This window comes from Iningainema tapete BLCC-T55 (assembly GCF_014698965.1).
Lineage (GTDB): Bacteria > Cyanobacteriota > Cyanobacteriia > Cyanobacteriales > Nostocaceae > Iningainema > Iningainema tapete.
Map to the genome: position 1 here is coordinate 1 of NZ_JACXAE010000126.1, position 230,686 is coordinate 230,686.

The window sequence follows — 230,686 nt, forward strand, 5'->3', positions numbered from 1 at the left end:
AAAAGTGGTCAAACAACCACCGGACGAGAAGACTTCCACCAGTTAATGGCTGCAGTTGGTTTAGGAGAAGTAGGGGCTGTTTTAGCTCTAGAAGCCTCAAGATTTTCTCGTTCTCAAGCAGATTGGCATAAACTTTTAGATATCTGTGCCCTTACAGATACCTTAGTTATTGACCACGATGGGATTTACGACCCAAATGATTTTAATGACCGAGTGATACTGGGGTTTAAGGGAACTTGGAGCCACACTGAATTACACGGTATGCGTCTACGCTTACTTGGTGCCAAACTAAATAAAGCGAAAAAAGGGGAATTGCGTTGCTTTCCACCTACTGGCTACGTATATGACCCAGAAGGAAATTTAGTCTTAGACCCGGATGAGGGGGTAGTTTGTGCAATCCGTTTGGTCTTCCAACAGTTCCGCGCTCAAGGAACAGCGTTTAAGGTAATGCGCTATTTTTGTGTCAACCAAATTCCTTTCCCAAGAAGACGTTGGGGACCAGGACCTGGGCACATTGGTACACTTCGTTGGGGACCTGCCAACCTTAGTCGTATAACAGCTATTCTGCGTAACCCAACTTATACAGGAACATACGTATATGGTAGACGACGCAGTGTTAACGTAATTGAGGATGGGCAAATAAAGAGGGTTAAAATCCAACAACTACCCCAAGATGAATGGAAAGTGGTAATCCACAACGCTCACGAGGCTTACATTACTTGGTCTGAATATTTGTCTAACCGTGAGCGACTTAGACAAAATCACCCAATTTCGATGAGGAATGGATGCTCTGGCACACCAAGAGAAGGCTTTGCTCTTCTCCAAGGTTTAGTAATCTGCGGTAAATGCGGACGACGTATGAGTCCTCGCTACCACGGTACTGGTGGTTGTAGAGCAGCCTATGAATGTTCTCAAGCTCGCAGACAAGATGGTAGCATGGGTGTTTGCTGGAGCGTAGCGGGAGCAGCAATTGATACAGCTGTTTCGGCTCATGTGCTTGAAGCTTTTACGAATGAACAACTCGACATTTCCTTAGCTGTGCTTTATGAGCTAGAAAATCAAGCACATGAGACAGATAAAACATGGCAACTAAGACTCGAAAGGGCACGTTACGAAGCTGACAGAGCTTTCCGACAATATGATGCCACCGAACCAGAGAATCGTTTAGTCGCCCGTACACTAGAAAGACGGTGGAATGAAAAATTACAACAGTTAGCAGAACTAGAAGAGGCATACCAGAAAGCCCACCAAGTAGAAAGGTTGGAATTAACAGCAGCGCAAAGGCAACAAATTTTACAATTAGCCAATGATATACCAATACTTTGGCACGCCAATAGTACTACGAACCTTGAGCGTAAAGAGATACTAGGGTTGTTAGTAAAACAAGTTGCTCTCACCCCAATCGATGCTCCAGAACGCTCTACTCGTATACAAATACTCTGGCATACTGGAGCTACAAGTATCTTAGTTGCGACACGTCCAACAATAGCTGAAAAATTCCGAACACCCAACGAAGTCATTCAACTTATTGAAGAATTAGCTCTAGGTCGAACTGATACCGAAATTGCTGATGAATTGAATCGCCGAGGAAGAGTGAACGCGAATGGGCGTGCTTTTACCAAAAAAGGTATAGCCTGGATTCGTTGGAAATATGGTATTGATAAGCCTTTAAGTGACCCAAATGTTGCGAAATCAGGGATCAGTCCGGAAGGTTACTATTCCACGAGTGCCCTTGCTGAAAAACTGGGCGTTGGAATTCATACCATCCATTACTGGCGAGAGAAAGGAATTATTCAGGCTTTTCAAGAAACGGATAGAAGCCCTTGGTGGTATATAGTCACACCGGAAGTTTTAGAAACTTTACGTGATAGAATCCGCCGTGTGCCAGTTAAATCTGAATAATTCGAGTTTGATTGTTCGCTGAAAATAATAGTTTTGAATCCCGTTAACCCCTTTTAGTAATTTTCTACTTAAGGGGTTTTACTGTATATCTACTGTGGTTGTGAAAAAAATTTTTGACCATCAAAGTACCAGGCGATACCATCTGGGTCATGTCCCGAAGTCCATTGTGCAAAATTTCGAGCGTTTTTCTTGTGACGAAGCGTGCTGGGAGAAACATTTAGTCTTCTTGCTAAAGCTGCACCTGTCAGTTGAAGTGGTACAACCTGAGAATTTTTATTTCCTTCTGTTGGGAGTGAACTACTTGGTAAATCATCTAGTGGCTCACTCACGATTTCACCTCTACGCTGTAGCTCAGTCTTGAACTCTGGTAGCTCAGTCTTAGCTTCTGTTCGCTCACAAATCATCTTTTGTGTACCTTCTGAGTTTTGAATTAGATCGACTAAGTGTGGCTGATTTTGCAGTAGCTCGATCTCACTTGAAGGCTCAATTGAAGTTCGCGGCTTTTCACTATTTTCCTTAGTCTGCTCGCAAAGTAGCTCTTTTGGTGGTTCACTTAATAGCTCACTATCGACGGTCAGAGAATCGTCATTGCCACCAAAAGAAAGTGACTCAGGCTTGTGCTCACCAAGGTGAGTAGTTTCCGGCTCAAACTTTTTAGTATCTTTCTTTTTGTGAGTAAATTGTAGCTCTATGGGTGGCTCACTCTCACTTAAAAGCCTTTCATGGACAACTGATAATGCATCTTGCCGATTATTGTAATTGGAGTCAATTGGTAGCTCACTTAGTGACTCACATTTAGGTTCACTAACACTCGGCATGGTTTCCATAGACAATGGCTCTTTGATATCTGAGCTATCTGCTTTGATTGCTGGTGACTCTGCTGGTGACTCACTCACAATCGGCGTGTTTTCACGAATTGGCAGTGAAACCAAGTTCTCATCGCCGTCTGGCTCTGTTGTCGCTGAAGAAGGTAGCTCACCAGTAGTCAGCTTGGTTTCACCAGAGATTAAGCCTAATTTCCCATCTAGCCTTACTGGTGACTCACTTATTAGCTCACTACTCGCGGCAGTGGCACGACTCGACTGCTCCCTGTTTTTGGTAGAGTTCCTATCGGTGGTTAATGGTGACTCACTAGGTGGCTTACTAGTTGCCGACAAATCTAACACTGACGCGGGCAAATCTGGCTCACCTTCAGCCATAGTTGTATCCTGACTAATTGCCTGCCTGAGTTGAGCCACCACCTCAAGCAGGCTCGCAACTTTCCCTCCAAGTCCTCAATCCGCTCGACCAGACCCGGTGACTCACTTAATGGCTCATTAACTGAGCCACCAAAAAAGTAAGCCTCAAGAATTGCCACAATCGCTGCGGAATCTGACTTAAACCCTCGCTCACGCCTAAATTCTACCAGGCGCGAGTAGACTCGTTGCGGTGGGTATGCTGCTACACGGGGATTTTCTGTTGCCATAGACGCGATTGTCGTAAAAACGCTTTCTACTCCCTTAGTTTACACACAATTTGAGTCACTGGTAGCTTACTGGTAGGCGACTATGACTGTCAATTGAGTACATTTTCATTGCGGTATCGCTGCCCGATTAATAAAGCAACATGACGCCGTTTTGACGATCGCGCGTTGTACTGTGTTCCTTAAAAAAGATCTACCATAAGAAAATACTAGGGGCAAACAAAATATCCCTAAACTTTCTAGAATCGAGGTGCAATATGAACACACCGTCGGAACCTTAAGCATTCTGGTGGAGCCGTCTTTTTTCTTTATTGGCACTTCCCTTAGTCGGTTGTGATACCAATAAGGTTGTCTGAGTAGTAGTTCTAGTTCAAACCGTTCCTCAAACGTTAAAGACTTCTTACCATCGACGCCTGCGGTTTTCTTACCAGCATTTAGCTGAGTTACTTGACGAATAGCCAGGAACCTAGCTGCTTTGGACTTCAGAATAAGCTTTTGAAGTTGACGAGCTTTACGCCTGTCTCCGACTTGAACAGCTTTGAACACTCTCTTTTGTAGGCGGAATAGCTCTTTCCGGAATTTCTTCCAGGGTAATTTCTTCCAAAGTTCACTAACATCTCTGTCGTGTCTAACCATGCTCTGACTCCATTGAATGTTTTCTGAATACCTCAGCGAAGTTACTCGCTGTCCTACCCGATATAAAGGGGTTAATCTGCTCGTCCAGCCTACCGGAGTTTCGACCTTTCCCCAGACCCTTATACCGTTTTTACTCGTTCCGTTCTTTCGATTGTTTGATGACTTAGGGCAGTCCAATTTGCCTATCCTCTTCTCGGAAATTACAGCTATCAAATGGGGAATGCTGTGAGAATAGAGGATGAAGTCTACATTTTGTTGTTCAGGTTGTAGCTTAGGCTTGAGACACTTTTTTAGGACTTATTTGCCCGTATCATCCCCCCGTTAGCGCCAGTGTTGTTACCTGCCTGTTTTACAACTGGTTGCGCCCTGTTACCCGCTTCAGCCTGTAGAATTCCGAGTCTACTCACTGGGGTCTAGGTAGGGAGTCACTTGTTTCCTCAAGGATGGGACTTTACCGTTTCTAGGATACTTTGGTATCACCCATATCAAAAGAACAGTTATACATTATGAAAGTAGATTTCATAGTGTACTCTAACCATACCCCTCTAGTTTCTAGAGGCTCCTGTTAGAAACGAGCCGCACCCATTCTAGCCATTGACGAATTTGAGCGAGGCATGGAATGAATGATCATATCTCCAAGTTCCTTTGTCTCCCCATCACCCTACCTGTGGCACAATAAGAAACGGTAATAAAAGAAATATTGATAAGGTAATAAGCGTGAGTCCAACTGCTCAAGCCAAGGCAAGTGCGCGTCGCGTAGTATTTCCATTTACAGCAATTGTCGGTCAAGAAGAAATGAAACTGGCATTGCTCTTGAACGTGATTGACCCCAAAATTGGTGGTGTAATGATCATGGGCGATCGCGGTACAGGCAAATCCACCACCATCCGCGCCCTGGCTGACTTATTGCCAGAAATCCCCGTCGTAGTTAACGATCCATTCAATAGCCATCCCAGCGATCCCGATTTAATGAGTGATGAAGTTCGCCAACAGCTTGAACTTGGCGTGGATATTGCTGTGGGCGATCGCAAAGTGCAAATGGTAGATTTACCCCTGGGAGCCACAGAAGACCGAGTTTGCGGCACTATTGATATTGAAAAAGCTTTATCTGAAGGTGTCAAAGCCTTTGAACCGGGACTACTGGCAAAAGCAAACCGAGGTATTTTATATGTAGATGAAGTCAACTTACTTGACGATCACCTAGTAGACGTGTTATTAGACTCGGCTGCCAGTGGTTGGAATACAGTAGAACGAGAAGGTATTTCCATCCGTCACCCAGCACGTTTCGTTCTTGTCGGTTCTGGAAATCCAGAAGAAGGAGAACTACGTCCCCAACTACTTGATCGTTTTGGGATGCACGCAGAAATTCATACAGTCAAAGAACCAGCTTTGCGAGTACAAATCGTTGAACAAAGGGCAGAATTCGACCAAAACCCCATTGAATTTTTAGAGAAATATAAGTCTGAACAAGAAGCACTGCAAAAAAGTATAATTGATGCGCAAAAACTTTTACCAAAGGTAACCATTGACTACGACTTGCGGGTGAAAATTTCTGAAGTTTGTTCAGAATTAGATGTGGATGGTTTGCGTGGAGATATTGTTACTAACCGTGCAGCCAAAGCTTTAACCGCCTATGAAGGGCGTACCGAAGTCACCATTGATGATGTGCGCCGCGTGATTGTTCTGTGTTTACGTCACCGACTACGTAAAGATCCTTTGGAGTCAATAGATTCTGGTTACAAAGTAGAAAAAACTACTAGCCGCATTTTTGGCATAGAATTAACATCGGCAGATGCTGCACAAACAAACGGTGCACCAACAAAACTAAGGAGTTAGAGAAGTAAAAAGTAAAAAGTAAAAAGATCAACCATTTCTTTTGCCTTTTAACTTTTCTCCCTATTCCCTATTCCCCATTCCCTAATTATGAGATTTTGGCGTTTTTGGTTACACACTGTTGTTTTATCTAGCCAATACAACCCACCTCGGTTTGTAGAGCTATTAATGTTGATGTTAGCCATCACAATGCTGGCGATTTCTACTGTTTTCTCTACAGAGAAATCCTATATCTATGTGGTGCTAGGCTTGAGCTTTGTGATTGGCGCATCAATGTCTATTTTAGTACGGGAGGCGATCGCACCTTCACCCCAAACTCGCATTACTCAATTCACTGCATTGCTACTGCTAATAATTAGTATTTATGGCTTTGCGGATTTGTTTTAAATTTTCTCATGCTAATGGCTAATAGCTAATAGAAAACTGGCAATTAACAATTAGCTATTAGCCATTTAAAATCCTTGCATTTCTACTAATTCTATACATAATTCATTAATTTGCTGTAAATTTGCTTGGAGAGGTAAGGTAGATTCTTGGTAAACTTTGTCCATTTCCGCAACTAAATCATCTGCCATTTTCATCACCTGCTCATAAGAATAATCACCTCTGAGGATAGCTTTTAAATCCTCTGCGTCTCCGGCAACTCTTCTATCTACAACAATTTTTTCTGTCTGCAATATTTCTAATCCACTGCGTAACAATCTAATACAGTGCATTCCATGCTTGAGATCATAACCTGACTTTCTCTCCATTTCTGCTCTAGCCGGATTTCTATTTTCTTGCCAAGATAAGTAAGCTTTCCATTCTCTTAAAGCTATTTGGTAGTTTTGACTTTTTTGCAAAAGGCGAATAAAGTCTTTGCGGCTGTTTGTTAACTTTTGCGTGTATGCCAAAGTTTCATCAGGCAAAGTGTATTGTTTGAGCACTCCTTTAAAATCTATATCAGCCGTCAACAATTTATATAATTGCTCTGCTTCTTCTAAAAACTCAATTCGTCCTCTAATTAAAATGTAAAGATACTCTAAAAAAGCATTTAGCTCATCTTTAATTAGTGGTGCTTCGTCTTCAATACCATAATCTGCTGGTAGAGGTTTTTTTTGTGGTGGATTCAGTAACCACTTGCGATGAGTTTCCATCTTTTTGATTTGGGCAAAAGCATAACCAGAGTAAGTATGCTTTACTTTCTTGCTCAGAAATATTTGTCTGTGGTTAATTAAATTTTGTCCTACTGGATTTAAAACAGGATATTCATTCAACCAGAGCAATTCTAAAATATTTGGATTTGCTCCTGATAATAACTGCAAAATTTTTCTTAACTCATATATTACTGTATCTTTATTTCCATCCAAGAATGGAAACATGCCTTCTTCATCCCAACCATCATCTTTTTGTTCAATCTGGTCAAATCCCAAGTAGTATGGTTTGGGGGCGATAAATACTCCTCGGTAGTCATAGTCTGAATCAGGTCGATTTAACCCGTAACCGTGACTCCCTGCTAAACCAATTAAAATCGTTCTCTTTTCAACTTCGATTCTTTTCATAAAAAATTTTCTTGACAAAAATGTATTTTATCTAGTATTATTTTAGATTGTCTGTCTCATTCCTGCTCGGATCAGGTAAAGACATTACAAAAGCTGGGATTGCTTTCAAGTATAAAACCTAGCTACCTGTACGGCAAACGCAAAGAAAATTACATGACTTACGCAATTATTGAAACTGGCGGCAAACAACTAAAAGTTGAACCAGGTCGTTTTTACGACATAGAATTACTTTCTGCCCAAGAGGACGAGAAAGTAACCATACAATCGGTACTGTTAGTACAACACAATGGTGAATTCACAATCGGACAACCGTTAGTGGCAGGTGCAACAGTAGAAGGCACGGTGATGCGGCATTTGAGAGGTCGCAAAGTCATTGTGTATAAAATGAAGCCGAAAAAGAAAACCCGTAAGAAGCGGGGGCATCGTCAAGAAATTACCAGACTAATGATTGACTCAATCATTGTTGATGGTACTGTACTAACTTCGGAACAACAAACTGCAACTGATGAGACTCAACCAGAAGTTACTTCTACCATCGTTGAACCTTCAGCAGAAAATGCAACTGAACCAGTAGCTAGCTTTGAAACTCAATCCGACGAGACAACTCCTGTTGCTGAAACTGTAGCAGAATAATTAGGATAAGTAAAAACACAAACATAAAATTATGGCTCACAAGAAAGGAACAGGTAGTACACGTAACGGGCGTGACTCTAATGCTCAACGTTTAGGTGTAAAAAGATACGGTGGTCAAACTGTTCGGGCAGGAAATATTCTTGTCCGTCAGCGTGGCACAAAAGTTCATCCTGGTAATAACGTTGGTATTGGCAGCGATGATACCTTATTTGCTTTGATTGATGGCGTAGTTAGTTTTGAACGTAAAGGCAAAAGTCGCAAAAAAGTTAGCGTTTATCCAGTAGCAGCAGTAGAATCAACAGAAGTTGAATCAGTAGCTGTTGCATCTTAAGGTAGGTAGTTGTGCTAGGTACTCTGGCGCAACTACCTACACAATAGATTGAATTGCCTAAAATAACACATAACTTTATAGTTATTTATTAATACTCCCAAACCTAAACCAGTGAGGGAAATCAGAAACAGTATTAAAAACGATTGCTGTTGCTTAAACCCATAAGTTTGTACGTCTATCCGGGCTAAAATGGTGGCAGAAATAATTACTAAAGTATCAATAAATACTCTAAACCAGGCAATCATGAGAAAAAACATGAAAGCACCAAAAATAGCAAGGCTGAAAGATCTCAGATTTGATTGAAATAATTTATTGGAATAGTTAGCAACTGTAGACCAAGGAGTAGTCAAGCTACTCGTTATGATAAAAATAGCAATTACAGCTAGCACTAATACCACAGGCGGATATTTTGCTCTGGATATTACCCAGCCCCAAGTACCGTAGGTAAGCAAGAGCAATGTAAGGGAAACCCAGGGAACTTTTCTCTGGATTGACATGAGTTGTTACTCCCTATATGGGATGATATATTTTAAGTTTAGTATTTTAAACTATAGGTTTATTATCATATTTGATTTATCTTATATCAATCGGTTATTATGCTTTGACCTGAAATAGGAAACAAGTTTATACAGCATTTCCATAATAAATCAAGTTAAAGTATGATATTAAACATTTGTAAAATCTGAGCAACTAAGTAGACCCATGTCATATCTTGTGAAGGGATTATCATGAGACAACTGGTTATTACTGAACGTATATGCCTCTTTGGTCATATCCTGGCAAAGGCTTTTGGGCTAGTAGGCATTCTACTAGTTATACCTAATGCCGAATTAATTTTGAACTTGGGATCTGTTGGTCAAACAGCTATGCAAATGAGTATGGCTGATGGCGGTGTGGTAGATATTATTTTGGGAACTATAGCTGTTTCAATTTATGCTTACCGCACATTAGGATGGCGCACATGGCTAGGGTTTATGCTACCAGCAGTATCGATATCAGTAGGTAGTGAATTATTGGGAACCAGTATAGGCTTTCCTTTTGGAGACTACTCTTACTTAAGTGGCTTGGGATATAAGATTGCAGGGCTAGTACCTTTTACAATTCCTTTATCCTGGTTCTACGTAGGTTTGTCTGCTTACCTAATTGCTCGTGCTGGTCTTAAAGTAGCAGAAAAACCAAGCTTGTGGCGTCAACTAGGTGCTATATTCTTTGGGGCAATGCTTTTTACTTGCTGGGACTTTGCTTTGGAACCAGCAATGAGTCAAACTTCTCTACCCTTTTGGTTTTGGAAAGAACCAGGAGCATTTTTTGGCACACCTTACCGAAATTATGCGGGCTGGTTTGGCACTAGTGCTTTATTTATGAGTGTGGCAGCACTGTTGTGGCGAAACACATCAATTAAGTTAGAGCGATCGCAACTCAATTTACCAATTATTGTTTACTTGAGCAATTTTGCTTTTGCTGCTGGACTTAGCTTAGGTTCTGGCTTTATCATACCAGTCTCTCTCGGCTTAGTATTTGGTGTAATTCCCGCTGTGGTTCTCTGGTCAAAAACGACACCTACACTTAAAGAAGTAGCGGTAACTACAGCTAATGAAGTTTCTGTCACAAGTGTTAAAGTTTCTGTTAATTAAGACTTTTACACCCCTACCTTAATCGTCAGGTATTTTTATTGTGGACAACGGTTGGATTATAACCAGTGCTATTTCACTCATATTGCTGCTCATACAACTACCAGCTACAGCAATTTTATTGTCACGCTTGTTGAAAGGACCTAGTCGTCATCCTCCCGTTGCTCCCCAAAATCCCACACCAGACATTTTAGGCAGTGTCAGCGTTGTGATTCCCACTTTAAATGAAGCTCTTCGTATTAGTCCTCTATTACAAAGAATCAGTCAGCAAAGTTATGAAGTCCGAGAAATAATCGTTGTCGATAGCAAGTCTGTTGATGGTACTCCTGAGTTGGTGAAAGCATCTGGGCGCAAAGATCCTCGCTTTCGCCTCATCACAGATGATCCCTTACCTCCAGGCTGGGTAGGGCGTCCTTGGGCATTACATAACGGCTTTTTGTATAGTTCACCTAGAAGCGAATGGTTTCTGGGTATGGATGCTGATACACAACCATCACCAGGTTTGGTAGCTGGATTAGTCAAGACAGCTCAAGCTCAAGGATATGACTTAGTCTCAATTTCGCCTCAATTTATTCTTAAATATCCAGGAGAGTGCTGGCTACAACCTGCATTGTTAATGACTCTACTTTATCGCTTTAACCCTGCTGGTGTAAATACCACTTCCCCTGAGCGTGTTATGGCTAATGGACAATGTTTTTTATGCCGTCGCTCTGTTTTAGCTGCTGTAGGTGGCTATACAAGTGCGAGTAGCTCTTTCTGTGATGATGTCACTTTAGCAAGAAATATTGCTGCCTCTGGTTATAAAGTAGGCTTCTTAGATGGTGCAAAAGTACTAAAAGTGCGTATGTATGAGGGAGCAATAGAAACATGGAAAGAATGGGGAAGAAGCCTCGATCTTAAAGATGCTTCGTCCCAAGCTCAAATTTGGGGAGATTTATGGCTGCTCACCTCAGTTCAAGCCTTACCCCTCCCCATCCTACTAACTTTCTTTTTACTTTCTCCCCCACTCCCCTACTCCCCCACTCCCCCTCTCCTCCTAGTGGGACTAAATTCCTTTCTCCTAGTAATTCGCTTTGCAATACTATTGGCGATCGCACCTTCTTATGATCGCACTCAAGCTGCATATGATTGGTTGTTTTGGCTTTCCCCTTTAGCCGATCCCATCGCGGTACTGCGCATCTTTTTATCAGCATTGCGCACTCCACGAGAATGGCGGGGGCGCAAATACAGCGCCCTTTCGGAAAGTCAAAAGTCAAAAGTCAAAAGTCAAAATTAAGAACCCCGGTGGGGCGTCTCTAAGAATCCTGGTTACCCTCAACTTTATCGCTCCTTTCCAATTCCCACAGAATCTGATTACCTTCTCTTCTTACCCGTGAGACAATCCAATTGCGCCAACGCCACTCGTCGCCTCTACTGGTAACGGCACTTGCATGGACATCCATTAAGTCAGCTAGTTCAGAACTGGTAATTAAGTAACCTTTTTCGGCAATTTCGTCAGCAATGTGCAAGGTTTCAACTAAGTTGCGCAGTTGTGTCACCCTAATTTCACGGGGTAATTCCTCACTGCTAGTGACACTCGGGGAAGTGTATGTTTCCATAGTAGTTACATCTTCAATAGTAGTTTCTTGTGTCTTTTTGTCAATTATTGTAGAGTTTGTGTGAAAATCAGATACGCTTGATTGGTTGATTTCATCTTTTTCTGGTAAAGATTGGAGAGAATTCGCTTTCGATAGTTGTTGTAAGTGCGGAGTTCTACCACTGGCAAAGGTACGAGCAATTACATCACAGCGTTCGTTGCCTACGTTACCGGCATGACCCCGAACATGCTGCCATTTTACCTGTTTAGTGTTCAGTTCATCGAGAATTTCTAACAGGTCTTGGTTGAGGACTGGCTTTCCATCTGATTTTTTCCATCCTTTGTTTTTCCAGCCTTTCACCCACTTGGTAACACAGTTAATTAGGTATTCGCTGTCGGTGTGCAGGGTGATGGGTTGAGTTTGTTTGGATGCTTTGAGAAATTCAAGAGCGGCGATCGCTGCTTGCATTTCCATCCTGTTATTGGTGGTTTGGGGGAATCCATCTCCCATTTCGTGAATTGAACCATCACTGAAGTAGACGACGACTGCCCAACCCCCAGGACCAGGGTTGCCTGTGCAAGCGCCATCGGTGTATATACTTTGGATTGTCGGCATTGATGTTATGGTTAAGATTTTGAACCGCCAAGACGCAAAGAACGCCAAGGAAAGAGTGGTTTAGCGGTGACGGAGATATATAAGGTTAGCACAGCAAAGAAGATTCTAGATAACTAGATTTTACTCAAAAACATCTGTCTAAAAGCATAGATGTGATTTAATTATGACAATAGAAAGATATTTAATATAGCGTAGTTTAATTTACGCACAGATTTACTAAGCTAAGGCACACCTAAAAGAGTTAAGGTTTCAAAAAAATATCATAAACCTCCGGAATAAATTAGCATATTCTGCAAAATAACTCAGTTGCGCCTACTTTATTAGAGAATAACCCGGCAATGAATAAATTACTCACAATTGCCATCCCTACATTCAATCGTGCCCAATTTTTAGACCAACAACTTACTTGGTTATGTAAAGCTATTAAAGGTTATGAGTCTGAGTGTGAAATTCTGATCTCAGATAACTGTTCAACAGACAATACCCAAGAAGTTATCAAAAAATGGCAGCCTACTTTCAGCCTGACGACATTTCAATTAAATCGACACAGCAATAATATTGGCTTAATGAGCAATCTTGCTTATTGCTTAAGCGCAGCCACAAGTAAATATGTGTGGGTGATTGGTGATGACGATCCCATTCAGGTACAAACTCTTGGTTATGTAGTAAATAACCTCAAGCAACATCCAGATTTATCATTATTAATTCTTAACTTTGCTCGCCGCTACGTGCCAACTAATGAAGTTAGTGAGCGTAGTTTTATCCTTGACAAGGAAGAATTTAGCACTAATGGTAAAGTCGTAATTGAAAGGTATGTAAAACAACAGTATGAAGTTTTAGGTTTTATGACTGCTCAAGTGTACCGCGCAGAAGCAGCACAACAAGCTCTACAAAATTGGCGTTCAGGTGTAAATAACAGGGAGGCACAAATATATTGGACTGCATTCTGTGCGTTAAAAGGAAGTATAAAAATCACACAAGATGTCTATTTAGAATATGCTTGTGGCATGAATTCAATCCCAGAACCGAAACAATGGTTTAAGATGCGTTATTGGGATTTACCAGAAGTTTATGTAAAACTGATGACAATAGGATATAGTCAGGAAATTTGTAGAAAATTTCTGCTCAACCATTTTGCAGAAACTAACTGGAAAGTTATTTTAGGTGCTTTGAAACGATGGCCACTATTCACAATCAAGACATTGCTCGCATACTTTGGGGTGGTAATCGAATCCGCAACTAAGTTACTTTTGCAATCCCAACACAGAAACGCTAGTCTCTCATAACTGAAAAGTTCCGTAGGGCACTCGGCACGATCGCTTTCACACCTACCCCAATGTCAACACTCCTTGAGGTCTATCTACGACCAACTTTCGAGTTTCCAGCCATTGCAAACCCAATAAAACTTCGGGAATTCCTGCACCCACATGTACTGGGACAATGTATTCCTGATTGTCTAGCAGTATCCTTCCCTCATAAAGGTCGAAAAACTCCTCTCCTCGAGCCGTTTGCATAGCTTTTCTGCGTTCAATAACAGACCATCCCAAGCTTTCTGCATCTTGTAGATCCAGCGCCAGCCAACCTGTGGTAAAACCTGTATCTAGTAGCGTTTCTACCGGAATATTCTCGCCATCAGCAGCAATTAACTGTACTTCAAAAAATAGCTCACCGATTTCACCAAACAAAAACGGAAATCATATTTTGCCGCAGGCTCCTGTCTCATTAAGTCTAAAAGTTCCTAGCATCCCACGAACGTGCTTTTGACGGGCTTTTTGAACTGCGGCTTCTTCGTTTGCATCAATAAAATAATCGCCACTATTTGGCTCAATAATAATGAACCAGTTGTAATGGTCGTTGATCAATTCAGGGCGGACTCGCGCAAAAATTGCATAACAATGTTGGTAAAATGCATCTCGTTCAGATTGGCGTCTTGCTAGTTCCTCTTTTGGTATTGTGTATTCTGGGAATATTCTACCCCGACGCGGTTGGCGATTGTCATGTAACTGGGTCATCTGTATATCTTGCCTGTACAATTGGCTTACTGTTTGTTAATCATAGTAAATCAAATTATCGGTTTTAGTGTTGCTCCTCAATGCTTTTGATGCAACTGTGAGGGAATTTGTACTATAAAAGAAATATGATAATTAGTAAAAAGCGTAACGCTCTGCGTCAATCCCTTGCAGTGTTTCGGTACAGTGGGCGTGCTGTGAATTTGGTGTGGACCACTAGCCGCTCTCTGACCGTGATTTTTGCCACTCTCACCTTAGTCGCTGGTCTTTTGCCTGCTGCTGTTGCTTACATCGGTAAGCTGATCGTTGATGCTGTTGTAGAAGCGCAAAATTTGGCATCTCTACAAATTAATACACAAAATATTGATTTTGTCAATAGCTATCGTCCTTTAATTTATGTGGGATTAGAGGCGATCGCAGTAGCCGCCCTAGCTGGAAGTCAGCGCTTCCTCACCGTTTGCCAATCGCTGTTGCGGGTGCTACTCGGTCAACGGGTAAACGTTCTCATCTTAGAAAAAGCACTAACTCTAGATCTTACCCAATTTGAAGACTCGGAATTCTACGACAAATTGACCAATGCAAGACGGGAAGCATCAACTCGTCCCCTCTCACTGGTAAGCCGTACCTTCGGTTTAGTACAAAGCGCCCTATCGCTGGCAACTTTTGGTGTACTGCTAGTCAGATTCTCAATTTGGGCTGTAATTATACTCATCATCGCAGCAATGCCTGCATTCTTTGCCGAAACCAAATTTGCAGGGCAAGCATTTCGCCTATTTAGCTGGCGTGCGCCAGAAACCCGCGAACAGCATTACTTAGAAACTTTGCTAGCAAGAGAAGACTATGCCAAAGAAGTTAAACTTTATCAACTGGGAGAAACGCTGTTAGAACGTTACCATAGCTTATTCAATAGACTTTACAAAGAAGACAGCGACTTAACCATCAGGCGGGGAGTGTGGGGTTACTTGCTGAGTTTGCTCAGTACTGCTGCCTTTTACCTAGCTTATGCTTGGATTGTAGTAGAAACAGTTGCAGGTAGAATATCCTTAGGAGATATGACGATGTATCTCATCGTCTTCCGCCAAGGGCAGTCTACTTTCTCAGGCGTCCTCACTTCAATTGGGGGAATGTACGAAGACAACTTGTATCTTTCTAACCTCTACGATTTCCTAGAAGAGGAAGTGCCAAAACCAAAAGGGAATGCAACCAAAGGTATAAAACCCAAAGATGGAATTCGGTTTGAGAATGTAACATTTACTTACCCAGGAAATTCACAACCCGCCTTGAAAAACATTTCACTACACCTCAAACCAGGAGAGAAACTAGCAATTGTGGGTGAAAACGGTTCGGGTAAGACTACCTTAATCAAATTACTAACACGACTATACACCCCCGACTCTGGAAGGATTTTGCTTGATGGTTTGGACTTGCAGGAATGGGATGTAGATGTACTGCGCCAACGCATCGGGGTAATTTTTCAAAACTTTGTGCGCTACCAGTTCACTGTAGGTGAGAATATAGGTGTGGGTGACGTAGAACACATAGAAGATAAAGCACGTTGGCAAATCTCTGCCCACAAAGGTATGGCACAACCTTTTATTGAACATTTGCCTGAAGGTTTTCAAACTCGGCTAGGTAAATGGTTTAAAGGAGGACAAGAACTTTCAGGAGGACAATGGCAGAAAATTGCTCTTGCTCGTGCCTTTATGCGTGAAGATGCAGACATTCTCGTTTTAGATGAACCGACATCAGCAATGGATGCCCAAGCAGAATTTGACATTTTCAATCACTTCCGCACTCTTACCCAACATCAAATGGTGTTTTTAATTTCGCACCGCTTCTCCACAGTACGCATGGCTGACAAAATTGTAGTAATAGAATCCGGACAACTAATAGAACAAGGAACCCACGAAGAATTGTTGCGAGCAGGGAAGCGTTATGCAAAGCTGTTCGAGTTACAAGCAGCAGGATATCAGTAGAGACGCTCCGCCGGAGCGTATGTACCAAGGAGAGTAGGGAAATACAAAATTTTTGTTCTATGCTGTCGAAATCAACAGTCAAGCCAAAATTATTATGTGCGTGGACAATCGACCCTGAAAAGTGGTATTATTTTAGTCTACTAACAACCAAACTAGCCCTATTTTAATCGTTGTCAACCCGATCAACTCAAAATACTAGCCAACACTACAGCCAGCCTATTTCATTCTTAAAATAATCCATCTACAATTACTATCTTACTCTGCGTTCTCTACTTTCCTAAGGTTTAAACTCTAGGCTATGCGGTTCATTAAATTCAAAATCATTTTATCAACACTAAAATAACTCAATCAGATGAAATTCATCACCGATCCACCAATTCCCGTCAAAATTCAAAAGATGAAGGAACGGGTGCGATGGCGTCATACCAGTATTATTCAGCGAGGAATCGATCAAACCAGTATGATTCTGGACGATGGCAACGACCATAATCCAGAATTCTCCTTTATGGTAATAGGAGATAGTGGCTCTAGGACACATTACGAACACAACCCTCAACGGCAAATTGCCGAATTAATGCATAAACATGGAGATGATTGTCGATTCGTACTGCATACAGGTGATGTAATTTACATCGTAGGTTCTCAAGAGTATTACCCGCAAAACTTTATTGAACCTTACCGTGAGTTTCTGTTAGGAGGCGAAAATCCCAAACGCATTCGCTACGATTGCATGGTATTCAAAACACCCATCTTACCAGTATTGGGTAATCACGATTACTATGATGTACCATTAATGTCTCGGTGGCTAGCAGGAACTACGCTTCCACTGCGCCGATGGCTACGCTATAAAGATGATGTAGAGATTGGTTGGCACGGCTCCTATCAGGGAAACGCTTATGCAAGAGCTTTTCTTGATTACTTAAAGGCGCAATCTGGGGAGCAGCTAGAATTTCACCTAGACAATCATTACACAGCTAAGACAGACACGGGAAGGTGTTTGCGTTATGAACCCGGAGTTTTCACCCGCTTACCCAACCGTTATTACACTTTTCGTTATGGCGGAATAGACTTTTTCGCTCTTGATTCCAATACCTTTAACGAACCATCACCTCTACCTACCAATCCAGAAGGAGAAGCAAAACGTCGTGAACTCCAATCAAAAAGACAGAAAATAGAACTTGAAGAAATCGAGATTTTAGCAGCTTGCGCTAATCTCAAGGCAAACTCTGCTGAAAATGATGAAAAACTAGATGCGCTCAAAGCCCAATTATACCAAATAGACGAAATCAAAATTGATATTGAAAAACAACTTGAATCACACTCCTCACCTGATATCGACTTTGAGCAACTCGATTGGCTGCGCGACAGACTAATTGAATCTTGGCATACAGAGGAAGTACGTGGACGGATCATCTATTTCCATCATCCCCCCTATGTCACCGAAAAGAGTAAGTGGTATCAAGCGCAAACTTTAGCAGTACGCCACCGCTTGCGTGCTTGTTTCGATCAAGTCGCTAACACCCTTGGTTCCTTAACTCAAGGACGTGCGATCGCCGATATAATTTTCAATGGTCATGCTCACTGTCTAGAACATCTGCGCACAACAGACACAGGACATGCCGATTCTTACATCAACTGTATTATCAGTGGTGGTAGTGGTCGTCGTCCTCGTTATCAAAGAGAAGAGGGAACAGAATTGATGGAAACTTTTACAGATAACACAGGTAATTACAACCGTAAAGTTGCGGATTCTCTACTTTTCGTCGGTCGTAATGGCTACGATGACCAACAACGGCTACCTTACTCATTCGTGCGGGTTGATGTTCAAGGCGCGAGCCAACCTAAGTTTATCATCAGACCGTTTGTTGCTGAGCGCTTTCAGGATGAATGGTACAATCGCCAGCTAGAACCATTTACGATCTAAATTTTACAACATAAAAATGAACTATATCCCGAAATATTCTCTAAGCCCCCCTTCACAAGGGGGGTTGGGGGGATCAATACGCGAGGTTCACGAAGTCAGATCCCCCCTTGCCCCCCTTAAAAAGGGGGGAATAATTTTCGCTGTGGTAATCGCTGTAGTATTATGTTGCTTGCTGATTCCCACCAACCCAGCATGTGCAGCTACTCAATCTACTACTTACGAACATCGGCGTATCCATAGCCCAGATGGGATTGGTAAGTTTTACATGCGGCGAGAAATTGCTCAAGTGATGGGGCATACAGGTGCGCTTTGGTTAGAAAGATTCAGCAGAGAGAAAGAGGAACAACCAAGTAAAATTGTCAGCGCTCTTAACCTCAAGCCTAATGATGTGGTGGCTGATGTTGGCGCTGGTACAGGTTACATGAGTTTTCGTATTGCACCCGTGTTAACTAATGGAAAGGTTCTAGCTGTAGATATTCAACCGGAAATGCTGGATATTATTGAGTTTTTGAAGCAGGAAAACCACGTTACCAATGTTGAGCCTGTTTTGGCAACTCTTAAAGATCCCAATTTACCACCTAACAGTGTTGATTTGGCGTTGATGGTGGATGCGTACCATGAGTTTGAGTATCCACGGGAGATGATGCAAGGGATTGTCAGAGGGCTTAAACCAGGTGGTAAGGTAGTGTTGGTTGAATACCGGGGCGAAAATCCTTTTATTATGATTAAAGCCCTGCACAAAATGACTCAAAAGCAGGTAAAGAAGGAGATGCAAGCTGTTGGTTTGATTTGGCGTGAGACAAAAAATTTATTACCTCAGCAGCATCTTATGGTATTTGAAAAGGTGTAGATCTTCCACAAAGTGAGATGACCGATGAAAATTATAATTGCGATCATTGTGACTTTGCTGATCATCAGTACACCCGCTTTTGCCGCCCAACGCTCGGATACAAGCACTGCAATAGCTCCAATCACTATTAGCGAGCGATGTCAGCAGCTACAGATAAATTGTACTCGATCTGAACTGTTGCAAGTAGGACGCAAGTTAGAGCAGTTATACTTCAGCCGATACAACCAGAAACCACCCCAACAGCGTGGTGTTAACATCTATACTAACGCAGATAGCAACTTGATTGATCAAGCCTTAATTACTCAGTTAGCAACTGAAAACGAAAAGCTACGTAAAGACTTGGAAGTACGGCAGAGAAGTCCCTTAAGGAAGGGACAGTAAGTTACACTTATTTTCTGAGAAACCAGCGAAAAATATTCGGTTCACTGCGCATTCTTTCTAGCTCTTGACGATTAGCGTCTGCTGTGGTATGATACCACTCACAATGACGCTTAAAATCTGCTCGCGCTTGAACTTCTTGATAAAACTGGTGAGTAATTTGATGACCTGCAAATGCTTCTTCAGCTTCTGGTGGAGTTGCTGGTATTATGTATGGTAAGTTTTTAGTCATGTGAGACAGGGCGTCGGATGTTGAACATAAAAATGCTGTAACTACTGAAATTATATCTATTTGTAATCATTGGTAGAGACGTTCCGGTGGTGTGGAGACGTTCCGGCGGAACGTCTCTACAACCAACCGCGAAATCTGTAAACCCAAATGCCCACGTATTCTTTTAAAGCGGCAGTTAATTGATGCATATTATCTACGTTGGGTAAAGCATTCAGAAGAGCACCTTTAGGGGTACTGGTAAGTTCACGCATTTCGCCTTCACTGACGAGAAAATCTGTAGGTGCAGGAATAGCGTCAATACCTTGACGTTTGAAGATGAGAAGAGAACGCGGCATATGTAAGGCAGAGGTAATTAGTAATACACGGCGGATATTGCGTTCTGAGAGAATTTTTTGTACATAAAAGGCATTTTGATAGGTATTCAGGGAGTTTGGCTCTTGTATAATTGCGGATTCTGGAATGCCAATAGAAGTCAGAATTGATGCCATATCTCCTGACTCAGATGGACCACTGCCAGACCAATCAATCCGACCACCACTGAGTATAATTAGAGGAGCTTTATTTTGGCGGTAGAGTTGAGCGGCATAAATAACGCGATCGCCATGTTCATTTAAATCTACAGTAGGGCGTGGCGGAAAAGCCGATCTAGTAGCACCCCCCAAAACCACAATTGCTTCAGCATTCGGTATTTCCGTAGGGCGATTTTGCCATTCTAGACTACGCACTAACCAATTACATGCCCAACCATTACTAGTTGATAATAAAATAATTAACGCCAGCGTAACACACAAAGCCGCTATACGAGGTCGTCTCCAGATTAATATTAATCCTACTAATAAAATTAAGCAGGACAATCCCAACGGATAAAAAAACAGCGGTAGTAACTTAGATAAATATAGAAACATAGATTGCTAATGGCTAATCGCTAATAGTTAATGGTAAGAGAGCAATTAACTATTAGCAATTGACAATAAACTTGAGCTTTATCTTCCCCAGAACCGAAAAATACCGACACCAGGTACACGACGGAAACGCCGGGTAGGTTTTCTTCTGCGCCGTTTGCTGCGTTTTGCATCAGCAGGTACTTCTTCATCAGAAACTGCTAAGGCATCATTGGGTAGTTGAGTTCTGGATTCCCCCCTAGTTTCCCACCAAGCAGTGATCCAACCCCCACCCAGACCAGCGATCGCACCGAGTAAGATACTCATTGGGGCTTTATATCCTACAAACGTAAAACCAATCAAGAAAAGTAACCAGTATCTCAATCCTGCATCAATTCCTTCTGATGGAGCTTGTGGAGACTGGGGTCTATTTTTGCTGGCTGATACAATCATCCCTAACGCTAATGCACCCACTACACCTAAAAATAGGCTCACAGATGCTTCTTGCCCTGATACCAAAAATACAATTGTCAAGAATAACCCAAACAGCAGTTGACTTATAAAACTTCCCGTAAACGCTATCAGGTTGCTTTGGTTTTTCTTTTGTTCTGCCATGAGCTGAAGCCTATTGGCGAATTACATCTTTTAATTGTGCATCTTGTGGTTGAGTTGTGTCCAAAAATTTTACTCTTGTTTTTTCTGCTTCAGTAAAAGGCTCAGCTTGTTCCACCTGTGACGCTAATAAATCAACAGTAGCATCAGCCACATCACCCTTTCGATCACGTAGCCGCTGTTCCACAACTTCAAGCGGTGCAGTACAATGAAGAATTTGGAGAGGAATTTGGTGTTTTTCCGCAGTAGCGATCGCCTCCTTGCGCAACTGTTCCCGATCATACTTAGCATCCAAAATCACACTAAAACCCTGACTTGCCAGCATAATCCCCAAATCCAACAAACGTGCATATGTTTTCTGAGTCATTTGCGGAGTATACAACTCATCACCACCACGTTCCAACAAAGGAATACCCGCCAAATGTTTGCGCACAGCATCAGAACGAACATGAATTGCGCCCAGCTTGCGCGACAAAAAACGAGCCGTAGTACTCTTCCCCGATCCCGACAACCCCGACATCAAAAACAATTGTCCTTGACGAGACTTCGTATAATCCCAAGCCTGGGTATAATAACCAGCAGCAGTATTTGTCGCCTCCTCCTTCACCGCAGCCGGAACACCAGGATCATCCAACAAAAAAGAAGTAACCTTAGCTCGTACATAAGCCTGACGACTCAAATACAAAGGTAAAACCTGCAAACCTTCCCAATCACCAGTTTGCTCCACATAAGTATTCAAAAAAGCATTTCCCAGATCCTTGCTTAAGCGTGCCTCCAAATCCATCACCGTAAACGCCACATCATACATCACATCAACAAAGCGAAACGGCTCATTAAACTCAATACAATCAAACAACCGAATCTTATTCTCCCACAAACAAATATTCCGCAGATGAAGATCCCCATGACACTCCCGAATAAAATCACCCTTCATCCGACTCTCAAACAAATCCGTGCGCTCAGCAAAAAAACGATCAGTATATAACTTAGTCTCATCAAACTGTTGTTGAGTTTGAGGACCACCAATATACTTCAAAGTCTGCTCATAATTCTCATCAAAAGCAGCCCGAACCTGAGCCACCGTACCAAAAGAGCGAATATAATCATTAGTCTCACCTCGATCATGGTACAAAGCAACCACCCGACCCAACTCCTCCAAATCACCTTCCGTCAACCTACCCTGCTCAAAAATCGAACTAAACAAAGCCGCCTGAGGAAAAGCACGCATCTTCAGAACATACTCCACCACCTCACCAGCACCACCCAACTCATACCTATCCCCATCCAAAGTAACAGGCAAAACCTCCAAATAAAGCTCACCCGCACCCCGCTGATTCAAACGCAGCTCCTCCTCACAAAAATGCCGCCGCTTCTCCAAACTCGAAAAATCCAAAAAACCAAAATTCACAGACTTCTTCACCTTATAAGCAAAATCTCCAGCCAACAAAACAAAAGAAACATGAGTCTGAATCAACTCAATCGGCTCCCGCACCTCATGCGGATAAAACCCAGACAGCAACATTTGCTCAATCACAGGCGGAACAGAAACTTTTGTCATATTCTTCTTGGCGCTCTTGGCGTCTTGGCGGTTAAATCAACAAAAAAACCAGGGTATCACCCCTGGTTCCCAAAGTAAATATAACAAACATTAAGTAGCTTCAGACACAGATTCTGTACCAGCATCACTAGATCGTTGTGGCGGCAACACACTAACAACAAGTTGATCCGGTTCAGCTTTAGCCGTCACACCCTCAGGTAAAACAAGCTGTTGGATTTGCAAACTATCACCAACATTCAAATTAGAGACATCAACCTCAATCACATCTGGAATATTCTCAGGCGCACAACTCACCTGCAACTCAGTAAACACAGTATCTAATACACCACCGTCTTGCTTCACACCCACTGCTTCGCCCACAAAACGCAGAGGCACTTCCACATCAGTATCACCGTGCCCTGCCACAGCAAAAAAGCTCAAGTGGTAGGGAGTACCCTTAGCTGGATGAGTTTGAACTTCCCGCAGCAAAGTTTTCCCACGCCAAGGAACATCAGTTACTTGAAGTTCAATCAAGGTATTGTTAACCGAACCTTTTTTGAGCAGGCGCTCAACAACTTTAGCATCGATGGTGAGAGCAATGGACTCAGTACCCTTATGCCCGTACAAATTTGCCGGGATTTTACCAGAACGGCGCAAAGCATTGGGCTTGCTACCTTCTGGTCTTTTTTGACATTCTACTGTGATATTCATCTTCCGATTTTAGATTTTGGATTTTGCGAAAAGTTGCAAGGAGGGTTTCCCTCCGTAGCAAACTTTTCAAGACGGATTTTGGATTGTAAAGACGGGAAATTTCGTGTCTCTACAAACTAGGCACTCATTAAGGTAGCGGGTGTACCATCGGGGTGCAACAAAGCACGTTTGGGACCGTGGATAGGATCTTCTACAATGATCGTTTGATCGCGGCTTGCGCCTAAAGAGACGATCGCAATGGGAACCTCAATCAATTCTGCCAAGAATTTGAGATAATCCAGTGCTTGCCGTGGTAAATCATCTAGAGAGCGACAATCACCAGTTGGCGTGCGCCATCCGGGCATGGTTTTGTAGATGGGACGACAGCGTGCAAACTGGCGAGCGCTGTTGGGAAAGTGTTCGCAGCGTTCCCCATCGATTTCATATGCGACACAAACATTGATTTCCTCAAGCTCGTCGAGTACATCTAGTTTAGTGATTGCCAAACAATCCATACCATTAATACGAACTGCATAGCGCCCAATTACCGCATCAAACCAGCCGCAACGACGCTTGCGTCCGGTGGTTGTGCCAAATTCGGCACCGCGATCGCACAACAATTCTCCCAATTCCCCATCAAGTTCAGTGGGAAACGGACCTTCCCCTACCCTAGTAGTATAGGCTTTTGCCACCCCAATCACCCGGTCTATCATTGTCGGTCCTAAACCTGTACCGACGCAAGCCCCTCCCGCCACTGGATTGGAGGAGGTAACATAAGGATATGTTCCGTGATCTAGGTCGAGGAGTGTACCCTGCGCTCCTTCAAACAAAATATTCCGCCGCCGCAGGATCGCATCATATATTCTTAAAGATGTATCAACAACATGTGGGCGTAAGCGCTCTGCGTAGCCCAAATACTCGTCAATCACCTCTTGAGGATTTAACGGGGGCAAATTGTAAAGTTTTTCTAAAATAACGTTCTTGTAATTAATCGTCCACTCTAGCTGTTCGCGTAGCCCCTGGGAGTCCATCAAGTCTAACATCCTGATGCCAGTCCGCTCCGATTTATCAGCATAAGTTGGACCAATACCTCTACCCGTTGTGCCGATTTTGTGGCTTCCCCTGCGTTCCTCCGATGCCCGATCAATTAATCGATGGTAAGGCATGGTAACATGAGCTGTCTGAGAAATCAGCAGATTACGAGTGGAAATACCAAGTTCTTCAAGTTGGTCGAGTTCTGCAATTAAAACCTGTGGGTCTATAACTGTTCCACAGCCGATAATGCATTCAGTCTTTGGATACAAAATACCAGAGGGAATCAAATGCAGTTTAAAGGTTTGACCTTTGACTACAATTGTGTGCCCTGCATTGACACCCCCTTGATAACGTACAACAACATCTGCGGAGCGGCTGAGCAAGTCAGTTATTTTACCTTTTCCTTCATCGCCCCACTGGGCACCTATGACAATGACGTTAGCCAAGCGTTTATTAAAGAGCTAAAGTTTCCACAAATAGCTATTTTATGCATATTCATTAATATTTGTCAAGGTTTTTTCTGAACATTACTAATTGCGATTTTGTAATATGTTTTTTGGCAGTTATTAATTGGTTTGCAGATGTTGGGAATTATTGAGCCTTACAAAGATGGCTTTGTTGAAGTTGTGCCAGAGGGAAAAGGCAGCGACTATTGGCAAATTGCTGCCATCCACATCAAGGGAGAAGTTTTTTGTCCCAACCCTCGCCTTTTCCGCAACGAACTCTCAGCCTTAGGAAAGGCACAGCAAATATATGATTGGATTGCAAGTCATGAACAAGAAACTCGCAGTAGGATATGCTACTGTGAAGAATTAAAGCTACCACTGTGGCGTCATACTAATTCGTAATTCGTAATTATATTTACCCACGCCCCTGTAGTCCCCCCGAACATCGGGGGGACTACAGGGGGGTTTTTTATTAGTTGCGTCTGATCAATTTTAAAAGAAGTATTTTTACCCAGTACTAGATTGATTTTCAGTGCCAGATTTTTAAATGTAGCAATATACACCCTGTGATTGAGACGATTACACCTTGATTGGTCGTTATTATTGCTTTAGGCTACTAAAAACTGATTAGTTTATCTATGATAAATTATCCAAATATTCAGTAATATTGTCAAGTATATTTTCTTAAAAGTCAACATAGTAAGTAGCAACAATTAAAACATTGTGAAGCAAGAATGACAGGGTTTACAGAAATTTTTTTGTGAGACACATTCTTTTTTAATTTGTTACTGTTAATATTATTTAAAATTTATAGTTTATAGGAAAAAGCACTATGGCTTTATATGCTGAATTACATAGGCATTTAGGAGGATCTGTAGTACCCCGCGTTCTGTGGCGCTACTTCCAACGTCACTCGGCTGAGTTAATTTCCCGCTTCGCTGAGTATTCAGAATTTGAAGAGTTTTACACTCGTCCGCGTAACACTTTGGATGAGTATCTGGAGTTACACACCTTGGTGGAAAGTGTGCAAACTGTAGAAACTTTGCCTTACTTTATTTATCGCCTGTTGCGGGGTGCTTATATTTTTGAAAATTTGGCTTATCTGGAATTACGTTATACCCCTTATCTACGGACGCCAGCTCATCTCAGTCAATCCCAAAGAATTGAGAAAATGGCGGAAATTGTTGAAGTTGTGGGTAGCGCGAGTAAACTATCAGAATATCCGATAGTTACCAGCCAAATTCTCTGTATGCACACACGTTTACCTTATGAGGTAAATAAGGCAATTGTTGATTTGGCAGCGCAAAGCAGGCACAATGTTTGTGCAATAGATGTAGCAGGGGGAGATAGCTACTATGCTGAACGGATGGAAGAATGGATTGGGTTGTATGATTATGCGCGCTCTCTAGGTATTAACACCACAGGACACCTTTACGAAACCACCGCAGGCTGTTACCCTCAACTTTTACCTTATTTGATGCGCATTGGACACGGCATTCAAATTCCTCTGCTGTATCCAGAGTTACTCCCAGACTTGGCAAGACGCAATCAGTGTTTGGAAGTTTGCCCCACAACCTACTTGAAAACAGGTACTTTGGAAGATATACGTCAACTCAAGACAGTATTTGACAGATGTTTTGACGCAGGCGTAGATATAGCTATTTGTACTGATAACGCTGGGTTGCACAATGTACGTTTACCGTTTGAGTATGAAAATCTTTTGACTTACGACATTATCAACTTCGATCAACTGCAAGCTTGTCAAGACGCTGCTTTCCGCCATGCTTTTGCTTGGCCATACAGTCAACGCCCAGTTTCCCTATTGAATGGGTTGCTTAACCCTCAACCTGCTAGAGTTTTAGCGATGAGGGATTAAAAGGTGGAAAATGCCTGATGCTTTAGGTATGCGAACAGTACCTAAAGCATTAATAAAAAACAGAAAACTAAGGAATTCTTCATCTAATCGGAATTTCAATTAAAAACTCTGTTCCCTCCCCTGGTTTTGAAGAACATTGAATCTGACCCTGATGTTTTTCAACTACTATTTGATAGCTGATAGACAACCCTAATCCTGTGCCCTTACCTACCCCTTTTGTAGTAAAGAAGGGGTCAAAAATGTGCGATCGCACCTCATCTGGAATACCAAGACCATTATCAGCTATTCTAATTACAACTTGGTTCTTAACAGCTTGCGTAGTAATCCAGATAGTCAAAGGAACTTTTGGATGCTTTATGGGTAATGTCAGGTTATGCTGTATATTGTTAAACTTTTCTTCTAATGCATCAATGCTGTTACTAAGAAGATTCATAAACACCTGATTTAGTTGTGCAGGATAGCATTCGACCAAAGGTAAAGTACCATATTTTTTAACCACCTCAATAGCTGGGCGAGCGCGATCATGTTTGAGCCGATGCCCTAAGATGAGCAAAGTACTATCCAATCCTTCATGAATGTCTACTGGCTTCAATTCAGCCTCATCTGTGCGAGAAAAGTTTCGTAGTGACAGCACAATCTGACAAATCCGCTCTGTTCCTATCTTCATCGAGTCAAGTGTTTTGGGTAAATCTTCGATGATAAAGTCTAAATCAGTCTTGTCAATTTGCGCTTTGATATCAGGGAATAAAGAGTCATTTTGACGGTAAAGATTGACTACATTCAAAAGTGCTTGAGTATATTTAGTTAAATGTATGAGATTGCCAAAAATAAAACTCACAGGATTATTAATTTCGTGAGCTACTCCAGCAATCAGTTGTCCTAAGCCTGCCATTTTTTCGCCCTGAATTAACCGGGACTGAGTTTGTTTTAATTCTTGCAAAGCTTGAGAAAGTTCTGAAGTTTGACGTTTGGTTTGTTCTAGTAATTCCGCTTGCTGGATCGCAATTCCTAATTGCACTCCTACTTGAGCTAGTAAATTAATTTCTTCATCTTTCCAATAACGGGGTTGAGAATTTTGATAAGCAACTAACAATCCCCATAATTTTTCACCTTGCCGAATAGGAACAAAAGTTTCGTTGCGTGGCAGTTTGTCATCTTCGTCTGTATCTTCAATTTCTATAATCATTGGTTGGGCTTGTGCAAGAGGTTTCCAGCCATCTTTGAAGGAATCCGCCACAAATTTCCCGCTCCAATCCGAGTTAAAGCGGTAGATTGCAACTCGCTCTACTTCGAGCAACTCTCGAACAGCTTGTTATAAATGTTTTTGCCACCAACAAATTGATTAAGTAATTTTACACAAAACCCCTTTGTAAAAAATTGTATCGAAAATGGCGTATCCTCAACAGAGGCGGCGTCCTCACCTAAACTGTATATTCTATGCCAAAAAGCTGGTAATTTTTGGTAAAATACTGTAAAAAATGGAAGAGTTAATTTTCATTTTGACCCTCAAAAATCAAGCAATTTGATGCACGAAAGTACAAAAGCTAAGAATATATCTTAATAATTCATGTTGACCAGCCCTTCGGGCAAGGCATTGACCTTGTTGCGGGGTGCAGAAGGCAAGCGTGATTTTTTGTACATTATTTTATCCACAAGATTCTGCTCTGTTTTGCCCCGAGCGGGTACTCACCGCCCCCACCATACCGTCCGTATGTGGTCTTAAATCAGTGCGCGGGGTAAGGAAACAACTGTATTTTCTTATACCTTAATTCTTTCTGCCTCCTTCAGCATAGCTGCCGATGACTCATAGCTGCCTTCGTTTTGACAGAGCAGTATCGATAATAATTGATATATGGCATCAAGAATATTTAATAATAATTAATGTCACATGATAAGATGATGAATTATGTACTATAATTCATCATAAAAATCCATTAGTTAGGTCGAGACTATGGCTAAAAAGAAATCTCTCTACGCTGAATTAACACACAGAAGCTATTCTCGTCAAAAAGATGATAATGGTAATCGCATACCTCAACTAAGACGAGGAATAGAAGCTCAATTGCCAGAACATCCATTTTTAGAAGATTGGGGTTTTTATTACCAATCATTCTTTCGCACTGCAGTGAATGAATTGCAAAAAGGTAAAACTGAAGACCAAATAGAAAAAGAATTTCAAGAACGATTCGGTATTGAATGGGCGTGGTCTGATTCTTTATCGACTGATGCTAAGGCTAGAACTGACCAGTTAGTAACAGCTAGAGATAACAGAATTTCCGAACTTACTAAAGATATAGAAAGTGGCTGGAAAACAGTAGCCGAGGGTATTGAAGATTTAGAAAACAGATTAAAAAATCCTATCCGGAAAAACTTACAAGGATTTGAGAAGAAATTATTGGGACTGAAGTCTAAAGCCTTGCGGCTGACACGCAAGCAAGCAGAAAAAGATAGATTACTAAAGCAAAAAAGGCTGCATGTTTGTTTTGGTTCTGCAAAACTGTTTAACGCTCAACACCATTTAGAAGTAAATAATTATCAATCTCACAGCGAATGGAAGATTGATTGGGAAAAATATCGTAGCGGTAATTTTTACTCTGTAGGTAAAGGGAAAGTTGCTGGTAATAATCCAGTTGCCGGAATATTTTATGAAGGTGATGATAACTTTACTGTTCGCTTTACAGTTCCTGGCTTTCTCAGAGAAGATTACGGGCAGTATGTATATTTAACATTTGAAATTACAGGTCAAAGGAAACATGATTTACTATATGCTTTATCAGCAAATAAACCAGTGACTGTTCAGTGCTTTAGACGCGAGCATAAATCCGACAAATGGTACATTCACTTAACAACTTATGTTCAAGATGTACCAACAATCAGCAGTTTAAAAAATGGTGGCTTGGGCATAGATTTAAATGCAGAAACCATAGACATTATTTATAGAAAACGCGATGGTAATCCATTCAGAGAGAATGATAAACAAGTAATTTTAAGTTTCCCAATACCGACAGGTACAACAGGACAAAAAGAGGCTGCACTCAGAGATATTGTTTGCGAAATAGTTCGATTGGCAGAAATATACCAATGCCCCATTGCATGTGAGAATCTAGATTTTTCAGTCAAGAAAGCGCAACTACGTCATAGCGGCTCTAAACAATATAACAGAATGCTTTCTGGTTTTATCTATGACAAATTTCGTAGTTTTTTAGTTGTGAGAGCCGAAAAGTATGGAATAGAAGTCAAATTTGTTAATCCGTATATGACCAGTGTAATTGGGATGGTCAAATACATGGCGAAATACGGTTTAAATTCTGCGAGCGCCGCCGCTATGGTGATTGCACGTAGAGCTATGGGTTTTAAAGAGTATATCCCCCATTCGTGGTTAAAAACTCTTTCTCAATTTTTTGCACCGGAGGATGTGAAAGATGGAGGATTCGGGGGAGGATGGCGTAGGATTTCTGACTGGTTAAGAAAGTATGCTATCCGCAGATCCCGATTGTTTCAACCTGATACCGTGTTGCGGTTCCTTTTGGATTCCTTGATTGCGGCTAGTCCTAAAAAAGCTAAACGTCAGAGGGGAAAATTTACTGCGACTGCTACAAGTGTAGCAACAGCTTGAAGCTTCGTTACGGTTTAAGGGGGTTTCACCGACTAGGCTAGCCTCCGGCACTGGAAAACTAACGAAAATACCAGTTATTGGTAGAATTTTCCGGGTTATTTGTAGGTGTAGATTATGGTTGCTATTATTCAAGCTTTACCAACAGAAGTTGTACATCTGATCGCGGCGGGAGAGGTAATCGACTCTTTCGCTGCTGTAGTGCGGGAATTGGTAGAAAATTCTCTTGATGCAGGTGCAACGCGGATAGTAGTTTCCTTATGGCCAGATCAATGGCGTGTCCGCGTAGCAGATAATGGTTGTGGAATGACTCTTGATGATTTGCAACAAGCTGCTACAGCACATAGTACTAGTAAAATTCGCTCTTGTGCTGATTTGTGGAAGATTACTAGTTTGGGATTTCGTGGTGAAGCGTTGCACAGTTTGACAACCTTAGCAAATTTGGAAATTTTAAGTCGTCCAACATCTGATGTAGGCTGGCGGGTTGTTTATGGTTATGGAGGAGAAGCTGTACAAGTAGAAGCTTGTGCGATCGCACCTGGTACAGTTGTCACAGTCTCCAATCTCTTCGGCAATTGGTTAACTCGTCGTCAAGGTTTGCCCACAGTAGCTCTTCAAATGAAAGCCGTGCAAGCAGCGATTCAACAAATCGCTTTGTGTCATCCCCACGTTACCTGGCAAGTTTGCCAACATGACCGTGCATGGTTTACACTCAGTCCAGCAGCTACTTTGACACAATTGCTGCCCCAAATTTTACATCAGGTTAAACCAACTGATTTACAAGAATTAAAATTAGAACTATCTCAATCAGGTAGAGACGCCCCACCAGAGCGTCTCTACGGTGTGATTGGATTGCCAGATCGTTGTCATCGTCATCGCCCAGATTGGGTAAGAGTGGCTGTGAATGGACGGATGGTGAAGTCACAAGAACTAGAACAAACTATACTCACCGCATTTCACAGGACTTTACCACGCGATCGCTACCCGGTTTGTTTTCTCCATCTATATATTTGTCCCGATCAAATTAATTGGAACCGCAACCCGGCAAAAACAGAAATCTATCTCAACGAACTCAGTTATTGGCAAGAACAAACATCCAACGCAATTGATCGCGCACTCCGCATCAATTCTAATTCTGTTATAGACTCTGTGCATACGACACGAGTCGGTCAATTAATTAAAGCCGCAGAAGAAAAAGGTGGATATCACCTCAATCGTTCTATTTCCACCCCAGAAAACAATACCTCTGTAGAGACGTTGCCTGCAAAGTCTCTACTACAATTAAAGGCGATCGCTCAAGTTAACAACACCTATATTGCCGCAGAACATCCTAGTGGATTGTGGTTAGTAGAACAACACATTGCTCACGAAAGAGTTTTATATGAACAGTTGTGCGACAATTGGCAAATTATTCCAGTCGAACATCCAATCATTATTTATCAATTATCTCCAGCGCAAGTTTCTCAACTACAACGCATCAACTTAGATATAGAACCATTTGGTGAACAACTTTGGGCAGTACGCAGTATACCAGCACTTTTGCAACAGCGAGACGATTGCGCGCAAGCAATTTTAGAACTTAGTTGGGGAGGAGACTTACAAGCCGCTCAAGTAGCCGTCGCCTGTCGCAGTGCCATTCGTAACGGTACACCCCTCAACTTAGAAGAAATGCAAACATTATTAGACCAATGGCAGCGCACTCGCAACCCCCGCACTTGTCCCCACGGGCGCCCAATCTATTTATCTTTAGAAGAGTCAGCTTTAGCTCGATTTTTCCGCCGTCACTGGGTGATTGGGAAAAGTCATGGTATATGACAGATTTTTAAGCTACGGAGTAGAAGTCCAGTTAGTTAAGTATAAGCCTCCTCCAGACCATATTGGAGTACTTGAAAACGTCTAACAATTTTCTCAAACGCCTCATCCCAGGCATTTTCGTCTAAATTCTTAGGCACAAATTGTGGAATAAACCGATTCTGATTCTCGATAATTTGTGTCACAATTTTGCTAACCTTGTTTAGGGTTTCTTTTCTGAATGCCTTTCTGATATCTCGACCTAGCACAACAATGGAAGCTTCATCAACCTCAAACTTGTCTGTTAAAAGTTCGTCAACAAGTTCTTCATATACCCGCTCTTCTTCTTGATAGTTTTGCAGGACAAATATAATATCTTCTAAATCCTTTTTTTCTCTTCGCTCATTCCAGGCAAGTAGTTTCAAGACTATAAAAGCATAAATATTTGCAATCCGAAGCTCAATATTGTCAATCTTCTCAATTTGTGTATTAAAAAAAGCTTCTTGTAAGCCTAAAATACTCATTTGATTACCATCAGGCCAAGTAATTTCCTGCAAGTCGTTACTGATACTGCCGAAGGGAATAACGTCTACTTCCAATCCGGTTTCAATGTGGATAAATTTGTGGATAACACTGGTTTTCTTAAATCGAGGAACTTGCCCAGTTATCATTTTGGTTACTAATGCGTAATAACGCTCCCAGCTATCTAATTGTACTGCCACATCCCAATCTGTAGTTGCTCGACCCTGAACGTTATATTGACTGTCGAAAATTAACAGTCTTGCTCTAGCACCAATCAACAGCATCGGAACTTGTAATGAATCGGTGATAGCTGTGAGATCGGTGAGAATTTGTTTCGTTTCTAGGTCGAGTTTAGTCTGTGGATCTTTCATACTACACCATCTCAGCAATTTGTTGTCTTTTGGCAATATGTTGATCGTAAAGACGCTTAGCTGTCTCTTTTAGACGCTCGTCTGGATGCAAAGCCAATTCAGCATGAATCAGTAAGGGATCGACAACAGGTTTGGATTGGCAATCTTTACACTCATTCTTATTTCCAAACTGCTTGAGAATGCTAATGCTTCCATCATGATCTGGTTTGAGGCGCAACTTAGTGGTTATGACTCGATAATTCTCTTGGTTTGGGATGTGAAGAACAGTACTTATTGGTTTCAAGTAACCTGTGATAATTGCAGCGCCAAATTCTCCCCCAATCAGTATTTTGTGAGGTTGTGCTATCTCTATAATTTTGTTGGAAATATCGGAAAAATGAATGTTTCCAATGGGGCTAAATATATTTATTAAGAGTTCTGGACGGAGATTTTCTACATAGCCCATTTCCCATCTTTCTAGGAGTATGGTGTAATTTTCAATTCGATATTTCCCACCTGGTTGGCGCTGTAAGTAGTTAAGTTCGTACAAACTATCTAGGCTGTCTTTGACAGTATTTAAGTCAACTCCTGTAACTTCTACTATATCTTCGGGAAGAGCTTTTAGTATTTTTGGATCTTGAAGTAAGGCGTATGCAACTTTTAGAGTACTGGTAGTAATCTTGGGAGCAGAGATTGCTTTCTTACTCGAAAATGAACTGCTGTTAATCAAAATGTATATAGATGAATTATTAAGATAAATGTTGCCGGTAGTATCAATAAATTCAATATTTTGTTCGAGCAGTTCATTCACTAATGCATCAGACAGAACATCTGTTACGAGTAGTGGTCTTTGACCATCGCTGAGTCGTTGTCTGAGATGCTTTAGGTAGTTGAGCGCTATATCGAGTGTTTCATGCGTCAGGTGAGATTTAATTTCAACTATATATTCAAGTTTCTTTTGAGGAGTGTAAATAGTTAACAGTCCATCAGCGATCGCACTTTCTACCTGGAAAGGCTCTACGGTCGTTGTTGTCTTGATCTGGGGTAATTCTTCCAGTTTTTCCAAACATTTTTGTAACCAGGGATGCTTCGGTTGCATAAGAGAAGTACTTTGGATATTTCTTGTTAAGTTCATTGTATATGATGAACCTCTTTAAGTACATCAGCTATAGGATAATCTTGATTATCAAAAATCAGTGATACTTCATATCTAGTTAATGGGAAAGGTTCCAAAAACTTGTCCTTCTCCCAGCTTTGTAGTCGCCACCAAAGAGTTTGTACTGCTATTTCTTTACTATCAATCATTTCAAAAGTAATTTCGCCTATATTATTCACTCCCACAATTTCTCTACCTCTCCCTTTTTTACCCGTGAAATCTCTGTAGTTTTTGGCAATTGCTAAATATTTTTCTAATGCTTGTTTGCGGTTTTCTCCGGGTAGGGGAGCAGTCACAGATACAGGTTCAACAAAACGTTTTCTTGGCGGTTCATTAAGTTTTTCTAATTTAGCTAGTAGAAAGTCAATTCTATACCACCACTCAGGTTTTTTAGTAATTTCTAGTATTTTAGTCAACTTGCGCTCATTGACCAAATTTACTCTCACGGGATTACCCTTGAGCCACCAAGGAATACTTTGCAGCATCCGCTCAATTAGAGTGTAATAAATGCCAATTTCTAGTGTTTCTTCAGGATTTTCCCACCCGATAAATTGGGCTGTGGGCAAATAGTTGACAATTGCAAAAGGAACAAAACCTTTTTTATGCAATGAACGACTTCCACCTATTCCCTTAACTTCATTTTTAAGGGAACTACTGGTAAATTGAGCAATAACAAGTTCAGTGTCAATGTTTTTTGACTGTTGAAATGGACGTGTTGCTGCATATTGCATGCAAGCAGAAAAACTATAGTGAACATCACCTGATAAAATAATTACACTACTTTTGTTGGCTGGTGATGCGCGTAATGCAAGTGCAGCAAGCAGTCGTTCAAATGCTGTTTCTTCTAAACTCCAACCTTCAGGATCGAAACCCCAAGCAGCGTTACCTAGTTTTTCTGCCACACTTTTAGCTGTCTTTTGTACAGCTTCTAAAAATGGTACACCAATCACTGGTCCTGGCGATATTACCAAAGTCACTTTTACATCATCAGGGCGAACTACTTTGGTAATTTGTTCATTGCAACCTTCTGCACTCAAAAGCCCAGGAAAATCAAAGTCTTTGCCCGGAAATTCTCGCCAAGTGCGCGTGTCCAGTACTATTACTTCATAGTTTGGTGCTGTTACTGTATAATGCCATTTTAAGGAATCACTATGTGGTACTCGTCTGGGTTGACTGTTCTTAATATCTGCAAGGTTGGGCAAGCCAACACGCAAAGTAATTTCCTGTTCGGATTGTATATCTGTACCACCATGTGCTGACCATTTTGCAGCAGCTTGGAGCAATGCTTCTCCAGTACCATCTTCAAACTGCTCTGGTGTGTTTCCCCAACCTTGAAAGATAGCGTAGGCTAGCAATCCATTTTGGAGTACGCGCCTACCCAAGGGTTGTTTGAGAACGCGATCGCACCACGCTATATTTAGATACAAGTCATCGGTAATTTCATGATCGTCAAATATCATGTAGGTAGGAACATTCGCCAAAGCGCGTCTAACTTGCGCAAGCGTTGCCAAAAATTCTTGTAAATAACCAACTTCTTCTCTAAATAAACTTCTACCCTTTGCAAATCTCTGTGCGTTAGGATTAACATCATCAAATGTGGGAAAATCTTCTGGTTTAACCCATAGCACATCACACCAAGCGAATAAATACATTGCACAAAATTCGCCAAATGTCAACAAATGACTTTTGGCAATATTAGAAATTTTGTTAAATTTGCTGATACTTGATGTTAAGCCAGCAGTATATGTAGCTAAATTATTGCGTTGTCCGGGATTTAACTCTACAATATTCTCTACATCAGGTAGTTTTTCCTGCCAACCTAAAAGCGTTTGACTTGCATCCATTAACATGAAAAGCAAGGCATCTGCCACATCATCTACATAAATTTGGTCGCCTGTCAGGAAGAGTTGATGCGGTCTTTTTTTCGGGTTTTGTTCTAACGCTTCTTGAATCATTTTGTCCATTGCCGCCAGCGCATCCATACTTTCACCGTGAGGCTTGCGACAGGAACCATGCACAATTCTTAAATCATTTAAATCACTTGGTACAAGTGCAAAACTTGGCAAATCATATCTAGGATAGGTAATATCTGTAATTGAACCTGACCTAGTTATTATACCAGGATGACTCAGCGTTTCTCCATTACCAAAATCTAAATTGTAGAGATAATTCTCACCGTATACAAGTACAGATGATGATTTAGCAGTGACAGCAACAACATGCAAATGAATGCCAAGTTGAATAGTATTTCTACTTCCTGTAAATAAGATTTTTTTGTTAGTGTCTAATATTTCTAAAGTAACAGTACGACTTTCCTGCAAAGCAATCCACACCGTTACAGCATCGCGTTCAGTGCGACGTAAAATTGGTCCTGCCAGAACAAGTGGTAGCTTGTTGATGCGATCGCTTAACGGTTTCCAAGTCATATGGAACTCCCATTACTACTCATAGTGAGTCCACATCCTCAGGATTTTTACAGTCTTTACGTCTTCCAAAACTTGATACACCAAACGATGCTGAATTGTCACACTCCTCTACAGGAGTTACCATACCTTCATGAATTGATTCGCGCATACTTGGTATAGAGAGAAGATAAAGAGTTTCCTGTATTGCATTCCAATCCTCTTGTGAGATCAGAACTGCGTTAGCACGCTGTCCGGTAATTAGCACTGGTTTGTGAACTGCCGCCGTCTCATCAATCAGATGATTGAGCTGAGTGTGCGCTTCATCTACAGAAATAGTATCAATAAATACATTATCCATAGCAACCTTTAGAGGTATCAACTGATTGGCATTTTAGCTTTTTTCAGAGTTTTTGCCATCAAAGCAACCCACACAGTTACAGCATTGAGTTTAGATGGTATTTTCCCACAGCTTTAAAGACATTGGGTTTTCGATCTAAAGGTTTACAACTGCAAAGTGCAAAACTGTCATGCTCCCTCTTGACATTGACTTTTGAGGAACTCAAAAAACTTTAAATTTTCCGCATTAAGTAAACATAAAAAACAGCCAATATTTGAAACAGTCTTAATAAGACTATATAGAAAGTTGGCTGTTTTTTTCGGTAGCACTACTTGGCGTGATTTAAGATTTTTTACTATTCACAAAATACTTTCTTTAGAAAGTTTCTCTGACTTGTACAGGAACAGGTATGTTTTTAGACTTAATTTGTACAGTAGGCGTAATCAGGCGACGAATTTCACTAATTACTTCCTCAGAAACCTGAAGAATCTTTGCCATACGGTCGTGAAGTGCTATTTCCTTTTCATCAATCTTACCATCTGCTTTAGCGATTTCCCAAGTAATAGCTAGAAGTAATCTCCGTTTAATCTCGGCTTTATCCTGTTTTTCTTCATGCAAAATATTCTTAGTTACAATGTCATCAAAGCTATCGTTAGAGTCCATTGCAGCCTTGACTCTATTTTTATCTGTCTGACTAATTAATGGGTTATTTAAAATTTGTATCACAGCCAGCTTTTCTTCTTCACTAACCTCTCCATCTGCTCTAAGCATTGGTAGTGAAGCTATGATGATATCCGATAAAAACTGGCTCAACTTCGTTTCTTCTATTTTGCCAAGAGCAAACATTGTTGCACTAAAAGCTCCTGTACCAATTGTTAAGCCTAAAGCAATTGGGGCTGCGATTGTATACATACTAAAGGCTGTAGCGCTGACAACGGTTTTTCCACCAAAGAAAAACGTTTGTAGCGCTCCCGGTACAAAAGGAGTCCACCAAGCAGCTGGAGCTAAATTAGCAGCTGCAACAGTTGATGCTAGCATCCCTGTTCCAGCACCAGCCCCAGCACCTAAGATAAAAGAACCACCAACTTTTTTCCATGGTTCAAGGCTGTCGCTAATTATCTTAATCTCAGATTCATTGAGGGAAATTTTGGTAGAATTTTTTGTATCTAGGTACAAAACTAATTCATATAATTGCTTGCTGAAGTATTTATTAATTTCATTAGAGACATCTTTACCACACTCAGCAATTTTTGGCGATAAATCATTCAAAATCTTCTGGACTTTTTTAGATAATTCAGTCCAGTTTTTACCTAACTGAACTTTTATACTTAGCAGATCATCCTGCATATTTTGTAAATCATCTGTATGGATAGCTTTGAGATTGGCAAGATAAGGTTCATTAAGATGCGTAATCAAATCCAAAGTAGTTAAAATGACAACGAAAGCAATTAGCAGTGCAATTGGAGTTGTAACTGCTCCAAGAATTGGAACTCCTGTAAACGGTACAAAGGAGTGAGCTATGAAAGTCAATAGACCGCCTAAAATCAATAAAGCACCTGTTACATACTTTCGAGTTTGAGACTCAGGCGTAGAATCTTGGTATAAAATTATTAGGGCTTTAATATAACGGGGAAGTTGACCAGCCCGTGGTATGGCAAAACCCAGTAAACTACCAAGCGAAGTGAAAATGATTGGGATAATGGATGCAAAAAGACTAGTAACAGCTGGTAAAGCAAGTCCTGTGAGTGCAAACATTGTTTTTTCTAATTCCTGAATACTAACTTTTAAGGATGTACTACTGGCTTTGGTAAAAAAATTAGCGCTCGCCAGTAGTACACTATTTAGTATTCCCATAATTACATTAGTTTATACAAAGTTAATTGATTAAATAGCTAACCAATTTTCGACCATCGTTCAAAAACTCTGGGCGTCTTTGTACGATGAACCTTTATCTACATGGTATTGCTGGCGATGAAAGTCCCTTCAAGGTAAAAGATGCTTGATAGCAGATCCAGATGATCGCTTAACGGTGTCCAAGTCATGTAGCTTTTGGCATTAAATTTGGGTATGATATTATCATCATACTAAAAAGTAAGATAATGCAAAAAGTCACAGTCACTTTAGAAGACGACATCCTAAAATTTGTAGATCAGCAGGCACAGGGGAACCGGAGTGCCTACATTAATTCTTTGTTGGCAGAACACCGTCGTAGTTTTTTGGAAGCACAAATGATTGCTGCCCTCAAGGAGGATGCCCAAGATCCGGAGTATCAGGCTGAAATTGCAGCTTGGGATAGTGTTGTTGGAGATGGCATTAATGCCGGGGAGTAATTTAACCTATCAACGAGGAGAAATCCGTTGGGTGAAGCTCGATCCAACAGTGGGGGCTGAGGTGCAAAAAACCCGTCCTTGCTTGATTGTGCAGAATGACATCATGAACCAGTATGGACTGTTAACAATTGTGATGCCGTTTCGACCGGGAAGTAAAGAAGCTCCTTATGTCGTCAATGTTACAGCAACATCCGCTAATGGACTAGATCAAGACCCTAGCGACTAGGAGTCCAAATACATACTAATTTATAGAATTTTCCGGAATTATCGCAGAAATTGTGGTATTATTTAATAAGTAATTCCACTTTCAACTATGACAAGATATGTTACACCGCGAGAAGCGATGCAAATCCTCCAAGTCTCAGAAAAAACGCTCAGAGACTGGGACAAAGCCGGAAGAATCAGTACAATTAGAACTCCTGCTGGGCATAGAAGATACGACATCGACAGCGTTCTTGACCCAAGAAATACAAAACAACGAAAAATCGTTCTCTATTGTAGAGTTAGCTCACACAAACAAAGAGACGACCTCAACAGACAAGCCGACTACTTACAATCTCTCTTCCCAAGTGGTCAAGTTATCAAAGAAATCGGATCAGGACTCAACTACAAGCGAAAAGGTTTACAAACCCTTTTGGGACAAATTCTGTCTGGAGATGTCGAACAAGTTGTATGCAGTTATAAAGACAGATTGGCAAGATTTGGAATCGAAATCATTGACTATATCTGTAATCAAAACAATACAAAACTCGTGGTTCTCAACCGCATTGATCTGTCTCCAGAGAGAGAATTTGTCGAAGACATCTTGGCAATTATTCATGTCTTCAGTTCCAAACTCTATGGACTCCGAAAGTACAAACAAAAAATCAAAGAAGATCCGGATTTACCCAGAAGCAAACCTGAGACTAGTTTATAGAAAGTGGTTGGCTGCTTGTCGTTGGTGCTATAACCAAGCTATTGCTTACCAACGTAATTGTTTTATTAAGGGAGAGAAACAACCAAACAGATTCAAACTACGAGATATTATCTTAAAGTCTTGCCCAGAATGGGTGGCGGAATGTCCTTATTCTCCAAGAGAAGAATCAGTTTTTGATGCCAAGATTGCCTTTTCAAAAACAGCTACTAAAAATAAAAATACTCCGAGATTTAAATCATGTCGAGCACCTATAAAAAGTTTACGCATTAGTAGTAAATACTGGGGAGTTTTCTATTCAGGTAAAGGAAAAACTAAACAAATAGCTGGATTTACACATTACGCAACTTCTCAGATAGTAATCAACTCCGAAACCTTTGCAATCAAGGACTTACAGTTAAACCCGGTGGAGCCTTTATGTGGGGAAATGCCATCAGAGTTTACTATTGTACTGGACAAAGGTAGATGGTTCATTTGTTTTGCAATACCTTTTGATATACAACCTAACAGCAAAACAAATGCTATCGGACTCGATCCAGGGGTCAGAGCGTTTCTCACAGGCTTCGACGGTCAAAACATATTAGAGCTTGGCGATGGTTCAATTTCTAAAATAGCTATTCTCTGTCAACGTCTAGACCAGTTACAATCTCAAATAGCCCTTGCAAAAGGGAGGAACAATAAACGATTACGTTGGAAATTAAGAAGACAGTCAGAGGTGTTGAGAACTAGGATTAGAAATTTAACTAACGAGATTCACAACAAAACTGCTGCTTTCTTAACCAAGAACTATAAGCACATATTCTTACCCACTTTTGAAACTTCTCAAATGGTGGTTAAGAAAAAACGTAAACTAAATTCTAAAACAGCTAGAAATATGCTTACGTGGTCGCACTATAGGTTCAAGCAAACTCTTAAATTCCACGCCTTAAAACGTGATTGCGTTGTGCATGATGTAACAGAAGAATTCACAAGCAAGACGTGTAGTCGATGTGGACATGTCCATGATAAGTTAGGTGGAAATAAAAAATTTAAATGCACCAATCCTAATTGTGGTCATGAAATACCAAGAGATTGGAATGGAGCGATTAATATTTTCATCAAATCAATTAATGATTTGGTAAATGCCTCAACGACCGTTGAGGCTGGGGAGGATACGCCCCGATACACAGTAGAATTTAGTACTAGTTACTAGGTTTTACCGGGTTAAATGGTATCCGTTTTATTGATGTCGGGCAAATTCGTGCTGTAGATCATCGTCGTATCTTGGGTTTGGTAGGAGTGTTGGAAGAGGAATACTGGGAACAAATTCGCACAGCTTTAAATATAGTGTTGGGGTTTACTGTCTAAAGTACCAACTGCAAAACCCAGTAGCGAAAAAGTTCAACGATAATTCGCCAGCGCCCCTGTGTCTCCTCAACTACATCATGGCGCTTTAGAGTATTGAGCGCTTCCGGCAAAGCGACAAGATCGATACCTGTACAATGAGCTAAAGTGTCCAGAGTTAGCCCATCTGGTGTTGGTGCGATCGCTCTAAGTATCGCTTGTTGCCCATCAGCACCCCGTGCAGCTTGTCCCCAAACTCCATCAAAATAGTAGCGTCCCCGTTTGAAGAATTCAGAGTCGTTAATCACAGCTTCCACATCTTCCACTGTGAAAACTGGATTGCGGGAACGCCCTTGCTCGAAAACATAATCATTGTAGCGACGAACCAGTTGAAAACCGACTAACTGCACTAAATAAGGTTGACCATGTGTCAATGTATATATATAGTCTAGAGCTTCTGGCTTGTAGTCGAGGGGAAAGTCTTCATCTGGGTTGGCTAGGATTTGGCGGGTAGCTGCACGTTTCTGGAAACCCACATGAATAGGGATGACGCTAGCGAAAAAGGGTAATCCCATGAGCCAATTTTCTGGACGTAGGATCGCCACGCCAAACGCCACGCCAAACGCCACGCCAAGAGCGTCAACCCAACCTACCTTTAAAACTCCTATTCTTCTCTCTGCGTCTGAGCGGTTCCTGACTCCAATTACCCCACCTCCTAATAACGAATGCGTGGATCAACATACGCATTGATAATATCAATCAAAATACTAGCAAAGACAACAATCGCCCCAAAAAATACCATGATTCCTTGTACCGTGGGATAATCTCGCTCAGAAATTCCTTGGTACAATCGAAACGCCAATCCAGGCCAAGAAAATGTTACTTCAGTTAAAATTGCCCCACCAAGTAAAGAAGCAAAAGTCAAACCTAAAATCGTAATTACCGGAATTAAAGCATTTTTTAAAGCGTGAGAAACTAAAATCTTTCCTTCCGGAATTCCTCTTGCTCTAGCCGCTTCTACATAATCTGCTCGTAGGGTTTGCTTTAAATTCACGCGCACAATTCGTTCAAAAATACCACTGAGCAAAACTCCTAAAGTGCAACTAGGAAGGATGAGATATCGCAAAGTAGTAAAAAACTGAATAAAATTGCCACTTAACAAACTATCTATTGTATATAAACCAGTAATAGTATTTGGGGCAGGAATAGTTGCTGGAAAACGTGTTCCCAAGGGTAACCAATCAAGCTGAACTGCAAAAATCAATTGCAGAAGCATTCCCGCCCAAAACATGGGGAGTGAGTAGGTGATGATCCCAAATAAACGTCCCCCCACATCAAAAGGTGTGTTAGGGCGTGTGGCAGAAAGACTACCGATCGCAATCCCCACAATTAAAGCGATCGCCAAACTAAATATTGCTAACTCCGTTGTTGCCGGAAAGTGTTGCCAAATTATGTCCCAAACGTTTTGTCCCCGACTTGTAATTGACTTTCCTAAATCAAAGCGTAATAAGGAACCTACATAATTCAGATACTGTAGCAACGGCGGCAGGTTTAAACCCAGTTGTTTTCGCAATTCCTCTTTGGCACTTTCTGGCGCACGCCCACCGAGAATCGCATCAACTGGATCTCCTGGTGTTGCTCGTAGTAGTAGAAATACTATTGTGATGATAGTTAGTAGTTGAAGTGGAGCTAGAAGTAAACGAGTAGTTATGTAATAGGTTAGGGCTTTGGAACGGGACATAATGTTTGTTAATTGTTAATTGCTAATTGCTAATTGCTAATTGCTAATTAGGAATGATAACTCCTGACTCCTGTCTCCTGTCTCCTGACTACTTTTTGATTGTTTTGTAGATAAGATTTTGCGTGGGATCTAGTTGAACGCCGCTGATACCATTTTGGGCAAATACGAACTCTTTGCTTTGCCACAAAGGAATGTAAGGAACATCAGCAGCTAGTTGTGCTTGAATTTCTGCAAAAATGTTTTTCCGGACTGCGGGGTTTTGCTCTTGGCGCTGTTGTTCGATCAGTTTGTTCATGCGATCGCTATAGTAAAACGAACCCTGAGTTTGACTGCCCCCATCTTGACATCCGGTTGCCACGGAACCTTTTTGACAAGATAAAAACGGTTGAGTGTAATTGTCTGGGTCTAAAAAGTCAGGATACCAATCCAGCACAAACATGGGATATGTGCCTTTGGTGATGTTGTTATAAGCGGAGGTAGATTCCACCGAGTTGGTTTCCAATTGCAGCAAACCATCCATTGTTTTTTTCACAAGAGCTTTAAGTACTAACACTATGTAGCCGTCAGTGGGGACGTTTGATTTATACCAAAGTTCAACACGAGCCGGATTGGTTTTGGAAAAACCTGCTTGGGTAAGGAGTTCTTTAGCCTTTTGGGCATTACCATCACTGTATAGCTCTTGAAATACTGGTTTATAAACATTAAATGTTGTTGGGATCAAACTGTAAATTGCTTCAGATTGACCGTATAATACTCGCTCAGATAATATTGCACGGTTAATCATTGCGGCGATCGCTTGTCTTACCACTGGGTTATCCAAAGGTTTTTGATTCCGGTTTACTGCCAAAAACTTGATTACATTCCCAGAAGCAGCAATTGCCTGCCAAGATCCTTCTTTTGCCAGTTCCTCCAAGCTGCGAATTTGATCTGGGTCCATATTCAGGTAAGCTACATCTACAGCTTTTTTGCGGAAGTTATTGTACAAGTTCACTCCACTACTGAATATTTGTACATTAATACCTCCATTTGCTGGTTTTTCTCCCCAATATTTGTCAAATACATCAAATTGCAGCGAATCTGGACCAAATCTTGCTAATTTATAAGGACCAGTGCCAATAAAAATATTAGGATTAAATTTTCCTTGTCCTAGTTCGTAAGATGACGGCGAAACTGCACAAACACCAGAAAATGCTAGTAGTGAGGGAAAGGCTGTGAACGGCTTTTTCAGCTTGACTGTTAACTCATACTCACCTGTGGTTTTTACCGATTCCACTACATCGCCAAGCAAGAAAGACGGCTTACCCTTATTTTCGATAAAACGCTGGAGACTAAATGCCATTGCTTTGGCGTTGAAGGGAGTGTCGTCATGAAAAACAACTCCTTGACGCAGGGGAATTGTGTAAGTTAAACCATCAGCACTTACTTGTGGTAGTGCGGTGGCTAACTGGGGTTTAATTTCAGTACTTCCTGGTTCGTAGGTGTAGAGGCGATCGCTCATGTTATACACCAATCCCAGTGACGCTAATTCATAAGCATCAGCCGGATCAAGAGTACGCGGTTTTTGGGTAGTACCTATAGTAATACGACCATCTGTGCTTGATGATACTTTAGTGGTTTGCTGACCGTTAGCACAACTAACCACCAAAAATAAACATAGACAAAACAATGAAAATAATTTTGTTATCTGACCCCACCGTTTCACGGATAAGGAACATCTCATAGAATTGGGATTTCTAAACTCAGTGGTCAGTCATTGTACTACAACTGTGGCTAAATCTCTCAGGATAAATTCATAAAAATAATTATTTCCGTCAGAAAAGTTTTTATTTAATTAAAAATATAGATATTGGCGCTTGTTTGTTCTAAATTCGTAATATAACCAGGGGATTAGTTTGTTAAGCTTTTTCAAAGACTCCAGAAGTCAAGTTTTATATTTATACATCACCAACTAAGATTGTTAGGATAGCGAGATTAAAAGCGTGAAGTACTTCTTTCTATCAGAGGGTTGGACAGTTGGCAGAGTGTGGGCATCTGATGGATTATGGCAGATCACCGCATGGCGCCGCCAACCAGAAATGCAGCGATTAAATATTTGTCTTGTCGAACAAGGTGAAGTACTATGGCTGTACCGAGTGGAAGACGCTGTTTTAACAGTGGAAGTAAAGCCAACTACACTCCAACAGACTAGTAACACAAGCCAAGCGATCGGTCAAGTGGTACTTAAGCGTCTCATGAGTGCCGAACAGGTAATTGAGCGCTTGGGGACTGCGGAGGCGAAATGTCAACTGCAAAATATTCAACCAGTAGTGCAGTAGTTGATGGAGGTAAAGAGTAAACATTTCTTTACCAAACCCCACATTCCCAACCCCACACTCTTAATGCTTGTAAATCAGGCGTTTGCGTAGCTTGAGTATACCTAAACTACGTAAACGCCTATATTTACACGCTTGCAAACAGCTCAAACAATAGTTACACTTTTTAAAACATTCTCATTTTTGCATGGCGATGCGTAGACATTCGGTCAGGAGTCTTCCTTAAGAATGTTGGCGTTGCTGTGACTAACCACACTGTCTGACTTTTAAGACAAACATTGTGGAAAAGCCCTAGTGGCGATAACAAAAACTGAAAAATTGCTTTGTAAACATAACTCATCGAGGAGGAGCGTAGTCGATGGGACTACCCTGGTACCGAGTACATACAGTAGTTCTGAACGATCCAGGACGACTGATTTCTGTACACTTGATGCATACAGCCTTGGTGTCAGGCTGGGCAGGTTCGATGGCTTTGTACGAACTGGCTATTTATGACCCCAGCGACCCTGTACTCAACCCGATGTGGCGTCAAGGAATGTACGTGCTACCCTTCATGGCACGCTTGGGCGTCACCCAATCTTGGGGTGGTTGGAACGTTACTGGTGGTCCAGCTACCGATCCTGGTTTCTGGTCATTTGAAGGCGTAGCAGCCGCTCACATTGTTCTTTCCGGTTTGTTGTTCCTAGCTGCTGTTTGGCACTGGGTTTACTGGGATTTGGAACTTTTCCAAGATCCCCGTACTGGTGAACCCGCTCTCGACTTGCCAAAAATGTTTGGCATTCACTTGTTCTTATCTGGTTTACTTTGTTTCGGCTTCGGCGCTTTCCACTTAACTGGACTATTTGGACCAGGGATGTGGGTTTCTGACGCCTTTGGTTTAACCGGTCACGTCCAACCAGTTGCGCCAGAGTGGGGGCCAGATGGGTTTAACCCATATAACCCTGGTGGTGTAGTAGCTCACCACATTGCAGCGGGGATCGTCGGTATTATTGCTGGTTTATTTCACTTGACGGTAAGACCCCCAGAAAGGCTATACAAAGCCCTCAGAATGGGTAATATTGAAACCGTACTTTCCAGTAGTATTGCCGCTGTATTCTTTGCAGCGTTTGTAGTAGCTGGTACTATGTGGTACGGAAGCGCTACCACCCCAATCGAACTGTTTGGCCCTACCCGTTACCAATGGGATCAGGGTTACTTCAAGCAGGAAATTCAGCGCCGTGTGCAAACTAGCGTTGCCGAAGGTGCTTCGCTCAGTGAAGCTTGGTCAGATATTCCCGAAAAACTTGCTTTCTATGACTACGTGGGTAACAGCCCAGCCAAAGGTGGTTTGTTCCGCGTGGGACCAATGAATAAGACTAATGGTATTGCCCTTTCTTGGTTGGGTCATCCAGTCTTTAAGGATAGCGAAGGTCGGGAATTGTCGGTGCGCCGTCTTCCTAACTTCTTTGAAACTTTCCCCGTGATCTTAAGTGACGCTGATGGAGTTGTCCGTGCTGACATCCCCTTCCGGCGGGCAGAATCTCAGTATAGCTTTGAGCAAGCTGGCGTGACTGTTAGCTTCTATGGTGGTGATCTAAATGGTCAAACATTTACAGATCCTGCTGATGTGAAGAAGTACGCTCGTCTAGCACAAGGTGGTGAACCATTCTTATTTGATGGGGATCAAAGTACAAGGTTTGGTAATTTACCATTAGCTAAGACTGATGGTGTATACCGCACCAGTCCTAGAGGTTGGTTTACCTTCGCTCACGCTGTATTTGCTCTGTTATTCTTCTTTGGTCATATCTGGCATGGTTCTCGGACAATCTACCGAGATGTATTTGCTGGTATTGACGCTGACATTGAAGAACAAGTCGAGTTCGGTGTCTTCCAGAAAGTGGGTGACTTAACAACCCGTAAGAAGGAAGCCTAAGAATGTTGTAGAGACGTACCATGGTACGTCTCTACAAGGTAGAATATTAATGGTGGCAGGATAGGCAGGTACTTTTGTTATGGAAAGCGTTGCGTACATCTTAATTTTGACTCTGGCAATCGGAGTTCTTTTCTTCGCGATCGCGTTTCGCGAACCCCCTCGTATTCAAAACAAAGATGAGTAGAGATGCTATAAATTGCGTCTTTAATGTTTGTTTGGTTTTTAATCTTTAAAAATAAACTTTTTTACCGCTGTTACTATAAGTGACAGCGGTTATTTTTACTAAGTGGTATTCTGTGTGAGCCAATCTCCTCAAGAACAAATTAAGCTAACTGTTGAACAAGCACTTAACAAAAACCAGATTCCAGGAGCTGCGATCGCCATATATATTAATAGTCAGTCCTTTCTTGAAACAAGTATTGGATATCAAGACCTTAACCATGAAGTATTCCTACCTGTAGATGCCAACTTCTACATCTACAGCATTACAAAAAGTCTTCTCGCCACAGCATCGTTGTACCTTGTCAGTCGTGGAGTACTGGCGATCGACACTTCTGTAAAAACGTACCTACCTGATTTCCCTTTGAATGCCTCTATCACACTGCGACAACTTTTGAGTCATACTAGTGGACTACCAGACTATGGTGCTGTATCCGCCTATTTTGATGCTGTAAAAGCAACTCCTAGTTCTCCTTGGTCAACGGAAACTTTTCTAGACTTTGCCCAAACACAAGGTTTACAATTTCCACCAGGAAAAGCATGGAAATATTCAAATATTGGTTACCTACTACTAAAGTGTATCCTCGAAAAAGTAACTGGTTTTTCCCTACAGCAACTTTTGCATAAAGTTATTTTTAACCCACTTTCTTTGCAAAAAACTTTTATTCCCAGTACTTTACATGATATTCGTGAACTTACGCCAGGGTATAGCACTTTTTTCAATGGAGATTTGCAAGACGTGACTCGTGTTTACCACCCTAGTTGGGTTGCTCATGGTGTTGTTGTTTCAACAGCGCCAGAACTTGCCAAAATTATAGACGCGCTATTTACAGGCAAAATTCTTAATCCTCTGTTCGTCAACCAAATGCTCACTCCTGTTCACTTATTGGGAAAGCATTCGCTGTTTCAACTTTTAGGATATGGACTGGGACTGTTTTTGGATGTAGAGTCACCCTATAGGATGGTAGGAGGACATACAGGTGAAGGACCAGGATACTCAGTTGCTGCCTTTCATTTTCCAAAGTTAGCAGATTCTCGCGTCACAGTGGTGGCATTTGTTAATCGAGATCAACACGATTCTGGATTAGTACTTGTGGATAAGATGGTTGACATCTTAAATTGCTCAAATTATGGAAAGTACCTGTAAACATCTTTCCTGTGCAATACTCTCACAAAAATGACTATATTCTCATCTAATTTAATACCGATTCTATAGTCTCCTACTTTAATGCGATAGTATTCACCGTCAGCTTTGATCTTTTTAAGATTGCTCACATTCCCAAGATTGTCGGCAATTTCCACTTCTTCAATTACAGCTTTGATTCTTTGAAGTAATGCTTCTTTACGAATATTGCCTAAATCTTTTTCAAAGCTTTTTTTAAACTCTACTTTCATCCTTTACTTTCCAAGATTTTGAAAACTGCTTCACGGCTGACCGTCTCAGTATTTTCACCTTCCTTAATAGCTTTTTCTAAGGCTATGTCTTCTATTATTTCTACTAATAAATCAGAAAATACCTCTTTTTGCTCTTGAAATAGCTCAATAATAGCTGTCTTCAAAAGTTCTTTTAGTCTACTTTCTTCTAGGTTAAGTTCAGCCATATATCCTCCTAATCACCTCAAGACTTAGAACCATTTTGAGTCCGTGCCATGAATTCAGGATAATTTTCCAAGTCCTGCAATGACTCCAAAGGTGGCATTTCAATCCAATTCCCTTCTGCATGTAGCTTATCTACAAAAGCATAAAAAGCTTCCTTATTTTCTCGGTGAGCAATAACATAATCATGCAAATCTTTTTGACTCATTACTTGAAAGTTTGGTTTAGTCATCCTATGTAGCTCCATCTTCCGTTGGGGTATTTGTTTCAGCTTTAATTTCTTGGAGAATTGTGAAAATTTCCTCTTCTGATTGAATATGCCTTGCTAATACTTGAGCGGTTGATTCAAGCATACGAGCAGAGAATAATTTAGCTAAGTCTTGTCGCAAACCCTGTCCAATATAAAACCTGAGTAATGCTTCAGGTGACATATCTCGATTAGTGGCAACTTTTTCGAGCGATCGCAACGTATCTTTTGGTATCTTTATCGTTACTGTTTCTGCAGCACGGGGTCGTAAATTTAGTTCTATTTCTTCTTCAGGCTTGTTCATACAACTTTCTTTCAATACGAGTAGCAGGACGGGCAGAAATTATGCGTGTTCGTCTACCACGTTCTACATAAACTACTAGTAATAGGCGTTGAGCAATCTTAATAACCAATGATGAAATCACGCTGTTCATCGTTAGCGCTGGCATCACCCATCTGGTAGAAAGGGTCAAAGAACACTTCTGCTGCTTCTTCAAATGTAACACCATGTTTTTCTACATTGCTTTGTGCTTTGTTTTCATCCCATTCAAATTCAGTGCCTTGCAACTGATAAACAGTATTCATGTATCAATCTATTCAGATCACTAAGTGCGTGGGTGTTTTGGGGTGAGGTTATGCTGGTAAATTGGCAAACACCTGCTCGACTAACTGTTTTGCTTTAGCATCTAAACGTTGCCAATCCACATCTCCGGTTTCATCGATTAGACTAGTATCAATCTCGACTGCTTCATCTCCTGCTTGATAGTTGTTAAAACAAACTTGATAACATAGATGCCACATATCAATCTGGACTGTTTGCTCTTGACGCTGTAAACACAGATGATATCCTGGATGGGGCATGGGTAGACGAGCTAGAGCCTCTCTGATTTCCAGAGCTTGTTCCGGTGTAGCCGTTTCCAGTTCTTCTAAAAGCTTTGTCACGACTACTTTAGTTTCTTCAGTAGTACCAGCAGGCCAAATTAGTACATCTTGGTAAGTCCCCTTCCAAGCAGATACCTCAAGCAGCTTGCGGATATTATCGACAACGCGAATGAAAGCAGGTTGCATCAACAGTTCCGCCTGTTGCCATGCAACTGAGTTCGTTATTTTAGGTGGCATTGGTAGTCAATCGGGATATATGAAATAAAAGTTAACAATGTAGATTTATTAAAAAACTGAGATTTTTATCCAAATCTTTTCTCAAGATAGCGGATTTTATTGAGGAATATTTGGAGATATTTATTACCACCTCTAAAAAAAAGGTGTAAACACTGGGGAGTGAATATGATCGGTAAGCTGCTAGACCACCGTTATCAAGTTATTAACGTCCTTGCCACAGGAGGATTCGGTCAAACCTATATTGCCAAAGATACTAAGCGACCAGGCAACCCCGTTTGCGTTGTCAAGCACCTCAAACCCGCAAATGACCCAAAAGTGTTTGATACTGCTAAGCGCCTGTTCCAAAATGAAGCCGACACTCTAGAACAACTGGGAAACCATGACCAAATTCCTCGGCTTCTAGCTTACTTTGACGACAATCAAGAATTCTACTTAGTACAAGAATTCATCGAAGGGCATCCATTAAGCGATGAACTAGTTCCTGGTAAAAGATGGAGTGAAAGCCAAGTAATTCAAATGTTGCAGGAAGTTCTGAGCATCCTGCTATTTGTCCATCGTCAAGGTGTGATTCACCGTGACATCAAACCAGACAACATCATTCGTCGTGCGGCAGACAACAAATTAGTTTTAGTTGATTTTGGGGCTGTTAAACAATTGCGAGTGTCTACTAGCGGATATCGCACTGCGACAGTAGCCATTGGTACTCCAGGTTATATGCCGATAGAACAAGGGCAAGGCAAGCCCCGCCCTAACAGTGATATTTATGCTTTAGGCATTATCGCTGTTCAAGCTCTAACGGGAGTACCGTCAATGGATTTGCAAGAAGATCCCGAAACAGGGGAAATTCTTTGGCAACATTTAGCACCTGTTAGCAATGAGTTAGCGGCTGTGTTAACTAAAATGGTGCGTTATCATTTCAAAGACCGCTATCAAAGTGTATCGGAAGCACTGCAAGCCTTGCCCAGCTTGGAATTTAAGTCTTCGGCTCATGTAAACGTAGTGGGAAATGATTCGAGAAATTCTCATTATCAACAAGTAGAATACTATTCGCCCCAGTCACGACAGAAAACCATTGCTGTTGCACCAGCAAATCTTGCTGCAGCCCCACAACCAGTTAAAGCCAGCCCTAAACCAGTTCGTAAAGGTTCTGGAGGACCTGATTTATTACACTTACTCATCCTGGCTGGGTTGGTAACTGGTGCTGCTGTTGCTAGCCCAAATTTAGTGAAAAATGTGCAAAGTTTTGCCACAAATTTTAAAGCAACTGAAGCCCAACTACCACAAAACTGTATGGCTCTGGTAGTGGGTAATTCCAATATCCGTTCTGAACCTAGTTCTATTAGTTCTGACACTGTTGTGCAAGTTGTCACTAACGATCAAAAGTTCGAGGTTACAGGTAAGCGAACAAAACATGGTTGGGTGCAGGTTAAGCTTGATGCACGCTTGGCATGGGCGCACTCAGATGTGATCCAAAATAATGAAGAATGGGCTTCTTGTCTACGCGATAAAAGTATTGCGCTGAAAACTGTTAATGATGCAGATTTTATTGCCGATCGCCCCGCTCCGCAACCGAAACCAAAACCCATTGTTGCACAAACACCATCGCCTAGCAACAATGGTGATGATAAATGGGAAGAAGCTAAAAAGAAGTATGAATCAGGAGATATACAAGGTGCGATCGCACTGCTAGAATCAGTTACTGCCAAATCTTCTGGCATTAAAGAAACCACAGAAATGATTAATCAGTGGCAGCAGGATTGGGCGAAGGCAGAAGCATTATTTAATGACATTAACAAAGCTCTCGATCAAGGAAACTGGGATCAAGTTCTGGCTTACAGAGATCATCCTGAAAAATTACCCAATATTCAATATTGGCGAGATAAACTTGATCCCATGTTCAAGCAAGCTGCCGAAAATTTACATCAACAGCAGCTTCCTAGAGCAGACAAACCTACTGTGCCCAAAACTTTACGAACAAAACCAACTCCAGCTGACACACCAGACACTACAGATAGTTCTAGTACTACAGCCAAGCCCGATCCTCAATTAAAACTGTACTAATTTTTCCTTTGGGGAGCTGGCTGAGGAGACACAATTGGCGGCAAATTTAAATCGGTATTAAAAAAGTATACGCGATCGCAGTATTGGGTTTGACTAGTACAAACAGCTTCTATACCAACGTTACTAACATTGCTAACATCTAATGATATTAAGGCTTGCTGTGCTGGTGCAACTGTACGAGCGTCAGCCTGCCTACCATCTAAGTATACCCTCACCTGTACTGCCGGACTTCTGGTGTCATTGTCACGCATTCCAAAACCTAAGTTTAGAGTTTGAAACACAGGTTGAGGACGATTATCAGGTTTGATTTTACAAGTTAGGGAAGCAGCACGGTAGCCCGGTCCCAAATAAAACTGACTTGAATAAACTGCTCTACCTATAGAAACATCTAAATTTTGTTCACGGGCAGTACCCAATCCACTGCTCACACATTTAGCTCTTAATAAAGGAACAGGACGTGGTACTTTAGGCGGTGCTTGAGCAATTGTTTCACTAAATGCAGTAGTCACGCATAATACCACAGTACTGGCGACAAATGAACTAATTAACTTAATTTTTTGCATTCTTTCAAAAGATCACAATAAAAGTCAAAACAATGATATCTAATCACAAATCGATTTTTTCTTTATTGAACATCTTTCTTGTAACATATAGCTCCCAACCGGAATGTGAGGCAGGCAGGATGCCCACCCCACAAGATAAAAAGTATATTCCTTCTGCCTCCTGCCTTGTTTAATCAATTCTCACGCGGAAACGAATAAAGCCAAAGTTGCTACTAGGACTAATATTGCCCAAGTTTAAAATCACTGCACCTTGGTTATTAGTTTGATTTTGACAGGTATTACCGCTTGGTAAAGGTCTTAAGGGTGAGAAAAATGCTCCTTGATCTGAATCTTCAGCATTAGTTAACGTATTATTTGTTCCAGCGCGATTCACCACAATTCCTGTACCTGCACCAAAACTATCTGCACTGTAGCTTGTTTGAGATGGAATCAAGTCGCAGAATCTGACATTTTGCAGATCCTGACTACCTTCAGCAAGGTAGTATAGCGTGTACTCAACTTCATCTCCACTTTGCAAAGCCGTTTCAATTTCACGAAATCCACGCACTGGTTGTGACTGATTTATGGTATTGTCATCTTCACCAGTACCATCATCAAAAGTATTAAAGTTTAAACCACTGATAGGTTGACCATTTCTCAATACATTGGTGATGCGTTTCACTAACCGTAAATTAGTTTGACTAGCACCAGGTGCTTGAGCAAAGAAACCAAAATCAAGGTTAGTAATCGACTGATTGGCATTCAAGGTAACAGGATTAGGCTGAGTTAAAGTAGGAGTAAAGCCGGATGGTGGATTGGTGACACTAACTCTGTAGTTACCAGTAGGTAAATCTGGGAAACTATACCTACCATTATTATCAGTGTTAGTAGTGCGGGTGATGTCATCAGATGTACCAAAAGTACCATCTGGTCCTGCACCAGTCAAGGTAACTGAAGTGTTACTAAATCCTGGTTCACCTGGTTCTGGGGCATTATTGTTGTTTCGATCATTGAAGACAAAACCACCTAAATTAGCATTCACTGTTCGGAAGCCAAAGTCAACAGTATCTAAATTTTGCCCAGCACTCAAATTAATCGTTTGTGGTGGTATTTGGGTGGGACTGAAACCCGTAGGTGGATTGGTGACGACTACTCTGTAATTACCCGGTGGTAAATTCGTAATGCTGTATCGACCGTTATTATCAGTAGTAGTAGTGCGGGTGATGTCGTCTGGTGTACCAAATTGACCATCAGGACCTGCACCAGTTAAGCTGATGTTGATGCCACCAATACCCGGTTCATTGGCATCTTGAGTGCTGTTACCGTTAGTGTCATTATATACTGTATCCCCAATTGTTCCTTGTTGCTGTGGGGTGAAGCCAAAATCAACAGTGTCTAAATTTTGCCCAGCACTCAAATTAATCGTTTGTGGTGGTATTTGGGTGGGACTGAAACCCGTAGGTGGATTGGTGACGACTACTCTGTAATTACCCGGTGGTAAATTCGTAATGCCATATCGACCATTGCCATCAGTAGTAGTAGTGCGGGTGATGTCGTCTGGTGTACCAAATTGACCATCAGAACCTGCACCAGTTAAGCTGATGTTGATGCCACCAATACCCGGTTCATTGGCATCTTGAGTGCTGTTACCGTTAGTGTCATTATATACTGTATCCCCAATTGTTCCTTGTTGCTGTGGGGTGAAGCCAAAATCAACAGTGTCTAAATTTTGCCCAGCACTCAAATTAATCGTTTGTGGTGGTATTTGGGTGGGACTGAAACCCGCAGGTGGATTGGTGACGACTACTCTGTAATTACCCGGTGGTAAATTCGTAATGCCATATCGACCATTGCCATCAGTAGTAGTAGTGCGGGTGATGTCGTCTGGTGTACCAAATTGACCGTCAGGACCTGCACCAGTTAAGCTAATGTTGATGCCACCAATACCCGGTTCGTTAGCGTCTTGAGTGCTGTTACCGTTAGTATCATTGTATACTGTATCTCCAATTGTTCCCTGTTGCTGTTGGGTGAAACCAAAGTCAATGGTGTCTAAATTTTGCCCTGCCGCCAAGTTGACTGTTTCTGGTGGTACTTGGGTAGCACTGAACCCAGCAGGTGGATTAGCAACAACTACTCTATAGTTACCGGGAGGCAGTTGAGCAAAGCTGTATCGACCATTACCATCAGTAGTAGTGGTACGAGTAATGTCGTCTGCTGTACCAAATTGACCATCAGGACCTGCACCAGTTAAGTTGAGATTGATGCCACCAATACCCGGTTCATTGGCATCTTGAGTGCTGTTACCGTTAGTATCATTATATACTGTATCTCCAATTGTTCCCTGTTGCTGTTGGGTGAAACCAAAGTCTACTGTGTCTAAATTTTGCCCTGCCGCCAAGTTGACTGTTTCTGGTGGTCTTTGAGTGGGATTAAAACCTGTAGGTGGATTGGCGACAACTACTCGGTAATTACCTGGTGGTAATTGAGCAAAGCTGTATCGACCGTTGCCATCAGTAGTAGTGGTGCGGGTGATGTCATCTGCTGTACCAAAGTTCCCGTCAGGACCTGCACCTGTTAAGTTAAGATTGATCCCTCCAATACCCGGTTCATTGGCATCCTGAGTGCTGTTACCGTTAGTATCGTTATATACTGTGTCCCCAATTGTACCTGTTGTTCCTGGTGCCGCTGCACAAATATTGATCCTAGCAAGACCTATTGTCTCATCTTGTAAAGGATTACCGAATTCTGTACCAGGTTCATACAAAATCCGGATTTGAGTAACTGGACCAGATGGCGTAGCTGAGACGTTAGCATTACTTTGATCGCGAGGTGAATTCGCCACGATGCCTACAGCAACGTTGCCAGTAACTCTAGTAAAGGGAGGGTTTCCTAACGCTGCCAGTGTTACCCCAACGGGGGTGTTTCCGTTAAATGCAGTTACTGTAACCCTATCTTGGAATGTGACATCAGTCGGACTGGTTATAGTATTTCTGTCAACGTCCAACAAAGTGAGGGGAGATGCTAAAGTAACTGGTTGATTAAAGTTAATAATCAGCGTCGCATTGCTACCTAGTGGCGCTGGTAGATTATTCAGTGTGTTTTCATTAACACCTATACCTATGTTAAACTCCAAATGTGGTCCGGGAAGACCACCATAAATAACGTTGCTGATTAGTGTCTCCGTTGGGTCAATCACTTGGCCAGGAAGGCTTTCACTAAAACTGAAGGATGCTGTAATTCCATCAACACTTGGTGTTTGACTAGTAATGCCAGCAAAGTTGGAAGGAGTCCACTCTAGTGTTCTTGGTGTTGTACCTGCTGGACAGTTTGATGGTGTTTGCGCTAACACTTTTTCACCAGAAATTTTCCCTACTAAGGGAATTGATGTCATGGCGAATAGTAGTGTGAGCAGGGAACCTCGGAAAGGTTTTAGTGTCCTAGTAACTGTTTGTTGAGTACTCTGAGCAAACCCCAAGGGTTGTTTATTGGTTTTTTTTAATATAGTAGTCATAAAAGCACACGTAAATTGAACTATCTTCTTCTGCCGCGTCGCCGTTCTATTTGCAAGTCGTCTTCTTGTTCTTCAATAATTAGGTCGATACCTCTGACATCTTTGAAGATGATTTCCACACGACGATCGCGTGCGTAATCAACCACATCCGTACCACCGGGAACCTTCAGTCGAGACTCACCAAAGGATCTGATCGTCATCCTTTCTGGTGCAATACCCCTACGTAGTAAGTAATTTCTCACAGATAATGCCCGTCGTCTACCCAATGCCAAGTTGTATGCATTACTAGCACGGGGATCAGTATGACCTTGTAATTCAATTACAATCACTGGATTTTGCTTTAATACCTCCGCCACTCGATCAAGAACTTCCGCAGTAGTCGGACTAATAAAGGATTTATCTAAAGCAAAGTGTACGTTACGTGGTACTTTGATTCGCAGTGGTACAGGTACAGGTTCTGGTTCCGGTTCTGGGGTTGGTGGTGGTGTTGGTGGTGCTGGTCTGGTAGTACACTGTGGTATGGGAATTCGCTGTGGTTTAGTCGGAGTCAGGTTGGGTGAAGTACCGTTTTGACCAATGAATGCTGCCACTGCTGGTTCTGATGTACCGTATCTGGGATCTGTGGCGATCGCACTGACTACATCGCCTACTTGTAAATTATCTACCGTGACGCTAAAATTTCCCTTCTCATCAACTTTTGTAGTTGCCAAAGGTTCAGTGAGTGCGCCGTAACCTGGTTCATAGAGTGCTTGTTTACCTTGCTGATAATCTCCTAAACGATAAATTGTTACTTCGCTGCCCGGATCGGCTTTACCTTGTAATGTGACACTATTACCTGTGTCCGTAAATGTCCGTGGGGAGGTGAATTCTGGGGCATTAATCGCGGCATTTCCTGTATCCCGACGACGGTTGGAAGAATCCCGCTGAGGATTGGGACCATCTCCTCTTTGAAAATCGCTGACATCTAGATTGCGCTCGGTGTTGAGGTCTATACTCAAACCCTCCAACACAGCAAATTTGTTATTTTGAATAATATTGCGATCGCTATTGGGGAACGCACTCACTACTACCCCTGGCCCTGTTTGATTGTCAATTTCGTTACCTATAACTTGGTGATTACTACCCATCAAGTAAACTGCTGCCCGTCTTAGCCGTCTGCCATTGTAAGTAATTTTATTGTTCTGTATTTGTACCTCCCCTTCTGGTTTAAATAAATACACTCCCGCTCCATCATTGGCACAAATTAAGTTGCCAATAACTTGAGATTTAGTCACTACACCTTCAAAACGTAAAGCATCAGGCATTCCCGCAATGCCATTACCGACGATGATGTTTTGTTGCACAACCGTATTTTCACCACGTACAGATGTAATAATCGCGCTACCTTCGTGGAAATAAATCCGGTTACGGCGAATTGTTGCCCCTTGGGAGTTAAAAACATAAATCCCGAAAGCTGATGTTTTTTCTGGTAGTTGTTCATCTTTCGTCAACCCCAACCAGTTGTCTTCAATGACAACATTTTTTGGTGGCGTATCCCTGTCATAAAAAGGAAAGCTACTATTAGGCGGTTGCTGTCGGGTAGTGTTAGGAGGCGGGAAACGATGAGCAATGACAATATCTCCAGGTGGTGAAGTCAAAGTCACTGGCTTGGGAGTAATGTCGAAAGCTAAATTGCCCAGAATTTGTTTAATCGGAGTGGCATTGAAACCGTAAATGTTTAAACCGCGAATTGTGATGTTATCAGCAACAACTGTCAAACCGCGAAGTATTTCTTTGTCGGGTGCGGGTGTGATGGTAACTACTGGAATTGGAATCGCTATTTCAGCAGTAGCTGAAGTTGCCGCATCATATCCTGGTTGAGTAGCGCCATCAATTACTAATCCAGGTGCTGCTAAATCTGGCAGTTGTGTCTGTAATTGAATAGTAGTGGCGTCATTGGGTAAATTGAACTCAATACGCGAGCCGCTCCCGGTGGCTGGTGTAAGTTGCGCTCTTTCTTCACCACTGAGCTTTTCGACATTGAGCGTACCATTAACTAAGGCGATCGCTTCACGTAAAGTCAGTTGATTATCTGGTTGAACCTCACCATCCTGGTTACTATTAACCACAACTCGCACACCAGCGGGTGTCTGACTTAATGCAGTATCTAAAGGTAAAAGGTAAAAGGTAAAAGGTAAAAGATAAAAAAAGTGTTTGGGAATTTTTGTTTTCTTTTTCACCTTTTGATCATGTAGCCCATGAACTTTTAACCTGGACATTACTTACTCACTCCTATCCACCTCGGATGCGAACAACTTATTACTTCAAAGAGATCCCCCCTGCCCCCCGAACCAAGGGGAGTAGTTTATTGCCCCCCTTGAAAAGGGGGGTTGGGGGGTTCAAACGCTTGTTTCTTCTGCAAACGTTGAATTAAACGACTTTGTGTACTTGGTTGGGAAGCTGTAGGAACTTCAGATTCTCGCTGTTGCCTGGGTACAGGTCTTTGTAATCCAAAGCCGCCGAAAAGCTCGTTTAACTTGAGGCTAATGTTAAGATAAACACCACCTTCAGAACGATAGCCAGTAAAATCTCGGTCATCTACGCTACCGAAGCTATAACCCAAACCAATCCGTAAATCAGGAGTGAGATAGTATCCTGCTTCTAAAGCTACACCAAACTCGTCATAGTTAGTACCGCTGTTAGAATTTTGACCAATCCAGCGTCCTTCAACTGCTATGTCTGTGCGATAACCCAATTTATATGCTGCTCTTAGCTGTGCTAAATTGGCTGTACCATCGTATCTATCGCCACTTAAGAATGTGACCCCGTTACGCAGAGCGTATTTGCCATAAAATTCCCACCGCCAACTAGGGGCGTAGATAGCTTCAGCAGAAAATATATGCCCCGTGGCGGTAGTTCCAGTGAGTAAATTTTCGGGAATTGTGTCAAAGTTTTGCCGATACTCGTATTTGAGTAAGGCGTTTAGTTTATCATTACTAGGATCGCGATAAGCTAAACCAATTTTGAGGTTAGCAGTGTCTCCAAGTTCTTGAAGTCTGACGCCTGTTTGGTTGATACCAACGGCAGAGGAAGGAAGATAAATGTTTGCTTCTCCTGCTTGTTGATAGCGGACTAATGCCGTTAAAGCGGGAGATAATTTACCTGCGGCGGCAAGGGAGATGACTGTGTTGTTGCCTTGTTCGTCGCCGTCACGAAATTCAAATCTACCACTTGCCTTGAAATCGGGATTGTCGGTGTATTCTAATCCAACGCTGTAGATTGAACCTGAGAAAAGTCCTAATGTGGAAGCAGTTTGACCAAGTGCGTAGTATTGTTCGTATCGAGAACCTGCGGCTGTAGCGTTAAAGATGTTTTTGAATATGTATTCGTAACCCAAGCTGAGTCTTAATCCGGGGGCAATGCGAATACCATGATTCAATCCCAAAGCACCTTGTCCTTGTAAGCCGTTAAATGCTGATAATACTGAGTAACGACCTGAGAGGTTAGTATCTTGGGAAAATTTATGATTGACTATGGTATCTAATGTGGTAAAAGAGTTACCTGGCAACAAGCTGCTGTCACCATAAAACTGGTGGGCGAGTCGGAATGTCACATCTTGATATGGTGTCCAGTCCAATCCTAAGGTTGTACGGTTGGGATATAGTGGATCTTCGCCACTCAGATTTTGCTCATTTTGTGCTTGGAAAGTTAAAGATTGAGTGATGGGTAATTTAAGCCGAGATACCAACTGTTCGGCATCGCCTGTAAACTGATTACTAATTCGGTCTTCACGGGAACGTTTGACGTACTCTACACTTAAATCGGCAGAACCCAGTTTCTGTAGAACTCCAGCGCGGAAGGTTTCTAACTCGTTGCTTACTCTCTCGCCTGGACGTGCTTGTGGCTGGGGATTGAATAAGTCAAAAAAGTCTATAATTCGGCTGGGGGAGATACCATAGTTTTCTTCATAGTCGTAGGCTACTCTCAGAGCAGTACTATTTGTTACTCTAGCAAGTACTCCGGCTCCGTAGCGAGTTTGTCCGGGGCTAAAGCTGTAAGTGGCGTTGTTAGTAAATCCTGGCTCTACTCCCCGGTAATATGCTGAACCTTGTAGGACATTACCGAGGTTCGCAATTGCTTCTATACGATAAGCATTTCCTTCAGATTGCTGTCCGGTAAGGAAGTCGTTGCTAGAGCGGGCATATTCCCCGATAATTTTACCTGCATTCCCTAAGGAGATGAGGAAATCTGCTCCATACAATTCAAATATTCTCCCGCCTTGGTCTTCGCGCAAATAACTGGCTGCGGCAAAAGTTCTGTTGTCTAACTCTTGTTGAGAGAAGTTATATTGTAATCGTCCGGCGTAGATGTTAGAATCTTGACCTGATTCGTTTTGGTAAGTAACGACGATTCGTCTAACTAAAGTATCACCAAAAGGATTGAGATCTGTTGCTTGAACAGGACGGAAGAATTTAATTGTACCTCGGTCGTAGTCGATTTCGTAATCTGTGTACCGATTCATGGCTTTGCGCTGAACTACAGTACCAGGTCGATTAATTTCTTCTGATTCTATGTAAACGTTTTCACTGCCGGGAATTAACAGTCTTTTGGATAGGTAATAATATCCACTTGTACCGTCGGGAACGATGGTATCTCTTTGGAAGGCGTCGGTGTCATTAAGGTGACTGTACATTGCAGTTATTTGCAATGGCCCAAAACTGTAGTTACCTTTGAAACCGTGCAATAGGCGATCTGTAGCAGTGTACAACTGGGAGGATCTGGCGAATTCTTGGGTGTTGAAGTCACCCCACATAACGTAATCTGGTTCCGCACCTGGTACGGGAGATGTACGTTCTAAACGAGCATAAAAACTGTCGATGGAGGGGGTGGTGGGAGTAAAGGTTGAGCTATCGCCGTAAACTGGATACGGTTGTTCGCAAAACTGAATACCACCAAAGAGACGGTTTCTGCCTTCACAGTCTTGGTTAATGGGGCGGTAGCTGTTTAATGCTCCTGTGAATAACCATTCCCCGATTGTACCTGTGGTGAACACAGAAGATTTGAAATCTACTACTGTCCCATCATCTGTCTGGTTGGGATTGAGAAAATCTTGGAAGCTACCCCAGTAATCAGTACCACCTTGTCCGATGCGTAAGTTGATGACCCCAGTTGTGAGTGAAGGGCGGAGATACGTGGTAAATTCTACTTGGGTGTAGGCTTCTAAGGGGGTGTCGCCAAATTTGTTAAATATTGAAGTATCTGTTTGTTGCGGGAATGATAAATTTCCGTCTAATCTAGGTATTTCTCCTTGAACAATTGGCGATGGTTTTTTGATTTTGTCTACAGCGGCGCGAATTTTGACTTGTTGAGGTTTGATGCCTGATTGTAGAGTGGCAATAAATTCACCATTACGAGCGATCGCCTGAAACCCTGCTTGATCTTTATCTTGATCGGCGCCAATAAATTTACCAGCACTAGAGGTCAAAGTTACCATCACATCTTCTCTAATGGGTTGACCATTTTCGAGAATTTGCCCTTGTAGTCTGATCGTAGAACGTCCATCAGCTTGAACGCGAGGATCGCCTAAAGGTGTGATTTCAATTCGGATACCCTTGTCCGACGCGGCAGGCGTAGAGACGCCCCGCTGGGGCGTCTCCAAAGGATTGGGAGTTGTCGGTTGTTGAATCGGGGAAGAAGGGTTTTGTTGAAACTCGGTAGCTGGTTGCTGAATTGGGGAAGAAGGGTTTTGTTGAAACTCGGTAGCTGGTTGCTGAACAGGAGAAGAAGGGTTTTGTTGAAACTGAGAAACTGGATTTTGTATAACCGGAGAAGAACCATTCGTAAATTTATCTGACTCCGCTATTTTTACTACTCCCAGATTAGAGGCATCAATAGCACTAGTCGGCAATTGAGTTTCAGACACCGACTCGGCTGCGGCTGCTTTGAAAATTGCTGCCTGTGCGCCTACCAGCGAAGGTAAAATGACTGCAAAAAATGTAGGTAATATACCTGCTCTACTTTTGGTAAGTAGGGTAAAGCAATTCAAAGATGATTGTTGTTGGCTGTTTTTAGGACTGATCCTAAATTTATGGGGTATCCCTAGTTTTCTTGTTTTCATCGCTTACCCTCTGAAAACGCAGGCGTAACTGCAAAATTAACTCGTACCATGCTACTAGGTGCTAATTTCACAAAGCGTGATTGGCTATTTCTTTCAATGAAGTATTTGTTCGGAGCTAGTGCATATCCTGGTAAGCTAGTCAAGTCTAGAGTTGCACTTCGATAACCAGAAATCACATTAGCTAGGGAGAACAGCCCTTTGGCATCGGTAACAATGCGATTACCATCGTCCATGTAAATCACCGCATTCGGTATTCCTGGTTCGTTTGGTTGCTGTTCTCCGTCAAAGTTTTTATCATGGAACACTCGTCCAATTAATGTACCACAATCAGACACGATGCCTGGTTTAATTCGTAATTGGTAACTGGCTTGATTACTGGTTAAGCTTCCAGAACTAGCTTGTGCCAAGTTTCTGCCAGTGCCTCGCACAGCATCTGGTGTAACCTCGGCAGCATATATTACTTCCAAAACTTCACCTGGTTGCAATACCCGTGATGAGGTAATTGTTACCGTTCTATTTGAAACTGAATTAGCACTTAGGGACACAGGCGTATCCCCGACAAAACCTTTGAGACTTCGCTCAACAAATCGTAAACCTAAAGGAAGTCTGTCCGTAATCGTGATATTTTCGGCTGGCGCTCTACCTGTATTTCTAATTCCCAGACGGTAAACTACCGTTTCACCTGGTTCAACCGCAGCCCTGTCAGCCGTCTTGGTGATGTTTAAACCAGCTTGACTTGCTCTCACCCTTACTAGGTTGGAGTCAACTCTTCCGGGGAGATTATCGGCACCACCACTTGCAGTGTTGTCTATCACGTTTTGAGCAACAGACGGAATTGCTCTATAAGTAATAGTACTTATAGATAAAAAGGTAAAAACGAGGCTCTTGTGCCTCAGCCATGAAATTATAGATGTCATTAGAAGGCATCAAGAAATAGCAGAGGATTTTCCGAAGTTAAAGTCTTGAACTAAATTTTGCCGACAATATTCAAATTCCCTAACATCCAAAGCATAGTAACAGTAAAAATCACCGAAATGTATCTAAATTTTGATAAACTTGCAGTTTCTTTACAATTACTTTGACAAAATATTGAACTTTTTGTTAGGTGACGCAGGTATTACAGCCCTTTCCGTAAGAAAAATGCGTAAAAACCTCAAAGTGAAACACGACTGATGAGATTTGCTCTGTAGATGCACACCATTAGTAGCTATATACGTTTTAAATGCGTCATAGCTGACCAAGGTTTATTTATGCAGGTATAACCGCAAATAGATGCTGCAAGTATGTGAAAATCACAAATATTTGCAGCACAAATTCAATGCTGACAGTTGCCTCCTCAGATTTAGTATTTGCCTGAATTTATTTGCACACTGAATTAAGAAGACTGGGCATTTAAGTTGCATTACTCGTTGTATTTGTTGACTATCAACTTTCTCATCGAGACAATGTGTAATTTAAATACGTAACAGCTTATGACAATGTGAACAAATTGCAGAACAGCTACTAGCTGGGTTGGAAGTTCCAACTTCAGCTCTATTTGCGCTCTAACAAACCTGAACACTTTAGAATAAATAATACAGGAAACAATGCATTTGTATAGCTATTCAAACATATATTTTTTAGTATTTTTTTAGTAAATTTACTCATTTAATCTGATGAAGTAATTAAATATATATATATGAATTCAGTATTTTTTCTCATATTTTGGTTTGCTACCACATTCTACCTGAGTATTTTTCTTTTCTAGATGCTGTTCGTCCAAGTAAAGCCAAGAAAAAGAAACAACGTAAAAATCTATGTTTTACATTTTTTTTCAACAAGGACTCAACATAGTCGTGTTTTTTGGTCACTGGTAGATGTGTAATATTGAAGCACAGATGCAACTATCGTTCCTAAATCTACAAGGAAATAGTTACAACATGCTTAGTACGTTAATTTACTGTACGAAGAATAATTATATATCCTCTCCATCAACTTTACAAAAAGTTGGAGATTCATCCGGATATATTTGACAGAATGCAGTTGGTTTAGCGCAAAATTTAGCAGTCACTCGACTACAGCTTTTTAATTGAACAACTTTTCAGATAAAAATTTTAAATAGTATACATATAAATATATACAAAATTGAACACTAATTAAGTGTCCTAGAGAGAAGTTTAATTAATACCTGATAAACAAGCACAAACTGACAATAATTAGTTGGTGTTACCCTACTGATTTTTGCATTGAGCGCTTGATTGCGCATAAAGATTTCAATACATATCATCGTACTCTGGCGTTTCCACTCGTCTTTCTGTACGTGGAGGTAAAAATTCAGGACGACGCACAGGAACTAAAGACGATGTAGAGCCATTGTAGGGGTGAATCACTTGCACAGTTCGAGGACGCTGTTTTGGTGAAAATAAAGCTAAGACCCCTGCTACGACAACACCACCACCAATTGTTAAAGTCATACCTCCGACTGCCCAGACAATAGGAGAAGACCACCACGGAGTAGGAGATTGCTGTAAAGCTGCATTTTGGTTATGCTGCTGAGCATTTAACTGTAGCTGGTAGTTGTAACTTTGCCATTGAGACTGAATTTGCTGGACTTGAGTTTTGAGTTGCTCGTTTTCGCGCTTTAAATTTTCATTCTCAACTTTTACCCGTTCCATTGCTAAGCGCTCTTCAGCATTAGGACTAACAGGTGTTGGTGCATTGGGGTATCCTGGTTGTCCATAGTAAGGATATTGCCCTGATGGCTGCACCACTGATGGCGGCGCTACTACAGTTGGCATTTGTGGGGTAATAAAGTTTGGTTGAGTCCCCGTTCCCTTAAGCAAAAGCAAAGCCGCCAGTCCAGCTACTGCAACTCCGCCGATAAATGCCATACTTTCACTCATCGCCTTTACCCCTAGAATTTAATGGAATTATAACCATGAGTGACACACACTCTCTCACACTGAAATTCACACTCATAAATTGTATTCTGGTTAACTTGACATAATACCCAAACAATAACAATAGCAGCAGTAACTTTTATTCCTGCTGGATATGTGCCTTATATATTCAAGACTATATTAATTAAATTGTCTAGCAACGAGCGTGAAAAAACTTTTTGATTAAATTTTTTTATTGGGAGTCACCGAGTCAGGAGTTAGGAGTCACCGAGTCAGAATTCTCCCCATATCCCCCAGTTTCCCCCACTCGCTTACTTCCCTGCTCTTGCTCAAGTTCAGCTTGAATTTGTGCTAATTCTTGAGGAGAGAGTTCGTCTAAGCGCTTTTTGAAAAAGGCTTCTTCGTACTGTTCCCGCTGTTGATGGTAAGTCATTTTTTTTCCAGTTGCCCGAACAGCATAGGTAAACAGCCAGCCCAGCAACCCACCAACTAACAGAACTTGGCTCCAAATTCCAGCTTCAAAGCTACCTAAGCCCAATTGTTGCAAGATTATATATGCCAAGCCGCCGGTAACAAACACTCCAAAGCCAATTCCAAGAGCATCAATGCGTCGCATGATAGTTAAAACGTCAATTTGTTAGGATTTTCGTAGAGACGCCCCGGTGGGGCGTCTCCTCCACCAGATGAAAATTTTTCGCCCACACAGCGTCTTGACAACAAAGTTTAGACTTCAATTTTGCGTCGTTGGGGTCGAAAATTCATAATCGGCGATAAAAGCAACAAACCGGGAAAGAAGAAAAACACGAGAAAGTACATAAAGCCCCGCTCAAAGGAGGTAGCTACATACCAACGCTGTTGCAAGTAAAGTAGAACAGCCGCTGGCATAACTAACAGGTAAGCCCCTGCCAAAACTAGATACAGTAGCGCTATAATCATATCTCATGTCCTTTGAGGAGAACAAATTTATTGGTGTTCTCCCTATCATATTATGGTGTAGAGGCGTGTAGTGTGGAATTTTGACAAACTTTTTTTTAAAGTTAGTTGCCAAAATACAAAATTGATGCTGCAATAGATGAGGTGGTAAATACTGCACCCAACAAAATCAGCAAAGCAGTAAAAACTTCCAACCGATAGGGGGGTGTGGCGGAATGGCAGACGCTACGGACTTAAAATCCGTTGACCCTAAACGGTCGTGAGGGTTCAAGTCCCTCCACCCCCATCTCAAGATAATTAACTTATGACTATCAAGTACCTGGAGTAGGGGAGTAGAGGAGAATTCTGTCTCCTGACTCCTGAGCCCTGAATAGTTGATGCTGGTCGCTAGCCAAGGTTAAGCTATAGGAATATTAATTTCTTGATTTGGTCTTGGAAAATACAATGACCGATAACAGCTTAACGAGTAATGAAGATAGACAGGTTAATGTGCTAACTGCCCAAGAGAAAATATACAGCTATTTGGTGGAAATTGTTCAAAATTGGCAACCAGAAGATGTTTTGCAAAAATTTGAGCATCTATTTCTTGATTTAGTCAATGATGATTCAGTACCCAGTATTGAAAAATTATTTCAGGAAAGTAATCAACAGGAAATTATTAATACGTTTAAGCGTTGCTGTTATATATTAATCAATAATTGGGAAAGTAATAGAAATCATAAATGGATTCAAGAATTAGTTGAAATATTAGCTAAATATAAAGAAAATACACAGAAAAGTATTTCCAGGAAAAACAATGTTAATAGCTCAATCATCAAGTTTATTAACAGTAATGATTATCAAGAACTAAAACTATATGCCGATCGCAACGAACGTCAGGAAAAAACATGGGTTAATCGCTACGCTTCTTATTTACTAGTAGCTCAATATTTAGATCGGAATAATCCTCAAGAACAACAAGAGGCAGCAAGAAAACTTTCTCAGCATTTAAAGGACAAATTTAAGTTTGAACTAGCAATGTATATTGCTCGTTCTCAGTCTGCTGCTTCCAATGAAAACCGTTACGTCAATCCTAGTATTTTAGGAGATGATGTTTTACGTTTAATCAAAATGATTGTGGTGAAAAAGGGTGTATTTAGTTATGAAAATATTGCTAATATATTTATTAAGCAAACTCAAAATCAAAATCTTGATGAATTCAAACAAAGTATACAGAAATATTTGATTTATTCAGTAAAAGAAAAAGAGTTTGTTAGAACATTAAAACAAGAATTATCAGCAAGGCTTTCTGCTTGGCAAGTAGAACGTAATGAGGAAAATATTAACAAAGATTTGTTTTTGAGAATCTGTAACAAAATAATTGATTTTCTTACTACAGAAGATAGTAAGGTTCCATCAAAATTATTTGTTATGCTACTGTCTCAAGGACATCCTTTGACATTAGTAGTTGTCTTACTAAAAATTATTCTAATTTCGCAAAATTCTCGTAGCCATCTGGAACTGCGAATTGCAAATTTAATTCGTTATTACGATAAGTATGCGGAATATGAATGCCAAGGAATCATATATTTTCTGGAGATATTTAATATTACATTTGCAATTTATGCAGAAAATATTGAATATAACTTGATTAAAATGAAAGAGTTCGATGCAACAGATGAAGTACAATTGAATTTAGATGCCTATCGTGTCTTCTCTCAGTTGAAGAGAGATATAAATCAATAAGGTGTACTTAAGAATTAAATAACTTCTCTTCTAGCCAAGCCAATGCAGCACCAGTAGTTTCAGCTAAAATGCTGACTAAACGATACAAAACAGTCGCACTAATTACCAATGCGGCAGGAAAGTGATTTTGTAACATGGCGATCGCCGTAGCTTCAAACACGCCTAAACCTCCAGGTGCGCCCGGAATAACCAATCCTAATAACCAAGCAAAACTAAAAGCCCCAAGCAACAAAGGAATTTGACTTGCGCTCAAAGGACTTAAAGCAAACACAACGACAACAAATCCACTTCCACGCAATCCCAAAAAGCCTAATTCTCCTAACAAAGGTTTCCAGGGATAACGTTCAATAGCCGTGACAGTGGTTGATAGAGTGTTACTAGTAGCTTGTTTAGTCTTAATCTTATGCCACAGACGAATGATTGAGTTGAGAAACCGAGGATGAATCGCACAAAGTACCCCGCATAAACCGAAAAACTGGGCTATTTGTATAATGGGACTAGTATTAACTGCTAAAAATTGACTGTTTAGTAGGACAATAATTAAAGCAGCAGCAGCCATAAGTAACGGTTCAAGTAGCACACTGAGAGTTGCGGCACTATCAGAAACATGATTATTTTTTGCTGCCATGATGCGTCCGTAGTAATGCCAAACATTACCTGGCAGATACTTCGCGAGGTTTGTTTTTAAATAAACTTGAATAAACCGAGCATCTACAGATTGATTTAATTCTTGAAGTACCCAAGTCCATACCCAGCCTGCCCATATGTGTGCCAGTAAGGTTATGCCTGTGGCGATCGCAATCATTGTCCACCCTACTAAATCAATCCGAATTGCACTCACTTCCAGCCAGTTATTCTTAAGGGCGTTTACTAAAAAAAATAGCGTTCCACCCAAAATGAGCCAGCGTAATATTTGCTTCATAAATTGTATTAATTTCTCAAGTAGAACGAACAGTTTTACGTCAAAGTAATTTGGTATATCCTGGGGAAGATTATTTTTAATAAAACCTGCTTATAATATGTATATTTATAAATTTGTATAATATGATTTTTAGTACAAATAAATAACCAAATACTCATATAATAACAATCTCAGTCAGAAAATTTAGGTCAATTATCGTAACTTATATCTCTCTAAGGTAGGAGAACAAGAGTGGTAAAGTCTTAATAAGAATGTGACTTTTGCTAGAGACAAGGTTTTCTTTTTCTAGTATATTATCGTGTGTTGTTAGTTAAATATTAGCAACCTTAGGCAAGTAAAAACTGTGAATGGCTGCTTAACAAAAGTGTTAAGTATATATTTGGCTTGTTTGTAGGTAGAAGGAGGACTTGGTGAACGCATTAACAGCTTTTTTACAAAAATTAAGACTGCGCCAAATCATAACAGTATTTTTGGCTGGTTTCTTATTGATAATAAGCACAGCTTGTGCAGGTGGAAGTGAAGTAGGAGCAAGACCAGATAATCCTCCTGTGCAAATTGGTGGTCAAAACAATCCTTATAAAGGTGGTGGCGACAGAAACACAAACTTGAACGCAACTACCGATCCCAAAATTATTAACAAAAAAGCCGATGGGCGTGACCAAGCTAGCCTACCGCTATCTCAACAATTGATTGCTTCAAACACAAATAAAGAAGTACTGCTTTACCCAGGTGCTGAAACCCCAGAAGGTAGAGCATACAAGGAATCAGAATTACCCATTAAAACTGAAAGAGACTTTCGTGAGCCTGAGCCTGGTGGATTGAATCAACGTCAAGAAGATATAGGAACTCGCATTAAAGATCGCATTGAAACCGTTCAAGAAGCAGTTAAAGAAGCGACAAGCTTTGTGAAAGACAAAGCTGACGAAGCAGGTGCTAGACCTGAGTTTAAAGCAAATCCAGCAGCTCAATAAAGTTAATGAGAAACCCGGTTACTTGAAGAAACCGGGTTTGTAAGAAAATTCGCAATAATCAAGGAGTAGCACGATGAACAAAATAATTTCTTGGGTAAAAACCATTCGTCCAGTAAAACTGATCACAACTTGTTTAGCAGTATTTATCCTGTTCTTTACACAAGCTTGTGGAGGTAATAGTGCAACAGCAACAGCACCTAAATCAACTTCTGAATTTGAACCTGCACGTCAAACAGTAGGAATTCAAAAAGCAAGACCTAATGCTGAAGTATATGCTCCTAAAGGAGAGGGTGCTCTTTCTCCTGTTGAAGGTGGCATGAACAACTTCAGCGATGTAGATCCGAGAACACAAGGAGCCGATGTAAAAGCTAAAGCTGAGGTTCTGAGAGAAAACGCGGAAAGAAATGTCATTGACGAAACAGCTAATATAGGTGAAACTACCCGCCGGATTTTAGATAAGAAAGGTGAGAACGTTCAAGATTTAGGCAAGAACTTACAGCGTAATGCTGAATTTACAAAAGACAGAACTCAAGATACTGCTGAAGATCTTGTTCAAGGAACCAAGAAGGGATTGGGAAATATCAAAGAAAACACCAAAGATGCTGCTAAAGGCGCAACTAGTGACGCTCAGGAAGCAGTTGAAGATGCAAAGCTAAGTGCTAAGAGTGCCGTAAGAGATGCAGACGCTAATGTATCTGACGTTAAAGATGCTGGCAAAAACTTTTTTCAAACCAAAATAGATGAAGCGACAAGAAGCGCACAACGCAACTTGGATAAAGCTAGTAGCGCTGTGAAAGATGCTGTTGATGATTAATTCTCATCTTTAGTTGCTCACCGAATTGTTGTAGAGACGTTACATGTAACGTCTCTACAAAATGGGTGTAGTATTAATTGTGAGACAATTCATCAGGGAAAATAATTGCTTCGAGAGTTCGGAGCAATTCTTGTTCATTATAAGGTTTGGAAAAGTAAGCTCTAGCACCCAATTGCATTGCTAGCTGCCGATGTTTGTCACTACTACGAGAGGTAAGCATTGCGACAGGGATGTTTTTAAAATCATTATGAGATTTTACACGACCTAAAAAGCCGTAACCATCTATACGCGGCATTTCTATATCACAAATCACGGCTTGAACTTGCAAACCACTTTGAAGTTTTTCTAAAGCATCTTGACCATCTTTTGCTTGTTCTACTTGATATCCGCCTTTTTCTAAAGTCAAAGCTAAGAAGCGTCGGACATTAATTGAGTCATCGACAATTAATATTGTACCTTTGTGGTGAATGGGTGATGAAACTGTTTCATTCCCAGAGGTGAGAAAGACGGTTTTTAACCTTGTTGATGGTAGTTGATTGGTTTTGGGTGAGCGCTCGCTCGAAGCAATCCAGTACAGCAATTCGTTGGTGTTAATTAGTGGCACTACTCGACCATCACCAAGAATTGTACAATTATTAAAGCCTGGAGGCAGAGGTATACTTCCTTCCACAAGGCGGATAGCGACTTCTTGTTCACCCCAACAACGATCTACTTGTAGTGCGACTGGTTGATTCCCTTGACTGACTATAAGTATACTACTAGCGTTAATCGCTGGAGGAGTTTCTAAATCGGGGCTGTCATAGCGGGGACAATTAAACTCCAAGTAGCGTCTAAGACGAATGAGGGGTAGCGTACTTCCCTGCCAACTGAGAACTTCAGTGTTCCCCATTGGGAAAACTAAGTTTTCATTGAGTAAGAAAATTTCCGATACCACATCGGTAGGGAATGCCAAGAGCATTCGGTTGCTTTCCACTAGTAAAACTCGCGCTACTGAAAGTGTAAATGGTACTGAAAGTGTAAAAGTAGTACCTACCCCTTGGATAGTATCTACTTTGACATCACCCCTTACCTGTTTAAGTTTGCTACGTACCACATCCATGCCCACACCACGACCGGATAATGTGGTAACTTTTTCACTGGTGGTAAACCCAGGCTCAAAAATCAGCGATAATAATTCATCATCAGTAGCTTGAGCCAATAATGTCGGTTCCAATCCCATAGCTAAAGCGCGGGCGCGAATTTTATCTAGAGAAATACCGCGTCCATCATCTTTAATAGTAATCAGTGTACGATTTCCTTGATGAGTAGCTTTAATTTCAATCAATCCTTGTTCTGGTTTACCACAAGCAAGGCGTGTTACTTTGTCTTCGATCCCGTGATCGAAAGCGTTACGAAATAAATGCATTAAAGGCTCATTTAAAGCTTCTAAAATGCTCCGCTCAATTAAGGTATTAGCACCCTCAATTTTCAACTGTACATTTTTGCCATACTCCACACTCATATCTCGTAAAGCTCTGGGAAAGCGCTCAACTAAATCTGAAAGTGGGCGCATTCTTACTTGAGTTAACTTCCGTTGTAACTGCTTTGATGTTTTGGTAAGTTTACGAGAAATTTGATCTGTATCTTCAACGCTGAGTTGAATATCTGTTGTAACTTCTTGTACTTGAACGATGGTTTCCATCACTTCTTGTGACAGGAGATTTAATTCGTTATATCGATCCATTTCTAAAGAATCAAATCTGCCTTCGATACCTTGTGGTTGGTAGCGCTCGCCTTGATTCAAGTAATCTTCTGTATTAGCGTTTGTATATTCTAATGATGGAAAACGAGATGGCTCGTAGGCTTGAGTGGCGATGCGATCGTATGCTGTGCGTAGTTGTTGATTTTCTCGCTCCAGAGTTTGCACTCGTTGACTGAGACTACGAATGAGTTTACGTAATCTTTCGAGTTGCAAATTCATGCCGTTACGCTGAATAATCAGTTCTCCAAATAAGTCGTTAATTTGTTCGAGGTGCTTGCTAGAAACTCGAACTGTACTTTCTACTGGTGGTTCACTCTTACTTTCTACAACAGTAGGTTCTGCTTGGTGTTCGACAAATTTGTAATCTTTAATCGGGATTTCTCTAGATACTGTCGCTGGTGGTACTTCGTGTTGCTCGTTACTACTTTCTTGCGCAAATGCTGCCTCCAACGCTTCAAAATCTGCCGCAATAATTTCTTGAGCGAACCAAGTTTCTTCTATTGGTGGTTGAACAAAAGTTTCTTCTTCTATTGTTTCCACCTCTGGATGTAGAGACGTTGCATGGCGCGTCTCTACATTTGTTGTTGCTGATTCAAGTTGAATTGTGGTGGGTAAACTATCTAATTGATTTGTCATCACTAGAGCTTGCGCACGTCGCCATGCGAACAATGCTGCACGAGCAATGTCTTCTACCTGCTCTGAATCCGCAAATTCTAAGTAATGAGTTACCGATTCACAAAGTTGAGTAAAAGCTTCTAGCTGCAGCATTTCACCCAATCCACCCAGCTCAGCTGCCATGATTGCCACTTCTTCTTTAAGACATGGCTGTTCACTATCTGCCAAAACTGATTCTAGACGTTGTAGACAACCTTCCACTTCTGTTTCAAATAACAAAGGAACGATGTCTTGCCCTTCTTCTGGAGACAGCATAGTGGAGACATCTTCGGGAGTGGGTTCGCCTAAACGCTCACGCAGTTCTTCAAATACTGGGTAACAAAAAGTTGCCAACCACTGCTCGTCTACTTCATTACCATCCAAGAGCAATTCTACGATTTGACGTAGCCAATCTACTCCTGACAATAGTAAACTTTGCAACTCAGTATCTATTTCTAAAGAGTTTTTCCGAGTTTTGAAAACTTTAAACGAGTCTTCTAATTTATGAGCTAAATCAGACAGAGAGCGGAATCCCATCATTCCCGCCCCACCTTTAATGGAATGAGCTGCTCTGAGTGCAGCATTAATTTTTTCTGGAGCGATGCGGTTGGTACCGTCGATTTCTAACAATACCCCTTCCAAGGTATTCAAGTAATCTGTCGCTTCTTCCAGAAACTGTAGCCTGATTTCAAATTCTTTGTCTTGTGACATGGTATTTGTTATAGGTCATTAGTCATTAGTCATTAGTCATTAGTCATTGTTGATTGATGATTAGTCATTAGCCATTGCTCATAATTAAGATACAAACGGCTAATGACAAAGGACAAATGACAAATGACTAATTCACCTTAAACGTACCAACAGTTTCTTGCAACTGTTGAGAAATTTCTACAGTTTCCTGTAGAGATTGGGAAACTTGGCGACTGGAATCACTGGTGCGTTGTGACACAGCAGCAATTTCTTTCATCAACTCACTGACTACTTGAGATGTTTGTACTTGAGAAGCTGTCGCCTCAGAAATTGACTGCACGAGAAAGTCGATTTGATGAGAAACTTCCATGATTTGACTCAAAGAATGCTTAGCATCTTCCACAATTCTCGTTCCTTCCACTACCTGGGTAGTGCCTAATTCCATCGCTGTCACAACTTCACTCGTTTCCCGTTGGATATTCTCAACTATTTGTTCAATTTCTTTTGTCGCCGCCGCACTTCTGGCGGCTAATTCTCCCACCTCCTCTGCTACCACAGCAAAACCTTGTCCTTCTTCACCAGCACGCGCCGCTTCGATGCCAGCGTTGATGGCTAGTAAGTTGGTTTGCATGGAAATCTGGTTAATTAGTGCTACTACACGAGAAATTTGTTGGGTAGATTCGCCTAAACGCTTAACTTTCTTGGCTGTTTCACCAACTGTTTCGCGCAAATGCAAAATGTTTTGCACCGTCATATCCATAGCTTGTCCACTTTTATATGCTGTGGAGGAAGCATTTTGCGCTACTACTGCGGCTTGAGCCGCGCTGCTTGCTACTGCTTGCATGGAATATGTCATGTTATCAACTGCATCTAAGGTGCGATTGATTTCTCCAGCTTGGAGCAATGCTTCTTCGGCTAGTTGGTGGATAGCTTCTTCGTTGGAGCCAATTGCCTGATTTACTTGGGTAGCAGTTTGTTTAACTTTGGTGACAATCAAACGTAAGTTTTCGACAATCGAGTTAAAAAAGTCAGCAACAGTACCAATTTCTCCTGCTGTCACGTCAGCACGTACTGTTAAATCGCCGCTGGCTGCTCCTTCTACTTCAGAAAGTAGTTCTAGAAGTTGCATTTGCAAAGCTTCTTTTTGTTGACGCTCTTCATCGGAGGAGTTTTCGGCTACAGATTTGGCAAGTTCTAATTCTTCCAAAAGCTTTGCTTGTTCTAAGGCGTAACCGACTTGAATTGCTATTTGTTTAAATAAATCAATTTCTGATTGTTGCCAATTTCGGGGAGCATCACAATGATGGGCGATTAATAAGCCTGTTAGTTCGTCTGAGCTGATGATTGGGGCAACTAAGTTGGCTTTGACGGAAAATTTCTCCAACATTCTGATGTAACAAGCTGCATTACTCAAACTCGGATCTTGATAAATGTTGGATATTGCTCGTACTCGACCATCTTTGTATAATTCTACGTGGCGATCGCGAAAACATGGATCGTCAATGTTCTCTCCTAGCATTTGCGGCAATCCAGATGTCACTGATTCAGCAACAACACTTCCATCCCAAGTTCCCCGCTCAAAGTTATATATGACTACTCTGTCTGTTTTCAGTGCTTGGCGAATTTCTTTGACTGCTGTTCTATATATATCTTCTGTTCTGAGGTTTTTACGTACCTTTAAAGTGAGATCTGAGATAATTCTTGCCTTTGCTGTATCGAGTTCTTGCTCTTTAATTAAAGTTTGTAGTTGCCCAGCCATGTGGTTAATATTAGCACCTAATACCCCCAACTCGTCTTCTGATTCTACTTGTATACGTGTGTTAAAATCGCCTTGTCCGAGTCTTGTCACGGCATTCGTTGCCTGAATAATTGGTTCTGTAGCTCGTTTAGCTAACCAAGCTGCAATCAAAGCGACAATCAAAGCTGTTAATCCGGTTCCCAAGGCTGTTGCGAGTAGCAGTTGTTTAGAGAGGGCAAAAGCATTATTTGCATTTGTGGCTAGAATTACTTGCCATTTTAAATCGGGCAAATCTTCTAGTGTTCTTGCGGAGTAGCTTACCAGTTGCTCTTGCTTGTCAAATTGATTAACAGTAGTGAAAGTACCTTCTTTTCCTTTTCTTTGCTGTTGTGCTAAACCGGGAAAATTTTGGAGCGCGTTTCTACCTATTTGTTTTTTCTGTGTTGCTAAGAAAACTTTTCCTTCCGCATTAGTAATGTAGTACTCTTGCCCTGCTTCTGTATAATTCTTGACTACATTTTCTAATACTTTCACAGGCATTCGCGCTCTAACTATGGAAATTGTTCTACCTGTGGCTGGATCTTTAACTGGAGCCAAAGCATATATACTGTTTTGTCCAGTTATTTTAGATACTTGCGGTTGACTAATTTCCGGTCTATCTACTACCTTGAAGTAGTCGCGTTCGCCACGATTACCACTGTCTTCTCTTTGAGATCCTACAATGGGGTTACCTTGAAGGTCTAGTACGGCAACGTGATCGTATACTTTATAAATCTTAACAAATTTATCTAATTCTGCACTTTTATCTTGATTATTAGTGTTGTCTCTGCGAGATGTCAAAATCGGTAAACTAGCTATCACTTGAATATCGCCATACCGTTCAATCATAAAACGGTTGACTTTATCTGCCAAACCATTGGTTTCATTTTCTTGAATTTGGGAGATTTTCTCAGACAAAGATTGACTAGCTACTTTATAAGTAAGCGCTCCAACTGCTAATACTGGGGCTGTGCTAACTGTAATTGCCAGTATAATAGCTTTAGTACTCAAGCTCAGACGACCAAACTTAGTTACTACTTGATTGAGAGGATTATCAGGGCTATTACCACTAAAGCGGTTAAGCCTTTCTACTTTACTATCTGTACTAACTTTGTGTGATGAAGAAATCTTTGTCAGATTTTGCCCATCACTACTCTTAGTTGCATCTGTTTTATTAAACATAAAGTAATTCCACTTTAATCAGGGAATAAAAACACTCTTAATTTCTGTTTTAGTAGTACACCCTAAACTTTAATCACTACGGAGAATTGAAGACTGAGCAATAGCTTGTGCATCTAGTACCAGCAATATCTCTTGATCTTGAGTAACGCAGCCACGTAAATATGGTACTAAACTAGAGGCTATATGACCTAAAGGAGATAAAATCGCATCAGGATGAAACTTAGCTGTACCTGTAATTTCCTGTACAACTAAACCTAAAAGCATGGATTCCACTCGAACAATAATCACGTCATAGGAGCGAAGTCTACCATCAAGGTAGTCTAAATTGAGCATTTTGGACAAATCGATTGCCCAAACAATGCGACTACGCCAGTTCATTAATCCTAATATACATGTGGGCATATTAGGCATTGAGGTAACAGCATCAACAGGTACAACAATTGCTTCTTGTGTATACCGCATTGATATCAAAGCTGATGTTTGTCTATTTAACTGAAACTTGAGATAACCGTCTCCCAAGTTATTTTGGATTATTTTTGTGGGGGCAATTTTTGCATTCATGGATTCAAATTGCTACAGATTTAATAGCGCGAAGAAGTTGTTCGCGTGTATAAGGTTTAGTGACGTATGTATCAGCGCCTTGTCTCATTGCCCATAATCGATCAATTTCTTGATTTTTCGAACTACAAATTACAATTGGTACTTTTTGAGTTGCTGGATTTCTTTTCAGAGAACGACATAATTCAAACCCACTCATTCCTGGCATCACTACATCTGTAACTATTACGTCTGGGTTTTGCGTTTCGGCTTTTTCCAGAGCTTCTTTTGCACCACTAGCTTTAATGACGTTATAACCACTTTCGGTGAGATAATGACTCATTAATTCCAATTCGCTCGGAGAGTCTTCGACAATCAAAATAGTGCCAAGCAAAGTTATACTCACTCCTAAATCTCCTAAATTAAAAAATGTATTCTCAGATAATTGCTACATTAAACTGATGTGTTTAAACACTATTTTTAATAAGTCCGACTGTGTAAAAGGCTTAGTTAAGTAGCCAGAAGCTCTAACCATTCTTGCCTTAGCTCTGTCTATAAATCCTGTTCTACCTGTCACCATAATAATTGGTGTACTTTTAAAAGCAGAATGCCTCCGTAATAAAGAACATAGTTCGTAACCATCTAAGTTTGGCATTTCGACATCTAGTAAGATAATATCTGGCTTACTACGAAGTATTTGCATTAAAGCTTTTACTGGATCATTGATCATCACCACTGAGAAAGTATTTTCATCTAAAAAGTTTTTGATGGAATTTAAAAAAGTTGGACTGTCATCAATGCACGCAACTGTATAAGTATTTTTACTACCCGTTTGAGCCGAATTTCTATCTTTGCTACTACCAGAGGTATCAAAATTTATTGGTCTTGGCAACTGTACTCCGGCTTGAGATTGTGTTTGCGGTACTTGAATTTGTCTAGGTTTAGGTATTTGAGAAGTACCACCTTTAGAAATTGGTGATTGGACTTGCTTGCTTCGGATCTGTTTCTGACAGTATTCTACAAGTAATCTTAAATCTAAACGACAGAAAGTTGGTAGTTCATCTAAAGGACTTAAACTATTAAATTCATAACTTCCTTCTTTAAGTGTCAAAAATGACTCTAGTACTTCTTTCGCCATTTCATCGATCAAAATCACTGCTTGAGAAGGGGTAATACAATCCTGCTCAACTAACCAGCAAATAGCTTGATAGTCTGGTTGTAGAATTGATCCATTACCACTATTTTCAAAAAATAGTCTTACTTCTGTAATAATTGCACTCTCTAAAGTGGGAATTTGCTGACTCAACTGATGTATGTGATGCGAAAACCTTTCAAACAATTGCGCCGAGTGCGAAGCATAAATAAGTTTACCTTCTTCTAAGTATATTGACCAGAAAATGGCATCAGTAGATACTTTTAAACAGCCTGTGGCACGACGACTAGTTAATTGTGCTAACAGAGATAGTGGGTGTAGTTTTTGAAAGAACTTGTAGCTACCTAAAGGAGTTGTGTTCATCTGCTTAACTTTTGTTAAATTAGATTAGTGTAAGCTAGTTTTGACAAAGCTTTTCCACAAATTAATCCTATGTATCCAACATTTTGTGATCAATATGACAAAAGTCTTTCTAAGGGTTTGTGACGAAGCTTCAAGAAGGTAGCACCCTGAACTAAATATAAGAAAATCTTAGTAAGTTAGTAAGTTATATTTGTTTTACTTACTCCTACGGGGAACATAAGATACTTTCACAAAACGTAGAGAAGCTAGCCACTGACATCAAAGTAAGCCTAACTGAACTACAACCGCAATAATACTGCTTTTTCGCCAGGAAAAACCTGATATTTTCAGTATTCTTACTTAAGTATAATACGATTGTTCCCATCTCAGGTTAAAGTTAACGTTAGCTTTGATAATAATTCAGTATTTTTACTTTTACATTCTGTAAAATTTTCTTTAAGAAGAAAAAGGTGCTGTCACTTAAAAGATAACCGAAAAGGGTTAATCTGCAAGATATGATATTCAGCTAGCTTGTCAAATTGACGAAGTTTTACTTTATACGAAATAAAATTTAACAGATTAATACCAAATAGTTTGCTCCGAATTAGAACCCCGGTTTCTCCAAGAAACCGGGGTTCTGGCACATACACTATCGTTAACCGAGAAGTATGGGTTTAAAACTGATCAAACCATCAAAATTTGTGCATAGTAATGCAAAAAAGTAGGGCAGGCAAGATGCCCACCCGACAAAGTTTGATATAAGTATGCGGATGAAAGGACTTGAACCTTCACGCCTCTCGGCACTAGAACCTAAATCTAGCGCGTCTGCCAATTCCGCCACATCCGCGTCAGTTAACTATGTTATCACAACATTTTATTTGTGGCAATGAGATTTTCAGAACTCGGAATTCAAAATTTGGAATTCCGAATTCAGACTACCCTCACATCAACGCCACACGCGGCAAACGATGCTTAAAAGAACAGAGAATTTCCCAAGAAATCGTGTTGAGTTGATTTGCCCAATCTTCTGCGGTGATTTGTTCGTTGCCTTGTTGCCCAATTAAAGTGACTATCTCACCCTCTTGTATATCTGGCATGGCACTTACATCTAACATCAACTGATCCATTGTAATAGTTCCGATTTGTGGAACTTTTTCGCCGCGAATCAGTACCTGCATTTTTTGGGAAAGATTACGAGGAACACCATCAGCATAACCTATCCCGACAACGGCGAGGCGGAGATCATCTTGGGCAACAAATTGATGTCCGTAACTGACCCCAGTTCCTTTTGTGATAGTCTTGACTTGGGTTACTCTTGCCTTAACTTGTAAAACAGGTTTGAGGTTGATTCGCTCAACCAAATGATTGGCTGGGTAAAGTCCGTAGACGCATAAGCCTACACGCACCATATCATAATGTAGTGATTTATCTGTGAGTGTTGCGGCTGAATTTGCTAAATGCAAGCAGGATGGATTGATTCCCATAGCTTTAATTTGCGCGATCGCACTTTCAAATCGCGCAAGCTGCTGTTTCATGACTGTAGGATCTTCATCATCAGCTGTGGCTAAATGGGAATAAATACTTTTAATCTCCAAATGAGGTAATCGCTGTACTAGTTGCACAAACTCACCACTTTGTTGCCAATCAGTTCCTAACCTAGACATTCCCGTATCTAATTTTATATGTACTGGCACAGCAGAATTGGGAGCGATCGCTTCTAAGGCGTTGGAAAATATGAGAGCTTGTTTCGGACTTGTGATAGTGGGCTGGAGTTTCCAGTGAACTAAAGCTTGTATTTGCTCTGGAGTGTAAGTCGCGCCTAAAATTAAAATTGGCGCTGTAATTTTAGCTTCGCGCAATTGAATGCCTTCTGGAACTGTGGCTACTCCCAACCAAGAAGCTCCTGATACAAGTGCTGTTTGGGCGACTGTTACTGCTCCATGCCCATAAGCATCTGCTTTCACTACTGTCATTAGCTGAGTACGTGGTGATAAAAATTGTCGCAGTTGCTGCACGTTATGTGATAAAGCTGCTAAATCAATTTCCACCCAAGCACGTTGCGAAAACCAAGCGTAGGTGTCGCACTCTTGAAGGGATGCAACATCCGGGGTTTGCTCATGGCTTAACATCAATTTCTCCTCTCAAACCACACTTATAAAACTTACTGTACCTCTACAAATACTTGCCGTTCTCGCGTTTGTCCCGAAGAATTTAAATTAGGTCGATTTTGTAGAGACGCTCCGGTGGAGCGTCTCTACTATAATTTTTTCTCATCTTTTCAAGCGAGAGGTTTATGTGTTAATATATGTAAAAATAATATCCTTGAGCGTTTATCAATGGGGAAGGTTTTGGTTCTAAACGCTTCTTACGAACCGCTCAATATTACGAGCTGGAGACGAGCTGTTGTCCTTTTAATTAAGGGCAAAGCTGAGCGGGTCGAATTCAACAGCAAACAACTCTATGCTGATTTTCCGCTTCCTACTGTGATTAGGTTACGCCATTACGTGCGTGTGCCTTACAAGGAGATACCTTTAACTCGCCGAAATATCTTGCACCGCGACGGTCACGCTTGTCAATACTGTGGTTATACAGGGGACGAGTTGACTTTAGACCATGTAATTCCGCGCTCGCGTGGTGGTGGCGATAGTTGGGAAAACATTGTCACTGCCTGTGTCAAGTGCAACGTTAATAAGGGAAGCCGTACACCAGGCGAGGCTCATATGCTTTTACGTCATACACCCCGCCGACCTTATAGCAGTTTATATTTTGAGGTAAGTAAACACTTAAAAACAGGTACACATAAAGAATGGCAAAAGTACGTTATTGGACTTTAAACTAACGAATTGCTTTTTTAGTCCTTTAACGACAATGAGCGCAACGTGGCTGAGTAGGTCATCCTCTGAGCTAGCAGATCAATCTGCGAGCACTTTAGGATTTATAACCAACTTCGCTACTTTAGCATAATAAGTCGAAAAATGGAAACCCATTGCTATGCAAAATAGCAATATATTTGTAACAATAATTATATATAATTTAATAATTAGTTTTTATAATATAAAATCTATTGACGAAAGAGAAACTTTGCCATATGTCTAGATTTTTGCGAAGATCGTACATGTGGGGCTGAACTATTGGAGCGCTAATTGTCGTATTCCAGGAAAAAAAGCGGAGTCTCACATATCCAAAAACGTTTTCTATGCAATTTAAATCTCCCCTTACTCAAATTGAGAGTTTTCCGTTGACAACAGACCCAACTTCCGATGAGATAGAAATAGACTCAGAAGCAGTTGAAACGAGTGCGAAAGCGCAGATGGGATCAATTAATGACAGCAACTGTTTCGGTCAACGAAGCAATTCTTTAACACAGCAAAAGTTAGAAGAGTTGCATCATACGTTGTTAGCACACCGACATGAGCGCCAACTGGTAGTACTGCAAGATTTTCCCGATCCTGATGCACTTTCTTCGGCTTGGACTTACCAGTTAATTGCCCAGCAATACGACATCAAATGTGACATTATCTATGCTGGTGCACTGTCCCATCAAGAAAATATTGCCTTAGTAAAATTAACAGGTTTACCAGCTCAACGCTGGACATTACAAAGTCTTAAAGGTAAAGATTTGTCATCTTACCAAGGTTTTGTACTGGTAGATAATCAAGGAACTACATCTGGTTTAGTGCCAATCTTACAACAGGCAGCAGTACCGCTGTTAGTGGTTGTCGATCATCACAATTTACAAGGAAATATTAAGTCAGAATTTGTTGATATTCGTCCTTCGGTGAGGGCAACAGCAACAATTTTTACTCAGTACTTGCAAGCGGGATTATTAACGTTAGATAGTAGTATTAGTCAACATGTAAAATGTGCCACTGCCTTGATGCATGGGTTAAGGTCAGATACTGATCGACTTATGCAAGCACAGGAGGAAGATTTTATGGCAGCGGCTTATTTAAGTAGGTTTAGCGATACCCAGTTGCTGAATGCAGTACTACAGGCAACTCGCTCAAAACGGGTAATGGACGTAATTGAGCGATCGCTAAAAAACCGCATTGTACAAAACAACTTCTCCATCGCTGGTGTTGGTTACTTACGCTATGATGACCGCGATGCCATCCCTCAAGCGGCAGATTTTTTGGTGACAGAAGAAAATGTTCACACTGCAGTAGTTTACGGTATTGTTCATGACGAAGATGAAGAATTTGAAGTAGTTATCGGTTCCCTCAGAACCAGCAAACTTACTCTTGATCCTGATGAGTTCATCAAAGAAGCCTTTGGACAAGATAGCAGTGGACGCTTTTTTGGCGGTGGGAGACTTAGCGCAGGCGGATTTGAAATTCCGATGGGTTTTTTATCTGGGAGTAACGAAAATTCTGCTTATGCGAAAATGAAATGGGACGTTTTCGACTCTCAAATTAAACAAAAGCTCTTGAGGTTAGTTAATCCCAGAGATAACCCAATTCAATCTGAGTAGCACATCCAGCGTCACGCCGCCTTGAACTGAAGTTCAAGGCTTATAGCGCCAATTCCGTTTTAACGGACTTGAAGATTTACTAGTCAGCTGTCTTCTGACTTTAGCTTTTAGCCAAGAAATTTATTTCTTGGTTGAGAAATTTATTTCTTGGTTCAAAATCTAAACTCCAGGCATCACCCAGTGGAACTATATCTAATTCGACATGGTATTGCGGAAGAACGGCTTGATGGGGTTAACGATGAAGCGCGTTCTTTAACTAAAGAAGGTCGGCAAAAAACCGAAAAGGTTGCCCAAAGGCTGAAAAAGCTGGACTTCCACTTTGATTTGATTGCCACTAGTCCATTTGTACGAGCTCGCCAAACGGCAGAAATTCTAGTAGCAACTGGACTAAGTTCCCAGTGGGAAGAATGTAACCATCTGTTACCTAGTGGTAGTATCCATAATTGGGTTACAGACTGGTTAAAACCAAGTAAATATCAAGCAGAAACTCAGCTAGCTTTAGTTGGACATGAACCAAATTTGAGTTCTTGGGCAGAAATTCTCGTCTGGGGACAAGCCAAAGCAGGTTTAGACTTGAAAAAAGCGGGTATGATTGGGTTAAAACTACCAGAAACAGGTTCCCCCTTGGGTCGTAGTCAGATGTTCTGGTTGACACCACCCAGGTACTTACTTTAATAGACCTGCATTTAGCGTGCAGTTGGTGAACGTTTCTTTTGCTAATTTCTTAAAGAACGGACGCTGTTGAAGTAAAAAGAGTTTCTGGTTAGTTAACCTAAAAGCAAATCTTTTCACAATAAACAACAGATGGTGTTGCCATGATGGTGTGCGAATTCAAGCCTGGTTTGGAGGGCATTCCCGCCGCCCAATCCAGTATTAGCTATGTTGATGGGCAAAAGGGAATACTAGAATATCGTGGCATCCAAATTGAGGAACTGGCTCAAAAAAGTACATTTCTGGAAACTGCTTATCTTTTGATTTGGGGTGAATTACCAAACAAGGACGAACTAGCAGAGTTTGAGCATGAAGTTCTGCATCACAGACGTATAAAGTACCGCATTCGGGACATGATGAAATGTTTCCCAGAAAGCGGTCACCCAATGGATGCCTTGCAAGCCTCTGCGGCTGCACTGGGTTTATTTTACTCTCGTCGAGACTTACATAACCCTGCTTATATTCTGGAAGCGGTGGTTCGTTTATTGGCGACTATTCCAACAATGGTGGCAGCTTTTCAATTGATGCGCAAAGGCAATGACCCTGTGCGTCCTTGTGATGAGTTGGACTACTCTGCCAACTTCTTGTACATGCTCAGTGAGAAAGAACCAGATCCATTAGCAGCGCGAATTTTTGATGTCTGCTTGATACTTCATGCCGAGCATACCATGAATGCTTCTACCTTTAGTGCCAGGGTAACAGCTTCAACGCTGACTGACCCTTATGCTGTGGTAGCTAGCGCGGTGGGAACCTTGGGGGGTCCCCTTCATGGTGGAGCTAATGAAGAAGTAATTCAGATGTTGGAAGAAATTGGCACTGTGGAGAATGTACGCCCCTACGTTGAAGATTGTCTTCAACGCAAAGCTAAGATTATGGGCTTTGGGCATCGTGTGTACAAGGTAAAAGACCCACGCGCTAAGATCTTGCAAGACTTGGCGGAACAACTATTTGCCAAGTTTGGACACGATAAGTACTACGACATTGCCCAAGAAATGGAGCGGGTGGTTGAGGAAAAATTAGGTCAAAAAGGGATTTATCCTAATGTTGACTTTTACTCTGGTTTGGTGTATAGGAAATTGGGAATTCCGACAGATTTGTTCACACCAGTATTTGCGATCGCTCGTGTAGCAGGTTGGTTAGCACACTGGAAAGAACAACTGACAGAAAACAGAATTTTCCGTCCCACTCAGGTTTACAACGGTCGTAACGGCTTTGCCTATGTGCCGATAGAGCAGCGGTAGGCAAACGTTAAAAGTTAAAAGTTAAAAGAAAGATTATTTCTTCTTTTGACCTTTAACTTGGTTCTTTTTACTTGTATTCTCCCCCACTCCCTTTCTCCCTCAATCCATACCATTAGCAGAATCTCTCCGTCGTTGCGAGAGGAAAAACCAACCAACGATATACTAAGCATGGGGATTGCAAAAAATCTTAAATTTTGCCGCTGGTTAGGTAAAGATAATGGGGGAAGAGTTTACATTTGTTTGCACGCGTGATCGTCGAAAATCACATGAATCAATGATTTCAAGAAAAAAATGAATCCAGGAATTGATCTGCAAGGAACTTTTATTCAATCCCTAATGGATTTGGGACTGCCATCCGGCGCAGCCAAAGCCATTTGGATGCCTGTACCAATGACGTTAATGCTAATTGGTGCAACTGTGGGAGTGCTAGTCAGCACTTGGCTAGAGCGAAAAATCTCAGCAGCCGCACAGCAGCGGATTGGTCCTGAGTATATAGGTCCTTTTGGGTTATTGGCTCCGGTAGCAGATGGTCTTAAGCTTGTCTTTAAAGAAGATGTGACACCAGCTAAGTCAGAAGCTTTCCTGTTCACTCTCGGACCAATTCTCGTTGTGCTTCCTGTATTTGTGTCCTATTTAATCGTGCCGTTTGGACAAAATATAGTAATTACCAACGTGAGTATGGGGGTATTTTTGTGGATTGCGTTGGCAAGCATTCAACCAATTGGGTTGTTAATGGCAGGCTATGCGTCTAATAATAAGTACTCCCTGTTAGGCGGTTTGCGGGCAGCAGCGCAGTCAATCAGTTACGAAATTCCTTTGGCTTTGTCAGTGATGGCGATCGCCATGATGTCTAATAGCCTCAGCACTATTGATATTGTTAATCAGCAGTCTGGCTACGGCATTCTCGGTTGGAACGTTTGGCGGCAACCAGTTGGTTTTATCATCTTTTGGATCGCTGCCCTTGCCGAATGTGAAAGAATGCCTTTTGACCTTCCAGAAGCTGAAGAGGAAATAGTCGCAGGTTATTTGACAGAATACTCGGGCATGAAATTCGGACTTTTGTATCTGAGTTCTTATCTCAACCTTGTGCTTTCTGGTTTGCTGTTTACAGTTTTATACTTGGGCGGCTGGGATTTACCTATTCCCATCAATTTAATAGCAAGCTGGTTGGGAGTAAGTGAAACAAATCCGGTTCTACAGATTGTAACCGCCTCCTTGGGGATCACAATGACTGTTCTCAAAGCTTACTTCCTAGTCTTCCTGGCAGTTTTGTTACGTTGGACAGTACCCCGCGTCCGCATTGACCAATTGTTAGATTTAGGATGGAAGTTTTTACTACCAGTAGGTTTGGTTAACTTACTATTAACCGCAGCCTTGAAGCTAGCTTTTCCCGTTGCCTTCGGTGGCTAAGAGCTAATGGCTAATGGTTAATGGCTAATAGTTATTCAGCAATTATCCATTAGCTATTAACAATTAGCAATTATCTAATCAAGAGAGAGAAACACGATCATATGTTAAAATTCCTGAAGCAAGTTGGTGATTACGCCAAAGAAGCAGTGCAGGCAGGGCGTTATATCGGTCAAGGATTATCTGTAACCTTCGATCACATGCGTAGACGCCCGATCACCGTGCAGTACCCTTACGAAAAACTAATTCTCAGTGAGCGTTTTCGCGGTAGGATTCACTTTGAATTTGATAAATGTATTGCCTGCGAAGTTTGTGTTAGGGTTTGTCCGATCAACCTACCTGTAGTGGATTGGGAATTTGACAAAGCCAGCAAAAAGAAAAAGCTCAACCACTATAGCATAGACTTCGGAGTTTGTATCTTCTGCGGTAACTGTGTGGAATATTGCCCAACTAACTGTCTATCAATGACAGAAGAGTACGAGCTTTCTACTTACGATCGCCATGAATTGAACTATGATAACGTAGCTTTGGGTCGTTTACCTTACAAGGTAACTCTTGACCCAATGGTGACACCATTACGTGAACTAGTTTATTTACCAAAAGGTGTCATGGAACCTCATAATGTACCAGAAGATGCACCTCGTGCAGGCGATCGTCCAGAAGATCTTGTGCAGCAAGAAAAATAAACGTCATTAGTCATTAGTCCTTAGTCATTGATAAAAAACTAAGCACTTTTGACAAATGACAAATGACAAACGACAAATGACAAAGGACAAAAAATTGTGAATCTAGCTCAAGGAGTACAGGTTGTTTCGTTTGGGATATTGGCTGTGATGATGATTGGAGCAGCACTAGGTGTGGTACTGCTCGATAACATTGTTTACTCTGCCTTTTTGCTAGCAGGTGTTTTTGCCAGCATCGCCGGAATATACCTTTTGTTGAATGCTGACTTTGTAGCAGCAGCCCAATTGCTAATTTACGTTGGTGCAGTTAACGTGCTAATTTTGTTTGCCATTATGTTGGTAAACAAGCGGCAAGATTTTGTTCCCTTACATAATGCTTGGTTGCGGAAAGCACTAACAGCTGTAGTTAGTGCGGGATTATTTGTGCTACTAAGCACAATGATTTTAGTTACACCTTGGACGCTATCTACTGCTACCCCTGCCAACAACACTATAGTTTTAATCGGTCAACATTTCTTTAGTGACTTTTTACTACCTTTTGAACTAGCTTCAATTTTGTTGTTAATAGCAATGGTAGGCGCAATCATTCTGGCACGACGTGAGTTTTTGCCAGAACAAGCAATATCTCCCAATCAGCAACCTGTTTTGACATTGCCAGAACGTCCCAGAGAACTGGTATCAGTAGGTGATGCTAGTCGCAATATTCAGTAAATCTAATGGCTAATAGCTAATAGCTAATGGTATAAAGGTTAGCAATTAGCAATTAGCTATTAACAATTAACAATTAGCAACTAACAACTCATGCAATTACAGTACTTTTTGTTACTAGCCGCAGCTTTATTCTGTATCGGCATTTATGGTTTAGTAAATAGCCGTAATGCAGTAAGAGTGTTAATGTCAATTGAGCTACTGTTGAATGCCGTTAATTTAAATTTAATGGCTTTTTCCAACTACCTAGACTCAACATTAATTAAGGGTCAGGTGTTTACAGTATTTGTGATAACCGTAGCAGCAGCAGAGGCAGCGGTGGGGTTGGCGATCGTGCTAGCAATCTATCGTAACCGTGATACTGTTGATATGGAGCAGTTTAATCTTCTCAAATGGTAGTTCTGTGGAACTCAAGCATGTAATTATTGCTTATAAAGCACGCGATTCTCAAAGTAAACGCTGGGCAGAAATCTGTGCCAAGCAACTAGAGAATCGCCATTGTCAGGTATTAATGGGACCAAGCGGACCAAAAGATAACCCTTACCCAGTGTTTTTGGCTTCAGCTGTACAACCAATTGATCTTGCTTTATTACTTGGCGGCGACGGTACAGTCTTAACTGGTGCAAGACATTTAGCCCCAGCGGGTGTTCCCATTTTGGGAGTAAATGTGGGGGGACATTTGGGGTTTTTAACAGAGTCAGTGGAAGAGTTTCAAGATACTGAACGAGTTTGGGATCGCCTGTCACAAGACCTTTATGCTATTCAAAGGCGGATGATGTTACAAGCTGCAGTGTATGAAGGTCACGGCACAAATTTAGAACCAGTATCTGATGTCTATTTGGCTTTAAATGAAATGTGTGTCAAACCAGCTTCTGCCGATCGCATGATTACCTCAATTTTGGAAATGGAAATTGATGGTGAGGTAGTCGATCAATACGTAGGCGATGGTTTGATTATCTCTACACCCACTGGTTCCACTGGTTACACTGTTTCTGCCAATGGACCAATTATCCACGATGGGATGGAGGCTATCACTATCACTCCCATTTGTCCAATGAGTCTTTCTAGTCGTCCCATAGTTTTACCTCCTGGTTCTGTTGTTAGCATCTGGCCTTTGGGGGATTATGATTTAAGTACTAAGTTGTGGACTGATGGGGTACTAGCTACTTCAATTTGGCCCGGAAACCGCGTTGATATTAGAATGGCAGAGTCTCGCGCCAAGTTTATCATTCTGCGCGAAAACAATTCTTATTATCAAACGTTACAGGAGAAGTTGCAGTGGGCAGGTACAAGAGTTCGCTACAACAATAATCACGCTCACAACCACGCTAATTAATGGGGCAAGAAACCGGGTTTCTCTTCGTTGAATCACCCGGTTTCTTTTAACTCTGGTTGCTAGCTGGTGTTGTTGTGTCGAAGTATTCTCGCCAACGGCTAATATAACCATTCTGGAAATCAATCATAATCACGTCGTCTGCTTGATTGCGACGACCACTTGCTTTGTCGGTATCTTCATAGTACCACTCAACAGCTGCTTGATTTTCCGCAAAAATAATGCGTCGAATTTCAATTTTTACTTGGTAATTAGCTAGTGCAAAATTAGTAACTTCTTGGCGAATTCTTTCTTGCCCCTGCCATTTTTGCCCTGGAACAATCAGTTCCCCATTTGGGGTAAATAACTGTGTGATCGCGTTAGCATCTTGAGCTATCCAAGCATCTCTAGCTTTCTCAATGATCATACGCATTTCTTCTTGCTTCATATATTGATTAATGTAAAAAAAAGCTATAGTTAAACAGATTAGTCCAATTGCTAGATATTTAAGCAAATTTTTCTGCCAATTTCTCATACTATAGTTTAACTACTCTTCATTCCCCAGAGTGACTAATTCAAACAGACTTAGTTGTTATTATATAGTCATAACAAAGCAGCACTGGATGGATGTTATGCCGCTGTGATCCATAGTCTTGCATCGAAGGAGAGCGACGTCAGATGCGAGAACAGTGCTAATATAAGGCATTGACGATGTGGAGTTTTTGTCGCTTCCTCCACTTTGTTTCCACCGAAGGAAGGCGAAACCCTTCATCAGAGCGGTCGTAGGTGGTAATCGTTAGGTGTCTCATATAATAAATAGCTATAGCATACAAGCAGCCTTGGTTCATTAAATGAGCCAAGGTTGTTTGGCTTTGTACCGCGCTGACAATGGCAATATCCTGATAACTGTTTAAGGATAGGAGATGGCGATCGCCTGTGACAATGTGACTTGCACCTCCCACTACCGCACATTCCAAAACCATATCATCATCAGGATCGTTGACAACAATCTCAAGAGTGTTGTCGATTGTCACCAAACGTGAAAAAGAAAGGATTTTAGCTACGTCTTGAGCTGCTTCGGTGACAGACATTTTCTGTTTCAGTTGCAATTTTTCCTTTAACTCTGCTAATATTTCTTGGCACGTCACCGATACAACTTGACCATTTCGCGCTAACTCCAAGCAACGAAACGGGCTTCCTCGCCAACCCAATCCCGAAAACAGAATATTAGTGTCAACGCTAATGACACACAAGCCTTTCATGCTTTGATGGAATAAGATTAAAGCTGACCCAAATCCTGTATTTTATTCACTTGAAGATATTGATAAGCTTGAAGAATTAATTGAGGCAACCCGACAATCTCAAAGTGATGTTGCTTAACTAATTTAAAAATAATTTATGCAAAACCCGCTATTTAAGTGGGTTTTAATTTACTCGTGTTTCCACAGAAGGAAGGTTAAACCCTATAATCTTCATTTATTTTTCCCATTCTAGAGTAATCTCTAAATTAGCAGTGCTAGCATTTTTAGCCAGTACTGCTGTAAGTTTGCCAGATTCAATACTAATATCTATACCAAACTTTACAGTAGCTTTAACTGGCTGAACTTTATGTAATGTTGTCGCAATTTCTTTGGTAAGTGATTCAATAGCTGCGGTAATTTCTTGGAAAGAGCGGGTTTGAATATTAATTTTGCGTTCTCCTATTTGCGTAGCCTCAACTCTGACATGAGTGCCATCACTAAGTTCTACGGTAATCATTTTAGTATTAAATTCCATATTTATTTGACTAGATTACTGTACTTTTTTGACATTTCCCTAGCTAGCATTAGGAGAATTGGTGTTTCAATGTGTAAAAACGCGAGCAATCGCGTCCTTACACATTAACAGGATTTTCTTCCTGCTCCTTGTCTTGCTTGCATCATACTATGCAGCAGAGTGTTTGTTAAAGTCTCAATATTACTTACTATTTATCGACCTGCTGGAGAATTATATACGTATTTTTGCAAAGATTTGTTTCCCAATGGACTAGCTCCCGCCAACGTTCATGGCTGCGACAACAGCTTTCTGACTTACGTCTTTGTAAACTGTGTCCAAATACTTCATAACCACATCAGCAGCAGTTGAACTAGCGAGGTTTTCTTCTTCCTTTGCTAAGGGAATTGACCCCAAAACATCTAAAATTGTTTCGCTACTTGATGGAGCAATGACGACAAGATTTGAATCTAGTGGTTGGTTATATTCCCAAAAAGTGTTGATTTCTAAAGACACTTGATGAGTGGAGGATTCTTGAACATTAGGTTTTTGTAGAGACGTTGCCTGCAACGTCTCTACATTTTTTGTGCTGCGTAAAGAGCGTAAGTCGTTAAGAATTTGCTCTTTAGTACGTCCTCGTAATTGAAACAGTACAAATGGATCTTCACTAAAGCGATCGCCTAACTGATAGTAAATTGCACCAACATGTTTACAGGGGTTAGCCTTATCAGGACAGGAACATTTACTATGAACATCAGACAGCGTAAAAGGAAATAAGGAAAGACCATTAGCTGTAAATACTTCTTCAATATTTTGTGGCATTTCCCCTGCTAATAATTTAGCTGCAAATATGGCTTTTGCCGACATTGTTTCAATTATGTAACCCCACTGTTCACTAGTAAATGGCTCAAGAGAAAGAGAAACTTTATAAGGTTCTGGTTCGCTACCTTGTACCCTAGCTAATACTATTGCGCCTTTGAATTCTATGCTCAAAACATTTCCTTGCCGTGCGTAATTTCTTGCCCGTTCTAAACGCTTTTTAAAGCGGTAGGAATCTAACAAATCCAGCCACCGTTGTGACCACCATTCTCTACTTGCTTGAAGAGTGTAATTAGTTTCCATGATTTAGGAGTTAGGAGTCAGGAGTCAGGAGTCAGGAGTCAGGAGTAGTTTCTCTTGTCTCCCTATCTTATTATTCTGTATCTTCTTCTATGACTGCATCGCGGTCAAGAAGTAGTAAATTGCGAAGTTGGTCTGTATCTAGTTCAGTTAACCATTCCTCACCTGTACCAACTACTTGTTCGGCTAGTTGTTTCTTACTTTCAATCATGTCATGAATCTTTTCTTCCAATGTACCTGAGCAAACGAATTTATGCACTTGTACATTACGAGTTTGACCAATCCGAAAAACTCTATCTGTGGCTTGATTTTCTACAGCGGGGTTCCACCATCGATCAAAGTGAAAGACATGATTTGCTCTGGTTAAATTTAATCCCACACCACCAGCTTTCAATGATAAAAGCATGAGCGGAGGACCTTGGGGATCGTGCTGGAAACGATCTACCATCTCTTCACGTTGTTTTTTACTGGTACTACCATATAAAAATAACGTCTCTCGCCCTAAATATTGTTCCAGATATGGTTTGAGCAACTTACCCCATTCAGCAAACTGTGTGAAAATTAGAGCGCGATCGCCTTCTGCCAAAGCCACATCTAACATTTCCACAAGACGTTGGAGTTTACCTGACTGATGTTTAAGTAATGAATTTTCTTTCAAATATTGGGCGGGGTGATTGCAGATTTGTTTCAGCTTAATTAATAAAGCCAAAATCATTCCTCGACGTTGCAAGCCTTCTGCATTATCAATCTCAGCCAGTGATTGTTCCACTACTTTTTGATAAAGTTCTGCTTGTTGGGGACTTAGACCACAAAATACTGTCATTTCTTGTTTTTCTGGCAAATCTTGAATAATTTCGCGGTCTGTTTTTAAACGTCGGAGAATAAATGGTTGAACTAATGAGCGCAATTGACTTAACGAAGCCGTATCTCCATACTTTTCGATTGGGATCGCAAACCGTCGCTGGAAAAATTGCCGATTTCCTAAATACCCAGGATTGAGAAAATCTAGAATTGACCAAAGTTCTTGTAGTCTATTTTCTACAGGCGTTCCTGTTAAAGCAATGCGAAATGTAGTTTCTAGTTGACGCACAGCTTGGGATTGCTTCGCCTCTGAATTTTTGATATTTTGTGCTTCATCTAAAACTATTACCTGCCAAGAAACACTTTGCAACGTCTTGACATCTCGCTGAACTAGTGCATAACTAGTAATAATTAAATCATGTTTTTTAACTATTTCTTCAAACGCCTTACCTTTAGGACGTTTATCACCGTGATACTGCAAAACTTTCAGTGTAGGCGCAAATTTCTTCACTTCTCGTTCCCAGTTTCCTAATACTGAAGTAGGGCAAACAAGCAGCGTAGGTTTTTCCAGCACTTCCTGTTCTTTCAGGTGTAGGAGAAAAGTGATAAATTGAACCGACTTACCCAATCCCATATCGTCAGCAAGACAAGCGCCTAATCCCCAACGTTCCAGGAAAGCAAGCCACGCAACACCACGTTCTTGATATGGTCGTAATTGTCCCACTAAGCTGGTAGGGGTAGGTAAAGGACTGAGTGCTTGATGATTTGTCAAGGCAGTAATTAACTCCTGCAAAGCCCCAGATGCTTCAAAGCTGACTACAGGTAATTTTTCAATCGCCTGAGTGTCCCCAGTACTTATACGTAAAGCATCTTCTAATGAAAGTGCCATTTGATCTTTGCGGGCAGCGAAAAAGGCTTTGGCTGTTTTGATATCTTGCGATCGCAATTCCACCCACTCACCATTAATCTCCACTAATGGACTATTCATGGCGACAAGTTTGTCAAACTCTGCCTTAGAAATAGTTTGTCCACCAATGGCTAATTCCCACTGAAAATTCAACAAACTTTGCAAACCCAAACGTCCCTTCTGTTTCTTCGGTGTTTGGGCGGTGACTTTCAAACCCAAACGATTTGCCCATCCCTCGCGATTCGCCAAACTAGGAGGCAAAACTACACCTAAACCACTATCCTCAAACCGCCACGCCACAGACTTAATAAACTCATAAGCTTGCACGGGATTAAGGTAGCATCTTTGTGGGTTAGGACTTTCCAAGCTAGGTGCAATGATTGGATATAAGCGGGAAGCCAATCCTAAACCGCGCAAGAAAGTTTCTTGGGGATTGTCAATTGTCCGATTTTGATAAACTAATCTTTCCAACGGGTGATGCCAAATTGTGGTTGCATCTACCAAAAAATTTTGGTCATCAGCAGCTTGGAGGAAATACGCTAAAGTCCAATCCTGTTCACCCGGCTCTGGGGGATGTAGTCTAAAACAGGTACGAAACGAGCGAGTTCCGACTAATTGGGATTGCACTGGCATCGTCCAAGCTCTGAGCGCTGCTTCTAGTCGTTCTACCTCCAACGCATTGGCATTGACTGTATTAGATGTAGCTGTCAAAAATTGTAACCACTGTCGCACAGTTGCAGGTATTGACGCCATCACTCTTGTCTCTAGCACTTGACTATCTTGCATCCCTCGGATTTGCGCATCTATTGTGTCGTTGAGAAATCCTAGCAACAATTCTTGCGGTTTCGTAGGTAAATTTACTGCTGGGTAGGTAATGGGATCATTTCTCCCCTCCTCCCCCCCCAGGTTTAAACCTGAGGCTATGCTCCCCTGCTGATACACCCGACAAGCTAGAGGCATTAACCGAGAAAATTTCTCTAAACGGGTTCCGTCTACAGCACTATCTAAAAGTGCTTGCCATTTGGCAGTGATCAAGTTATCTGCTTGCTTTTGGAGAGTTGGTAAAAATTTACATCGTGAAATTAAATCCAAACTCCATCGCGAAATCTGCGCCCAAAAGCGTAAATCTCCACCTAAAAAGGAATTTCCATTAGCGCTATTTAGCGGTAGAGAGGTAAGTAATTTGATCGTATCATTAGGGTTGAGGCAATAACCCTCAATCAACCAAGGTTGTAGATATTGGATAGTTTCTGTCTTTTCTGTTTCATCGGGGGTGTCTATTATGACAGAATACGTTGGAAATATTGATAATGTCTTACTATCACTTTCTTGAATATAAGTTGGTAAGGCAATTGTTTGCGTGTCTTTTGGTATAATATCAGTAGCGCCTTTAAGCAGGTTGTGCTTGTGCAATAATGAGCTTATTTCCGCTGGTGTCATTGCCAATGGATGTGGTGACACTTGTCTTAAAGTGTTCTGAGCAAAACTATCTTCTCTAGTTCGCCAAGTTTCGCCCCAAATAAATAAGCAGCCACCCTGATTTTTTAGTAACCAAGTACCATGTAAAATTGCCATTTCTTAACTACTCAAAATTTTGCCTAATTTAAAGCTTTGAATCATGCTTTTATCATCTTAAATTATTGCTAATAATTAAGTATTATAAACATTTTCCTCTGCGCTCTCTATCCCTGGTGCGGTGAAAAAGTAATTTATTTAACCGCAGAGGCGCAGAGTAGACAGAGGTAAGAGGTGATCGAGTTTTTGATCTAGAGTGGGCAGCAAAGTTCTAGGCGGTTGATTCTGTTTAATGCTGAGTACGAGAACAGATATATCCTAAGATACATGAAAACTTGATTTATTTTGCTCAATTCCTAAATTTGTAGAACTGTTTTCAAAGCAACCAGGCACACCACGTCCTCCGGGGGTGTGGTGAAATTATTTATCTTTGTATGTAACTGCCTCCACGACAAACGTGCATAAATGTTAGGATTGCCACAGAGAGAGAATAGTGAAAGAGAAGGAAAAAAAACTGAATGGGAGAATTTGAAAAGTCAATATCCTTTGACGGACGGGATATTCGACTGAAGGTTGGTCAACTAGCTCCCCAGGCTGGAGGATCAGTGTTGATACAATCTGGGGACACAGCAGTTTTGGTGACGGCTACACGATCAGCAGCCAGAGACGGCGTTGATTTTCTTCCCCTGACAGTAGATTATGAAGAAAGATTGTATGCAGCAGGTAGAATACCTGGAGGATTATTGCGACGGGAAGGGCGTCCACCAGAAAGAGCAATTCTCACTAGCCGTTTGATTGACCGTCCATTACGTCCTTTGTTCCCATCTTGGTTGAGAGACGACCTACAAGTTGTAGCATTGACGCTTTCAATGGATGAGCAAGTGCCACCAGATGTATTAGCGGTAACAGGTGCTTCTATAGCCACTATCTTAGCTGGCATTCCTTTTAATGGACCAATGGCAGCAGTGCGTGTTGGTTTGGTGGGGGATGATTTTATTATTAACCCCACTTATGCAGAAGTTGAAGCTGGAGATTTAGACCTGATAGTGGCAGGATCGCTAGAAGGTGTAATCATGGTGGAAGCAGGAGCTAATCAATTGCCAGAGCGAGACATCATTGAAGCAATTGAATTTGGCTATGAAGCAGTGCAGGATTTAATCAAAGCACAGCAAGACTTGATTGCCGAATTAGGGTTGGAAATTATCCAAGATGCACCACCAGAGGTAGATTCAACTTTAGAAGACTACCTCAAAGAGCGCTCATCAAATGAGATCAAGAAAATTCTGTCGCAATTTGATTTAAGCAAACCAGAACGCGACAAAGCTTTAGATGCAATCAAAGATACCGTTGTTGCAAAGATCGCTGAACTACCAGAAGAAGATCCGATTCGTACTGCCGCAGCTAAAAATAGTAAGGCAGTAGATAATACTTTCAAAGACATTACGAAAAAGTTAATGCGCCGTCAAATCGTTGAAGATAACGTGCGCGTTGATGGTCGTAAACTTGATGAAGTACGTCCGGTTTCTTGTCTGGTTGACTTTTTGCCTAAGCGAATTCACGGTTGCGGTTTATTTAACCGGGGACTAACTCAGGTATTATCCGCTTGTACTCTCGGTACACCCGGAGATATGCAATATCTGAGCGATGACTTGCAACAAGACCAACAAAAGCGCTACATGCACCACTATAACTTCCCCCCGTTCTCGGTAGGGGAAACGAAACCCTTACGTGCGCCAGGACGTAGGGAAATAGGTCATGGCGCGTTGGCAGAGCGATCGCTACTACCAGTTCTACCATCCAAAGAACAATTCCCCTACGTAATTCGGGTTGTATCGGAAGTACTTTCTTCCAACGGTTCTACTTCGATGGGTTCGGTGTGCGCTTCTACACTGGCGTTAATGGATGCAGGCGTACCTATTTCCAAACCAGTCAGCGGTGCGGCAATGGGTTTGATTAAGGAAGGCGAAGAGGTACGAGTCCTCACGGACATTCAGGGCATCGAAGACTTTCTTGGTGATATGGACTTCAAAGTAGCCGGCACAGACAGTGGAATCACTGCCTTACAAATGGATATGAAAATCTCTGGTCTATCTTTGGAGATTATCGCCCAAGCAGTCCATCAAGCAAAAGCAGCACGGTTGCACATTCTCGAAAAAATGCTGCAAGCAATTGCTCAACCGCGTAGCGAAATGTCACCTTTTGCTCCACGTCTTTTAACTATCAAGATCGATCCTGACATGATTGGTTTGGTAATTGGACCTGGAGGTAAGACAATTAAGGGCATCACGGAAGAAACTGGTGCTAAAATTGACATTGAAGATGATGGTACTGTGACGATTTCCGCTCTGGATGAAACCAAAGCGAAAAAAGCACGGAATATTATTCAGGGCATGACGCGCAAGCTGAATGAGGGTGATGTTTATGAGGGACGTGTAACTCGAATTATACCTATAGGCGCTTTTGTGGAATTTCTTCCTGGGAAAGAAGGGATGATCCACATTTCTCAACTAGCTGACTACCGAGTGGGCAAAGTTGAGGATGAAGTCGCAGTTGGTGACGAAGTAATTGTCAAGGTGCGCGAGATAGATAATAAAGGTAGGATTAATCTTACCCGCTTGGGTATTCACCCAGATCAAGCAGCAGCAGCGCGGGAAGCTGCAGCGGTTAATCGGTAAGTGAATTTTGGATTTTAGATTTTGGCTGAATCGCAAATCTAAAATCCGCTTTTGATTTTGTTTGGCTTGACAAATTCTTCTTTAATCCTTACCTTTAAGTAAGGATTCTCTAATTAGCAAAGGTCAAATGCCAACAGCAACTATTACCACTAAGGGGCAGACCACTATACCCAAAGAAATACGGGACTATCTGCAAATAAACCCCGGAGATCAAATTGATTTCATCATTGAGGAAGATGGGCGTGTGATCGTTCAACCAGCAACGATTAAAGTGCAAGAGTTGAAGGGAATCTTGCACCGAGAAGGCATGAAATCTATTTCTGTTGAAGAAATGAATGCAGCAGTGAGAAAAAGAGCGGCAAAAAACGAGTGAAGGGATTAGATACTAACATTCTTGTCCGATATATAGTACAAGATGACCCAGTTCAGGGAGAAAAAGTCAGCCAATTTATTGAGCAAACAGTTGCAGAAGGCGAAAATAATTGCTTCATTAACAATATTGTTCTGTGCGAATTTGTATGGGTTTTAGAATCTGCTTACAGCTACACCAAAGAGGAAATAGCAGATGCTCTTGAAAAAATTCTCAGGACAAGTATGTTTGATTTTGAGAGCAAAGATGCAGCATGGTGGTCACTTCGCGAATATAGAAAGAGCAAGGCTGACTTTTCAGATTGTTTAATCGCTAGAGTAAATAAAACAAAAGGATGTCAACAAACGGTTTCCTTTGACAAGGGAGTTAGAGGAGTTGATGGATTTACAGTTTTATAGCTCTAGTCGATCTATCTATTTATAGATTTGAGATATTTTAAATAAATGTAAAACTAGAAGCAATATATTTTAATAAAAACATTGACATAAAGCGTTGTGAGTGCTAAGCGTTTACCAGAAACTACTGCCCATGTGAGGATTACGCGCCAATCGTGGCAACAAGGTTTATTGGAAGGTGATGTGAGAGCAGGTGATTTTGAATGGCAGTTTCAATGGCATTTCCTTCGGGGGGAACTGTCGGTTCAACCAAACCTGGGACGTGCTTTAATTAAGGAACCTCTTGGCCGCTTTTTGGAGCAGAAGGACTACCAGCTAGAGCCAGGAGGAGATTATGCTTTTACTATTCGGGCGGAATTATGAAATGGATGGGTGTGGAGACGCAGACGCCTCGGTGAGGCGTCTCTACGGTTGATTGGATTCGGTGAGGCGGTTAAGGTATCTTTCGATGAGAAGGATGGCAACAATGTCATCGATCGCTCGTGGTGGTTGACGCAAACCTTTTGGTAATAGCTTTGTGAGTCCACTGGGAGGGTACATTTGCCAATAGCGATCGCGTGCTTCTAAGGTACTGTAACGTTCATCGACTAAAACTATACTTAACGGTTGTGCTAATTCTTGCTGTAGTTGTTGTTTCCAGCGTTTTGCCGTAGTTTGATCTCCCATTACTAATATGGAAATGGGAAACTTTTGACGTAGCTCCTCAATAGTACTAATTGACTGCTCAGCTTTGACCACTTGGTGATAACATAGTTTTCTATCTAGTCCCATCACTGCTAAACCACACTTATCTCGACCTGGATCAAAGCCCAGAATCACTGGTTGTGTGAGAGAAAATTCCTGAGAATTCATAGAAAGTATAGATACAGTATTTACGTACTAAAAATTATTTGTCCATTTTGGATTGCTACCAGTTTTACTCTTAGTGGTCCGGCAGTGTATGTATCCTCCGCAGCAACAGCTTTAATATCTAGTAATTGATCGTATTGTCTCAGTTGAGCAATAAAACGAATAAAAGTACCATCTATTTCGAGATTCTCCAAAATTCCTGCATTACGAGCACGAAATTGAGAAGCAGAAATCAGTAGTTCAAGGCGCTGTCGTAGTTGATACGATGTCATTGTTTTTGGATCTGCTGTAGTTGCTGCTAATACTTGACCTCCTGTAAAAACTACTTGATTCCGTGCCGCATCGGTAAAAAATGCTATCTGCTTTTCTCCTCTGACGTAATTACCTGCAGAAAAAATTCTGACTACGTATTCTCTACCATCACTAATCTGCTTAGTCAATTGTTCAATTTGCTCTTGGCTATATTGTACTATTTGAGTATTTGTCGGAGGAGTTGCACCTGGTTCAGTTAATTCAACGCTGGCATTACGGTTGGCTTCTTGTAAAAGTTGAAATACTGCGTGACGTGCAGAAGTTGTTTGCTCTACTCTCACCACACCAGAAGCAAGCACTTGACCGCGAAATAAGGCAAGTTTACCTAAACGCAGGTCACGATAAGATTGGTAAAATTTTTCCAGCCTTGCGACTTCCTGTTCTAAAGATTGTTGCTGTTTTTCTAAATCTTTGAGACGAGATTCTCTTTGGGCAAGTACTTGCTCTCGCTGTGTAATTTCTAAGTTACGCTTTTGAATCAGTTGATCCAGTTCAACAATTTTTTGATCCCGTTTTTTAATTGCTTGTTGTCGGTTGGCAAGTTCAAGATCGCGTTTCTCGATGGCTGCTTTTGCTTGGTTGATCGTGTTATTAGCTTCTTGGATTAATCCAATTCGATCCGAGCGCAGTTTGCTAATTTCTGCTACTAGGATCTTTTTCTCATTGTAAACGCTCTTGAGTTCAGCTATTGCCAGTTGATACTGCGATACCACTTGACCTAGTTCTTTCTGAGTGCGTTGGAGTTGCGCTTGAGTTTGAGCTTGTTGGGTTTGAGTACGGTTCAACTGTGCTTGTGTGGCAAGTTGCTTGGCATTTGCTGCCTGCAACGACTGATTAATTGCGCGTAAATCTTCTTGTGCTTTTGCTTGTTCAGATCTGGCTTGCGTTAGTTTGGTTTCGATTTGACTTTTCTCTGCTTCTGTGGTTTTGAGTTGTTCTCGCTTGTGCTTGAGATCTTTTTGAATATCTTCTAGTTCAAATACTCCCTTGCGCAATCCATCATCTGCGGCAAATAAAATTGCCAGGGTTGATGCCGAGATCAAACTACCTGTAAGAAGAGTTATCAGTACAGCGGTATTTTTCGGTCGCAGGTTGAAAAGTGAGAGTCGCGCCTTGCCAACTCGTGTGCCAATGCGATCGCCCACGGTGGCTATGACGCCTCCCAGAATGAGAATTGCGGCTATGAGGATGTACGCGGTGGTCATAATCTAGCTACCGACGAAATCCTTCTAGAAACAGCCTACTACGTTTAACCACTTTCTGTGGGGAATTGGAGAATGGCATAACTGAAATCACTCAATAAGCAAAGTTTAGCTTTAGTTATAGGGTGTGTGCTAGATATGAGCGCCGACTCCACTTCCCCCAGTTGTTTTAGGTGAATTGACGACTTAAAGTTACAGGTTTATGAACTGTAATTTTTTTCTTGTGGATAGAAATCATTTTTTTCTCGCGTAAATCGCCCAGTAAACGGGTGACAGTAACGCGAGTAGAACCAATTGCCTCTGCGATTGCTTGATGAGAAAGCTTCAGATCAATTGTGATTCCGTCCGCACAAGGTACGCCAAAATCGCGACAGAGAATTAATAAAAAACTTACCAGTCTCGATCCCATATCTCGGTGAGCAAGTGTTTCTATCATCATTTCTGTCTGTAGAATTCGCGAAGAAAGACCTCGCAGCATTAACATTGACAACTCTGGATTTTCCTTCAGTGCTTGTTCCACCTGTTCAATTGGTGCTGATAACAATTCTACTGGCGTAAAAGCTACTGCATGGTAAAACCGATCTGACTTGTTTCCCGTTAGCAAAGATAAAACACCGAAAACGCTATTTTCCCTTAACAGTGCTACCGTTATTTCTTCTCCTGCTTCGTATACTCTGGAGAGTTTGACAGCTCCTTTGAGAAGAAAATAAACTCGTTCGGCAGGATCGCCGGGAAAAAAGATCGTTTTGTTACGTTCAAACGTTTCCACAACAGGCGGAAACGCTCCGGTCGCCATCTGACGAAATACATTTGCTAGGGCTTTATCTTGTGTCACGATCATCTCCCTTCCCCTACCCAATGCCGGAAAACTAAAATAGATTACTTAAGAATACACCTGAAAAATCAAGAACACATTGTCAACCTTTCGGTTCTTTCCTATACTTAACCTGTTTGCCTCATAGAATTACTGTTTATCATGATACATAATTTTTCATTCTTAAATCTACTACTTTTTTCGCGTTACTTACCTCTGTTGTACTCAAAAACTTTTATGAAGAGAAAACTCAGATATGTTGAGAATATCTTAAGAAATAAACAGGAATTTTGTCGTGACAACAAGCCCTAATGATCATAAAATGCAACTCCTTGGTAAAACAAAGACAAAGTGAGCATAGTTTCTAGTATGCTGCTGAAAAGCGCGTTCCCATTAATAAACAACATATGCTGGATCTAACCGGAAAAAACGCCCTTGTAACAGGCATTGCCAACAACCGCTCTATTGCTTGGGGTATTGCCCAACAACTGCATAAAGCAGGAGCTAATTTAGGCATAACATATCTGCCGGATGACAAGGGCAAAATGGAAAAAAAAGTTGCGGAATTGGTTGAACCCCTCAACCCTAGTCTCTTTATTCCATGTAATGTAGAGAATGAAGAACAAGTTCAGTCAACCTTTGAGGTTATCCGTGACAAGTGGGGCAAATTGGATATTCTCATCCATTGTCTTGCTTATGCAAATAAAGAAGATTTGAGTGGAGATTTTAGTCAAACTTCACGTTCGGGCTTTAGTAAAGCTCTAGAAATTAGTACTTACTCGTTAGTACAACTGAGTGGAGCAGCTAAACCTTTGATGAGTGAGGGAGGAAGTATAGTTACGCTTACCTATTTGGGAGGTGTCAGAGCAATTCCTAACTACAACGTCATGGGTGTTGCTAAAGCAGGTCTAGAAACAAGTGTACGATATTTAGCCGCCGAACTTGGTGCGGCTAATATTCGCGTCAATGCCATTTCCGCAGGTCCCATCCGCACTTTGGCATCGTCGGCAGTGGGTGGTATTTTGGATATGATTCATCATGTAGAGCAAGTAGCTCCTCTGCGTCGCACTGTCACTCAGATCGAAGTGGGTAATGCAGCTGCTTTCTTATGTAGTGACTTGGCAAGTGGAATCACTGGACAAGTTATCTACGTGGACGCAGGATACGAAATAATGGGAATGTAACAGAGGGAATGGCTAATAGCTAATTGTTAATTGTTGTAAACTATTAGCTATTAGCCATTAGCTATTAACAATTAGCCCAAGTCATGCAAATTAGCGATCGCCCACTCACAATCTCACCTCGTATAACTTCTTTGCGCCGCACCACTGGCGAAACAGATGTGCAAGTCAAGATCAATCTTGATGGTACAGGAACTTGCACTGCCGCAACAGGCATTCCATTTTTAGATCATATGTTGCATCAAATCTCCTCTCACGGGCTAATTGACTTGGAGGTTCAAGCTAGAGGAGACTTAGACATCGACGACCACCATACCAATGAAGATGTGGGCATTACCTTGGGACAAGCGATCGCTCAAGCACTAGGCGACAAAAAAGGTATTGTCCGCTTTGGTAACTTCCTTGCACCGTTAGATGAGGCGTTAATTCAAGTAGCACTAGATTTTTCTGGACGCCCACATTTAAGCTATGGCTTGCAAATTCCTACTGAGCGAGTGGGAACTTACGACACTCAATTAGTGCGAGAGTTCTTTGTCGCCTTGGTAAACCATAGTCAAATGACGCTGCATATTCGCCAGTTAGACGGTATTAATTCCCATCATATCATTGAAGCAACTTTTAAGGCATTTGCCAGAGCTATGCGGATGGCAGTAGAGATTGATTCCCGTCGTGGTGGCTTGATACCCAGTTCCAAAGGTGTATTGTAAAGGAATTTGATGAAACAGTAAATTTACTCAATTACATCTACCTTAGTAGTTAAATTTGCTCTATCTACTTATTCTTTACATGAAAATTACATTTTCCCCAATAAGGTTGGCGAAAACTTCATAAATTCTTTAATGAACTCAGCTAATACTTAAGTATGTATGTTCATTACTAATCTGAATAATACATAGGGACAAAAATTTAACTGGTTAGAAGAGTTGAATGAGAAAGTAAACCAGATTATGATTAGGGTGCATTATTAATATTAAATAGCTTTGTATTTAATTTATGAATCCTTTGCCATGGTTGAAAAGCGGAAATACTGTGAAGGTAGAAAAAAATGTAGAGATTTCTCCAGCCTATACTCGGTCAGTAAAACCTAAACAACGTGGATACATATACTTACTGGCAATCATATTCTCCAGTGCGGCAGTTTGGGCAGTAGCTTTGGTGTATCTCAAAAAAGTCCAAGCAAAATACGTAAGTGGTTGGACGATTACGATTCCAGGAGGATCAGCAGCAAATACTAGCCTCAGCCTACCTAACATTGGTGAAGCATCATCACAAAATTCATCAGCCTATGCTGTGTCAGCTTTTGATCCAAGAGAAAATTATAAAGCTATTGTTACCAGTGATGAGGTATTAAAGACCGCAGCACAAAGTGTAAACATACCTTTAGAAAAATTTGGTTCACCTAGAGTTAAAATAGTAGACAACACAACATTGATGAACTTTGAGATTCAAGGTTCTACGCCAGAGGAAGCCAGAGAAAAATCTGTAGCTCTACACAACGCATTAGAAGCACGACTGAATAATTTAAGGAAAGAAGAAGTTGCTCAGCAAAATGAACGTTTAGAAGCCGGAATTGAAGATTTACGTAAAAAGCTAAAAATATCACAAAATCGTCTGTCTCAATTCAAATTAGTTTCTGGACTTAATTCTAATGAGCAAATTATCAAACTAGTAACTAACATTGAAGATTTGCGCAAGCAACGTGCTGAATTAGTAGCACAAGAGCAGCAACAAAACGCTAATCAAGCGCAAATATCAAGAAACCTTAGTCTTTCTTCTGAACAAGCATCTGAGGCATTTGTGCTGCAAGCCGATCCACTATTTCAAAAGTACCAAAAAAGTTACAATGAAGCTCAAGCTAAATTAATTTCTTTAAGTAGCAAGTTCTTGCCGTCACATCCTACAGTCATAACTCAAAAAACAGAGTTAGAATCAGCAGAAGTAGCCCTGGTGCAAAGAGGCGAGGCTTTATTAGGAAAACCTTTTAATATCGCAAGTATCAATAAAGTTAACTTTGGTAACTCTGAAGAGTCGGGAGGAGCGACAAGGACACAGTTGTCAGAGAAACTAGTGACAGTCCAAGCACAACAGCAGGGAATCCAAGCACAAGTAAAAGAGTTAGATCAGCAAATTATTTTACTGGAAAATAGGCTAAAGTTATTAACACAGCGAGCAAGCACATTAGAAGAACTGAAACGAGACGTGCAAATTTCTGAAACTGTGTTTTCATCGACTATCGCTAAATTAGATTTGACAAAATCTACAGTTTCTACTTCTTATCCACCAATACAAGTCCTGTCTCAACCTAGTTTACCAGATGAACCAATAAAGCCTAAACCAAAATTAATTTTATTAGGAGCAGCAGTAGGTTCACTGCTAATTAGTAGTGGTATCTTGATGTTGTGGCGACGTGATACTTTAAGGCACAGATTTCGCGAAGAAGCATCAAGTCCCATCATCAGAGAAAGAGCATAATGTTTATGCTGAAGTGTGAAAAACATGAAGCCACAGAACTTTGAAGAGCGACTAATTTGGTATTTCATTATTTTTACTTACGTATTCTATGTGATGGGAATCTTGTATCCCAGTAGCGCCTTATTGGGTTGGGTGCTATGTTTATATCTACTGATACAGCGTTTGTTTCAAACAAAAAATACACCGAAAAATCAAAGAATTTATGTTCCGTGGGTGACATGGATATGGTGTATGTGCATGGTAATTACCCTGTTTGGAACCTATGTAGCCTTAGACGATTTTAATTTCGGACTAAATGATTATCTTAGAGGAACACTAGGTTGGCTAACTAGCTCTGCATTGTTAGCATTATTTCTCTTTGTTGGGTGTTTAAATATTAGACCGCAATTGATTTATAGAGCGGTATGTATATTATGTGTACAAAGTTTGGGTGTCATTCCTATTTGTTATTTGGGTTATTACTTAAAGTTACCGGAAATTATTTACACTTCTTCAGTGGAAAGGTTTATTCAAAATGGTCCAATTTTTTACGAGGTAGGTTTATATTCCTTGGAATTTGGCTCGGAGCAAGTTCGTTTGTCGCTATTTACTCCTTGGAGTCCGGCACTGGGTTTAGTTAGCTGTATCTACTTTTTCTTGGTGCTACAAGAATCGAGTAGAACATGGCGGTACATGGGTTTAGTTGGAGTGATCGCCATGAATCTTGTCTCTGTTTCACGGCTGGCTCTAATTTGTCTGCCTATAGTGATGTTTCTGGTTTGGTTCCCCACAAATATAATTCGACCAAAAATTCAAATTGGTTTTGGAGTGATCGGTGTTTTGGCAGGTCTTCTGAGTACAGATATCATCTATGGTTTTAGAGATTTTGTTGATACCTTCAACGGTTCTAGAGCTGGTTCTTCACAAGTTCGTGCCGCATTAGCTCGAATTGCTTTTAAACGTTGGTCTGAAGCTCCTATCTGGGGACACGGCATTCAAGAAAAAGGTTCAAAAGTAGTAGCAAAAATGCCCATTGGCTCTCACCACACTTGGTTTGGTTTGTTATTTACTAAGGGGATCGTCGGTTTTATTGCCTTACTATTACCCATGCTATGTAGTTTTGTAGACTTAGCAATCAAGTCGCAGCAAAGTGTTAATGCCAGAGTGGCTTTAAGTATTTTCTATACTTTATGTTTATTTTCTTTTGGTGAGCAAATAGATGTTTTGGCTTATCTTTGCTGGCCTGGGCTGGTGATGATGGGAATTGCTTTCAAAGAAAAAGTACCCGAATCTGTACATGTTTTAAAAGAATTCACATCCAACACCACAAGTTAATACCTATAATTGGTGCATTTTTATACCCATCAGCGATCGCTTTCCTTTTGCAGCGGTTGCTCTCAGTATTTTTACTGCTTATTTATTCTCTCTATTCATGATCTCTTTACAAAAAGACTCTGACTAACAAGAGCCAGTGAAAATCCGCAATCCTTTCCGCACAGATTACATAAATTAAGTTATAATTTTCCCTGGGTAATAAATAGAATAACGAGTTTATACGGAAAAAAGTGTTTAATTATACTTAAAAGCCTGAAAAACTCTTAAGATACAGCAGTGATGGGTATTTTTGCTCAAAGTATTAACTCACAGGAGATTAAAAGGCTTAACTGCCCTTTAACTGGTAGTCAAATTATTTATCTCTATCCCATACACTGATGGTAATTAATAAAATCAAGCGGCAATTGTCAAATCAGTTCATCCGTAACATTGGTTGGCTGGGCGGTGCAGAGTTAATAAATCGAATTTTTCGTTTGGGGACAACAGTTGTACTCGCTCGTCTGTTAACCCCCCATGACTACGGTTTAGCGGCAGTAGTGTTAACAACCAATGAATTCGCAACTGTTTTTACCCTCAGAGCAGGCATCGGTGGCAAAGTTATTCAAGCAAATGAAGAAGATGTAAAAGTCCTATGTGATACAGCTTACTGGCTGAATTGGATTCTCGGTGTCTCTCTGTTTACGATTCAATGTCTAGCAGCTTTTCCCATTGCTTGGTTCTATCAAGAGAACCAACTGATTTTGCCAATTTGTGTAGCAGCGTTAGTATATTTAATGCTGCCAATTTTCTCAGTTCAAACGGCATTAATTGATAGAGAAAATCGACTCAAAGTTACAGCAATCAGTACGGCACTTCAGTCAATGCTAGGCAACATTTTCACTTTGGTGTTTGCCGTCATGGGGTTGGGTATGTGGGCGATCGTTTTACCTATAGTCCTGACAACCCCGGTATGGATAGTAGTATCGCACATGAATCATCCTTGGCGACCAACCAAGTCTTTCACTTTGGAGCGATGGCAGGAAATTGTCAATTTTGGTAGAGACGTACTTGGTGGTGAATTACTAGACAAGTTAAGAGCTAATATAGATTACCTACTCGTAGGAAGTTTTTTGGGCGTTCAAGCCTTGGGTGTTTACTTTTTTGCCTTCAATGCTGGTTTAGGAATCAGCATGAATGTAATTAATGTCATGACTTGGCCCTTATATCCTCATCTTTGTGCTGTTCGTGACAACTACCAACAATTGAAAGAAAAATACTTTCATAGCCTTAAAACTATTACATTAATTATTGTTCCACTTGTTCTTCTTCAGTCAGGGTTAGCTCCATTTTATGTACCAATTATTTATGGTAAACAGTGGGAAGTAGCAATTCCAATACTAGTACTTGTTTGTCTTTCTGCTTTACCGCGCCCTTATGCCAGTGCAGCAGCCATGTTACTTCAAGCTATAGATAAAACTTGGATTAACCTCCTGTGGAATGTCATTTTTACCATAATTTTTATAATTTTCTTGCTCATTGGGATGAAATGGGGAAGTGTGGGCGTAGCAGCAGTCGTACTGATTGCGCACCTTCTGGCAATGCCTATCTATATTATTTGGGTGAATCGATATGTCTTTTCTAATTCAACTGTATTAATTACTAGGAAAAAGTCATGAATCCTACCTTTACTATCGTAATACCCGCTTACAATGCAGCTCAATATTTACCAGAAACATTAGAATCAGTCTTAGCTCAAACTTATGAAAATTTTGAAGTATTAATTATTAATGACGGTTCTACAGACAATACTGTTGAAATTGTTGAACAATACAGTCAAAAAGACAGTCGGGTAAAGCTAATTTCACAAATAAATCAAGGAGTAGCTATTGCCCGTAATACTGGAATTGCGATGGCACAAGGAGAATTTATTGCTTTTCTAGATTCAGATGATCTATGGTATCCTGATAAGCTTGCTACTCATCTCGAACACTTTAAATCCTGCTCGGAGCTAGGTATTAGTTTCGCACGAGTGGAGTTTGTCACGTTTGACAATAAACCCACCGGGCAACTTTCTCACTCTCGACTAAAAAATTTGCAACCGTTACATTTTTATTATGAGAATCCGATTATTACTCCTTCTAATGCCGTGATTAGTCGAAAAGTTTTTGAATCTGTTGAGGGTTTCGATAAAAGTTTGAGCGGTACAGAAGATGCTGAGTTATTTTTACGTGTGAATTATAGTGGGTGGAAAGCAGAGGGTATTAATAAAGTATTGATACGTTATCGCACGAGTTTGGGTGGTGTTTCCTCAAAGCTTTACAAGATGGAAGAAGACTGGAACAGATTCAATGAGAAAATTCAAACTTATGCTCCAGATCTAATTAATCAACATTACAATCAGGCAAAAGCTATTTTTTTGCGCTATCTAGCCCGCAGAACTCTTCGTTTGCGGCTTTCTTCTCAGATAGGAGTGGAGTTGATGAATCGTGCGTTGCGTGCTCATGCACAAATAATCTTTCAAGAACCGCGCAGAACTTTACTCACAATGCTAGCGGTTTATAGTACGCATTTACTAAGTTTATTCAAATTTAATAAATCTCTGAATTAGCGCTGAGAGAACTGATTAACAGTATCTCTTGAAACTATTTTAATTAAACACTCATGAAAAAATAATAGCATCTACTGAAAATCATTGGGATCCCAAATGGTGAGAGTTTGCTATTTAATCCAAACCTATAAAAATCCTGAGCAAATCTATAAACTTGTCAAAGTTATCAAAAAATCTAGTCCCAATTCTTATGTACTGATCAGTCATAATTATAATGGTTGTATTTTAGATCAAACACCAATCCAAAATTTAACAGACGTTAGTATTATTGAGAATAAAATTAAATTGCGTGATTTCTCTATAACTCAAGCCTATTTAGACGCTATTAATTGGCTTTTTTATCATCAGATTCAATTTGATTGGCTGGTGAATCTTTCGGGTCAAGATTACCCGACTCAACCACTACCTAAGATAGAGAAATTTCTTGCCAATACACGGTATGACGGCTTCATACAATATTTTGATGTACTCTCTCCTCAGAGTCCTTGGTCTGTGAAAGTAGGGTGCGATCGCTACTTCTACCAATACAAATCTCTTTTACCAAAAGATTTACCAATCGAGCAAAAGTTGATTTTAAATCCTCTTGTCTGGCTGCTCAATCGTTATCAACCATTTTTCCGCATTAATACTTCATCTGCGATTATGTTTGGTTCTAAAAGTAATTGGACACCATTTAATGAAAACTTTGTCTGTTATGGTGGCTCTTACTTTACAACTCTTTCCCGAAAGTGTGTAACTTATTTGCATATTTTAGCACAAACATCACCGTCTTTAGTCAATTACTATAAAAAAACTTTACTGCCAGATGAATCTTTTGTTCAGACTGCCTTAGTAAATAACAAAAGGTTTAAATTGTGTAATGATAACTATCGGTATATAGATTTTCAAAATAGTCGTCACGGGCATCCCCAAATACTGAGTTGCAAAGACTACAGTAGTTTACAGAAAGAGAATATTCATTTTGCAAGGAAATTTGATCTCTCTAAAGATCAGAGAATTTTAGAACTTCTTGATGAGAGAATACTCAGAGAGAAATTGGTGTTTACTTAACAATGAGGTGAGTAATTATGCCGAAAATATCGGTAGTAGTTCCTGCTTATAATGCTGAGAGTACAATATTAGCAACGATTGAATCTATCCAAAAGCAAACTTTTTCTGATTTGGAAATCATCGTGATTAACGATGGTTCAAAAGACAGAACTGTAGAATTAGTCAACACAGTCAAAGACTCGCGCCTCAAAGTTTTCAGTTACGAAAACGGAGGTTTACCAGTAGCTCGTAATCGGGGCATCTCTCGTGCTACAGGAGAATACATATCATTTATTGATTCTGATGATTTATGGACTCCTAACAAATTAGCAGATCAACTGGCAGCTTTACAAAAACGTCCAGAAGCAGGAGTAGCCTATAGCTGGACTAGTGTAATGGACGAAAATGCTCAAGTTTTCTACTCAGGCACACCAGTCTTTTGTGAAGGCGATGTTTATCCTGATTTATTAGTTTGCAATTTCATCGCCAGTGGCTCTAATATTTTAGTCCGAAGGGAAGCAATTGAGGAAACAGGAGAATTTGACCCGACACTGCGCTCGGCAGAAGATTGGGACTACAGCTTGCGGTTAGCACGCAAATGGCATTTTGTTGTTGTACCCAAAGCGCAGATTTTGTACCGTAAATCTACTGGAGCCATGTCATCAAAAATTGATGTGATGGAGAAGTATGGTTTAATGGTACTTGATAAAGAATTTCAGGTAGTGCCACCACATCTACAACATTTGAAAAAACGTGGTCAAGCTACTGTATACGAGTATATGGCAGAATTAGCTTTACGGTACGCTTCACCAGCCGAAAAAGCTCAAAAAATTGCCTCTAAACTACAAAAAGCAATTCGACTGAATCCACAACTATTAATGAAGAAAAAGGTTCAAATCTTAATCTTCAAATTAGTTTTAATACAAGTTCTTTCACCCAAAATAGCCGAGAACCTATTACAGCTAATTAGTAAACTCCGCTCTCATCGGATGGCGGATCTGACCACTGATCGCGCCGTATCCTAACAACTTGCAGTTACTCATACTCATAGAAATGTCAGCCACACAACTGAAGAAAGTCTCTGTAGTTATTCCCACTTACAGAGCAGAGAAATACATTGCAACTACGCTGCAATCCGTACTGCATCAAACTTACACAAATTTTGAAATTATCGTTGTTGATGATGGTTCGACTGATCGCAGCCTAGAAATTTGCCGCTCATTCACAGACGATAGAATTAAAATTATTAGTCAAAAGAATCGAGGATTAGCGGGAGCAAGAAACACTGGCATCCGTAATGCTCAAGGCAAGTATGTAGCTCTCTTAGACGCTGACGATTTGTGGCTACCTCATAAGCTAGAAAAACACGTTGCCCATTTAGAAAGTAACCCAGACATAGGGGTAAGTTTTAGTCCTTCTGCCTTTATTGACGAAACAGGCAAACCATTGGGTTTCTACCAAATTACCAAAATAAAAGACATTACCCCATTAGATTTACTTTGTCGTACCCCAATTGGCAATGGTTCAGCACCGGTGTTTCGCCGAGAAGTCTTTGAAGAGATTAAATTTCAAGATAATCTGTACGGTGCAGTAGAAGATTTTTATTTTGACGATCACTTCCGCGAGTCGGAAGATGTTGAGTGTTGGCTAAGAATCGCGATTCAGACTAATTGGAAATTTGAAGGAATTCCGGAAGCTTTAACACTTTACCGAGTAAATTCCACAGGACTTTCAGCTAACCTCAATAAGAAGTTAGAGTCTTGGAAAAAATTGATTGAAAAAGTTCGCTCCTATGCACCAGAACTAATGGCAGAGTATGAAAAACCTGCTATGGCTTATCAACTTAGGTATTTAGCCCGTCGCGCTGTTACTCTCAAAGCAGGTTCAGTTGCCTTGGAACTATTTCACAATTCGCTCTCAACCTATTGGCGCATTTTAATTGAGGAGCCAAAACGGACATTAGTTACTGGAGCAGCTACCTATTTACTGTATCTATTACCTCAGTCTTTTTACAGTCAAATCCACAATCTCAGTTTAAAAGTTACGGGGGCAAACCAAAAATATCGATTGCAGCAACAGTCTAGAAAAACAGCATAAATGTAGAGACGTTCCGTCGGAACGTCTCTACAATGATTCCATCTAAAGAAAAGGTTGTATGAACAGACGTTTTGTCATGAAGATTGCAATTGCGATCGCTGCATTATTGACAGTGCTTGCCTGTGGGCAAATCAATCCAACTAGCCAAATCTTCACTTTGTCAGGTACAAATGTCAAAATTGCTCAAACTTACCGAAATACAGTTTTGGGAACAACTAACGTATCCTTAGGCGGTGGTGGTTATGTTACGGGTATTTACATACATCCTTTAGAGAAAGATTTAGTTTATATCAAAACTGATGTCGGTGGTTTTTACCGTTGGAATGCTGCCAATCAGAGGTGGATACCACTTACCGATCAGTTTCCACGGCAGCAAAACAATTATTATGGTGGAGAAGCTTTAGCACTCGATCCTAAAAACCCGAACATCGTCTACATTGCCGCAGGTAAATATACTGCTGACTGGTGGCAATACAAGGGAACTATCTTCAAATCGACAAATCGGGGTAGAACTTGGACAAAACTCAATATAGATTTGAAGATGGGAGGAAATGAAGATTTACGCTGGGCGGGTGAAAGATTAGCAGTTAATCCGTTCAATTCTCAAATTATCTTTTTTGGTTCACGAAAAGATGGATTGTGGAAATCTTTAAATGCTGGTAAGACTTGGAACCGAGTCAATTTTCCTGGCAAGCTTAGAGACGGTATTGGTATTACCGCAATTACCTTTAACAAACAAGCTCCAGGTACAATTTACGCTAGCGCCTATGGAGATGGAATATATAAATCAACTGATACGGGTATTAGTTGGAACAAAATAGCAGCTAGTCCATCAGAGGTATTGCGCATTGCTGTTGCTAATAATATTTTATACGTCACTCATAGCTCTGGTGTAAGTAAATTTACAAAAAGTTGGAGCAACATTACACCGCCAGATGTAAAGGGAACTTATAATGCCATCAGCGTTAACCCTAAAAATCCTCAAGATGTAATAGTTGTAAATTTTACAGAAAACTATCCGCAAATGTATCGTTCTTTAAATGAGGGAAGCAAATGGACTCAACCCAAAGCAAAAGTTAACAACACCGTGAGTTGGTGGTCTGAATTTATGCTTTCCCATCCTGCATTAGCAGCATTAGAATTTGATCCTAATGTTACAGGTAGGGTTTGGTTCACTGATTGGTATGGGATATGGCGAACAGATAACATCAATGCCAATCCTGTTGTCTGGACAAATTATCAAAAAGGACACGAGGAGGTTGTTGTTTTTACTTTAGTTTCACCTCCTAAAGGCTCTCTATTGTTAAGTGGTGTTGCGGATGTAGATGGTTTTAATCATAACAGAGGATTAGATACTTTCCCAACAAAAATGTTTGGTGGCAGTGGTCCTCAATTCCAAGATACTTACAGTATTGCATACAACGAAAAGAACCCGTTGAAGATGGTGCGGGTGGGCGGTACTAGGGGAAATAATACTTACACCGGCGCAACCTCTACAGATGGGGGTATGACATGGAAGCAGTTTCGTGGTTTTCCTGCGAAGATAATGCCCAACCGTGTAGCCATGTCAGCGACAAATCCCAACTTGTATGTTGTTGCTGTTAGTGGTAGTCAGCCGTTACGCACAACAGATGATGGCGCTTCTTGGCAAAAAGTTTCTGGTTTACCTAATGGTTTAGAAGGAGCTTGGAATTGGGGGCAACCGCTAGTTGCTGATAAAGTAGACGGCAATACGTTCTACTACTATGCTGATGGTAAAGTCTATCGCAGTACCAATGGTGGCTCGTCCTTTGAGGTGATGGCTACGTCTTTAACTCATGCCGATTGGCATTCTTTGAAAACGACTCCTGGAGTTAAGGGAGAATTATGGCTGAGTCTTGATAATCAGGGACTTTTTCGTTCCACCGATGGGGGTAAGACTTTTGCTCGTATTGCTGGAGTAGAGGTATCTCATTTATTTGCTTTGGGTAAGCCACAAACAGGAAACACTCCTGCTCTGTTTTTATATGGGAAAGTCTCTAAATTAGGAGAAGGAATCTTCCGTTCTTTAGATCGAGGAAAAACTTGGACAAGAATAGGCACGCCCTCCTTACCCATCGGTAATGTCCCCAATGTCATGGAAGCCAGCAGACAGCAGTTTGGACTAGTATTTGTTGGTACTAATGGTCGCGGAATTTACTACGGTAATCAGTAAGGAGTCAGGAATGCCCCTAGATCCCCGACTTCTTTGAGAAGTCGGGGATCTAAACTTGTTTAGTACTCAATACTATAGTCAAAAGGGATTTTGTATGATTTCAGCTTTTGCTGTATGATCAACCAGAAAAAAGGTAGGCTTTCTACCAAGTACCTTTTCCACAGTCTTTTTGGTTCAGATAACAATCTGTACAACCACTCTAATCCCACCTCACTCATCCATTTTGGTGCTCTTTTTTTGTTACCTGCTTCAAAATCTAAACTAGCACCTATTGCTAAGAATATCTTGACATTGCGCAAATGATCTTTGTACTTGATAATCCACTTTTCTTGTTTAGGTGCACCAACTCCTATTGCTAGTACAGTTGCCCCAGACTTGTTGATTTGCTCAATTATTTCCCAGCACTCTTTTTCGTTTCTTTCAAAACCAAAAGATGGGGAACATGCTCCTACAATTATGTTTCTATTTACTGAACTATTAATTCTCTCTTGAGCTTTCTTCGCTACTCCTTCCGCACCTCCCAACAAAAAAATCTTGGTATTATGGTCGTTTTTGTAATACCTGTAGAAAGCAGGGAACAAATCAGAGCCAGAAATTTTCTCTCTAAGAGGTGTGCCTAAAAACTTAGATGCATATATTAGTATTTGACTATCACATACTTTGTAAGTTGCATTATGATAAGCCTGGTAAAAATCTTCATCTTTTTGCAACTTAATTAAGTGATCTACGTTAGGAGTGAATACTATTCCTCCTGTCTTTAGTTGCTCTAATAACTCTACAGTGGATAAATTATCGACAGCAATATTGAGTAGATTAACCTGTTTCATCTTATCAGTCCCGGTTTAAAATCATCGTACTCACGCCAAAATTTACTTTAAGCTTAATTTTTACCACAAAATATTTCCCTCTTAATTTACGCTTAACCTATGGAGTAAATAGCCAACCCTGTAGTCTAACACCAAATTGACACATTCACCCTAACATGCATACTTTATCAGCATGACAAGTAAGGTAGCAGAGCAAATGTTGCTCTGCGCATTAGTAAGTAGCAGACATAGTGCAACTATGTCTATACATTAGTTGCTGCCATAATAAAGTACAAGCGTTTGAGGGGACAGTCAACTACTGGTTATATTTAAATACATATTCTCAGTAAATGTAAGTAGCTATAGAGCAATTAAATTAAAATTTTAATAAATACAAGTAATACAGGCAAGTTTATTAAAGATACGGTGAAGATTAGCTTCAAGAGAGTGTAAACTACTGGTAAAAACGATATGAAATAAAATTCTAGTTCACGTAATATTTATATTTAGTGCCAGTATCATTACAAAAACTTCAAATAAAGAGAACATATAGCAATCCTAAATCATTCGTAAACAACAAGATCCCCGACTTCGTAAAAGTTGTCGGGGATCTGAGCCTCCTAGAGAGCAAAATACAAAAGAACAAAATATTCTGCCTTTTGTACAGACGCTCCGCCGGAGCGTCTGTACGACTGACGACTAACTTTTTGTTATTATCACCATATAAATGGGTAACTTGTAATTAAATAGTGTTTTTTGTATTGCGCAAGAGCGCAAGTTAAACTAAAATGAGGTCTGTCGCAAATAAAACTGAATTTCAACTGGATAGCCCAGATATCCCGCCAGTAATTTTGACCTATGAGTTACAAAAATTTTATCGTACGGGCTTCTTTTTAAATCAGCAAGTTCAATCCCTCAAAAGCTGTTCTTTACAGGTTAACAAAGGTGAAACCTTTGGTTTACTAGGACTAAATGGAGCAGGTAAAACCACACTGCTGAAGTTATTACTGGGAATCATGCGGCCTACAGCAGGGAAAGGATTATTGTTGGGTAAGCCATTGGGCGATCGCCGCGTTAAACAACAAATCGGCTACCTTCCAGAAAATGCCTATTTATACGATTATCTCACCGGATGGGAATTTTTGCAGCTAGCGGCAGGATTATTCCAAATTCCGAAAAGCGTACAACGTAACAGGATTCCCCAACTGTTGGAATTGGTGGGTTTGTCTAAATCTGATGCTTGTAAAAAACAGATGCGCCGTTACTCCAAAGGAATGCTACAGCGTGTAGGTATGGCGCAAGCACTAATTAACGATCCAGAACTAGTGTTTTTAGATGAACCAATGTCAGGGCTTGATCCTGTCGGACGCTACCAAATGCGGGAAATTATTCTAGCATTAAAAGCAGCTAAGAAGACAATTTTCCTCAACAGCCATATTCTTACCGAAGTTGAGCAAATTTGCGATCGCATCGCCATCCTTGCTCAAGGCGAATTAATTTGCTCTGGTTCCCTCAATGAACTCTTAGGTACTCCAAATAGCACATACTTAGTTCAAGGTCAAGGTGGTGATTGGGAAATTCTGAAAAAGTGGGTAAACAATTTAGAATTGACTAGTGATAGTTCTTGGCGAGGAGAAATACAAGGCGATACCTATGATTTTTACGCCAGTCTTCGCTTAATGGGTGGGCAAATAACCGCAATGAACTTGTTACGCCCTTCCTTAGAAGACTTTTTCTTACAACAAATTCAAAGAAAAAATGGTTAATTGTTGATTGTGAGATTGCTATTAACCATTAACCATTAGCTATTAGCAATCATTACAGTTTGCTTCAGCGGAATTTCAATCAGGAATTCTGTTCCTTTGCCCAGTTCGGAAATACACTTCATAAATCCACCATGCTTGTCTACAACAATTTGGTAGCTGATAGCTAACCCCAGCCCCGTACCCTTACCAACTGGTTTGGTAGTGAAAAACGGATCGAAGATGCGCTGGAGGATGTCTTCAGGTATTCCCCATCCATTGTCAGCAATCCGAATTATGACACGGGAATTATCTGCTGATAGTTGAGTGGAAATCCAAATTGTCGGGAATGTCATTTGTCCAAAGTCATTTGTCCTTGGTTTAGAATTGTTTACTAATGACAAAGGACTATTGACAAATGACTCTTCAAGGGCATCAATAGCGTTGTTGACAACATTCATGAATACCTGATTCATCTGTCCGGCAAAGCATTCTACTAGAGGTAAGTTGCCATAGTCTTTAATTACCTCAATTCCCGGAAATTCTTTATTTGATTGGAGACGATGTTGTAGAATCAACAAAGTATTATCAATCCCCTCATGTAACTCAACACGTTTCATTTCCGCTTCATCTAAGCGAGAAAAATTACGTAATGAAAGCACTATTGAGCGAATACGGTCTGATCCTACTTTCATTGATGACATAATTTTGGGTAGATCATCTGCTAAAAATTCAAGATCAATTTCATCTGCTTTTGAGTCAATCTCTTGTAACGGTTCAGGATAATATTTTTGATAAAGACGCAACAAATCTAGTATTTGATGAGTATATTCAATACAGTGAGAAAGGTTGCCATAGATGAAGCTAACAGGATTGTTAATTTCGTGTGCTATTCCGGCAACCAATTGCCCTAAACTAGACATTTTTTCATTTTGAATGAGTTGAGTTTGTGTTTGTTTGAGTTTGTCAAGAGTAGTCTCTAATTGTTCGGCTTTAGCTATTGCTTTTTCTTGGGCAGCGCGACTTTGTTCGTAAAGTTGTGCTTGTTGAATGGCGATCGCCGCCTGATCTGCCAACTGTTGTAGTAAATTAATTTCTACATCTTGCCAATTTCTAGGAGAAGAACACTCATGGGCAACAAGTAACCCCCACAGTTGCTCACCCATATTAATTGGTACTATTAAATTGGCTTGAACTTGCAAATTTTGCAAAAATTCATGATGACAAGGACTCAAAGAAGCTGTTGAGACATCATTAATTGCTCGGATCCTTCCCCGACAATAGAGATGAGCATATTCCTCAGGAAAACAGCCTTGTGGAACTGTCAAACCCAAAACAGAACGCCAATTACCATGAACATGTTCAACAATTATCTGCCCGTGGAAATTATCTAATATTTGGTAAATTAAAACTCTATCTGTATTTAATAACTTACAAATTTCCTGCACAATAGTTTGCAAAATTGTCTTCAACTCTAATGTGCTACGAATTTGGTCGGTAATTTGCTGGATCACAGAGGCACATTGCAGTGATTGTTGCAGTTCAGCAGTTTGCTGTTTTACTCTTACTTCCAAGTTGAGATTTAACATTTGTACTTGTTGGTACATTTGTTGCTGCTGAATTGCCATCGAAAAATTATCGCACAATGTTTGGAACATAGCAATCTCTTCGTTACCCCATTCTCGTGCTTGTCCCTTTTTTTGCTCTCGCCAAGTTGCAAAAGAAATTTGAGGTAGTTGTTGCTGATGATGATCCCGTTGTCCTGCCCACAAAATTTCTGTGTCAAACTCATTACGAAAAATACTTAAATAACCCAGAAAATTTTGACGGTAAGTTAAAGGCATTACTAAGAGTCCCCGAATTCGAGTAGCTTGAAATGCAGGAGCTAAAACTTGCAATGCTGGTTCTCTATATAAGTCAGTAATTGCCCAATAATTGTTTGGACCTTGAGACATCCAGTTTTGCCACACTGGATGTTCTTCTATGATGTTGTTTTCTATATTACCTAGTAATCTCGGATAGTTACCACAAGTATATAATTCACTACTTTGTTGAAGATAAAGTCTTCCGCCTACTCCATTAAAGGCAGCAACAGTTTCTTCAAGCGCTCTTAAAAATTTAATTGTTGGTAGTGTATGCAAAAGGGTAGAAACTCGGTTAATAATAGCTTCTCGCTGCTGCTCTAGTCGTGTTTGAGTGAGGATATTACTTTGCGCGATCGCGATCGCTACCTGATCTGCTACTTGTTGTACTACTTTGAGTTCAGTAGTCAAAATTGTGCGCGTTTCAATATGGTGCGACACTAGCAATCCCCATAGTTTAGGTTCCGCTGACTGCTCCTTGAGGTTGTAAACTAGAATTGGTACTACAAGTGAAGACTGCACACCCATTGCCTTGAGATATTCTATATGACATGGGTCTACTGCTCGGTAATAAATATCGGTGTTACATTCACTCCCGTCTGAACTTTCTAAAGGCGATAGACCGATTTTTCCATTAGCCACATCAATGATGGAACGTTGACGTGCTTTAAGAAACATCAACCTAGCATCTGGGGGTATATCATCCGCTGGGAAGTGCAACCCCACTAAAGATGGTAAACGGCAATTATATATAGACTCGGCAATAACTTCACCACTACCATCAGCATCAAAACGATACAACTTTACCCGATCTACACCTAAAAAAGAACGAACTTCAGCAACCGTGGCTGTTAATATTTCTTCAAGTTCAAGTGATCGCCTAATCCGCATAGTCATACGGTATAGTAACTCTTCTCGGTCAAAAGGTTGTGGCAATTCGTTTGGGTGATCGGAAAACTTCATTTCTGATAGACTGCTAGACAAAGTATAAATTATTCTTAAATTTTATCTCTTAATCATTCCTCTGCTATTGGGAAAAACATGAAAATTACTTAATCTTTAGTAAAGATTTATGCTGAATAAATAGGCAGTATATTTACTGAAAATTCATTATTTTTTGCTAGTGCGGATTTCTTCGCGTACACTCATAAGAATCTTACCTAGCTGGTTTTGACCAGTTTTATCTGCACCACATCCCCAGAAATAATCTTTTGGAGAGTCTTCCACCAAAAACTGATCTCCTGTAGAAATAAGAACTTCTCTAATATCGGCATGAGTCAGGAACTTTTTCAGTACAGCTGCACGCATAACCTCAACTTTTACTACATCCCAATCAGGACGAAGTTGACGAGTACAATCTCGTCCCAATGCGGCAGCTAGTTCTGGTGTTTGGGCAGCATAAATTGTCGGTATAATCACCGCATCTGGTGTTCCGACAAACTTTTGTGCTTGATAGTAATGCTCAACTGTTGACCAGTAAATACCCTCAATTGTAATTCCGTGTGGAGAAAAATTGGAAAAACAACCATAGGGTGGACAAACCTTGTAAAAATAAATAGTCATTGGAAAATTGCTATTTTAGATACTAAACTAGTATCTCCAAAGTAATTCAATCGTAGTACTCGTCTCAAGAGAGAAGATCACATCCAAAATCAAGTTATATCTTGAAAAAAGATTCCGTTTGTGAGGTTGAAAATGGAAGCTAAAAGCGAAATAAGCAGCCGTCGTCGTCGTCGTAATACGCCGCTAATTGTAGCTGGAATATGTCTTGGTATAGGTCTTAGCGGATTCTTCGATGGTATCGTACTGCATCAAATTCTCCAATGGCATCACATGTTAAGCAGTATTAGACCTCTGACAACCAGAGATAACATAGACTTTAACATGGTTTGGGACGGCTTATTTCACGTCTTTGACTGGGTAATGACTGTAGTTGGAGTTGTGTTACTATGGCAGGCAGGAAAGCGTGAAGATGTTTCATGGTCATCAAACGTCTTCTTTGGCTCAATACTCGTTGGCGCTGGCTTATTCGACGTAGTTGAAGGAATAATCGATCACCAAATTCTCGGTATCCATCACGTCAAACCAGGTCCAAATCAGTTAGCCTGGGATTTAGGTTTTCTTGCCTTTGGTACACTTCTGATTATACTCGGTTGGTTAATAATACAAAGAAGTCAGGACTAAAATCCCCCACTTCCCCCCATGTCCACAAATTCCTTTGAAACAACAAACTGGAGTTGGCAGTTCTCTCAGTTGCAACAACAACTGGGAGAATGGTTAGAATATCAGCTTGGACGCTTAAACTTGAATGTACCAAACTGGCAGCCGGGATGGTCAACAGGTTCATGGCAAGATAAATTATTGAACTTGTTATTTTGGGTTTTACTCTTATTATTTTTGGCTTGGGTGGGATGGCGGTTATGGCAAGAATTCAGCCCTTCTTTGTATTCTTGGTTAGCTAGAACTAATAACTCTCAAAATCAGGTTGCAAAAACTACCGTAACACAGTTGTCAGTAGAAGAATTGTTAAGGCGATCGCAAGAACTTTACCATCAAGGAAACTACCGTGAAGCTTGCCGTTGTCTTTATTTTGCCATATTGCAGAACTTACATGAAAAAGCAATTCTCCCGCACAAAACTAGCCGTACTGATGGAGAATATTTGCAATTACTACAACTTTCCGTTACTTTGATGCAGCCCTACGAAACCTTAATTACCACACATGAGCAAATATGTTTTGCTCATACCGAGATATCCCGCGAAAATTATGAGCAGTGTTGGCAAGCATATCGGGATATACAAAAATGAAACGCTCAAAACGTTTATGGGTAGGTGGAATCGCACTGTTTGTCATAATTTTACTTACCTTACTCGCCGCTCCCAGTAGTAGCAAAATCAATAGTGGTTCCACTTACAACCGTGCTCCTGATGGTTACGGTGCTTGGTATGCTTTTATGCAAAAACAAGGAGTGGCTGTAGCACGTTGGCAAAAGCCCTTTCCGGAATTATACGTACAAAAACGTCCCATCACTCTGTTACAAGTAAATAGTTATACAACCGCATTCCAGCTAGATAGCCAAGAGCAAAAATGGATAGAAAAAGGAAATAACTTAGTAATACTAGGTGTATACGAGCAAGTAACAGCAGCCGAATTTAGTACAATGCAAAAATCACTAGTAGGTGATATTAAAATTGATACAACAAGACGCAGAACAATTGCCACAGGGGAAAAAGCTTCTTTAAGCGATCGCTTCGGTGCTATTGTGTGGGAAAAACAATACGGCAAAGGAAAAGTTGTATTTTCCACCACACCCCATTTAGCAGCAAATGCCTACCAAAATAATATCAGTAATTTCCAGTATTTAGCCGACCTAGTGAAAGAAAAAGGCAAGACATTATTAGTAGATGAATACATCCACGGCTACAAAGATAACAGCGTAAAACAAAGCGAAAGAGAAGGCAATCTGCTGAGTTATTTGGCCAAAACACCTTTATTTCCAGCATTATTACAACTAAGCATACTACTACTAACACTAATTTGGGCGCTCAATCGTCGCTTTGAAAAACCAGTAGCATTAAAGACTCCAATCATAGACAACAGTGAAGCATACATACTCGCCCTAGCAGGAGTACTGCAAAAAGCTGAATCTCGGGACTTTGTGATAGAAATGGTAGGCAAAGAAGAACAAAAGCAACTCCAAAAAGCTCTCTTGTTAGGGCAAGAACCACTTGACAATCAAACCATAATTAATGCTTGGATACAACAAACAGGAAATAGCGCAACAGAATTAGAAGCAGTGTTAAACCTACAATCTCAAAAACACCGCATTAGTGAAAAAGACTTGATAAACTGGTTGCAACAATGGCAAACCTTGAGAGTTGAATATGAGCGAAACCCATTCAGCCTTAACTCGCCTTAGTCAAGCACTATCCCATGTAATTTTTGGTCAGCCTATAATTATACAACAACTATTAGTAGCTCTACTAGCAGGTGGACACGTCATATTAGAAGGAGTACCAGGAACAGGTAAAACACTCTTGGTAAAAGTGCTAGCGCAGTTAATCCAAACAGAATTTCGCCGCGTGCAGTTAACACCAGATGTTTTGCCAGCAGATATTACTGGTACAAATATTTTTGATTTGAATACCCGCAGCTTCACCTTGAAAAAAGGACCAATATTCACCGAAGTACTGCTAGCCGATGAAATTAACCGCACACCCCCGAAAACGCAAGCGGCTCTGCTAGAAGCGATGGAAGAGATGCAGGTAACATTGGATGGACAGAGTATACCATTACCAGAGTTATTTTGGGTAATTGCAACGCAAAATCCTTTGGAATTTGAGGGGACATATCCCTTACCCGAAGCACAATTGGACAGGTTTTTATTCAAATTAGTGGTAGAATACCCAGACCTAGCTGCGGAAAAGCAAATGTTGTTAAATCGTCAAGCGGGGTTTGCTGCACGACGGTTGGATATTGCGCAAATAGAGCCAGTAGCAACAGTAGCTGAAATTTTGGCAGCGCGGCAAGCAGTAAAAGAAGTTAAAGTTTCTGAAGCACTGATAGATTATCTTTTAGCTTTAGTTAGAGCATCACGCCAGCAACCTGATTTAACTCTGGGCGCTTCTCCTCGTGCTGCAAGTGTTTGGTTGAACGCATCTCAAGCAATAGCGTGGTTAACAAGACGGGATTTTGTGACACCAGACGACATTAAAGCTGTTGCACCACCATTGTTGCGTCACCGTTTCATTTTAAAACCAGAAGCAATGCTAGATGGTGTACAAATTGATGCGGTGATTGCTGCTTTACTGAATAAAGTGCCAGTACCAAGGTGATTAAGCTACGCCTCCCTTACTGGCTTTAATAACTTTTGCGGGTACTCCAACTGCTATGGAGTAGGGAGGGATGTTTTTGGTGACAACAGATCCAGCTCCGATCACGCTTCCTTTACCAATCGTCACTCCATCTAAGATTCTGACTCCGCTGCCGATCCAACAATTGTCTTGAATTTCAATTCCTTCACGGCTTAATCCGTGTTCTCGATGATTATTAGCGTAAATACCTGTATGTGATGCGATTAAGCAATCATTACCAATTTTGATATTACCGGGACCTGCCATACAGACATACGGTCCCAGGTAGGAGTTGTCGCCAATCTTGATCAAGCAATCAGAACCGGCAGTTCTGATGTCAACGCCGCGATCAATACAAGTTCTGTTGCCAATAAGTATTTGGCTATTTGGTGATCTAATCTCCAAGTAAGCATTTCGGAGGATTTTAACACTATCGCCAAGTTCGATTGAACTAGCTCCAAGTATCTCAACTCCTGCTAGAATGTTAACCCCTCGACCCATACGCGCAAATATTAAACGGTATAGCAGCTGTCGCAGCAGAGTGCCAAATGGACGAGGAATCCATCCGATCAAATTGATGATGGTTAACTCTAATATGCGCGATCGCAATGTCGGGGATTGGTTTGGTAGATTTTGATAACTGTGAAGTTCTTGAACTGTCATAGCTGTATTTACTGATCGCAAAGTTGACTAGTTATTTACACTGCCAAATGTGGAAATGAGTTTTGTCACTAAAGCTTGAACATATTTACTATGATTATATTGGTTAAGTGTCAATTCATAACCTCGCTGAGCTTGTTCCTGTGCTTTTTGCGGATCGTTTAACAGTTTCTCAATTGCATCGCGTAGCCCTACGGAGTCACTAGGATTAACACCAGTAACAATACCTGCGTCAATTAAGTCGCTAATAATACCTGGTGAACGAGTAATTATTACAGGTCGTTTACAAGCCATTGCTTCAAACATAGTAGTGAGTCCGGCTTGGTATTTATTTTCTAATAGGGAAAGCACAACTATGTCAGAATCGCGGTAAAGTTGAACTAATTCGCACCAGTCGTAAAAGCGACACGACATGTTACTAGGCATAACTTTTGGGAATGTACTTCTACGTGCTGGAGCATTTGGTGAAACAGCGCAAATCTTCACATCGATATTTAAATCTTTAGTTGCATCCGCGAGAGTTTGATAGTCACGTCTTTCTAAACCTCCGCTACCAATAATTGGACGCAGCTTTTCGCTAGCTGCTCCTGGTGTGAAAAAAGATATGTCTGTGGGTTGCAAATAAAATTCATAGACATGGTTTTCTGGTAAGTGGAGGTAGCGGCGCAGAAATTCTGCTTGCGATGCTGTGACAAATAAATCTATTTTGTTAGCGATATTGAATAATTTTAATGCTAAATAACCCCGTGGGCGGTTGATATTTTGAGTAAATGCTACAACTTTAGGGCGATGACGTTTTGCACCGCAAAGGGTGGCGATCGCAATACCTACGTCTTCGCCAGTACAATATACTACATCATCCTCTTTAAGCTGGGAAGATAACTGACGTGCCAAAGCCCAATGTTCGGGACTACCGATAATTTTTGCACGCATTTTATCTACGGGTAAAATCGGTTGTATACCTGGTTGATAGACTTTTGCGCCCAAAATTTGGCTCATTTGCCAAACTACGTGAGAAGGACATTTTCCGGCTTGCGCATTCTGATTGATCGCATTTAGATCAGTCTTTGAGCTTAATGCTATATGGTATTTCAACGCTGTCATCCTTAATGGAAAAGATTTTTTTGATTTTTAACTTAATACTTCCTGAATTAGAATACTGAAAGTAGTTGTAGTTAATTTATTAAGAATAAGTAAATATTGAGTGTAAATGCGTAAAGAAATAGTAAATAGCAAATGTAGGATTTTCAATACAAACCCTTATGTTTAACTTTACTAAATTTTGGTATAAAAAATCCATTACTCATATATAAAAATTCTGCTTGGTTATGATATGCTCATTGCTGTTTAGCTAAAATTATACTCTTAAGTAAACAAGCCTATCGGTCACAAGCAAGAATGGTGAAAATACGTTATAATAACCTACAGTACAAAAGCAAAAAGTGGTGGCGCAGCAGCACACTGATAGCGGTTTTACTTAGCTTTTTAATCACGTTTGGTATTCATATTGCCAAAACTCAAGCACAAGAGAATGCGTGGCGTGAAGTTGCTATCAATAATATCAACACATACCGCAAAGGAGATTTGACGGTTGTAGTTACTGATGTCAACGGTAAACCTGTAGTGGGTGCTGATGTAAATGTGGCGATGAAGCGCCATGCCTACAGCTTTGGTACTGCAATAGATGACACTCTACTGTTAAGCACAACCAACCCTGATGGTGATAAGTATCGAGACAATATTCGACAACTATTTAATGAAGCGACTATCGAAAATAGTCTCAAGTGGCCACAGTGGGAGAACTTGGAGTCACGAAATCAAGCTATCAAAGCAATTGAGTGGCTAAGAAATTACAACTTAACAGTACGTGGACACGCCCTTGTTTGGCCTAATTGGCAACTATCCCCACCCAGTTTAAAAACGCTCTACGACAATACGCGAGAACAGGCGGGCAAGGATAGAGCAGATCAAGTTTTGCGCGATCGCATCATCACTCATATCACTGAACAAGTTGGCGACTTAAAGGGGCAGATTAGCGACTGGGATGTTGTCAATGAGCCGATTGACAATAAGGATTTTCAGAACATTCTCGGTCAATCGGTGCTTGTAGATTGGTTTAAAGTAGCTCATGAGGCAGATCCAAATGCTGTTCTCTACATTAACCAGAACTTATACCAAGATCAGAATAAAGCTGATGAATATGAAAGTCAGATTCAGTATCTACTAGATAACGGCGCACCAGTTAGTGGTATTGGGATTGAAGGTCATATTTTTGACAGTGCTATTTCGATACCGGAGTTTCTTTCCACCCTAGATCGGTTTGCTCAATTTAATCTTCCAATTAAGATTACCGAGTTTGATATGTTGACGGGCGATCAACAGTTACAAGCTGACGTAACACGCGATGTTATGACTGCTGTTTTTAGCAATCCGGCGACAACTGGCTTTATTATGTGGGGTTTTTGGGATGGTAAACACTGGTTGAACAATGCACCAATTTATGCTCAGGACTGGATTTTAAAGCCGAGTGGCAAAGTTTACATGGACTTGGTTTTTAATCAGTGGTGGACATACGTGTGGGGAAAAACTGATGCCAATGGAGAATACAAGGTACGGGGTTTTCTGGGCGACTATGAAGTTACCGCCAGTATTGACGGTAGGAGTCAAACATTATATACAACACTTTCACGTGAGGGTAATAAGTTGATCATTAGCCTAGCTTCATGAACTACCCCTCCTGAAAGAAGTAAGGAGCGGAATTACGGCGTTTTGTTAAAAATGGCAGCCTTAGCTGGTTAAGTTACCTGCCACATCAGGGTTGACACCACCTTCACTTATGAGGTTTCCGGCAATAATCGTGTCCCGCACTCTGACTGTACCACTAGTATCATTAAACACCCCTCCACCATTAGCTGCTTGGTTAAGGGTGATGGTACTGAAAATTAGCGACAGAGTGCCAAAGTTAAAGTTAAAGATACCGCCACCATTGCCTGATGCTGAATTACCAATTAGCGTACTGTTGCTTACCTCAGTTGTGCCACTACTGAAGTTAGTGATGCCACCGCCCTCGAAGCGTGCCGAGTTGTTGCTCAGGTTGCTATTGTTCACCTTCAATGTATTGCTGTTCCAGATCCCGCCACCGCTCACCGATGCCGAGTTGCCGTTTACGGTGCTATTGTTCACCTCAACAGTACCACTGTTAAAAATGCCGCCGCCGACGTTACTGACTGAGTTGCCGTTTATGGTGCTGTTGCTCACATTCAGGTTCCCGCCCGGATTGTTAGAGATACCACCGCCATCGGTTGCTAAATTATTGAGTAGTGTGACGTAACTCACCCCAATTGTGCCTTCGGAGTTAAAGATGCCGCCACCGTTGCTTGCTGTGTTACCACTGAAGCTGCTATTGTTCACCTCAACGGTGCCGCTGAAGTTAGCGATGCCGCCGCCGATGGTTGCTGAGTTGCCGTCTATGGTGCTGTTGCTCAACCTCACGATGCCAGCACAGTTATAGATACCGCCGCCGTCTCTTGCAGAGTTGCCGCTGATGGTGCTGTTGTTCACCCTCAGGGTGCCACTGTTCGAGATTCCACCGCCTTGGATCAAAGACAGCGGTGTAGAGTTGCCGCTGATAGTGGTATTGTTCACTGTTGCGGTGCCACGGTTCGAGATCGCGCTGCCACTTTGGTTACCGCTGATGGTACTGTCGCTCACCGTTAGAGTACCGCTGTTCGAGATACCGCTGACAGTAAATGACCCCTGGTTGTCGCTGATAATACTGTTGCTCACCGTCAGAGTACCGCTGTTCGAGATTGCAGAGCTGCCAGTAGGACCCCCGCTGTTGCCGATGATGGTGCTGTTGCTCACCGTTGCGGTGCCACCGTTCGAGATCGCACCAATGTTGCCACTCAAGGTGCTGTTGCTCACCTCCAGAATGCCATCTAAGTTCGAGATGCCGCCCTCTGAATTTGTTGAGTTATTGCTGATGGTGCTGTCGCTCAACCTCACAGTGCCACCGTCTGTGTTCAGAATACCACCACCTGTTGTACCTGCTACGAAGCTTGTTGTGTTGCCGCTAATGGTGCTATTGCTCACGTCGATGATGCCGCCACTGTTGAAAATACCGACTCCCCTGCCCAGAAAAAAGCCCGGTGAACCGGCGATCGCGTTGTTGTCAATGCTGCTGTCGCTCACCTTCACGATGCCGTTGCGGTTATAGATGCCTCCGCCGGCACCACTGTTGGAACCTCTGCTAATGTTTGTGAAGTTGTTGTTGACAATGCTATTGCTCAATGTCACAGTGCCTTCGTTATAGATACCACCGCCAAAGGGAACGAAATTACCGACGGCTCCGTTGCGGCTAATGGTGGTGTTGTTCAACGTTATAGTACCCGTGTTGTAAATGCCAGATCCTCTGTTGCTATTGTTGCTGCTGATGGTGCTATTACTCAACGTGAGGATACCAGTGTTGTAAATGCCCCCGCCAAAGAAAACGTCATCGTCATTGCTTGAGCTAGCATTCACCCTGTTATTGCGTACAATGCTGTTTTCCAATGTGAGGTTCCCGCTGTTTTTTATCCCTCCACCGTTGTCATTCGTCACCGCGCCATTGGTAATAATCAATCCGGAGAGAGTCACAGTTGCTCTCGCGTCAATTTCAAACACTCGTGAGGCATTGTTACCACTCACTGTCAGCAAGTTTTCACCTGTCAACGAGTCTTGTGGGGCGATGATGTTTAAGCTGTGGATAATGTTAAGTTCTCCCAGGCTCAAAGTAATCTGTTGTGCAGAAGCTAACAGCGATGAGTTAAATAAAATCACATCCTCTGTTGCATCAACGTTGGCAAAGTTGATGGCTTCGCGTAGGGTAGTCACGCCATCAAAGTCATCCACCACATCAGCAATACTGTTCACTGTAATGATGGAACTGGCATGTCTGGGCATTCCGCCACTGATGGGATCTAGCAAAGTGCCATTTGAGTATGGTGTAGTGGATGAGAAAACAGCATTCGTCGAAAATTGATGATTATCTAAGGTAGATGTACTCGATAAATCCATAGGTTTAAGTCCTTGAATTAGAAGAACTGATGTTGAAACTAAAACTATAAATATTTAGAGCAATAGTTTATTTGCAGTTGTAAATAGCATATTTTGTTGCTTAAATAAAATTGCTATGGCTCCCTAATAAAAGTGCTGTAATAATTTTTTGATTGACGTACTACTTAAGTAATAAATCAATCGGTAGCCCAAAACCTAAATAGTAGCGTACTACTATGAATAAAGTCACTAATCCAATAAAAAATGCAGTAGCTTGAATATCTTGGATGAAACAAGTGAGTTTTTCTTGCCAAAGTCCATAAAGGTTGACTACATACAAAGGCAAATCACTCAGTGCAATCACAATAATTGCTCCTAATATGCCGAAACTATAATGTGCTAGAGGTACACCCAAAGTAATTATGCCAAATCGAGCAAAATTACTTTGCGCTGAATACAACGGTTTGCTAACTGCTAATAGAGCAGGGCTAATAGTATAAAATAGCAGCGAAAACCAAATGCCACTGCATAAAATTGGCATCATCCAGGTAGCATCAGCATACCTTTTGTCATACAGTATAGAAATCGCTACGTCGCCAATGGTAACTAGAATTGCTATACCAATCGCAAACCCAATGAGAATAAGTCGCCGTTGGCGGATAATTTTCTCTCGCAAACTCGATCTTGGTAAGTCAGATTGTTGCGAAATTGCTGGAAAAATGACTCGGTGGCTGAGATGTTTAATAACTTCTCTGGGTAGGCTGGCTAGGGTATAAGCTACTGTATAAATACCCAGTATTTGAAACGATAATATCTTACCTAAAACCAGGCGATCGGCTTGTTCGGAAGCAAACATCAAGGTAGATGCAACAAACATCCACTTACCAAAAGAGAGAATTTCTTTAACTGCTTCTGGTTCCCATGCGAAACGGTTGGAGTATTCTGGTATTAACCAAAAGCTGCTAACTAATTTATATATTGCTCCTACCACAGTTCCAATCGCTAAAGTCCAAATACTGGGGTAGAACCATACCAAAACACATAAGGTAGAGAAAAAACTTACTTGCAATATGACATCATACAAGGTAAGCTTACCCAGTTCCATGCGGCGATGGAGAGTATGATGGCTAGTAGAGCTAAATCCATCTAGAACTGAGGAAAGTCCAGTAATAGGAATTAACAATAACAAGCGTTCATCATTATAAAACTTTGCTGCCGGAAAGGCAAGAAGTACACAAGCAATCCAAATTATTACACCACGAATTGCTTGTAAACTCCAAGCAGTATTTAGGAAGGTGGTTTCATCGCCTCGTTTACTATTGATGATATTTTGCGCAATTCCAATGTCAGAAAATAGTTCCAAACCGACTCTGAGGGTAGTAACCAAAGCCATTAAACCAAAATACTCTGGTTGGAGTAGGCGAGTTAGAACTAAATTACTACCAAACCGAACAATTTGAATAAATCCAAAACCACCAATAGTCCAGATGGCACCACGGATGGCGCGTTTTTTTAGAGATGTCATAATTTATCAAAAAAATTTGGTTTGTAGTTGCGCTTTAGCGCTGCTTTCTACGAACGGACGAATCGGTTCAAAATTGCCTTGTAAGGCGCTCTTCATAATTTGATGTAATCGTGCAACTTCGTGATGTATGTTAAATTCTTTCTCTACTTTTGCTCGACCTGATGTGCCAAATGCTGCTCTAATATCAGAGTTACTCAGTAATATTTCGATTTTTTCCGCCATAATAACAATATCTCCTGGCGGTACAAGGTAGCCGTTTACACCATTTTCTACTAACTCACTGACGCCAGCAATTTGGGTGGCTACCACAGGTACACCTGCTGCCATTGCTTCCATCAGCACTACTGGTATCCCCTCAGCAAAACTGGACATCACGAAAATATCGGTTTGCTGAAAATAGTCGCGTACTTCAGCTTGGGATTTATAGCCAACGTATTTGACATTGTTACTTAATCCCAAATCGGTAGTCATTTGTTCTAACTTTTCCCGATCTGGACCATCACCTACAACTGTTAATAAGATATCTGGATGCTTTTGTGTTAAAATAGCCAGACTTTCTAGTAAAATCGGTAATCCTTTTGCGGCAGCCAGTCTGCCGACAAAAAGCAACCGTTTTCCGAATTGATTGTGAGAAACGACATCGAATAATGCCGGATCTATACCGCAATGAATGATATGCATCTGATTCCACTTGTCTTGTGGTGCAAAAATCATTCCCTGACTGCGGGCGTAATGGCTAATACAACATATAAACAGCGCTCGTTTTATTTTTTCGTCTAGTCGCCATTGATACGGTCTAAAGAAGATGTACGGACCGTGTAATGTGAAGCTGTAAGTAAAATTGCCCATGAGAGCGGCAAGCATGGCAACAGTTCCACTCGCTTCGGCAACGTGGTTGTGGAGATGGACAATTTGTCGCGCTTTGATTTGTTGGGCAAGGATGCCTGCTTCTAAGAAGTAGAATAACTGATAAATCGCACCCTGCAATCCTGGTTGGCTGGTTGACAATGCTAGCTTGATTGCTTGAAGGTATTTTTTTGGGGAGGCAAGCAGTATACTTAGGTGCGCTAGCAGTAAGTTAATTGGATTGGGTGGGAGAATATAGAACGTGCGATCGCGTTCAAGCTTTTGTTCTACCCCTACCATATGCTCATCACCCGTGCGCCGAATCGAAAATGTGTGTACATCCACACCCATTTCTCGTAGGGTAATTACCTCTCGCTGGATAAAAGTGTCTGTTGCTCTGGGATATTGCCCTGTTAGGTAAGCAATCTTCATGCTCAAGCACCCCCCTGCATCACTGGTGTTGGTTGTGGCACTTGCAATAATTCGGTATTGCTCAGCGAACGATCAAGAGCAGTGTCAAGTGAATATTTGGGCTTCCAGTTTAAAATTTGTTTTGCACGTGCATTGCTAAAGCGAAAATGCTTAAACCTAGCATCTAAAATTACTGGGTTAAATATGCCTGGTAATCTTGCTTGCCCTTTAAGTACTTTTTTATTGTAAGTAAAGAAGGTCCAGGCGATCGCACGCATCAATGTCCAATTAATATGAATCAGACGGGGCAGAGAGTATTTGCGCTCAGCCAGTTTCTTGATATAATCACGCTGGATAGGTAAGTCATCATCAACGATATTGAGAGTTTGAGCGATCGCCTCCTCACGCTCTGTTGCACTCAAAATTGCATCTGCACAATTTTCTACATATGTCAAGGGCATTGTTGCATGAGAGCCAATTTGTAACCATAAATTTTTGGTCAATTGTCCGCCCAGCAAAGTACTCCAAAGATTATCTCGTCCATAAACCAGTCCTGGGCGAATAATCGTTACCTGTGCTTTATAATTCTCTTCAAATTCACGCACAAGTTCTTCTTGAAGGAGCTTGGTTTGGGCATATTCATCGCGATCTAGAGGATTACTTTCTATCAGTGTATCTTCAGTAATAGTTGTATTCGTTGGGGTACGGAGATAGTCATACACCGAGAAAGTACTAATATCAACTAGCCGCAACACCGACGCCTCAATCATGGCATCAAGCAAATTTTCCGTAGCCACGACTGTGCCAGCAAATCGCGTGTAAAAGTCACCTTCTTTAGCCGCTGCCAAATGAACAACCGCATCGACACCCTTGAGTGCATCAACAATACCATTCTTACGTCGCAAATCGAGCCGAATTAGCTCTACTGCTGGATGATTGTGCCAAGGTAAGTGCTTTTCATTACTAGATGGTCGCACAACTGCACGCACCTGGTGTCCTCTTCGGAGTGCTTCAGCGACAACATAATTTCCCAGAAATCCGGACGCACCTGTTACCAGTAACTTCATACTCGATTCACCTCCAACAATAAAGCATTAACTAAGCGATTTGTCCGCTCCATATCTTCAAAACTAATTGGAGGCTCAGTGCCATCAATTAGTGCTTGATAGGTTTTGTCCAACAACCGATGCATACCTTCATAAGGCGTTTTTTGCATAATCTTGCGATGAAAGTTAATAAATGTCGCCCCAATTAAATCGCATCCATTGACAAAATGATTAATCAACGGAGAGAGCAATTCCCCAGCGCGGGGTATAACACAACGTAAGTGAGGCTGAAACAAATCAGTTTCTGCATAACCTTTGGAACCTCTTACCGTCACAGCAAAAGTCTTGGGTGGTGTATGACAACTAAATCGAATTCGAGCGTGTGCTGAACCAGAGATGACGATCGCATCAAGGTCATCATACCGGAACAAGTTCCCACCACCGTGATTACTCCATGCCGCGCTAACGCGATCAAAATCTGGGATAAAACGCACCACCAAAGAACACAGATGGGTAATAAAATCATGAATTACCCCTGCAGGCATCTTATGAATAGGATTAGGCAAATTTTCATCAGCAAATACTCCTCCATCCCGAACAGGAACAGCGATGCGGACTTCAACTTCCTGCACCTCACCAAGAACACCATCCGCAACTAATTTCTGAATCGCGAGAATTTTTTCATTAAAGCAGTAATTCTGATTTTCAATCAACCAGCGCTGATGAGACTGTGCAAAAGACCAAAGTTCTTTAAACTCATCATAAGTTGGAGTAATCGGCTTCTCACAGAATACATGAACACCAGCTTCCAGACAATCCTTAGCGATCGGCTTGTGAGTATGAGGCGGAGTCAGAATATGTACAACATTAGGCTTCACCTCACTAAGCATCTGACGATAATCAGTGAAAGTCGAGTCGGCACCATAACGTTTTGCCGCATACCTAGCAGCCGCTTTAGAAAGATCGCAAACACTAACAAGATGTGCTTTATCACATTGAGCCAAAAAACTAAGATGCTCTTTAGAAATTGCCCCTGTGCCAATTACTGCTGATTTGAGTTTTGTTGTCATAAGTGGTAATTGTTAATTTTTTTAAGTTGGCTCTGTGACACTTTTATATTCAACTATGGTGCGTTGTTGTTTTAATAACCGAGAAATGTGAAACTTAATTTGACCCTGTAATTGAGGAAATTTATCTAACACGCAAAACAGGGCGTAAAGAATCGAATCCTTTGACTTAAACCCGCGTTCTCGTGTCATTTTATATACCTTATATATTACAAAGGCATAACCCATTAACAGCAACAATATGCTCAACCCCCTAGTTGGAAATGCAACAGCAATCATCAACAAAGGCAACAAACCCCAGAACCAAATTCTGCGACTTTCTCTCACCCAATGTCGTTCAGGACTGTTACCATGTAGCCAAGAACCTTCAGCATAAGCATGACCATTACGAATTGAACGCTTCCACCACTGACTAAAACGAGTGATTTGGGCATCGTGCAAAGTCATTTCTGCATCGATCCGGAAAATTTTACCACCTGCTTGACGCAATCGCACACAAAGTTCTGGCTCTTCTCCGGCAATCAATGTTGGATTGTAACCACCAACCTTTGACAACGCACTCACCCGCATCATGGCATCACCCCCACAGGCTTTAGCTTCACCTATAGGAGTATCCCACTCAATGTCGCACAAGAGATTATAAACTGAGTTATGGGGAAATTCTTCACGACGGCGACCGCAAACCACTACAACATCAGGTTGTGCAACTAGTTCAGACACAGCTCGTTCCAACCATCCCTGAGCAACCCGACAGTCTCCATCCACAAACTGGACAAATTCGACTGGTTGTAGTTGCAACAAGTATTCAAACCCTGCATTCCTAGCACGGGCGGCGGTGAATGGAATAGATAAATCGAGTTCTACTACATGAACACTAAGTTCTTGAGCTAGCTTTACACTACCATCAGTTGAGCCAGAATCAACGTAAATTACTGTTCTTCCCTCACCAACTACTGATTTAAGACATTGATGAAGACGATTTCCTTCATTACGTCCAATTACCACAACTCCAATAGAATGCAAGGCTACACCTCCTGTGAAGGTTAATGATTTGTTTAACTTAAGTTCTGTGCTGGTGATATCAAACTACTTTGCAGGATTTGAGATAAGCCTGCTTTTGCTGCAACCTGAACGTGTGAAGTAACTTGTTCATAGCACGCCATTGCAGAGGAGATTCTTTTCTCAACGGACCAAGAGGAGACAACCAATCAGCTACAGGTGGATGTGTTTTACTGAGACATTCTAGGAATGTTTCCCAAAAGTCGGGCAACATTGCATCATGGTAGTGAATTATCTTAGCTTTTGTGAGTTTTTCTTCACTGTACCAGTGCTTATGTGTCCTACTGCCCATACTATAGTTGTGAGAGTAAGGCAAAGCACGCCAAGGAATTCCCATCTTAACCATTGTCAAGCCTAAAGCAACTTGATCGTTGAAAAAACATCCAGATTCGTGGGAAGCTATACGGGAATCACACATTTGAAAAAATGTTTGCAAGTAATGCTCAGCAAAATTTGTTGAACGGCGATAAACAAATAAACCGCTATTCCAGTATAAACGGATACGTATCCCTTCCTGCTCTGTCTTGATCCATGGGAGGTCTTCAATATCTAGACCTATATATTTGCAAATCTCTCGCCAATAAGGTTCATGTGGATCGTCCACACCTGTAGTGCCAATATTCTTGTCTGGGGCGCAGGCAGCAAAACTTTCTTCTTGGTTGAGAGTGAGTTGATCCGGTTCGTTCAAGACTAGTAGATCGCTGTCTAACCAAGCAACACATTCAGATTTGACTCGCTGTTCTACAGCTTGTAGAGCATAAAGCTTATTCAGATATGTGTTCCACGGATAGTTACTTTTTTTTTGAAACCGAAGATATTGTACTTGTAAATCCTCTAAAAGTTGACGTGTTTTGTGGGTAAGTGGAGGTCCAAACCGAGGAGTTACGGCAAATATAGGTGCTGAGGCAAACTTCCCCCCCCACCGACGCAGGCTCTGTATCATACGTACAGTTTGGATTTCCAGCCTTCCCGACTCAACGCAGCACACGAAAGTAATATTAGTTTCACTCATAATTTTACTTCATTATTATATGTTATTAAAATATTTTTTTGTTTCAAAGTAAAAACAATTGTGATCAACAAAACCCAATATATGTTACCTAAACGCATTAAAAAACTCTCTGTCATGTTATTCATTGCCAAGAAAATGAGATATGCTAGTGGCCATATCTGTTCTGGTTCTTTAGTCGCGTAAGCTAGTTGTAATGACCGAGCCAAGCAAGTGAGATAAATAATAATAAAAAGTGCTAAACCAATCAAACCATTATCAAGTGCTAGATCAATGAAACCATTGTGAGCATGCGGTGGAATCCAGCCTGGTGATGCTATATTACCTGCTTCGATCGCATATCCGCTTCCTGGTGCCCAAAATGCACCACGCCCATAACCCAAAATTGGTCTTTCCATTAATCGAGCGATCGCATAACTCCACAAGGGAGTCCTACCAGTTAAAGTTGGATCTCTTCCTAAACCAGTTAAAAGTTCTACCCAACTACTGAACATCAATAAAGCAACACATCCAAAGATAATAATTCCAATGTCTACAAAAATTACACTGATCTTTCCTTGCCAGCGAAAGTTTTTATAGAAGTTCATTATTAGTAAAAGCAGCAAAGAAAGTACAAGAGCAGTTTTTGAAGTTGAAAGCAGCATTAAAAATATTGCCAAACTAAAACCACCCCACTTGTATAAAGCAAAATTCCCTTTAGGTAGTGAAAAAAATGCTAACGAGCTTAAAACCATCATGCTACCAAGGACATTTTTGTATCCATATACTCCTTTCCATGCTCCTGGATGATCTGCTCCGTGTATGCCAATAACCGGGAGCCCGATGGCAAAAATTACACTGAGACTAGCGCCTATAAATAAAGTAATTGCAATGAGTTGTACCTGTTCTTTTAAGCTAAATCTTGTCGCAAAATATAAGCCAAACGTGGTCATCATACAGATTTCTTTCCCATTAAACCAAGTAAAATCTGGAAATTCTGACCAGATAAATGATAGCCATGCTAATGCCGTTAATACACAAAGTAAGATGTTTCTACTAACTACGATTAACGAACCTTTCCAATGAACACAAATGAGAATGGTTGAAATTATCCAAACAATATATCTCACTAATGAGACAACGGCTGGTGGCAGCAAATCACCTATAGCACCAATACCAAATATTCCAGTGAAGAAGCTTAAGCTTAAAATAACCAAAGCTTGCTCAAAAACTCTGATAAATTTATTTACTCTGGCATTTGTATAGTTAGAATAGTTAGATATGTTCATGCCTAATATTATCACTATTTTTGAATTGTCATCAGAATCTGTTTTAGACCTGCTCCCCAACTTTTTGAATTGTCATAAAATTGCTCTTGTACTTCTAAGCAAGCACGTCTTTTTTGTTCATAAAGTTGATAATTGCTATATAATTCAAGCAATGCATCACCGTAAGCCTGAACATCATCAGGAGGAACCTCAACTACAGCATCCCGAACATAAGATAATGCAGGACAAACAGCGGAGGTGACAACCGGACGTCCTGACAAAATACTTTCACACACTACACGATTAAAACCTTCAATAAAGTCGGTTTTAGTGGGTACAATGACCACATGGGAACTACCAAACATAGATCGCATTTGCGTTTTGGTACAGTATCCATGACAGATAAAGGAACTATCAACACCTAACTGATGTGCAGTCTGACGCAAAGGCTCTAGTGCTGAGCCTTCACCACAAATGTCAAAAATAATATCTTGTCTCCCAAGAGTGGCAAAACGGTGGGCAATTTCTAATAAGTCGAACACTCCCTTACTTTGCTCAACCCTACCAGCAAAAAGAACTCGCCAAGACTCACGCTCCAGTGATGGTTCAGGTATATTCGCGAAGTCTGCTCTACGGTAGCTAGAAAAGAATTCCAAAATTGGTTGATGTTTACCTTTTGTGATTTGGGAAATCTGTTTAGCTATGTCTAGTGACGCCACCAGTATTGCCTGACTGTTGTGAGCAAACAAATGACGGCTAAGTGCCAAATTCAATTTATCGACTAAACGTAGAGGTAGGTACTTACACCAGAGCATACAATGTAATGATGGAATAACGCAAAGCCCTAACCAGCTAAATAAAGATAGAACAAACCAATAAGTGGTGCCGCTATCTGCAACTACGACGTTAGCACGAAAGCGCAGCGCAGAAGCTAGTAAACTCAATCCACACCAAATTTGTCTGACGTGATACAAAACTCCTGTGGCTAGTGGTAATGGTACAGGGCGACGCTCAACTATCAAGCGATCGTCTTGGATAAATTCCTTTTTGTTAGACTGAGCAATTACGTAACCCTTAGCATCTAAAGCTTGACAAACTGCATAAAATTGACTGGAGAAAGTAACTGATACTTGTGATGGAGCATCTTGACCTTTGAGCCAATAATTATATGCTTCAATAACATCTTCTGGACCAACTGCATAAAGAATGCGTAGCTGTGTGGACATTTTTTGTGTGTGTTGTTAGTAGAATTCCCAGTAATTGTGAAAGAATACACAATAATCTAAAACTTGGTATTAACATCGGCAACATTTATCGAATCTCGTTCAGTACGAACCCACATCTTTTGTGGTTTAACTAAGAACTTGAGATAAACTGGAATCTTCCAGAAAACGTAAAAAGGAATAGCTAAAAGTTCGCCTAGAGGTAACTCTTGAATAGCAAACTTAGCCCAAGCAACAAGAATTGCCATCAGGAAACAAAATCCTGCTGTCGCTACTAGAACTGCTGGTAACCAAGATGTTCCCAAGAAAGAGAATACTACAGTAGTTACCATTAGCACTAACCAAATCATAACTAACAGAGATAAAGGTGGCACACACAAGTCCAAAATGCTCACCAATAAATCGAACCTTTTTTGATATAATGCTTCCTTAAGCAGGATAGGAACATAAGTTCGCATAGTCTGTAAATGACCATGTTCCCAACGGGTTCTCTGACTTTTTGCTGCTTGTTCTTGTTGTGGCCAATATCCCATCACTTTTGCTTCTGGGCAAAACATTGGTTTGTGTCCAGCAATGGTTAAATCTAAGCCTAGTTTTAAGTCTTCGACAATGTTACCATTAGCTAAATTCACTGAGCGAATAACTGACCAAGGAAAAGCCATACCTGAACCCAGCAGAGGGCAAGGCTGTCCTAAGTAGGCTAATCCTAGAGGGCGAACGAGATTTCTAACTATGTTGGAAAATTGTGCAATAATGTCTTTTGAGGATCGAGAGTCTTTTGATTTGGCAATTAAGTAGGTAGCTTGGATTGGTCTATTTGTGGCTAGAGCATACTCAGTCAGTTGCTGGACTGTCTCTGGTGTAACTGTACAGTCAGCATCAACAATTACGACCACGTCAGGAGGATCTGACTCTATAGACTGTAAGCCATAGTCTAGGGCATATCCTTTACCTTTAAGATTGAGGTCGTGGCGCTCAATTACCATAGCACCTTTTGCCAGCGCAATCTTGGCTGTTGCATCATCACAATTGTCGGCAATGATGACTAAGCGGTCTTGTTTTTTCAACGCTTTTGTCAGTTTTTCGATTGTTAAGCCGATTACTACCTCTTCATTATGTGCCGGGACTAAGACAGTAACTTGGGCATTTTGCCAATGATCTCCATTAGTGTTTTTATTAATGGCAAAGGTAGCCGCAGCACATTCTATGAGAAAAAATAGGCAGATAATCAGTAGTAGTGATGCGCTGACTAACAGAATAACATCAGTAAACCATATTCCGTAAGTAATTGACATTTCTATTTGTACCTCTATTACTATATTAAATTTGTTGACAGATCACACGACAGATAATACATTTTCTTTAAACTGATAATAAGTCTGCTCTATGTGTTTGAGCCGTCTTTCATAAGTCTTTTCAAATGTATGTTCTTGGGCAAATTTAAGCGCGAGAAATGACATATCTTTGATAGCTTGTCTATTTTTATTTAATTCGACAAGTTTGTTGGCTAGTAACCGTGGTTGATCTATATCAATTAACCATCCCGCTTGAGAATATTTGACAACTCCTAAAAAAGCTTCATTTGCATAGCCAATAATTGGTACGCCACATGACATGGTTTCTAAATAAGTACATGAAGGGTCACTTTGTATATGACAGCAAACAAATACATCTACATTCTTCTTCAGAAAAGGAAGTAGTTGTTTTTTAAAAGGTAACATCCCCATCATTTTGACATCATTATTAAGATCGCTTGCAGAAATTCTCTTCTGCATTTTGTCTTTGAGATCGCCATCTCCACAAATAAACATTTGAAACTGAACTTCAAGTTGTTTGAGATGTTGAGCAATGTCTATGAGGTGATCTGCACCTTTCATCTTGATTAAACGACCTGAAAAACATAGTCTTATTGGTTGTTTATTTTCACACAAATATTGAGTTCTTTCTTCAATTTCTTCCGGTTTTGCTAATAAATCATCATTGACGCGATTATCAAAATATAACAGTGCGTTGGAATTTATCTGACGATATTCTTCATAAGTTGGAGTGCCATTGCACTGAATTCCATTCGCCAGAACTATAGATAAAAGATGTTTTTTTTCTTGGTTATCCTCCCAAAGATAGTTTCGCCAAAGACGAATTGGATTTTTGATATTGAAAGCTTTCATTTGCTTTCTAGCTTTTAAAGTACATTCGGAAATATAAACGCAAGGAACATTGCCTTGCTTGCAGTACTGACTAATATGATTGTGTTTAGGGCTAACAGCACTATATACAATGTTCGTATCTTCTAAAAGAACAGCAGGACTAAGATCTTTGAAAGAGACTACAATTAACTTAAATGGTAATTCGCTGATCTTGATTGTTACCGTCTCAAGTAGTTCAGTTTTTTTTGGATCTTGCTCTATAAGCAGCCTCATTTTACCGGGCCAAAGACTAGAAAATTTGAGCATTTCATCCAAAAATTTTCTGACCATGACAACTTCTGTATTTGACAAACACTTAATTTGATAACTAAGTAGTACAGTCAGTCCTAAGTTTTGAGAATTCATCATAAGCACCATCTGGTAAAGTTGTCAAAATTTGTATGAGTGACGACCTCATGCTTAGATAATTCTTGCAGGTATTCCAACTGCGGTAGCTTCGGCTGGAACATCGCACAAAACTACAGCATTAGCACCGATATTTGCGCGATCGCCTATTTGGACGTTGCCAAAGATTTTCGCACCCGCACCAACATTGACACGGTTGCCTAATTTAGGTGCATCAAAAGGACGATCCAGATAACGGTTGCCCAAAGTCACCCCTTGGCGAATAATACAATCATCTCCAATTGTGCAGTCTCCGTGAATGACTATTGCTCCCTGATGTTCAATAATGACGCGGCGACCAAGTTGCACAGAATATGGTAGTTCTATTCCATAATGATTCCGAACTTTGCGAAATAGCATTCGATAAAGAATGCTCAAAGGCGCTCGCAAAAGTAGTGGTTTAATATTCATTCGCCAAACGCCAAAACGGTGAACTGCTACAGCTCGAAATCCAGGCTTAGTCCAGTCACGTCCGTGAGCAATCCAGTCTTCTTTCACAATCTGCCAAAGATTTAAAGGTGTTTGTTCAGATGAATTTTCCATCAAATTTACTTGTATACCCATCGTTCATTTTGTTTGGGCGTGTCTACAACATCCTGTCCCATTGGGGGATGGGAATAATAAAAGTAGTTGTTCGGCTTGATTTTCATATTCACACCATTAACAACAATTCCCAAGATATTAGCTTCAGAACGTTCTAGTAGCGACTTAGCTGTGGTAGCGCTAGCTGAATCCACAATACCAGGTCTTACTACTAACAAAACTCCATCTGCCATTTTTCCTAAAATTGCTCCATCTGCTCTCCCAACTAAAGGAGGAGTATCAAACACAATATAATCAAAGCGCTGAGAGAACATCTCAATTAAAGAACTCATGCGTTCAGAGTCAATTAAAGCCAAAGGATTAGGAGGCTGAACTCCTGCTGTCATGACGGATAGATTTTTTGTAACAGCTTGCAAGCTGTATGAAAATTCATCATGACCAACTATTATGTTACTTAAACCCACTGAGTTAATTAGCCCCCACAGATGATGTTGTGCTGGGTGACAGAGATCGGCATCAACTAGTAGAACTTGCTTTCCAGCAGCCGCCAATACAGCAGCTAAATTAGCAGAAACTTCTGATTTTCCTTCTTGAGGTACAGAACTTGTAACTACAATTGTGCGGACTTTTTTATGGCTAATAAACTTGAGGTTTGCTTGAAGCATTTGGTATGCTTCATGAATTACCGAGTAAGGAGAGGTGGCAACAATGACACGCTTGGAGACTCTTTCTCCCATTAAGTTAACAGGATTAGATGTATTATTGGTGTCAAACTTAGGAATTATCCCCAGCATTGTATAGCCAAAAAATGCCTCTGCTTCTTTAACCGTTTTCAATGAGCTATCAATTAAGTCTACAAAAAATGCCGCCGCTACACCTAGCAACAAACCAACAAATACGCCACCTCCTAATAAGACTAATATGATTTTGTTAGGAGCAGGTTTTTTGGGAACTTCGGCTGGCTCAATAATTTTTGCATTACCAGTGGTTTGCCTTTCTGCTACTTCAATTTCCTGTAGTCTTGTCCGCAGGTTTTCGTAGTTTTTCTGAGCGATCGCCAACCTGCGATCTAAATCGCCTTGCTTTTTCTCTAAATTTGGTAGTATATCCAGCCTTTCTTTAAAACTTACTCGCAGTTCAGATAAAGCTCTTAATTTACTTTCTAAACCTTGGCGTTGCGCCTCTAACTGTACATATTGACTTGCTAGACTTGTTTTTATTTCTCCCATTTGTAACTTGTTTGGGGAAACATTTTTTTGAGTACCTAAAACCAGTTCCTTTCCTTTAGCTCCTAAAGTTTGATTTATCCGCTCCTGCAATAAAGAATTTAAAGTAGCTTCTTGATTTTTTAAGAAAGTAACTGATGGATGTGTTTCTGTATAACGTGCGCGATCGCTTGCTAGCTGGCTTTGTACTTTTTGCAGTTCACCTAAAACGGACTGTACTCCCGGTATTTGACTAAGGGAAGTAATTTCTACAGTTTTGGAGCCGGCAAAATCTAGTTGAGAGCGTATTTGTGCTTCTTGAGCGCTTACTTCTGCAAGAGCTGCCCGAGCCTGATTTATTTGTGCATCTATTTGAGCAATATTACTAATGGCAGCCCCCGCCTCTTGGGGTAGCTCGATAATCTTATATCGAATTTTAAACTGACGTAGTGCTTCGGAAGCTCGTTCTAATTCTGCTTGAGAGTATGGTAGTTGTTTTTTAATAAATTCACCCGCTGCAATCACTTGAGTGCGATTAGACTGAACATTATTCTCCACGTATGATTTCATCACCTCATTGACTATTGATGCTGCCAATTGAGGATTTTGTGAAGTGTTGGAAACCTTCAATATGTCCGTACCTACAGCTGTTTCAACCTTAATATTCAGTGCCTCTGGCTCAATTGGATTACCTTTTTTATCTTTTAGCTCTAATTTATTTATCGCCTCTTTTAAGATCGGTTGAGACTTCAAAACCATTGCTTGTGTTTGTAGTGGATTACCCTCACGCATTATAGATTCGATATCTCCGATTTTTTCTCCTACTTTTGTCAGAGATGAGGTTCGATCTGATCTCAGCAGCACTAATCCACTGGCTTGGTATACAGGCTTGCGCATAAACGCAGCAACCGATGATAATCCGGATGTGACTAAAACCACTCCTAAAATAATCAGCCAACGTCTTTTGATTACCTGTAAATATTTTTGAATATCTAATTCTTCTATATAGCCTTTAGTCTCCATATATTTTCACCAATTGTAGTTAAATGCTTTCATTGGAGCCAATATTAAATTTTTAATATTTAGTTACTTAGTTTAACAGCTTTGGTAGTTATCCTTTCACAAATAGAAAACAATTTGTGTTTTTTCCTAATGTGTTTATAAATGGTAATGTTATCTATCATAGGGATATATTGTAGACAATTTAAATTACCTCTATACTAAGTTTTATTCGATACATTATGTCGCAGTTCAGCTTATCTTAAATTATCCTTAATTTCAAGTAGATTAGACAAATATTTTTAAAGATACTGTAAAGTTTTTGTAGAGACGCGCCATGGCGTGTCTCTCTACAAATTAATAGGCACCAGACTTTTGCAGAACTACCCCGACAGTTTTCAGCAAAATTTGTACATCTAGCCACAAAGACCAATTTTCAATGTATGTCAGGTCTAACTTCACTCCATCTTCAAAATTATCAATATCTGAACGACCAGAAACCTGCCACAATCCGGTAATACCTGGCAACACTTCTTGTCGAATAAAATGCTTTGTTTTGAACTTCTCCACATCTCTCATGGGAAGGGGGCGCGGACCTACTAAACTCATCTGTCCAAACAAAACATTAAATATTTGCGGTAATTCATCCAGACTATAACGACGTAAGAATTTGCCTATGCGTGTGATGCGAGGGTCGTTCTTCATTTTAAAGAGGACTCCATCTTTAATTTCATTTTTGGCTTCTAGAGTTGCTTGCAGCTTTTCTGCATTAACAACCATTGTCCGGAATTTCCAAATCTTAAAACTCTTACCATGCAAACCGATGCGATTTTGTTTGAAGAATATTGGTCCGGGAGAATCTAACTTAATGAGAATGGCGATCGCCACATAAACAGGTGACAAAATCAATAACAGTATAATTGCACAACAAAGGTCAAAACACCGTTTGAGCCAAAAGTCACTCCCAGCAAGAATTGGTGCTGGAATTGTCATACAAGGAACTTCACCTATTGTCCAAAAAACTGATTTGGGATGATAAACATCAGTTTGATTTGGCAATATTCTTAGAGTAATGCCTGCGGTGTAAAAATTCCAGCAAACATAGAGACGGTTCTTGATCGCATTCCAAGAAACAAAAGCTTCTTCTATGCCATTTTGACGTAAATACTCAAAAGTTGCTTCTCTGTTCTTTAAATCCAAACTACTAGAATCAGTAATTCCTTGTATTGTGTAGCAACCTTCTTTTTCGATTAACTTAATATGTCGCTCTTTATCTTCTAAGTCAGTAATCACAAAAATTGAATGACGAATAGCTCCTTTGTTTCGTAAGAGTTTAGTGCTGATATCGCAGAGCAAACGAGCAGTACAAATCAAAACTACAGATAAAGACCAAAACAGTAGAAAAGTTGAGCGCGAGACATAAATATCTGGTTCATAAAGAAACCCGATCAGCAAGAGGAGAATTTCTGATTGAGTTACTGCTTTAATTAAACCAATATAGTTACGACGATTTCCTCCCGATCTATATAGTCCTTGAACAGTAATAAAGCCGATTACAACTATGAGAATGAGGAGTAAAAAAGATGGTTTTTCTGCCAAAGTCTTTACTGGTGTGCCATAAAATATTGCTAACTTCCATGCTAAGAATAAAGCCAAGGAATCTAGCAACATCAGCGTTATTACCCGCAGAAATTTTGTAGTTATTCCTCTTTGTATTCTTGTGCCTTTGGGTGATCTTAGATCTGGTTTAAAATCTGATACTTCTAATGATTTAGGAACCATAATTGTTATTCCCCGATATTTCGCTTGGTAGATATCTTAAAAATGACTGTCTTAGTACTGTGAAGATGCTCGTGAACCCTTTGTAAAAAATTTTCTCAACCTTTCAGATAAAAGCCGATAAAAAAACAGCGGATTGCCAATCACATAACGTTCCCACAGACGGCTTGGTTCTGTAACCAATCGTGTTAACCACTCTAGTCCGCTATCAGTCATCCAACGCGGACCTCTATAGACAGTTTCAGTATAGAAATCAAGACATGCGCCTAGAGGGAGAAACACTTTCGCATCTATATACTCTAGATTCTTCAAAATCCATCTTTCTTGCAAGGGCATCCCAAAGCCAACATACAAGACATCTGGCTTAAATTCGTTGATTTGTTGGATTACATATTCATTTTCTGCACCAGTTTTCTCAAAATAACCATGATGTCCTTTTACTTTTAAGTTTGGTGCGATCGCTTTGAGCTTGGCGATCGCTTTATCCACTGTACCTGGCTCACCTGCTAGCAGGAACAATGAAACCTGCTCCCGTTCACAAGATTTAGCTAAATCCTCAATATAATCTGGACAGGTCATGCGATGAGATGAATTAACATTACAGCCGCAAATTTTTGCTCCTAATAAAACACCAAATCCATCGCAGAATACTAAGTCCGACTTGTTCACAAAATCTCGATACCAAGGTAGTTCGTAAGCAAAGTTCATTGCCCGAACATTGACGTTACCTATGATTGTTTTTTTAGGAATTTTGGCTGATTTGACAATATAGTTAATTAGTTCATTTACTTTGACTTTATGAAATTTAGTCCCAAGTAAGACAACTTCATCAAATTTTTTCATCTCGTTAATTTCCCTACTTTACGTCAGTTTGGCGATAATTTTTAAGTGCGAACGATTTAAATCATCACGGGATATTTAGGACAAAAGCTTTGCGACATCAACGTTTCGGCGCTGAGTCAAAAGCTCTTGCCATAGCATTCCATACCAACTTGCGACTCAAGTTTGAGTCCAGTGGTAAAGGACGTACTTGTTTATTTGGGCGATTAAACATTGAAAGCCAAGTGCGTCTATCACTTAATCCCCAAGTCAAGACTGCAATAACTGCTCGTTCCGAAAGCACTACTGAAAGATAGTCTTCATAACAAGCGGCGACAATGCGATCTCGCTGCTGCAAATCGTTCGGCAATTGTTCGTCTAACACATCTAATTCTGTTACCAGAATTTTTAGACCAAGACTAGCAACATCAGCAAGAAAACTCCTCAGTTTTTTAGCATTCAAACGGGTTTCACCCTTCAAATGAGACTGAATACCTAAAGCATGAATCGGCGTTCCTTTAGATTTCAAACGCTCTAATAATTTCAGAACAAGAGTTCTTTTCGCTTCATGCTTAGGCGTGTCATACTCCAAATCGTTTTCGTTGTAAACCAACATTGCTTTATTGTCTGCATTAGCAGCAGTTCTATAGGCAAGCTCTATGTAATCTGAATCTAAAAACTCAAACCACGGACTTCGCCGCCAACCACCCTTTAGCCCATCATCTGGTTCAATAGCCTCGTTGACTACATCCCACGAGTGCATTCGACCTGCGTAACGTTTGGTAACAGTTGTAATATGTTCTACCAAAAATTTTTCCGCATTTTGGCGATTAACTACTTCTTTAAACCATTGAGGCAGCTGTTGATGCCAGACTAAAGTGTGTCCGCGAAACAGCATCCCGTTACGAGTAGCAAATTGAGCTAACCAATCTGCTTGGCTAAAGTTAAACTTGTTTGGTGCGGGGCGCAAAGCATCCCATTTGAGATCGTTTTCCGGCACCAAGATGTTGCACTCACGAATAAAACTTGCCTCTAAGTTTTTGTCAGACAACAGATAATCTCGCATCGCTGCTGCTCCGTAAACTAATCCCTTAGCCGCAGCACGCTTCTTTAACGGAGTAAAATCTGTTACTTTAAAATCTCTAGATTTGTCAAGTGCAATGCTGTGGTGCATGAAGTATTTATGTTTCCCCAATGCGACAGCACTAACCCCTGCCAAACCAGATAAACCAACAGACAAAAAACAACGTCTGCTGAATGACGATTTGAGCATATAGATATATATTGGGATAACCTGATTTTTGCCCCAAAATCAGCAGTTTTTTTCAGTTTACAAGCTTCTGTCAGAGTATCTATAGACATTCTGACGTGAGATTAAGATTGAGCATAAAAATTTCCTCACCACAAGTTTCTAATGAACTTGCTGCTTTGAGAAACTTTGAGCGCTCAATGGTACTTCAGGTTTATGACCAAAGCTAGTTGTAGATGACACCTCACTTAGCGTTTCAATACACACTAATGAGAGACATAGAGCAAAAATGTGGTTCAAGCATAGCCCAGTAGCCGAACCTTTAACTATCTAACATATACACAGACGTGCATTTAGTCAAATTGTTTTGGCTCTAGTACTGTTTGGCAAGAATCATACAGCATTTATCTATTTATACGCAAGTGGTAATTTTAATTACTCATGTTACAGCATCTTTGGCTCCATAGAACAATCAAATTGTATAATTAATTTTATTTTTTAAAAAAAATCCAGAAAATACTTCGTTGCCATTGTAAACAATCAATGGCAATGAATTGCACCGTTATTGCCACAAGCAAAGCCAACATAAGTTTGACGTTAGGATGGGCTGGCTTTGGGGAAGAAAGAAAATTTTAATTGACTTAATAAAAAAAGCACTTTTTGTAAGAAAAGTAGGAAAAGTCGTAAGTTATTAACAGCACTTATAGACTTGCAATTAATCTGTGTCGGACAAAAATAACTTCTTGCTGACTGTGATGAACAACTTTATCTACTCATAGGTTAACTTAACTACTTGACAAAATCAAAATTATCCCCTACTTAAGAATACAGCAAATTTCAGAGTTATTACTTATAGGCGATTTCAGTAATATGTATTTTAAAAAAAGTCAAATTTATTACATTTAACCCCTATATTCTTGATTTCTTGCTCCCGTGGCAAGATAGAAGTGCAACCATTCAGAGTGGTTGAAAATGGGGTTCTGCAACCCAAAACTAACAACCTGCTATCCTTTGTAAACTTTGAAGTTGAGATGGGATGACTAAAACAACAGTCAAGTTGCTTGATAACTTTGCATTGATAGTCGCCGCGCCGGGCAACATTACCTCCCTATGCTGATTTATATGCTTTTAATTTGCCAGAAGTCATTCCACATTTTCCCTACCTCTACGTGCTGGAGATAACGAGCCAGTTATCGTGCAAACACTTTTAAATGAGATGTATGATCTATACGGTTATGATTTGGTGATAGATTACAGTAACAAGTGTGTGCCACCTTTGTCAGATGCTTCTTGGGCAAAGGGCTATAATTACCTATTTATTTGAAACGTGGTTCCATCCATACGAATTTACATATTATTAGTATTGTTAATTCTGCTTGCCCCAACTATGGCAATTTTAGTTGGTGTTACAGAAAGTATTGCTGTTACATTGCTATTGGATGCGATCGCCTTAACATTAATGATCATAGATGGTTGGCGAGTACGTTCTCAGCGAGTCCAAATTACACGCGAATTACCGCCACGACTCTCAGTTGGGCGCGATAACCAGGTAGTATTAAAGATAAAAAGTGATATTAACACTATAATTCAAATTGGCGATCAATACCCAAAAGAATTTGAGGTATCTACACCAAAACTACAAGCCTCTATCCATCATCAAAAGGCAGAACAAACTAGCAGTACCCAAGAATTAATTTATACTGTACATCCAAAACAAAGGGGAGAATTTACTTGGGGAGATATTCATGTCAGACAATTAGGTGCGTGGGGATTAGCTTGGAATGAGTGGAAAATTCCACAAACAAAGCTCGTCAAAGTTTACCCAGACTTAATAGGGTTGCGATCGCTTTCCATCAAACTAACACTGCAATCATCAGGAGTCAACCGCCAACGCCAATTAGGAATAGGAACAGAATTTAGCGAACTGCGCAACTACCACATAGGAGACGACTTACGCTTGATAGATTGGAAAGCCACAGCTCGTCGTGCATTTGCTTATGCCAATACACCACCATTAGTAAGAGTACTAGAACCAGAGCAAGAGCAAACATTATTAATATTACTTGACCGTGGACGCTTAATGACCGAAAAAGTCCAAGGATTACAAAGATTTGACTGGGGCTTAAACGCCACATTATCACTAGCCCTAGCAGGATTACATCGAGGAGACAAAGTAGGCGTGGGAGTATTCGATCGCCAAATGCATACTTGGATTTCTCCACAAAAAAGTCAACAGCACCTAACTCAAATAATAGATCGACTTACACCCATACAACCAGTATTATTAGAATCCGACTATCTCGGAGCCGTCACAAAAGTAGTACAACAACAAACCAGACGCTGCCTCATAGTACTAATTACCGACATAGTTGACATCACCGCATCTCAAGAACTTCTCACCGCCCTTTCTCGACTAACACCCCGCTACTTACCGTTTTGCGTTATTCTACGCGATCCTCAAGTCGATCAACTAGCCCATAACCCACCTATAAAACCAAAAATCACAGATACATACATCCGCGCCGTTGCTCTAGACTTACTAGCCCAAAGACAAATCGCCTTTGCACAACTTAAACAAAAAGGAGTTTTGGTATTAGATGCACCAGCTAATCAAATCACAGAACAATTAGTTAATCAATACATACAACTCAAAGCCCGCAATCAACTTTAAGTAGTTCGACAAAATTAAATTTATTCGTGAAGGTAGGAGACAGAAGTCAGGAGTCAGGAGTCAGGAGAAAATTTTGTGTAATTAATTTTGCGTATACGTCATCGGAACAAACCCTTCTCTCAAACCTGAGAGAAGAGATGAGAGGATGAGGGCAAACCGCTGAGAATTATCGAATAACTTGCATCTTTGTAATTAAAGTTACTTGCTTGCTCTTACCACATGGTTCTGCACTTTGGCAATCGTTGATTTTTCCTTGCCCATAAGATAACCGTACTTTCTTGTTTAAGAAAGTTTTTTCTCTAGCACAGATATCAAAATTTGCATAGACACTTTGATAAGTTTTTCCTTTTTGATCTACTAAAGTGACGTAACATGCATTGTCACCATTTTCTATGCTTTTAACTGTAGCAATTTGCGGTCCTTTGACTGATTTTTGTGCTAAGACAGCAGTAGGTGTGAGAAAAAAGTTTAAAGCAAAGACTGATACAGATAAACCTATGAGTGATAAGCAGAAGGGGATTTTTTGATCTTTCATTAATTTTTGACTTTGAGCTAACATGGTTAAGTACTATATTCTTAGTATATAGTACAAATATATACAAAAAAAGATTATTGCCATCAGTATTATCCCAATTGACTGACAAAAAATTTCACTGAGGTTGGTTTGTCGGACGGTTTTGTCAGTCAACCAGCAGTAGTATCTTTGATCTAATGAGAAATATGTCTAGACAGACTAGATAAGGTTAGATTATATGAACCGTGTGTGGCAACTGCAAGAGGCAAAGAACAAATTCAGTGAAGTGGTGGAAGAAGCCCTTCACAAAGGACCACAAGTGATTACTAAACGCGGCGTTGAAGTGGCAATTGTATTGTCTTATACTGAATATCGCCAAATGTTGGCGTCGCAGAAGAAGCTATCTGACTTTTTCCGTGAGTCGCCACTAGCTGAGGTAGATTTGGATTTCAGTAGGGATAAAGGTTAAATAATGAAATGCCAATGCGGTTCCAAAACAGGATTCTCAGCATAGATACAGGTGTCATGCTTATCTGGGGACAGCTTACTGGTAGATTGGAGCTAGATGGGAAAAAAATGGCTGTTGTAGATTCTTTGATTGCGGCGATCGCTATTAATGGCAATTTTACCTTAGTAACCCGCAACGAAGATGATTTTAAACATGCAGGATTAGCGATCGTCAATCCTGGGAATTAACCTTTACAGCGGTTTTTAAGTAAATAAACTACAGGGTAGAAGCGGAGACAAGCATTACTAACTTTAGTGCGTCCTCAGTTAGAGCGATCGCACATGGCAACTCCTTTTGTCAACCACCCCATCAGATTTCTACCACTTGATTTGTAACTTGGATAGAATCCAGCTAAAAGTAACTTCAACAAGATACTCCAACGGTTTAAAGATAACTAAGTTGGTGGCTGTGTTAATTACATCAGGATCATAAATGGCGTAATACTCAACATCATTTAGAACATCGACTGCAATTGTTTGCGAGAAAATTAGAGCATTAATACAAGAACTTTCTGTAATTGCACTCATATTGAAACCTGTTGTTTGCTTAATGCCTAAAATCAGCCCAAGAGGTAGTTTACGTTGAATGAGTCGTAACCAAACGAGAGCAGTTTTGCACAACATAATTGATTCTGAATCCAGTATGTACTAATTGGGTTGTCTTTATTTATTTCAAACGCTCGATATTAAAAAAATGAAGTCTATCGAGCGTTTGCCAAAGGTTATATACGTGACGAAGCCTGCGGGACTAAAATTTCTTCAGCACAACTTGAATGCCATATTTTGGTCGTAAAGTGAGCGAAGGTTGAAGAACGATCAAGTGTTCTGGAACAAGATGTAGTTGAAACTTTTGCGCAATGGTTGCTAGTAACAAAGTTGCTTCCATCAGTGCAAAGCTCTTGCCAATACAAATGCGAAGTCCATCTCCAAAGGGAAAGTAAACCCCTCGCGGCAACTGCTTCTCCAAGTCATTAGCCCAACGCTCTGGATTAAATACCTCTGGATTTGGGAAATAACGGGAATTTCGGTGCATTACCCATTGACTCATGATGATTGTGCAACCTGCTGGCACAAAGTAGCCACCAATTTCACAATCTCTAATCGCTTCACGAGTGACATCTGTTATAGGAGGATACAGCCGCATTGACTCCTTGATGATCATGCTAGTGTAACGTAAGCGAGGAAGATCGGCAATCGTAGGAGAGCGTCCACCCAATACTGCTTGTAACTCTTCTACTAATTTTGCCTGAACTTCTGGATGTTGAGCCAGAAGCATCCAAGTCCAAGAAAGTGTGTTAGCCGTCGTTTCATGTCCTGCAAGTATCATAGTTGCTACTTCATCGCGCAATTGCTGATCAGTCATCTGGCTACCATCATCCTCATCCTTCACCTGCATCAACATAGATAGTAAATCTCCTCCATTCCCACCGTTAGAACGCCGCTGATTGATGATGGCGTAAATTGTTTGATCCAGGAGATCGATTGCTTTTCCATAGCGGATATCTTCTGGTGTAGGGTTTCGATCCTCCTCAAAACCGGATTTGTTCTGGCTGTCAAACCAGTTCAGTCCCACTTCTAAAGCATGGGCAATAGAACTAGCTTCGCCCTCTGTTACATCCTGGTTAAAGATGGTTTTCATAACAATGTTCAAAGTGAGACGCATCATCTGTTCGTGGATATCTCGAATTTCTCCATCATGCCAAGTACTGAGCATACGTTCGGTGTAATCAACCATGATTTCTCCGTAACTGTTAATGCGCTGTTGATGGAATACTGGCTGGACTAGCCGTCGCTGACGCTGCCAAAAGTCTCCCTCACTAGAGAGCAGCCCGTTGCCTATCAAGCCATGAATAATTCGTAAGTCCTTTGCCTTGACGAACAACAGACTGTTTTTCAACACTTCTTCAATATCATTCGGGTTGCTTAACAGGCATGCTAGATAAGAACCGAAGCGCAACGGCACAATCTCACCATACTCGATCGCACACCTGGTTAAGAAACCCAATGGATCTTGATTATACTCAGCAAGATTGCCAACTGTAGGATCTACTGATGGTCTAGGTAATGTGAATAGGTCTTGACTCATGGTACTTCTATTTATGGTTTGAATTGTTCTAATTAACTACCAATTCTGGTTTATAATATGAGTATTGCTCACATTTAAATAATACGAGTATTGCTCATGTTATGTCAAGAGGAGAAATAAAAAAATGACGACTCAGCCTCAAAAGGTTGCCAAGATGAGGCGTCAACCTCAACAAGCACGCAGTCAAGCGCGAGTGAACCAAATTCTGGATGTTGCTGAACAACTGTTTATTGAATTAGGGTACGATGCTACCACGACAAATGCGATCGCCGCCCGTGCCAAGGTAGCAATTGGGTCGCTATACCAGTTTTTTCCCGACAAAGCAGCTATACTCAAGGCATTGGCAGCTCGCTACAATGAGCAACTCCATCAACTTTTTGTGGCGTTGCACACGAATGAAGTGGTAAAGCTATCATTGGAAGCCTATGTTGATCTGGTAATTGACGCAATTGATCAGTTCTTTAGAGATCATCCTGGCTACTATGTCATTTTCATGCAACTACAAGAGCCAATACCTGAACTGGAAGCGATGGAAGTGGCTACGGATGCTCAACTGATGCAAGAGTTAGCAACTTTCTTAACTCGACGAAATCCTGGTTTGGAGTTAGCTAGTTATCAGGCGATCGCATTGGTGATTGTCAAAACGGTGGGGACGTTACTGTGGCTATCATTGAGCCAAAACCAAGCGTCTGGCAAACAACTTGTCATAGAAACGAAAAGATTAACTTTGAGTTATCTGCAAAGCTATTTCCCCGACAATGCTAGCAGCAATCATGCTGCATCATAATTTAGAGGATGTTTGAAAATGAGTTCTCAACGGAATGAGCCAGATCCTTTGTCATATACGGAATATAGTCAAATCATGGCGTCGCAGAAGAAGCTATCTGACTTTTTCCGCGAGTCGCCACTAGCTGAAGTAGATTTAGATTTTAGTCGGGATAAAGGCGATGCCAGAGATGATATTACTTTATGAAATACCCCATTATAAAAGTACTGCACTAGGATCGGACAAATGTGTTTAGGGATACCTCTAACCCCCCTAAAAAAGGGGGGCATAATAATCAATCGTATGAGACTAAGCTACAGTCACATCTTTTGACAAATACACATCTTGAATAGCGTGGAACAACTTCACACCTTCTTCAAAGGGACGTTGGAAAGTCTTGCGTCCGGAAATTAATCCTGTTCCTCCAGCCCGTTTGTTAATTACAGCAGTGCGCACTGCTTCGGCAAAGTCGTTTTTACCAGACGCTCCACCAGAATTAATTAATCCTGCACGTCCACAGTAACAATTTAGCACTTGGTAACGAGTTAAATCAATTGGGTGATCTGTGGTTAAGTCTGTATAAACTAGTTCATTACTTTTTCCGTAACTCTTACCAGTTGCTTGAGCCACTGCACCGTAACCGTTATTGTTTTCGGGTAGCTTTTGTTTGATGATGTCTGCCTCAATTGTTACACCTAAATGATTTGCTTGTCCTGTTAAATCGGCAGCTAGGTGGTAATCTTTATCTTGCTTAAAAGCATTATTACGTAGGTAACACCAAATAATTGTTACCATCCCAAGTTCATGAGCATATTTAAAAGCTTGGCTGATTTCTTGAATTTGTCTGGTAGAGTGTTCTGAACCGAAGTAAATTGTCGCACCCACTGCAGCAGCACCCAAATTCCAAGCTTGTTCCACATCAGCAAACAATACTTGGTCAAATTGATTGGGGTAAGTCAGCAATTCATTATGATTGAGTTTGACAATAAAGGGGATTTTGTGAGCATATTTACGGGATATGCTACCCAAAACTCCCAAAGTTGTCGCCACAGCATTGCATTCTGCTGCTATTGCTAGCTTGACAATATTCTCAGGATCGAAATATATCGGATTAGGTGCAAAAGATGCTCCAGCAGAGTGTTCAATACCTTGGTCTACTGGTAAAATAGAAAGATAGCCAGTATTAGCAAGACGACCAGTAGAATATAGTAGTTGCAGATTACGCAACACTTGGGGATTGCGATCGCTGTTCAACCAAACTCGATCCACAAAATCTGGTCCTGGTAAATGCAGTAAATCCTTAGAAACTTTTGCTTTGTAGGTAAGTAAATCCTCTGCTTCTTTACCTAGCACAGACTCAATAGAACTGGGTGTAGATAGAGTGGCAGTCATAGTATTTTTCCTCAAGACTTCCGTCTACTATGGTGACTGTGCTTAGCATAACTTATGTACGCCTCAAGACAGACAAAGATGATTTTTCTCAAAAACCTTTTGCTATAAACAAGATTACCCATTTTTTCTTGGCGTCCTTGGCGTCTTGGCGGTTCATATAAATAACTATTCTTAAGGTAAGATAACAATAAAGCCACTAACAAAGCGCAATCAACCATGTTGCCTAAACCGAAAAAGCGTTGGACACCTTCACACTGGGCAAGTTGGAAGCCCTTTGGTATTGGCGAACAGTACCCAAATAACTATTGGGAAGTTTTTCGGGCAATTTGGCGATCGCGCAACCAGTTACCATATGCATGGAATGTTCTCAACAAAGGTGTGTGCGATGGCTGCGCTTTGGGAACAACAGGAATGAAAGATTGGACAGTATCAGGCATCCATGTCTGCAATGTCCGGTTGCGACTTTTGCAGATGAATACCATGCCAGCTTTCGATCCCGCAGTGTTAGAAGATGTCTCAGAGTTGCAGAAGAAAAAAAGTGCCGAACTACGAGACTTGGGCAGACTACCTTACCCAATGATTCGTCAAAAGGGAGAAAAAGGCTTTCGGCGAGTAAGCTGGGAGCAAGCAATGTCCGTGATAAGCGATCGCATTCGCGCCACTACACCCAATCGACTTGCCTTCTATATTACCAGTCGAGGCACCGTTAACGAAACTTACTACGCCACCCAAAAAGCAGTACGGGCAATAGGTACAAATAACATTGACAACGCCGCCAGAATATGCCATTCACCCAGCACCGCCGGATTAAAAGCAAGTATTGGTGCAGCAGCTACTACCTGTTCATACAAAGACTGGATTGGCACAGATTTATTAGTTTTCATTGGCTCCAACGTAGCCAACAATCAACCTGTGACTGTAAAATACTTGCACTATGCCAAAAAAGCAGGTACGAGGATAGTGGTAATTAACACCTACCGCGAACCAGGCATGGAACGATACTGGGTTCCTTCAATTCCTGAAAGTGCCATATTCGGGACTAAGTTTGCCGAAGACTTCTTTTTAATCAACGTCGGTGGGGACATAGCATTTTTAAATGGGACAATTAAGCAGATGATTGCTAACGACTGGGTGGAGCAGTCGTTTATTGACAACTACACAACTGACTTTGAACAATTAAAAGCTTTCCTCGAAACTCAATCTTATTCAGAGTTAGAAAAACTTTCAGGCATCTCTCGTGAAGAAATGTATGCCTTTGCGAAAATGGTAGGAGAAGCAAACAAAGCTGTATTTGTTTGGAGCATGGGCATTACTCAACACGAGTGTGGTGAAGACAATGTAAGAGCCATTATCAATTTAGCTCTGACTAGAGGTTTTGTTGGACGCGAAGGTTGTGGTTTAATGCCAATTCGCGGACACTCTGGGGTACAGGGTGGTGCAGAAATGGGATGCTATGCTACAGTATTTCCTGGTGGCAAGCCGATTACGAAAGAAAACGCTGAGCATTTGAGCAAAGTTTGGGGTTTTGCAGTGCCAGTAAGTAAAGGTTTAATTGCTCCAGAAATGATTCATGCCGCATCCGAGCAGCAATTAGACGTGTTGTTTTCTGTGGGGGGAAATTTTTTAGAAGTATTACCAGAACCAGATTATGTGGAAGAAGCTTTGCAGCGCGTCCCACTACGGGTACATATGGATATTGTGCTTTCCAGTCAAATGTTGGTTCCAGCAGACACTGTAATATTGTTACCTGCGACTACTCGCTACGAAATTCCAGGAGGAGTAACGGAAACTAGTACCGAGCGTCGAGTGATTTTTAGCCCAGAAATTCCTGGTTCCTGTATTGGTGAGGCACGCCCAGAATGGGATGTTTTTATGGAATTGGCACGCTGCGTTGTAGAGACGCGATATATCGCGTCTCTACATTTTGATGGTACAGAGGCGATTCGTGAAGAAATTGCCAAGGTTATCCCCCAGTATGCTGGTATTCAACATCTTAAGGAAGCAGGGGATCAGTTTCAGTATGGGGGATCGCATTTGTGCTTTGGTTGGAATTTTCCCACACCTGATGGTAAGGCACATTTTGCAGTTGTGTCTCCAAGAGAACGGGATTTGCCGGAGGGATGTTTTTTGGTGGCGACACGTCGAGGTAAACAATTTAATAGTATGGTGCAGGAGCATAAGGATGCTATTACTGGGGCTGTGCGAGATGCGGTGTTGATGAATCAGGTGGATGCAACAAAACTGGAATTAGTTGATGGTGATGGGGTGATTCTGAAGAATGATTTGGGTGAGTTGAAGGGGCGGGTTTATGTTGCTCCCATTAAACCAGGTAATTTACAAGTACATTGGCCTGAGGGGAATGTATTATTGGATCACAGTAAGCGATCGCTTGAAGGCGTTCCTGATTATAACACTGTGGTGCGGTTGGAGAAAATATGAACCGCATAGCCCCAGGTTTAAACCAGGGGGAAGCAGAGAATGGAGAGCAAATGAGTAAGTTTGTTGGCAGCAAGACTAAAGCTACTGTCTGGATGGTGGAGAATGGTAAGGTGCGATCGCGTTTGGATCAACTTACTATAGAGGAACCTTTGGAAATTCGTTTGGTGTCACCGCGTCGCACGGTGGCTGTTACTATGCGTACACCAGGTGCAGATTTTGAACTTGCTGCTGGGTTTCTTTATGGTGAGGGTGTGATTAGTAGTAGGGATGATGTTCAACGTATTAGTTACTGCGTTGATGGTGAACAACGTTACAATATCGTGAATGTTGCTTTAAACTCAGGGTTGAATCCTGATTTACAGTCTTTAGAACGTCACTTTTACACTACCAGCGCTTGTGGAGTTTGTGGTAAGACTAGTCTTGAGTCTTTACGTATGTTGGGATGTGAAGTAGTTTCTTCAGGTTTAAAAGTCACACCTGACATTATATATAGTTTACCAGATCAACTCCAAGCAGCGCAAGGAGTCTTTAAAGCTACTGGAGGTTTGCACGCTGCGGCTTTATTCGACGCGCAAGGGAAGCTGTTGTCTGTATGGGAAGATGTTGGACGACACAATGCTTTGGATAAATTGATTGGTTCAGCTTTGCTCACTGAACAACTGCCTTTGAATAATCATATTATTATGGTGAGCGGACGCTCTAGCTTTGAGATTTTGCAAAAGTGTACGGTAGCTGGTGTTCCCATTGTTTGTTCTGTTTCTGCTCCCAGTAGTTTAGCTGTGTCGGTGGCTAAGGAATTTGGCATTACCTTAATTGGATTTCTACGTGGTGAACGTTTCAACTTGTATGCTGGGATGGAAAGGATATGCGTGGAGGAGTAGGGGAGTGGGGGAGAAATGACTATTTTATGTACTAATGCGCTTGTTACTCTTGCTACTTTAAATATAGAGAAGTTGGTGCAGTTCTATACTAATTTGTTGGGTATGCAACCAGTAAATTTTATTCCGAATGTTTATGCTGAGTTTCAGCTTCCTGGTATGCGATTGGGTATTTTTCAACCAAAACAAGATCGTTTTTCGGAATTTGCATCGGCAAGAAGTAAAATGAGTTTATGTTTGGAAGTAAGTAATTTAGAACAAGCGATCGCTCACCTTACCGTTTTGGGTTATCCTCCACCCGGTAATATTATTACTGCTTCTCACGGCAGGGAAATCTACACTTACGATCCAGACTGTAATCGGATAATTTTACATCAATCTGCTATGTAGTGTCATTAGTCAAGGGACTTTTGACAAATGACAAATGACAAAGGACACTCATACTAATGTCTATTACTGAAAATTATAAAGTAAATCTAATTCAATGGTATCCTGGTCACATTGCTAAAGCTGAGAAAAATCTGACTGAACAGCTCAAGCGTGTAGATGTGGTACTGGAAGTACGCGATGCCCGCATTCCCCTAGCGACACATCACCCGAAAATAGCTGAGTGGGTGGGCAGTAAAACGCGAGTGTTGGTGCTAAACAGAGTAGATATGATTTTGCCCTCTGTGCGATCGCTTTGGGTAGAATGGTTTAAAGCTCAAGGTGAAGTACCTTTCTTTACCAATGCTCAGCATGGGCAAGGAGTGACGGCGGTGGCGAAAGCCGCACAAGCAGCTGGGGTGGAGATAAATAAAAGAAGAAGCGAGCGGGGAATGTTACCTCGTCCAGTGCGAGCTGTAGTTATAGGTTATCCTAATGTTGGGAAATCAGCTTTGATTAACCGTCTTTTGGGGCGGCGAGTGGTAGAAAGTGCTGCACGCCCTGGAGTTACTCGTCAACTACGGTGGGTGCGCATTTCTGAGCAGCTAGAATTGCTGGATGCTCCTGGTGTGATTCCTGCTAGATTAGGAGATCAAGAAGCAGCCTTGAAGTTAGCTATTTGTGATGATATTGGTGAATCATCTTATGACAATCAACTGGTAGCAGCAGCATTAGTAGATATTTTAATAGATTTGCAAGCTACTGGCGCTGAGTTTTTACCACCTCAACCTCTCAAGTCACGTTACGATTTTGAAGATACTTCCTTAACAGGAGAAGCGTATTTACACGCTTTAGCAGAGTTTCGCTACAAAGGAGATGTAGAAAGAACAGCACGACAACTTTTAACTGATTTTCGTAAGGGTTTGTTAGGTGAGATTCCCTTAGAGTTACCAGCGTAACCAAGCTCAAAAACCGGGTTTCTTGCAAGTCGTTAAGTCTGTAACCCTTAATTTGTAGTTAAGAAACCCGGTTTTTCTAGTCTTGAGTTTTAACACCCACTTGACTCTCAATTAATTATAGGTAATCCTGAGAGTGCCATTGCGATCTCGTCGCTACTATATTCGGTATCATGTAATGATCCGGCTTGATAATCGATGTATGCTTGCATATCAAAGTGACCATGACCACAGAGATTAAACAGGATAGTTTTACTAACGCCTTCTTCCTTACAGCGTAGCGCCTCATCAATAGCAGCTTTCACCGCATGATTAGCTTCTGGTGCTGGTATAATACCTTCAGCACGAGCAAATTTCAGTCCTGCTGCGAAACAACCAAGTTGGGTTTCAGCTCTTGTTTCAATTATCCCTAACTCAACTATGTGACTAAGCAACGGTGCCATACCATGATACCGTAACCCGCCTGCATGGAAACCTTGGGGAACAAAAGAACTACCTAGCGTATGCATCTTGACTAAAGGAGTGAGATGTGCTGTGTCACCATAATCGTATGCATACTTACCTTTTGTTAAAGTTGGGCAAGCAGCAGGTTCCACTGCAATAAATTTGAGATTTTCTCGCTCACCTCTTAGCTTCGCTTCCATAAAAGGAAAAGCAATACCAGCAAAGTTACTTCCACCACCAGTACAGCCAACAATAATATCAGGGTAATCGCCAGCCTGTTCTAATTGTGCCAATGCTTCTTGACCAATAATAGTTTGATGCAACAGCACATGATTAAGTACGCTACCTAATGCATATTTGGTTTTCTCATCCTGTGCTGCTATTTCCACGGCTTCACCAATAGCAATCCCCAAACTACCAGTACTATCAGGATGCTCTTGCAAAACTCTCCGCCCTGCTTCAGTTTCATCGCTAGGGCTAGCTACTACCCGCGCACCAAAAGCTTCCATCAAAGCGCGACGATAAGGTTTTTGGTAATAGCTGACTTTTACCATGTAAACTACTACTTCTACGTCAAAAAAAGCACCCGCTAATGCCAGGGATGAACCCCATTGCCCTGCACCAGTTTCCGTCGTTAAGCGCTTAACGCCGGCTTTTTTGTTGTAATAAGCTTGAGGTATAGCTGTGTTAGGTTTGTGACTTCCTCCTGGACTAACTCCCTCGTACTTGTAGTAAATCTTGGCTGGAGTGTCAAGAGCTTTCTCTAGCCGTCGTGCGCGGTATAGTGGAGTTGGTCGCCATTGACGGTAGATAGATAGTACTTCGTCAGGAATTTCAATCCAGCGTTCTTGGCTCACCTCTTGCTCAATCAGCGTTGTGGGAAAAAGGGATTCTAAATCAGTAGCTGTAATTGGCTTACCTGTACCAGGATGTAATACTGGTGGCATGGGAGATGGTAAATCAGCCTGGATGTTATACCAAGCTGTCGGCATTTGGCTTTCGGAAAGGGTGTACTTAATATTATCCATCAATTTGGGTAGAGAGCATCATGGCAAGTTTACTCTTATTTTTAAAAGTTAATGATTTATTAAGCAATGATTTATTTTTAGCAAAATGAACAAGATACCCGACTTCTGTGACAAGTCGGGTATCTGTGTAGAGATGCGAAATTTCGCGTCTCTACAAAGACATCTGTGAAAAAATGTGTAGAGACGTTCCGCCGGAACGTCTCTACAATGGAAATGACAATTGTATGCTGGTGCAAGAGCGGAAAATTTTAGGTATTCCTGTGGCAAAACTGATCAAATCTTTTTTCACAAATAAGCGACGCTGGGTACTCCTAGTTCTAGTTGTGATTGCAGTTGTTACAGCATGTACGGCTCCTCCATTTATGCGCACAGCTCCAGAAGTTGTACTTTTGAGTGAGCCATTTTTGCAGTTACCAACAAAAGACTCAGTACGAGTCGCTTGGTTTACTGAGTTTGCAGGTAAACAGCATACGGTTGCCTATGGAGAAGGTTTAAGTCAAACTGTGACTGCAACTACTACAAAATTGAGTCGTGTACGAGAAGACCAAAACTCTAGAGTAGGAAAACAAACTCAGGATGGGCAAATTTACAAAAAACCTACAGAGCGAAAAATCTGGAAACATGAGGCTATTGTTACTGGGTTAAATCAAAGCAAAGTTGCTTATCGCGTTACAAGTGTGCGCGAAGATGGTAAAAATGTCAGCAGCAAAACGTACACCCTTGCACCTACGCCTAGTCAAGGCACACCAACGAAAATTCTACTGACTTCTGACCATCAACTCAAGCCGATGGTGGCGACAAATATGCAAAAAGTAGTGGAGACAGTGGGGCAAGTAGATGCTGTTTTCCTGGCGGGCGATTTGATTAATATTAGCGATCGCGCCAGTGAGTGGTTTGATGATAATAGTGGCGGTGCTTTTTTCCCATGTTTGCAGGGGCGGGGAAACTTCAAAATCAAAGACACTGTTTATAAAGGGGGCGAGTTGATTCAGTACGCTCCCTTATTTACAGCGATTGGCAACCACGAGGTGATGGGACGATTTTCCACGGAAAGCTCTTTGGGCGATCAATTTGATAATTCGTTTCCGCGTACTGTAATAATGAAGAGTCAAAATATCCCAGATACAACTGCACGCTTAAAGTGGCTCAAGGATAATTCTTTTAATACAGATACCTACGAAGAAATTCTGACTCTACCCCAAAGCAAAGAAGGTGGCGAACAATACTATGCTGTCACTTTTGGTGATATTCGCTTAGTCGTACTTCACGCTTCTAACATGTGGCGAACTCCAAATCTGGATGCAAATGCTAGGGGTAAGTACCGCGAAAGAGATAAAGATTTGAATATAAGTGAGAATTGGGGTTATGGGCAGCTGATTTTTGAGCCAATTAGCAAAGGTAGTACTCAGTATAACTGGCTATTGCAAGAACTTAGCAGTCCTGAGTTTACAAAAGCTAAGTATAAAATTGTGATGCTGCATTATCCACCTCATTCTCTGGGCGATAATATTGTGCCAGCTTATACTGACCCAGTACAGAGTGTTGAACGCGATCGCTCAGGTAAGATCAACTCTATCCGCTACGAGTACCCTCTTCAATCAGATTACCTCATCCGCGACGTTGAACCACTATTAGAAAAAGCTGGTGTACAGCTAGTTTTCTACGGACATTCGCATCTCTGGAATCGCTTTGCCAGTAAAAGTGGAATGCACTTTTTAGAAACTTCTAACGTTGGCAACTCTTATGGTGCATTCTATAACGACAAGCAACGTCCTGTACCAACCAACTATAAAGAAAAATATATCAAATCTGGCGATCCAAATCGATTAGAACCAGTAATGCCCACAATTTCCCCGCTCAAAGGTGAAGATGGTAAGTCATTGCCATATATTGCCAGTAATGACATCACTGCCTTTAGTATCTTCGATACAGGAACTGGCACAGTTACGAGTTATCGCTTCGACACAAGAGAGCCAAATTCACAGGTAGTCAAGTTTGATGAGTTTAAATTGAAGTAGAAGGTTTTTCACCAATTCCTAGTTGAATTCTGCTGTTGTCTAGCTGCTCCCAAAGATTTTTAATTAGTTGATACGCTTCTTCCGAAGAGAGCTTTCCTCTTGTCTCTAAAGCACTAATGTAGCCCACACGTTGTGAAAATTCCTGCAAGTTGGCATTAAATACCAACCTTTCTGGCTTTACTTGACCACGGTAGGAACTTCGGGGATACAGAAAATCATCGCGGTTGATCATTGTCAGTTGGGTTTAGAAGTAATGGGATCTATGGCTTTAAGTTACTCTATTCCCAATATAAGCGTCATGTGTATTTTAACCGATAAGCTGGCTATTGCATTCTACCATACATCCCTAGAAATTACATCTCATTAATCTAATTGTTAAGAAAGGTTAAGTGTCAAGGAGAACTATTGTTCTCATGAGAGTGGATACTCTACAATACTTATAAATACGGTAGATTGCTCAAGACACCGTAGAATCAGGGGAATCATCTATGAGCGAGTGGGAAGCTTTGACAAAATTCATGAAAATTTGGCAGGCTAGAGAACTTTTATCTCGACGAGTAGTGAGAAGTTGGTTGAATACTCGTGTGCAAAAGTTTGTGTGTTTATTTTTGATTAGCACGGTTTTGAGTGTGGCGATCGCTGCCTGTGGAAGTAGTTCGGCGTCTAAATCTGATGTTAAGCTCAGACTAGTTTCCTTTTCTGTAACAAAAGCAGCTCACGACCAAATAATTCCCTTCTTTGTGTCCAAGTGGAAGAAAGAACACAACCAAACCGTGACTTTTGAACGTAGTTATGGAGGTTCTGGCGCTCAAGCAGCTAGTATCATTGCCGGGAAACAACAAGCCGATATAGTACACCTCGCACTTTCCCTAGATGTGAACAAAATTGAGCAAGCCGGTTTGATTAAATCTGGGTGGGAAAATAGAGTGCCAAGAAATGGTATCGTTAGTCGGTCAGTAGCCGCAATAGTTACCCGTGAAGGTAACCCCAAAGGGATCAAGACTTGGGCAGACTTAGCGAAAGATGGCGTGAAATTGATAGCTGCTAACCCAAAAACTTCTGGGATTGGAAACTGGGAATTCTTAGCTTTTTGGGGATCTGTGACGCAAACAGGCGGTGACGAGGCAACAGCGACAGATTATGTCACCAAAGTTTATAAAAATACCACTACTTTAACAAAAGATGCCCGCGAAGCCAGCGATTTATTTTTCCTCAAAAACGAGGGAGATGTCTTAATTAACTACGAAAATGAGGTAATTTTAGCAGAAAAAACTGGAACAAAGTTACCATATGTAGTACCACAAGTCAATATTTCTATCGACAACCCTGTAGCGGTGGTAGATAAAAATGTAGATCAACATGGTAATCGAGAAGTAGCACAAGCATTTGTTGATTTTCTGTACTCAACAGAAGCCCAACGCGAATTCGCAAAATTGAGATATCGTCCTGTCAACCCTACCGTCACTCAAGAAGTGGTAACACAATATCCCAAAATCGAAACCTTGTTTACATCTCAAGATTTAGGGGGCTGGGATAATATCCAGAAAAAGTTTTTTGTAGACGGAGCAATTTTTGACAAAGTTCTGGCAAATAGTAAGGCATAAATCCATTTGGGATTGGAGATTTTGGAGTTATGACTTTTATCAATTGGCTGAAAAATAGCCTTATTTTCACATCTTTGATTTTGATTCCTTACAGTCTTACAGCTTGTAGCAATAAAGGAAATCACGAGCAAGTAAGCATTGATGGTGCTGCGGTAGGTTTTCCTATTTCTTTAGCGGTTACAGAAGAATACCGTAGGGTAGAACCAGCAGCTATGGTAAGTGTAGCTTCAAGTGGAACTGGAGGAGGTATTAGTAAGTTTTGTGCTGGCGAAATTGATATTGTCGGTGCTTCTCGTACCATTAGAGACGAAGAAATAACCAGATGTAAAAAAAAGAAAATTGAATTTGTAGAGTTACCAATTGCATTAGATGGAATTGCTGTTATTGTTAACCGTCAAAATAATTTTGCCAAATGTTTAACTATTAAAGAGTTTAACAAGATTTGGAATTCTAAATCAGATGGCAAAGTATTGAGTTGGAACCAAGTTAATCCTAAATTTCCTAATCAGAAACTAAAGCTGTACGCTCCGGCTTCTGATACAGGAACTTTTGATTATTTCACTCAAGCTGTGACAGGCAAAGCTAAAAATAGTCGTACAGATTATACTCCTAGCCACAACCAAAATACGCTTGTTCAAGGCGTAGCGGGTGATACATATTCTCTGGGTTATGTGGGTATTTCTTACTACATTCAAAACCAAGAAAGACTCAATCTAGTTGCTGTCGAAAGTCCTACAGGTAAGTGTGAAAAACCTGTTCCTGTAGATAATGTAGTGAAAAATGTTTATACTCCTTTGTCTCGTCCCCTCTTTATCTATGTCAGTAAAAAATCTCTGGATAGCAAACCCTCGGTAAAAGAATATGTCAATTTCTATTTAGAAAATTCTTGGAAATGGGTAGATAGTGTTGGTTATGTAGCGCTACCAGATGAGGCTTACGTTAAGGTAAAACAAAAGTTTGCTAAAGGTGAAACTGGAACAAAATTCAAAAAAGCAAAACCAGGGCAGCCAATTACAAATTTCATTTAATAGAGAAAATTTGGTTTTATGCAAAATGTAAATCATTCCGTTCATCTTTATCCACCATCTACGCGCACACTAGATAAAAATGCATCTGAAGATATTCAAGAAAAGGTAGTGGCGGCACTTTTATTGTGTTGTGGTTTGGTTTCTGTATTTACTACCTTCGGAATTGTCATAATTATCTTTCAGGTAACATTTGAGTTTTTTCAAGAAGTTTCCTTGGCTGATTTCTTTCTGGATACTAAATGGACTCCTCTATTTGCAGAAAGGCACTTTGGCGTTTGGCCATTGATTAACGGTACTGTATTGACTACAGTTATTGCTATGGCAGTGGCGATTCCGTTGGGTTTATGTTCTGCTATTTATTTGAGTGAATATGCCCAACCTAAAGTAGCAGCAATTTTACGTCCTGCGGTGGAACTTTTGGCAGGAATACCCACGGTAGTATATGGCTATTTCGCACTGTTGTTTGTCACACCTGTGCTGCGGAGTTTTTTGCCCTTAGAAATTTTCAACGCTTTAAGTGCTGGATTAATGATGGGTGTGATGATTACACCTACAGTCGGCTCTATCAGCTTAGATGCAATCAAAGCCGTACCGCGTTCTTTACGGGAAGGAGCTTACGCTTTAGGTATCACGAAACTGGAAGCAATTTTTAAAGTTGTTCTCCCTGCAGCACTTTCTGGAATTACTGCTTCGATTATTTTGGGAATTTCCCGTGCTGTAGGTGAAACTATGACTGTTGTAATCGCTGCTGGGCAACAGCCGAAACTGACAGTTAACCTAATGGAGTCAGTAGAAACAATGACAGCTTATATGGCGCAAATTTCCGGCGGAGATAGTCCGCGAGGCAGTCTTAATTTCAAGACTTTATACGCTGTAGGTGCTGTTTTGTTTTTACTGACTTTAGCTTTGAACATTGTTAGTTATTGGATTTCTAATCGCTTTAAAGAAAAATACGATTAAAAAGTATGGCTACAACTTATCAAAGAGATTTAGAAGCAACAGAATTTACTGACAATATTGACAGGAGAGAAACCTTAGGGAAGGTATTTGAAATTATCTTTTTACTAGGGTTGTTAATAGGTTTATTTGTCTTAGCTTTGCTAGTTTTTGATATTTGCCGAGATGGATTGGTGAGATTTTTAACACCTGGATTTTTAACAGAAACTCCTTCTCGTTTTCCTGAGGAAGGGGGTATCCGTCCTGCTATTGTCAGTAGTATTCTGTTAGGAATTATTGTGATTGCAGTTGCTGTACCAATTGGTGTGGGATCGGCTTTATACTTGGAAGAATACGCACCTAAAACTTGGTGGACAGCAATTATTGAGATTAACATCAGTAATCTAGCCGGAGTTCCTTCTATTGTCTACGGATTGCTGGGTTTAGGTGTTTTTAATTATTTGCTAGGTTTTGGTCCTGCTTTGATTTCTGGCGCGTTGACTTTATCTTTGCTATCTTTACCCGTCATTATTGTGACATCTAGAGAAGCAATTCGCTCTGTTCCTGATTCTCTAAGAAATGCTTCTTATGGTTTAGGTGTGACTAAATGGCGAACGATCAGAAGTCATGTTTTACCTTATGCTGTTCCTGGTATTTTGACCGGAGTGATTATTTCTGTATCCCGCGCCATTGGTGATGCAGCAAGTCTGATTGTGGTTGGTGCTGTAAGTTTTCTCACTTTTAACCCTGGTTTGTTTGAGCGATATATGGCATTACCCATCCAAATTTTTAGTTATATTACTCGTCCTGAACCGGGTTTTGCTAATGCAGCAGCAGCAACAATTATCGCGCTGATTCTCTTGATTTTGATTCTTAATGGTGTAGCAATTTATGTTCGTCAGCGCTTTTCAGTTATTTAGTAGGAATTTGAAAATAAGGGGTGGAGAAAATGACTTATAGCAACAGAAGAAGTAATCTAAGTGATACTACTAATTTCAACACACAAGATAAGGCAGTGTTTGATGTTGAAGGAGTGAAGGTTTTCTATAACGGATTTTTAGCACTTGTAGATGTGTACATGAAAATTCCGGAAAAACAAATAATTGCTTTTATTGGACCTTCAGGTTGTGGTAAAAGTACTTTACTCCGTTGCTTTAACAGGATGAATGATTTGATTCCTGGAGCGAAGGTTGAAGGTAAGCTAAATTATCGCGATCGCAACATCTATGATGACACAATCAATTCGGTAAAATTGCGCCGACAAGTAGGAATGGTTTTTCAAAGACCAAATCCTTTTCCCAAGTCAATATACGAAAATATCACATTTGGCCCTCGTGCCAATGGTTATCAAGGTAATCTTGATGAATTAGTAGAAGATTCCCTCAGACGTGCGGCAATTTGGGATGAAGTTAAAGATAAACTGAAATCAAAGGGTACAGCTTTATCTGGTGGACAACAACAACGACTTTGCATAGCACGAGCGATCGCCATGAAACCAGATGTTTTATTGATGGATGAACCCTGCTCTGCTCTCGATCCAATTTCTACCCGTCAAGTAGAAGAACTTTGCTTGGAACTCAAAGAGCAATATACCATCATCATGGTAACTCATAACATGCAACAAGCTTCAAGAGTTGCCGATTGGACAGCATTTTTCAATACAGAAACCGATACTCACGGTAAACGACGGGGAAAATTAGTCGAACTAAGTCCTACAGAACAAATTTTCAGTTCTCCACAAACTAAAGAAGCTGAAGAATACATCAGTGGGCGCTTCGGTTAAAGGAAACATATACATCTGGGCGGGCTAGAAGCCCACCCCACAATTGTTAAATTACAGTTCTACTTACGCACAGCTAGGGCATGGAAATCACCAATGTTATTCCCATTTACAACGTTATCGAATCTATATAGATAAGCGGGTTTACCATCCTTCCCGTCATTTTTAACTTGCACAACCCCCACTCCAGGAAAAATACCTACACTGTTGAAAAATGCTGGATCATTTCCTGAAATAGGAAAAGGACCACGCTGTGTGATAAAAGCCACCTCCTCAGAAGGTGATATCCCGATCAAATCGGGTGTAGGATCGGGACCTAAGACTGTATCTGCCAAATCAATCAGATTAACTGCGCGGACTTTGTCCGATCCTTCAATGTTTGGATCAAAGGGGTTGGGCTTGATTTCATGTACTGTAATGGTATTAGATGCACGGTTAAGTTGCCACAAGTATTTTCCACCAAGTACTTCCACACCGTGGACATCATTACCGGATTGAGGAACTTTGATAAAGGCTGGACGAGTTGAGGGATTTTCGAGCAGAGACTTGTGATCATAAATATACACGAAATCAGTTGTCTCCGGGTTAGCATTGCCTGCGTTAGTGATGAAGCTGTTGCCAAATTGGTAGCCAACCAGTCCATTGAAGGTAGTTTCCGTACTATTGTAAACATGAGCTACAGTCAACGTTTCTGCATTGACGATCGCCACACCACCACTGGCAAAAGTGACATAAACCCATTTACCTGTATCATCAATCTGAGCAACCACTGGTTGAGCAGTTTGAGTTCCTAAAGCTTGCCGCGTATTATCATCAAATGACAAGGTTTCAACCTTGGTAAATATTTCACCTACAGGCGCTTCATAATTCGTGTAAATCTTATGAATTCTTTGCCCTGGGGTATCTGCAACATACACATATTTATTGTCTGATGAGATGTAAACGGCATGAGAGTTATTTCCTGGAGCAACCACATCGACAACTTGACGTGTATTAGCATCAATTGCGTATACTTGACCTGAACTAGCATGTCCGACAATCGCATGTGTAGCACCTTTATTAAAAGTAATCCAGTGAGGTTTTGAACCTGGAGCAAAACCATTTTTGACAGCATTGGCAGCCAAATTAATTTGGTCAATCTTGGCTTTACCTTGAATAAAGTTTTGATCGTTACCAGACAGAACAAAGAGATTTCCACCCAAAGGAGTGCCATCAAGAGAATCTGCTTGATCGATAGCCCAAACCTCATAAGCGGATGAATTGCTTGATCTTGCTAAAGCTACTGGAGAAAATCCTCCTTGAAATGGTAGGGAAACTTGAGTAAATAAAACCCAAGCAATCCCAACAAAAAACAAGCTGACAATAAAAAACTTTTTCATCTTTATCACCTTGCAGAATCTAGGCACTTAGCCAGTATTTTTATTTCTGAATAGACAATATTCACCCAAATCCCAGACATTGATATAACAACTAAGCTGCTCGACCAATTTCTGTAGCTTCAGGAATTTCAATTCATTTCCCGGTCTTGACATCGTAGATATAGCCACGCCAAAGCTGGATCGCCATGAATTTGATTTATTTGCGGGTATTAGGTACTATTAGCCTATAGGTTTACCGTAGTTTTGAACTCTATACGACAGTTTGTCATACTTAAGTGTGAAAAGCAAGAATATATGTATAAGTTTTCGCTAAATAAAAATAATGTAGAGACGTTACATGTAACGTCTCTACAAAATATGACGTTATATATAACGTCTGTAAAGAAAATGTGGTTTTTAACAGTCGATGCACGTATTAGCCAGCATTAACCTTATCTAGCACTAGTTTGGACAGAGCGTAGAATCTTAGCAAAAATGGCGTCATCACTAAAAAACTTGTTTTGAATGACACCCCAACCGCCGTAGTCATTGGTTGTTGCCACTTTAACTACAGGGTATTTGTCAACAAACTCTTTTTGTTGCGCTACACCAGAAACAACAGATCGATAACCTGTTTTGGCAAATATTTGTTGAGCTTCTGGACTGTACAAATACTGAATGAATGCTTGTGCTACCTCACGAGTGCCATGCTTGTCCACATTTTTATCGACAATAGCCACTGGGTTATCAATGGAAAAATTGACATCAGGCACTATGTATGGTAACTTCTCACCATTTAAAGTTTTCAAAATTACTTCATTTTCGTATGTGAGTAAAGCATCTCCTTTACGCCCTTTGAAAAAGGTATCCGTTGCCTCACGGGCACTTTCAGGCAAGAGCGGAACATTTTTATAGATGTTAGTGACAAACTCTAATGCCTTAGACTCATTAGCTCCGCCTTTGATTGCTGCATTCCATAATGCTAAGAAGTTCCAGCGGGCGCTACCAGATGTGATCGGGTTAGGGGTAATTACAGTGACTCCTTTTTTCGTCAAATCTGTCCATGTTTTAATACCTTTGGGATTACCATTACGAGTCACAATTGCGGCTACAGATTTGCTAACGATGCTGTTGTTAGGAAACTCTTTTTCCCAACCAGGTTGAATTAATCCTGCCTCTACAATCTTTTGCACATCTGGAGCAAGGGATAGATGCACTACATCAGCTTCTAGCCCGGATTCAATCACCCGAAGAGATTGAGCCGCAGATGCGCCATAACTCTCTTTAAAGGTGACGTTTTGGTTACGTTCTTTTTTCCACTTTTCTACAAACTTAGGAATAATCTTTTCGTGAACAGCTTTCGTCACCGAGAAGGAAACCAGGTTGATTTCAATATTCTTCTGTTGAGCTATTAAACTTCCGTTAGGAACAGAATTACTAGCTCCTAGTGTGTTACTGCTACTTGCGGCATAGGCAGCAAATACCAAACTCAGGCTTAAACTTACAAAGAATAGAGGTATAAAACCTGTCAAAGTTCTCAAGTTTAATCTGCCCAGAGATAGTTGCCGTTGCCACCTTTTCATCATTCGTAAAGCTGAAAAAAGAACCGTCCCATCAAGATTGCGGTTTATATTCCTGCTCACTACACTCCTCCTATCAAAATCTGTAGTGGTTGTTGATTTTTGTGCCAGTAATTACGCTTTCGCTATGATTGCTCTAGTATTTTATACTGTATTCTAAAGTATTTACCGTAGTTTATTTGTTAATACGACTTAATAAAGCTCAAAGTCACATAAATACAAGCGGTTGAGCACTAATTGCCAGGTGTCCTTGAGGACTGAGCAACTTCCTTCCACCACCCAAAATAATATTTTCAAAATCATCAGGGTTACCCGATCTCAGTACTCAGGTAGAGGTGCAAGATCTGAGATTACAAAATTTTTAATTGGTTCGTAGTAAGCGGCTCTAGCCCTAAATTAAGCACGAAGCGTGCTTACTACAAGTAGAATTTAAGCTAGTACAATCGAACTATACTAAGGATGGAATGTCTGACTTAATTCTATTTTGGCATCGACGCGATTTACGTGTGTCTGATAATACAGGACTCGCAGCAGGCAGAGAGCGAAGTGCAAAGGTTGTGGGTGTGTTTTGCCTAGACCCGAATATTTTGGAACGGGATGATGTGGCAAGTGTTAGAGTAACATACATGATCGGCTGTTTGCAGTCACTACAACAACGATATACTCAAGCAGGTAGCCAATTATTAATACTTCACGCCAATCCGATTCAAGCAATTCCCAAGTTAGCGGCGGCACTGAATGCCCAAGCTGTATTCTGGAATTGGGATGTAGAACCGTACTCCCAAGAACGCGATCGCGCTGTGATCGAAGCACTTACTGAAAAAGGCATCCAGTTTATCGAGAAAAACTGGGATCAAATATTACACGCACCAGAAGAGATCCGCACAGGTTCAAACAATCCTTACACAGTTTACACACCATTTTGGAAAAATTGGATCAGCAAACCAAAACCAACCCCTGTAGAGACGTTACATGTAACGTCTCTACAAAAAAATCTGGAGGGATTAACTGCAGCCGAACAAGAAATCGCGGGGCAAGCCGGGGCGATTGAATTACCACAAGCAAAAGATTTAGGATTTCATTGGCAAGGGGAATTAGTCATTGCACCAGGGGAGACGGCAGCGCAAGAAAAGTTAGAGGAATTTTGCTATCGTGCGATCGCCGAATATAAAGAACAGCGCAATTTCCCGGCAGTAAATGGTACATCACAATTAAGTGCGGCGTTGAAATTTGGCGTCATTAGTATTCGCACTGTTTGGCAAGCTACCATAGATGCACTACAAAACAGCAGATCCGAAGAAACAGACACAAGTATCCGTACATGGCAACAGGAAATTGCGTGGCGAGAATTTTATCAACATGCCATGTATAACTTTCCCGAACTAGCAGAGGGTGCTTTCCGTGACGCTTTCAAAAACTTCCCTTGGGAAAATAACTCTGAACATTTTCAAGCTTGGTGTGAAGGTAAAACGGGCTACCCTATAGTTGATGCAGCAATGCGCCAAATGAATGAAATTGGCTGGATGCACAACCGCTGTCGGATGATTGTTGCCAATTTCCTCACCAAGGACTTGCTGATTAATCCCCAGTTGGGAGAAAAATACTTCATGCAGAAATTAATTGATGGCGATTTATCTGCCAATAACGGTGGTTGGCAGTGGAGCGCTTCTAGCGGAATGGATCCTAAACCAGTGCGGATTTTCAACCCAGCAAGTCAAGCGCAAAAGTTTGATCCAGAAGGAGAGTACATTCGCACATGGGTGAGTGAATTGCGATCGCTCGACACAGAATATTTAGTTACTGGTAAAATCTCGCCCTTAGAGTGCCACGCTTTAGGCTACCCTGAGCCAATAGTAGAACATAAACAACAGCAACGGCAGTTTAAAGAACGCTATCAGCAGCAAAAAGCTGTCAGGGGAGAAGTGCCGGAGTTAGGTTAGTTAGTGAGCCAAGCAACCCGACTTTTTCGAGAAGTCGGGTTTCTTGTGGCAAATACAGTCATCAATGTGAAGTATACGTAAAATACAACAATTAATTAAGGTAAATATTTGAAGAGTAGGTAAAAAATTTAGAAACGTTGATTCACATGTAGTATGATACTTTCTAAGTGTAGCAAAAGTGTCAAATCTTTTGACACATGAAAATACAGGGCGACTTCATACTACCGTAGAATAATACAAATTAAGTGGGCAGGAAATGATGACTTAGCAAATTTTACTAAGTCAAAAATCATGGCTAACTATATCATCATGCAATTTACCAAGTAAACAACAATTTAAACAGTGGGTGAAGACAAAATACGCTTTTCCGAGGAATCACTTAAAGCTTGATTAAAGTTACTCTTTTATTCTCCTAAAAGCAAATAAAAGTCACTAATATCAAAATCATAGTATGATTACTCGGCTTACAAGACTTTCTGTAAAGTCTTGCAGCGATATTATGTTTTTTACCTTGAAATAAATTCACCGGAAGCAAATGGACTCCCGACAAATGACTCATGCCAAAAAGTCTGTAGGTTTTAGTACGACAACACTAGCACACGTAACTGCTCTGCGACCCAGACAGTGGACAAAAAATCTAGTGGTATTTGCTGCACCCTTATTTGCTTTTAACATCAGTTTGCAAACTTTAGTAGGTAGTTTGCTAGCGCTCATACTATTTTGTGGTGCTTCAAGTGGTTTCTATTTAATTAATGACATTGCAGATGTAGAATCAGACCGTCAACATCCAGTAAAATGTCGGCGTCCGATCGCTGCTGGATTGGTAAGTATACCAGCAGCATTTACAATGGCGTTGGTTTTGTTAGGCGGTGCTTTGGCTGTGAGCTGGTTGCATTCTCCAGCCTTGGGCGCAACTATTAGCGCTTACGCCATATTGCAAGTAGCCTATAATTTACGGCTCAAACGGGTAGTAATTTTGGATATCGGGGCAATTGCTGCTGGATTTGTATTGAGAGCTTATGCTGGTGCTGCTGCCACAAACATTGTCTTATCACCTTGGTTTGTACTCTGTACTGGAATGCTGGCACTGTTCTTAGCAATTGAGAAACGCAAAGCAGAATTGCGATTGGTACAATCTAAAGGTACAAAGCCTCGTGCTGTGCTCAAACGCTACTCATTGTCACTATTAAGTCGGATGGAAAATGTCGTCACTACAGGTACAGTCTTATCTTATGCTCTTTGGAGTTCCGGACCAGTAGTGCGAGGAGCATCAACTTCTTGGATGCTATTAACCTTACCTTTTGTAATTTATGGAATTTTTAGCTATCAGCTATTGAGCGATCCTCAAGAGATTGCAAGTTATGAGGATAGCGACATTGAAAAAGGTGGACGTAGTGAACGCCCAGAAGAAGTATTGTTGAAAGATAAATCAATTCTATTTACTGTCTTTGGTTGGGTAATTACTTGCTTTGCAATTCTTTGGCTAAAACAGCAGGGAATAATTGAGTAAAGCGCCATGAGAAAAATAGTTAAGCCGCTTACCACTTGGTTGCGCTTGCTCATCCAAGGAAATAATAAACCAGGGTTTAAGAATAATCCTTACAAATTACCGAAAAGAGCATACACTCTAGCAAGCTTAAAAATTGATTGGCTGAAAACTTGTAGGATTCAAGGAATAATTCTCGATTTAGACAATACTATTGTGTCGGAAGATGACCGTTATTTATCTCCTGGTGCAGAAGATTGGATTAAACAAGCAAAACTAGCTGGATTAAAATTTTTTATTCTTTCCAATGGTAAACGTAGTTATCGAGTAAAATATTGGTCAAGTCGTCTCGATATACCCGCCCTCAGCCCAGCAAAAAAACCTTTTCCATCTGCATTTAAAAAAGCAATGGCTCACATGCAACTTCAACCACAACAAGTAGTCGTGATTGGTGATGGTTTACATACAGATGTGTTTGGAGCATGGCTTTGTGGATGTTGTAGTATTCAAGTAGCTACCCTGCCTCATCCGTTACGATGGTGGGAAAAACTAGGAGGAAAATGGGTACAAACGCCTTATCCCAAAGGAGGCGAACTTTGGAACTTTGATGCTACTGAATACTAGTAGTAAATCTAAATTATGGAGGTAAATTAAGAGTATGAGTACCCAACTTGTGTTTAGCTTACTAATTTTATTGACAGTGGCGCTGAATACTGGTGCTCAAACTTTTTTAAAATTAGGCTCAGGTCAAAATCCTATCAATATTTATTTATTAGGTGGGATTATTTTGTATGGGATCAGTACAATATTTTACATTTTGGTTTTAGGCAAGTTTAATTTATCAGTGGCATACCCAGTAGTAATTGGATTAACAATTGTAGCAACTACAATCGCCGGAACTATTATTCTCAAAGAAAAAGTATCACTTTCTCAGTGGATGGGATTGGGGCTACTGATTAGTGGAATTTGGGCGATCGCGAGCGCGAAAAATAATTGACAGAGATTCAAAAGGGTTTTTGTAAATGAAGATTAGTAACATCTACAGAAAAAATCAAATTTATCTAAACGTATTTATTTTCTTTTGTTCCTTATTTGCCTTAACTAATAGTGGATTTGATAATTCTGAAGGATTATTCCACTATCAAGTTGCAGTGCAACTTATCAAGCATGGAAAGTTAGGTTTTGATACTTTACCAGAAGGTATCTTTCAACTAGCCCCAAACGGCAGAGCATATGCGGGGCATGAAATTGGTAATACACTTTTTCTACTACCAACAGCATTTATCAACGTACTAATAGAAAATTTTTTTTCTAAATTCGTCAGTACAGAAACTATAGAAAAGCTGCAACAATTTATCTTATCGTTTCAGGCTGGAGTATATTCTTCTGTCACAGCTACCACCTTATTTGCCATCCTGAGAACAGGATTTTCAATCTCCACAATCCCCAGCTTTATCGTAACTCTATGTTTAACGCTGACAACCTACTTCTGGATTTATGCTCGCAACTTATTTGACGGAGTTTTGTGTAGTACACTGCTAACATTATCTTTCTTTTTCTTAATAAGGTATCGCCAAAAAAATAACCTGTGGTTGCTTTTTAGCTGTTTTATTTGCTTAGGCTTCGGATTAATTACTCGATTATCGATGATATTAGCTATTCTGGTTTCTTTTGTTTACTTGATTACCATTCGTCGTTCCTTAGCAGTAAAATTTAGGGAAATTACACTGACATTAATAACACTTTTACCATTTTTGATTTGGCAATGTTGGTACAACTATCTACGTACCGGAATCTTTTATAAATCTCCTGTGCAAACAGCAGTTTACGCTGACAATAATGCATTAGATGGCAACATCGTAGTAGGAATAACAGGCTTGCTTCTCAGCCCTGGTAAAAGTTTGTTGATTTACGCTCCTTTACTAATTTTGTCTGTATTTCTCTTTAAGAAATTTTACAGAGAACACCACAAAGAAGCGATATACACAGCTGCACTTTTCATCCTCTGGTTATTACTTCACGCCAGGTTAAGAAGCTGGTATGGTGGATGGGGATGGGGTCCACGTCACTTCATTACTATCCTACCCATTATATTCCTACCCTTTGCAGTCAACATAGAGTATATCCTGAAAAAGATAACTTTAAAAATTTCCGCTATCCTTCTGAGCAGCTTTGGTTTTCTGCTCACACTGTCGGCAATTATATCTAATTGGCACTTCCGGATGATGTATGCTAACCAACAAGGTCGGCTCACTGATAGTATATTTATCTGGGGTATATGGAATAGCCAATCAGTAGATATGCTTAAAGCTGCATTCAGCAATATCGTGCGCATACTTACCAATACACCAGTAACCACAACCTTAAATACCTATTCACAAGCAAACGTCTATGCCAGCAGTACTTTAAATATCTGGGTTAACTCTTTGATCTATGCTGGTATTCCTTGGTATGCAGCAATAACTTTAGCATTCCCTCCTGTGATCTTAATGTATTGGTCATTACGAAATATCCTTCGCTGTGAAATCAACTTATTGCCAAAAGCTAAACATTGCTAATTTACAGTAGAAAAATTTAGGCAAAGACGCTGTAGAGACACGAAATTTCGCGTCTCTACATTTTTGCGTTTCTACGTGAGGCGCAAAAATCAACAATACAAAGACTTAACCCAGTACCATTCCTGAGTTAACCCGTCTCGCAAAGAAACTTGGGGCTGATAACCCAAAATCTTCCGCGCCTTAGATACATCAGCAGCAGTATGACGGGCGTCTCCCATTGCTTTTTCAACGTGGTTTCTTTTGATTGTGCGCCCAACAATTTCTTCCATCGTCTCTAAGACTTGTGATAAAACCACTCTGCTACCACCACCAATGTTAAAGATTTCTCCCACGGCTTGAGATTCTCTAGCTGCAGCTAAGTTAGCGGCGACAACATCACCTACAAATGTAAAGTCCCTTGTTTGCTCTCCATCGCCATAGATGGGAATTGCTTCATCTTGTAAAATCGATTTGAAAAATTTATGAAATGCCATGTCTGGGCGCTGTCTGGGACCATAAACGCTAAAATAGCGCAATGCGACAAAAGGGACGCCAAAGTTTTTGTGATACAGCCCACACAACCGCTCGGCTGCTAGCTTGGTAATACCGTAAGGTGAAACAGGCTGAGGGCAAATTTCCTCATTGGTAGGTAAGGTTTCGGCATCACCATATACACTAGAGGTAGAGGCAAATACTAATCTTTTCAGGTTTTTAGCGTCCTTTGCCGCTTCTAGTAAAACTTGCGTCGCGTTAATGTTTCGTTCGGTATAAGCACGAAAACTTTTACCCCAACTTGCTCTTACCCCAGCTTGTGCTGCTTGATGGTAAACTACGTCAACAGAATCTAACAGTGCCTGCCAGTCTAACAACTGAATGTCTCCCTCAATTAATGTAAATTGAGGATGGTTGTGTAGGTGTGCAATATTTTTACGTTTTAAGCCAGTATCGTAGTAATCGTTGAATTCATCAATGCCGATGACTTCTTCTCCTTGTTTTAACAATGTGTCTACTAGGTTAGAACCAATGAACCCTGCGGCTCCTGTAACAATACTTTTAGTCATGATTCCTTTTTGTGGTTATTTTTATCAATCTCAATATTCAAAGGTTAATCCTTAGATCGTAGTAACCGCCATTACTTTGGAAATATTTTTTTGGAAAAACCATATTTACCTGAAATTACTGATAGTACTGCTTTTTAGTGCAGATATTTGATCAATTTTAAGTATAAATATTTAAATTTAATAGTAAAAATGATACTCTAAATAATAGTAACCTTTGGGAATACTTGAGAGCGATCGCATATCATAGGAATCCGGTTTGATTCTTAAACTTACCACTTGCGTAAATATTGAAATTGGTGAAAAAATTGTAGCGCAAGCAGCCATCAAGAATGCTAGAGGTAATCAGTGAAAGTTTTAATTGTCGGGAATGGAGGGCGAGAACACGCTATTGCTTGGAAATTGTTGCAATCTAAGCAAATAGAAAAGGTTTTTTGTGCGCCGGGAAATGGGGGTACGGTTAGTTTGGAAAATTGCCAAAACCTGTCTAGTGAAGTGAATGACTTTGAAAGTATCAGTCAATTTGCACGAGCCGAAGCCATTAATCTCGTGGTTGTTGGACCAGAAGTGCCTTTAGCAAATGGTATTACAGATTACCTCCATGCACAAGGTGTGATGGTTTTTGGTCCCACCAGAGCGGGAGCGCAGATTGAGGCAAGTAAGGCTTGGGCAAAAGCTCTGATGCAAGAAGCAGGAATTCCCACAGCCAAAGCTGCGGTTTTTACGGATGTAGCAGCAGCAAAATCCTACGTAAAATCACAGGGTGCGCCAATTGTTGTTAAAGCCGATGGTTTAGCTGCAGGCAAGGGTGTAATAGTTGCTGAAACAGTGGAAAAAGCGCAGGCAGCAGTAGAGGCGATTTTTCAGGGGCAGTTTGGCAGTGCTGGAAAATTTGTCGTGATTGAAGAGTTTTTGACAGGGCAAGAGGTTTCTGTTTTAGCACTGTGTGATGGAATCACAATTCGTCCATTACTACCAGCCCAGGATCATAAGCGGATTGGAGAGGGCGATACTGGAGAAAATACTGGTGGAATGGGTGCTTATGCCCCAGCACCCATTGCCACTCCTACATTGATGGCACAAGTTCAAACACAAGTTTTTGATCGCGCAGTTGCTACCCTTAGAGCTAAAGGCATTGATTATCGAGGCGTGCTGTACGCTGGTTTAATGATTAGTCCTGAAGGTGAGTTTAAGGTTTTGGAATTTAACTGTCGTTTTGGCGATCCAGAAACCCAGGTGATCTTACCACTGTTGGAAACACCTTTAGAAGAGTTGATGTTGGCATGCGTACAGCAACGTTTAGCCGAAATGCCTCCCATTGCTTGGAAATCTGGGGCTGCTGCTACCGTTGTTGCTGCTTCTGGTGGTTATCCTGGTGTTTATGAAAAGTCCAAGGTGATTACTGGTATAGATTCGGCTCTGGCATTAGGTGCAGTTGTATTTCATGCTGGAACTAAGTTAGGACAACAATTGGTCACTGATGGCGGTCGAGTGTTAAATATTACTGGTGTAGGAGAAAATTTTGAGCAAGCTCTTGCCCAAGCATACGCTGCAGTAGAATGTATTCAGTTTGAAGGAATGTATTACCGACGAGATATTGGTCATCGGTTGAAGAAAATCGGTTAAGGGAATTCGGGAGAAATCCTCATGTAGGTTGGGTTGAGGAACGAAACCCAACAAAATCGACTAATTAATTAAGTTGGGTTTCGCCCTGCTCAACCCAACCTACGGGGCTTCGTATTAATAGCCCCACCCTTTGCTTGGTGTGGGCGGTCTTGCTCACATCTTTACCAGCGGCATCATTAGAAAAAATTTACCTAAATTATACTATATATAACTAGTATTTACTGGATTTTAAGTAAAGTTTTGTAAAACTTCAGAACAATAAAGTAATATTTAATCCAGATAAGTACCTTTATAACAACTTTTTATTAAGATGCTGGCTCTATTCAAAACAATTCGAGAAGCGATCGCACATTGGTGGAGTGAGTTCACTCTCCAAACCAAGCTTTTGGCTGTTGCTACTTTAGTCGTATCGTTAGTAATGAGTGGATTGACATTCTGGGCAATCAATACGATTCAGCAAGATGCACGTCTCAATGATACCCGCTTTGGTCGAGATCTCGGACTATTGCTTGCTGCCAACGTTGCGCCGTTAATTGCTGATAAAAATCTCACTTCTGTTGCTCAATTCTCCCAACGGTTCTACAGTAGTACATCAAGCGTGCGCTACATGCTTTATGCTGATGAAACTGGGAAAATCTTTTTTGGTATTCCCTTTTGGGAACCAGAGGTAGAAACTTCCCTCACCATTAAGCGACGGATACAACTGCCAGAAGATTACGCTGCTGATGTAGATAAACCAATGGTGCGACAACACCGCACACCAGATGGGGAAGTTACAGATGTTTTTGTTCCCCTAATAGTTGAAGGCAAAAACCTGGGTGTACTGGCGATAGGCATCAACCCCAACCCCGCTGCAGTCATCTCCACTAATTTCACTCGCGATATCACCATTGCTGTTTTTATTACCATCTGGGTAATGGTGATTTTAGCAGGGGTAATTAATGCTTTAACAATCACCAAGCCGATTAAAGAACTACTAGCGGGAGTCAAACAAATTGCCGCAGGGAATTTCAAGCAAAGAATTGACTTACCTTTGGGAGGAGAACTAGGAGAGTTAATTCTGAACTTTAATGAAATGGCAGAGCGTTTAGAGCGTTATGCAGAACAAAATATTGAGGAACTTACAGCAGAAAAAGCCAAGCTGGAAACTTTGGTTTCCACCATTGCCGATGGTGCTGTCTTAATAGATAACAATATGCAGGTGATTTTAGATAACCCTACAGCACGGCGAATTTTTGCTTGGGAAGGTGTTGATGTGGTGGGTAAGAATGTGTTGCATTACTTGCCCACAGCAGTACAAATGGAAATAACTCATCCCTTGTCAGAAATGGCAGCAGGCAAGTGTGAAAGCGCTGAATTTCGGATTACATTTAACCAACCCACCAAACGCACTATCCGTATTCTGTTAACTACAGTTCTCAACCAGCAACGCGAAAGTATCAAAGGTATTGCTATTACTGTACAGGATATCACTCGCGAGGTAGAACTCAACGAGGCAAAAAGCCAGTTTATCAGCAACGTTTCTCACGAATTGCGCACTCCTTTATTCAATATCAAATCCTTTATTGAAACTTTGCACGAGTATGGCGAAGACTTAAGCTCGGCACAACGGCAGGAGTTTTTGGAAACTGTCAATTATGAAACTGATCGACTTACCCGCTTGGTTAATGATGTTTTGGATTTGTCAAAACTCGAATCTGGTCGCCGTTACAATTTAGATGGGGTAGATTTGGGGCAAGCCATTGAGCAGACGTTGCGTACTTATCAACTTAATGCTCGGGATAAAGGAATTGAATTATTACAGGAAGTAGCCTCTAAATTGCCGTTAGTAGTGGGTAATTATGATTTGTTGCTACAAGTATTGGCTAATTTAGTTGGTAATGCCCTCAAGTTCACCCAAGCTGGTGGCAAAGTAGCAATTCGTGCCTATCAACTAGATTTACAGCATTCGGGCGATCGCACACAACAAGTACGAATAGAAATTTCCGATACCGGAATTGGTGTTGCCCCAGAAGATCAACATGCGATTTTTGATCGCTTCTTCCGCGTAGAAAACCGAGTACACACCCTAGAAGGTACGGGTTTGGGACTATCAATTGTCAGAAATATCATCGAAAAGCATCGCAGTCAAGTCCACGTAGTCAGCGAAGTTGGCGTTGGTACAACTTTTTGGTTTGACTTAGCCGTATTTGAAGAACCATCCCTTGCCCACACTATTTCTCAGGCTCAGCTTGGAAATTAGGTAGAGACGTTACATGTAAGTAACAAGGCATAAGTTTGTAGTAAGCGCTTAAGCGCTTAAAACCTTTGCCTTGAGCGCTTAAGCGCTCACTACGAACGTAAACTAATTACATAAATATTCCTTTTTGTCAAGATGTAGCTAAAACAATTAACAAACACAGGAGTAACAAACCCAGTAGTAAGAGCAAAGCCTGATTGCGTTTTACCCAAGTGTGTAGATTTGCACTCCTGCTGCTGGCGTCACGCTGTTGTTGCACCTCTAAATTGTGTTGTTCTAAATTCTGGTAGAGAGTGCATTCCTTAGCATAAGGACGTTTGGGAAAGTTGCAACTATCATCAGCGTCATAAGTGCAAGACTCACAGAGGTACTCCTGAGCGATCGCACGGTGTAAAGGGATGCCGGGATGTCCATAAGCTTTCAACTCTGTGCGACAATACGGACAGGTTACAGCTTGTGGGTTAACGTTTTGATGACAGCGAGGGCAGATTGCAGTGTCCACAGCCAGTATAGTAAAAGATAATTATTACGATTTTAGCCGTTGTCACGCCTGCGGCTCAGTGATGTCCTCGATCGCCAGTAAAATCATCTGGGTGTTGTCAATCTTGGGCATGTTGCGAGCTTTGAGCCGCAGGCTTTTACGTCCAATCTGATCGAAATCATGCTCGACCGCAAATTCTTGAAACTGGGCATTACTGGCAAGAATCTCTTCGAGATGCGATCGCAATTGGGGAATGTCCCACTGTCCGTTGCCCAATTCAAAAATCAACTGCTGCTCTGTTTGCACGGGCGAAACCTGAAACGTTTCATAAAACGAACGATTGGCTGTGATCACGTACAAATCACCATTCAACACGATCAGCGGTTCCCAAACGGTTTCCCCAATCGCATCGGCATAATCTCTCGCTTCCATTAATTGCGCATTACTGCGTTTGAGGTCGTCAATATCAATCAACACCAGCACTGCCCCATCAATCTTATTGTCGATCGTGCGATAGGGGCGGACGCGCAGGTGATACCAATGCCCATCCCGGTCTTGAATCTCCTGAGTCTTTAAGTTGAGAGTACGAATCACTTCTAAAATCTGTTGCTCTAAGTTAGGCACATTCAACTTGTGGGTAATGTCGCTCAGCGGACGCCCAATGTCGGTTGAAATCAGGTTGAAGATCCCTTCCATCGCTGGGGTAAACTGCCGAATCTGGAGATCGGCTCCCAGCATCAGAATCGGGATATGGATACTGTTGAGCAGATTCTGCAAATCGTTGCTCACTTGGGTTGCTTCCTGGGTGCGACGGCGCAGTTCATCATTTACAGTGTTCAGTTCTTCATTCGCCGCCTGAATTTCTTCTTTCGCGGTTTCCAACTCCTCATTCGTACTTTGCAACTCTTCATTGCTCGACAAAATCTCTTCGTTAGCAGCTCTCAAGTCCTGGTTCGTGGCTTGCTGCTCTTCAATGATCGATTGCAGATGATCTCGGGTTGTTGCCAGTTCGTGCTTGAGTCGAGCAATCTCAGCTGCCTCCCTAGTTTTGCGCTTGGTGGGGGTACTGCCATCATTAGTTGCGGCTGGTAACTCCGAGATGAGCGGAGTATCTTCAAATAGAACTAAGAAACATTCCTGGGTTGCCCCCACCCGGAACGGAGTGACACTAATGGTAACTTGCCGAGTGCGATTCGTGAAACTATCTCCTTGAAAATCACCCTCTCTAATCTGTAAGCCTTCTCGTTTGACTGGCAGATTCTGCTGTTTTGCCTGGTAAATGGCAGATTGTAGATCCCGTCGCAATTGTTCTTTTGCCATTCTGAGCAGGTTTAAGGTGGCGCGACCTGGAGTTGGTTCCAGATACGGACTAGTCTGTCCCCGAAATTGCAGAATCTCCAGGTTGACATCGACTACCACACCCGCAGGGGCGTATTGGCTCAACACGATCCGGTCTGCTTCTTTTTGGAGATCGTGGTCGCTGGGGAGATGCTCTGTCACAAGGAGTTGAGGGTTAATGACTGTGGGCAAATAAGGGCTGGCAGTCAACTCAATGTTGGGTCGAGTCGTTGTCAACTTTTTGGCATAAATTTTGTTTTTTTTGTCACACAGGGTAAACAGGTCTACAAAGTCACCCACCGTTTCTGAGGTACCTAACATGAGAAAGCCTGTGGGCTTGAGACCGTAGTGGAAAATTGGCAGGAGCTTTTTCTGTAAAGCGGTTCCTAAATAGATTAGCACATTGCGACAGCTAACTAAGTCCAGCCGCGAAAATGGCGGATCGCCAATCAGATTTTGTCTGGCAAAGACGCAAAGTTCCCGCACGGACTTACTAATCTGGTAGCCTCCCTCAACTTGGATAAAGAACCGATAGAGCCGTTCGGGGGTAACATTCGCAACCTGGCTGAGGGTGTAGATCCCGTTGCGGGCATATTCGATCGCCGTCTCACTAATGTCAGTTGCGTAAATTTGAATCGGTAGGTGGCTCACCTGATCGCCTATAAACTCTAGCAAGCAGATGGCGATCGAGTAAGCTTCTTCCCCGGTTGAACAACCCGCCACCCAGATTCTAATGGGTGTACCCGGTGATTTATCCTTAATGATGACGGGAAAGACCAAGCTTTTTAAGGCATCGAAGCTTTCGGAGTCGCGAAAAAAACTGGTGACATGAATCAAGCAATCTTGATACAGCGCTATCACTTCTGCTTGGTTGCTCTGGAGATAGTGAGCATAATCCTCTAGGTGTTCCACCTTGTATAACAGCATCCGCCGCTGAATCCGGCGATTTAAAGTAGTTTGTTTATAGTCAGTGAAGTCAACGCCTGTTGCCTTTCGCAGCAAATTGAAGATAACGCCAAGTGGCTCGGTAGACGAGAATGACTCTGCCTCCTCAGTTGTGGATTGACTGGCAATGTAGGGATGACGGCTAATCTCAGCTAGTTTCTGTGCAATTTGGTCGGGCGGTAAGACAAAGTCTACCTGACCTGTGGCGATCGCCGTTTTGGGCATACTATCGACTTGTGCCGAATTCTGGCATTGAGCAAACGTTATACCTCCTGCCGCCTTGATTGCTTCGAGTCCCCTTGCTCCGTCAGAATCGGCTCCCGATAAAATGACGGCGATCGCTTTGTTGCCCCGCTCTTCGGCAAGGGAAAGCAGAAACGTATCAACCGACATAAACACCCGACTGGTACTAGAGCGAGGCGTAAGCTTTAGCACCCCTTGAGTAATGGTCATACTGGCATTGGGCGGAATTACATACACCTGATTCGGTGCGATCGCCATGCCATCTTGTACCTCATGCACGGGCATTTCTGTTGCCCTAGAAAGGATCAGACTCAGCACGCTTTCTTGCTCTGGAGCCATGTGCTGAATAATTACAAACGCCATACCCGTATTGGTTGGCAAATAATTCAGCAATTGGGTAAAAGCTTCTAATCCTCCCGCAGAAGCTCCAATCCCAACCACTGGAAATAATTTATCAGAATTGTCCTGCTGATTGTCAGTTGGAATGCCATCAGAAGGATTGGGTTGAGATTTTTTAGAAGCGCGTCTAGGTGACATGTATAGTAGCTGCTGTTGTGCTGACTCAGTATTGCTCTCCTTTCTCTAATCAACTATAATATAGCTTTTGTATAATTCTAGTTAGAGTAGAAATTAGTCGCCTACTGTCTTCGGGATTGAGGAAGAAAGGAGAAATAGTCCTCCAGTTCTAGCTTCAGTCCCTTAGCAAAAATTTTCTGGTTCAGATTAACAGGCGTAAAAATTTGCCTGTGCTTGATTATTGTTTCTGCCTTACCCAGCATGAGGAAGCCGGTGTTTTTGAGCGCAAAGTGAAACTTTACCAGAATGGAGGTTTGAGCTTCTGGATTTAAATAAATAAATACATTGCGGCACGTCAGCAGATCGATCTTGGAGTAGGGAGCATTTTGAGTCAAGTCATGACGAGAAAAGATGACGGTGCGGCGAAGCTTTGGGTGAAAGACATAGCCTTTTTCGGTTTGCTCAAAGTATTTCTGGAGCAAATTGAAAGGAATGCCTGTAATCTCTAAATTACTGTAAATACCTTTTCGTGCTTGCGCTAGAGCCGATTCGTCAACATCGGTGGCAAAACATTGAACTCGCTGTAAACAGGACTCAATCCCTAGTGCCTCTGCCAGTAAGATCAAAAGGCTACAAATTTCTTGTCCAGTGGCACAGCCTGCACTCCAGACTCGAATGGGTTCATCCGGTTGCTTACTGGCAATGATTTTGGGAATGATCTCTAGTGCTAAATATTGCCAGGTGTCGTGATCGCGGAAAAAGCTACTGACGTTAATGAGAACATCATCGAGAAGAGCAAGGTTCTCGTGTGAATGGCATTGCAAATACTCTAAGTAGCTTTGATAAGTATCAATATCAATCCTTTGCATCCGGCGCTGAAACCGTCGCATCAGGCTAGAGCGTTTATAACTTGTCAAATCACAGCCCCGGCTGTGCTTGAGGTAGTCTAACAGGGTTTCAAATTCTGGGTTTGCTTCATCCGTGTTTTGAACACGATCGCACAATAAGCTCTTCTCGCTGGACATTTGAGTAGACATTTTTATCCTAATTCTTAAAAAATTACCGTTGAGCAGTCTATATGAGTGGGCTTTTTTATACCTTTAGAGCAAAAATTATAGATTCATCATTCGTATGCAAAATTTATTTTAATAAATTTTGCATACGAATATATTAACTTAAAATAAAACAATATTTGCGCACGAATCAAAAATGTCGAAACTAAAAAAACTTCAATCCGCCCTAGATGCGCTGAACACCCAACGATCCCAGGTGGCTGGAGCAGGTTGGTTTCTGCAAAATTGCTGGTTGGTGCAAGTGAAGCCGGGAGGCACTGCCCGAACAAACTGTAAATACTGGCAGGTGAGAAGCCGTCAACCTATCTTTGATGGCAAGACACTAAAACACTTAAAACCCAATGAAGTAGAGGATTACAGAGCGGCGATTGAGCGGGGGCGGCAGTTAAAGCAGATCGATCGCCAAATTGAGAAGCTGCAACAGCAGCTTGCACAACTTATGCCCACAACGGACTCATCAAGTGGCTCATCATATTCATCATCTGCACATGAACCTCCTCTGGAAATTCCCATGCTGCCGACTGCCGAGCTTCAGCAACCAATGGAAAAACAACCTCTAAATTTAGAGAAATTCACGGAACTAGCTGAACAAGAGCGGCTTGTCAAAGAAGTGCTAGCCAACAGTCAGGCATTGAGAGCTTCACTGCGGCAATCAGTTGCTCTCGGCAGACGGTTAGGGGCAAGAAAAATTGACCTCAGACGGGGACATCCCCACATTCATTAGAAATGGCACTTGCCCATAGCCTGTGCTTCCCACTCAGCAATTTTGCGCACGAATCAAGGATTAATCCACTGAATGCTTAGCTCTTAAAAACCCTGTATTTCTTCAGATAGCTTTAGTTGATCATCCAGATTGCTCAGGCTCAATATTTCGTTGCTCATCACTGCCTGCCGAACCAAATCTGCTCGTCGCTTTGCGTCCTCGGCTTTTTGCAATAGTAAGTCTGCCGCTTCATGCTCGTTCATTTCGCGTAGATGCTTCGCCGTATGAGAAATCAAAATCTCACTCGCTTCGATTGTGCGAATACCATCCCAAAGGCACTCTTCGATCGATTGCGTTACCTCGGCTAGAAGGGTATTGAGCGAATAGGCGTGCCCTGTATGGCAGCGAAAGCGAATCAGGTTACCTTCTTTCAATTGCATCAGTACGCCATGACACTCAGGACACGTAAAGGGAGAAAGGTTACCTAGTTTCAGAATGCCTAATTCTAGACCATTATCTTGCCGCGCAACACCAACTTCAATATCCATTTTCTCAGACACAGGATTTTCCTCATGTTCGGTAATTCCTTTGTTAACCAGGTACGCTAACAAAGCTCCCATTTCAATGATAGGCACACAATGATCGACCGCCACTGCTGTCATCGCCGCCTTGGGCATGGAGGAGTGAAGCGCATCAGACGGATGTTGAACAATGGCGATGCCGCCTCGCTCTTTAATTGCGTATAGCCCAGCCGCTCCATCGTCGAGACTGCCGCTCAAAACCACTCCAATGACTCGCGATCCATAAGAGTAAGCGGCAGAGCGAAACAAGACATCGACTGCCGGACGAAAGCGGTTTTCTCTGGGACCATGAGAGAGCCGGACAACCCCTGGCTCAACCAACAAATGGCGATCAGGAGGAGCCACATAAATACGACCAGTTTTGATCGGCTCCTTGTCAACGGCGTGTGCCACTGGTAGTGAAGCGACCCGCGCTAAAATTTCGGGTAACAAACTTGGGTAATCTGGGGAAATATGCCAAACGATAAATATAGCAGCAGGAAAGTTAGATGGCAGTTGAGCAACGAGTGTTTCAAAGGCTCCGAGTCCTCCGGCTGATGCTCCGATGACAATAATATCCGGCTTTAACACTCGTTGCTCCTCACCATTTTTACTTTCAGCATATCCCTAGTTCGCTAAGTTAACATACTGGCTTGACGTACAACACTTTCTTAGGGTAGGGCAAACGCATTAAAATTTACTAATATTGAGCTTGACAAAAACACTTATATATGTATTCTACTTTTTCATTCGTTGTTGCGCTGATGTTGATGGATATCTACCAGATGCTATCAAAGCTTGCCGCTCTAGAATCCGCTCATCGCTGTTAAACTGTAGGATACGTGCTGTTACTTCTCCAATATCTGTCAGAGGTTGAATCACAGCGTCAACAAGCGCGAAAGTATTCTCCCCAAAAGTCTCTACGCGGGTTGAAAAACCGAACAAGTTCTCTAGTTCGCCAATTAATCGAACCCAAATCTGTACCTTTCTGAAGATTGCAGAAAATACAAGCGTAGCAGAGATTATCCTCTGTTGTTGCTCCTCCGTGTTTAACACTAATAATATGGTCAACCTGACAATTCAAAGTGTCAGCTTTTGGAATAAGGCAGTATTCACAGATATAATCAGCACGAGCCATAACTAAACGTCGGAGTTCTAAACTAATGTAGGGACGAGACACTTTAAATACTTACTTAACACCATTATCATTAATATACTTGTAAGCCAGTGCTTTTACTAGTCTCATAATATGCTCTAGCGTCAGGAAATGGTCTAACTCTCGCTTCTCATCTCCTGTAAGACCTTCTGTTTTGTATCGGTAAACTAGCTCTTCTAAACGGTCATTCGCTGCTTCTGAAAGTTGAAAATCGACAACGCTTTGTGGAGTAGTTCCAGCAGCGATGAAATCAATAATTTCGTCGTAGACTTTTATTGTCTCAGTAGATGTATTCATAATTGTATCCTTCTTTGTTTTAATTTTACTTCTTTAATTTTGTCAAATTCTTTGGAAAAAATTTGCGCATTCGTTCATCTGCGTCATTCTTTGCTTTAATAATCTATATCGGCAGATACATCGGCAGATTGTACTCTAACATGGCTGGGTTACCCCAAAACTCACCCCAATTGTAACGATTTCAAAGTTCAAGACACCCAAGATACCCGGTTTCTTAAAGAAACCGGGTATCTAATTCAAGGTTAGCCTCATAATGGAGAAATTTCCACACCTGATGCTTCGATTCCGTGTGGTTGCAATATTTGCCAGAATAGAGATGTAGGCTATGATAACTAGGCTTCTAGCATAACGTTATTGCCTAAATACCAGAGAACTTGCAGCGGCACGTTTTGAAATAAATAATTAAGAAGGCAGTATGGACAACAACAACTGGATGAAACAATTATTGACGCTGGGGATTGGTACAACGTCATTGGTAGCAGAAAAACTTCGGGAAGTGAGTGATGATTTAGTCAAGGATGGTAAGCTAGATCCTGAGCAGGCAAAGGCTGTAATGGACGATTTGGTAAAGCAGTTAAAGTCGGAGCAGGGAAACTGGGAAGACCAAATGCAACGGCAACTCCGCAATATGATGCAGGAATTGGGAGTTCCCCGTCAATCAGAAATGGACGAATTACGGGGTAGAATTGACCGTTTGGAGCGTCAGGTGCGTGATTTAGAAAACAAGTTTTGGCGTTAGGGTGCGCTTTATGATTTAAACTAAGTTTTGTCCTACTGGTTATTATGTTCCCAGACCACTTAAGTAGGGAGGACTTAATTTGAAAGCGATTTTACTCAGCATGGGCTTCATGCTACTTTGTGTTGTAGTTTTGGTTTTGGCGCAAATAGGCGGCGGCAAACAAGAGTCAGCTATTGCTGCACAATTGACCAAAACTACACCAGCCCCAATCACTGTAACGGAAAATACCCTAATTGCGAGCAAAAAAAATATGTCTGATGCCAATGTCGTCACTACACCCTCTGGATTGAAGTATGTTGAGATCAAGGAGGGGACTGGGGCGACTCCTAAAACAGGACAAACTGTTACGGTTCACTACACCGGAACTTTGGAAGATGGTACAAAGTTTGATAGTTCACGCGATCGCAACCGTCCCTTCGACTTTAAAATCGGTGCAGGGCAAGTGATCAAAGGTTGGGACGAAGGACTTAGCACAATGAAAGTAGGCGGACGTCGTAAGTTAATCATCCCCCCAGAGTTAGGTTACGGCGCTCGTGGCGCAGGTGGCGTAATTCCCCCGAACGCTACGCTAATTTTTGATGTGGAATTGTTGAAGGCTAGCTAATAGCTAATGGCTAATATAGCAATCCTAAATCATTTTTAAACAACCAGATCCCCGACTTCTTAAAGAAGTCGGGGATCTGAGCCTCCTAATAATTGTTTGGTTTTGCTAAATTTTTAAACTTAGTAAACTGTGGGTCAAACAAAAGTTTAACAGTACCTGTTGGACCGTTACGGTGTTTAGCGACAATTACCTCGGCAACTCCTCGTTCCGGACTGTCGCTATTATAATACTCATCGCGATAAAGCATGATTACTAAATCCGCGTCTTGTTCGATGCTTCCACTTTCGCGTAAATCTGATAACATTGGGCGCTTGTTTGTACGTGATTCTACTCCTCTACTTAACTGAGATAAAGCAATTACCGGAACAGATAATTCACGAGCCAAACTTTTAATATTGCGGGTAATTCTGGATAATTCTTGTACGCGGTTGTCCCCGGCTCCTTCCATCAATTGCAAGTAATCGATGATAATTAATCCCAATTCTGAACCAATTTCTGCTTGCAAACGTCGCGCTTGAGAGCGCATTTCTGTAACTGTAATATTTGGCGTGTCGTCAATAAATATTGGCATTTCCGAAAGCATCCCAATCGCACGACTTAAAGGTTCCCATTGATTTTGACTAATACGCCCACTGCGTAGATAACCACTTTCAATTCCCGCTTCACTAGCTAAAAGCCTTTGTACTAGTTGCTCTTTGGACATTTCCAAACTGAAAACAGCAACTGGTAATTTGTACAAAGCTGCAATGTTATGAGCTAAGTTCAAACAGAAGGCTGTATTGTGAACACAGATATCATTGGCAACAAAATTATGAGTAACTGGGATTGTTAAGTCATAAACTTGTTTGTATCCCATCGGTTCAATCGAAACTATTTCATCCCAGTAGATATCACCTGTTGCTAATTGTTGTAAGGGCAGATTTTCTAATGCGTTTGCTAAAACGAAAAGGCGTTCCCGCGTTAAAGCACGTTTGCCCACATGAATATTTGTGTAACCTTTAATACCAGCACGCTGTGCTAAAACAGTCCAAGGTTCACTTCCTTTAGCTGTTGCTAGCTGTTCCCAAACTTCAACAGGAATTAAGTCAAGGTTTGTCTGGTATCTCTTTTGAACTAGGGCAGTCTCGACCTTAGTTAATGCTTCCTCTTTACCAAAAATGCCAATTTCCGAAATAAAAGTTTTGATGGAATGGGCATCGGTAATATCCAATTGCCAAGCTTGTCTGCGGCTATCTTTATATTTAACAGACCGCTTTTTCAGCGCAGCAATAATGCCAAACCGCAGTAGTAGATGTTGAACTTGCCTTGCTAGTTTCTCGCTAACGCTGCAATAGCCTAACTGCGATTGACCACTGGCAAGTACTGTGGCCCAACCATCTGTGGCGAAAAGACGGTTGAGGAATAAAGCTAATTGCGATCGCTCAAGTTGAAAGATAATGGCAGGAATTATTTTACTATTAGCTTTTTTGCCCCATAGTCCTAGATTTTCCAGCCATGCAGTTAGAGGATTTTTTTGCCCCTGACACATAGAAGCATAAAGTATTGGTGCAAACCGAATTTCTATGCGAACTTTTAGTCGAGGAGAAAAGCTCAGAACAGCGCGGGAGAAGTCCTCCTGAATCACCGGGTTTATATTGGTAAATTCCGGTGTTGTATCTGTTAAGCAACCATCTCCTATTAGGTAGGCTAGTAGTTTGACTTCACACTCTGGAATTGTTTTTGTCCCAAATACATCTATCTTTCGAGGGACTGCAATTTTATCACCCACTTTCAGTTCCTCTAGCCGTCGCCAGCCTTTAATAGTTAAATACGGGTGGGTGATTGTAGTTTCAACATACCGCCCCAAGCGAGTCGTGACACGGAAAACTGGTTTGATTCCGTCATCTACATATGCAGATGGTTGAGTTATGTGAAATTTCCAATCATCCTTAAGTGTCAACAGTTCGGCTTGATGACGAGCGTAGATTTCTTTAATGGTTGATATAGTACCATTTGCCAGAACAATTTCAGTGGTTTCATTTAGACATTTCCCCATTGACGGTCTTCCTGCGACTATAATCAAGTCAGAACGCTGGAAACCGCTAGTCATGGCGTCTAAATCGTAGAAACCGCAGGGAATACCTGGTAAGGCGATGCCTTGATGACGAGTTTCAATATCTTGGAAAGTATTAATTAGAGTATCAGAAATGTGAACTAAACCTGCTTGAGGACGTTCCTGAGTGACGCCAAAAACTTTCTGCTCTGCTTGATCTAAAATAATTGGTAACTCGGTCTCTGTCTCGTAGCCCAGATAGACAATTTCATTACCAGCTTTAATTAACTTACGCCGTAGGTATTTATCCATTACCAACCCGGCTAAAGAGTCGATGTTGACAGCTGACACAGTTCGATCTACGAGAGAAGCTAATTTATTTCTCCCGCCGATGCGAGCAAGCATATCATGGTCATGAAGCCAACTTGTGACTGATAGTAAGTCGGTGGGTTTTCCTTGACTGTGGAGGCGTTGGGCTGCTTGATAAATTTCTTTGTGAGCGGTAATGTAAAAAGCTTCGGGAACTAAGCGATCGCTCACTCGACTAATCGCTTCAGGATCGAGCAATATTCCACCCAAGATTGCTTCTTCCGCTTCTATGTTTTGGGGAGGAAGGCTCGCGCTTCCATTGCCTTGAAAATTTAGTTCTTCTGCCATAATAATTTTATATTGTAGATTTTGGATTAGGGTTTAACTATTTACCCTTATAGTCCAAAATCTACATGGATATGATGGAGACTGCTTGTAGCGGTTCAAACATCTTAAAGATGAATAAAGTATTAAACCACAGATGGACACGAGATTTACACAAATGTATTTAATTTATCTGTGTTCATCTGTGTTTATCTGTGGTGAAAAATCCCAAAAACTGGATTTTTAGCTAGATACTACTTGGATGTTGACTTTAGCTATCACCTCAGGATACAGCTTAATTTCAGCTTCGTAAGTACCGACTGCGCCAATATCGGGTATGGTGATACCACGGCGGTCTACTTCTAAGCCAGTAGTTTGTTGAATTACTTCTGCCACTTCTTGAGTAGTTACGGTACCGAAAATCGCGTCGCCTTCACCAACTTGCTTGGCAATGTTGAAACTACCAACTTTTTCCAAAGCTTCTTTTTGCGTTACCGCCTGTTGCTTCAATTCTAGCTGGCGCTGGCGTTCTAGTTCCCGACGGCGTTCAACTTGCTTCAATATGCCAGGAGTAGCTTGAGTTCCCAATTTTTTGGGAATTAGATAATTACGAGCATAGCCTGGAGCCACGTCCACTAAATCGCCCGATCTTCCTAGCTTGCTCACATCTTGAGTTAAAACTAATTGCACACGTTTCGCCATTGTTGTCTATTGTTTGCTAATTGCTCATAGCTAATGGTAACAGGGCAATTAGCTATTATCCATTAGCCGATGCTAAAATGTGTCTTTCATTCCCCTCAAACGGGCAAAAGTTTGCACTGGCTCGCGACTGTTGACAGCCGATTGTAGTGTAGGCTGATCCCAACGTAAGAAAGGATTTGTGCGCTTTTCCACTCCTAGTAGTGAGGGAACAGTAGCTTCTTGACGACTGCGACTTGCCTTTACCTCATCATAGCGGCTTTGTAGGTCGGTGTTGTCACCATCTACAGTTAAGGCAAATTGCAAATTTTTCTGAGTGTATTCGTGAGCGCACCAAACACGGGTATTATCAGGTAAAGAGCGGAGTTTACTTAGAGAGTCTACCATTTGCGTTGGTGTACCTTCAAATAAGCGTCCACATCCACCTGCAAATAAGGTGTCTCCACAGAATAAGTCGCCTGTCTCATCTGGTTGGGAAGGATGAAAGTAGTAGGCAATGTGTCCACGAGTATGCCCTGGAACAAAGAACACGAATCCTACTCTATCAGCAAAATTGACGCGATCGCCTTGTTGCAGAAACACCTGCTGTCCGGGAATCCTACCTTTGTCCTCACATCCGCCATATACTGTTACTTGCGGGAATTTTTGTATTAGCTGCTTATTACCACCTACATGATCGTGGTGATGATGTGTGTTAAAAATTGTTACTAACTCTGCTTGTAATTGCTCAAGTTTCTTTAAAACTGGTTCAGCCTCTGCTGGATCGACAACAGCCGCGATGTTTCGCTCTTCGTCGTATAGCAGAAAAATGTAATTGTCTGAAAGTGCAGCTATCCGGATAACCTGCATTTAGATTGTCTCCTCTCTAGTAAATTTTTTATCAAGTTGGATACGTTTCAAGCTCTATTAATTCTTTATATTTATTTTATCTCGTGCCAATCATTAACTTTTGTAACTTATGACCGTATTTTTACTGAAACCAAACTCACATCTACCCTAAGAGATATTTATTTATCAGTACAATTTCCCTGGGGTAAAAACTAAAGAAAAAGTTAAATTGATTTTATGAAAAGAAGATAAATATCGATATTAAGGATAAGGGTAAACCTGAAAATTTCCTTTTTACCCTCTGCCTTTTGTCTGCAATTTGAGTATAAATTCTTATTGTCGTCATTTGCATCTGCTAGGAGAAAATATGAACAACCAAACACTTATTTACAAAAACATTGCACAGCAGCCAAAAGCAGCGGTAAAGGAAATAGTAGACAAGATTATTAAATCAGGTCAAATGAGTCGGCAAGACCACACGCTACTCACCTCAACTGTACTTGCTAATGGTAATTCCAACGAAGCTGAACGTCGCCTAATTAATCAAATATTTGACTATATCCAAACAGGTAGGCTTAAATTGATTGACTGGTAGTAGACAATTATCATAAATATGTTAGTGATCTCGGCAAAATCTGGACAATTAGGCAACAGGCTGTTACTATTTGCTAATTTCATAGCATTTGCTCTAGAAAATAAGTTAACTGTGTTAAATCCTGCTTTTGAAGAGTATGCTGAGTACTTCCAATCAACAGCACGAGATGTTCTGTGTTGCTATCCTATCCCACCTATATCGATTAGAAGTAGCAAACTATTGCGTAAATACTACTATAATTTAAATCGCTATCTCGCGCAAAGCGGACGCTTCAATACAATTGAACTTAAGCGAGATAAGCCATTTAACTGGAGTAATTCAAATATAGTAGAGCAGTTGAAACCAGGAACAATTAACTTTTTTCAGGGATGGCTTTTTCGCGATGGCTGGTTTGCCGATGAAACACCCAATCTCCGCAAACACAGTCAAGCAATCCGCTCTTACTTTCAACCTTTAAATCAATATCAAGAAAACGTAGCAAAGCTAATTTCTAGTATTCGTAGAGAAACTGATGTTTTGATTGGAGTTCATATTAGACACGGAGACTACCAACAGCACCAAAATGGTAGGTATTTTTATCAAATTGAACAGTATGTCAAAGTTATGGAATCAGCGCAAGCTCTATTTCCTAGTAAAAAAGTGACATTCTTAATATGTTCAAACGCCAAGCAAGAGCCGCAGCAATTCCAGCATTTATCTTACGTGTTTGCTAATAACCATATAATTGAGGATATGTATTCGCTAGCTGAATGCGATTATATTATCGGTCCTCCCAGTAGCTATACTATGTGGGCGTCTTTTTACGGAGAGCGCCCTCTTTATATGATTAGGGATGTAAATAAAACTCTAGAAATTACGGATTTTGTTCACTTTTATCAATGGCAAGGTGTTTTTCATTATGATGATGATTGGAGTAAGAGTTTCTGGGAATGGACGCATTGAAGAAAGCGTAGAGACGCCCCGCCGGGGCGTCTTTACAAATGAACACGGGGAAGGAAAATTTATAGTAAATTAGTTAAGAGGTGAAGTTAATTTTTTATGCCAAAAGAAACAAGAGGATTTATAACTATTCTAACAGGTCTTTACTCTTTTCAAGATTGTGTTCACTTTTTAGCTGCTGTAAGAAAATTTCATCAAGAACCAATTATTATTCTCATCGACCAAGTACCCAAGATTCTTTATCCCTTTCTCACAGCTTTTAAGCATGTTACTTTAAAACCAGCGCCTGCAAATGCAAATACAGTTTTAGCGTCACGACAAGCTAAGCTCGCTTTGTATGAATCTTCAGATTTTGATAAAACAATTTACTTAGATTCAGATATTTGCTTGCTTGATAATATTAATGATGTGTTTGAGTATTTAGATGAGTATGATTGTTTATTAACTGAGGATGTGCAACCTTATATTGTTAAAGCGACTAATTTAATTAGAGGGAATCAAGAAGAAAATTTACACCAAGTATTGCCAATATTACAATCTGTTGGTCTTCCTCTCAAGGAAGATAGTATTCAATACAATGGTGGCTTTCTGGCGTTTAGGAAGACGGAGACAACTAAGAAGTTGTTTGATGAGTTTAAACGTTATTTTGAGATTGTTAAAGATAATCAAGAGAAATTATTGTTGAAAGATCAGGGGGCTTTTGCTTCGGCGATCGCCACCGTATGCCCTAAGATGAAGGTATTACCACATACATATAATTATCTCAGTAAGTGGAAGGATGCGTATAATGTTGATGAACCGATTAAGGTGCTTCACTGTACTTATCCTTATCGACCTCAGTACGCTAAGGATGTTACTCGTTCGTTTTATACAAGAGTTTTTGATCGGTTGGCAAAGTTATTTTTACCGAATCAGGTTACTAATCCTTGGCGTGTGAAGTAGAGGTAGTGTTTAATGAACCGCGAAGACGCTAAGAGCGCGAAGGAAGAAATAAAAGTATCGCTGTTGGTTTATGATTTGGCTAGTGCTGGGCTTTTGCGTGCTTATTTGTTGGGTAAAGCTTTGCGGCTTTTGGGGTGTGAGGTTGAGCTTGTAGGTTTTTTGTTTGGTGAGCAGTTTTATCGGGATATTCCTAGTGCGGAGTTTAAGGTTTATTATTTGGATGGGGGTAATTATCCTGAGTTTTTGCCTAAAGTTGGTAAGATTTTAAAGAATATCGACGGGGATATTATTTATGCTGTGAAGCCTCAACCCGCAAGTTTTGGTGTTGCTCTTTTGAAGCGGTTGTTTGCGAAGAAACCAATCATTTTAGATATTGATGATTGGGAAATGAGTTGGTATGGTGGCGATGAGTGGCAATATCGTCCTACTTTGAAGCAGTTTGCTAGGGATGTATTTAAACGAGATGGTGCTTTGCGGAGTCCGCATCATCCTTTATATTTGAAGTGGATGGAAGGTTTGGTGCATCGGGCTGATGCTGTAACTGTGCATACAGATTTTTTGCAGCAGCGTTTTGGGGGTATATCGGTTCCTAATGGGAAGGATACTTTTTTGTTTGACCCAGCTCGGTATAATGCTGAGGAAAGTAGAAGTCGTTATGGTTTATCTGGGTATAGAATTTTAATGTTTCCTGGTGCGCCTAGACCTTATAAAGGTTTAGAAGATGTTCTTACGGCGTTGGATATTATTAATGAGCCAGATTTAAGACTTGTGATTGTGGGTGGTAGTCCCTACGATGATTATGATGAGCAACTCCAACAGCGGTGGGGACGTTGGATTATTAAGTTACCTAAGTATCCTACTGATGTTATACCTGATGTGGTAGCTGCTGCTCATGTTGTGGTTGTTCCTCAGCGTGATAGCCCTGCCACTCGCGCTCAATTTCCTCTCAAGTTAACGGATGGAATGGCTATGGCTAAACCTGTTTTATCTACTAGGGTGGGAGATATTCCGGAAATTTTGGGTGAAACGGGTTATTTAGTCGATCCTGGCTCTCCCGAACAAATTGCTGAGCAAATTCAATTGATATTTCAGGATTTGCCATTAGCAAATGAGCGAGGTAAACAGGCCAGAGCAAGATGTGTAGAAAAATATAGTATAGAAGCTATGGCTTCCACCTTAAAGTCAGTAATTGCTCAGTTGTGAGTCAAGCAAGTTTGCTCTTAAATTGGTAATTGATCATCTAAATTACTATATATGCAAGATGTATATGTATTTTTACGTAGGAGAGGAGACAGGAAACAGCAATTGTAGAGACTTTCCATGAAACGTCTGTAGACAAGATTGGATTAAGTAGATTATAAAGAGATGAAACCACAGATAAACACAAATTAACACAGATTTTTATCAGTGTTTATCTGTGTGCATCTGTGGTTAAAAATCATTAATACGATGATTTTTGCCAGATGTATAATCTATGAATTATGTTAGTAATAAGTAAATTCTGATACAAAAACTCCATGTCTACCAGCAAGCTACTACTGAGATTTGCTAAACCATATCCAGGTTTAATTCTCCTGACGATATTGTTGGGATTTTCTGGAGCTTTATTTAATGGGGTTAGCACAGCTCTCATTGTGCCAGTAATTTTAAAAATTGTCGGACAAGAAGTTGATTTAAGTGGAGCGCCGGCAATTCTTAAAAAAATTATGTTTCCTTTCGATAATGTACCAGAAAATTACCGTCTCATGGTAATGGCTGGGGCAATTATATTGACGATCGCTTTAAAAAATTTAGCTAGCTATGCAGGTACTTTGTCTTCGAGTACTTTAACGCGCAAGCTAACTTCCGATATGCGGGAAGCTGGTTTGCGGTTATTGCTGGAAGTTGACTTGGATTATTACGCCAAGATGAGAGTTGGTGATTTAATCAACCGTCTTGGTGGAGAAGTCGGTCGTGCTGCAAGTGCTATTGGTGGTACTGTTAAGTTAATTATCCTGCTAATTACTATTTTAGTTTTCGTCGGTTTGTTACTGTCAATTTCTTGGCAGTTAACAGTTGCTTCGACGATTTTACTGTCTATGGTGACTTTGGTAAATCAGTATGCCATAGCTCGTTCTAAAAAGTACGGTAAGCAGCTTAGTGATATGTCTAAAGCATATTCGGTAGCTGTGTTGGAAACTTTAAGTGGGATTCGTTTAGTCAAGGCTACGGGTAATGAAGAAAGAGAGTATAACAGAATTAGCAAGCTGATTCGCGATCGCGAGAAAGCAGATTTCCAATCTCAGGTGAATTCTGAAGCTATTGGTCCAGTCAGTGAGGTAATGGGGATTACCGCCCTCATATTAATTGTAATTCTCAGCCGGACTTTTTTTAGCAATCAAATTTCTACCCTTTCCGCAGTACTACTTACATATCTATTGGTACTGCTGCGGCTACTACCGTTTATCTCTCAATTAAATACAATCCGTAGCAGCTTTGCGGGAAACGCTACCAGTGTAGAGATGGTAGCTGACTTTTTAAGCTTGGATAATAAACCTTTAATGGGTAAGGGTAAAGTACCTTACACAAAATTACAGCAAGCAGTGCATTTTAAATGGGTTTCCTTTTCCTACCCCGGTCATGATAAGTTGGTACTTAGCGATGTTAATTTATACTTACCGTATGGTACTACCCTAGCTTTGGTAGGTGGCTCTGGTGCGGGAAAGACAACCCTAGCAGACCTGTTACCCAGATTTTATGACCCGACATCTGGTAGTATTACCATTGACGGTGTTGATTTACGGGAGTATGAGTTGACCTCGCTGCGCAAAGCGATGGGAATTGTTAGTCAAGATACTTTTCTGTTTAATGACTCTGTACGCAAGAATATTGCCTACGGACGACCAGAGGCAACAGAAGAAGAAGTTATGACCGCAGCTAAGCTGGCAAATGCCTATGAGTTTATCATTAAATTACCCCAGGGATTTGATACTCTCATAGGCGATCGCGGTGTAATGTTATCTGGGGGACAAAGACAACGCTTAGCAATCGCCCGAGCTTTGCTACAAGATCCAGAAATTCTCATCCTTGATGAAGCTACCAGTGCTTTGGATACTGTTTCCGAACGTTTGGTGCAAACAGCACTGGATAACCTAAGTCGCGATCGTACAACCCTAGTTATTGCCCACCGCCTCTCTACTGTACAAAAAGCCGATCAAATTGCTGTATTAGATCAAGGAAAGGTTGTGGAGGTGGGAACTCATAACGAACTTTTACAAAAAGGTGGTTACTACTCGCGCTTGTACGCAATGCAATTCGCCGACAAGCAAGAAACTATTAACAAGCGTCAGCAAAGCTTAGTTCGTATTTCCCATGAAGTTCGCACTAGGCTAAACTCAATGATTGGTTTTCTGCGCTTATTGTTAGATGATATGGCAGAAAATTCCGAAGAGCGGCAGCAGTTAATTGCTGAATCCTACAAATCAGCTTTGAAAATTTTCAATATTATAGATGTTTTGGATGATGTTGTTAACCTGCAAACAACCTGGGAATCTGTGTCAGTGGATTCAAATCACGGTGTAGCAACTGTGCATCAAACTTTGAAAAGCATTTCTGCTGATTTCCGCACGAGTCTCAATCCTATGCTTGGTTCTTTGCGTAACCTGAGCGATGATTTGGTGGATAAGCCGCAAAAACAGAATCAGTTAATTGCTGAAGCTTATCATTCTGCTATGCATTTGCTGAATAAGTTGGAGCTTTTTGAGGATGGTGTGAAGGTGGAAAAAATGAACCGCTGAGGCGCAGACGAAAGAAAAGAAGAGAAGAGAAGAGAGATGATGAAGAGTAATTACGGAAAACACTACGTATTTTTTATTAGGGATGAGTTGCCTAAACCTGAGGCTCATTTGGTTCAGTCTACTAATGCTGCTAATGGTGCAGCTAATTTGGGTTACTCGACTGTTTTGGTTTATCCGTATAAGGGACTAACAAATCTCATTGATTTGGTTCGTCCTTTTCAACCGAGAATGACTCCTGTTACTCTGCTCAAATACTACAACCTCCACGATAAGCTTAAGGTTGCTCCTTTGCCGATGCCTTGGCCTATTGACTATTTTCCCAGTAAGTTCACTGATTCTAATACGATCGCCTCAAAGTATTATCTCCCGTTTCATATCCTGCCGACAACTAAGCTTGTTCACAGTCGTGATTGGAATTTTGTCAAAGCAGCCATTAACAATGGTGTTCCTGCTATATATGAACATCACCACCATGAAAACAAACCGTTTGAAACAGAAGTAGTCAACAGTCCACTTTTTCAAATAGCTGTTACGGTTGCTGATACAATCCGCGCCACTATGATCGAAAATGGAATGTCACCAGAAAAAGTGATTAAGCTGCACAACGGTTATAATCGGCTGTTCATGGAAAGGCAGCCAAAAAAAGCTGCTCAATGGCGCGAAAAACTTTTGGGAGAGAAATATTCACATTTGGTAGTGTATTCTGGAGCGCTACAACAATTTAAAGGTATTGATGTGTTAATTGATGTTGCTGGTGAATGCAAGAGTGTTCAATTTGTCTGTGCAGGTGGAAAGGATAAAGAGGTTGCAGATTATCAGCAATTAGCTCGAGAAAAGCAGGTTGATAACATTAAATTTTTGGGCTACATTTTGCAAGAAGATTTGGCGTCTTTGCTACAAGCTGCTGATATTTTGGCTCATCCTCATTGTTCGGGAAGTGCCGCAACTTTCACTTCTCCTCTCAAGCTGTTTGACTATTTTGCCTCTGGTACTCCTATTGTGGCAACAGAAATTCCTTCTTTGTTGGAGTTTAAGAATACTAAAGCCATTGCTGCTTGGTGCGAACCAGATGACAAGAGCAAATTTGCTCAAGCTTTGCGACAGGTTTTAGAAACTCATCCCCGTCGCCATGAAGGTTATGCAGAAAGTGTTGAGTTTGTCAAGCAGTTTTCTTGGGAAAATCGAGCGGCAAAAATTCTGAGTTATGTAGATGAATCTTTCCACCCACCAATACTTAATTAGGATATGAATAGAAAAGTTGTCGGAATGTTGACGGGATATCCGGGTGTTAACCAAAGCGACTGGCTCTGGCAACAAACACCGCATTTTTTTGGCATTTGGGGTTACATTCAGATGTTGGCGAAAGCGCCAAAGCCAGATTTTTTACTGTTGTATAATTTTGCTGGGATCAGAAAAGAATTTAAAAATAAGTATTGGCTTTTTAAACCAGAATTAAAAAGTATTCCTTACCCAGAAGAGGAGATGCAATCATTATTGCGTGGTGTGCCAAAGGAAAGAATTATCTTTCTTTGGCGAGAGCCACCTTTGGAGGAAATTGTCGAAGCAAATATCACTTGCTACGAATGGGCGAAAGACTACTGTGGTTTGATTTCTGCCCCTGATGATGCTTCTCCCCATCCAAATTATATGCCCGCTATCTGGTATCACTCCAATTCTTTTCGGGAGTTGAACGAAATGGCACCGCCAGAAAAATTACGTAATTGTAGCTGGATTACTTCTGGAGTTAACCGCACGGCTAACCATCGTCAGCGTCTTGATTTCTTGCAGCTGTTACAATCAAGTCAAGTTGATTGTGATTTTTACGGGCGCGATTTGCCAGATTGGGTTAAATCTTCTGGACAATTAGGTAATAAATGGTATGGTATGGCACCGTACTATTATAATTTGGCGATTGAAAATTACGCTGATAACGATTGGTATGTGAGTGAAAAGCTATGGGATGCCCTTCTAGCTTGGTGCTTACCAATTTATTACGGGGGACCTGCGGCTGACAAGTTGTTGCCACCAGGGAGTTTTGTGCGGTTGCCTAGCTGGGATGAAAAGGGTTTAAAGTATATTCAAGAATTAACTGCGACACCAGATGCTTGGTATGCTGCTAAGGATGCGATCGCTGAAGCTAGGCAAATTATCCTACACAAACTCAATCTTTTAGAATGGACTTCTAACTTTGTGAAAAACCACTCCTGATTCCTCTAGCTTGCTTTTCACGCATAAATCTGTAATACAGAAATATTTCTTTGTAGGGAATACTGCGAATCTGCCACTTATATAATTTATCCACAAAATACACCAATTGATCTTTGAAGGGTAGATTCAGCTTTTCCCACTCACAAAGGCGACGCAAGCGTTCATTCTTAATCCCCATGTAATGTAGGTAAGTTAATTTCTTACCTTTGTCGTACAAAAGATGATTTTTCTCTTGAAAATGCGCTGATGTTACACAAACTCCGGTGTTAAAATCGGAGCTTTCATCTAATGTGAAGTTATACAGTGAGAGATTTTTCTTCAAAGTCATGTATGTGAGTTTAATCTGCTCACTTAACCAACTTCTGAAAATCTTGATATCACCGTTGGCGAGTTCTTTAAGAAAATAATCTAAATCATTTTGGGCGATCGCACCTCGTTTAGATGCCCAAAAACCCCCGCAGTGAAAGCGATTTGCTAAAGCCTCTTTGGATTTATAGACATCGTTAAACACTTCAAAAAAATAGTCTACTTCTTTCAACCTAATAGCAGTGGTTCTCTGATAATCATGAACAACAAAATCATATTCATCCAGTTTACTAAAAACATGATCTAGAGATTGAAATACCAAAGTATCCAAATCTAAATATATAAACTTGTCAAAAGGACCATCAAATGCACAATACTTTCTATGCATTGTTAATATTTCAGTTTTCTTCTCACTTACCCCTTCATGAGGATACTTTTCATATAAGTCGTTGAACTCAGTGATAAATTTCTCCCACTTATCTATTGAAGATCGATCTTCAAATAAAAAGAGATTTTTCCTTTGACCAAGTTCTTGTTTGATTAAATCCAATTGATCGTTAAAAGGAATAATACATATAGGTATATCTGGACTATAGTTAACCTCTATACTATTGATCAAAGCTATCAATTGGTCATATACTTTGTCATTTGCTAATAAATAAATGCCCTTCATCATATCTTTTCACTCTTTTCCTCAAACATACATGATAATTGCTGCAGTTTCATTAATTGTACGTAATTACGCTGTATTTTTTTAATTACAATCACGTATAAATTACCATAGGAGTATTATTGCTGAAAGTATTTTTAAGTAATTTGTATTTTTACTGACTTAGACATTGTGATAGTATCAGTCTAACCGACACGTCAAGGGATGTCCAGCGCATTATCATAGTTAAGATACAACTGCAAATTAGTATAAAAAATATTTTTCTGGGCAAGACTTCTCAATTAGAAAGTCAATGAGCTATAACATAAAAAATGAGTAAAATATTGAACACTCATTACCAAACACTTTGTATAAGCTATAACTATAGTGATAGAATTACTGAAAAACTTATTTGTAATCTGGGCAAATAATCCGGGAGTTTTTGGAGGCTTGAATGAGTGAAGGTATTTACATACTAGCTAACGACGTAGTTTACGACCAATTAGTAGCTTTACTCAATAGCATTGAAGCCAACGCTGGAAAAAACTACCCAATTTGCATCATTCCTTATGACGATCGCCTGTCAGCCGTGCAGCGCGAAATTACCAACAGAAGCAATGTAGAAATATTTGCAGATACAGAGGCGATTGCACGTTGGGAAGATTTTTCCACCCAAGTATGGGCAGCACATCCTAACGCCTTCAATATTTGGCAGAAAAATGGTATATCAGGAGTTTATCGCATGGGAATGCATCGCAGGTTTTGCACCTTCGATGGTCCCTTTGATAAATTCATTTATTTAGATGCTGATATTATCGTCCTAAATTCTTTAGATTATATTTTTCAGCAGTTAAATAATAATGAGTTTGTGGTATATGACTTTCAATATAAAGACCTTAGTCATGTATTTAACGTTAATTCTAATCGCTTGTTAAATATTTTTCCCCAATCCCGCCTAGAATCGGAAATATTTTGTGCTGGTTTGTATGCGGGAAGGAAAGGAATATTCAACGAAGAACGACGCAATTATCTATTATCCCAATTAAGACAAGGGGAAGCAGAAATACTATACATGAATGCTCCTGACCAAACTATACTCAACTACATGGTAATGCGGTCAGGAATCACTAGCTATAATTTTGCTCAGCATCTTAGAGAAGATGAAAGAACGGGCTGCTGTGTTACCTCTCCTCATTTTGAAACACGAGATCATATTTTGTATGACAAAGGCAATAGGTTAACTTATCTTCACTATATTGGTTTGTCATCTAAATTGTTTAGCAGTGTATGTGCTGGAGAAAATATCGATTTTCCTTACCGAGAACTTTTCTTGCATTATCGGTATTTACATCAACAAGATTTACGTCCCAAGTTCAAGAGTAAGCCCAAAGCTTACAACGCACCACCCAGTTTAGCTACACGTATTTTAAGAAAGTTAAAATTAGCTCTTTGAGGATGAAGTAATGAAACGGGGAATATACATTATTGCTAATGATAAAGTGACAGACCATGCGATCGCACTACTCAACAGTATCAGATTGTATGACAAAGACACACCAATTGTCATGATTCCATACGATGACAATTACCATAAAATAGCCGATACCCTTACCCAATACTACGGAGTTCAAATCTACGAAGACTTAGACTTCATCGACAGACTATCAAAAAAACTACACGATGTCTTTGGGAGCAAATTTTTTGCCCGCCCCAATCAATTCCGAAAGCAAGCATGTTGGTTTGGACCATTTGATGAATTTTTGTACATAGATACAGATATAGTTGTTTTTGAAAAAATAGTTGATAACCTTAACTACCTGAATACCTATGATTTTATTTGTTGCGACTATCAACATTCAGGTGGAATCACAAATGTATTTACACCCAAAGTTTTAGAAGAAAAAGTATTTACAACAGAAGAAATTAAGGATATTTTCAACGGTGGTTTTTGGGGAGCAAAGAAAAACGTAATCACAGAACAAGACTTGTACGAAACCTTTGCTGAATGTGCCGCCCATCCAGAATACTTTGATTTTTCCCAAAAAACTTCTGACCAACCAATTATAAACTATATGCTACTTAAGCGGATTCCACGCCGCTTTAACATAGTTCGTCGAGAAGGGAAAGCACCAGGTAATTGGGGGGGAAGTCCTCACTTTCAAACACAAGGACACGTACTAATTGATCCCGCAGTTAATCAACCCCTACAATATCTACACTGGGCAGGCATTCGCATTGAACCTGGTTGCCCCTACTGGGAGATTTGGGAACATTACCGCAATCTCAATCCCGCCATCCCACCCGCAGTTTTTCCTACGCCAGTCAAAAAAAGCCAGTGGCAACAAACTGTAGATAACCTCAAAAATCAACTGCGACAAATTAAAAAGCTGTAGAGACGCGAAATACGAAGTCTCTACAACTATTTAAATCATATTTTTTAGTAGGTTGGGTTAAGCGCAGCGCAACCCAACAAAAACCTTGCAATTAAGATGCAAACCACACACTTACCTGTAAGGACTTTTACTGGAAATTATGTAAAGTTTTGTATTTAAGTCGCATAACTCCTTTTTTTAAATTAGATAAACACATAAGCAGTGTAGTAACTCACTTTCCCAGGTAAATACAAGGTAATGTTCACAAAGGTGTTTCTATGTCGGACAATCTTGAAGATCTTTTTGAGAAAAAAGTTAGTAAATTGAAGCAGCAGCAAAGAAAGCGCTTAGTTAAGATAGTTGGGGTGCTTTTACTAATTATATTTATATTTATAGGATTTGCAAATAATACTCGTCTATTTAATAAACCTACACCACCTGTAGTCAAATCACCTTGGCCTTGGAAAGATCGACAGACGATTCATCCCAGTGTTGCCAATATGCCCTCCAAGGTAGAAACAAGTATTAAATCTGTGGCAGAATATATTGCTCAACAGGAGTCAGATCCATACTTACGAATTAAAGCCTTGCATGACTATGTTGTGAGTCGGGTTACTTATGATTTAGATGTGCTGAAAACAGCAAAACGACCTCCTCAAGATGCTGAAACTGTTTTTCACACTCATATAGCGGTTTGCGAGGGTTATGCTAATCTCTTCAGGGCATTGGGGCGATCGCTCAATATGGATGTTGAGTATATTAAGGGAAAAATTCGTAAAGATTTAGCTCCTCTCGACTTAATTCCTCCGACGAAAATAATTTTCAATCCCCAATATGATTGGACACTTCATGCTTGGAATGCAGTCAAAGTTTTAGATAATTGGCAATTAGTTGATACAACCTGGGATGACAGTACTTCATCGGATACTTCATATAATGCAAACTATCTAATGCTTCCTCCGGAAGCAATGATTGTGAGTCATTTTCCCGAACAGTCACATTGGCAACTATTACATCTAACTCAAGACAAGATTGCTTTTGAAAAAAAGCCCATTCTCACACCTGAATTTTTTGCCGAAGAATTAGTGCTAATTTCACCAAATGAACATCAAACAAATGTTCAAAAAGTCGCTGTTATTAGAATTAAAAGTCCGGTAAATTACCAGCAAAAAATTGTAGCTGTCTTTACTAAAACACAAGCCCAATCTTTTTTGGACTTATTTTTACGTAAAAGTAATCAATTTGCTGAAGAAACAAGACGACAAGATCTCAAACTGTGCCAGAGTCAAAGGAATGCACAAGGAGAAACTCAAATCTCCTGTCAGTTTCAAGAACGAGGAGATTATCAAGTTTTTGTGTACAGTATAGGCAGAAAAAATCTTGCCATTGCTCAATTTAAATTTCATGCTGCATAGGTGGGAAGAACAGGGATCGCCAAATCTTACCGAGTGGTACAGAGCGTTCTTCCTGAACAAAAACCAAGAATAAGAGGGCAACTAGCCGTAGGAATGCTGAGATCACAAACAGCCCTAGCAAGCCACCAACACCAGGCACAGTCGCGAGAAAACTACCGATAGTGATTCCCCCTGCCCCAGTGACACCAGCAATCGCCCCCACGATCGCGAAGTAATTCGACTGCTTACGTAGCGGTGCTATTGCCATCATCATATTGTTGGTACACAGGTCTATCGCCGCCCAAGTCGCACCAGTTAGCATGTGCAACAAGGGTAACCAGATCCAAAGGGAAATTTGATCGCTTCCACCGACTAGCCATAATAGAGGTGTCACCGCCACCAAGACTCCCACTAATATTAGGAGCGGGCGATTGCCAATCCTGTCTGCCAGTTTGCCCCACAAAAGCAGCAACAGCATGTTAGCACCAGTTGCTAAGCCGTTATAAATCGTTACCACGCTGATATCTATATTCAGGTTATCCAACAGGTAGAGATTAAAGAAGGGAGCGCTGACGTTAACCCCAAAGCACCATATGCCAATGTAAAGCACAAACTTCAAAAAATTGGTATCTTTGAGGAACCTAAAATCTATTCCCCCAGATTGCGGTTGGGATGTATCTGAATCTGCGACATGTAAAAGCTGCGGGTTCACATCCGTCATCCAGAACTGACTAATCAGACTGACTAGCCCAAACACAATTCCTAGAATCAAGATCGCACCGTAGCCTTGGATCGTTCCACCAGGCCACCTTGATACCACTTGACCTAGCAGTGGCACACTGATCAGAGTCATCAAGCCCAAAAGACTATTGCGAAAGCCAAAATAGCGCCCCCGCAACCGCCGAGGTACTAATACAGCCGTCCAGCCCAACCAGGGAGCACGACCCAAAGCTTCGATGATATTAGTCACCAACATAATTGCCAATGTCAACTGCACCACTTGGTGTCCAGTGATATGAGATGAGGTGACAAACCAAATCGCAGGCACGAGAGTTACCCACAGTAGCCGCGACGGGACGAAAACGAACATGGAAAACCAGTGGAAGCTAGTACTTCGGTCTAGCAAATACGCTCCCAGTGGTTGGAGCAGATTCACCAACTGAGGAATAGAGGCTAAAAGACCAATTTCCACTGGACCAGCACCGAACTCCAGCAAGAAATTACTCAGCAATGCGCCGCTGATGATACTGTAAAAAACCGAAGCGAAGACACTCTCAATAGTTAATGCCTTGAGGCTTGTACGAATTTGCGGTTTGGAAATTTTAATAGCTGGGTTTGAAGTAGAAGGAAATATCGTCTCGGCTATTGCCCTATCCTCTGGGATTTCTTGAATAGGGAGACTCGTTTCTACTTTGATTTCGTCTTCTTGTTTACTGAACATATTATAAGTGCCAATTTTTAAAAAGCTACAGTTAACTTAATTGCTGCTTTCATCGAAGTGCATTTCCGCAGAAAAATCTTTTCAAACATAATTTATTTAAAGCCGTTCAGGGCGAGTATCTCTCAAGATAGCAAGTTAATAAGTAAGTAGATCGGCACGAATACATCGATCTGTGTAAAGAAAAGTAACCTTTATAAATTTTCTTTTAGTAAGCGCTTTAGCGCTTTAGCGCTTACTACAAACCTTTAGTTTTTTACGCCGACTTACTTAAACTCTATAGGAAGCTTCATGAGGATAACCAAACCTGTCACAAAATAATTATTACTCTTATTTACAACACGTTTTTCAACCTGCTTTATTATTGATGAATATATTTATGAAATAATAATTTTCAAATCTAGAGTAATATAAAAGTAATTTTTTACGTATCCTTCTCAAGAGTTATTCTTGGTGTATAATCTATTGTTGCTTTTTAATAAAAATGTTATTTTGGTTTGGCTGAAATTATTGTAAGGTTAATCGTTAACCCTGTAAAGCGTCAAATTGGTATGTAACTTAAAGTGCTGGAACGGCTCAATTTACTATACCAACGTAGCTATAATTACAATTTGCTTTAAAATTACATTTACCTGCTGCTTGTAAAAGATCCATTAATATTTACTAATACTAAAAATTTGGTAACATCCTTATCCACTGATCCCTGGTTGTTAGTACGTAATTAGTAGGCTTTTCAGAGCTAACGCAAGGAAGCACCGTAAATTTATTTACTACGTTAACTGATAGGTAATTTTCAATAGGAAAGGAAGTAGTTAGGGCAAAGTTATTAATATTTTATACACTAGTTTTTGAAAAGACACGCACTTATTTTTCCCGGTTTATTTATTAAAGTTCTATCTTTAGACATATTTGTATTGAACATTACAAATCATCTTAATATTTGACCAATACATTTAGATAGAAATAAATATATCGCTTGATAGAAGGTTAAGTAAACAGTAAGTAGTAATTTAGTTATTGATAGAAATTGTTGTACAGCTAAATAGCCTTAATAGTTTCTAGGCAAACAATCCAACAGCAAAATCTTTTCCAGATAATTATCCCTGCCCTTTTTATTTAAAAATTTATAAAGGGATTTTTTTGCTATGTAATTATCTGATAGAATAAGAGATTTTGTGAAAAATTCTGTTTCCTACAAAAATAAATTTGAGATAACCTATGTCTGGCGAAGCAACTCAAGTAAAAAATAATGGGTTCAGTAATGGTAAGTCAATAAAGATGGTTGAAGCTAAGCTATCGACATTAACTGAGCTACAATCATCAGGTGCATCATCGCATATATCTTTATCCAAAAAAAGCTTTAAAGAAGCCTCTATAGATACGCCTGATATAGTTTGCTTGTCTCATTTGCGTTGGAATTTTGTCTATCAAAGACCACAACATCTTCTAGTTCGTTGCGCTCAAGGACGACGGGTGTTTTTTATCGAGGAGCCGATTTTTAGCAATGAACCATTGGGACGATTGGAAGTAAGCCTTGATCAAAGTGGGGTAATGGTTGTTGTTCCACACTTACCACAAGGTTTGAGTGAGGAGGCGCTAAACGCGGATCTAAAACTGCTGATTGATGGTTTGTTCGCAGAGCATAACATCTGCAAGTACATCTTTTGGTATTACACACCAATGGCGATCGCATTTACACGCCACTTGCAACCACTAGCAGTGGTATACGATTGCATGGATGAGTTGTCGGCATTTAAGGGAGCGCCACCTGCTTTAAAGAACAACGAAGCCGAACTTTTCAAGAGAGCAGACTTGGTGTTTACAGGTGGACAAAGCCTTTACGAAAGCAAGGTGAACCAGCACCTCAACGTCTATCCATTTCCCAGTAGTGTAGATGTAGCGCATTTTGCACAAGCAAGAAATTCCCAGGAAAAAGAACCAGCAGATCAAGCGAATATTCCCCACCCGCGCCTTGGGTTCTTTGGGGTGATTGACGAGCGGATGGATATTGAACTGCTGGCTGGAATTGCCGACGCACGCCCAGACTGGCATTTGGTAATGATTGGACCAGTTGTGAAAATCGATCCGGCTGCTCTGCCACAACGGGAAAACATCTATTATCTTGGTGGTAAAGATTACAAAGATTTACCTCAATATTTAGCAGGCTGGGACTTAGCGATGTTGCCGTTTGCGCGTAACGACGCAACGCGCTTTATTAGCCCAACTAAAACTCCAGAGTATCTTGCCGCAGCTAAGCCTGTCGTGTCTACCTCGATTCGGGATGTAGTGCGTCCCTACGGAGAGTCGAAGCTGGTACGAATTGCCGACACAGTTTCTGAATTTGTCGCCGCCGCAGAACAGGCAATGCAAGAAGACACCCCAGCATCGGGATGGTTGAGTCAGGTAGATGCCTTTTTGGCGCAGAATTCATGGGATCGGACTTGGGGATCAATGATGCAATTGATCGACTCTGCCATCGCTGACCGACAAAATACCACGGTTGACTCTAGTAAAAACGGGTTGGGCGAAGTCAAGACAGATATCCCGCAAGCACCAAACATCATTACCAGAGAGTTTGTATTTGATTACTTAGTTGTCGGGGCAGGATTCTCAGGCAGCGTAATTGCCGAACGGTTGGCAACTCAGTCTGGTAAGAAAGTGCTGGTTGTAGACAAGCGATCGCACATTGGCGGCAACGCTTACGATCATTACGACGATCATGGCATCCTCGTACACAAATACGGTCCCCACATCTTTCACACCAACTCCCGCGAAGTCTTTGAATACCTCTCGCAATTCACTCAATGGCGGGCTTACGAACATCGCGTCCTTGCTAGTGTAGATGGGCAACTTGTTCCGATCCCCATCAACCTCGACACCATCAACAAACTCTATGGAATGAATCTGAGTTCATTTCAAGTCGAGGAGTTCTTCAAATCAGTGGCTGAACCGAAAGAATACATCCGCACCTCAGAAGATGTGGTGGTGAGCAAAGTCGGTAGGGAACTGTATGAAAAGTTCTTCCGGAACTACACTCGCAAACAATGGGGACTCGATCCATCAGAACTCGATAAATCAGTAATTGCCCGGATACCAACTCGTACCAACCGCGACAACCGCTATTTCACTGATACTTACCAGGCGATGCCGCTGCACGGCTTTACTCGGATGTTCGAGACGATGTTGGCACACCCCAATATCAAAGTGATGCTCAACACCGATTACCGTGAAATCGAGAAGGCTATACCTTGCGGCGAAATGGTTTACAGCGGTCCTGTTGATGAATTCTTTGATTATCGCTACGGCAAACTACCGTATCGTTCACTCGATTTCAAACACGAGACGCATAACACGCCAGTGTTTCAGTCAGCGCCAGTCATCAACTATCCGAACGAACACCTTTACACCCGCGTTACGGAGTTTAAGTACCTAACTGGACAGGAACACCTCAAATCTAGCATTGTTTACGAGTTTCCGTCATCTGAAGGAGACCCTTATTACCCTGTGCCGCGTCCTGAAAATCAGGAAATTTACAAGCAATACAAGGCACTTGCTGATGCAACGCTAGGGGTGTATTTTGTAGGCAGGCTGGCAACCTACAAGTATTACAATATGGATCAATGTGTTGCTCAGGCTCTGTCTGTTTACAAGCAAATTGCGGTTAAAGCTTGAGATTTGCTAAGAGCTAATAGCTAATGGCTAATAACTAAGGTCGGACTGATAACAATTAGCTCTTAGCTCTTAGCTCTTAGTAATTAACAATTAGCTATTAACAATTAACAATTAGCAATTATGGCTTTTGTGGAAGTGTGGGCTGGAGTGGAGTGTACTGTTAATCGTGTGGGTGATGAGTATTTTGACCAGTTGGAGAGCAACGGTCATGCCACGCGCTTAAATGACTTGGATTTGTTTGCGGAACTTGGGATACAGGCGATCCGCTACCCGGTGCTGTGGGAGCGAACTGCGCCCAACGGGTTGGAGAATGCTAATTGGGAGTGGGCGGATCGGCGATTGGGGCGGTTACATGAACTCGGCATCCGTCCAATTGTGGGATTGGTGCATCATGGTAGCGGACCGCGTTACACTAGCTTGGTAGATCCAGAATTTCCAGAGAAACTGGCTGCTTATGCCCGTGCGGTGGCTGAACGCTATCCTTGGGTGACGCATTACACACCAGTAAACGAGCCACTGACAACGGCGCGATTCAGTGGAATGTACGGTCACTGGTATCCTCACGGACGGGATGAGTTTACCTTCTGCCGTGCTTTGTTGGGGCAGTGTCGTGGGGTTTCCCAAGCGATGAAGGCGATCCGGCAAGTCAACCCCAACGCAGTTCTGGTGCAAACCGAGGATTTGGGTAAGATTTTCAGTACGCCAAAGCTAAAGTATCAAGCAGAATTTGAGAACGAGCGCCGCTGGTTGTCCTTCGATCTATTGTGCGGTCGAGTATCCCCGACTCATCGGATGTGGGGCCACCTGCGCTATGTTGGCATTAGCTCCTCTGAACTTGAATGGTTTCTGGAAAATCCCTGTCCGCCGGACATCATTGGGATTAATCACTACCTGACGAGCGATCGCTTTTTGGATGAGCGTAAAGAACGCTATCCGACTTCTTCTTATGGCGGCAACGGGCAGGATGAGTACGCGGATGTGGAGGCAGTAAGGGTTTGTGCTGACGGGGCGGCTGGTTCGCGCACCTTGCTACTAGAAGCATGGGAACGCTACAAACTGCCGGTTGCTGTTACCGAAGCTCACCTCGGCTGCACCCGTGAAGAGCAACTGCGCTGGCTTTATGAGGTTTGGAATGGGGCGCTCGAATTGCGAGAGCGGGGTGTAGATGTCCGTGCTGTCACTGCTTGGGCGCTCCTGGGCAGTTATGATTGGAATAGCTTACTAACTCGCTCGGTTGGTTACTACGAGTCAGGCGTGTATGATTTGCGTTCCCCCAGTTCCGTAGCAGAATCGCCACGTCCCAGACCGACAGCAATTGCCAAAATGGTGCGCGATCTATCCACAGGGCGCAAACCAAATCACCCACTACTTGATACACCGGGATGGTGGCATCGGCAACAACGGTTGTTATACGCACCAGTAAGAATAGAGGAGGGGAAGCGCAGTGAGATTTTCTCCCCTGCTTCCCCTGCTTCCCCTGCACCTCTACTCATCATCGGCGCAACAGGAACCCTGGGAAAGGCTTTTGCTCGTTTGTGTGAACTACGGGGCATATCATATCAGTTGCTGTCACGTCCAGATATGGACATTGCCGATTCCTTACAAGTCAATGCTGTTTTGGCTGACTTGAAACCGTGGGCGATTGTGAACGCTGCCGGATACGTGCGGGTGGATGATGCGGAGCGCGAACCTGATATTTGTATGCGGGTAAATGCCACCGGAGCTGCGATTTTAGCTGCTGCTTGCGCTGACCATAACGTGGCACTGCTGACTTTCTCGTCAGACCTGGTATTTGATGGTGCTTTGTTCAACCCTTATATAGAAAGTGATGCCGTTGCCCCTCTCAATGTATATGGACGCAGCAAAGCTTTGGCTGAAAAGCTGGTATTGGAGGTTAATCCTTCATCGCTGGTGATTCGCACTAGTGCATTTTTCGGTCCTTGGGATGATTACAATTTCGTCACTATTGCCCTGCGTCAGCTAAGTGCTGGGAATACTTTTGTCGCAGCGGAGGATGGGATTGTTTCGCCTACCTATGTGCCGGATCTTGTCAATACCAGTCTTGATTTATTAATTGACGGCGAAAGCGGCTTGTGGCATCTGGCTAACAAGGGTGCGATCGCATGGGCTGACTTGGCACGGTTAGCGGCTCAGAGGGCTGGCGTTAGTATCAGTAGTCTAATTGCCCGTCCTACGCAGGAACTTGGTTTAATCGCTCAGCGCCCGATTTACAGCGTTCTTGGTAGTCATCGAGGCGAGTTAATGCCTTCTTTGGACAGTGCAATTGAGCGCTACTTTAGTGACCGTCAAAATTAGTTATTACTTGTTAGTAGTTAGTTGTTGATTGTTGTTTTCCATTAACAATTAACAATTAACAATTAACAATTACCCATGAACCAATTATGTCAACAATTTTAGTAACAGGGGGAGCAGGATACATTGGCTCCCATGCTGTATTAGCTCTAAAAAATGCAGGTTATGATGTCATTATTCTTGATAATCTGTCGAATGGACATCCAGAAGTGGAACAGGTTTTGCAGGTAAAGTTGATTGTTGGTGATATCAGCGATGGCTCTGTTTTAAATCATATATTTACAACTTACAATATAGCTGCGATAATGCATTTTGCTGCCTATATTGCTGTGGGTGAATCTGTCACTGACCCTGCCAAATATTACCGCAATAACGTCGTCGGCACTTTGACGCTACTAGAAGCAATGCTCTCTCATTCCATTAACAAGTTTATCTTTTCTTCTACTTGCGCTCTTTATGGTGTACCCAAGTTTGTGCCGATTACTGAAGACCATCCTCAAGACCCCATCAGTCCCTATGCAACTAGCAAATGGATGGTAGAGCGAATATTATCTGATTTCGATACGGCTTACAATCTCAAGTCTGTCCGTTTCCGCTATTTTAACGCTGCTGGCGCTGACCCTACTGGGTTGCTAGGTGAAGACCATGAACCAGAAACTCACCTCATCCCATTGGTGCTATTTGCTGCTTTGGGTAAGCAGGAATCGATTTCTATTTTCGGCACTGATTACCCTACCCGAGACGGTACTTGTATTAGAGATTACATTCATGTAACTGATTTGGCACAAGCACATGTTTTGGGTTTGCAGTATCTGCTCAAAGGAGGAGAAAGCGAAGTATTTAATTTAGGTAATGGCAGTGGGTTTTCAGTCAGAGAAGTTATACAAACAGCAACACTAAGTACAGGAAAAGAAATCAAAATAGTGGAGCGCGATCGCCGACCAGGCGACCCGCCTATTTTAGTAGGTAGCAGCGACAAAGCTGCGTTAGGTTTGGGTTGGCATCCCCAGTACCCAAACCTTAACCAAATCATCACCCACGCTTGGCAGTGGCATCAAAAACGTCACGGGTAGACCAAAAAAAGTTAGCCATAAATCCTTCTCAAAGCGGGTGCGTTATCTCTAGTTAAGGAGTTTATTACTAAGAAAGAGCTAATAAAAGCCTTATATTGTAGCGCCAATTTACATGTATATAGGTATACAGCAGGAGTAGCATTTGATGACTAAACCAATCGTTCCAACAAAACGGATCGGCAAAAAGTTCATCAACTGGTTGCTCGAAGAAAACCGAAGGGAAAAAGAAGGACCATATCGCAGGGAAGAACCACACCACCAGCATTCTTGGTGGCAGGTTATGTGCTTGACAGGTGTAGATTATTTCTCGACGCTGGGCTATCAACCTGGTATTGCAGCATTGGCAGCAGGCTCTATCTCTCCTGTGGCAACTTTTATTCTAGTTTTGCTGACGCTGTTTGGTGCATTGCCGATCTATCGGCGCGTTGCTGCCAAAAGTCCTCATGGCGAAGGGTCGATCGCGATGCTCGAACACTTGCTCCCTTGATGGCAAGGCAAGCTATTCGTGCTTTGCTTACTTGGCTTTGTGGCAACCGACTTTATTATCACCATTACCCTCTCGGCTGCTGATGCCACCGCCCATATCATTGAAAATCCGCTCGTGTCAAGTCTACTTCACAATCAGCAGATTGGTATTACCTTGGTACTAGTGGCATTGCTGGGTGCAGTTTTCCTTAGAGGTTTCCAAGAAGCTATCGGTATTGCAGTCTTTTTGGTGGGACTTTATCTACTGTTGAACTTCATTATCGTTAGCGTCGGTCTGTATCAGATCCTGAATCAACCATCTGCGATCACTAACTGGCAGAATACACTTTTTGCAAGCCATAGTAACCCTATAATAATGCTTGGTGTAGCCCTCCTGCTATTCCCAAAGTTGGCATTGGGATTGTCGGGCTTTGAAACTGGCGTTGTTGTTATGCCCCTTGTGCAAGGCAGTGGCAGCGACACACCTGAACATCCTACAGGGCGCATTCGGAATACACACAAGCTGCTTACTACTGCTGCGCTGATCATGAGCTTCTTTTTACTCACCAGCAGCTTGGTAACTACTCTACTGATACCAGCAGCAGAATTTCAAGTCGGGGGCAAAGCAAGTGGACGTGCCCTTGCCTATCTATCACATATGTATCTTGGCAATGGCTTTGGCACAATTTACGATCTGAGTACCATCGCCATTCTATGGTTTGCAGGCGCATCTGCAATGGCAGGTCTCCTCAATATCGTACCCCGCTATCTGCCACGATATGGCATGGCACCGAATTGGGCACGGGCAGCGCGACCTCTGGTGTTAGTCTATACAGCTATAGCCTTTGCTGTCACAATTCTCTTCAAGGCAAATGTAGAAGCTCAAGGCGGGGCTTACGCAACTGGTGTGCTGGTGCTGATAACCTCAGCTGCATTTGCTGTTACCCTATCTGCCTATCGCCAGAGAACGGCGAAGCGCGGAACACTTGCCTTTGGAATAATCACGCTGCTGTTTGCGTATACCACTGTTGTCAATATCATCGAGAGATCTGAGGGGATTAGGATCGCTGGGTTCTTCATTAGTGCCATCATCCTTACCTCGCTGGTTTCTCGCGTGTGGCGTTCGACTGAACTACGAGTAGAGCGGATTGAAATTGACGAAACTGCCGATCGCTTCATTGCTGAAGAGAGCCAGGGTGCGGTAAGACTGATTGCTAATCGATTGAATCAAGGCGATGGGCGAGAGTATTTTTTAAAGGAGAAAGAGGTGCGCGAGGACAATCATATTCCGCCCACCGATCCCATTCTCTTTCTAGAGGTTCTGGTATCCGATGCTTCGGATGCCAACATTATTAGAGTAAAAGGGGTGGAGGTTGATGGCTACCGCATCCTGCGTGCCGAAAGTGCAGCGGTACCTAATGCTATTGCTGCCATACTTCTCTATCTTCGCGATCGCACGGGTAAAATACCTCATGCTTATTTTGGCTGGGCAGAGGGCAACCCAATCAAATACTTGCTGCGTTTTATCTTGTTTGGCGAGGGCGATATTCCTGTTGTCACCCGTGAAGTGCTTCGTAAAGCTGAGAAGAATCCCGAGTTGCGTCCTGCCATTCATGTCGGAGGTTAATTTTAACTAATATTTCTTAAAAAGAATTTACAGGAAAATTACAAGTAATTTTCCTATTTGAAGCAAATAAGGTAGCAACGATTTGTATTAACTGGTCAGGGTAAATTGGCTTAGATACATGCATTTGAAAACCTGCTTCTTGTGACAGCTTGCAATCCTTATCTGTTGCACAAGCTGTTACAGCAATAGCTGGAAGAAATCCACCGAATTTTGCCTCACGGGTTCTGACCATTTTCATCAGTGTGTAGCCATCTCCATCGGGCAGCTTAATATTACTAATAAGAATATCGGGTTGAAAGTGGTCGAGAGATTTTACAGCTTCAATCACTGACGTTACTGCCATCACCTGTGCTCCAGTTTCTTGAAGTATGAAGGTAAATAAAACCGCTATATCAGGCTCATCTTCTACAAGGAGTACTTTTAAGTCATTCAAAATGAATTCTTCATGTAAGGGCATTAACTCATTAAATCTCTCTATTTTCATGAAAAATATCTCCAATATTTTCCTAAAAATCAATAATCTTAAACACGTATTTACTAAAAACCTAACAGCTACAGTTTGCTCCTACTTCTAGCAGCAGAATGAGTTAATGTTAAATAACACTGTGATTTTGGATACGATTATAGATTCCTGTATTCCACCGCTAATAATACGTAGAGAGAAACCTCAATTATGTTGAGGTGAAGTATACACATTTACATAATTAGCTTTATGCCTTTTGAATGTGGGGGTATCGTTCGTCTAAAGTCAAGATAAAAATTAAGCTGTTTCAGGCTCCTTATAGCATATATTTACCTCTGGAAATCACCAGAGGTTTTTCTTGATTGAGTATATTGACGCAAGCAAGACACCCTTTGTCTATGCCACCTGTACTCAATTGTGTAAATGTCAAAATAAAAGCCCCCAGGAGAGAACGTGGGGGCAAATACCTAACCTACTTTATGCCAATTCACTTAACTTGTGACTATCAGTACTATATTTAAGGTAGCAGTATTATATTTACAGCAATACCCTTCCTCAGTCAGAATTTAGGTTAAGTTTGATTGTGCTGATTAATACATCATATAGTCATTTTCGGGGATTCTTCAAAAAATTAATTACGGTTTTACTCGTAGCTTCAATGCAAAGCTCTAATACGATACAAATTTCTAATCCAACTCCTAATCAAATTAATAGGCTTTATGTATTTGGTGATAGCCTCTCGGATGTTGGCAAGGTATTTCAAGCAACAAAAGGAGCCTATCCCCCTAGCCCTCCCTACTTTCAAGGACGTTATTCCAATGGTCTAGTTTGGGTAGAATACCTTGCCTCTAACCTAGCATTAACCCCTAAGCAAAACAATAACTTTGCCTATGGTGGAGCAAATACGGGAGGCGGCAGCATAAATGGAATACCGGGTTTGTTGGCGCAAGTTCAGAGTTTTACAAAGGTTCACCAAGAAGTTAATCCGAATGCACTTTATGTGTTATGGGCTGGTGCAAATGATTATCTTCATGGCGCTACCACAGATTCTACGGTATCGAGCGAAAATTTATCGAGGGCAATTCAATCCCTCTTAAAAATTGGTGCTAAAAAAATTCTGGTTGCTAACTTACCAGATTTAGGAAAGCTCCCAGCCACACGCAACAGTTTGAATTCAAGTACGCTTAGTTCTTTGACTATCGCCCATAATCTTAATTTGGCTAAGTCTGTGGATGCACTTAAGCAGGAGTTAGGTTCTGACACTCAAATCATCAAATTAGATGTCTATTCCCTGTACCAAGAAGCCATTACAGACAGGGCAAAATTTGGTTTTACGAATGTGACTAGCGCTTGTTTAAACAATACTGCTACTTGTAAGAATCCGGACAAGTTTTTGTTCTGGGATGGCATTCATCCGACAACGGAGGCTCATCAAATCTTGGCAAAAACAGCCTTAAGAGCGCTCAAAACCGAGCTTGAGCTTCCTCGTGATAAAGGAATTTAAGTGAGTTTTGGCGTTGGAACGCAATCAAGGCGATCAGGTGTTACCTAGTAATACAAAGTAAATTTCACCGAAGTTAATAACGATTAATTAATGACTCCATGAATATCTACTTCATGTAATAAAATTGTTGTTTCCGCACCAACTCTGCCTATATCTGGTTCTGGTCCCTTGGGCATTTCCACAGCATATTTCCAGGTATTGGAATCAGGCTGGTAATATAAAATAGTGCCTGCACCTCCAATAAAAGATACAAACTGATTTACGTTAAATTTGGGTGGCATGATCAATTTTGTATTCATCAATCCAGTGAAGCTCAAAACTCAAAACTAGTTGTACTGTCAAGAAACAAATTCCCTAAAGATTTTGTGTCGTCAATAGTCATTTGTGACAAAGGACTATTGACTGATGAGTGTCTTAACCAAAAAAGTGTAAAACAGACGCTCAGTGTATCTAGCTATAGCTCTTGTGATAAACTAGAACCCTTTACCTTGCTTGGTATAACAATGCCATAGTAGGCAGCGGCTGTTGCCGTCAGAGCGTTTAACCAAACATTGTTACCGAACACTGGCATTAAGCCGAACGTCGTATTAGCGAAGGGTAGCAATCCCATAATGGCGATCAAAATATAGGTAATTGCAAAACTAAGATTGAATAGACGTGTACCACTCAAGCTCGTAAAGGAGGCAATCCCCAACAAACCGACGGCGCAGTGTACAATATTGTGCAAGAAATTAGTAGGAAACAGCCCAAATACATAGCCAAATCCCATAGCATAGGCGCTAGAAGTTTGATCGGGAGGGACATAAGATGCAGTCGTTCCAGGCAATGAAACCAAACCTGGTATAAATCCAGCCACTCCTAAAAGCAAAAACACAATTCCAATGATCAAGGCACAGTAACGCTCTAGCATGTTCGCTGTGTTGATGTTTTCCATATTATTCATTACCTCAAATTTTGTACAAATCTTTACTTGATGTCAGTTGAAATCTTACGGCATTGGATGGAAGAGAAGATCGGGGAAAAAGTAGTTAAACACAGCCCAAGTAATCAACTTGTAATTATCAACACAAAATTATTATTTACCTAGCTTTCCGCGTCTGTTAAAAAAAAGCCTCTGACAAATTTCAGAGACTTAGAGATGCGGATAGTAGAAAATGGAGAGGATGACAATACTTGCTTCAGTTAGTAAAACTTAGCCAATGAAGTGAAGTACATCACGTAGTACACTATAGCCAGCCAAATCCCAAAGTAAGTATGCAAGAAAGCCAATCATAGCTAAGCGCCCATTCCACAGTTCTTGCTGCGGATTCCAGCCAAAAATCCAAGCATTACGATCAGCGCCATTGTATGCCAAGGTTTGGGAAGGTAAATTAGTAGGTTTGTTTGTACTAGATTTCATTGAAAATATTCCTCTATAACTTTGCTATGGCAATCCGAACAGATCGCATATTGTCAACGCTTTCATACTATCTATTCATCCAATCACTACTGTCTATCTAGAGTTTTAAATAGTATGCATTACTCAAGGCAGATATTAGCGTAGAGAGTACAGTATTGCTCAATACATTATTTTCTCCTTACTATTTTAAATATTTCATATTCCAAAAAAAAAGCCCCCTGCTTAATATAGGGGCTAAGACGGCAAGAGACAAAGAGGATGATACTGTATGTTCAAATTCTCAGTTTCAGTGAAATTTTTATGAGTTTTTACTACCCTGAGATAGGTCAAATGTTAAGTTTGACAGTAACCTAGACTACGTTACTTAAATTGTTGCCTGTGTCCGAAAGCGTACAGACACCAATACTTAACTTTTGTATACTACTCAAGGCGCAATAATTAGATTGTCTTTTGTAGATGTGCGATCAATCCTTAAGGCTTAACGGTTTGCGGTTACTCGTTATTGATGACGATGCCGATGCTAATGAAATACTTACCTTCCTGTTTTCAGAGGAAGGAGCAAAAATTGTAGCAGCTGCTACAGCATCTGAGGCTCTAGAAGTACTATCTCATTTTCAACCAGACATTCTAATTTCTGATATCAGATTACCAGATTATGACGGTTATTTGCTGCTTTTTAAAATCAGAAATTTGATAGCACTACAAGGAAAACAAATTCCAGCCATTGCTTTGACTGCATTTTCCGGACAGGAGTATCGCAAACGCTCAATGCTAGCTGGTTTTGACATACATTTATCCAAGCCGATTGATTTAGACGAGTTAGTCTCTGTAGTGGAGAGTCTTGTTTGTACACAACAAAGTAGCCACGCATACAAGCAAACTTAAAACTTTTCCTATCTATTGATAGTAAACAGCCCTATTAATTTTATTAAAAATGGAAAGTTAGAACAACAATAGCGGTTAAAAGATTGAAGTAACTATGGAAGACTCAAAGGAAATGAGCACCCTCTACAGTCATACCTTTGTAGAACACAAAGACTACAGAATTTTTTACGAACAAAAGCCAGAGGATAATGATCGATGGTTAATTACCATTCTCCGCTATGGCTCACCAAAGCCTGGAGCTCCTACTCTGGGTACTTATTGGTTTGAAGATCAGGAGCAAGGTATTCAGTGGGCTAAAGATGTAATTGATGCTCGCCTTAAATTCTTTGAGAAAACCAATAAATAAATATACTCTACGTTCGTAGTACCGACTAGAGCGTAGGGGCGTAGTTTATAAGGGCTGAAGCCCTTACTACAAACTTTGATTTATTTATGCCTACCTACTTATCAGTTAAAATTCGTCCGGTATAACCTGCTTGGTTGTATTGTTCTTGAACTCGTTGCGCGATCGCTCCCGAACCACCTGCTGCAACCAAAGCAACACTTGCCCCGCCAAAACCGCCACCCGTTAAACGTGCGCCGAAAACTCCGGGTGTTTTTTGCAGTATCGCCACTAGGGTATCTACTGCTGGCACTGAAACTTCGTAATCGTCGCGCTGACTGGCGTGGGAAGCATTCATCAATTCACCAAAGCGTTCCGCTGACACCCCCTGTACAGCCTCAAGCACTCGGTTGTTCTCAGTAATGACGTGTCGGGCGCGACGCCGCAGCGGTTCGGGTAATGACTCTGCCGCTTGCGGATCGGTAATGTCTCTAAGCGCTTTAACTCCTAATAGCCGTGCTGCTTCCTCACACTCAGCGCGACGCTGGTTATATCCGCTACCTGCCGCCAGGGCATGATGAACACCACTATCAATCACCAAAATTTCTGCTCCCTCTGGGAAAGGTATAACTCGACGCTCAAGGGTGCGGGTGTCCAAAAATAACATTGAATTAGTGTCAGCCAGACTCGATGCCATTTGATCCATAATGCCGCAGTTTAAGCCGGCATACTGGATTTCTGCAAGTTGTCCAAGTTGGGCAATTTTGACATCATTGATAGGGAGATTGAGCAGTTGACGCAATCCCCTAAGTGTAGCCACTTCCAAAGCCGCACTACTAGATAAGCCCACACCTATCGGTACTGTTGATTTGACGTACAAAGAAAGCGGTGGTATAGTGTGTTCTTCTTTTTTTAAAAGCTCGATACACCCAAATATATAACTGGCAAATCCTGATGGTGTATGATTGAGTTCTAAAATGCTAACTTGCTCGTCTAAATCTTCAGAATAAAAGTGGTACTGTCCATCGGCACTGAAACCTAGCTGTACGGTAGTGCGTTGGGGAATTGCAGTCGGCAGAACAAAGCCATCATTATAATCAGTATGTTCGCCAAGTAGATTTACCCTTCCTGGCGCACTGGCAGAGGCTTCAGGCGCTTGACCAAATATTTGTTGGAAGTTCATAGTGTCAGTGTACGTTGTTGAGGACAAAAAGAAACCGTTATACTATTAAATTAGTTTGTTATCTTCATTACAACCAAAATTAAACAAATTACTTTAATATAATTTTGTGTTGGAAGCAAGCCTTTAGATGTAGTATTTTACTTTTAAAAGTAGCTATGTTTACAAACTTACTTAATATTAATTCTCTCTATAGTTAGTATACAGTTAACAATATTTCACTGAAACTAAAAATGCAGGAATACACCGTTATTTTTAGAATCTTCTACTAACTTGATTTTCAAGTTAGTAGAAGGTTTTTTATCTCTAATATGAACTATGTAAAACTTAATGTATAAACAGAAATAACGAAAAAAGTCTATGAAATCACAAGAAACTCAAACAACAACTGAAAATAATTTTTCGTCAGATAATGCACCTGAAACTGAGTATTGGAATTCCAACACTAGGAAAGATGAATCGGTAACTCAAGTACAAAGGGATAATGTAATGCTCAGGAAAAATCTACCTGACATCAGATTAATCATTGGCTTAACTCTAGTTATCGGGGCATTCTTATTTGTTGCTGCCATTTACTACGGAATCATTAACCCCTAGAAAACAAATTTTAGGTGCGTTATGGCATTCGCTATAGCGCACCCTACATTTTTGTTAAGCTAAAGGCACAGGGCGCAATCTTCCCTCTACCTCCACGCTTGGAAAATTTGCATCGAAAGTCAAATTTTCCAACTTTCCATCCTGGAGAATCACAAAAGTATCTTCAACCTTTGCCCCAGGTAAACTTGGATTCCAAGCCACAGCTATCCCTTGTGCTAAAGTATCGGTAGTAGCGGGATTTGCCACGATTTCTCGCGATAAATATCCTGTAGTTCCACCTTGATGATGTTGGCAGATGGCATGATTAAATCCGTGCTGTTGATAAGCTTGAGCTAAAGTGTCATAAACTGTATTTAAAGATATTCCAGGTTGGCACAAGTTTAACGCTTGAGCTTCAATTTCGCGGACATGACGATGCAATTCGGCGTGTTCATTTGAAAGCGCACCAAAACACACAAATCGTGTCAGATTCGCATACAAACCATATCCCCTAGCGCAAAACACCAGCATTGCTAAGCGTCCCAACGGCTCATTGCTCGGTGTAGCATGGCGGTATAGCGGTAAACGCCTCTCTCCTGCTGCTAGTGTCAGCGCTGGATGCAACCCCCTTGCCCACAATGCCTCTGCACCTGCACCCGCTAACTGATATTCTGTCCAGGTAGATTTGGCGGCTTTGAGTACTTCTGTCATCGCTTCACTAGCTTTATGCCCTACTTGGCGATATCGTTCTAGCTCGCTTGACATCATTACTTTTTTATGCTGTTGTAAAGATGGGGGTAACCGCTTCTCTACATGAGGGATAGGGCGATCGCTTAAAACCTTCCCACCGTCTGTAATATCACGGACAAAAGATTCACGTATAGCAGCATCAGCCCAAGGGTTGGCATGAATCTGAAAATTAGTTGGCAGTTCTTCATCCTGTAAACGTTGCGCTTCAATTTCGTCTGTTAATACCCAAGCATCTTGTGCCGTTACCAACACTTCTGCCACTCCGGTTTCAGCGGTAAGCAACACAGTATTAGAAGCGCCTGCAGTTGCCCAAGCGAACCAGTCTGTTCCGCGTAGTCGGACACCAGACGCCTCATTTTCTGTTAAACTTTGGCGGATTAACTCCAGCTTGGTAGAAACTTCTTGACTCAAACGATTCATCTGAAATCTGCTCAAAAGTGCCTTTTATTAGTGTAGGATGTCATTTGCATCTACGTATCTAACGCCTCACTTTTCAACTGAATGGATGAGCTTGCACTTAAGCAGACATTTTCTGGTTGAAAAATAATTGCTTCTGCTGGAATCACTACTATTTGTTGCCTATGTGGGAACAGAGTTTCCCAAAGCCGACTTAGAGGCACAGAGCGCTGCTCCCCAACAAAAACCAAGGGTAGGAGGGCAAAAAGCCGCAGTCCGGCGGAGAGAGCAAATAGCGCACAAAAACCACCCATACCAGTCATCGCGCTGAAGCCACCAACGGTGATTCCCATTGCCCCAGTGACACCAGGAACCGCTGCCGCGATCGCGAAGTAAATAGATCGATTAGCTAAAGGTGCTACTCCCATCAGAAGATTGGAGCTGCACAAGTCAATTGCCGCCCAGGTTGCACCGTGGAGCAGGTGCAACAAGGGAAACCAAACCCAAAGGAAAATTGCATTGGTTCCTGCTAAGAGCCACAATAAAGGCGTTAGCGCCACCAACACTCCCACTATTACTAAAAGCGGGCGATTCCCAATTCTGTCAGCCAGCTTGCCCCAATAAACCAGCATCAGCAAGTTAGCACCAGCTCCTAAGCTGTTATAGATTGTTACCACGCTAACATCTATACGCAGTTCGTCCAGTAGGTAGAGGTTAAAGAAGGGAGCGCTGACGTTAACGGCAAAGCTCCATAGACCAGAATAAAGTAGAAACTTCAAAAAATTAGCGTCTTTGAGGAAGCTAAAAACTGCCTCCCAGCCCTCTAATTCGGCTGGTGAACTCTCAACTTGCTCTAGCTGAGGGTTCACATCAGTCATAAATAATTGACAGCCCAGACTAATTAGCCCAAGGACAATTCCTAGAACCAAGACCACACCGTAGCCTTGTAGTGTTCCACCAGGGTACTTTGATACTGCTAGACCCAACAACGGCACAGCCATGAGACTCATTAAGCTGACAGCACTATTGCGAAAGCCAAAATACCTTCCCCGCAACCGCTCTGGGACTAATGCCGCCATCCAGCTGACATAGGAAGCACGGCCCAAAGGCTCAATTATATTACTCACCCAGATAATTATTAATGTCAACTGTACCAGTTGATGCCCAGCTATATTCCATTTTCCTCCCAACCAAATTGCTAGCACAACAATCAGCCACAGCAGCCGCGACGGAAGGAAAATCCATCTGGAATATATTCTTCGGCTCTTCGTTCGGTCTGCTAAATAAGCTCCTAGCGGTTGGAGTAGATTCATCACCTGAGGAATAGAGGCGACCATACCAATTTCTAGTGGACTTGCACCTAGTTCCAGCAAGAAATTACTGAGCAACACGCTGCCGATGATACTATAAAATAGTGTTGCAAAGACACCTTCAAAAGTTAATGCCCTGAGGCTTGACCGAATTTCTCCCTTGGAAATTTTTTGAGGCGGATTTGGAAGAAGTACGGTTTCTGATATTGTCCTATGCTCTTGGATTTCTTGAAGGGGGAGAGGACTAGTTTCTATTGACATTTTATTTCTACTTACGCATGGAATGCTCGATCGCCCCCGAACCACAGTTCGGGAGGGGTTAGCGGTGGGGCAATTACAACCGCACTGGCGTTTGAAGATTAACCACCACAGCCTGTAACTCTTTTGCCTTCTCTTCTGGCAAAGCATCATTGGCAAACATTCCCGCTGCGAGTTCGGTTCCCGCCAAATACTTAAGCCTTTCGCTCGTTCTATAGGGGGGATAAAACTGGGCGTGTAAATGCGCTTCGGGATGTGCTTTGCCGTCAGTTGGTGCACCAAACCAAGCCATCAGGTAAGGAAACGGGCGATTCCACAAACCATCGTATTTGAGAGTGACAGTTTTTAATGCCAAAGCAAGTCCAAAACGTTGCTCTGGGGTAAGATCCGTAAAAGTGCTAACAGGCTTAATTGGGGCAATCCAAACTTCATAAGGGTAACGAGCGCATACAGGGACGAATGCGATCGCTTCGGAATCCTGATAAATAATCCGCTCTTTAGAGGCAATCTCCTTTTGGATCAAATCTGACAACAACCCGCGCCCATGTTGCTGGTAAAATTGCCGCTGTTGCTCCAACATTCGTGCTGGAACAGGCGGTATAAAAGGATAAGCGTATATTTGCCCGTGGGGATGGTGCAAAGTTACGCCCACCTCCACACCTTTGTTTTCAAATGGTAGCACATACTGGATTTGCGGATTTGCTCCGAGTACGCGGGTGCGATCGCCCCACACTTGCAACAGCAAATCCAGGTGTTCTAGTTCCAAAGAACCAAGGGAGGCGTCGGGGTTTTGGGTAAAAACCACTACCTCGCACGCTCCATTGGAGGGCAAAGTTTCCACGATGCTAACAGGAGCGTCATGTGCAGTCACCGTCATTGACGGAAAGCGGTTATCGAACACCGCCACGTCATAGTTTCCTTGGGGGAGTTCTGTAGGAAACTGCGGATCTTTAGTCGGTGCAAGAGGGTTATACTCTCTTGGCGGCATGAAAGTCCGTCCTTGACGGTGACTGGCATAAGCTACCCATTCCCCGCGTAACGGATGCCAGCGCAAATGGGGATTTGCTTGTAC

The 230,686-nt window shown here is 41.2% G+C and carries 200 protein-coding genes, 2 tRNA genes and 4 pseudogenes (1 of these 206 cut by a window edge); 103 read left to right on the top strand and 103 right to left on the bottom strand.

Going from position 1 to position 230,686, the window contains the following annotated elements; all coding sequences use genetic code 11:
- Positions 1 to 1,902, top strand: a 1,902-nt coding sequence (locus ICL16_RS41025; RefSeq protein WP_190837736.1) for a recombinase family protein, incomplete at its 5' end; no start/stop codon positions are given.
- 89 nt (positions 1,903 to 1,991) lie between these two features.
- Here the strand turns inward: ICL16_RS41025 and ICL16_RS41030 are convergent.
- The 3 genes and pseudogenes from ICL16_RS41030 to ICL16_RS41040 all read right to left on the bottom strand — a co-directional run.
- Positions 1,992 to 3,101, bottom strand: a complete 1,110-nt coding sequence (locus ICL16_RS41030; RefSeq protein WP_190837738.1) for a hypothetical protein — start codon at positions 3,099 to 3,101, stop codon at positions 1,992 to 1,994.
- Complete coding sequence (locus ICL16_RS41035; protein ID WP_190837741.1) at positions 3,062 to 3,367, bottom strand: hypothetical protein; 306 nt, start codon at positions 3,365 to 3,367, stop codon at positions 3,062 to 3,064. Before ICL16_RS41035 ends, ICL16_RS41030 begins: the two co-directional genes overlap by 40 nt.
- 261 nt (positions 3,368 to 3,628) lie before the next feature.
- A pseudogene (locus ICL16_RS41040) lies at positions 3,629 to 4,000 on the bottom strand (reverse transcriptase N-terminal domain-containing protein); the annotation flags it as partial.
- A 717-nt stretch (positions 4,001 to 4,717) separates the two neighbouring features.
- Here ICL16_RS41040 and bchI point away from each other — a divergent pair.
- Positions 4,718 to 5,836 (top strand): magnesium chelatase ATPase subunit I, encoded by a 1,119-nt coding sequence (bchI, locus tag ICL16_RS41045; RefSeq protein ID WP_190837745.1) that lies wholly within the window; start codon positions 4,718 to 4,720, stop codon positions 5,834 to 5,836.
- Between the two features lie 87 nt (positions 5,837 to 5,923).
- Complete coding sequence (locus ICL16_RS41050; protein ID WP_190837747.1) at positions 5,924 to 6,220, top strand: hypothetical protein; 297 nt, start codon at positions 5,924 to 5,926, stop codon at positions 6,218 to 6,220.
- Between the two features lie 65 nt (positions 6,221 to 6,285).
- On the opposite strand, the gene ICL16_RS41055 is transcribed toward ICL16_RS41050, so the two are convergent.
- On the bottom strand, positions 6,286 to 7,374 hold the full coding sequence (locus tag ICL16_RS41055; RefSeq protein WP_190837749.1) for a nucleotidyltransferase domain-containing protein: 1,089 nt from the start codon (positions 7,372 to 7,374) through the stop codon (positions 6,286 to 6,288).
- Between the two features lie 153 nt (positions 7,375 to 7,527).
- Here ICL16_RS41055 and rplU point away from each other — a divergent pair.
- Together rplU and rpmA are read left to right on the top strand one after the other, a co-directional pair.
- Positions 7,528 to 7,929, top strand: a pseudogene (gene rplU / locus ICL16_RS41060) (50S ribosomal protein L21); the annotation flags it as partial.
- A 109-nt stretch (positions 7,930 to 8,038) separates the two neighbouring features.
- The gene (gene rpmA / locus ICL16_RS41065) at positions 8,039 to 8,338 is read left to right on the top strand and encodes a 50S ribosomal protein L27 (RefSeq protein WP_190837754.1); all 300 of its coding nucleotides are present in this window, start codon (positions 8,039 to 8,041) and stop codon (positions 8,336 to 8,338) included.
- A gap of 32 nt (positions 8,339 to 8,370) precedes the next feature.
- On the opposite strand, the gene ICL16_RS41070 is transcribed toward rpmA, so the two are convergent.
- Positions 8,371 to 8,835 carry a hypothetical protein gene (locus ICL16_RS41070; RefSeq protein ID WP_190837756.1) on the bottom strand — a complete coding sequence of 155 codons (465 nt, stop codon included), beginning with the start codon at positions 8,833 to 8,835 and terminating at the stop codon, positions 8,371 to 8,373.
- Positions 8,836 to 9,066: 231 nt separating this feature from the next.
- Between ICL16_RS41070 and cruF the strand changes: the two genes are divergently transcribed.
- Positions 9,067 to 9,972 (top strand): gamma-carotene 1'-hydroxylase CruF, encoded by a 906-nt coding sequence (gene cruF, locus ICL16_RS41075; protein ID WP_190837758.1) that lies wholly within the window; start codon positions 9,067 to 9,069, stop codon positions 9,970 to 9,972.
- A 40-nt stretch (positions 9,973 to 10,012) separates the two neighbouring features.
- A complete protein-coding gene (gene cruG, locus ICL16_RS41080) occupies positions 10,013 to 11,245 on the top strand; it encodes a 2'-O-glycosyltransferase CruG (protein ID WP_190837760.1) in 1,233 nt (410 codons plus the stop codon).
- A 19-nt stretch (positions 11,246 to 11,264) separates the two neighbouring features.
- Here the strand turns inward: cruG and rnhA are convergent, their stop codons facing one another.
- On the bottom strand, positions 11,265 to 12,170 hold the full coding sequence (gene rnhA, locus ICL16_RS41085; RefSeq protein ID WP_190838216.1) for a ribonuclease HI: 906 nt from the start codon (positions 12,168 to 12,170) through the stop codon (positions 11,265 to 11,267).
- 329 nt (positions 12,171 to 12,499) lie between these two features.
- On the opposite strand from rnhA, the gene ICL16_RS41090 reads away from it, so the two are divergent.
- Positions 12,500 to 13,447 (top strand): glycosyltransferase family 2 protein, encoded by a 948-nt coding sequence (locus ICL16_RS41090; RefSeq protein ID WP_190837762.1) that lies wholly within the window; start codon positions 12,500 to 12,502, stop codon positions 13,445 to 13,447.
- Positions 13,448 to 13,489: 42 nt separating this feature from the next.
- Here the strand turns inward: ICL16_RS41090 and ICL16_RS41095 are convergent, their stop codons facing one another.
- Both ICL16_RS41095 and ICL16_RS41100 read right to left on the bottom strand, forming a co-directional pair.
- Positions 13,490 to 13,846 (bottom strand): aspartyl protease, encoded by a 357-nt coding sequence (locus ICL16_RS41095; protein ID WP_190837764.1) that lies wholly within the window; start codon positions 13,844 to 13,846, stop codon positions 13,490 to 13,492.
- A gap of 9 nt (positions 13,847 to 13,855) precedes the next feature.
- Positions 13,856 to 14,173 (bottom strand): hypothetical protein, encoded by a 318-nt coding sequence (locus ICL16_RS41100; protein ID WP_190837766.1) that lies wholly within the window; start codon positions 14,171 to 14,173, stop codon positions 13,856 to 13,858.
- 125 nt (positions 14,174 to 14,298) lie between these two features.
- On the opposite strand from ICL16_RS41100, the gene ICL16_RS41105 reads away from it, so the two are divergent.
- From ICL16_RS41105 to ICL16_RS41120, 4 genes are all read left to right on the top strand, one after another.
- Positions 14,299 to 16,146 (top strand): ABC transporter ATP-binding protein, encoded by a 1,848-nt coding sequence (locus tag ICL16_RS41105; protein ID WP_190837768.1) that lies wholly within the window; start codon positions 14,299 to 14,301, stop codon positions 16,144 to 16,146.
- A gap of 352 nt (positions 16,147 to 16,498) precedes the next feature.
- Positions 16,499 to 18,070, top strand: coding sequence for a metallophosphoesterase family protein (locus ICL16_RS41110; RefSeq protein ID WP_190837770.1), 1,572 nt, complete (start codon positions 16,499 to 16,501; stop codon positions 18,068 to 18,070).
- A 148-nt stretch (positions 18,071 to 18,218) separates the two neighbouring features.
- Positions 18,219 to 18,920 (top strand): class I SAM-dependent methyltransferase, encoded by a 702-nt coding sequence (locus tag ICL16_RS41115; RefSeq protein WP_420485338.1) that lies wholly within the window; start codon positions 18,219 to 18,221, stop codon positions 18,918 to 18,920.
- A gap of 24 nt (positions 18,921 to 18,944) precedes the next feature.
- Complete coding sequence (locus tag ICL16_RS41120; protein WP_190837775.1) at positions 18,945 to 19,301, top strand: hypothetical protein; 357 nt, start codon at positions 18,945 to 18,947, stop codon at positions 19,299 to 19,301.
- A gap of 7 nt (positions 19,302 to 19,308) precedes the next feature.
- On the opposite strand, the gene ICL16_RS41125 is transcribed toward ICL16_RS41120, so the two are convergent.
- From ICL16_RS41125 to ICL16_RS41150, 6 genes are all read right to left on the bottom strand, one after another.
- Complete coding sequence (locus ICL16_RS41125; RefSeq protein WP_190837777.1) at positions 19,309 to 19,530, bottom strand: hypothetical protein; 222 nt, start codon at positions 19,528 to 19,530, stop codon at positions 19,309 to 19,311.
- Between the two features lie 116 nt (positions 19,531 to 19,646).
- On the bottom strand, positions 19,647 to 20,435 hold the full coding sequence (locus ICL16_RS41130; protein WP_190837779.1) for a YdcF family protein: 789 nt from the start codon (positions 20,433 to 20,435) through the stop codon (positions 19,647 to 19,649).
- Positions 20,436 to 20,513: 78 nt separating this feature from the next.
- A complete protein-coding gene (locus ICL16_RS41135; RefSeq protein ID WP_190837781.1) occupies positions 20,514 to 21,026 on the bottom strand; it encodes a hypothetical protein in 513 nt (170 codons plus the stop codon).
- A 10-nt stretch (positions 21,027 to 21,036) separates the two neighbouring features.
- Positions 21,037 to 22,581: a bifunctional aminoglycoside phosphotransferase/ATP-binding protein gene (locus ICL16_RS41140; protein WP_190837783.1), complete on the bottom strand. Its 1,545-nt coding sequence runs from the start codon at positions 22,579 to 22,581 to the stop codon at positions 21,037 to 21,039.
- Positions 22,582 to 22,671: 90 nt separating this feature from the next.
- On the bottom strand, positions 22,672 to 23,271 hold the full coding sequence (locus tag ICL16_RS41145) for a 50S ribosomal protein L25/general stress protein Ctc (protein ID WP_190837786.1): 600 nt from the start codon (positions 23,269 to 23,271) through the stop codon (positions 22,672 to 22,674).
- Positions 23,272 to 23,387: 116 nt separating this feature from the next.
- The gene (locus ICL16_RS41150; RefSeq protein WP_190837787.1) at positions 23,388 to 24,731 is read right to left on the bottom strand and encodes an adenylosuccinate synthase; all 1,344 of its coding nucleotides are present in this window, start codon (positions 24,729 to 24,731) and stop codon (positions 23,388 to 23,390) included.
- A 135-nt stretch (positions 24,732 to 24,866) separates the two neighbouring features.
- Between ICL16_RS41150 and ICL16_RS41155 the strand changes: the two genes are divergently transcribed.
- A complete protein-coding gene (locus tag ICL16_RS41155) occupies positions 24,867 to 25,133 on the top strand; it encodes a hypothetical protein (protein WP_190837789.1) in 267 nt (88 codons plus the stop codon).
- A gap of 430 nt (positions 25,134 to 25,563) precedes the next feature.
- On the top strand, positions 25,564 to 26,607 hold the full coding sequence (locus ICL16_RS41160; protein WP_190837791.1) for an adenosine deaminase: 1,044 nt from the start codon (positions 25,564 to 25,566) through the stop codon (positions 26,605 to 26,607).
- Between the two features lie 79 nt (positions 26,608 to 26,686).
- Here ICL16_RS41160 and ICL16_RS41165 read toward each other — a convergent pair.
- Positions 26,687 to 27,919: pseudogene (locus tag ICL16_RS41165) on the bottom strand (sensor histidine kinase); the annotation flags it as partial.
- A 639-nt stretch (positions 27,920 to 28,558) separates the two neighbouring features.
- Between ICL16_RS41165 and ICL16_RS41170 the strand changes: the two are divergent.
- Both ICL16_RS41170 and mutL read left to right on the top strand, forming a co-directional pair.
- The gene (locus ICL16_RS41170) at positions 28,559 to 30,223 is read left to right on the top strand and encodes an IS200/IS605 family accessory protein TnpB-related protein (protein ID WP_190837793.1); all 1,665 of its coding nucleotides are present in this window, start codon (positions 28,559 to 28,561) and stop codon (positions 30,221 to 30,223) included.
- 114 nt (positions 30,224 to 30,337) lie between these two features.
- Positions 30,338 to 32,035: a DNA mismatch repair endonuclease MutL gene (gene mutL / locus ICL16_RS41175; RefSeq protein WP_190837795.1), complete on the top strand. Its 1,698-nt coding sequence runs from the start codon at positions 30,338 to 30,340 to the stop codon at positions 32,033 to 32,035.
- Positions 32,036 to 32,070: 35 nt separating this feature from the next.
- Here mutL and ICL16_RS41180 read toward each other — a convergent pair whose 3' ends face one another.
- The 5 genes from ICL16_RS41180 to ICL16_RS41200 form a co-directional block, all read right to left on the bottom strand.
- Positions 32,071 to 32,904 (bottom strand): hypothetical protein, encoded by an 834-nt coding sequence (locus tag ICL16_RS41180; protein WP_190837797.1) that lies wholly within the window; start codon positions 32,902 to 32,904, stop codon positions 32,071 to 32,073.
- A gap of 1 nt (position 32,905) precedes the next feature.
- Positions 32,906 to 34,018, bottom strand: a complete 1,113-nt coding sequence (locus ICL16_RS41185) for a type IV toxin-antitoxin system AbiEi family antitoxin (protein ID WP_238361177.1) — start codon at positions 34,016 to 34,018, stop codon at positions 32,906 to 32,908.
- Positions 34,015 to 36,465 carry a metallophosphoesterase family protein gene (locus ICL16_RS41190; protein ID WP_190837799.1) on the bottom strand — a complete coding sequence of 817 codons (2,451 nt, stop codon included), beginning with the start codon at positions 36,463 to 36,465 and terminating at the stop codon, positions 34,015 to 34,017. The genes ICL16_RS41185 and ICL16_RS41190 overlap by 4 nt, the downstream gene beginning before the upstream one ends.
- A 19-nt stretch (positions 36,466 to 36,484) precedes the next feature.
- Complete coding sequence (locus ICL16_RS41195; RefSeq protein WP_202895961.1) at positions 36,485 to 36,802, bottom strand: type II toxin-antitoxin system Phd/YefM family antitoxin; 318 nt, start codon at positions 36,800 to 36,802, stop codon at positions 36,485 to 36,487.
- A gap of 354 nt (positions 36,803 to 37,156) precedes the next feature.
- Complete coding sequence (locus ICL16_RS41200) at positions 37,157 to 38,635, bottom strand: tellurite resistance TerB family protein (protein WP_190837801.1); 1,479 nt, start codon at positions 38,633 to 38,635, stop codon at positions 37,157 to 37,159.
- 245 nt (positions 38,636 to 38,880) lie between these two features.
- Here ICL16_RS41200 and mazE point away from each other — a divergent pair, with 245 nt between their 5' ends.
- The 5 genes from mazE (at position 38,881) to ICL16_RS47530 (ending at position 41,371) form a co-directional block, all read left to right on the top strand.
- On the top strand, positions 38,881 to 39,111 hold the full coding sequence (gene mazE, locus ICL16_RS41205; RefSeq protein ID WP_190837803.1) for a type II toxin-antitoxin system MazE family antitoxin: 231 nt from the start codon (positions 38,881 to 38,883) through the stop codon (positions 39,109 to 39,111).
- Positions 39,098 to 39,337: a type II toxin-antitoxin system PemK/MazF family toxin gene (locus ICL16_RS41210; RefSeq protein ID WP_190837805.1), complete on the top strand. Its 240-nt coding sequence runs from the start codon at positions 39,098 to 39,100 to the stop codon at positions 39,335 to 39,337. The genes mazE and ICL16_RS41210 overlap by 14 nt, the downstream gene beginning before the upstream one ends.
- An 87-nt stretch (positions 39,338 to 39,424) precedes the next feature.
- Entirely contained in the window at positions 39,425 to 40,027 is a 603-nt protein-coding gene (locus ICL16_RS41215; RefSeq protein WP_190837807.1) for an IS607 family transposase, read from the top strand.
- Positions 39,951 to 41,216: an RNA-guided endonuclease InsQ/TnpB family protein gene (locus ICL16_RS41220; protein WP_238361178.1), complete on the top strand. Its 1,266-nt coding sequence runs from the start codon at positions 39,951 to 39,953 to the stop codon at positions 41,214 to 41,216. The genes ICL16_RS41215 and ICL16_RS41220 overlap by 77 nt, the downstream gene beginning before the upstream one ends.
- Positions 41,217 to 41,236: 20 nt before the next feature.
- Positions 41,237 to 41,371: a type II toxin-antitoxin system PemK/MazF family toxin gene (locus ICL16_RS47530; RefSeq protein ID WP_337907221.1), complete on the top strand. Its 135-nt coding sequence runs from the start codon at positions 41,237 to 41,239 to the stop codon at positions 41,369 to 41,371.
- Here ICL16_RS47530 and ICL16_RS41225 read toward each other — a convergent pair.
- From ICL16_RS41225 to ICL16_RS41235, 3 genes are all read right to left on the bottom strand, one after another.
- Positions 41,368 to 41,976: an ATP-binding protein gene (locus tag ICL16_RS41225; protein ID WP_238361179.1), complete on the bottom strand. Its 609-nt coding sequence runs from the start codon at positions 41,974 to 41,976 to the stop codon at positions 41,368 to 41,370. The two genes, ICL16_RS47530 and ICL16_RS41225, sit on opposite strands and share 4 nt — an antisense overlap.
- 86 nt (positions 41,977 to 42,062) lie before the next feature.
- A complete protein-coding gene (locus ICL16_RS41230) occupies positions 42,063 to 43,088 on the bottom strand; it encodes an ABC transporter permease (protein ID WP_190837811.1) in 1,026 nt (341 codons plus the stop codon).
- A gap of 88 nt (positions 43,089 to 43,176) precedes the next feature.
- Positions 43,177 to 44,808 (bottom strand): ABC transporter substrate-binding protein, encoded by a 1,632-nt coding sequence (locus ICL16_RS41235; protein WP_190837813.1) that lies wholly within the window; start codon positions 44,806 to 44,808, stop codon positions 43,177 to 43,179.
- Between the two features lie 259 nt (positions 44,809 to 45,067).
- Between ICL16_RS41235 and ICL16_RS41240 the strand changes: the two genes are divergently transcribed.
- From ICL16_RS41240 to ICL16_RS41255, 4 genes are all read left to right on the top strand, one after another.
- A complete protein-coding gene (locus ICL16_RS41240; RefSeq protein ID WP_190837814.1) occupies positions 45,068 to 45,403 on the top strand; it encodes a hypothetical protein in 336 nt (111 codons plus the stop codon).
- 355 nt (positions 45,404 to 45,758) lie between these two features.
- On the top strand, positions 45,759 to 47,312 hold the full coding sequence (gene psbB / locus ICL16_RS41245) for a photosystem II chlorophyll-binding protein CP47 (protein WP_190837816.1): 1,554 nt from the start codon (positions 45,759 to 45,761) through the stop codon (positions 47,310 to 47,312).
- A gap of 79 nt (positions 47,313 to 47,391) precedes the next feature.
- Complete coding sequence (locus ICL16_RS41250; protein WP_190837818.1) at positions 47,392 to 47,496, top strand: photosystem II reaction center protein T; 105 nt, start codon at positions 47,392 to 47,394, stop codon at positions 47,494 to 47,496.
- 114 nt (positions 47,497 to 47,610) lie between these two features.
- Entirely contained in the window at positions 47,611 to 48,678 is a 1,068-nt protein-coding gene (locus tag ICL16_RS41255) for a serine hydrolase (RefSeq protein WP_190837820.1), read from the top strand.
- Here the strand turns inward: ICL16_RS41255 and ICL16_RS41260 are convergent.
- The 6 genes from ICL16_RS41260 to ICL16_RS41285 all read right to left on the bottom strand — a co-directional run bounded on the left by ICL16_RS41260 (position 48,660) and on the right by ICL16_RS41285 (position 50,493).
- Positions 48,660 to 48,926, bottom strand: coding sequence for a type II toxin-antitoxin system RelE family toxin (locus ICL16_RS41260; protein ID WP_190837822.1), 267 nt, complete (start codon positions 48,924 to 48,926; stop codon positions 48,660 to 48,662). The genes ICL16_RS41255 and ICL16_RS41260 overlap by 19 nt on opposite strands.
- Positions 48,923 to 49,132, bottom strand: coding sequence for a hypothetical protein (locus tag ICL16_RS41265; protein ID WP_190837824.1), 210 nt, complete (start codon positions 49,130 to 49,132; stop codon positions 48,923 to 48,925). Before ICL16_RS41265 ends, ICL16_RS41260 begins: the two co-directional genes overlap by 4 nt.
- A 17-nt stretch (positions 49,133 to 49,149) precedes the next feature.
- Positions 49,150 to 49,359, bottom strand: a complete 210-nt coding sequence (locus ICL16_RS41270; RefSeq protein WP_190837826.1) for a DUF6887 family protein — start codon at positions 49,357 to 49,359, stop codon at positions 49,150 to 49,152.
- 1 nt (position 49,360) lies between these two features.
- Positions 49,361 to 49,678: a hypothetical protein gene (locus ICL16_RS41275; RefSeq protein WP_190837828.1), complete on the bottom strand. Its 318-nt coding sequence runs from the start codon at positions 49,676 to 49,678 to the stop codon at positions 49,361 to 49,363.
- Between the two features lie 98 nt (positions 49,679 to 49,776).
- Entirely contained in the window at positions 49,777 to 49,959 is a 183-nt protein-coding gene (locus ICL16_RS47535; RefSeq protein WP_337907216.1) for a BrnT family toxin, read from the bottom strand.
- 48 nt (positions 49,960 to 50,007) lie between these two features.
- Positions 50,008 to 50,493, bottom strand: coding sequence for a hypothetical protein (locus tag ICL16_RS41285; RefSeq protein ID WP_190837830.1), 486 nt, complete (start codon positions 50,491 to 50,493; stop codon positions 50,008 to 50,010).
- Between the two features lie 165 nt (positions 50,494 to 50,658).
- On the opposite strand from ICL16_RS41285, the gene ICL16_RS41290 reads away from it, so the two are divergent.
- Positions 50,659 to 52,554, top strand: coding sequence for a serine/threonine-protein kinase (locus ICL16_RS41290; RefSeq protein WP_190837832.1), 1,896 nt, complete (start codon positions 50,659 to 50,661; stop codon positions 52,552 to 52,554).
- Here ICL16_RS41290 and ICL16_RS41295 read toward each other — a convergent pair.
- The 8 genes from ICL16_RS41295 to ndhL all read right to left on the bottom strand — a co-directional run bounded on the left by ICL16_RS41295 (position 52,551) and on the right by ndhL (position 66,519).
- Entirely contained in the window at positions 52,551 to 53,117 is a 567-nt protein-coding gene (locus tag ICL16_RS41295) for a hypothetical protein (protein ID WP_190837834.1), read from the bottom strand. The genes ICL16_RS41290 and ICL16_RS41295 overlap by 4 nt on opposite strands.
- 169 nt (positions 53,118 to 53,286) lie before the next feature.
- Positions 53,287 to 56,607 carry an SdrD B-like domain-containing protein gene (locus ICL16_RS41300; protein ID WP_190837836.1) on the bottom strand — a complete coding sequence of 1,107 codons (3,321 nt, stop codon included), beginning with the start codon at positions 56,605 to 56,607 and terminating at the stop codon, positions 53,287 to 53,289.
- Between the two features lie 20 nt (positions 56,608 to 56,627).
- Complete coding sequence (locus tag ICL16_RS41305; protein WP_190837838.1) at positions 56,628 to 58,865, bottom strand: OmpA family protein; 2,238 nt, start codon at positions 58,863 to 58,865, stop codon at positions 56,628 to 56,630.
- 86 nt (positions 58,866 to 58,951) lie between these two features.
- Positions 58,952 to 62,704: a hypothetical protein gene (locus ICL16_RS41310; RefSeq protein ID WP_238361180.1), complete on the bottom strand. Its 3,753-nt coding sequence runs from the start codon at positions 62,702 to 62,704 to the stop codon at positions 58,952 to 58,954.
- Positions 62,701 to 63,621 (bottom strand): DUF11 domain-containing protein, encoded by a 921-nt coding sequence (locus ICL16_RS41315; protein ID WP_190837840.1) that lies wholly within the window; start codon positions 63,619 to 63,621, stop codon positions 62,701 to 62,703. Before ICL16_RS41315 ends, ICL16_RS41310 begins: the two co-directional genes overlap by 4 nt.
- Positions 63,622 to 64,956: 1,335 nt before the next feature.
- The gene (locus tag ICL16_RS41320) at positions 64,957 to 65,586 is read right to left on the bottom strand and encodes a coiled-coil domain-containing protein (protein ID WP_190837842.1); all 630 of its coding nucleotides are present in this window, start codon (positions 65,584 to 65,586) and stop codon (positions 64,957 to 64,959) included.
- A 247-nt stretch (positions 65,587 to 65,833) separates the two neighbouring features.
- Positions 65,834 to 66,199, bottom strand: a complete 366-nt coding sequence (locus tag ICL16_RS41325) for a DUF3007 family protein (RefSeq protein ID WP_190837844.1) — start codon at positions 66,197 to 66,199, stop codon at positions 65,834 to 65,836.
- A 107-nt stretch (positions 66,200 to 66,306) separates the two neighbouring features.
- Entirely contained in the window at positions 66,307 to 66,519 is a 213-nt protein-coding gene (gene ndhL, locus ICL16_RS41330; RefSeq protein ID WP_190837846.1) for an NAD(P)H-quinone oxidoreductase subunit L, read from the bottom strand.
- Between the two features lie 198 nt (positions 66,520 to 66,717).
- Here ndhL and ICL16_RS41335 point away from each other — a divergent pair.
- Positions 66,718 to 66,802, top strand: a tRNA-Leu gene (locus ICL16_RS41335).
- A 158-nt stretch (positions 66,803 to 66,960) separates the two neighbouring features.
- Positions 66,961 to 68,241: a hypothetical protein gene (locus ICL16_RS41340; RefSeq protein ID WP_190837848.1), complete on the top strand. Its 1,281-nt coding sequence runs from the start codon at positions 66,961 to 66,963 to the stop codon at positions 68,239 to 68,241.
- A gap of 7 nt (positions 68,242 to 68,248) precedes the next feature.
- On the opposite strand, the gene ICL16_RS41345 is transcribed toward ICL16_RS41340, so the two are convergent.
- Positions 68,249 to 69,163 (bottom strand): lysylphosphatidylglycerol synthase domain-containing protein, encoded by a 915-nt coding sequence (locus ICL16_RS41345; RefSeq protein ID WP_190837855.1) that lies wholly within the window; start codon positions 69,161 to 69,163, stop codon positions 68,249 to 68,251.
- 410 nt (positions 69,164 to 69,573) lie between these two features.
- On the opposite strand from ICL16_RS41345, the gene ICL16_RS41350 reads away from it, so the two are divergent.
- Both ICL16_RS41350 and ICL16_RS41355 read left to right on the top strand, forming a co-directional pair.
- Complete coding sequence (locus tag ICL16_RS41350; RefSeq protein ID WP_190837858.1) at positions 69,574 to 70,134, top strand: DUF6658 family protein; 561 nt, start codon at positions 69,574 to 69,576, stop codon at positions 70,132 to 70,134.
- 73 nt (positions 70,135 to 70,207) lie between these two features.
- Positions 70,208 to 70,948, top strand: coding sequence for a hypothetical protein (locus tag ICL16_RS41355; protein ID WP_190837860.1), 741 nt, complete (start codon positions 70,208 to 70,210; stop codon positions 70,946 to 70,948).
- Between the two features lie 73 nt (positions 70,949 to 71,021).
- Here the strand turns inward: ICL16_RS41355 and ICL16_RS41360 are convergent, their stop codons facing one another.
- The 7 genes from ICL16_RS41360 to alr all read right to left on the bottom strand — a co-directional run bounded on the left by ICL16_RS41360 (position 71,022) and on the right by alr (position 81,153).
- Entirely contained in the window at positions 71,022 to 74,054 is a 3,033-nt protein-coding gene (locus ICL16_RS41360) for a hybrid sensor histidine kinase/response regulator (protein WP_190837862.1), read from the bottom strand.
- A 127-nt stretch (positions 74,055 to 74,181) separates the two neighbouring features.
- Entirely contained in the window at positions 74,182 to 76,992 is a 2,811-nt protein-coding gene (locus ICL16_RS41365) for a methyl-accepting chemotaxis protein (protein WP_190837870.1), read from the bottom strand.
- Positions 76,993 to 77,061: 69 nt separating this feature from the next.
- On the bottom strand, positions 77,062 to 77,553 hold the full coding sequence (locus tag ICL16_RS41370; protein WP_190837872.1) for a chemotaxis protein CheW: 492 nt from the start codon (positions 77,551 to 77,553) through the stop codon (positions 77,062 to 77,064).
- 4 nt (positions 77,554 to 77,557) lie between these two features.
- Positions 77,558 to 77,935 (bottom strand): response regulator, encoded by a 378-nt coding sequence (locus tag ICL16_RS41375; protein ID WP_190837875.1) that lies wholly within the window; start codon positions 77,933 to 77,935, stop codon positions 77,558 to 77,560.
- Between the two features lie 42 nt (positions 77,936 to 77,977).
- Positions 77,978 to 79,045: a response regulator gene (locus ICL16_RS41380; RefSeq protein WP_190837876.1), complete on the bottom strand. Its 1,068-nt coding sequence runs from the start codon at positions 79,043 to 79,045 to the stop codon at positions 77,978 to 77,980.
- 744 nt (positions 79,046 to 79,789) lie between these two features.
- A tRNA-Leu gene (locus ICL16_RS41385) sits at positions 79,790 to 79,871 on the bottom strand.
- 94 nt (positions 79,872 to 79,965) lie between these two features.
- Positions 79,966 to 81,153 carry an alanine racemase gene (gene alr / locus ICL16_RS41390; RefSeq protein WP_190837878.1) on the bottom strand — a complete coding sequence of 396 codons (1,188 nt, stop codon included), beginning with the start codon at positions 81,151 to 81,153 and terminating at the stop codon, positions 79,966 to 79,968.
- Between the two features lie 207 nt (positions 81,154 to 81,360).
- Here alr and ICL16_RS41395 point away from each other — a divergent pair, with 207 nt between their 5' ends.
- The 9 genes from ICL16_RS41395 to ICL16_RS41435 all read left to right on the top strand — a co-directional run bounded on the left by ICL16_RS41395 (position 81,361) and on the right by ICL16_RS41435 (position 89,581).
- Positions 81,361 to 81,858 (top strand): HNH endonuclease, encoded by a 498-nt coding sequence (locus ICL16_RS41395; RefSeq protein ID WP_190837880.1) that lies wholly within the window; start codon positions 81,361 to 81,363, stop codon positions 81,856 to 81,858.
- Positions 81,859 to 82,220: 362 nt separating this feature from the next.
- Complete coding sequence (locus tag ICL16_RS41400) at positions 82,221 to 83,495, top strand: DHH family phosphoesterase (RefSeq protein WP_190837882.1); 1,275 nt, start codon at positions 82,221 to 82,223, stop codon at positions 83,493 to 83,495.
- A gap of 180 nt (positions 83,496 to 83,675) precedes the next feature.
- Complete coding sequence (sixA, locus tag ICL16_RS41405; RefSeq protein ID WP_190837884.1) at positions 83,676 to 84,170, top strand: phosphohistidine phosphatase SixA; 495 nt, start codon at positions 83,676 to 83,678, stop codon at positions 84,168 to 84,170.
- A 140-nt stretch (positions 84,171 to 84,310) separates the two neighbouring features.
- A complete protein-coding gene (locus ICL16_RS41410; protein WP_190837886.1) occupies positions 84,311 to 85,447 on the top strand; it encodes a citrate synthase in 1,137 nt (378 codons plus the stop codon).
- Between the two features lie 291 nt (positions 85,448 to 85,738).
- Positions 85,739 to 86,857, top strand: a complete 1,119-nt coding sequence (nuoH, locus tag ICL16_RS41415; protein ID WP_190837888.1) for an NADH-quinone oxidoreductase subunit NuoH — start codon at positions 85,739 to 85,741, stop codon at positions 86,855 to 86,857.
- A 101-nt stretch (positions 86,858 to 86,958) separates the two neighbouring features.
- On the top strand, positions 86,959 to 87,540 hold the full coding sequence (gene ndhI / locus ICL16_RS41420; RefSeq protein ID WP_190837890.1) for an NAD(P)H-quinone oxidoreductase subunit I: 582 nt from the start codon (positions 86,959 to 86,961) through the stop codon (positions 87,538 to 87,540).
- A 96-nt stretch (positions 87,541 to 87,636) separates the two neighbouring features.
- Positions 87,637 to 88,248 carry an NADH-quinone oxidoreductase subunit J gene (locus ICL16_RS41425; protein ID WP_190837891.1) on the top strand — a complete coding sequence of 204 codons (612 nt, stop codon included), beginning with the start codon at positions 87,637 to 87,639 and terminating at the stop codon, positions 88,246 to 88,248.
- Between the two features lie 90 nt (positions 88,249 to 88,338).
- On the top strand, positions 88,339 to 88,644 hold the full coding sequence (nuoK, locus tag ICL16_RS41430; RefSeq protein WP_190837893.1) for an NADH-quinone oxidoreductase subunit NuoK: 306 nt from the start codon (positions 88,339 to 88,341) through the stop codon (positions 88,642 to 88,644).
- A 4-nt stretch (positions 88,645 to 88,648) separates the two neighbouring features.
- On the top strand, positions 88,649 to 89,581 hold the full coding sequence (locus tag ICL16_RS41435; protein WP_190838224.1) for an NAD(+) kinase: 933 nt from the start codon (positions 88,649 to 88,651) through the stop codon (positions 89,579 to 89,581).
- Positions 89,582 to 89,627: 46 nt separating this feature from the next.
- On the opposite strand, the gene ICL16_RS41440 is transcribed toward ICL16_RS41435, so the two are convergent.
- From ICL16_RS41440 to ICL16_RS41460, 5 genes are all read right to left on the bottom strand, one after another.
- A complete protein-coding gene (locus ICL16_RS41440; RefSeq protein ID WP_190837895.1) occupies positions 89,628 to 90,005 on the bottom strand; it encodes a nuclear transport factor 2 family protein in 378 nt (125 codons plus the stop codon).
- Between the two features lie 244 nt (positions 90,006 to 90,249).
- The gene (locus tag ICL16_RS41445) at positions 90,250 to 90,819 is read right to left on the bottom strand and encodes a putative toxin-antitoxin system toxin component, PIN family (protein WP_190837897.1); all 570 of its coding nucleotides are present in this window, start codon (positions 90,817 to 90,819) and stop codon (positions 90,250 to 90,252) included.
- 214 nt (positions 90,820 to 91,033) lie between these two features.
- Positions 91,034 to 91,333: a CU044_2847 family protein gene (locus ICL16_RS41450; protein WP_190837899.1), complete on the bottom strand. Its 300-nt coding sequence runs from the start codon at positions 91,331 to 91,333 to the stop codon at positions 91,034 to 91,036.
- Positions 91,334 to 91,582: 249 nt separating this feature from the next.
- Positions 91,583 to 92,431 carry an SWIM zinc finger family protein gene (locus ICL16_RS41455; RefSeq protein ID WP_190837901.1) on the bottom strand — a complete coding sequence of 283 codons (849 nt, stop codon included), beginning with the start codon at positions 92,429 to 92,431 and terminating at the stop codon, positions 91,583 to 91,585.
- A 70-nt stretch (positions 92,432 to 92,501) separates the two neighbouring features.
- Positions 92,502 to 95,711, bottom strand: a complete 3,210-nt coding sequence (locus ICL16_RS41460) for a DEAD/DEAH box helicase (protein WP_190837902.1) — start codon at positions 95,709 to 95,711, stop codon at positions 92,502 to 92,504.
- Between the two features lie 458 nt (positions 95,712 to 96,169).
- Between ICL16_RS41460 and ICL16_RS41465 the strand changes: the two genes are divergently transcribed.
- From ICL16_RS41465 to ICL16_RS41480, 4 genes are all read left to right on the top strand, one after another.
- Positions 96,170 to 98,326: a polyribonucleotide nucleotidyltransferase gene (locus ICL16_RS41465; protein ID WP_190837904.1), complete on the top strand. Its 2,157-nt coding sequence runs from the start codon at positions 96,170 to 96,172 to the stop codon at positions 98,324 to 98,326.
- A gap of 127 nt (positions 98,327 to 98,453) precedes the next feature.
- The gene (locus ICL16_RS41470; protein WP_190837907.1) at positions 98,454 to 98,699 is read left to right on the top strand and encodes an AbrB/MazE/SpoVT family DNA-binding domain-containing protein; all 246 of its coding nucleotides are present in this window, start codon (positions 98,454 to 98,456) and stop codon (positions 98,697 to 98,699) included.
- Complete coding sequence (locus tag ICL16_RS41475) at positions 98,696 to 99,094, top strand: PIN domain-containing protein (protein ID WP_190837909.1); 399 nt, start codon at positions 98,696 to 98,698, stop codon at positions 99,092 to 99,094. The genes ICL16_RS41470 and ICL16_RS41475 overlap by 4 nt, the downstream gene beginning before the upstream one ends.
- Positions 99,095 to 99,190: 96 nt before the next feature.
- Positions 99,191 to 99,454, top strand: coding sequence for a DUF3146 family protein (locus ICL16_RS41480; RefSeq protein WP_190837912.1), 264 nt, complete (start codon positions 99,191 to 99,193; stop codon positions 99,452 to 99,454).
- A 42-nt stretch (positions 99,455 to 99,496) separates the two neighbouring features.
- On the opposite strand, the gene ICL16_RS41485 is transcribed toward ICL16_RS41480, so the two are convergent.
- The 3 genes from ICL16_RS41485 to ntcA all read right to left on the bottom strand — a co-directional run bounded on the left by ICL16_RS41485 (position 99,497) and on the right by ntcA (position 102,295).
- Positions 99,497 to 99,943, bottom strand: a complete 447-nt coding sequence (locus ICL16_RS41485; protein WP_190837914.1) for a pre-16S rRNA-processing nuclease YqgF — start codon at positions 99,941 to 99,943, stop codon at positions 99,497 to 99,499.
- Positions 99,944 to 99,963: 20 nt separating this feature from the next.
- On the bottom strand, positions 99,964 to 101,457 hold the full coding sequence (locus ICL16_RS41490; RefSeq protein ID WP_190837916.1) for a DUF3084 domain-containing protein: 1,494 nt from the start codon (positions 101,455 to 101,457) through the stop codon (positions 99,964 to 99,966).
- Positions 101,458 to 101,623: 166 nt separating this feature from the next.
- Positions 101,624 to 102,295 carry a global nitrogen regulator NtcA gene (gene ntcA, locus ICL16_RS41495; protein WP_010998529.1) on the bottom strand — a complete coding sequence of 224 codons (672 nt, stop codon included), beginning with the start codon at positions 102,293 to 102,295 and terminating at the stop codon, positions 101,624 to 101,626.
- 380 nt (positions 102,296 to 102,675) lie between these two features.
- Between ntcA and fabI the strand changes: the two genes are divergently transcribed.
- From fabI to ICL16_RS41545, 10 genes are all read left to right on the top strand, one after another.
- Entirely contained in the window at positions 102,676 to 103,452 is a 777-nt protein-coding gene (gene fabI / locus ICL16_RS41500; protein ID WP_190837919.1) for an enoyl-ACP reductase FabI, read from the top strand.
- An 83-nt stretch (positions 103,453 to 103,535) separates the two neighbouring features.
- A complete protein-coding gene (gene hisB / locus ICL16_RS41505) occupies positions 103,536 to 104,156 on the top strand; it encodes an imidazoleglycerol-phosphate dehydratase HisB (protein WP_190837922.1) in 621 nt (206 codons plus the stop codon).
- Positions 104,157 to 104,442: 286 nt separating this feature from the next.
- Entirely contained in the window at positions 104,443 to 105,921 is a 1,479-nt protein-coding gene (locus ICL16_RS41510; RefSeq protein WP_190837924.1) for a GumC family protein, read from the top strand.
- 24 nt (positions 105,922 to 105,945) lie between these two features.
- Positions 105,946 to 107,235, top strand: a complete 1,290-nt coding sequence (locus ICL16_RS41515; RefSeq protein WP_190837927.1) for an O-antigen ligase family protein — start codon at positions 105,946 to 105,948, stop codon at positions 107,233 to 107,235.
- Positions 107,236 to 107,612: 377 nt separating this feature from the next.
- Positions 107,613 to 108,890: a lipopolysaccharide biosynthesis protein gene (locus ICL16_RS41520; protein WP_190837928.1), complete on the top strand. Its 1,278-nt coding sequence runs from the start codon at positions 107,613 to 107,615 to the stop codon at positions 108,888 to 108,890.
- Positions 108,887 to 109,822, top strand: a complete 936-nt coding sequence (locus ICL16_RS41525; RefSeq protein ID WP_190837931.1) for a glycosyltransferase family 2 protein — start codon at positions 108,887 to 108,889, stop codon at positions 109,820 to 109,822. The genes ICL16_RS41520 and ICL16_RS41525 overlap by 4 nt, the downstream gene beginning before the upstream one ends.
- Positions 109,823 to 109,918: 96 nt before the next feature.
- On the top strand, positions 109,919 to 110,872 hold the full coding sequence (locus tag ICL16_RS41530) for a beta-1,6-N-acetylglucosaminyltransferase (protein ID WP_202895964.1): 954 nt from the start codon (positions 109,919 to 109,921) through the stop codon (positions 110,870 to 110,872).
- Positions 110,873 to 110,889: 17 nt separating this feature from the next.
- Positions 110,890 to 111,876, top strand: coding sequence for a glycosyltransferase family 2 protein (locus ICL16_RS41535; protein WP_190837933.1), 987 nt, complete (start codon positions 110,890 to 110,892; stop codon positions 111,874 to 111,876).
- Between the two features lie 28 nt (positions 111,877 to 111,904).
- The gene (locus tag ICL16_RS41540; protein ID WP_238361181.1) at positions 111,905 to 112,948 is read left to right on the top strand and encodes a glycosyltransferase family 2 protein; all 1,044 of its coding nucleotides are present in this window, start codon (positions 111,905 to 111,907) and stop codon (positions 112,946 to 112,948) included.
- Between the two features lie 76 nt (positions 112,949 to 113,024).
- Positions 113,025 to 115,142, top strand: a complete 2,118-nt coding sequence (locus tag ICL16_RS41545) for a VPS10 domain-containing protein (protein ID WP_202895965.1) — start codon at positions 113,025 to 113,027, stop codon at positions 115,140 to 115,142.
- A 59-nt stretch (positions 115,143 to 115,201) separates the two neighbouring features.
- Here the strand turns inward: ICL16_RS41545 and ICL16_RS41550 are convergent, their stop codons facing one another.
- Positions 115,202 to 115,969: a WecB/TagA/CpsF family glycosyltransferase gene (locus ICL16_RS41550; RefSeq protein WP_190837936.1), complete on the bottom strand. Its 768-nt coding sequence runs from the start codon at positions 115,967 to 115,969 to the stop codon at positions 115,202 to 115,204.
- A 767-nt stretch (positions 115,970 to 116,736) separates the two neighbouring features.
- On the opposite strand from ICL16_RS41550, the gene ICL16_RS41555 reads away from it, so the two are divergent.
- Positions 116,737 to 117,714 (top strand): ABC transporter ATP-binding protein, encoded by a 978-nt coding sequence (locus tag ICL16_RS41555; protein ID WP_190837938.1) that lies wholly within the window; start codon positions 116,737 to 116,739, stop codon positions 117,712 to 117,714.
- 35 nt (positions 117,715 to 117,749) lie between these two features.
- On the opposite strand, the gene ICL16_RS41560 is transcribed toward ICL16_RS41555, so the two are convergent.
- Both ICL16_RS41560 and ICL16_RS41565 read right to left on the bottom strand, forming a co-directional pair.
- Complete coding sequence (locus tag ICL16_RS41560) at positions 117,750 to 120,515, bottom strand: GAF domain-containing sensor histidine kinase (protein ID WP_190837945.1); 2,766 nt, start codon at positions 120,513 to 120,515, stop codon at positions 117,750 to 117,752.
- Positions 120,516 to 120,662: 147 nt separating this feature from the next.
- Positions 120,663 to 121,115 carry an NADAR family protein gene (locus ICL16_RS41565; protein WP_190837947.1) on the bottom strand — a complete coding sequence of 151 codons (453 nt, stop codon included), beginning with the start codon at positions 121,113 to 121,115 and terminating at the stop codon, positions 120,663 to 120,665.
- Between the two features lie 132 nt (positions 121,116 to 121,247).
- Here ICL16_RS41565 and ICL16_RS41570 point away from each other — a divergent pair, with 132 nt between their 5' ends.
- Genes ICL16_RS41570 through ICL16_RS41585 form a run of 4 tightly spaced genes read left to right on the top strand, consistent with a single transcriptional unit; the run spans position 121,248 to position 124,388 of the window.
- Entirely contained in the window at positions 121,248 to 121,736 is a 489-nt protein-coding gene (locus ICL16_RS41570) for a DUF2243 domain-containing protein (RefSeq protein ID WP_190837949.1), read from the top strand.
- Positions 121,737 to 121,754: 18 nt separating this feature from the next.
- Positions 121,755 to 122,360, top strand: a complete 606-nt coding sequence (locus tag ICL16_RS41575; protein ID WP_190837951.1) for a DUF4129 domain-containing protein — start codon at positions 121,755 to 121,757, stop codon at positions 122,358 to 122,360.
- On the top strand, positions 122,357 to 123,472 hold the full coding sequence (locus ICL16_RS41580) for a DUF4350 domain-containing protein (RefSeq protein WP_190837953.1): 1,116 nt from the start codon (positions 122,357 to 122,359) through the stop codon (positions 123,470 to 123,472). Before ICL16_RS41575 ends, ICL16_RS41580 begins: the two co-directional genes overlap by 4 nt.
- Entirely contained in the window at positions 123,438 to 124,388 is a 951-nt protein-coding gene (locus ICL16_RS41585) for an AAA family ATPase (protein WP_190837955.1), read from the top strand. Before ICL16_RS41580 ends, ICL16_RS41585 begins: the two co-directional genes overlap by 35 nt.
- Here the strand turns inward: ICL16_RS41585 and ICL16_RS41590 are convergent, their stop codons facing one another.
- Together ICL16_RS41590 and ICL16_RS41595 are read right to left on the bottom strand one after the other, a co-directional pair.
- Positions 124,389 to 125,069, bottom strand: a complete 681-nt coding sequence (locus tag ICL16_RS41590; RefSeq protein WP_190837957.1) for an acyltransferase — start codon at positions 125,067 to 125,069, stop codon at positions 124,389 to 124,391. It abuts the gene before it with no gap.
- Between the two features lie 27 nt (positions 125,070 to 125,096).
- Positions 125,097 to 126,170 carry a glycosyltransferase family 4 protein gene (locus ICL16_RS41595; RefSeq protein WP_238361182.1) on the bottom strand — a complete coding sequence of 358 codons (1,074 nt, stop codon included), beginning with the start codon at positions 126,168 to 126,170 and terminating at the stop codon, positions 125,097 to 125,099.
- A 294-nt stretch (positions 126,171 to 126,464) separates the two neighbouring features.
- On the opposite strand from ICL16_RS41595, the gene ICL16_RS41600 reads away from it, so the two are divergent.
- Positions 126,465 to 127,793 carry an endo-1,4-beta-xylanase gene (locus tag ICL16_RS41600; protein WP_190837959.1) on the top strand — a complete coding sequence of 443 codons (1,329 nt, stop codon included), beginning with the start codon at positions 126,465 to 126,467 and terminating at the stop codon, positions 127,791 to 127,793.
- A 60-nt stretch (positions 127,794 to 127,853) separates the two neighbouring features.
- On the opposite strand, the gene ICL16_RS41605 is transcribed toward ICL16_RS41600, so the two are convergent.
- The 16 genes from ICL16_RS41605 to ICL16_RS41680 all read right to left on the bottom strand — a co-directional run bounded on the left by ICL16_RS41605 (position 127,854) and on the right by ICL16_RS41680 (position 148,742).
- A complete protein-coding gene (locus ICL16_RS41605) occupies positions 127,854 to 130,121 on the bottom strand; it encodes a right-handed parallel beta-helix repeat-containing protein (RefSeq protein WP_190837961.1) in 2,268 nt (755 codons plus the stop codon).
- A 160-nt stretch (positions 130,122 to 130,281) separates the two neighbouring features.
- Positions 130,282 to 131,625 (bottom strand): oligosaccharide flippase family protein, encoded by a 1,344-nt coding sequence (locus tag ICL16_RS41610; RefSeq protein ID WP_190837963.1) that lies wholly within the window; start codon positions 131,623 to 131,625, stop codon positions 130,282 to 130,284.
- A gap of 6 nt (positions 131,626 to 131,631) precedes the next feature.
- Positions 131,632 to 132,903 carry a glycosyltransferase family 4 protein gene (locus tag ICL16_RS41615; protein ID WP_190837965.1) on the bottom strand — a complete coding sequence of 424 codons (1,272 nt, stop codon included), beginning with the start codon at positions 132,901 to 132,903 and terminating at the stop codon, positions 131,632 to 131,634.
- Between the two features lie 2 nt (positions 132,904 to 132,905).
- Positions 132,906 to 133,949 (bottom strand): NAD-dependent epimerase/dehydratase family protein, encoded by a 1,044-nt coding sequence (locus tag ICL16_RS41620; protein WP_190837967.1) that lies wholly within the window; start codon positions 133,947 to 133,949, stop codon positions 132,906 to 132,908.
- The gene (locus tag ICL16_RS41625) at positions 133,946 to 134,998 is read right to left on the bottom strand and encodes a Gfo/Idh/MocA family protein (RefSeq protein WP_190837969.1); all 1,053 of its coding nucleotides are present in this window, start codon (positions 134,996 to 134,998) and stop codon (positions 133,946 to 133,948) included. Before ICL16_RS41625 ends, ICL16_RS41620 begins: the two co-directional genes overlap by 4 nt.
- Positions 134,999 to 135,019: 21 nt before the next feature.
- Positions 135,020 to 136,018 carry a glycosyltransferase family 2 protein gene (locus ICL16_RS41630; RefSeq protein WP_190837971.1) on the bottom strand — a complete coding sequence of 333 codons (999 nt, stop codon included), beginning with the start codon at positions 136,016 to 136,018 and terminating at the stop codon, positions 135,020 to 135,022.
- Positions 136,019 to 136,076: 58 nt separating this feature from the next.
- Positions 136,077 to 137,066: a glycosyltransferase family protein gene (locus ICL16_RS41635; RefSeq protein ID WP_238361183.1), complete on the bottom strand. Its 990-nt coding sequence runs from the start codon at positions 137,064 to 137,066 to the stop codon at positions 136,077 to 136,079.
- Complete coding sequence (locus ICL16_RS41640; protein WP_190837973.1) at positions 137,063 to 138,331, bottom strand: O-antigen ligase family protein; 1,269 nt, start codon at positions 138,329 to 138,331, stop codon at positions 137,063 to 137,065. The genes ICL16_RS41635 and ICL16_RS41640 overlap by 4 nt, the downstream gene beginning before the upstream one ends.
- Before the next feature lie 14 nt (positions 138,332 to 138,345).
- A complete protein-coding gene (locus tag ICL16_RS41645; RefSeq protein ID WP_190837975.1) occupies positions 138,346 to 139,536 on the bottom strand; it encodes a glycosyltransferase family 4 protein in 1,191 nt (396 codons plus the stop codon).
- 56 nt (positions 139,537 to 139,592) lie between these two features.
- Entirely contained in the window at positions 139,593 to 140,828 is a 1,236-nt protein-coding gene (locus ICL16_RS41650; RefSeq protein WP_190837977.1) for a glycosyltransferase family 2 protein, read from the bottom strand.
- Between the two features lie 42 nt (positions 140,829 to 140,870).
- On the bottom strand, positions 140,871 to 142,088 hold the full coding sequence (locus ICL16_RS41655) for a glycosyltransferase family 4 protein (RefSeq protein WP_202895966.1): 1,218 nt from the start codon (positions 142,086 to 142,088) through the stop codon (positions 140,871 to 140,873).
- A gap of 51 nt (positions 142,089 to 142,139) precedes the next feature.
- Positions 142,140 to 142,667: a serine O-acetyltransferase gene (locus tag ICL16_RS41660; protein WP_420485337.1), complete on the bottom strand. Its 528-nt coding sequence runs from the start codon at positions 142,665 to 142,667 to the stop codon at positions 142,140 to 142,142.
- 5 nt (positions 142,668 to 142,672) lie between these two features.
- On the bottom strand, positions 142,673 to 144,895 hold the full coding sequence (locus ICL16_RS41665; protein ID WP_190837982.1) for a GumC family protein: 2,223 nt from the start codon (positions 144,893 to 144,895) through the stop codon (positions 142,673 to 142,675).
- 333 nt (positions 144,896 to 145,228) lie between these two features.
- Positions 145,229 to 146,653, bottom strand: a complete 1,425-nt coding sequence (locus tag ICL16_RS41670; protein ID WP_190837984.1) for a sugar transferase — start codon at positions 146,651 to 146,653, stop codon at positions 145,229 to 145,231.
- A gap of 51 nt (positions 146,654 to 146,704) precedes the next feature.
- Positions 146,705 to 147,493: a WecB/TagA/CpsF family glycosyltransferase gene (locus tag ICL16_RS41675; RefSeq protein WP_190837986.1), complete on the bottom strand. Its 789-nt coding sequence runs from the start codon at positions 147,491 to 147,493 to the stop codon at positions 146,705 to 146,707.
- Positions 147,494 to 147,590: 97 nt separating this feature from the next.
- On the bottom strand, positions 147,591 to 148,742 hold the full coding sequence (locus ICL16_RS41680; RefSeq protein ID WP_190837988.1) for an endo-1,4-beta-xylanase: 1,152 nt from the start codon (positions 148,740 to 148,742) through the stop codon (positions 147,591 to 147,593).
- A 1,171-nt stretch (positions 148,743 to 149,913) separates the two neighbouring features.
- Here ICL16_RS41680 and ICL16_RS46520 point away from each other — a divergent pair.
- Together ICL16_RS46520 and ICL16_RS41690 are read left to right on the top strand one after the other, a co-directional pair.
- Positions 149,914 to 150,042: a hypothetical protein gene (locus tag ICL16_RS46520; protein WP_337907217.1), complete on the top strand. Its 129-nt coding sequence runs from the start codon at positions 149,914 to 149,916 to the stop codon at positions 150,040 to 150,042.
- A 3-nt stretch (positions 150,043 to 150,045) separates the two neighbouring features.
- Positions 150,046 to 151,389 carry a DUF58 domain-containing protein gene (locus ICL16_RS41690; RefSeq protein WP_190837990.1) on the top strand — a complete coding sequence of 448 codons (1,344 nt, stop codon included), beginning with the start codon at positions 150,046 to 150,048 and terminating at the stop codon, positions 151,387 to 151,389.
- A gap of 166 nt (positions 151,390 to 151,555) precedes the next feature.
- Here the strand turns inward: ICL16_RS41690 and ICL16_RS41695 are convergent, their stop codons facing one another.
- Positions 151,556 to 151,948, bottom strand: a complete 393-nt coding sequence (locus ICL16_RS41695; RefSeq protein ID WP_190837992.1) for a hypothetical protein — start codon at positions 151,946 to 151,948, stop codon at positions 151,556 to 151,558.
- Positions 151,949 to 152,141: 193 nt separating this feature from the next.
- Here ICL16_RS41695 and ICL16_RS41700 point away from each other — a divergent pair, with 193 nt between their 5' ends.
- Together ICL16_RS41700 and ICL16_RS41705 are read left to right on the top strand one after the other, a co-directional pair.
- Positions 152,142 to 152,372: a type II toxin-antitoxin system Phd/YefM family antitoxin gene (locus ICL16_RS41700; RefSeq protein WP_190837994.1), complete on the top strand. Its 231-nt coding sequence runs from the start codon at positions 152,142 to 152,144 to the stop codon at positions 152,370 to 152,372.
- 8 nt (positions 152,373 to 152,380) lie between these two features.
- Positions 152,381 to 152,599, top strand: coding sequence for a PIN domain-containing protein (locus ICL16_RS41705; RefSeq protein ID WP_190837996.1), 219 nt, complete (start codon positions 152,381 to 152,383; stop codon positions 152,597 to 152,599).
- A 129-nt stretch (positions 152,600 to 152,728) separates the two neighbouring features.
- On the opposite strand, the gene ICL16_RS41710 is transcribed toward ICL16_RS41705, so the two are convergent.
- Positions 152,729 to 153,034, bottom strand: a complete 306-nt coding sequence (locus ICL16_RS41710; RefSeq protein WP_190837998.1) for a hypothetical protein — start codon at positions 153,032 to 153,034, stop codon at positions 152,729 to 152,731.
- A 124-nt stretch (positions 153,035 to 153,158) separates the two neighbouring features.
- The gene (locus tag ICL16_RS41715) at positions 153,159 to 154,496 is read right to left on the bottom strand and encodes a cytochrome P450 (protein WP_190838000.1); all 1,338 of its coding nucleotides are present in this window, start codon (positions 154,494 to 154,496) and stop codon (positions 153,159 to 153,161) included.
- A 124-nt stretch (positions 154,497 to 154,620) separates the two neighbouring features.
- On the opposite strand from ICL16_RS41715, the gene ICL16_RS41720 reads away from it, so the two are divergent.
- Positions 154,621 to 155,283: a TetR/AcrR family transcriptional regulator gene (locus tag ICL16_RS41720; protein WP_238361184.1), complete on the top strand. Its 663-nt coding sequence runs from the start codon at positions 154,621 to 154,623 to the stop codon at positions 155,281 to 155,283.
- An 18-nt stretch (positions 155,284 to 155,301) separates the two neighbouring features.
- Positions 155,302 to 155,469: a hypothetical protein gene (locus ICL16_RS41725; RefSeq protein WP_190838002.1), complete on the top strand. Its 168-nt coding sequence runs from the start codon at positions 155,302 to 155,304 to the stop codon at positions 155,467 to 155,469.
- A 102-nt stretch (positions 155,470 to 155,571) separates the two neighbouring features.
- Here the strand turns inward: ICL16_RS41725 and ICL16_RS41730 are convergent, their stop codons facing one another.
- Complete coding sequence (locus ICL16_RS41730) at positions 155,572 to 156,654, bottom strand: class I fructose-bisphosphate aldolase (RefSeq protein ID WP_190838005.1); 1,083 nt, start codon at positions 156,652 to 156,654, stop codon at positions 155,572 to 155,574.
- Between the two features lie 216 nt (positions 156,655 to 156,870).
- On the opposite strand from ICL16_RS41730, the gene ICL16_RS41735 reads away from it, so the two are divergent.
- Genes ICL16_RS41735 through ylqF form a run of 4 tightly spaced genes read left to right on the top strand, consistent with a single transcriptional unit; the run spans position 156,871 to position 161,296 of the window.
- Positions 156,871 to 159,093: an FdhF/YdeP family oxidoreductase gene (locus tag ICL16_RS41735; protein ID WP_190838006.1), complete on the top strand. Its 2,223-nt coding sequence runs from the start codon at positions 156,871 to 156,873 to the stop codon at positions 159,091 to 159,093.
- A gap of 50 nt (positions 159,094 to 159,143) precedes the next feature.
- Positions 159,144 to 159,974 carry a formate dehydrogenase accessory sulfurtransferase FdhD gene (gene fdhD, locus ICL16_RS41740; RefSeq protein WP_190838239.1) on the top strand — a complete coding sequence of 277 codons (831 nt, stop codon included), beginning with the start codon at positions 159,144 to 159,146 and terminating at the stop codon, positions 159,972 to 159,974.
- A 15-nt stretch (positions 159,975 to 159,989) separates the two neighbouring features.
- Complete coding sequence (locus ICL16_RS41745; protein ID WP_190838009.1) at positions 159,990 to 160,361, top strand: VOC family protein; 372 nt, start codon at positions 159,990 to 159,992, stop codon at positions 160,359 to 160,361.
- A gap of 56 nt (positions 160,362 to 160,417) precedes the next feature.
- A complete protein-coding gene (gene ylqF, locus ICL16_RS41750) occupies positions 160,418 to 161,296 on the top strand; it encodes a ribosome biogenesis GTPase YlqF (RefSeq protein ID WP_190838011.1) in 879 nt (292 codons plus the stop codon).
- Positions 161,297 to 161,403: 107 nt separating this feature from the next.
- Here the strand turns inward: ylqF and ICL16_RS41755 are convergent, their stop codons facing one another.
- Entirely contained in the window at positions 161,404 to 162,765 is a 1,362-nt protein-coding gene (locus tag ICL16_RS41755; RefSeq protein ID WP_190838013.1) for a TrpB-like pyridoxal phosphate-dependent enzyme, read from the bottom strand.
- A 362-nt stretch (positions 162,766 to 163,127) separates the two neighbouring features.
- On the opposite strand from ICL16_RS41755, the gene ICL16_RS41760 reads away from it, so the two are divergent.
- Positions 163,128 to 164,783 carry a metallophosphoesterase family protein gene (locus ICL16_RS41760; protein WP_190838241.1) on the top strand — a complete coding sequence of 552 codons (1,656 nt, stop codon included), beginning with the start codon at positions 163,128 to 163,130 and terminating at the stop codon, positions 164,781 to 164,783.
- Here ICL16_RS41760 and ICL16_RS41765 read toward each other — a convergent pair.
- A complete protein-coding gene (locus tag ICL16_RS41765; protein ID WP_190838015.1) occupies positions 164,770 to 165,015 on the bottom strand; it encodes a DUF7219 family protein in 246 nt (81 codons plus the stop codon). The genes ICL16_RS41760 and ICL16_RS41765 overlap by 14 nt on opposite strands.
- Before the next feature lie 286 nt (positions 165,016 to 165,301).
- Between ICL16_RS41765 and ICL16_RS41770 the strand changes: the two genes are divergently transcribed.
- The 5 genes from ICL16_RS41770 to pstB are packed head-to-tail and all read left to right on the top strand — an operon-like array spanning position 165,302 to position 170,134.
- A complete protein-coding gene (locus tag ICL16_RS41770; protein WP_420485339.1) occupies positions 165,302 to 166,387 on the top strand; it encodes a sulfate ABC transporter substrate-binding protein in 1,086 nt (361 codons plus the stop codon).
- Positions 166,388 to 166,416: 29 nt separating this feature from the next.
- The gene (locus ICL16_RS41775; RefSeq protein ID WP_190838019.1) at positions 166,417 to 167,415 is read left to right on the top strand and encodes a PstS family phosphate ABC transporter substrate-binding protein; all 999 of its coding nucleotides are present in this window, start codon (positions 166,417 to 166,419) and stop codon (positions 167,413 to 167,415) included.
- An 18-nt stretch (positions 167,416 to 167,433) separates the two neighbouring features.
- Entirely contained in the window at positions 167,434 to 168,375 is a 942-nt protein-coding gene (gene pstC, locus ICL16_RS41780; RefSeq protein ID WP_190838021.1) for a phosphate ABC transporter permease subunit PstC, read from the top strand.
- Positions 168,376 to 168,380: 5 nt separating this feature from the next.
- Complete coding sequence (gene pstA / locus ICL16_RS41785; protein ID WP_190838023.1) at positions 168,381 to 169,271, top strand: phosphate ABC transporter permease PstA; 891 nt, start codon at positions 168,381 to 168,383, stop codon at positions 169,269 to 169,271.
- 29 nt (positions 169,272 to 169,300) lie between these two features.
- On the top strand, positions 169,301 to 170,134 hold the full coding sequence (pstB, locus tag ICL16_RS41790) for a phosphate ABC transporter ATP-binding protein PstB (protein WP_190838026.1): 834 nt from the start codon (positions 169,301 to 169,303) through the stop codon (positions 170,132 to 170,134).
- Between the two features lie 59 nt (positions 170,135 to 170,193).
- On the opposite strand, the gene ICL16_RS41795 is transcribed toward pstB, so the two are convergent.
- On the bottom strand, positions 170,194 to 171,510 hold the full coding sequence (locus ICL16_RS41795) for a YncE family protein (RefSeq protein ID WP_190838028.1): 1,317 nt from the start codon (positions 171,508 to 171,510) through the stop codon (positions 170,194 to 170,196).
- Positions 171,511 to 171,941: 431 nt separating this feature from the next.
- Positions 171,942 to 173,072, bottom strand: coding sequence for a sulfate ABC transporter substrate-binding protein (locus ICL16_RS41800; RefSeq protein WP_190838243.1), 1,131 nt, complete (start codon positions 173,070 to 173,072; stop codon positions 171,942 to 171,944).
- 461 nt (positions 173,073 to 173,533) lie between these two features.
- Here ICL16_RS41800 and ICL16_RS41805 point away from each other — a divergent pair, with 461 nt between their 5' ends.
- From ICL16_RS41805 to ICL16_RS41825, 5 genes are all read left to right on the top strand, one after another.
- Positions 173,534 to 175,009 (top strand): FAD-binding domain-containing protein, encoded by a 1,476-nt coding sequence (locus ICL16_RS41805; protein ID WP_190838031.1) that lies wholly within the window; start codon positions 173,534 to 173,536, stop codon positions 175,007 to 175,009.
- Between the two features lie 535 nt (positions 175,010 to 175,544).
- Positions 175,545 to 176,519, top strand: a complete 975-nt coding sequence (locus tag ICL16_RS41810; protein ID WP_190838033.1) for a decaprenyl-phosphate phosphoribosyltransferase — start codon at positions 175,545 to 175,547, stop codon at positions 176,517 to 176,519.
- Positions 176,520 to 176,525: 6 nt separating this feature from the next.
- A complete protein-coding gene (locus ICL16_RS41815) occupies positions 176,526 to 177,119 on the top strand; it encodes a YqeG family HAD IIIA-type phosphatase (protein ID WP_190838035.1) in 594 nt (197 codons plus the stop codon).
- A 34-nt stretch (positions 177,120 to 177,153) separates the two neighbouring features.
- The gene (locus ICL16_RS41820; protein WP_190838037.1) at positions 177,154 to 177,492 is read left to right on the top strand and encodes an SMR family transporter; all 339 of its coding nucleotides are present in this window, start codon (positions 177,154 to 177,156) and stop codon (positions 177,490 to 177,492) included.
- A gap of 25 nt (positions 177,493 to 177,517) precedes the next feature.
- Positions 177,518 to 179,053 (top strand): glycosyltransferase family 39 protein, encoded by a 1,536-nt coding sequence (locus ICL16_RS41825; protein WP_190838039.1) that lies wholly within the window; start codon positions 177,518 to 177,520, stop codon positions 179,051 to 179,053.
- An 89-nt stretch (positions 179,054 to 179,142) separates the two neighbouring features.
- On the opposite strand, the gene ICL16_RS41830 is transcribed toward ICL16_RS41825, so the two are convergent.
- Complete coding sequence (locus ICL16_RS41830; RefSeq protein WP_190838041.1) at positions 179,143 to 180,093, bottom strand: NAD-dependent epimerase/dehydratase family protein; 951 nt, start codon at positions 180,091 to 180,093, stop codon at positions 179,143 to 179,145.
- A gap of 345 nt (positions 180,094 to 180,438) precedes the next feature.
- Here ICL16_RS41830 and purD point away from each other — a divergent pair, with 345 nt between their 5' ends.
- Together purD and nblS are read left to right on the top strand one after the other, a co-directional pair.
- The gene (purD, locus tag ICL16_RS41835) at positions 180,439 to 181,716 is read left to right on the top strand and encodes a phosphoribosylamine--glycine ligase (protein ID WP_190838043.1); all 1,278 of its coding nucleotides are present in this window, start codon (positions 180,439 to 180,441) and stop codon (positions 181,714 to 181,716) included.
- 310 nt (positions 181,717 to 182,026) lie between these two features.
- Positions 182,027 to 183,958 carry a two-component system sensor histidine kinase NblS gene (nblS, locus tag ICL16_RS41840; protein ID WP_190838046.1) on the top strand — a complete coding sequence of 644 codons (1,932 nt, stop codon included), beginning with the start codon at positions 182,027 to 182,029 and terminating at the stop codon, positions 183,956 to 183,958.
- Positions 183,959 to 184,085: 127 nt separating this feature from the next.
- Here the strand turns inward: nblS and ICL16_RS41845 are convergent, their stop codons facing one another.
- The 3 genes from ICL16_RS41845 to ICL16_RS41855 form a co-directional block, all read right to left on the bottom strand.
- On the bottom strand, positions 184,086 to 184,457 hold the full coding sequence (locus ICL16_RS41845; RefSeq protein WP_190838049.1) for a zinc ribbon domain-containing protein: 372 nt from the start codon (positions 184,455 to 184,457) through the stop codon (positions 184,086 to 184,088).
- A 42-nt stretch (positions 184,458 to 184,499) separates the two neighbouring features.
- Complete coding sequence (locus ICL16_RS41850; RefSeq protein WP_190838051.1) at positions 184,500 to 187,499, bottom strand: chemotaxis protein CheB; 3,000 nt, start codon at positions 187,497 to 187,499, stop codon at positions 184,500 to 184,502.
- 101 nt (positions 187,500 to 187,600) lie between these two features.
- On the bottom strand, positions 187,601 to 188,515 hold the full coding sequence (locus ICL16_RS41855; RefSeq protein WP_238361186.1) for a CheR family methyltransferase: 915 nt from the start codon (positions 188,513 to 188,515) through the stop codon (positions 187,601 to 187,603).
- A 172-nt stretch (positions 188,516 to 188,687) separates the two neighbouring features.
- Between ICL16_RS41855 and ICL16_RS41860 the strand changes: the two genes are divergently transcribed.
- A complete protein-coding gene (locus ICL16_RS41860; RefSeq protein ID WP_190838054.1) occupies positions 188,688 to 189,275 on the top strand; it encodes a hypothetical protein in 588 nt (195 codons plus the stop codon).
- Between the two features lie 83 nt (positions 189,276 to 189,358).
- Here ICL16_RS41860 and ICL16_RS41865 read toward each other — a convergent pair whose 3' ends face one another.
- The 4 genes from ICL16_RS41865 to ICL16_RS41875 form a co-directional block, all read right to left on the bottom strand.
- Entirely contained in the window at positions 189,359 to 190,405 is a 1,047-nt protein-coding gene (locus ICL16_RS41865) for a chemotaxis protein CheB (RefSeq protein WP_190838056.1), read from the bottom strand.
- A 147-nt stretch (positions 190,406 to 190,552) separates the two neighbouring features.
- Complete coding sequence (locus ICL16_RS47540; protein ID WP_337907218.1) at positions 190,553 to 190,696, bottom strand: hypothetical protein; 144 nt, start codon at positions 190,694 to 190,696, stop codon at positions 190,553 to 190,555.
- Between the two features lie 4 nt (positions 190,697 to 190,700).
- Complete coding sequence (locus ICL16_RS47545) at positions 190,701 to 190,994, bottom strand: HNH endonuclease (protein ID WP_337907219.1); 294 nt, start codon at positions 190,992 to 190,994, stop codon at positions 190,701 to 190,703.
- 9 nt (positions 190,995 to 191,003) lie between these two features.
- Positions 191,004 to 191,267: a hypothetical protein gene (locus ICL16_RS41875; protein ID WP_190838059.1), complete on the bottom strand. Its 264-nt coding sequence runs from the start codon at positions 191,265 to 191,267 to the stop codon at positions 191,004 to 191,006.
- 415 nt (positions 191,268 to 191,682) lie between these two features.
- On the opposite strand from ICL16_RS41875, the gene ICL16_RS41880 reads away from it, so the two are divergent.
- Together ICL16_RS41880 and ICL16_RS41885 are read left to right on the top strand one after the other, a co-directional pair.
- Positions 191,683 to 192,006: a phasin family protein gene (locus ICL16_RS41880; RefSeq protein WP_190838062.1), complete on the top strand. Its 324-nt coding sequence runs from the start codon at positions 191,683 to 191,685 to the stop codon at positions 192,004 to 192,006.
- Between the two features lie 79 nt (positions 192,007 to 192,085).
- Complete coding sequence (locus ICL16_RS41885) at positions 192,086 to 192,610, top strand: FKBP-type peptidyl-prolyl cis-trans isomerase (RefSeq protein ID WP_190838064.1); 525 nt, start codon at positions 192,086 to 192,088, stop codon at positions 192,608 to 192,610.
- Positions 192,611 to 192,695: 85 nt separating this feature from the next.
- Here the strand turns inward: ICL16_RS41885 and dnaB are convergent, their stop codons facing one another.
- From dnaB to gloB, 3 genes are all read right to left on the bottom strand, one after another.
- Positions 192,696 to 195,299, bottom strand: a complete 2,604-nt coding sequence (gene dnaB, locus ICL16_RS41890; protein ID WP_190838067.1) for a replicative DNA helicase — start codon at positions 195,297 to 195,299, stop codon at positions 192,696 to 192,698.
- A 219-nt stretch (positions 195,300 to 195,518) separates the two neighbouring features.
- Positions 195,519 to 195,977, bottom strand: a complete 459-nt coding sequence (gene rplI, locus ICL16_RS41895; RefSeq protein WP_190838070.1) for a 50S ribosomal protein L9 — start codon at positions 195,975 to 195,977, stop codon at positions 195,519 to 195,521.
- A 72-nt stretch (positions 195,978 to 196,049) separates the two neighbouring features.
- Positions 196,050 to 196,823, bottom strand: a complete 774-nt coding sequence (gloB, locus tag ICL16_RS41900; protein WP_190838079.1) for a hydroxyacylglutathione hydrolase — start codon at positions 196,821 to 196,823, stop codon at positions 196,050 to 196,052.
- Positions 196,824 to 197,169: 346 nt separating this feature from the next.
- Here gloB and ICL16_RS41905 point away from each other — a divergent pair, with 346 nt between their 5' ends.
- The 7 genes from ICL16_RS41905 (at position 197,170) to ICL16_RS41935 (ending at position 205,262) form a co-directional block, all read left to right on the top strand.
- Positions 197,170 to 197,397 (top strand): hypothetical protein, encoded by a 228-nt coding sequence (locus tag ICL16_RS41905; protein ID WP_190838082.1) that lies wholly within the window; start codon positions 197,170 to 197,172, stop codon positions 197,395 to 197,397.
- A gap of 18 nt (positions 197,398 to 197,415) precedes the next feature.
- Positions 197,416 to 198,339 (top strand): alpha-1,2-fucosyltransferase, encoded by a 924-nt coding sequence (locus ICL16_RS41910; protein ID WP_190838084.1) that lies wholly within the window; start codon positions 197,416 to 197,418, stop codon positions 198,337 to 198,339.
- Between the two features lie 96 nt (positions 198,340 to 198,435).
- On the top strand, positions 198,436 to 199,278 hold the full coding sequence (locus ICL16_RS41915) for a putative nucleotide-diphospho-sugar transferase (protein ID WP_190838086.1): 843 nt from the start codon (positions 198,436 to 198,438) through the stop codon (positions 199,276 to 199,278).
- 12 nt (positions 199,279 to 199,290) lie between these two features.
- The gene (locus tag ICL16_RS41920; protein WP_190838088.1) at positions 199,291 to 200,481 is read left to right on the top strand and encodes a glycosyltransferase family 4 protein; all 1,191 of its coding nucleotides are present in this window, start codon (positions 199,291 to 199,293) and stop codon (positions 200,479 to 200,481) included.
- Between the two features lie 314 nt (positions 200,482 to 200,795).
- Positions 200,796 to 203,054: an ATP-binding cassette domain-containing protein gene (locus ICL16_RS41925; protein ID WP_190838090.1), complete on the top strand. Its 2,259-nt coding sequence runs from the start codon at positions 200,796 to 200,798 to the stop codon at positions 203,052 to 203,054.
- 36 nt (positions 203,055 to 203,090) lie between these two features.
- Entirely contained in the window at positions 203,091 to 204,296 is a 1,206-nt protein-coding gene (locus tag ICL16_RS41930) for a glycosyltransferase family 4 protein (protein ID WP_190838092.1), read from the top strand.
- A 3-nt stretch (positions 204,297 to 204,299) separates the two neighbouring features.
- Positions 204,300 to 205,262: a glycosyltransferase family 10 domain-containing protein gene (locus ICL16_RS41935; RefSeq protein ID WP_190838094.1), complete on the top strand. Its 963-nt coding sequence runs from the start codon at positions 204,300 to 204,302 to the stop codon at positions 205,260 to 205,262.
- Here ICL16_RS41935 and ICL16_RS41940 read toward each other — a convergent pair.
- The gene (locus ICL16_RS41940; protein ID WP_190838096.1) at positions 205,237 to 206,244 is read right to left on the bottom strand and encodes an Npun_R2821/Npun_R2822 family protein; all 1,008 of its coding nucleotides are present in this window, start codon (positions 206,242 to 206,244) and stop codon (positions 205,237 to 205,239) included. The genes ICL16_RS41935 and ICL16_RS41940 overlap by 26 nt on opposite strands.
- A gap of 427 nt (positions 206,245 to 206,671) precedes the next feature.
- Between ICL16_RS41940 and ICL16_RS41945 the strand changes: the two genes are divergently transcribed.
- From ICL16_RS41945 to ICL16_RS41955, 3 genes are all read left to right on the top strand, one after another.
- Positions 206,672 to 207,670, top strand: coding sequence for an Npun_R2821/Npun_R2822 family protein (locus ICL16_RS41945; protein WP_190838099.1), 999 nt, complete (start codon positions 206,672 to 206,674; stop codon positions 207,668 to 207,670).
- A gap of 10 nt (positions 207,671 to 207,680) precedes the next feature.
- Complete coding sequence (locus tag ICL16_RS41950) at positions 207,681 to 208,610, top strand: Npun_R2821/Npun_R2822 family protein (RefSeq protein WP_190838101.1); 930 nt, start codon at positions 207,681 to 207,683, stop codon at positions 208,608 to 208,610.
- Between the two features lie 257 nt (positions 208,611 to 208,867).
- On the top strand, positions 208,868 to 210,004 hold the full coding sequence (locus ICL16_RS41955; protein WP_190838103.1) for a transglutaminase domain-containing protein: 1,137 nt from the start codon (positions 208,868 to 208,870) through the stop codon (positions 210,002 to 210,004).
- On the opposite strand, the gene ICL16_RS41960 is transcribed toward ICL16_RS41955, so the two are convergent.
- On the bottom strand, positions 209,985 to 211,424 hold the full coding sequence (locus ICL16_RS41960) for an MFS transporter (RefSeq protein WP_190838105.1): 1,440 nt from the start codon (positions 211,422 to 211,424) through the stop codon (positions 209,985 to 209,987). The two genes, ICL16_RS41955 and ICL16_RS41960, sit on opposite strands and share 20 nt — an antisense overlap.
- A gap of 1,215 nt (positions 211,425 to 212,639) precedes the next feature.
- Here ICL16_RS41960 and glf point away from each other — a divergent pair.
- The 4 genes and pseudogenes from glf (at position 212,640) to ICL16_RS41980 (ending at position 220,571) form a co-directional block, all read left to right on the top strand.
- Positions 212,640 to 215,093: a UDP-galactopyranose mutase gene (gene glf / locus ICL16_RS41965; protein ID WP_190838107.1), complete on the top strand. Its 2,454-nt coding sequence runs from the start codon at positions 212,640 to 212,642 to the stop codon at positions 215,091 to 215,093.
- A 120-nt stretch (positions 215,094 to 215,213) separates the two neighbouring features.
- Positions 215,214 to 217,409: a family 1 glycosylhydrolase gene (locus ICL16_RS41970; RefSeq protein WP_190838110.1), complete on the top strand. Its 2,196-nt coding sequence runs from the start codon at positions 215,214 to 215,216 to the stop codon at positions 217,407 to 217,409.
- An 86-nt stretch (positions 217,410 to 217,495) separates the two neighbouring features.
- On the top strand, positions 217,496 to 218,479 hold the full coding sequence (gene galE / locus ICL16_RS41975) for a UDP-glucose 4-epimerase GalE (protein WP_190838112.1): 984 nt from the start codon (positions 217,496 to 217,498) through the stop codon (positions 218,477 to 218,479).
- A gap of 145 nt (positions 218,480 to 218,624) precedes the next feature.
- Positions 218,625 to 220,571 (top strand): annotated as a pseudogene (locus ICL16_RS41980) (APC family permease).
- Between the two features lie 16 nt (positions 220,572 to 220,587).
- Here the strand turns inward: ICL16_RS41980 and ICL16_RS41985 are convergent.
- Positions 220,588 to 221,055, bottom strand: coding sequence for a response regulator (locus tag ICL16_RS41985; protein WP_202895967.1), 468 nt, complete (start codon positions 221,053 to 221,055; stop codon positions 220,588 to 220,590).
- Positions 221,056 to 221,692: 637 nt separating this feature from the next.
- Between ICL16_RS41985 and ICL16_RS41990 the strand changes: the two genes are divergently transcribed.
- Positions 221,693 to 222,538, top strand: coding sequence for an SGNH/GDSL hydrolase family protein (locus ICL16_RS41990; protein WP_190838114.1), 846 nt, complete (start codon positions 221,693 to 221,695; stop codon positions 222,536 to 222,538).
- 83 nt (positions 222,539 to 222,621) lie between these two features.
- On the opposite strand, the gene ICL16_RS41995 is transcribed toward ICL16_RS41990, so the two are convergent.
- The 3 genes from ICL16_RS41995 to ICL16_RS42005 all read right to left on the bottom strand — a co-directional run bounded on the left by ICL16_RS41995 (position 222,622) and on the right by ICL16_RS42005 (position 223,937).
- Positions 222,622 to 222,837: a hypothetical protein gene (locus tag ICL16_RS41995; protein WP_190838116.1), complete on the bottom strand. Its 216-nt coding sequence runs from the start codon at positions 222,835 to 222,837 to the stop codon at positions 222,622 to 222,624.
- Between the two features lie 155 nt (positions 222,838 to 222,992).
- The gene (locus ICL16_RS42000) at positions 222,993 to 223,472 is read right to left on the bottom strand and encodes a DUF4383 domain-containing protein (RefSeq protein ID WP_190838118.1); all 480 of its coding nucleotides are present in this window, start codon (positions 223,470 to 223,472) and stop codon (positions 222,993 to 222,995) included.
- Positions 223,473 to 223,730: 258 nt separating this feature from the next.
- Positions 223,731 to 223,937, bottom strand: a complete 207-nt coding sequence (locus ICL16_RS42005) for a chlorophyll a/b-binding protein (RefSeq protein ID WP_190838120.1) — start codon at positions 223,935 to 223,937, stop codon at positions 223,731 to 223,733.
- Positions 223,938 to 224,393: 456 nt separating this feature from the next.
- Here ICL16_RS42005 and ICL16_RS42010 point away from each other — a divergent pair, with 456 nt between their 5' ends.
- Positions 224,394 to 224,822, top strand: a complete 429-nt coding sequence (locus ICL16_RS42010; protein WP_190838122.1) for a response regulator — start codon at positions 224,394 to 224,396, stop codon at positions 224,820 to 224,822.
- 94 nt (positions 224,823 to 224,916) lie between these two features.
- The gene (locus ICL16_RS42015; protein WP_190838125.1) at positions 224,917 to 225,168 is read left to right on the top strand and encodes a hypothetical protein; all 252 of its coding nucleotides are present in this window, start codon (positions 224,917 to 224,919) and stop codon (positions 225,166 to 225,168) included.
- A gap of 94 nt (positions 225,169 to 225,262) precedes the next feature.
- Here the strand turns inward: ICL16_RS42015 and galK are convergent, their stop codons facing one another.
- Complete coding sequence (gene galK, locus ICL16_RS42020; RefSeq protein ID WP_190838127.1) at positions 225,263 to 226,327, bottom strand: galactokinase; 1,065 nt, start codon at positions 226,325 to 226,327, stop codon at positions 225,263 to 225,265.
- A 357-nt stretch (positions 226,328 to 226,684) separates the two neighbouring features.
- Here galK and ICL16_RS42025 point away from each other — a divergent pair, with 357 nt between their 5' ends.
- On the top strand, positions 226,685 to 226,921 hold the full coding sequence (locus tag ICL16_RS42025; RefSeq protein ID WP_190838129.1) for a hypothetical protein: 237 nt from the start codon (positions 226,685 to 226,687) through the stop codon (positions 226,919 to 226,921).
- Between the two features lie 54 nt (positions 226,922 to 226,975).
- On the opposite strand, the gene ICL16_RS42030 is transcribed toward ICL16_RS42025, so the two are convergent.
- From ICL16_RS42030 to galT, 3 genes are all read right to left on the bottom strand, one after another.
- Positions 226,976 to 228,070 carry a M24 family metallopeptidase gene (locus ICL16_RS42030; RefSeq protein WP_190838131.1) on the bottom strand — a complete coding sequence of 365 codons (1,095 nt, stop codon included), beginning with the start codon at positions 228,068 to 228,070 and terminating at the stop codon, positions 226,976 to 226,978.
- A 50-nt stretch (positions 228,071 to 228,120) separates the two neighbouring features.
- The gene (locus ICL16_RS42035) at positions 228,121 to 229,617 is read right to left on the bottom strand and encodes an MFS transporter (protein ID WP_190838133.1); all 1,497 of its coding nucleotides are present in this window, start codon (positions 229,615 to 229,617) and stop codon (positions 228,121 to 228,123) included.
- 73 nt (positions 229,618 to 229,690) lie between these two features.
- On the bottom strand, positions 229,691 to 230,686 hold the 3' portion of the coding sequence (gene galT / locus ICL16_RS42040) for a galactose-1-phosphate uridylyltransferase (protein WP_190838135.1). Its footprint extends 105 nt past the window's final position; 996 of the gene's 1,101 nt are visible here — the last part of the coding sequence; its start codon lies beyond the right edge, outside the window; the stop codon is at positions 229,691 to 229,693.

What these genes read in the sequence shown, in the direction of transcription:
- ICL16_RS41030 (WP_190837738.1), bottom strand. Translation starts at nt 3,101, where the DNA reads ATGGCTGAAGGTGAGCCAGATTTGCCCGCGTCAGTGTTAGATTTGTCG.
- ICL16_RS41035 (WP_190837741.1), bottom strand. Translation starts at nt 3,367, where the DNA reads ATGGCAACAGAAAATCCCCGTGTAGCAGCATACCCACCGCAACGAGTC.
- ICL16_RS41050 (WP_190837747.1), top strand. Translation starts at nt 5,924, where the DNA reads ATGAGATTTTGGCGTTTTTGGTTACACACTGTTGTTTTATCTAGCCAA.
- ICL16_RS41055 (WP_190837749.1), bottom strand. Translation starts at nt 7,374, where the DNA reads ATGAAAAGAATCGAAGTTGAAAAGAGAACGATTTTAATTGGTTTAGCA.
- rpmA (WP_190837754.1), top strand. Translation starts at nt 8,039, where the DNA reads ATGGCTCACAAGAAAGGAACAGGTAGTACACGTAACGGGCGTGACTCT.
- ICL16_RS41070 (WP_190837756.1), bottom strand. Translation starts at nt 8,835, where the DNA reads ATGTCAATCCAGAGAAAAGTTCCCTGGGTTTCCCTTACATTGCTCTTG.
- cruF (WP_190837758.1), top strand. Translation starts at nt 9,067, where the DNA reads ATGAGACAACTGGTTATTACTGAACGTATATGCCTCTTTGGTCATATC.
- ICL16_RS41090 (WP_190837762.1), top strand. Translation starts at nt 12,500, where the DNA reads ATGAATAAATTACTCACAATTGCCATCCCTACATTCAATCGTGCCCAA.
- ICL16_RS41100 (WP_190837766.1), bottom strand. Translation starts at nt 14,173, where the DNA reads ATGACCCAGTTACATGACAATCGCCAACCGCGTCGGGGTAGAATATTC.
- ICL16_RS41105 (WP_190837768.1), top strand. Translation starts at nt 14,299, where the DNA reads ATGATAATTAGTAAAAAGCGTAACGCTCTGCGTCAATCCCTTGCAGTG.
- ICL16_RS41110 (WP_190837770.1), top strand. Translation starts at nt 16,499, where the DNA reads ATGAAATTCATCACCGATCCACCAATTCCCGTCAAAATTCAAAAGATG.
- ICL16_RS41120 (WP_190837775.1), top strand. Translation starts at nt 18,945, where the DNA reads ATGAAAATTATAATTGCGATCATTGTGACTTTGCTGATCATCAGTACA.
- ICL16_RS41125 (WP_190837777.1), bottom strand. Translation starts at nt 19,530, where the DNA reads ATGACTAAAAACTTACCATACATAATACCAGCAACTCCACCAGAAGCT.
- ICL16_RS41130 (WP_190837779.1), bottom strand. Translation starts at nt 20,435, where the DNA reads ATGTTTCTATATTTATCTAAGTTACTACCGCTGTTTTTTTATCCGTTG.
- ICL16_RS41135 (WP_190837781.1), bottom strand. Translation starts at nt 21,026, where the DNA reads ATGGCAGAACAAAAGAAAAACCAAAGCAACCTGATAGCGTTTACGGGA.
- ICL16_RS41140 (WP_190837783.1), bottom strand. Translation starts at nt 22,581, where the DNA reads ATGACAAAAGTTTCTGTTCCGCCTGTGATTGAGCAAATGTTGCTGTCT.
- ICL16_RS41145 (WP_190837786.1), bottom strand. Translation starts at nt 23,271, where the DNA reads ATGAATATCACAGTAGAATGTCAAAAAAGACCAGAAGGTAGCAAGCCC.
- ICL16_RS41155 (WP_190837789.1), top strand. Translation starts at nt 24,867, where the DNA reads ATGTTGGGAATTATTGAGCCTTACAAAGATGGCTTTGTTGAAGTTGTG.
- ICL16_RS41160 (WP_190837791.1), top strand. Translation starts at nt 25,564, where the DNA reads ATGGCTTTATATGCTGAATTACATAGGCATTTAGGAGGATCTGTAGTA.
- ICL16_RS41170 (WP_190837793.1), top strand. Translation starts at nt 28,559, where the DNA reads ATGGCTAAAAAGAAATCTCTCTACGCTGAATTAACACACAGAAGCTAT.
- mutL (WP_190837795.1), top strand. Translation starts at nt 30,338, where the DNA reads ATGGTTGCTATTATTCAAGCTTTACCAACAGAAGTTGTACATCTGATC.
- ICL16_RS41180 (WP_190837797.1), bottom strand. Translation starts at nt 32,904, where the DNA reads ATGAAAGATCCACAGACTAAACTCGACCTAGAAACGAAACAAATTCTC.
- ICL16_RS41185 (WP_238361177.1), bottom strand. Translation starts at nt 34,018, where the DNA reads ATGAACTTAACAAGAAATATCCAAAGTACTTCTCTTATGCAACCGAAG.
- ICL16_RS41190 (WP_190837799.1), bottom strand. Translation starts at nt 36,465, where the DNA reads ATGACTTGGAAACCGTTAAGCGATCGCATCAACAAGCTACCACTTGTT.
- ICL16_RS41195 (WP_202895961.1), bottom strand. Translation starts at nt 36,802, where the DNA reads ATGGATAATGTATTTATTGATACTATTTCTGTAGATGAAGCGCACACT.
- ICL16_RS41200 (WP_190837801.1), bottom strand. Translation starts at nt 38,635, where the DNA reads ATGGGAATACTAAATAGTGTACTACTGGCGAGCGCTAATTTTTTTACC.
- mazE (WP_190837803.1), top strand. Translation starts at nt 38,881, where the DNA reads ATGCAAAAAGTCACAGTCACTTTAGAAGACGACATCCTAAAATTTGTA.
- ICL16_RS41210 (WP_190837805.1), top strand. Translation starts at nt 39,098, where the DNA reads ATGCCGGGGAGTAATTTAACCTATCAACGAGGAGAAATCCGTTGGGTG.
- ICL16_RS41215 (WP_190837807.1), top strand. Translation starts at nt 39,425, where the DNA reads ATGACAAGATATGTTACACCGCGAGAAGCGATGCAAATCCTCCAAGTC.
- ICL16_RS41220 (WP_238361178.1), top strand. Translation starts at nt 39,951, where the DNA reads ATGGACTCCGAAAGTACAAACAAAAAATCAAAGAAGATCCGGATTTAC.
- ICL16_RS41230 (WP_190837811.1), bottom strand. Translation starts at nt 43,088, where the DNA reads ATGTCCCGTTCCAAAGCCCTAACCTATTACATAACTACTCGTTTACTT.
- ICL16_RS41235 (WP_190837813.1), bottom strand. Translation starts at nt 44,808, where the DNA reads ATGAGATGTTCCTTATCCGTGAAACGGTGGGGTCAGATAACAAAATTA.
- psbB (WP_190837816.1), top strand. Translation starts at nt 45,759, where the DNA reads ATGGGACTACCCTGGTACCGAGTACATACAGTAGTTCTGAACGATCCA.
- ICL16_RS41250 (WP_190837818.1), top strand. Translation starts at nt 47,392, where the DNA reads ATGGAAAGCGTTGCGTACATCTTAATTTTGACTCTGGCAATCGGAGTT.
- ICL16_RS41260 (WP_190837822.1), bottom strand. Translation starts at nt 48,926, where the DNA reads ATGAAAGTAGAGTTTAAAAAAAGCTTTGAAAAAGATTTAGGCAATATT.
- ICL16_RS41265 (WP_190837824.1), bottom strand. Translation starts at nt 49,132, where the DNA reads ATGGCTGAACTTAACCTAGAAGAAAGTAGACTAAAAGAACTTTTGAAG.
- ICL16_RS41270 (WP_190837826.1), bottom strand. Translation starts at nt 49,359, where the DNA reads ATGACTAAACCAAACTTTCAAGTAATGAGTCAAAAAGATTTGCATGAT.
- ICL16_RS41275 (WP_190837828.1), bottom strand. Translation starts at nt 49,678, where the DNA reads ATGAACAAGCCTGAAGAAGAAATAGAACTAAATTTACGACCCCGTGCT.
- ICL16_RS47535 (WP_337907216.1), bottom strand. Translation starts at nt 49,959, where the DNA reads ATGAATACTGTTTATCAGTTGCAAGGCACTGAATTTGAATGGGATGAA.
- ICL16_RS41285 (WP_190837830.1), bottom strand. Translation starts at nt 50,493, where the DNA reads ATGCCACCTAAAATAACGAACTCAGTTGCATGGCAACAGGCGGAACTG.
- ICL16_RS41290 (WP_190837832.1), top strand. Translation starts at nt 50,659, where the DNA reads ATGATCGGTAAGCTGCTAGACCACCGTTATCAAGTTATTAACGTCCTT.
- ICL16_RS41295 (WP_190837834.1), bottom strand. Translation starts at nt 53,117, where the DNA reads ATGCAAAAAATTAAGTTAATTAGTTCATTTGTCGCCAGTACTGTGGTA.
- ICL16_RS41300 (WP_190837836.1), bottom strand. Translation starts at nt 56,607, where the DNA reads ATGACTACTATATTAAAAAAAACCAATAAACAACCCTTGGGGTTTGCT.
- ICL16_RS41305 (WP_190837838.1), bottom strand. Translation starts at nt 58,865, where the DNA reads ATGTCCAGGTTAAAAGTTCATGGGCTACATGATCAAAAGGTGAAAAAG.
- ICL16_RS41310 (WP_238361180.1), bottom strand. Translation starts at nt 62,704, where the DNA reads ATGAAAACAAGAAAACTAGGGATACCCCATAAATTTAGGATCAGTCCT.
- ICL16_RS41315 (WP_190837840.1), bottom strand. Translation starts at nt 63,621, where the DNA reads ATGACATCTATAATTTCATGGCTGAGGCACAAGAGCCTCGTTTTTACC.
- ICL16_RS41320 (WP_190837842.1), bottom strand. Translation starts at nt 65,586, where the DNA reads ATGAGTGAAAGTATGGCATTTATCGGCGGAGTTGCAGTAGCTGGACTG.
- ICL16_RS41325 (WP_190837844.1), bottom strand. Translation starts at nt 66,199, where the DNA reads ATGCGACGCATTGATGCTCTTGGAATTGGCTTTGGAGTGTTTGTTACC.
- ndhL (WP_190837846.1), bottom strand. Translation starts at nt 66,519, where the DNA reads ATGATTATAGCGCTACTGTATCTAGTTTTGGCAGGGGCTTACCTGTTA.
- ICL16_RS41340 (WP_190837848.1), top strand. Translation starts at nt 66,961, where the DNA reads ATGACCGATAACAGCTTAACGAGTAATGAAGATAGACAGGTTAATGTG.
- ICL16_RS41345 (WP_190837855.1), bottom strand. Translation starts at nt 69,163, where the DNA reads ATGAAGCAAATATTACGCTGGCTCATTTTGGGTGGAACGCTATTTTTT.
- ICL16_RS41355 (WP_190837860.1), top strand. Translation starts at nt 70,208, where the DNA reads ATGAACAAAATAATTTCTTGGGTAAAAACCATTCGTCCAGTAAAACTG.
- ICL16_RS41360 (WP_190837862.1), bottom strand. Translation starts at nt 74,054, where the DNA reads ATGTCACAAGACAAAGAATTTGAAATCAGGCTACAGTTTCTGGAAGAA.
- ICL16_RS41365 (WP_190837870.1), bottom strand. Translation starts at nt 76,992, where the DNA reads ATGTTTAATAAAACAGATGCAACTAAGAGTAGTGATGGGCAAAATCTG.
- ICL16_RS41370 (WP_190837872.1), bottom strand. Translation starts at nt 77,553, where the DNA reads ATGAATGCAAAAATTGCCCCCACAAAAATAATCCAAAATAACTTGGGA.
- ICL16_RS41380 (WP_190837876.1), bottom strand. Translation starts at nt 79,045, where the DNA reads ATGAACACAACTCCTTTAGGTAGCTACAAGTTCTTTCAAAAACTACAC.
- alr (WP_190837878.1), bottom strand. Translation starts at nt 81,153, where the DNA reads ATGTTAAGCCATGAGCAAACCCCGGATGTTGCATCCCTTCAAGAGTGC.
- ICL16_RS41395 (WP_190837880.1), top strand. Translation starts at nt 81,361, where the DNA reads ATGGGGAAGGTTTTGGTTCTAAACGCTTCTTACGAACCGCTCAATATT.
- ICL16_RS41400 (WP_190837882.1), top strand. Translation starts at nt 82,221, where the DNA reads ATGCAATTTAAATCTCCCCTTACTCAAATTGAGAGTTTTCCGTTGACA.
- ICL16_RS41410 (WP_190837886.1), top strand. Translation starts at nt 84,311, where the DNA reads ATGATGGTGTGCGAATTCAAGCCTGGTTTGGAGGGCATTCCCGCCGCC.
- nuoH (WP_190837888.1), top strand. Translation starts at nt 85,739, where the DNA reads ATGAATCCAGGAATTGATCTGCAAGGAACTTTTATTCAATCCCTAATG.
- ndhI (WP_190837890.1), top strand. Translation starts at nt 86,959, where the DNA reads ATGTTAAAATTCCTGAAGCAAGTTGGTGATTACGCCAAAGAAGCAGTG.
- nuoK (WP_190837893.1), top strand. Translation starts at nt 88,339, where the DNA reads ATGCAATTACAGTACTTTTTGTTACTAGCCGCAGCTTTATTCTGTATC.
- ICL16_RS41440 (WP_190837895.1), bottom strand. Translation starts at nt 90,005, where the DNA reads ATGAAGCAAGAAGAAATGCGTATGATCATTGAGAAAGCTAGAGATGCT.
- ICL16_RS41445 (WP_190837897.1), bottom strand. Translation starts at nt 90,819, where the DNA reads ATGAAAGGCTTGTGTGTCATTAGCGTTGACACTAATATTCTGTTTTCG.
- ICL16_RS41450 (WP_190837899.1), bottom strand. Translation starts at nt 91,333, where the DNA reads ATGGAATTTAATACTAAAATGATTACCGTAGAACTTAGTGATGGCACT.
- ICL16_RS41455 (WP_190837901.1), bottom strand. Translation starts at nt 92,431, where the DNA reads ATGGAAACTAATTACACTCTTCAAGCAAGTAGAGAATGGTGGTCACAA.
- ICL16_RS41460 (WP_190837902.1), bottom strand. Translation starts at nt 95,711, where the DNA reads ATGGCAATTTTACATGGTACTTGGTTACTAAAAAATCAGGGTGGCTGC.
- ICL16_RS41465 (WP_190837904.1), top strand. Translation starts at nt 96,170, where the DNA reads ATGGGAGAATTTGAAAAGTCAATATCCTTTGACGGACGGGATATTCGA.
- ICL16_RS41470 (WP_190837907.1), top strand. Translation starts at nt 98,454, where the DNA reads ATGCCAACAGCAACTATTACCACTAAGGGGCAGACCACTATACCCAAA.
- ICL16_RS41485 (WP_190837914.1), bottom strand. Translation starts at nt 99,943, where the DNA reads ATGAATTCTCAGGAATTTTCTCTCACACAACCAGTGATTCTGGGCTTT.
- ICL16_RS41490 (WP_190837916.1), bottom strand. Translation starts at nt 101,457, where the DNA reads ATGACCACCGCGTACATCCTCATAGCCGCAATTCTCATTCTGGGAGGC.
- ntcA (WP_010998529.1), bottom strand. Translation starts at nt 102,295, where the DNA reads ATGATCGTGACACAAGATAAAGCCCTAGCAAATGTATTTCGTCAGATG.
- fabI (WP_190837919.1), top strand. Translation starts at nt 102,676, where the DNA reads ATGCTGGATCTAACCGGAAAAAACGCCCTTGTAACAGGCATTGCCAAC.
- hisB (WP_190837922.1), top strand. Translation starts at nt 103,536, where the DNA reads ATGCAAATTAGCGATCGCCCACTCACAATCTCACCTCGTATAACTTCT.
- ICL16_RS41510 (WP_190837924.1), top strand. Translation starts at nt 104,443, where the DNA reads ATGAATCCTTTGCCATGGTTGAAAAGCGGAAATACTGTGAAGGTAGAA.
- ICL16_RS41515 (WP_190837927.1), top strand. Translation starts at nt 105,946, where the DNA reads ATGAAGCCACAGAACTTTGAAGAGCGACTAATTTGGTATTTCATTATT.
- ICL16_RS41520 (WP_190837928.1), top strand. Translation starts at nt 107,613, where the DNA reads ATGGTAATTAATAAAATCAAGCGGCAATTGTCAAATCAGTTCATCCGT.
- ICL16_RS41525 (WP_190837931.1), top strand. Translation starts at nt 108,887, where the DNA reads ATGAATCCTACCTTTACTATCGTAATACCCGCTTACAATGCAGCTCAA.
- ICL16_RS41530 (WP_202895964.1), top strand. Translation starts at nt 109,919, where the DNA reads ATGGTGAGAGTTTGCTATTTAATCCAAACCTATAAAAATCCTGAGCAA.
- ICL16_RS41535 (WP_190837933.1), top strand. Translation starts at nt 110,890, where the DNA reads ATGCCGAAAATATCGGTAGTAGTTCCTGCTTATAATGCTGAGAGTACA.
- ICL16_RS41540 (WP_238361181.1), top strand. Translation starts at nt 111,905, where the DNA reads ATGTCAGCCACACAACTGAAGAAAGTCTCTGTAGTTATTCCCACTTAC.
- ICL16_RS41545 (WP_202895965.1), top strand. Translation starts at nt 113,025, where the DNA reads ATGAAGATTGCAATTGCGATCGCTGCATTATTGACAGTGCTTGCCTGT.
- ICL16_RS41550 (WP_190837936.1), bottom strand. Translation starts at nt 115,969, where the DNA reads ATGAAACAGGTTAATCTACTCAATATTGCTGTCGATAATTTATCCACT.
- ICL16_RS41555 (WP_190837938.1), top strand. Translation starts at nt 116,737, where the DNA reads ATGAGGTCTGTCGCAAATAAAACTGAATTTCAACTGGATAGCCCAGAT.
- ICL16_RS41560 (WP_190837945.1), bottom strand. Translation starts at nt 120,515, where the DNA reads ATGAAGTTTTCCGATCACCCAAACGAATTGCCACAACCTTTTGACCGA.
- ICL16_RS41565 (WP_190837947.1), bottom strand. Translation starts at nt 121,115, where the DNA reads ATGACTATTTATTTTTACAAGGTTTGTCCACCCTATGGTTGTTTTTCC.
- ICL16_RS41570 (WP_190837949.1), top strand. Translation starts at nt 121,248, where the DNA reads ATGGAAGCTAAAAGCGAAATAAGCAGCCGTCGTCGTCGTCGTAATACG.
- ICL16_RS41575 (WP_190837951.1), top strand. Translation starts at nt 121,755, where the DNA reads ATGTCCACAAATTCCTTTGAAACAACAAACTGGAGTTGGCAGTTCTCT.
- ICL16_RS41580 (WP_190837953.1), top strand. Translation starts at nt 122,357, where the DNA reads ATGAAACGCTCAAAACGTTTATGGGTAGGTGGAATCGCACTGTTTGTC.
- ICL16_RS41585 (WP_190837955.1), top strand. Translation starts at nt 123,438, where the DNA reads ATGAGCGAAACCCATTCAGCCTTAACTCGCCTTAGTCAAGCACTATCC.
- ICL16_RS41590 (WP_190837957.1), bottom strand. Translation starts at nt 125,069, where the DNA reads ATGACAGTTCAAGAACTTCACAGTTATCAAAATCTACCAAACCAATCC.
- ICL16_RS41595 (WP_238361182.1), bottom strand. Translation starts at nt 126,170, where the DNA reads ATGACAGCGTTGAAATACCATATAGCATTAAGCTCAAAGACTGATCTA.
- ICL16_RS41600 (WP_190837959.1), top strand. Translation starts at nt 126,465, where the DNA reads ATGGTGAAAATACGTTATAATAACCTACAGTACAAAAGCAAAAAGTGG.
- ICL16_RS41605 (WP_190837961.1), bottom strand. Translation starts at nt 130,121, where the DNA reads ATGGATTTATCGAGTACATCTACCTTAGATAATCATCAATTTTCGACG.
- ICL16_RS41610 (WP_190837963.1), bottom strand. Translation starts at nt 131,625, where the DNA reads ATGACATCTCTAAAAAAACGCGCCATCCGTGGTGCCATCTGGACTATT.
- ICL16_RS41615 (WP_190837965.1), bottom strand. Translation starts at nt 132,903, where the DNA reads ATGAAGATTGCTTACCTAACAGGGCAATATCCCAGAGCAACAGACACT.
- ICL16_RS41620 (WP_190837967.1), bottom strand. Translation starts at nt 133,949, where the DNA reads ATGAAGTTACTGGTAACAGGTGCGTCCGGATTTCTGGGAAATTATGTT.
- ICL16_RS41625 (WP_190837969.1), bottom strand. Translation starts at nt 134,998, where the DNA reads ATGACAACAAAACTCAAATCAGCAGTAATTGGCACAGGGGCAATTTCT.
- ICL16_RS41635 (WP_238361183.1), bottom strand. Translation starts at nt 137,066, where the DNA reads ATGAGTGAAACTAATATTACTTTCGTGTGCTGCGTTGAGTCGGGAAGG.
- ICL16_RS41640 (WP_190837973.1), bottom strand. Translation starts at nt 138,331, where the DNA reads ATGAACATATCTAACTATTCTAACTATACAAATGCCAGAGTAAATAAA.
- ICL16_RS41645 (WP_190837975.1), bottom strand. Translation starts at nt 139,536, where the DNA reads ATGTCCACACAGCTACGCATTCTTTATGCAGTTGGTCCAGAAGATGTT.
- ICL16_RS41650 (WP_190837977.1), bottom strand. Translation starts at nt 140,828, where the DNA reads ATGTCAATTACTTACGGAATATGGTTTACTGATGTTATTCTGTTAGTC.
- ICL16_RS41655 (WP_202895966.1), bottom strand. Translation starts at nt 142,088, where the DNA reads ATGATGAATTCTCAAAACTTAGGACTGACTGTACTACTTAGTTATCAA.
- ICL16_RS41660 (WP_420485337.1), bottom strand. Translation starts at nt 142,667, where the DNA reads ATGGAAAATTCATCTGAACAAACACCTTTAAATCTTTGGCAGATTGTG.
- ICL16_RS41665 (WP_190837982.1), bottom strand. Translation starts at nt 144,895, where the DNA reads ATGGAGACTAAAGGCTATATAGAAGAATTAGATATTCAAAAATATTTA.
- ICL16_RS41670 (WP_190837984.1), bottom strand. Translation starts at nt 146,653, where the DNA reads ATGGTTCCTAAATCATTAGAAGTATCAGATTTTAAACCAGATCTAAGA.
- ICL16_RS41675 (WP_190837986.1), bottom strand. Translation starts at nt 147,493, where the DNA reads ATGAAAAAATTTGATGAAGTTGTCTTACTTGGGACTAAATTTCATAAA.
- ICL16_RS41680 (WP_190837988.1), bottom strand. Translation starts at nt 148,742, where the DNA reads ATGCTCAAATCGTCATTCAGCAGACGTTGTTTTTTGTCTGTTGGTTTA.
- ICL16_RS41695 (WP_190837992.1), bottom strand. Translation starts at nt 151,948, where the DNA reads ATGTTAGCTCAAAGTCAAAAATTAATGAAAGATCAAAAAATCCCCTTC.
- ICL16_RS41700 (WP_190837994.1), top strand. Translation starts at nt 152,142, where the DNA reads ATGAACCGTGTGTGGCAACTGCAAGAGGCAAAGAACAAATTCAGTGAA.
- ICL16_RS41705 (WP_190837996.1), top strand. Translation starts at nt 152,381, where the DNA reads ATGCCAATGCGGTTCCAAAACAGGATTCTCAGCATAGATACAGGTGTC.
- ICL16_RS41710 (WP_190837998.1), bottom strand. Translation starts at nt 153,034, where the DNA reads ATGTTGTGCAAAACTGCTCTCGTTTGGTTACGACTCATTCAACGTAAA.
- ICL16_RS41715 (WP_190838000.1), bottom strand. Translation starts at nt 154,496, where the DNA reads ATGAGTCAAGACCTATTCACATTACCTAGACCATCAGTAGATCCTACA.
- ICL16_RS41720 (WP_238361184.1), top strand. Translation starts at nt 154,621, where the DNA reads ATGACGACTCAGCCTCAAAAGGTTGCCAAGATGAGGCGTCAACCTCAA.
- ICL16_RS41725 (WP_190838002.1), top strand. Translation starts at nt 155,302, where the DNA reads ATGAGTTCTCAACGGAATGAGCCAGATCCTTTGTCATATACGGAATAT.
- ICL16_RS41730 (WP_190838005.1), bottom strand. Translation starts at nt 156,654, where the DNA reads ATGACTGCCACTCTATCTACACCCAGTTCTATTGAGTCTGTGCTAGGT.
- ICL16_RS41735 (WP_190838006.1), top strand. Translation starts at nt 156,871, where the DNA reads ATGTTGCCTAAACCGAAAAAGCGTTGGACACCTTCACACTGGGCAAGT.
- fdhD (WP_190838239.1), top strand. Translation starts at nt 159,144, where the DNA reads ATGAGTAAGTTTGTTGGCAGCAAGACTAAAGCTACTGTCTGGATGGTG.
- ICL16_RS41745 (WP_190838009.1), top strand. Translation starts at nt 159,990, where the DNA reads ATGACTATTTTATGTACTAATGCGCTTGTTACTCTTGCTACTTTAAAT.
- ylqF (WP_190838011.1), top strand. Translation starts at nt 160,418, where the DNA reads ATGTCTATTACTGAAAATTATAAAGTAAATCTAATTCAATGGTATCCT.
- ICL16_RS41755 (WP_190838013.1), bottom strand. Translation starts at nt 162,765, where the DNA reads ATGGATAATATTAAGTACACCCTTTCCGAAAGCCAAATGCCGACAGCT.
- ICL16_RS41760 (WP_190838241.1), top strand. Translation starts at nt 163,128, where the DNA reads ATGCGCACAGCTCCAGAAGTTGTACTTTTGAGTGAGCCATTTTTGCAG.
- ICL16_RS41765 (WP_190838015.1), bottom strand. Translation starts at nt 165,015, where the DNA reads ATGATCAACCGCGATGATTTTCTGTATCCCCGAAGTTCCTACCGTGGT.
- ICL16_RS41770 (WP_420485339.1), top strand. Translation starts at nt 165,302, where the DNA reads ATGAAAATTTGGCAGGCTAGAGAACTTTTATCTCGACGAGTAGTGAGA.
- ICL16_RS41775 (WP_190838019.1), top strand. Translation starts at nt 166,417, where the DNA reads ATGACTTTTATCAATTGGCTGAAAAATAGCCTTATTTTCACATCTTTG.
- pstC (WP_190838021.1), top strand. Translation starts at nt 167,434, where the DNA reads ATGCAAAATGTAAATCATTCCGTTCATCTTTATCCACCATCTACGCGC.
- pstA (WP_190838023.1), top strand. Translation starts at nt 168,381, where the DNA reads ATGGCTACAACTTATCAAAGAGATTTAGAAGCAACAGAATTTACTGAC.
- pstB (WP_190838026.1), top strand. Translation starts at nt 169,301, where the DNA reads ATGACTTATAGCAACAGAAGAAGTAATCTAAGTGATACTACTAATTTC.
- ICL16_RS41795 (WP_190838028.1), bottom strand. Translation starts at nt 171,510, where the DNA reads ATGAAAAAGTTTTTTATTGTCAGCTTGTTTTTTGTTGGGATTGCTTGG.
- ICL16_RS41800 (WP_190838243.1), bottom strand. Translation starts at nt 173,072, where the DNA reads ATGAAAAGGTGGCAACGGCAACTATCTCTGGGCAGATTAAACTTGAGA.
- ICL16_RS41805 (WP_190838031.1), top strand. Translation starts at nt 173,534, where the DNA reads ATGTCTGACTTAATTCTATTTTGGCATCGACGCGATTTACGTGTGTCT.
- ICL16_RS41810 (WP_190838033.1), top strand. Translation starts at nt 175,545, where the DNA reads ATGGACTCCCGACAAATGACTCATGCCAAAAAGTCTGTAGGTTTTAGT.
- ICL16_RS41815 (WP_190838035.1), top strand. Translation starts at nt 176,526, where the DNA reads ATGAGAAAAATAGTTAAGCCGCTTACCACTTGGTTGCGCTTGCTCATC.
- ICL16_RS41820 (WP_190838037.1), top strand. Translation starts at nt 177,154, where the DNA reads ATGAGTACCCAACTTGTGTTTAGCTTACTAATTTTATTGACAGTGGCG.
- ICL16_RS41825 (WP_190838039.1), top strand. Translation starts at nt 177,518, where the DNA reads ATGAAGATTAGTAACATCTACAGAAAAAATCAAATTTATCTAAACGTA.
- ICL16_RS41830 (WP_190838041.1), bottom strand. Translation starts at nt 180,093, where the DNA reads ATGACTAAAAGTATTGTTACAGGAGCCGCAGGGTTCATTGGTTCTAAC.
- nblS (WP_190838046.1), top strand. Translation starts at nt 182,027, where the DNA reads ATGCTGGCTCTATTCAAAACAATTCGAGAAGCGATCGCACATTGGTGG.
- ICL16_RS41850 (WP_190838051.1), bottom strand. Translation starts at nt 187,499, where the DNA reads ATGTCACCTAGACGCGCTTCTAAAAAATCTCAACCCAATCCTTCTGAT.
- ICL16_RS41855 (WP_238361186.1), bottom strand. Translation starts at nt 188,515, where the DNA reads ATGTCTACTCAAATGTCCAGCGAGAAGAGCTTATTGTGCGATCGTGTT.
- ICL16_RS41860 (WP_190838054.1), top strand. Translation starts at nt 188,688, where the DNA reads ATGTCGAAACTAAAAAAACTTCAATCCGCCCTAGATGCGCTGAACACC.
- ICL16_RS41875 (WP_190838059.1), bottom strand. Translation starts at nt 191,267, where the DNA reads ATGAATACATCTACTGAGACAATAAAAGTCTACGACGAAATTATTGAT.
- ICL16_RS41880 (WP_190838062.1), top strand. Translation starts at nt 191,683, where the DNA reads ATGGACAACAACAACTGGATGAAACAATTATTGACGCTGGGGATTGGT.
- dnaB (WP_190838067.1), bottom strand. Translation starts at nt 195,299, where the DNA reads ATGGCAGAAGAACTAAATTTTCAAGGCAATGGAAGCGCGAGCCTTCCT.
- rplI (WP_190838070.1), bottom strand. Translation starts at nt 195,977, where the DNA reads ATGGCGAAACGTGTGCAATTAGTTTTAACTCAAGATGTGAGCAAGCTA.
- gloB (WP_190838079.1), bottom strand. Translation starts at nt 196,823, where the DNA reads ATGCAGGTTATCCGGATAGCTGCACTTTCAGACAATTACATTTTTCTG.
- ICL16_RS41905 (WP_190838082.1), top strand. Translation starts at nt 197,170, where the DNA reads ATGAACAACCAAACACTTATTTACAAAAACATTGCACAGCAGCCAAAA.
- ICL16_RS41910 (WP_190838084.1), top strand. Translation starts at nt 197,416, where the DNA reads ATGTTAGTGATCTCGGCAAAATCTGGACAATTAGGCAACAGGCTGTTA.
- ICL16_RS41915 (WP_190838086.1), top strand. Translation starts at nt 198,436, where the DNA reads ATGCCAAAAGAAACAAGAGGATTTATAACTATTCTAACAGGTCTTTAC.
- ICL16_RS41920 (WP_190838088.1), top strand. Translation starts at nt 199,291, where the DNA reads ATGAACCGCGAAGACGCTAAGAGCGCGAAGGAAGAAATAAAAGTATCG.
- ICL16_RS41925 (WP_190838090.1), top strand. Translation starts at nt 200,796, where the DNA reads ATGTCTACCAGCAAGCTACTACTGAGATTTGCTAAACCATATCCAGGT.
- ICL16_RS41930 (WP_190838092.1), top strand. Translation starts at nt 203,091, where the DNA reads ATGATGAAGAGTAATTACGGAAAACACTACGTATTTTTTATTAGGGAT.
- ICL16_RS41935 (WP_190838094.1), top strand. Translation starts at nt 204,300, where the DNA reads ATGAATAGAAAAGTTGTCGGAATGTTGACGGGATATCCGGGTGTTAAC.
- ICL16_RS41940 (WP_190838096.1), bottom strand. Translation starts at nt 206,244, where the DNA reads ATGATGAAGGGCATTTATTTATTAGCAAATGACAAAGTATATGACCAA.
- ICL16_RS41945 (WP_190838099.1), top strand. Translation starts at nt 206,672, where the DNA reads ATGAGTGAAGGTATTTACATACTAGCTAACGACGTAGTTTACGACCAA.
- ICL16_RS41950 (WP_190838101.1), top strand. Translation starts at nt 207,681, where the DNA reads ATGAAACGGGGAATATACATTATTGCTAATGATAAAGTGACAGACCAT.
- ICL16_RS41955 (WP_190838103.1), top strand. Translation starts at nt 208,868, where the DNA reads ATGTCGGACAATCTTGAAGATCTTTTTGAGAAAAAAGTTAGTAAATTG.
- ICL16_RS41960 (WP_190838105.1), bottom strand. Translation starts at nt 211,424, where the DNA reads ATGTTCAGTAAACAAGAAGACGAAATCAAAGTAGAAACGAGTCTCCCT.
- glf (WP_190838107.1), top strand. Translation starts at nt 212,640, where the DNA reads ATGTCTGGCGAAGCAACTCAAGTAAAAAATAATGGGTTCAGTAATGGT.
- ICL16_RS41970 (WP_190838110.1), top strand. Translation starts at nt 215,214, where the DNA reads ATGGCTTTTGTGGAAGTGTGGGCTGGAGTGGAGTGTACTGTTAATCGT.
- galE (WP_190838112.1), top strand. Translation starts at nt 217,496, where the DNA reads ATGTCAACAATTTTAGTAACAGGGGGAGCAGGATACATTGGCTCCCAT.
- ICL16_RS41985 (WP_202895967.1), bottom strand. Translation starts at nt 221,055, where the DNA reads ATGAAAATAGAGAGATTTAATGAGTTAATGCCCTTACATGAAGAATTC.
- ICL16_RS41990 (WP_190838114.1), top strand. Translation starts at nt 221,693, where the DNA reads ATGCAAAGCTCTAATACGATACAAATTTCTAATCCAACTCCTAATCAA.
- ICL16_RS41995 (WP_190838116.1), bottom strand. Translation starts at nt 222,837, where the DNA reads ATGAATACAAAATTGATCATGCCACCCAAATTTAACGTAAATCAGTTT.
- ICL16_RS42000 (WP_190838118.1), bottom strand. Translation starts at nt 223,472, where the DNA reads ATGGAAAACATCAACACAGCGAACATGCTAGAGCGTTACTGTGCCTTG.
- ICL16_RS42005 (WP_190838120.1), bottom strand. Translation starts at nt 223,937, where the DNA reads ATGAAATCTAGTACAAACAAACCTACTAATTTACCTTCCCAAACCTTG.
- ICL16_RS42010 (WP_190838122.1), top strand. Translation starts at nt 224,394, where the DNA reads ATGTGCGATCAATCCTTAAGGCTTAACGGTTTGCGGTTACTCGTTATT.
- ICL16_RS42015 (WP_190838125.1), top strand. Translation starts at nt 224,917, where the DNA reads ATGGAAGACTCAAAGGAAATGAGCACCCTCTACAGTCATACCTTTGTA.
- galK (WP_190838127.1), bottom strand. Translation starts at nt 226,327, where the DNA reads ATGAACTTCCAACAAATATTTGGTCAAGCGCCTGAAGCCTCTGCCAGT.
- ICL16_RS42025 (WP_190838129.1), top strand. Translation starts at nt 226,685, where the DNA reads ATGAAATCACAAGAAACTCAAACAACAACTGAAAATAATTTTTCGTCA.
- ICL16_RS42030 (WP_190838131.1), bottom strand. Translation starts at nt 228,070, where the DNA reads ATGAATCGTTTGAGTCAAGAAGTTTCTACCAAGCTGGAGTTAATCCGC.
- ICL16_RS42035 (WP_190838133.1), bottom strand. Translation starts at nt 229,617, where the DNA reads ATGTCAATAGAAACTAGTCCTCTCCCCCTTCAAGAAATCCAAGAGCAT.